Origin of the sequence: Haloarcula quadrata (assembly GCF_003634715.1) — an archaeon.
Classification (GTDB): Archaea; Halobacteriota; Halobacteria; order Halobacteriales; family Haloarculaceae; genus Haloarcula; species Haloarcula marismortui.
In genome coordinates this window covers 2,790,317-3,013,977 of the sequence record NZ_RBWW01000001.1, presented here as the reverse complement: position 1 = coordinate 3,013,977, position 223,661 = coordinate 2,790,317, and the positions used below count along the sequence as shown (strand labels likewise).

Below are 223,661 nucleotides of genomic sequence, written 5' to 3'. Positions count from 1 at the left end.
GCGCACAGGAACTCGACTGGGACACGCTCCAGCGTATGCAGTCGCGCATCACCGGGGCCCACGAGAACGTCGCCCGCGTCGTCTACGACGTGACCCACAAACCGCCGGCGACAATCGAGTACGAATGAACGTCGTCCTCGTCGGTACAGACCCTAACGGACTCACGGACGCGCTCGAAGCTGAAGGACACACCGTGACGGTTGCCGATGTCGGTAACCGGCCCGGGCTGGAAGAGGCCGGCATCCACGAGGCGGACGTATACCTGCTGACCGAGATGTCACAGGCGACCTCCATCGCCGTTGCCAAGGACCTCAACCCCGACCTCCGGGTTGTCGTCTACGCAGAGGGCTCCCTGCCCGACTTCGCCAGCCGACAGACGGACCTCGTCGTCGACCCGGACTTGCTCAGCTCCGACGCGGTCGCCGAGGAACTGTAGCACAGTCCCACGCCGGCTTTCTCTTACAACGTCGCCGCAAGTCGGGCCAGTCGCTCAGAGCCGTTTTTTTCGAATGGAACGCCGTGGCCCGGGACGGCGATGTCAAAGTCAGGCGCACGCTCGGCGAACTCACTGATACTCCGGGTGACGGCGTCGGTATCGTAACTCAACAGCCACGGCGAAGGTTCGAAGCGGCCGCTGTCCTCACGGACGAGGTCACCCAGCAGTCCCAGTGACAGCGACTCGCTGACGTAGCAGACGTGCCCCGGCGTGTGACCGGGGGTGTGATAGGTGGTGAAACTCCCGACGGTATCGCCGTCGGCCAGGGAGACAACGTCGTTGTCCGGCGCGTCGACGAACGGTGAGACGAGCCGCTGGAACGCACCCTTGTGGTTTCCCAGCGGCGGCGACCGCTCACCGGTGACCAGCGGCGCGTCCCGCTTGCCGACGTAGATGGGCACGTCGATGCCGTCGAAGGCGGTCAGTCCACCGACGTGGTCGAGATCGAAGTGTGTAAGCAGAATGCGGTCCAGATTCCGGAGCTCGTAGCCGGCATTGCTCAGGCCGGCGATGAGTTCGTTGCCGTGCCAGGGCAGCCCCGTGTCCACGAGCGTGAGTGCGCCGTCGTCGTCGACGAGCGTCGCGTTGACGCCCGTGAGATCGTACCACCAGATATCATCGGCGAGCGCCGTCACCATAGCGCGGGGTTGGTGTGGCGATTCCTAAACCCTTGGTCACTGCTCCGTTTCGGTGAGCCGGCTCCGGTTCTAATCGAGTGCGACCGGCGCAGCCTGTCGCACATCGTCCTGCAGCCGGTCGGCGTGGTCGAGCCGAATCTCGCGGGCATCACGGGGTGTGACCGGTTCCGGTCTGTCGAACGTCGGCGCGACCGGTTCGTACGCGTCCACGTCGAATCCCATCCGGTCGAGATACGACCGAACGCTATCGCAGGTGGCCCCGTCCCGGATAGCGTCGTTCGCGTATGCAAGGACAGCGTCGAACTCCGGGAGCACGATTTTGTCGTCGGTAACGCGGCCCGTCTCACCCTCGATACGCACCTCGGTTCCCCTGAGGTGGTCCATGAGAGACGCTACGGCGTCGGCGAGTTGCAGGACCTGACTCGGGAGTGCAGCGTCGGGCGACCGCCACTCGACGGTGCCGAACTCGGCCCGAAGCTGGACTGGCGTCCAGATAGCGCTTTCGGGCTCGAAGTTCGCTGCGACAGTCCGGCGGTCGACACCAGCGTCGACAGCCGCGGTCACAAACTCATCGTAGCGCCGTTCGAGCCGGCGGTCCCACTCCGCAGTGTCGTTGAGATACGACCACAGCCAGCCCTGGTGTGGCACCGAGTTGTACGCCATCCAGCGGTACAGTTTCGAGCGCGCACTGTCGGCCAGCCGCCGGCCGCGGAAATACGGCGAGGACGAGACGAGCGCTAGCGCGGGGTCAATGGCAATCAGCGTATTCAACTGGTCGATTTCCCGCCCCGACTGCTGTTCGATGTGGATGTGCGTGCCGGCACAGTGGCGGACGTACTCGAAATCATCGCCGACGACACAGTTTTGAATCCGGGTCCGGTCGCACGGAATCTCCTGAATCTCGTCAGCGTTGACCGGGGTCGAAAGCGGCACGAGCCGTTTCCCGAGGTCGTCGGCCCGCCGCAGCACGGCTCCGAGTCGGTCAAGGAGTTCCTCGCGCAGTTCTGTAGCTGTCTCACACGGCGTCGTCTTGACCTCCAGCAGGGGCTCGACGAACTCTCGCTCCGCCCCTGGGGTTGCGTTGACGAGCGCCCCCGGTTCGACCAGCCGGCCCGCGTCGTCGATGACCCAGTACTCCACTTCGATGCTTCGTCGTATCGGTTCAGATTCGTGTACTGACACAGTGGCCTCGCTGTGAGTTCAGCGGTGTGTTCCCGCGCCGGGATTCAGTGGTAACACACCACACGAAAGCTGCGACCAGATGGTTAATGATAGTTGTGTGATTAGTAATATTTGCCACATCAAGCGCCACGGTTGCGGGGATAACCGGTATAAAATACGTCATACGTGCCACGACTCCACCGAAACATCTCCTATGTAGAGATATCTGTCGGGTCGAAACGGAACGCCGCTCAGAACGGCAACTGCGACCGAACGAACTGCACGCCGGTCTTGACCTTCGACGGGTCCCGAATCCGTTCCATCTCCGCGTCGGTGAGTTCGAAATCGAAGACCGCCAGGTTCGCTTCCAGATGCTCGCGGCTGGATGCCTTCGGAATCGCTGCCACGCCGTCCTGCTGAACCAGCCACCGGAGCGCGACCTGCGCCGGGGATTTCCCGTATTTGTTTCCGATCTGGACGAGCGCGGGGTCGTCAAGGACGCCGCCGCGGGCCAACGGGCTATACGCGGTCAGGAGCACGTCGTGGATGCGACAGTAATCCAGCAGTTTCCGCTGGTCCCAGTAGGGGTGGTACTGTACCTGATCGGTGAAGATAGGGGCCGAGGAGATGTCCCGCGCCCTGTCTAGCAGCGACGGCGAGAAGTTACTGACGCCGATATGTCGAACCAGCCCCTCTTCGACGAGGTCGTTCATCGCACCGAGCGTCTCCGATAGTGACGCCATCCACGGCGTGTTCGGCCAGTGGATGAGCAGGAGGTCCAGATAGTCCGTTCCCAGTTTGTTCAGGCTCTCCCGCGTCGACCGGCGGACGCTCCGCTCGTCGCGGTTGGACCCGTCGAGCTTTGTCGTCAGAAACACGTCTTCGCGGTCGACCGCGGCGGCATCCATCCCCAGCCCGACCTGCCGCTCGTTGCCATACGCCTGTGCGGTGTCGATGTGGCGATAGCCCATCCCCAGAGCTGTTTCGACGGTTTCACGGCAGGACTGGCCGGTGAGCTGCCACGTCCCGAGGCCGAGTGCGGGGACCGACGTTCCCTGAATCTGAATATCGTCCATGCACGGTGTTGGAGGGGACCGGTGAAAAGTCAGTGGCTCCGGCGCACCGCGGTCTCGAACCGGCCTGCGCTACTGTACCGTCGCTACTGCTCCAGGATAGTTCCGCCCGAACCGACCGCGATGTCGGTGCCGCCGCGGACGACGGCCGTCAGGTTCTCGCCGGCGGGCGTCTCATCCGGGGTCCAGTCGCCACCGCCGAGGGCGTACACCTTGCCACCGCCACCGACTGTGTAGCCGGTGCTGTCGTCGTCGGTGACCTCGATGTCTCGCAGGCCGGCATCGCCTGTGTCGGTCGGCGTCCATTCAGAGCCGTTCCAGTGGAACACCATACCGCCACCGCCGGAGACCCACACGTTGTCCGGGCCGTCGGAGTCGACGCCGTAGAAGTTGACGTTGGCGTCGGCGAGGCCGATCTTGTCCCACGTCGACCCGTCATCGGTGACGAAGACGCTCTTGTTGCCGTCGACGATATGGCCCGAGCGGACCCCGTGGAAGTCGACAGCATTGATGGCTGACCCGGACCCGGGCGTGGTGTAGTCCCACGTCTCACTCGCGCCGTTCTCGAAGCTGTAGTACATCTTGCCGGAGTCGCCGGCGACGTAGACGTTTGCCTCGCCGGCGCTGCCGGTCACGGACACGTCGTTGAAGTTGTTGGTGACATCCATCGGAGCGCTGTGGTTGGTAAGCACGCCCGACTCCACGTCGTACTCGCCGATAGCGCCCGAGGCACCGACGAACCAGAGGGCCTTGGCGTCGTCGGTCACGTCGGCCCCGTAGAGGCTGTTGCCGTTGCCGGTCGGGCCGCCGCCGATGACCTTCTGCCAGCCTGTGCTGGTTCGTTCGAGGACGATACCGCCACCCGCCACCGCGTACGCACCGGCCGCGGTGAACTCGACATCGTGGAGGGTGTTCCCGGTCGGGGACTCGACGGACTCCCAGGGACCGGCCGCCGCAACTGTCCCGGAGAGGGCCGCCCCACCCAGTGCAGCTGCAGCTGTCGCGCCGATACCCTTGAGCACGCCGCGTCGTGTCGCGTTGCGATCGGACATGACACCCGGTTCTGTGGACTGTCTCCACTTCAATGGGCGGCGCAGTTAACGACCTTTCACGGCGATTTATCCGTTTAAACAGCCGATATTCGGGAGTATGGGCCGTTGGCATCGGCAAAACTGGTGGCCCGGAGCGAGCCGGCAAATATCACGTTAAGTCGGGTAAACGGACACAAGACTGATACCATGAATCCGCCGGCTGTGGGTTAGGACAGTTCAGCGACGAGTGACGGGGCTTCCGCCGCGATGATCTCGTCAATGGCGACACGGGCCGCCGCCGGGTCCGCGGGCAGGCAGAACACTGGCGTCCCATCGGCGATCCCGGCCGTCGCACGGATGGCGATGACCTCGGTCCCCTGTTGTTCGAAGAGGAGGCCCCGGTACACTTCCTCGAATCCCGGCAGGGCTTTCTCGAACAGGGGGTGGACAGCTTCGAGCGTCTGCTCCGCCGGGGCGACGCCGAGTCCCCCCGCGGTGACGACGACCGCCACGTCGTCACGCCCGACCAACCTGTCGACGGCCTCCTGAATGCCGTCATAGTCCCCTCGAAGGCGTTCGCGGGCTGTGACTGTCTGGCCGGTCGCTTCGAGTGCTGTCTCCACTGCCTCGCCCGCTGGGTCGCCTTCCTCTGTCGCCGTCCCGACTGTGACGACGGCGATGGCCACTGACTGCTCCTGCGCCGCGTCGGTCTGGGTCACTGTTTGCGCTGGCGTCGCATCCGTTGTCTGAACTGCTGCTTCCTGTGGTGTGTCTCTCGGCTGCGTAGCTGATTGTGTCTCGGCGCTGGCTTCCTCGTCAGGTCTCTGTGTCGCCTCAGCAGCCGTTTCAGCGTCCTGTGTTTCGGTCGCTGATTGGCTGCCCACACTGTGATCCGCCGCCTCGTCGATACGGTCCGTGACAGAGCTATCGGTTTCGGGCTTCGAGGTAGGCTCGTCGCTGTTCTCTGCGGTATCATCTGCTACAGGCGTTGCTGTGCTGTCAGCTTCTTCTGGCGCTTTGTCGTCGTTTCCCGCCGCTGGATCGGCTGCTTCGGCGGGGTCCGAACTGGTGGCCTCGTCGTCAGTATCGGCTGCTGCGGATTCCTCGTCGCCCCGCGTCTCGTCCTCATCCGTTTCATCGTCTTCCCCGTCAGTCGGCCCTCGGCGTGTGTCACGGGACTGGAAATCCACCATACGACTTCATCGGCCGCCGTGAATAAATACCCTGACGACCGTTTACGGAACTGCAATACATATAATATCTGAAACCGATAGTCTTAAAATATAGAAAGAAGAATAAAAATGTATGGGTGGGAGATATCACGTCGTTTGCCATGAGTGTGCGTTCGAGGGACTGTACGAAGACGCATCGGTCGCGGAGGGGCAGCGGGACGCACATACTTCCGACAGTGGACATCAGATGAGCCTGCGTGACATCTCGTGTCAGGAAGCGCCCGGTCTGTCGCAGTAGCGGGACCGTTAGCGTTTTGCACACGCTTGCCTGACTCCGAGATATGCAGCCACGTTGTTCCGTCGGTATTACTGGAGGCCGTCCCATCGTGATGCACCGTCCGAGCAGGGACGGGGTGCGTACCGATGGCTGACGACGAGTCCGGCTACGTCCATCGCCCTGACACGGAGCCACAGGCCACAGATACGTCGCGTGCGGAGAGTGAGACGGGCACGGAAGCTGTCGACGGTCCCGAATTCGGGACGAGCGGCTGGATTCTTGTCGGGATGATCGGCGTGGCGTTCCTGCTCGTCCCTGGCGCAATTTTGCTCTTGCCGGCAGCCCAGGGCGTCATCAGTAGCCTCGGGCTCACGCTCCGTGACGCCTACCTCACGCTCCCGCTCGTTCCGGCGTTCGTGCTCGGTGCCCTCGCCGTGTGGTCCGCGGTTCGCTCGCAGACGGAGTGACCGAGAATAGTTATATCTGGAACACAATTGGTGCGTAACTGAATGGTCCTGTCGCCGCTTACTGTCGTTTTATTGTCGGGTGTCGTCGGTATGGGCGTCGCCTTTCTGGTGTGGCTCCACCGGGACCGGCCGGGTGCGGGACCGCTGGCAGTGTTCGTCGTCGCGGCGAGCCTCTGGGCTGTTGCGTACGGTATCGAACTCGCTGTGCCGGGGCTGTCCACCATGGAGCGGCTCGTTCAGGCACAGTTAACGCTCTCAGTAATCATCCCTGTCGCGTGGCTCGTGACGGTTATCGAGTACACGGGGCACCCACACTGGCTCACGCAACGCCGAACAGCGCTGTTGCTCGTCGAACCGGCGGTGTTTGTCACGCTCGTGTGGTCGAACCATGCCCACGAACTCATCTGGTCCGGCCGCCAGACCCAATTCGTCTCAGCATCGTCGGTGACGCTCGTTCCCGCGTTCGAACTCATGTACTGGGGCCATATGTCCTACATATTGCTGTTAATCCTCGCCGGCAGTTTCCTCCTGTTGCGGATGCTGTTCCGGTCGAACCAGGTGTTTCAGGGTCAGGGGCTCGCGCTGCTACTCGCCATCACCGTCCCGACAGTCGTCCAGACGCTGTTTGTGCTTGATGTGGTTCCAACCACGTTTAATCCGACAAGCCTTGGGTACGTCGCGTCGGGGGCCGTCCTCTCGGTCGCCATCCTCCGCGGGCAACTACTTGATGTGGCACCGGTGACCCGGGAACTGGGTCGGGAAGCTATCTTCACGGAAATGGACGACCTCGTCATCATTGTCGACGACGAGCGCCGTATCGTTGACGTCAATGCGGCCGCCACGGCGCTGTTCGACGGTGACCAGAACACGCTTCTGGGCCGTTCGCTACCGCAGGCGTCACCGACACTCGCCGAAACAGTCCCCGGCCCGGGTGAGCGAACGCAGACCGAGACGGCCCTCGAACGCGACGGCAGCGTCCGGTACTACGACGTGCGCGTGATACCGCTGTACCGCGCGTACGGTGTTGTTTCTGGCCATCTCATCAGCCTTCGTGATATCACAGACCGCCGACAGCGCGAACAGCGGCTAGATGTGCTTAACCGCTTGCTCCGTCACGATATCCGAAACGAGATGAACGTCGTCAAGGGGAACGCGGACTTGCTCAGGGATACGGCCGATGCCGACGAACGCGAGCGACTCAACCGTATTATGAGCACAGTCGACGACATCGTCGACCGCAGCAACAAGATCGGCCGAGTCACCGAGGCTCTAGAGACCAAACAGCACAGCCCGACAGCGCTTCAGACGCTGCTGGACTCGGTCGTGAGCGATGCGCAGGACCGTCATCCTGACGTGGCGATTACGCTCACCTGCGAGAATGATATCTGGATACGGGGCGGTCCGTCGGTCCTCATCGCGCTGGAGGAACTGGTCGAGAACGCTGTCGAACATCAGGCAACCGATGCGGGCCCAGTTGCGGTCGAGATTACGGCGACACGGGCCGATAGAACGCCGGGTGTCCATGTGGCCGTTCACGACAACGGTCCCGGTATCACCGACCACGAGCGCGAGGTTATCCGCTCGGGAACCGAAACGCCGCTCAAACACGGCTCCGGCGTCGGGCTCTGGCTCGTCAACTGGATCGTTCGGAACCTCGGCGGCCGGATGTCGTTTCCTGAGACGGACGGGCCGGGAACGACTGTGGAGTTGCAACTGCCGGCGGCTGAGCCAGCCCATGCGACGGACGAGCCCGCGGCAGTCCACGGCGAGAACGCTGATTGATGCCGGCTGCTACCACTCGATTTCAGCCTTGTCGCGCCAGAACCGCCCGCTCGGCGCGTCGGGTTGGAAGCGAGCGAGCCATACTGGCGTCTCAGCACCCTTTTCGGGCGTTCGGGGGCGCTCCCCTCAGTCATGTCCGTCTGAACGTATCCCGGACACACCGAGTTGGCGATGAGGCCGTCGGCCGCGTACTCGCCGTCGAGGTACTTCGTCAACCCGTTGACGCCCGTCTTCGAGATGCGGTAGGCCGGCGTGCCGCCTGACTGACTCTCGGTGATGGCGCCGAGGCCGGAAGACATGGTGACGATGCGACCGCCCGCCTCGGCCAGCAACAGCGGAAGGGCGTACTTCGTCATGAGCACCGCTCCTCGGAGGTTCGTGTCGAAGGTGTGGTCGATGACGTCGGTCGGCATCCCATCGAGCGGTTCCCGTGAGTCCATCACGCCGGCGTTGTTGACCAGCACGTCAAGCCGGCCCTGCTCGCGCTTGATGCGGTCGACTGCGGCGACCATCCCGTCGTCGTCGGTCACGTCGAGTTCGATAGCGTGACGGTCTGTCGCCTCGATGTCGTCAGTATCACGAGCGCCGGCGTACACCGTCGCGTCGAGGTCGACCAGCCCGTCGGCGATTGCCTTCCCGATGCCCCGCGTGGCGCCGGTGACGAGTACGACTTGGCTGTCGAGGGAGTCGTACAGCGGAACGTCCATACCCGGGGTTAGGCGGCGGGGCCGAAAAGGAAACGGGTCGGGATGTCATCACTGCAATGCCTGCCGACCGTACTGCTAGTGACTCCCCGAGCGTCGGTGTACACCGTCGCGTCGAGGCGTCGGCGTTACCGTTCTTCGTCCCGGCGCATCGCGATCTCGAACCAGGGACAGAGCCGGAGCTGACGGTAGTACTCGGGATGTTCACGCAGTCGCTCGTAGGGGACCCACATGAGGCCGTCGACCTCCTCGGGGTTCGGTTCCAGCGAGGTGTCGTGGAGTGTGGCCTGCAGGACCGCACACACTTCCCATTCGAGGCCAGCGTTCTCGTAGTAGCGCTTGTACTCGAACCGGTCGGTCACGCGGAGGTTCTGGTACTGCGAGGGGTCAACTCCCAGTTCCTCTTCGAGCCGTTCCTCGGTGGCTTCGACCTGCGTCTGACCTTCGACAGGGTGGGAGGCGACGGTCCCGTCCCAGTGTGTATCCCAGAGGCGCTTGTTCGCCGCGCGCTGTGCGAGCAGGATTCGGTCGTTCTCGTCGAACAGCAGAGCGGTGAACGCGCGGTGGCGAACACCGTCGCCAGTGTGGGCGTCGAGCCGATTGACCAGTCCCTCCTCGTTGTCATCGGCGTCTACCGCGATGACCTCCTGTCGGGCGTTTTCGTGTGTCTCGTCGACCGCGTCGGAACTCATATGTCGTATCTCTCACAGAGGCGCGTATTACGCCCTTCGACTTCCAGTCACCGCGCCGGGTGGTCCGAAACGAACTGCTTGAGTATCTGTTCCTCTGCGCGGTGGAGTGTCTCGCTGCAGGTCGACTTCGCGATACCGACGCGGTCCGCCAGTTCCGTCAGCGAGCACTCCCGCGGCGTGTCGTAGTAGCCCGCGTCGATGGCCTCCTGAACCAGTTCTAGCTGGCTCTCGGTGAGCACCTGCTCGGTTTCGAGGTGTTGCTGGATGCGGTCGACACTGAAGGAGATGCCGAATTCCTCCAGTTGCTCGCCAAGTTCGGAGAGTCGCTCCTGTGGCGCTGATATCTCCCAGACGGCCTCGCCGTCGGACAGGGTAAACGGCATTTCCAGCGGGACACCCGAGCCCTGCACTGGGAAGAGCAGGAGCGGCATCGATGTCTCGAACTGAACCAGTGCGCTGTCGTCACGGTGAGAGAGGATTTCGAGAGTTGTGACCGACTCGCGGTTCTCGATATCACGGAGGACCGCTGGGAGGTCGTCCGATGTGATCTCCGCTAGCCCGACACCGGCGTCCTCGCCGGGGAGCGCAGACAGGATGCGAAACGTCGCGTCGTCGTACGCTCGCGAGACATCGCCGATCCAGATTTCCTCCGGAATCGTGAGCGTGAGTTCAGCGTGTGGCATTGGCGTAACCGAATATATTCGCCCGACCCCTGCGTCCGTACTCCCGAACATGTTCGTCTACCTGCGATGGGGACAAGAAACTTGGGGGGCGGTGTCCCACGCTGTCAACACGAAATCAGGTCGGACAAAACCACAGCGTCGAACATCTTCGGGTATGGCGAACGCTTATCTCGCCGGCCACTGGCCGTCTGGTATGGAGCGCGTTTCGCTGACCCGGACGGTCCCGGCTAACCCGGAGACCGTCACTGCGCTGATAACGGACGTAGAGCCGTTTATGCTTGCAGCAGGGTTTGACGAGGTGACACTGGACGGGGACGACCTCGGCATCATCAATCGCGTCGGACTCTTCGAAATCGAACTGGATCTGGAAATCGTCGAGACTGACGCAGTGCTGCGGTACGAGCAGCGTCAGGGCATCTTCGAGTCGATGATAACAGAGTACACGGTTGAGGCCGTCGACGCTGGGACCGAAGTCACGGCGACGACAGAGTATAGCGCACTCGACCTCCCGGTGCTCGGCGAGATGATCGATTCGACCGTTATCTCACGACAGCGCAAGAAGGAACTGAACAAGCAGTTCGACTGGCTGGTCGAACAGGTGTCGTAGCAATATGTGTGATAAAGTCGCTCAGACGAATTCCTCTCTGCAATCCGTTGTGTATAATAACCCGAACATCTTCGGGATAGGACCGAGGGACGCCCGCCGTCAACCGGTATATATGAGCCATTCCCACGAGGACGTGCCGCCGGTTACAACCGAGGTTCACGACAACTCCTGGTCGGCGAACCTGGAGACGCCCGCACACGCCGAAGACCCCGACGTGGTCGTCGAACAGGCCATCGATGCCGTCGAGATGACGACGGCTGGGAATCACGTTAATCTGGTGAGCCACGCCGACCACGGCCACCCGGAAACCTATCTGTTTGACGCGCTGGACGAAGCGTTCGATGAGACGATCACAACGGAGTACGTCCAGCAGTGTGGCTGTGGAGGCCACGTTACCCGCGTCTACCGGGAGGCATAGATGCGCGGGCAACTCGACCTCGACCAGCAGCCGCTGGTGCTGATCTGGGAGGTAACGCAGGCCTGCGAACTGGCGTGCAAGCACTGCCGGGCCGACGCTCAGCCTCGCCGGCATCCCGACGAACTCTCGACGGCGGAGGGGAAGGCGCTGCTGGATCAAGCCAGCGAGTTCGGCGACGGTCAGCTGGTCGTCCTCTCGGGCGGGGACCCGCTGGCTCGCGGGGACCTCCCTGAACTCGTCGAGTATGGCACCGAGCAGGGCCTCCGAATGACACTGACGCCCAGCGGGACGAACTCGATCACGCCCGAGCGGCTGGCCGAACTCGATGACGCCGGACTTCGGCGGCTGGCCCTGTCCATCGACGGCGGCGACAGCGACGCTCACGACACGTTCCGGGGTGAGTCCGGGAGCTTTGAGGCGACGATGGCGGCCGCCAAGGCGGCCCGTGACCTCGACATCCCGCTGCAGATCAACACCACCGTCTGTGCTGAGACGGTCGAGCAACTGCCGGCGATCCGGGACCTCGTCGCGGACCTCGATGCGGTGCTGTGGTCGGTGTTCTTCCTCGTCCCGGTCGGTCGCGGGCGGGTCCTGACGCCGATTGCCCCCGAGCGAGCGGAGCGCGTGCTGTCGTGGCTCCACGAGGTCAGCGACGAGGCACCGTTCGGCCTCAAGACGACCGAAGCGCCCCACTACCGACGCGTCGCGATGCAGAAGCAGGACGAGGGAGCCGGCGGGCTCAAACGCCGGATGGGTATTCGTGCTGGCAAGGGGTTCGCCTTCGTGAGCCACACCGGCGAGGTGTTCCCCTCCGGGTTCCTTCCGAAATCGGCGGGCAGCGTTCGAGAGGAAAGCGTCGTGGACATTTACCGGGACTCACCGCTGTTCCAGCAGCTCAGGGACGACGACGCGTTGACGGGCAAATGCGGGGCCTGTCGATACCGGACGGTCTGTGGCGGCAGCCGGTCACGAGCGTACGCGACGACAGGGGACCCGCTGGCGGCGGACCCGCTGTGTGACTACCGGCCGGACGGGTTCGAGGGATCGGTTCCTGACCAGCACCCGGCAGATTGAGGGGATTTTTCACTCCGTGGGAACGCGCCTCGCCCGTTTTGTAATGTGGTGTCACAGTATCTTACATGAGCGACTCCGGCATTAGAGTGGAGCTGTCGGTCGACGCCCCGGGGGCCTGTCCGGTGGCGAGCGTCTCGGATGAGGCGGGCACGGCCGTGACCGATGTCGCCCGAAGCAGCCCAGATGCAGACGGGCAGGTCATCGAAGAGTTCACAGCGACGGGTACTGACGACGGGGCAATCGAGGCACGGGAGGACATGGAGAAAGTGTTCGTGACGGGCAACGGGACCCGCTACCAGTTTTCCCGGTCGCGAACTGAGTGCGTCTGCGAGGCGGTCGAAACGTATGACTGTCCGGTCGCGGATATCCGTGCTGAGGGCGGGCAGCTCCGCCTGACCTTCCACGCGCCTGATGTCGACCGGGTGCGCGCTATCGTGACGCGGCTGAAAGAACTGTACGACGGCGTTTCGCTCCGGTCGATGCGGCGGAACGGCGACGTGGACCCGGTGGACTCGATTCTCGTCGACCGAAGTAAACTCACCGACCGGCAGCAGGAAGTGCTCGAAACCGCCGTCGATATGGGGTACTTCGAATATCCGAAAGGGGCCAACGCCGGCGACGTGGCGACGGAACTGGACATCTCCGTCTCGACGTTCGCGGAACACCTTGCCGCCGCCCAGACGAAGCTGCTCGACAGCATTGTCGCGGAGTAGGCCCACAGCGCGCTGGCGGTGATGAACCACCACGAGTCGTGCTCAGGTCCCACCTCACTCCGGCCTGATTGTGACGTGCCACTCTTCGTCGGCGACCTGCTCCGCGTCGTACCGGTATCCCTTTGTCGTGAGGACGTCGTACAGCGGTACTGGCTCGAAACTGTTCACCAGCCTGAGCGCCTCGCTTTCGCTGACAGAATCGAGGGCGCTCATGATCTGTTCGAACGGTTCCCCGTCAACGTCCCGAACGTCGAGTTCCTGTACCGCCTCCTGGTGCTCTGTGCTCATACGTTCGATAACTGTCCCCGTTAGTCAGGCGCTTGTCCCGAACGTGTTCGTCTCCATGGCGGTACAGTACTCGTGGTGCGAGGCTGCACCACTCGCCACTACCGCGGGGGTACTCCCGGGACCGCGCTACCGAAGCGTCGTGTAGCTCAGTCCGGCAATTGCGATGAACTGCAACGAGCGAAGGACCAGCACGGCTTGCTGGACGTGTGGGTCGCCAGCGTAGAAGCTCTGCATCGAGAAGAAGAAGTAGACGGCGATGGCGTTCTCGGCGAGCATCGCGACGGCGAAAGCGATGAGGCCGGCGACGAGCCCTGTCCGGAACGTCGCGTAGTTACGGACCCAGACGCCCAGCAGCGGGAGCAACAATAGGACGTTAAGCCCGCCAAGGATGGCCGCAGCGGTGATGAGCGGTCCCATCGCCATCAGCACCACCCCTCCTGTTGGCTGGCCGCGGTCCGGATGGTAATTTGCCCCCTCATTCGTCCATCTTCTCCACGATTTCCTCGAAAGTGTCGCGGTAGTTGTCGAACCGGTCAGTCAGGAAGTAGAGTTTGGCGTACTCCTCGTCGCCGGATTCGACCACGTCGTGGTCCTCTAGCTGTTCCATGTGATGTCTGATCGTCTTGTAGCCTACGTCGAGTTCGTCGGCGAGTTCGTTTGCGTTCATCGGTCGGTCCGCGAGAGCGTCGATGATACGCGCCCGGTTGGCACCGCCGCGTGTCGCCGTCAGCAGATACCAGAGCGCTTTCTCCATCCCACTGTCCTCCCGGGAACTGTGTCTGCCCGTCGTATAGTCCTGTCTCTCCCCGTCGAACAGCGCGCTGGACTTGGATTCATATGCCACGATGGGATACCGGAGTCAAGACGGGCGTCGGATAAAGCGTTTCTTCGCACTCTCTTCCGAGACTGTTCCAATTTCGGGGCGACTGTCCGCGGTTCCATTCGCCTCCAAGCGCTCAGCGGAGCGCCGCCGTCGCGTCGGCCATGATGTCGATGGCCTCTTCCAGCGTCTCCATGTCTGTCGCGTAGGAGATGCGGGCGTAGCCCGCGCCGTGTTCGCCGAAAGCATCGCCAGGGACGACCACCACGCCGCGGTCGATAACTTCGTCCACCCAGCCGTCGGGGACCTTCGGCATCGCGTAGAACGCGCCCTTGGGCGTCGGACAATCCAGTCCCATCTCATTGAGGCCATCCAGCAGCACGTCCCGCCGCTCTTTGAAAGCCTCGCGCATCTCCGCGACGGGCTCCTGTGGGCCGGTCAGCGCCGCCTCGGCGGCGTACTGGGCCGGGGCTGACGCACAGGCCTGTGCGTACTGGTGGACCCGCAGCATCCGCTCGATGCGGTCCGTCGCCCCGGTGACCCAGCCGAGCCGCCAGCCCGTCATCGAGTACGCCTTCGAGCAGGCGTTGACGATGACGACGTTGCCCGTCTCGCTGAACTCCGCCGGCGAGCGATGCTCGCCCTCGAACACCTGGTGTTCGTACACCTCGTCAGAGATACACAGCACGTCGTGCTCATCGGCGATGCGGGCGAACTCCCGCATATCCTCGGGGGACTGGACCGCTCCGGTCGGGTTTGCGGGCGAGTTTACGACAAACGCCGCCGTGTCGTCGGTGATGGCCTCCTCGACCGTCTCAGGGGCCATCGTGAGGTCCTCGCGCAGTGGGACAGGTCGCGGCGTCCCGCCGGCGAGGTGGGTCAGCGCGTCGTAGGAGACGAAGCCCGGGTCCGGAAAGATGACCTCCTGTCCTGCATCGACGTGGGCCTCCAGCGCGATATGCAGCGCCTCGCTCCCGCCCGACGTGGCAATGATGTCTCCGGGGTCGACCTCAAGGTCGTTATCCCGCTCGTGCTTGGCGGCGATGGCTTCCCGGAGTTCCTCGGTCCCCTTGTTCGACGTGTAGGCATCGACGTCTCCCGCTCGAATTGCCTCGACAGCCGCTTCGCGCGCGTGCTCCGGCGTCGGGAAGTCCGGCTGGCCGAGGCCGAGGTTGATTGCGTCCTCGCCCGCTGCCTCGAACACTTCGCGGATGCCCGAGATCGATACCTGCTCTACCCGTCGGGAGAATCCAGTCATATTCTGTTTGGGGGCGGCCGGCCCGATAATTCTTCCCGATTTCGCTAGCGCACCACAGATATCGCAATCGCGCCGCCACCGCCGACGCTCACTCGCCTCGCCGCTGGCGGTCCTATCGGACGACGCTCATCGCAATTGCGCCGCCACCGCCGACGCTCACTCGCTTCGATGGCGGCGGTTCATTAGCGAACCACAGACATCGCAATTGCGCCACCGCCACCGACGCTCATCCCCACGATACCGCGGTGATGATCTGCTCGCTCCATCGCATACAGCATCGTGGTCGTGAGGATGCCGCCGCTGGCTCCGATTGGATGGCCGAGCGCCACCGCGCCGCCGAGGGGATTGTGCTTTTCGGCGGGGATGTCGAGTTCGTCGGCGACGTACACCATCTGCGCGGCAAAGGCCTCGTTGAGTTCGAAGTGGTCCACGTCGGCGACGGCGAGGTCGTTGCGCTCTAGGAGCTTCGACACTACGTCCCGTACCGCGATTGAGAACTCCGACGGATCGCGGTAGGCAACCGCGTAGTCCTCGACGTGGGCCATCGGCCCCAGCCCCTCGCGCTCGACCGTCTCGGCGTCGGCCAGCACCACTGCACCTGCCCCGTCAGAAAGCTTCGATGCGTTGCCGGCGGTGATTGTCCCACCGTCCGCAAAAGCCGGTGGGAGCGCCGCCAGCTTATCTACCGTCGTGTCCGGATGTGGCCCTTCGTCCTCTGTTACGAGCCCGTCCGCCGTTTCCACAGGAACGAGTTCCTCGGTGAACTGCCCGGACTGAATAGCCTCGCCGGCTCGGTGATTGCTCCGCCGAGCGTACTCGTCCTGGGCTTCGCGGCTGATGTCGTGCTCGGCGGCGAGTTCCTCCGTCAGCGTCCCCATATGCGCGTCGTACTGTTTGTCCCACAGCGAGTCCCATATCATCGCGTCAACGAGTTCGCTGTTCCCGTGGCGGCGACCGCCGCGCATATCCGGCACGAGATACGGAGCGTTCGACATCGACTCCATGCCGCCGGCGAGACACACCGACGCCCGACCGGCCTCGATGCGGTCGGCGGCGGTTGTGATCGCTCGCAGTCCCGACCCCGACGCCTCGTTCAGCGTCGTCGCGGCGACATCGTCAGGGAGCGGCGATTCGACGACGACCTGTCTGGCCGGGACCTGACCGACGCCGGCCTGCACCGCGTTTCCGAGGCCGACCCAGTCAACACTGTCCTCGTCGACGCTGGTCCGATTGAGCAGTCCCTCGACGGCCGCACTGCCGAGCGCTATCGCGCTTCGGTCTGTGAGCCTTCCCAGCAGTTCACCGTGTGCGGTGCGTGCGCCGTCGACCAGAACCACATCAGTCATACGAGCTACATGAACCTAATCCTACAATATTGTTCGCCCGACGATGAACGGCGTCCTACTCCTCAGTCGACGTCCGCAGTTCCTCGATAGCCGTCTCAAGTCGTCTGAGTGTCGCATCAGCGTCGGTGTAGCCTTGCTCGTACTCACCGTAGGCGTCGTCGGCTTCGTTTAGGAATGCCTCAACAGCGTCGTGCATCTCGTGGTCGCTCATGGCTGTCCCGACGGCAGCCGACCGGAAAAGTCCCGCTACTCGCGGGTCACTGTGTCACGTCGTAGTCGACGCTCGCATCGCGGAGTGCGTCGGTCACACGCCCGACGGTGTCCTGTGTCGCGACGACAACAGCATCGAGTCCCCGCGATGCGGCGGCGGCGGCCACCTCACCCGCCGCGAAATGTGTTGTCGGTTCGATGTCGGAATCGCGGAGCGCAACGACGGATTCGACGCCCGCGGCGGTAACAATAGGGACATCTGCACAGGCCGCGGCGATGTCGTCGATGTTCTCGACCGGCCCCGACCGGACCGGCGGGACCTGAATGACGCTGACGTGACCGGGGTCGAGGTCGATGACACCCTCGAAGCCGGTGACGCCGACGACCTCGCCCTCTGCGGCGCTGGTCGTCGTCACGCCCGTCGCGTCGCCGCCGCCGGGGTCAGCGTGCAACAGGCCGTCCGATAGCGAGAGCGTGACCGTCTCGCCTTCCGCCAGATCCGCCGTGGCGATGGCGGCGTCTTCCTGCACGCTGCCGAGCACGTCGTCGGTGACGTGGTCGGCGAACCGGCGGACGTCGGTCGCGGACTGGAACACCCAGTCGACGCCCTCTTTCGTGACGCGATAGCGCGACCGCCCTTCCTTCTCGACGAGGCCGTCGTCGACGAGTTCACGGATGTACTCGCTGACGGCCTGGCTCGTCACACCGACAGCGTCGGCGATTTCGCCCTGACTCACTGCGGGCTGGCGCTCGGCGATCTCCACGAGGACCCGAAACCGCGTTGCGGCCCGCTTGTTCTCCAGGACGTCGACCATACAGGAATCACGGGAGTCGCAGGTAAAAATACCACCGACACTGTCAGGCCGAGATATTCGGCTGCAGTCCGGCCACCTGCGATGTGTCTCGTCGCCATGCCCGACAATATAAGCTTCCCCGGTGCTGACTGGACGGCGATGACAGCCAGCTACGACGACCGGGCGCTCCTGCTCGGGGAGACGCTCGTCGTCGCGGACCTCCACGTTGGCCGGGGCACCGGCGGGAACCTCGAACTCCCGGTCGGGTCCGGCTCGGACATGGTCCAGCGGTTCCAGTCGCTCGTCGAGCGCCATGACCCAGCGGAGGTCGTTATCGCCGGCGACCTCCTCCACTCGTTCCGGACCGTCCCTCGGTCGGTCGAAAGTACCGTGGCAGGGCTCAAAAGCGCCTGTCAGGCGGCCGGGGCTCGCCTGCTTGTGACGCCGGGTAACCACGACACGATGCTCGACAGCGTGTGGGACGGCCCGACCGAAACGACGTATCGCGTCGGCGAAACCGTCGTCTGTCACGGCCACGAGGCACCCGACGTTGATGCCGAGCGCTACGTCGTTGGACACGACCATCCGACGATCAGCATCGAGGGTCAACGCCAACCCTGCTACCTCGTCGGCAGCGGTCAATACCGCAGCAGCGACGTGGTGATGCTCCCGTCGTTCAACAGGCTGAACGCCGGCGTGGAGGTCAACGAGATGCGGGCCAGTGACTTTCAGTCCCCGCTCGTTACTGATGCCGACCGATTAGAGCCGGTAGTCTGGGACGAGAGCGGGCGCGAGACGCTGTCGTTCCCGCCGCTGGGTGAGTTCCGTCGAATGTTATAACGGTAAATATTTGAGCTACGACGGTGGACGCTGGAACATGGTTCAGACAGAAATCGCGCTGGGTCTCATCGCGATTACGCTGCTTTCGCTACTGCTGCTGTACTTCGCGACGATAAAGTACGTCTCGGAAGTCCTCGAAGGAGAGGGGCACGAACAAGAGGGAAACACGAATAGCGGCGGTCCGGCCGCATAGGCCGCCGGCCCTCTTTTGCAGTCGTATCGGCGTTTCTCTTATCGAAGCAGATCGGCGGCGACCTTGCCGCTTTCCAGCGCACCCTGTATCGCCGACCAGCGGGTGTAGTCGCCCGCCAGGACGGCGTTGCCCTCTGGCGCTGTCGGGTCCGGGAGCGCGTCCCGATACCCCGGCGGCTGAGCGAACTGTGAGAGTGGGACGCGGTCGGTCCGGAGCAGTTCCAGCGCCTCGAAGCTCGCGTTCGGATACCACGACTGCAGCGCCGCCCGGACTTCAGCGGCCAGTTCCGCGTCGTCTTCTTCCGGCGTCCCGAGGAATGTGGCGCTGTATAGCTCCATGCCAGCGGGCGCGTACTCGCTGGCGACCGCCGACAGCGGCGCGACGGTGTTCGGTCGGTCGTCCGCCGCGTTGAGGATGATGCGCTGTCCGGTGGCCGGAGCGCGGTTCGTCGGGAGTGCGAAGTACTGGGTGACACAGCCGACGGGCTCGGTCGGAATCGCATCGATATCCGTCAGCTCCGCCGCCGTCTGCGGGTCCGTCGCGACGACGGCACTTTCGGCCGTCACTGTTTCGCTGCCTACCTCGGCAGTAACCTCTCCCTCGTGGGTCTCCAACTCTGTCACGGGCGCGTCGGTTTCGATGGTCGCGCCCGCCGAGCGAGCGCGGTCAGCAAGCTGTCGCGGCATCGCCTGCATCCCGTTGGCGGGGACGAATATCTCGCCTTCGCTCAGCATCTTGTAGGTGTACTCGAAGATGCTGCTATCCGTGCCCAGTGAGCGGTCAAGCGTGATGCCGCCGTAAAAGGGTGCGGCGAACCGCTCGACGAACCGCTTTGAAAATCCGTAGTCAGCGAGGTATTCCCGGATGGTCGTTCCGCCCCGAGAGAGCAATTCGACCGGTTCGACGCCGGCCAGTTCGCGCTGGAGCCGGAACAGTCGGAGCTTGTCGGCCGTGCGCACGTCGGTATTGAGCAGCGTCTGCGGTGCGGCGGAGGGATTCCGGAGCGGGTCCGACAGCACCGAGCGGTGGTTCGGGCTAGCGATAGTGGCCCCCGGCGTGAACGTCCGCGGAGCCAGCGCCTCAACGTCGAGTTCCCGCTTCGCCGCGGGATAGGCGGTGAACATGACCTGAAACCCACGGTCGAACGTGTAGCTGTCCTCGTGAACTGTCCGGACGCGACCGCCCACGTCCGAGCGCTGCTCGAACACTGTCACGTCCCGACCCGACTCCGCCAGGTGGCGGGCGGCGACCAGCCCGGCGAGTCCCCCGCCGGCGACGACGACATCTGTCATACTCTTCAGTTCGAGCGCCCGGGACAAGAGGGTGCTGAAGCGGGACCGGACCACACTTGGTTGTCCCGTCCACAGAGAAAGACATGGAGACGACTGCGGCGTTTCGCGGCCTCATCTGCACGGCGTGTGGCGCGGAAACCGACAGCACGGCCGACCGCTGTCCCGACTGTGGCGGGGTTCTCGTCGGTGACTACGACGTTCCGGACCTGACGCCCGAGGCGCTGCCCGATGTGACAGGGCCAGGCCGGTACGAGCCGCTTCGGCCGTTCTCGGGTGACGCAACGGTGACGCTCGACGAAGGGGCGACACCGCTGGTTCCGGTGCCGGAGCTGGCCGACGAACTCGGCGTCGACTCGGTGTACGTCAAAGACGAGGGGCGCAATCCGACGGCGTCGCTGGGCGACCGCAAACTTTCGCTCGCTGTCACCGCTGCCGCTCAGCGCGGAGCTGAGCGCGTCGCGACACCGTCGACGGGGAACGGCGCACAGGCCAACGCCGCCTACGCGGCCCGCGCCGGCATCGAGTCGAAGGGCTTCGTCCCCTCACGCTGTCCGTTCCTCAACAAGGCGATGGTGAACGTCCACGGCGGCGATATGCGCGTCGTCGAGGGCCGGTATGACGACGCCGTCTCGGTGTCTGACGAGGAACTTGCCGACGCGTCCGACGGCTGGGTCTCAGTCGCGCCCGGCCACCCGTTCCGCATCGAGGGTGCCAAATCCGTCGCGTTCGAGACGGCCGACGACCTCGACTGGACGGCCCCCGACGCGGTGGTCCACCCCACCGGCCACGGCGAGACGCTCGTCGGTCTCGAACACGGCTTTCAGGCGGCAGCCGAGAGCGGCCTCACGGACTCGACGCCGCGAATCTACGCCGCACAGCCCGACTCGACGGCCGCCATCGCCGATGCCGCAAACGAAGGTGCGAGCGAACCGGCGACTATCGAGCACCCCGACACCATCGTCGGCCCGCTTGAGGTCCCCGACCCTGCCGCCGGCGCTGCGGCGCTCGACTCGCTCGACCGCTCGGGCGGCGACGGCGTCGCCGTCTCAGATAAGGACATTCTGGCTGGCGCGGTCGACGGCTGCGAGATGGGGCCGGAAACCGGTGCGACCGGCGGGACCGCGATCGCCGGTGCGCGGGCACTGGCTGACGATGGGGCCTTCGACGACGACGATGTCGTCGTTCTAGTGAACCCTGTCGCCGGGAGCAAGGAGGCGGACCTGCTGCGCAGCCACCTCATGAGCCAGGGCATCTGAGAATTCGGGCGGCTGCCCGGGGGAGCGGGTCCGATATTGCCGTCAAGCAGGCAGGTATCCCACATTTCGATGTTGTTTATACGGCTCTGACCCATTCACGAAGCTAATGCGCGTTGCAGCGTTCAGCGAACTCACCGGCCCGGACGGCGTCTCGGTTATCGACCAAGCAACCCCAGAGCCCGAACACGGCGAGGCAGTGGTCTCCGTCGAAGCGTGTGCGATCAACCGCCACGACCTCTGGGTTCTCGAAGGGGATTCCGCGATGGTCGACACGGATGATTTACCGTTTGTCAGCGGCCTCGATGTCGCCGGGACCGTCGATGCCGTCGGCGACGGGGTTACCGCTGTCGAACCCGGGGACCGCGTGGTCCTCTGTCCGAACGAGACCTGCGGGACGTGTCGCTACTGTCGTGAGGGGCCGGAGAACCTCTGTGAGAACTTCTCGCTGTACCACGGTGGCCTCGCCGAGGCGGCCCGTGTGCAGGCCGACCGCCTCGTCAGGCTTCTCGACGGCGTGGAACCGGTCGACGCGGCCGCGCTTCCGACGGCCTACATGACGGCCTTCCATATGCTCCGTCGGGTCGACGCTGGACCGGGCGATCTGGTGTTCATCCCGGGCGTCACCGGCGGTGTCGGCGTCGCAGGCGTGCAACTCGCGTCCGTTCTCGGCGCTCACAGCGTCGGGACCTCGTCTTCAGCGGCGAAGCTAACCCGCGTCGAATCGCTCGGTCTGGACTACGCCATCGAGAGCACCGATCCGGACGAGATTCGGGCAGCGGTCACCGAGATCGGGACGGTTGATGGCGTCCTCAATCATCTCGGTGGTGAGTACACGCAGGTCGGTCTGGATGTTCTCCGTCGCGGTGGCCGGATGGCCGTCTGTGGTCGGACCGCCGGCGGCACATCCGAGATCAATATTCCCGACCTGTTCCTCGGTCACAAGCGTGTTATCGGGAGTACGATGGGGACGCAGGGCGATTTGGAACGACTTGTCGACCTCGTCGCTGACGGCGAACTCACCCCGGAGATAGAGGAGACGTACTCCCTAGAGGAGACCGGTGCGGCGTTTGCGGCGATGCAGGACCGCGATAGCGTTGGAAAGCTCGTCGTGACGCCGTAGCTCCTCTACTGGCCCGGCAGAGCGTCTTGTGGGACTGCGTCCGAGTGGGTCCAGAGCAAGTACGGTAGGAGTACGTGTCTTTTGGGTCGGCCATCACAGTCGGGTCGTACACGCGACAGACCGGCTTATATGCGTAGAAACGGGCTCTCACACAGCTCTTCACGAGATATTGATTTCAGCCAGAGTCTTTCGCAGAGACTTCACAGTAGCGCCCATAGTGACCGAACTATCATTCGGATATTCGGTAGCTGTGCGTAGTTACTTCGGGAGCCCGGCCTTGTCTCAATCACGGTCGGTAATATCGCTTGCAACGCCAAAGATAGCAACAGGGTCGTCTGGATCAGCAACGGTTCCAATATCGTAGAACGGTGTCTTCGAACTCAAATATACCCGCTGGTCCCCGTCAACATTGATTTGCTCCTCGGTTTCGATTGGATCACCGGTTTCGAGCACCTCCTGATCGTTCTCTTGTACTTCAGCCACTGTTTCTGGATCAAAGAGATCGCTATCCGTCTGTCCCTGAACCTCAGTGTCAGCAAGATCAAACAGAGCCCGGAACTGTTCATTTACCAAAATATACTCCCCCTTCCGGTTTTTCAGGAACATCGGCACTGTCGTCCGTTCGAGGATCTCATCGAGTATCTGTTCGCGGTCGCGCAGATCCGTCTGTACTTGCTGTGCATGCATCGCATGTGCGATATCCTGCCCTAATTCTGTGAGCAGGTTCTGTTCCTGGTCATCGAACGCATAGCGGCGATCGGCAAATACCGCTAACAGGCCGTGGAGAGTTTCATTGTACTCAAGTGGGACGACCGCAAGCGCCTGAAAGCCCCGCTTGATAGCCTGCTCACGCCAATCTTCATACCGGTCGTCTGCTGAGATGTCCTGTGAGATGGCTATCTCACGCTTGTGATAGGCCCGGCCACTTGGAGCGTGACGGCCCGTAGAGCCCACATCGATACATATATCGAGCATCTCGAAATAGCCAGCGTCCGCACCCGCCCACGTTCGTGGCTCAATTCGCATCGTATCAGCATCGACACCCGCAATGCAGGCTGTTAGATACGGATCAGCGTCGCTTAGAGTCCCGCAAATATCCTGTTCGATATCAGCCACGGAGTCAGCGTAGATGAGTGCGCGATTTACATTCCGCAATACCTCGGTGATCCGCTTGTGTTCAGACGCTTGGCGCTGAGACCGATACTGATCGACAGCGTTTTGACATCGGTTGGCAAGGATTTTGTACTGCTCGGTGCCGCCGCCTTTCTGGAGGTAATCGGTCGCACCAGCCGAAATAGCGTCGGCTGCGACTTCTTCTGACCCTTTGCCCGTAAACAAAATGAATGGTAGTTGTGGATAAGCGTCTCGAACGGATCTGAGGAATTCGATGCCGTCCGTGTGAGGCATATCAAAGTCACTAACGATACAGTCGATTACGTGACTGTCATCAGCGAGGTGTTGGAGGCCCTCGGTGGCGCTGGCCGCAGTACTAATGTTGAACTGGTCACCCTCCCGCTCAAGAAACTCCGACACCAGACCTCGCAAATCGGGGTCGTCGTCCACATGTAGAACGTGGACGGAATCAGCCATATTATGTGATTATGCTCACAACATGTAAATATTTTATTCTCAATATATTTTTATTTCGGAACGCACGGCGTACTTGTTCCGTTTATATTCTACATTGAGCGGTTCTCGAGTAGACGAGTATGCGAACTGCTGCTCGGCTTACGACGCCCGCTGTCTCGACGCACCAGACGCGTGCTGTTTTGCAGTGGTGTACGCTTCCCGGACACGCTTGAACTCGTCCTCGTTGCCACCGTGGTCCGGGTGGACCTCCTTGACGCGCTCGCGGTAGGCCGATTTCACGTCGTCCAGCGACGCGCTCTGGGTCAGGCCCAGTTCGCTGAACGCCTGCACCGTCGGGTGTGGTTCCTCCTCAGGGTCCGGGCCGAGGTCGACTTCGGGCGTCTCGAAGGGCAGGCGCGCGCCGAGGTAGACGCCGGGCATCTCGTGTTCGACCAGTACGGGGATAGTCGGCGACCGCTCGATACGGTAGTACGCCCGGGCGTCAAACGTGATTGCCACGTCCCGCTTGGGGAGATAGAAGGCGACGTGTTGCCCCTCGACGAAGTGGTTCTCGGCGAACTGCTCGTCGATGGCTGTGAGATACTCTCGGAGTTCCGCCCGGCGTCGCATCTCCCCGCCGTCTGTCGCCTGCCGGTTCGGCCGCTTGGCCGGAAACACACGGTTCGCGAGGACGAACAGACCGGCGACGACGAGGCTCCCGACGACACCTAAAACGAGCCCAAGGACCAGCCACTCCGGTAGGACGCCCGGTTGTGTCTGCACAACCCTCTGTTAGGCCCCAGTGGTAAAGAAATTCCCGCTCTCCGGTAACACGTGACTGCTCTGGGCGGACTGCTGTCTGTCACTTCTGGCTGACACAACTCCGTAGTCAGCGAGTACTGCGACGGAGGAATAACAATCCGTCTTAACCGATGTATCTGAGGTCTTCGTCGGCGGGCGACGGGGAGTTTTGCTGCTCCATCTCCTGGATCTTCCGGACGACTTCCTCCATCTCGTCAGCACGGTCCTCCAGCGAACTGTAGTCAACCTCGAACCCGATGACGTCCTGCAGGATTTCGAGGACGGCCTGCGCGCTCTTGGGGTCGACCAGATAGCCCGACGTTTCGCCCATGAGGCAACTGGCCGGCACGTCCCGTCGCTTGCTCAGGCCCAGCAGTAGGCCGGAGACGCCGACAATGCCGCCCGCGGGCTCGTCCTCGCGGAAGGCTACGCCAGACTCCTCCAGCGTCTCCTTGAACTCCTCGGTCGTCGTCGCACCGAGCACGTCGTACTCCTCAATGAGTTCGCCGGTCGGGACGCCGCCGAGAGCGAACACCCGCTGGACGCCAAACTCGTCGGCGATGTCGAGGAACGTATCGGTCAGGCCGTAGTGGCCCTGATTGTTCTGGGCCTGGTGGTCTCCAGAGAGCACGAGCAGGTCCTGTCCCTCTTCGGGGGTGACAGCGTGGAACTCGGCGCAGGCGAGTTGTGCCTGGCCGTCATCGATGCTGACCTGCGGTGGGAAATGTGTCGAGTAGACGCGGCGGACGAGCTCGCTTTCGAGCTCCTCCAGCAGATGCTCTGCGGCGAGCTTCCCGACGTGGCCGACGCCGGGTAAGCCCTCGACCAGTACCGGTTCGTTGAGGTCGGGGTCCGCTACGCGCTCGATGTCGAATTCGTCCATACGGCTTATTCCCGGCTGCGGCGCTTAAGAGAACGTCGATACTCGCCGTAGCTGTCTTCAGGAGAGAACGGCGCGGGTGCGCTGTTGACCGCTTCGGCCCCGCACTCCGGACAGATGTCGTCCAGCGTGTACACCGGCCGGTCGTGTTCGGACTCCCAGACGGCACAGACGTGGATATCCGATTTCATCGGTGGTGAATCACTGGCGCAGCAACCGACTTACTCGTCGTCTTCGCTGCGTTCGCGGTGGAACTGCCCCGACCCACCGTGTTGCTCAACGACTTTCGCGGCGCGGTCTGCACTCTCTTCGAGTGCGTCCTCGGCGGTCTTGTAGTCAGGCGCTTGCACCTGAATGCGGTACTCGGGCGACCCGACGTAGGTCACTTCGAGTTCGATCTCGTCGGGGACCTCGCCGTTGCCCTCCGCGGCCTGCAGCGCTTCCTTGATGATGTCGACGCCGTCGCTTTCGGGACAGGACAGGTCGACGTAGCCGGTGACCTGCACGTACGGCACGGAGACATTGTTCCGGGCCGTCTGGACGATGGCGTCGATCTCCTCCTCGGAGAGGTCGACGTCTTCGAGGGCGTCCTTCCCGTGGATCGCTGCCGACTCGAACCCATCGTACATCGAGCCGAACTCCGCCAACAGCTCGTTGGCGATGGCGGCGTAGGTCTCGTCGTCCAGATCTTCGCCGAAGGCCAGCTCCATCCAGTTGTCGGCCTTCTGCTCGTTTTTCCACTCCTGAATCTTCTCTTTTCGCTGGTGGTCGTTGACGTCCTTGATCGAGAGGTCGATCTGCTGGGCGCTCTCGTCGACGTCAAGCACCTTGGCAACGACTGTCTGCCCTTCGTTGACGTGGTCGCGGACGTTCTTGATCCATCCGCTGGCGACCTCGGAGATGTGACAGAGGCCGCGCTTGCCTTCGTACTCGTCGAGGTCGACGAAGACGCCGAAGTCCTCGATCTCGTCGATCTTGCCGACGACGAGTTCGCCCGGTTCGGGCCAGCCGCTGTATTTCATCCTATCGGGCCTCGACGACGGCGGTCACTTCGCCTTCGATGTCGGCCTTGCCGCCCGTCGGGCGGGCGATAGTGTGGCCACAGACAGCACACGAAACTTCGCTCGCGGCCTTCTCGAAGAGAGACTGTTCGTTCTCGCAGTCGGGACATTCGACGGTGATGAAGCTTCCTGCCATCGTTACTCCTGGAACTCCAGTCGGCCGGCGCGCCATCCTTCGCGGAGGTGAGCCTTCCCACACTCGCCACAGCGGTACTTGAGGTCCGTCTTCTTGGTGGGCTTGTCGCCACCCGGGACCTTCGAGAACTTCCCGTCGTTCCCGATACCGGAGTTGCGCTCGCGCTGGCGGTCGATCCACTTCATGCCGGTCTGACGGCCGCTACGGACTTTCTCGACCTCGTGTTCCTGGTGCTCGTTACAGTGCGGACAGTACGTGTTGAAGCGTCGTGGCATCTGCATAGATATCGGCCTTACCGAGCGATTTGACGTGGCCGCTTAAAACCCGTTTGGTTCGCACCTGCTGTGTGCCCCACAGTACCGTCCCTGTCACACGACTAACCGCCATATTCAGCCCGTCCGCGTTCCGCCACTGCTCCGGCTACTGGAACCGGGCTGACGGTCCACTAGATTCGATTCGGACTGCCCCGAACACACCTGATTCCGAACCCGAGAGCAGTTCGAGATTCACCGCTTCTCCAGCAGAGAGCGACCGGAGCTTCGTCGCCAGTTCGCTGTCGATGTAGTCCACAACCTCGTAGGTCTCGTCGGCTTCGACGTCCCGGAGTTCCATCCGTCCGTCGTCGTCCATCGGGCTGACGACGACTGAGGCCCGCTCGCACGACCGCTGCTGTTGTTTCAACATACATGACTGTCGCGATTCCGGATATATAAATCTCGGCTATCAGGCTGTTAAGCATCTAGACACGACCGGTAAGAATATAAGGACATCCTAGTTACAGGTAATCCCTCGACGCTCGCTGTCGGTTACTGTGCTGTGTCGCAATCGCCTTCGAAGTCACTAAGTACGCTGTTGGCAAAGGAACGGGCATGAAGAAGCTCATTATCCACGGCGACCCGGGGCTGCGAAAGGGCGGCCGCATCGAGTACGAGGACGAGGAGTACGAGGTGTTCTCGGTCTCGCGGCAGGGCGACTGGCACGGCCCGGACCGGCCACAGCTCTGGTGTACTATCGGCTCGGAGGACGAAGAAGAGACGTTCAAGACCCAGGAATACATTCCGATGCATCTGGACACGGACGACATCGAAGCTGAGGCCGTCACCGTGCTCCGCGAGCGCGCGCCGCCGAACGCCGAGTCCTGAGTGGCCCGCATCGTTCCCTGAAAAATCGCCGTTCGCCAGAATATCCCGCTCCTTTTTCAGAAGTATTTCGGTCGGACCTGGTAGATCGTGACGCCGCCGGCTCGTTTCGCTACGGTCACGCCCTGTAGCTGGTCGACAGTCACGTCACCGTAGCGGGCTCGTTCGGCCGGGCCGACGTAGACGTAGCGCACGTCATATGCTTCGAGGAGGCGGCGTTGCTCGGTCGCGTCGCCGGTGTAAATCGTCTCCACGTCGTCGACGCGGCGGTCGTACACCGTGTCGTTGCGGTACTGGGCCTCGTGGGTCCAGCCCGCGACGGTCGGCAGTCCGGTCAGGCTCGACGGCGCGCTCGCGCCCTTGCCCTCGTTGGCGTCCCACTCATAGTCAGCGGGGGCGGCCGTGACAATGGTTGGCCGGCCCTCCGCTGTCGCATCGAGCCATCGAATCGCTTCGGCTTCTTCTGGATGGTCGTCATCGAGGTATGCCAGCCCGTTTAGTGTGGGCTCTCCCGCGGCGTCGGCGTGATTCGAGAGCGCAAAGACGCCGTACAGCGACGCCGAACAGACCAGCAGGGCGACGAACGCGCGGACGCCGATGTGTACCCACGCTCGCGCGCGGTCGCCGGTCGGCCGCCAACGGGTGAGCAGCCACGCCAGCACGGGGCCGGCGGCGACCCCCCAGAGCACCCACACCTGCATGTACGTCTTGAACACGGTGTTCATCCGGCCGATGTTCTCCCTGACGAAGACGAATTCGACGAGGAAGACCAGACCCGCGCCAGCGAGAATCAGCACGGCTTCGAAGCCAACGGGCCGGTCGCCGCCGTCAGCGAGCGCCGGAACCGCGTCGACGGTACGGTCAAGTGTCGGCGAGCGCGCGAACAGCCACGCGCCGAGCAGTAGCGGGGCGAGCAAGCCGACCGCTGCGATGTCAAGCGTCGCGGCGAGCGCCGCCGTTCCGACGGTCACGAGACCGACGATGCGGGCCGTACTCTGCCCGACAGCACGCCCGGTCTGGGCGTACAGGTACAGCCAGAACGGGGCGACGAACAGGCCGTGGACGGCCAGGAGTTCAAGTAGCGAGGTCCGGTCGGGCAGAACCGCAATCTCGCGGCCGCTCGCCGGGCCAAGCCAGAATGGGAGCGACCAGAGCAGTCCCAGCGCAAGGACGCTGCCAGCGACGGCCAGCCCCATCCCAATCCGAACGCCCTCTTGACCCGGTCCGTTCAGTCGGAGCCGCTGTCCGATATCATCCGGGAGGAGCGTCGTCGGGTCGGCCGGCGCAACGGTGACCGTCAACAGGGCCAGTCCGCCCATCGACGGGAACGACCATGTGTTCGTTACGGCCATGATGCCCGCGACGGCCGGGAGCGCACCGAGAAGCAGTGCGAGCCGTCTCCGGCGTTCGGCGGCCGGCGTCTGGTAGTAGCTGAAACAGAGCGCGGCGGCGAGCAACAGGAAGCCCGTGCTCATCATATGGGCGTGCATGTCGCCGTTGAGCCAGGCAAATAGCGGGAACTCGTCGATGACCAGCGCAGCACCGGGTTCGTACGTGCCGAAATCGGCCGCGCTGTCTTCGATGACACGGCTTGCGTCCCAGTAGCTGAACGAATCCGGCCCCGCCGCGAGCCCTTTCAGTTCGTAACCCGCCCGTTCGGCGACTGTCTGGCGCAGCCCGTCCGGCAGGAGCCAGACGAGGAACTTCGCGGGCGTCGAGAGATTGCTCGCGATGCCGACACAGAACGCGGTGAGGCCGGCGGCCAGTCGCCGTGGAAGGCCGCGCTCACCCGCGACAGCACCAGCCAGTCCGTACGCCGCCGTGATCAGCGTGGCATAAAATCCAGCGAGCGCGAGATTGTACGCGAACTGGCCAGCGGTTCCCGTGATTCTGGTGAGAATCGCCGCGATGAGGTGCCCACCGTAGTAGTATGCGACCGACTCGCCGGCGAACCACATGTCCTCTAGCGGGAGGCTGTCAGCCCGGACCAGCGACTGTAACAGGCCGAAATCGAGGAACTTCTCGCCGCCAATGGGGACGATTGCGGGGTCAAGCGCCCGGATGCCGACGACGAACAGGAACGCGACTGTGAACACGCCGGCTGTCTCCGCGTACGTTCGGGCGTTCGGTCCATTGTCGCTCAGCCAGACAGCCAGTGTACTCACGGCGAGCACGGCGACGCCGAGCCAGATGCCAAGCGTCAGCGAGAGGCGACCGACGAAATAGGTGACCAGCCACAGTATCGAGACGGCGACTGGGACGCCGAAGGCGAGTCCGCGGTCGGCAAAGCGGGGGAACAATAGTCCGGCGACGGTCCCGCCAGCGTACAGTAACAGGAGGTAGAGGGCGAGCCAGGTGGCGAGGAGCCCGTATTCCATCAGTGAAGGGACCGGTTCGCTGGCCTATACGCTTTTTCGTTGCCTCCGGACTTATCAACTGATTAGGTATCAGTAGCTTCGAACTGTTTTTAGTTCCGCCTGTCCGACTACTCGGCAATGTCGCGTTCCGTCGGGGTTGTCCTTCCAGCCTACCGTCCCGACATGGACCAGCTCGGGACCTATATTGCCGCCATTGACGATGCCCTTGCCCCGCAGACCATTGTTGTCGAGCTTGATGCGCCACGAGACGGCGTTCCTGTACAGCTCCGTTCGCTCCCAATCGAAGTTCACACCGTGCCCTATCGCCGCGGGAAAGGCGCAGCTATCACCGCTGGGTTCGAGCGGCTGGAGACCGACGTGCTGGCCTTTGTCGACGCCGATGGGTCGACACCGGTCAACTCACTCGAACGGATACTGGACCCGGTCATCGACAGCCGAACGGACCTCGCTGTGGGCTCCCGCCGTCACCCGGACGCGACGGTCGCCACCCACCAGACGTTTGCCCGACGGTTCCTCGGCGACGGCTTCGCATGGCTTGCCGGCCAGTTGCTTGACGCGCGGTTGTATGACTACCAGTGCGGTGCGAAAGCCATCGACGTGCCCGCGTGGGAGGGCGTTCGCGACCACTTGTACGAGCCCGGCTTCGCGTGGGATGTCGAACTGATCGCCATCGCGGCGGCGCTGGACCTGCGTATCGAAGAGGTGCCGATAGAATGGGAAGACAAGCCCGGCTCGACGGTGTCGCCGATACGAACGTCGATAGACCTACTCGAAGCACTGCTGACGGCTCGCCACCGGTCGAAGCAACTGCGCGATGACCGCCTCCACACGGCCTTGGCCGAACATTTCGACGAGCCAACCGCTCTTATCGAGAAGGACCGATGATGGACATCGAACAGCAGGTTCGACGCATCGTTCCCGACCGGTTCGAGTCGCTCGTATCGGGCGTCCGGTTCGGCCAGTTCGTCTCCGTCGGCGTTGTCGGTGCGATCAGCGACAACACGGTTCTCGCCGTACTCGGCCTGGTTTTCGGTGTCAGCGATATGTGGGCCAAAGCCGCCGGCGTCGAAACGGCGATTCTCGTGATGTTTCTGGTCAACGAACACTGGACGTTCGCCGGCCAGGGTGATGCCGACCGCCGTTCGTTCGCCAAGCGGCTCGGGAAATCCCATCTGGTCCGGTCCGGCGGTGTCGTGGTCCAGCTTGCCATCTACTGGCTGCTCACGCAGTGGTTGACGGTTGAACTCGTTGTCGCCGGAACTGACCTGTGGTTCATTGCCGCGAGCCCACTCGCCATTGGCGTTGCGATGCTGGTCAACTACGTCGCCGAGAGTATCTTCACCTGGCAGGTCCATGCGGACGGGTGAGCATAGCGCGTTACTAACTCACGGACGGCACTCGAATCACAACCCTTAATGAGGGGACCGGACTACGAAGAAGTAGCGGGATGGGATAGCCAGGAGATTCCGGCGGGCTCATAACCCGCAGATCGGTAGTTCAAATCTACCTCCCGCTATCATTTTGCCGAACCCACTCTTCCAGTGCGGCGTTTTACCGCCAAACAACGCTGAGTGCGGCAATTATAGCTGAGAAGATTTGAACGAGAGAACACCGAGTGATATGAGGTGTTCGCGTTGTTCAACTCTATCTCCCGCTATATTCTGTCGCTCACAAATTCGTGGGTGACTGGCGTATTCAGTAGATCTGAAGAAAGTCACAAGCGATCGAAGAGAGCGGCGTGAACGTGGTTCAAATCTCTCTCGCGTTGTAGACTGCGTTCAGCCTGTTCACCGCTGTTGCTCACTGCCGTGGAGATACCCTTCTCTGGCCGCCGTGAGTATCCGGTACAGTGTGGCGACCAGCGCAACAACGAGCAACACGCTAAGGACCTGTGTAGGCGTGTTCTGCGTCTTGAACGCCCATGGGAGCGCCAGCGCTACCAACTGGACGGAAACGATAAGTCCGGCGAGGGTCGTGACGGCGACCGACAGATACCGGGCACCGCGCTGAAATGGGCCGCCGCGGTCCATCGCCTCGAAGCCGTATCGCTGTACCATCGCCCCTTCCAGCGCCAGCCAGAGCGCCAGCAGTACAGCCACACCGAATCCGACGGTTCCGAGCGGGTCCGAAATCGTGAGCGCCGTTAGTCCAGCGACAATTCTGCTCGCGCCGACGAGCAATGCGAACGCCAGTGGCCCAAGCAACACAAGCGAACTGAACAGGACGGCGAAATCCCCTGCAAGGGATCGAATGGGGGGAGACACAACAGCTAGTGTCGGTCCAGAATTTTGTAAGGCTACTGGTAACTACTGGCGGCCCGCTTCCGAATCGCTACAGGAACCGTATTAACAGCCGCCCTAGTCGTCGCCGTGCTCGTCGACGATGGTGACCTCGCCGTCGATGACCTGAACGTTGATCAGCGTCTTGGCGTCGTACCCCGCTTCGTCGAGCTTGTTCGTCCCGTCGGCTTTCTTGATGACACAGACGATGTCACGGATGTCCGCGCCGATGTCTTCGAGCGCGCCTGTAAGTCCGGCCAGCGTCCCGCCGGTCGAGAGCACGTCGTCAAGGACGAGGACCTGATCGCCCTCGTACACGTCGTTGACGTACATTTCGCTCTCGGAATAGCCGGTTACCTGAGACAGTGACACTTCCCCGTCAAGCCCGTACTGACGCTTGCGGACGACGACGAGTGGGATATCGGTCATCAGCGAAACGGCTGTGGAGATGTGGATACCCATCGCCGCCGGTGTGACGATCTTGTCGACGTCGTCGAGCTCTGCCTTCCGGATGATCTTGATGACGATTTCGCGCAGAAGTTCCGGTCGAAGCATCGGGACCCCGTCGCTGATGGGGTGAACGAAGTAGTGATAGCCTTCCTTCTCGATAATTGGCGCTTCGAGTAGGGACTTCTTGAGTCGGTCCATGCTGGCGGTACTACAAGCCCGTACTAAAATTCTCCGTCACCGACTCAGTAGAGCGCCAGCAACTCACCGAGCGCTCGCATCATCGGCAGGAGGTGTGCATCCCCCAGCGCGTAGTACTCGACGCTCGTCAGCAGTAGGAACACAGCCGCCACACCTGTTGCGGCACCGAGAAGCACTGCACCGACCTGCCCTGCTCGGCCTTCGGAGCGACCACAAAGTGCCCAGATACCGAGTGGGACAGCGATGCCAACCGCGAGCAGCGCGTGCAACTGGAACGCCTCGCCGATGCCGTTCACCGTCAGCGCGACAAACATCACGGTCACCTGGCCGCCGATCAACACTGTCCCCGCAACTGTCCAGAGGAATGTGTACCAGTGGTTCGCGAGGCTCTTGCGTACCGCTGGGAGCCGCACGAGCAGATACACGCCGAGTGGATAGAGCGGGAACAGATACCGGGCAGTCACCTGTGCGTGCAGTGGTAAGCGGGTGTTGTACAGGAGGATGACGCCGACGAACGCTGTTATGGCGAACGCGTCCACGACACGGCCGGCGCTGAGTGTCCGGTCAGCCATCAACGATGGCAGACGCAGCCGTCGGACGACTGGGAGTGCACCGACCATGGCGACGAGAATCGGCGCGGATTCAAGCAGTGAGAGATTGACGGATTCCTCACCAGCCTTATCGAGCGTCCGGCTCGCGCTTCCTGACCGGACAAACGCGTGATACACGTCATCTGGTTGTTGCTGTAGCGCTTTGAATCCCGAAACAAGTTCGCCGCCCAGCAGTGACAGTGGCTGCATCCCGCTTTCGAGGGCACCAAACAGGGGTGCCAGCGATGTAAGCAACCCACCAGAGCCACCACTGCCGCCGCTACCGCCGCTACGGCCGCTACCGCCGCCACCGCTTGCACTGCTCGCAGTACTGTCGCCCAGGGAGCCACCGCGGGAAATCAACCTCGGGGGCTTCACCGGGGAACCGGAGATGGCGATATTCGTGATCAAGAACGGCAGCAGGGAGAGTCCGAAGACGACACCGATACGAGCCAGCGTTCGGGGGCTGTTGTCCGGGGCCGTCGGGATATCGACCAGTGCCAGGGCAACACAGAGCAGGAGCGCTTCCGGAGCGTGTACCCATGCGTACAATCCCACCAGCGCGTAGGCGAGTGCCCGGAAGGTCTGCCGCTGCGTGATAACTGCCCCGTCTGCTGGCTTGCGACTCCGATAGAGGCAGTACGCGACGCAGACGACCACTGTCCCGGTGACGGCGTGGCGCTTCGGCACCGACGCCCAGAAGGCCAGTGGCGTCCCGGCTGTGAGCACCACGGTGCTCAGGAGCCCCAGCCGACGTGTTTGAACCCGGCTGAGGAGCCGATAGAGTACCACCGGCGTGAACGCTGCGATGAGGAGGTGCGTCAGTTGCAGCGCGTATAGATGGGTCTGGCCGGCGTCGAGCGGCTGCGCCAGCGTCACGTTCAGCCCGAACAGTCCCAAGACAGTGACGGTACCACCGTAGAGGAGCCAGTCACCGTCGGTGTAGTAACTGCACTGGACCACCAGCGCTAACAGCGCGAGCGACCAGAGCGCGACCAGCGCAATGCGGAGCTCGACGATGGTGGTGAGCAGGTCAAGCACGAACACGAGCGGCAGCGAGAGGACAATGACACCGTAGTTTCGCGCGTACCACTTGCCGCCGTAATTATTTGCCCCCGGCGTCTCTAGTCCGGGCCCGTAGGCCGCTTCAGTCATCGCTAGCTGTCCGTTTGAGAGGCTGTACAGCCCATTCGCCAGCGTGTAGGAATCGTTTATCAGGAACGCCGTCCGCCACACCAGCCCAAACAGCACGACTGTCGCGAGGAACACGGTCAGGCCGAGCCGGTCGCCAAACAGCACAGCGTACGTCGTCTCGCGGGTGTTTGAGAGGGCGGGTGTCCGCTGTCGGAGACGCCCGACGAACTCCGCCGCCGTCATTCGACCACCGATATCGTGATGTTGCGCGTCGCCACCACGCCGTGGCCCGCCCCGTCGCGCTTGCTCACGATCACTGTGCCGGTGTACTGCTCGTGTTCTATCTCCCCGTCGGTGAACGTGTCCGACGCCAGCGTCAGGTCGTACGTGTCACCGGCTGAGTCGTCCAAGAAGTGATTCGTCGTCCGCGTGTACCCCGGTTCCTCGATGGTGAGTTTGTAGACGAGTGTCGGCCGTCCGGTCCGATTCGCGAACTGTATGCGAACCGGCGGCGCATCGAGGTAGTAGCTCGCCGCGCCGTAGGACCCCTTCTCAATCGTTACTTCGTCCGGCATTTCAACTGTGGAAACCGTGACATTGCCAGACTCGAGTGTGACCGACTCTGGCTCGGATGCCAGTGTCACGCCGGGGACCAGCGGGCCGGACAGGAGTGTGACACCGAGTATAATGGCTATCACACTGGTAATAACAGCCCGCGTTCTTTCCATTGTTACCAGTCACTAGATATCTGGGGATAAAAGTGTCGTGACGACTTCTCGTGTTTGATTCTGCACCAACTCTCGGTCAGGAGACTCACGCCGACTCAGGTAATGCTGCCGCTTACTGAATGAAAAACAAAGATTGTGAGCCGGATTATGCGTCTGGGCCGCTGTCCTGAGCGAGCGTTGCAGAGGTGTCGCCTTCGACAGGTTCGTAGACGACTCGGAGATCATACGTAGCATCTACTGAAATTGATGTTGACTGACCTGCCGAAATCTCAGAACCGTCTGCTGCACCACTAGAGAAGCTATTCCAAGTGCCGGCTGAATCGGCACCTCCATTACTACCAAACTCACCGCGGACATAGATTTCTTGAGCCTCGATAGCATCTCCGCCATCGTGGGTGATCGTCAGTTCGTTAGTACCAGTGCTCGGTGGACCCTCATACTCGAAGCTGAAGCTAGCCTGCGGCGTGGCCTGCTGCGCCTGGTCACCGAGACCAAGCACGAAGGAGGCAATTACTGCGGCCAGAATGACCGTGATTGCGACCATCAGGATGACCCCGATGACCGGCGACACTGCGTCGTCGTCGTGGATGAGTTGTTTGATATCCATGGTTTGTTCGACGCACACCGCAAGCGTGACCCGAGTAGTACCACCCTATACAGCGAAGGATGTCCTTACTGGCTCGCGGGGTGTGCTGCTTCAACCACATGAGAGGGGCCCACTTATACACACAGCACGTTTTATCCGTTCAACGTCGCCTTGAAAGACTTCAAGGCTGGCTGTACCGCCGAAATTCGATATGGCGGTGCGTGGATAGTTCAGCGGTAACTGAGACAAACGAAACAATACAGTCCGTGAAATAAACAGGAGCTTAGTTGTCGGACTCGGCTTCCTGGGCCACATACTCGGTCAGTGTCATCTCACGACCGGCGTAGGTGTGATAGCCCGCGGAGACGCTGAGTACAACCGCGATCAGCGTGGCCCAGACCAGCGGCGGAATTGCCGTGAAGGGATAGACGCCGACCCAGAGGATCGTCACGATTGCCAGACTGACCGCACCGAGCGAGAGGTAGTACTCGCGCCAGGGGAACTCGCTTCCCGGCACGATTTCGAGATAGACGGTGAGTTCCTCCGTGTGTGCAGTCTTGGAGATCGTCCCGTTTTCATCGTCGTAGTTGATGATACCCGTCTCGTCCATTCGCGGGAGATGGGACTGCTGTAACGTGGTGTAAACGCGCTTTCGTTGCGCGCTTGTGACCTCGCTGTTCGGGCAGTCGTACTCCTGTGCCGCGACGTGTGACGCGAGGTCGCCGAGCTGTACCGGCCCATCGTTTTCCCGGAGGTACTGGAGCGTGTAGCGATGCCGCTCGTTCTGTAGGACGTCGAATATCTCGCCTTTGGAAAGGTCATTGTCTACTGCAGACTCCGACCGTTCTACCTGCTTACTCATGTCATAGCACCAACCTTTCACCCCTCGCAGGGAATACAGCTAAATCCAGAGTGTTCATCGGTTATAAATTCGCGGATATGACTGCCGGAAAAAACAACACGCTCGCGAGGTTATGCGCTCGGTCCGGATGCAGTTGCGAGGGTCGCGGAGTTGTCGCCATTTGCAGACTGGTAGACTACGTTAAGTGTGAAGCTGTCACCGCTCACGCCTACATTAACTGAGTTACCAGCAACTACTTTACTGTTACTCCCAGTGGCTTGACCAGAGGGCCACACCGGGTTATCTGCATCATTAACTTGGCCTACACTGGTATCAACATCCCCTCTGAAGTAGAGGTTGGTCGCTTTAATCGAGTCCCCACCTTCATGAGTGACCGTTACAATCTCGGTGCCATCATATTCCGTACTAAAGCTAGCCTGTGGAGCCGTGTTACTGACCTGATCGCCCAGACCGAGGACGAATGTTGCGATAACGGCTGCAAGGATGACCGTGATTGCGACCATCAGGATGACCCCGATGACCGGCGACACAGCATCGTCGTCGTTGAAGAATCGTTTGAGTTCCATTGTTGTGTCCGCACGCATCAACAGGTCGCCCTGTTATGCCGTGCTTATCGAATCGTGGCTATGGAGATATATAAGTCTGCACCTGTATTATCAGAACGTGTAATTACCCTGTCTGTTAACAGCTATTCTGGGGTGTTTGAAACCGGATGCAGCCGATCAGGTCTGCAATTATCACAGAATATGTTTTTAGACCTTCACGAAAGGGCCAGCAGTGCCACTGTAACGAATACCGCGAGAATGAGGATGCTGAGTCCGATGCCGGCTCGCATCGGATGCACGAGAGTGTCGTCGTCGCGGAGCCCCGAAATCACGTCGTTCGGGGATGTCACTGCCCGCGTGACGACGCTCGTGGCCTGCACCACTGCGCGGTCCACGGCGGCGTACAGTTCGGTCACACCGACAACGAGCCCGCGGGAGCCATAGAAGACGGCGGGGTTGTACAGCGAATCGATGTCTGGGACGCGGCCGAGTTTCGAGAGGGGCTTCTTTGTCACCGCGAAGCCAAGCAGTCCGAGAACGGCTAGAACGACTCCCTCGATGAGGTGGGGAACAGTGTACGTTTTGTAGACGTGGTCAACGACGGCCTCACTCGTCACGTCGAACGGAAGGATGGTGAAAAGCGCCGTGTCGTACACACCGTAGATGACACAGAGCGCAGCCACGGACACCATTGCCACGCTCTGCAGGCGGTTCGCGTCCGGGACGCTGCTGTCGTACTCGCCGTGGAAGAACGCGTAGTAGCCGAACTTGATGAACGACATGAACGTGCCAACGCCGCCCAGCAGTAGCATCCACTCGAGCGTATAGAACTCACCGAGCGGGAGCGGTCCCTTTCCGAAGGTGTAGTGGCTCCCGGAGATAATGATCCCCTTGCTGACGAACCCGTTGAACCCGGGGAAGCCGGCGATAGACAGCGCAGCGACGGAGAACGCCCCAGCGGTGATGGGCATCTCTCGCCAGAGGCCGCCGAGTTTCTTCAGGCTCTCCGTACCGGTCCGGTAGATGACGACACCGGCGGTCATGAACAACAGGCCCTTGTAGAGGATATGGTTGAACACGTGGGCGAACGCGCCGGCCTGTGCGAGCGAAGTTCCGATACCAACGCCGGCGACCATGTACCCGACTTGTGACTGGATGTGATACGAGAGGAGCCGCCGCATATCGTTCTGGAACAGCGCGAACAGCGCGCCGAAGATAGCCATTCCGCCGCCCATGTACGCGATGGCCTCGTGGCCGTTGGGGAACGCGCGGTACATCCCGTAGACGCCGGTCTTGGTCGTGAACACACAGAGGAATACGCTGGCGGCGATGTGCGGGCGCGGATAGGTGTCTGGCAGCCACGCGTGCAGGCCGATGAAGCCGACGTTGACGCCGATACCGATCGCGGCCAGCGCGGCGGCCAGCCCGGTCGTAATACCGGCCGTTTCCGGCCCGCCCGGCACTGACGCGAACAGGAACGTCTCCACATTGACGTAGTGCCGGAGGATGGCGGCCATCAACAGCGTGCCGCCCAGCCCGTGCAGCAGAGCATACCGGAACCCGGCCCGGACCGCCTTACCGCCGTAGTGCCACACTAGGAGCGTGCTCGTGACGGCCATCAGCTCCCAGAAGAAGATGAGCGTCAGCCAGTCGCCAGCGAAGACGGCTCCGAAACTGGTCGCGACGTACGAGAGGGCGTACCCTGTCTGTGTCGTGTTGGCCTCGCTGGCATAGGAGTAGAGCACGGCGACCGCGGCGATGAGCCCGAAAATGATGCCCATCAGCCGCGAGAACGGGTCGACGTTCAGTAGCACGGCGTCGAACCCGAGGAACTGGGTCTGGAGATGTGCGCCCTCCGGGACCGCAAGTGCCCACGGCACCGCGAGCGCGGGCACGAGCGCGCCGACCGCGTGTCCGGCACGCCGCGGAAGCCGGGACACGGCGATTGCCAGCGCCAGTAGTACGACGACTGGCGGAACCGCTGTAAGCATCGACATTACGCCATCACCCCCGGCAGATTACCGACGATAGTGTCGACGATTCGCAGGAAGACAGCCGTGTACGGCACTGTCCCTAGCAGGAGCGACAGCGTGGCCGCGGTGAGGATCGGCCCGAGCATGAACCACGTACTTTCGCCGCCGCGCCAGCCGCGGTCGTCCCAGCCCCCTGCGGGCGGGCCGCCATGGTGTTCGTGTTCCTCATCGTGTTTCCCGAGGTGGTCGACGTGTTCTGGCTTCGGCACCTCGCCCTCGTCGGAGTGACCGTCGGCAACATCCGATGCGTGGTCATTGCCGCCGTCGGCTCGAACCTTGTCTTGCCCGCCAAGCGGCCCCCCGATGAGTGGCTTCTCGTCGTGCCCGTCCGGTGATTCGAAGTACGCCTGATAGACGATTGGCCAGAAGTACGCGATGTTGAGGACACCGGAGACCAGCAACGCGGCGGCGAAGACGAGCCCGCCATTGAGGCTGAGCGCACCGATGACGAGATACCACTTGCTGACGAAGCCAGCGACCAGCGGAATTCCGGCCATCCCAGCCGCAGCGACGGCAAAGGCGGCCATCGTCAGCGGCATCCGTTTCCCGATGCCGGCCATGTCGCTGATGTCGTCGGTGTGGGTCTCGACGTGTATCGCGCCGGCACAGAAGAACAGTGTCAGTTTCATGAATGCGTGTGCAGGGATGTGGAGCAGGCCGCCCGTCAGTGCCTGTCCGTGGAGCAGTCCCAGCCCGAGCACGATATAGGAGAGCTGGCTAATCGTCGAATACGCCAGCCGCCGCTTGAGGTTGTCCTGTCTGAGCGCGATGATACTCGCGGTCAGGAGGGTAAAGGCCGCAATCGCGGCCAGCGGGAGGCCGACGCCGAGTTGCTCCATCGTTCCGGTCCCGTACACGTCGAGAACGACTCTGGCGATGCCAAACACGCCGCTTTTGACGACCGCGACGGCGTGTAGCAGGCCCGACACCGGCGTCGGCGCGACCATCGCATCCGGGAGCCAGGAGTGCACCGGCATCAGTGCGGCCTTGACGCCGAAGCCGGCTGCCAGCAGGGCAAACGCCGCCCGTGCCAGCGTCGGGTCGGCCGTCGCGAGACCTTCGAGCCCGCCCGGCGTGAACGCGGTCGTTCCAGCGAGGACGAACACCAGCACCGTCCCGCCCAGCACGGCGACGCCGCCGCCGAAGGTGTACGCAAGGTACTTCCGACCGGCGGCGCGGGCCTCGTCCGTCTCGTCGTGGGTGACGAGCGGGTACGTCGACACTGTCAGCAGTTCGTAGCAGACGAACAGCGTCAGCAGGTTCGAGGCGAAGGCGACGCCGATTGCCGACGCGAGGCTGGCAGCGAAGGAGGCGAAATAGCGTGTCTGGGCGTGCTCGTCAAGGCCGCGCATGTAGCCGATGCTGTAGAAGCTCGTCACGATCCACAGCAGACTCGCGAGCAGGCCAAAGAGAAGCCCGAGCGCGTCGACGCGGAACGCCAGTTCGATCCCGGTGGCCAGCTGCCCGAAAGAGAAGACGTACCGCATCCCCGACAGGACGCCGGGGACCATGCTCGCGACGATAGCGAACTTCGCGACTGCCACCGTGATGGTCACCCCCTCCCGCACGTTCGGACGACGTTTGAGCGAGAGAATCACGGGGATGGCCACCGCGGAGACGAGGATTGCAAACAGCGGTCGAAGTGATGTGATATCAGTCATTGGTTTAGCAGGGGTGGAAGCGTCTCTCGAAGCACCTGTTCGAACGCTGGTACGGCTGCAGTCAGCGCGACCGCGAGCGCAGCCGCGATGACGACGACGGCGATCATCCCGAACGAGACTGCCTGTCCGCTCCCATCTGTTACGGGAGCCTCGTCAGGCTTCGAGTGGATGGTCGCCTCGGCGAAGTAGAGCCGCTCGACGAGGCGGGCGAAGTACGCAAGCGTCAGCAACGTACTCGCGAGCAACACGGTCACAACGGCCCAGTTCTCGGTGTTGACTGCGCCGAGGACAATGTACCACTTGCCGACGAAGCCGACTGCCGGTGGAACGCCGACCATCGCCAGCGAGAGCACGGCGAAGGCAAACGCCGAAACCGGGACGCGGCTCCCCATCCCGGCGTAGCCGTTCACCGTCGTCGCGCCCGTCTTGCGCTCGATAATGCCCGTCGCAGCGAACAGCCCGCCCTTCATTACCGCGTGGCCGAGCAGGTGAACGGTCGCGCCGACGACGGCCAGTGGGGTTGCGATGGCGAATCCGGCGATGACGAGGCCGAACTGCGACACCGAGGAGTACGCCAGCATCCGCTGGACGCTGTCCTGCGAGACGGCGAGCGCACTTCCCGCGATGATACTCACGCACGCCAGCCCGACCAGCGCCCAGCGAGCGACGGGCACGGCCGCCAGGAACTCCACGGTGAACACGGAAAACAGCAGGCGGGCGAGCGCGTATGCCGAAACCGTCGAGACAAGCGCTGAAATGAACGCGCTCACCGTATCCGGGGCGTTCGCGTAGGCGTCGGGCTGCCAGGTGTGCAAGGGGAACAGAGCGACTTTCACCGTCAGCCCGCCGACCATCAGCCCGAACGCGGTCAGGACGAGCGTCGAGTCGTAGGCCGCCATCTCTCCGAGTTTGGTCGCCAGGTCAGCCATGTTGAGCGTGCCCGTTGCCGCAAGCAGGTAGCCGATGCCGAGCAGGTACAGCGAGGCCCCGACGGTCCCGATGATGAGGTACTTCAGCGCCGCGACGGCGGCACTGGCGTCCCGGCCACTCGCTACGAGGCCGTACGCCGCAAGCCCCGTGATTTCGAGGAACACGTAGAGATTAAACACATCGCCAGTGACCGTCATGCCCGTCAGGCCGGCAACCAGCAGGAGGTACAGTCCGTAGAAGGGGCCCGAGTGCGGGCCGGCCTGCCGAGCGTACGCGAGCACGCCGAGTGACACGACAGCCACGAGCAGGGCGACGGCACCGGAGAGCCCGTCGACGACGAGTTCGATGCCGTACGGGGCGGCGAAACCACCGACCGCATAGGACACAGTCCCATTTGTGCCGACGGTCCACGCGAGCAGTCCGGCCAGACCGGCCTGCCCGAGGAGTGTCACCGTCGCGACGGGCCACCCGGCCCGGTCGCTCACGAGACTCGCGGCCAGCGGTATCGCACCGCCGACGATCGGCAGGACAACCAACAATACGGGGAGTTGTTCAATCATAGTAGAGCTGTTTGAGCTTGTCTTCGTCCAGCGTACCGTACTCGGTGTAGATCCGGATGATAAGCGCCAGCGCCACGGCGGTCAGGCTCACCCCGACAACGATAGCGGTCAGGATGAGGACGTGTGGCAGCGGGCTGACGTACGGCCCACCCCCTTCCTTGATTATCGGCGGGTTCCCGCCGGTCCGGAACGCGAGCGTGATGAAAAACAGGAAGATGCCCGTCTGGAAGATGTTCATCCCGATGACTTTCTTCACGAGGTTCCGGGACTCGATGAGCATATACAGGCCGATACCGAGCAGGAGCATCACCGCGAAGTAGTTGTAATGTGAGTTCAGCAGTTCAAACATTAGCTCTCATCCTCCGGTTCGTCGACGGCGTGGCCGAACCCCGCCGCAAGCAGGAAAAAGAGGCCGATAGCAACGCTAGCGACGATACCACCGATTGCCAGTTCGACGAGCTCGATGGCGTAGGCGACCACGTGCGAGATGAACTGTTCGTACAGGTGATATTCGAGGAAGTTCCCACCCAGGAGAATCGTTCCCAGCCCGATGGCTGCGAACGTGAGCACGCCGCCGGATGCGAGCGCGGCGACGACACGGACGTCGAGCCACTCCCGCGCCGCGTCAATCCCGTAGGCAAACGCGAGCATCATTACGACCGACCCCGCGATGACCCCACCCTGGAACCCACCGCCGGGGGAGTTTGCCCCGTGGAACATTACGAACAGGGCGAAGGTGAGCACGAACGGCGCGACAACGCGGACCGTCGTCATGATGATGGTACTCTCGACGTACAGCCCGGTTCGCTCGTCGGCGCTCATGCGAACACCTCCTGTCTGAGGACGGTCAGCGCTGCGACCCCGGCTGAGAAGACCACGACAGCCTCACCCAGCGTGTCGAACCCACGGTAGGCCGCGAGCACCGCCGTCACACCGTTTTTCACTTCGGTGTCCGCGTACGCGTTTTCGAGGTAGTACTGTGTTACCTCGCCGCTGACGACGGGGTTTGCCGCGCCATCCGCCCCGACGGCGGGCAGCGCTGGAACGGTCGCAATCATAACGACGACGAACCCGCCGACCAGTACGACGGTCCGGGCGCTGATCGACTCGAACAGGCCGTTTTCCTGTGGCCGAACAGTGTTTGCCAGCGCCAGAATGAACAGTATCGTCATGATGCCGGCCCCGACAGCCGCTTCGGTCAGCCCCACGTCGGGGGCCTCAAGCATCACCCAGATAATGGAGATACCGAGGCTGTAGGCGGCAAACGCCATCAGTGACGCCAGCACGTCACGGAGTACGGCCGCGCCGATAGCACAGCCCAGCACGAACACCAGCAACACTGCCTCGATGAGTGAGAGGCTCATGATTTGTCCTCCTCATCGCCGGTAGTCCACGGCTCGATGCCCTGATCCTGTGCCGCCCGGGCGATGGCGTGGGCGGCGGTGGGGTTGGTCAGAAACATAAACACCAGCAGGAAGACAGCCTTGATCGTCGCGAGGTCGGTCTGAATCGCGAGTGCGGCGGCCCCGATAGCGAGGACGGCCCCCAGCGTATCACTTTTCGATGCCGCGTGAGCGCGTGTGTAAACGTCAGGAAGCCGGACAATGCCGATCGAGGCGACGCCGCCGAAGAACGCGCCGATCAACGCGAGCGCGACAATCGCCCACTCTGTTGGCGTCATAGCACACCCCCGTGCTCGACGTTGAACTTCGAGAATGCTATCGAGAGCAGGAAGTTCAGCAGGGCGTACACGAGCGCGATGTCGAGGAACAGCGGCTTATCGAGCGCGCCGGAGACGAGCGCGATCGCGATAACGGTGTTCGTCCCCATCACGTTGACCGCGATAACTCTGTCGTGGTCCGTCGGTCCCGCAAACACGCGGTACAGCGACACGATGGCGAACATGACGAACGCGCTCGCGATTGCCAGCAGCGCCACCTCGAACTCAATCATCGTCGGCCACCTCCGGGTCGCCAATGTCACTCTCGACTGTGTTGTCGTCCCCCTGTCCGCGCTCGCGCGGCGAGGGAATGGCTGCTGCCTCCCGGCCGTAGAAAACGAACCGGACAGCTCGTTCGAGGCCGCCGTCAAACAGGTCCTCGCGCGAACTACCGGTGAGCGAGTGGATGTCGAACGCCTGCTGGGAGACACTGACGGTGAGCGTCCCGGGCGTCAGCGTGATGCTGTTTGCCAGCGTCGTCACCGCTCCGTCACCCCAGATCGCGGCCTCCAACTCGACCATTTTGGGGTCAATAGGCAGCGACGGGTGCAAGACGACGTACGCAATTTCGAGATTGGCGACGGCGATTTCCTTGAGCAGGTACGGGACGTAAATCGCGAACCGGGCGAGTTGCCTCGGAATCCGGGTCAGCGACGGCTGGCGACTGAACGCGATCGGCGCAAGCAACGCAGTGACGATCGTCGCTGTTATCGCACCAGTGAGGAAATCCAGCGGTTTGTACGAACTCAACAGCAGGTAAAACAGATACGACGCTCCGAAAATGGTGAGATACTTCGGGAGCGTCGCGGCGCGGGCGAGTGCGGTCGACCGTGCCGGTCGCTCGACGGGTGCGGTCTCGACCTCGATATCGCCCCGGACGAGTTCGACTTCGAGCGGCCGAAGCATCGGCGTCGTGCCGCCCGGGTTGAACTCCGGATCGAGGACGACCCGTTCGATGCTGTGTTCGTCGGCGTAGGCCAGAATCGCGTCGGCGTAATCGCCGGGACTGAACAGGTAGCGGTCAGCACCGATGACGCCCAGTTCAACCTCGAGGTTCGACGGTGGGGAAGTACCCAAGTCTTCGTCGAGCCAGACATCGATGCGGTCAAGCAGGTCCTTGGCTTGGCCGAGCTCCGTCTGTGCGTCGGGGTCAACGGCGCGTGTGCTTGCGACGGCGACGAGGTGCAGCGATATCTGTTGTTGCCCCTCTCTGGCCGCCGATTCGGCCTGTTCAACGGCGTAGGCGACGGTGTTCCGGACCGTCACCGAATCAGCTACTGGCACGAGCAGGCGACGGGGTGGTGGTACAGTCACAGTATCTGTTTAGAAACTCCGAATAGGCGGTTCGTCGGGCAGTACTGTCGTTATCGGACCGGAGCAACGGAACACGCAAAACTATTTCGTAATCGGTTACGCGCTCAGTCACGACTGGACAGATGGTCACCGAGTTCGTTGGCGACACGGGCACCCAGACCCTGTTTTTCCCCAACGTACTCCGTAGCCGCGTCTGCGTCGACAAGCAGGGCGCGCGTCTCGTCGTCGCCCATCACGCTCGCGTCGTTGGCGACCACGAAGGCCAGCCCGGCCCGCTCGCGTATCTCGCGGGCGCGCTCGACCAGGGTTTCGTCGTCGCCTTCGGTTTCGACTTTGAATCCGACTATGGGAAGGTCCGGGTGGTCTGCCCGAACAGTGTCGATGAGCTTCGGCGTTGGTTCGAGCGTCAGCGTCAGTTCTGCCTGTCCGCTCTTGATCTTCTCGGGAGCCTGCTCAACGGTGTAATCTGAGATAGCGGCTGCCGAGATCAGCGCGTCAGCGGAGTCGGCGACCCGCCGGGTAGCCGCTGTCATCTCCGCGGCGGACTCGACCCGCTCGACAGTCGCGTAAGGAACGTCCGGTCCGTCGTGGACCAGCGTCACGTCGGCCCCGCGGACGTAACAGGCCCGCGCGACCGCCCGTCCGGTCCGCCCCGAGGATCGGTTCGAGAGCGTCCGAACGGGGTCGACTGATTCCGTGGTCGCGCCCGCGGTCACAACGACGTGCTCGTCGGCCAGCGGCCGGTCGCCCGCGGCCCGGGCGGTCGCTGTGACGATGGCCTCCTCAGTTGCGATCTTGGCTTTCCCCTCCTCGATTCGCGGGTCAACGAACTCGACGCCCCAGGACGCGACGCGGTCAATAGCGTCCAATACACCGGGGTGGTCGTACATCGGTTCGTGCATCGCCGGCGCGACGACGACAGGCACGTCAGCACCGAGTGCGGTCGTCACACACGTCGTTACGGGCGTGTCGTCAATTGCCGCGGCGACCTTGCCGACGGTGTTTGCCGTCGCCGGTCCGAGCAAGAGCACGTCCCCCCAGCCCGAGCGCCCGCAGAGGTCGACGTGCTCGACACTGCCTGTGATTTCGGTAACGACCTCGTTGTCCGTCGCGAACTCAAGCGCCCACGGATGGATGATGCCCGTCGCGCTGTCGGTCATCACGGCCCGAACGGACGCCCCCTGTCGTCGGAGTTCGTGTGCGACTTCCACCGTCTTGACGGCCGCGATAGACCCCGAAACCCCCAGAACGACGTTGACTCCGGTCAGCATACCTGCGGGTTCGCGGTGCGGGGGTAAAAGCCCCTGTCTCTCCGGCGGCGCTAATCGCTGTCGTCGGCAGTCCGCTTGCCCCGGCTGCCGCTCCTGTCACCGCTGGTGTGTGGTCCCTCCTCATGTGCGTTCAGTGCGAGGGCGAACGCAGCTATCGCCAGCAGGACCAGTCCGAGCGCGAGTACCGAACTGAATGAGAGCCCGGCCGACGTGGTTGGAACCGCGACCGGGATGAGCACGTATCGAACGAACAGCACGAGGAGGATAGCCCCGGCGAGGACGGCCGCAGTTCCGGTGACGTGAACGAACTCGCTGTCCGTCGTTTCGGCGTCCCGGCCCAGTTGCTGCCCGATACTGCTGGCGTGCGCGCCGGCGTCCCAGACCAGTAGCGCCGCCGCGCTTCCGACGAGGACGAGTATCGGTGCGAGTCCGCGCTCAGCCCCGAGCAAGGTCATGACGAACAGCAGCCCGCTTCCGGTCGCGAATCCCGCCACCCGTCGCGACAGTACCTCTGCGCCGACTAGTTCGGCCAGCAGCGTGATGAGACCGCGGAGGACGGCGACCGAAATCAAGACGCCGAGCAGCAATAGGGTAGCCGAGCCATAATGGCCGCCTCCGGTAAACGTGGGCGCTACTCGCCGGGTCACGCCGGCGGCAGTAAGGGCCAGTGCGCCCAGCAGCAGTCCCACAGCGGCCACGATACTGCCGGTCTGCCGTGCCAGTGACTGTCCGGGGTCGTCCCCGAGCCACTGTAGTAGCCACTGCCGGAGCCGTTCGACGATGAGGATAGCCAGTAACGCCAGAATCCCGGCTGCAAGGGGGAGATGGAGCGGGCCACTGAAGGCGACCTGAAGGGCCGATCCGAGCACTGGGAGACTGTCGAGGAAGCGGTCAAACAGCATCTGCGCCGTCGGAACAAACGCCACGAGCAACTGCAGGCCAACGGCGGCCTTGAGCGGGGTGTCGATGTCCCACCAGTTTGTCCCCAGCAAGTCCAGTCGTTCGAGCGCCCGGTCGGTCGTCGCTGTGGGTGCCGGAACCCACGACTCCAGCGTCTCCGTGGCCCGGTCCAGCAACAACAGGGCAAGCAGGACCCCGGCCTGTAGCGTCACGAAGCCCACGAGCGGGTGGAGAGAGAAGCCAGTGACAACGCGAACAAACACCCAGGGGAGCCTGACGGCAGTGGCGACGGCACAGACAATTGTGACGATGACGCCAACCACCAGTACCACGAAACTCTCATCAAGCATTGCCGAGAGTTCGTCCGTCGCATCGGCCGGCGGCACCAGCCCGCTACTCGCGTCGATGACGACGAGTGTGGCGGCCAGCGGGAACCCAAGCGCCACAACGAGCGACCAGTAGTCAGTCGCCAGTAGCGCGGTCCCACAGAACACGCCTGCGCCGATGATGATGAGGATACTGCCGCCAGCGATGCGCTCGCGGGCCTCGCTGCGGAGCGCCCAGACCCCGGCAGCGATACAGAGCCCGCCGCCGAAGCCGGCCAGCACTGGTATCGGGTCCACGACAGCGAGGCCGAGGACGAGCGAGACGAGCACTGCGACCGTTCCGGTCAGCGCCGCGCTCGACGCCGCCGGTCGATTGTCGAGTGCCGTCATGCCCACCGCTCCGTTGCACGAATGAGGGCTTTCGCGAGCGGTTCCGTGGGCGTCCAGTCGACAACTCGAACTGTTCCTCGAAGGGTGTCGAGGCGGGCCGTTCGGTCGATTCGCTCGACGGTACGTCCCGGACTGTCACCGCCCGTCATGTCTGGGCTGACGACCGTGACTGCGTGTCCGTACGCCGCGAGTCGTTTTGCCGCATCGGCCGCCCGGTCGTCGAGCAGGGGCGTACAGAACACGACCTGTGACTCGCTCGGAATCGAGCGGTCGAGTGTCGCCACCGCATCGCCGCCGTCGGCGATTCCGTAGCGGTCTGCCATTTCAGTCGACGACTCCGCCGGCCGGGTTCGGGTGTTGGTATCGAACAGCCACGAATCGCGAGTCCCAGAGGGCCCGGTGGCCGACCCGCTCACAACACCCTTCAGGAACCTTTTCAATCGCTGTTCCTGTGCCCGGTTGGCCGATGGCTGTAGTGTCTCGCCACTGTCGTAGACGGCGGCACCGACGCGGTTGTCCATCCCTAGAAGCGCCGAGCCGACCTGCTGGGCCGCGTAGGCACAGAACTGGACAGCCGTGGGCGCGTTTGCCTCGCCCGCAACGGAGTGTCGGGAATCGACGAGCGTGATGACGGTGGCTGCTCGCGTCTCCTTGAACTCGATTGTCGCGAGCTCGTTCGTCTTCGCGAGGCGGTTCCAGTCGACGCGGCTCATCGGGTCCGAGGACTGGTGCTCGCGGATAGCGTAGAAGGCAAGCCCGTTCCCGCCGGCGTCTGTCGGGATACGCCCGGACTGGGAAAGCGTCTGGCCCGAGAGCGGAACGGTGTCCACACTGGCACTACACGAGAGTCTCGTCTCGACGGTGACCTGCTCGGCGAACTCGACGGTCCCGGTCAGGTTCCGGCAGACGACCGCCACGTCGGTGAACGCGTGGTCACCGCGCCGGGCGTCGACCGTGTAGGTGACTGAATCTGACGCCCCGGCTTCGAGATGGGTTCCGAACCGCGGGGAGCCGTCGACGACCTCCAGCCGCTCCGGGACGCCGTCGAGAACGCGAATGTCAGGCAGCGTCGCGTCCCCGTCGTTCGTGAGCGTCAGCGTCACTGTCACCTCTGAGCCGGGGAGCGGGTCAATCGGTTCGACGTGGCGCTCGATTGTGAGCGTCGGCTCCGGGTCACCGATGGCCGCCTGATAGGCCGCGTACACCAGCGCCACCGCTGCGACCATGAAAATCACCGGGTTCCCGGTGATGATACCGGCCCCGCCGGCCACCAGCGCGGCCGAGACGCCGACGTTGCGCTGGGTTGTTTCACGCGTTCTCACGCGTGTTCACCCCGCTGGAGGCGGCGTATTTCGGCCGTCGCCGCCTCGACCTTCCGGTCGAACCCCTCGCCGCTGGCCCAGTCCCGTAGCTGCATCTCGATTGGCGGGTCAGGCGCGTCCGGGCCGCCGAGGAAGGTGGCTGCCCGGCGGTTGTCCGTCCACGAACCAGTGCGGACGTCCCGGGCCGCCGCCTCCATCGACATCTCCGCCGTTTCGACCAGCATCTGTCGCGCGGCCTCACGGAGCCTGTTCCTGATTTCCGACGCATAGCTCGCTTCGAGGCCGTTGTACGGGTCGACGCGTCCGTCGATTTTCTCGAGCAACTCGTCGATATCGTCGCCGATCAGTTCGCCGGATTCTGCCTGTGTCGCTTCCGGTTCTAGCAGTTCATCGAGCAACTCCGTCGATCTGTCGCCTGTCTCGTCGTCACCATATGGGTCACGCGGCTGGCTCCCCTTTATTGGCGGCAGAGTGGAATCCTGTGTCCGAACAACCGTGTACAGGCCGAAAACGCCGATTACGGCAGCGCTGACGCTTGCAACAAGCTGTAGTTGTCTGGCCGTTCCGCTCCCGACATCCGGAAGCACTGAGGGGAAAGTAACGACGAACACTGCCCCAGCAAGCGCGGCGAGTCCCAGCAGGGTGTACTGGACGAACCTGCGCCCCGGTGCCGGGCGGTCAACACTGATATCGATGGTTGCGCTGGCAGTTTCCCCCTGTTGTGATTCAGCATCACTCATCAGTCGTCACCCCTTCCAAGGAGTTCTCTGAGAGCGGCACGAGCCGATTCTGTTCGGTCCCCGGTCGCCGACCGCCCGCCGTATTCGACCTCCCGAAAGAGGACAGTTAGCCGGCGCACGGGCTCGGCCGGAAGTCCACTGTCGATAGCCCGGCGGGCGCACTCCCCGGGCGTCGCCGTCTCGGGGTCCGACACTGACACGCGGTCAGCTAGCAGCGCCCAGGCTTCCTGCACCGACAGTGAATCGATGTCCGGCCCGTCATCCGTCTCACTCGTTGATTCGGTGGCCGTCGACTGTCTTTGCTCCGAGTCCGACGAGCCAAACAGCAACGGGCTGTCGACGCCACTCCGAACGGAGGCAAGGAAGCCACCGGTTCCGCCGAACCCGCTGAGGGCTCTGAACGGCGCGACTGAGAGCGACCCGAACGCACTCGGCAGGCCGGCGACTCCCCGCAGTGACATCGTGCCGACCGACCCGACTCCCGTCGACAATCCGGCCAGGATACCGCCGGAGACAGCACTGATACCGGCCCCGACTCGTGAGAGCGCCGCCGATCCCGAGAGCAACGCGGTGGTCGTTACCTTCGGAATCCGGCCGATAGTCCGCCCAATCGTCCCGTTCGAAACTGTCGAAACGACTGTCTTGGCCAGGTTGCCGATGATAGGGTGCAGTCGGAGTCCAACGTCTGTCCACCCGCCACCCTCCGCGTTCGATGCGGCCCGGATAACGCCGACTGCAACGATACCGAACCCGCCGATCAGCGCCAGCCCGAACAGCTTCACCAGAATGGGTGACCCACTGTCTTCCCCGTCGCCGGCCGCCGGCGTTTCTGTCGCTGTCTCCGTGGGTGTTGGCGTCGCCGCCGGCTCATCGTTTGTCGCCTGTGGCGTCGTCGCTGCCCTATCGCTCGTCGCTACCGGCGTCGGCCCACCGTCGATTTCGTCGGGCCCTGTTCCGTCGGGCGTGGCCGGCCCGCTCGCTCGGCTGTCGAGGGGGCCGCTTGACTCGAATTCGACGCCGATTGCGCCGGGAAACAGCGCCGTGCCGAACAGAACAGCGACTGCACAGAGGAGGGCGAGGGCGGCACGCACCAGCTTTGTTGACACTACGAGACCGTTTCCAGCGACAGAGTAAATATTTTCCCTCACTGTGTGACTGTCCGAACAGAAAACCTTTCATTCGCTGTGGATATAGCAGAACTACCCCTATGCGGACACTGACTCGCCGTATGCTGTGGACCCTCTTGCTCCTCGTCGCTGTCGATATCGCTGTGGTTGCGACCGCGGCGGTGCTCCTGACACCCTGGCTTGTGCCGGTGCGGAATGCCGTCGCGGCTCACCTCCCGTTCGGTGGTGCATCGGCACGCATCGCCTGGTGGATAGCCATTCTCACCCCTGCTCTTGTGGCGTTTGTCTGGGCACAGCTCCGGTACACCAGCGCCCAGACGATGGCCGAGGTTGACGCTCGCATCGTCGGCCCCGATGAGTACCCTGCCCTCCACGAACGGGTGCAACGGCTCGCGCAACTGGCCGACCTCACGCCGCCACGGATTGCCGTCGCGGACGCCGACGTACCGAACAGTTTCGCTATTGGGACGCTTGGCGGCGCGACGGTGGTCGTCAGCGAGGGGCTCCTCTCGGCGCTCGACGGCGACGAACTTGATGCCGTGCTGGCCCACGAACTCATGCACGTCGCCAACCGCGACGCGACCGTCATGACACTGGCCAGCTTCCTTCCGTCGCTGACCAACGGCGAGTACGACCCGCTTGCGGACCTGCTTCCCGGCGGGAGTCGCTACGCGCTCGGGCTGGTCGCGCTCGGTTTCGCGTACGTGTTCAGTGCCCGGGTGCTTGCGGCCCCCTTCGGAAGCCTCTCGTTCACGCTGGGGTTTCTGTTTCTGTTTGCGGTGACAGTCCTGCTGGGTAGCGTCGCGCTGGGTGTGTTCACTGCTCCCGTCGTCGTCCTCGGGCGGTCGCTCTCACGCGCTCGGGAGTTTGCTGCCGACCGGAGCGCGGCCCAGCTGACCGGCGACCCCGCCGCGCTCGTCGGGGCGTTAGAGACGCTCGACAGCGGGGTCGACGACCGGCCGGGGACGGACAAACGCTCCGCGTACGCGGGCGTCCGCGGACTGTGCTTCCTTCCCTACGGGTTCGATACGGCGGCGTCGAGCGATTCCCTGGCTATCGAAACACGGTCCCATCCACCGACGACGGAGCGGGTCGAACGACTGCAGTCAGTCGCACGCTCGCTCGAAACAGGGTCAGTCTGAATCCTGCTCGACGCTCGGATGCATCGTCGGCTCGCCCGGCATCGGCTCCTCAAAGTACCGTCGCATAATCTCCAGAGACTCCTGTTCGCGCTTCTTGCGCTCCGCCTCGTCGATCTCCTCACAGCCCGGCGGAACCGGTCGGTCGCGGCCGGTGAAATACCCCTCCGGCGCGGTCCAGTCGTGATAGAAGTCGATGTCGGAGTCCTCTAGCAGTGTGAGCCCGACCTGTGCGCCGTGGCCCGCGGCGACGATGGTCTGGTGGTGCTGCTCGGCCAGCCGGCCGGCCCCGTACAGCCCCTCAATATCGGTCCGGCCCTGCTCGTCGGTCGAGATGAACTGCTTCGACCCACGGTCGATGAGTGAGAGGTCCAGCCCCTCCAGATACGACGGGTCCGACCAGGACGCGGCGATGAGGTAGGTCGCGTCGTATGACTCGCCGTCGGTACAGGTTACCTCGAAGCCCTCCGCAGTTTCCGTCACCTGTTCGGCTTCGCCGTCGATGAACCAGACACCGGCGCGACGCGCCTGTGCCCGCATGAGTTCGAGCAAGAGCCGGGGGTTGATTCCCGCCGGGAATCCGGGGTAGTTCTCTAGGTGGGCATTGCGGTTCAGTATCGACTCACCGGTCGAGATGATCCGGGTCGACAGGTCGGCGCGAGCGGTGTAGATCGCCGCCGACAGTCCGGCGACGCCGCCGCCCACGATGATGACTTCTTCGCGGTCGGTTGGCATGGACGGATGTTTCCAGCGGGGGCCAAGAAACATGCCGGTTTGAGACCTATAGACGGAGAGCAGCCAGTAACGGCCCCGTCAAGGCACACACCGGGCGATACAGTTTCTGAGACTACCCGAAGCCTCATAACGATACACCTACTAAAGGCGTCGTAATGACCGACACCGTCGACGAGGTCGATATGCCGTACGACGATGACGCGTCTCAGCAACAGAAGATCGAGGCGCTGCAGGAGCGGCTAGAGGTGCTCGAATCGCAGAACGAGGAGATGCGCGATAAGCTGCTGGACGCGAACGCGGAAAACAACAAGTACCAGCAGAAGCTCGAACGGCTTACGCACGAGAACAAGAAGCTCAAGCAGTCACCGCTGTTTGTCGCGACCGTTCAGGAACTCTCCAGCGATGGCGTGATTATCAAACAGCACGGCAACAATCAGGAGGCCCTGACAGAGGTCACCGACGAGATGCGCGAGGAACTCGAACCCGACGACCGCGTCGCTGTCAACAACTCCCTCTCTATCGTCAAACAGCTTGACGACGAGACTGACGTTCGCGCTCGCGTGATGCAGGTCGACCAGTCGCCGGATGTCACATTCGCCGACATCGGCGGTATCGAAGAGCAGATGGAGGAAGTCCGGGAAACCGTCGAGATGCCGCTGAAGAGCCCCGAGATGTTCGAAGACGTCGGCATCGACCCGCCGAGCGGCGTCCTGCTGCACGGCCCGCCCGGCACCGGCAAAACGATGCTAGCGAAGGCCGTCGCCAACGAGACCGACGCGACGTTCATCAAGATGGCCGGCTCCGAACTGGTCCACAAGTTCATCGGTGAGGGCGCGAAGCTCGTCCGGGACCTGTTCGAACTGGCCCGTCAGGAGGAGCCCGCCGTCGTCTTCATCGACGAGATCGACGCTATCGCGGCCAAGCGAACGGAGTCAAAGACTTCCGGCGACGCCGAGGTTCAGCGGACGATGATGCAACTACTCTCGGAGATGGACGGCTTCGATGACCGCGGTGACATCCGTATCATCGCCGCGACGAACCGCTTCGACATGCTCGACCGTGCTATCCTCCGCCCCGGCCGCTTCGACCGCCTTATCGAGGTCCCGAACCCCGACCTCGAAGGTCGCAAGCAGATCTTCCAGATCCACACCCGTAGCATGAACGTCTCCGACGACGTGGAGTTCGAGGCGCTGGCCGAGGAGATAACGGACGCCTCCGGTGCTGACGTGAAGGCCATCTGTACCGAGGCCGGGATGTTCGCCATCCGCGACGACCGCACCGAGGTCACGATGGCGGACTTCCACAACGCTTGGGAGAAGATTCAGCAGGAAGAGACCGACGACGAGGACGTCTCCCGGACGTTCGCCTGATTCGGCCACGCTTCTATCCGATTCTCCGCTCTTTTCAGGCCAGTAGTCAGCGCTTCGACTCACAATTGCGCTGTCGTGCTCGCCCGTTTCAGAACACAGTTACCACTCCGGTCCTGACCTGCTGGTATGGCCGTCGCAGACACACTCCAGTCGCGTGCCCGCGCTCGTCCGCGGCTCGTCACCGCCGCCGTCTCGGTCGTTGGCTACGCGCTCGTGTTCGGCGCGTTCGGTGGCGTATTACCCCTCCCCGAGTTCTCGAACGACACCGTCATCCTGCTGGGTGACGCAATCGCCGTCGTCAACAGTATCGCGCTGGTCGCAATCGTCGCCGGCGTCTACTTCATCAAGAACAATCAGGTACAGAAACACCGCGCAGCGATGCTGACCGCGTTCACGCTCATCATGGTGTTTCTGGCGCTGTATATTCTCAAAGTCGGCGGCGGCTTCGAGAAGGAGATCGTCGCCGAAGGGTTCGTCTGGACGGCGTACATCGTGATGCTGGCGATCCATATCCTGCTGTCTGCGGTGTCCGTGCCCGTTGTCGTCCACGCGGTCGTCCTCGGCCTGACGCACTCCCCGGCGGAACTCAGGGAAACGATTCACGCTCGCGTAGGCCGCATCGCCGTCTCTGCTTGGGGACTGAGTCTCTTCCTCGGGCTCGTGACCTACGTCATGCTGAACCACATCTACGGCTGGGTCCCCCGGTAGGCGACCCCTCCCGGTGCGTGCAGTGGCGAACGATTTTGCCCGCCGCCGCCGTAGGCCCGGACAATGACCACAATCAAGGACAGCGTCCACGACCACATCGAGATTCAGGGCGTCGCGGCGGCATTGCTCGATACACCGCCGGTCCAGCGGCTCCGGCACATCTCCCAGCTTGGCACGGTGACGCTCGTCTATCCTTCGGCGAACCACACCCGATTCGAGCACTCGCTGGGCGTCTATCACCTCGCAGACCGAGTGCTGTCCCACCTGGGTATCGAGGGCCAGCAGGCCGAGCGAGTCCGAGCCGCGGCGTTGCTCCACGACGTGGGGCATTCACCGTACAGCCACAACGTCGAAGCGCTCATCCACCGCCGAACGGGCAAGTACCACGACGACGTGGACGAACTACTCGGTGACGGCCCTGTCGCACGCGTGCTCACCGAACACGGCCTCAATCCGGACCGCGTGGCCGGCCTCGTTGCCGGCGAGGGCGAACTGGGCCAGCTCGTCTCCGGCGAACTGGATGTCGACCGGATGGACTATCTGGTCCGCGACGCCCACCACACGGGCGTTCCATACGGGACTATCGACCACGAGCGGCTGGTCCGGGAGCTGTGTTTTGTCGACGGTGAACTCGTCCTCGATGAGGGGAACATCCAGACGGCCGAGTCGCTCCTGCTCGCACGGGCGCTGATGAACCCCACTGTCTACCAGCACCACGTCGCCCGCATCGCCAAGTCGATGCTGCGGCGCGGGACCGAAGAACTACTCGCCGCGACTGATACAACGGCCGAGACGCTTCGCCGGTGGGACGATAACGACCTGCTCGTGGCGCTCAGACAGTGCGACGCGACGGCGGCGTACGCACGGCGGCTGAGCCAGCGGGACCTCTACAAACGCGCCGTCTGGGCGGAGTGGCAGGCCGTGCCCGACGAGGTGCTGGCGGCCGACCACGACGCGGTCGGCGCGATGGAGCAGGCTATCGCCGACGAAGCGAACGTCGACAGGGACGCCGTTGTGCTCGACATTCCGCCCGAACCGTCGATGACCGAGTCCAGCAGCCGTGTCCTCGTCAACGGTGGGGTCCGTCGACTCGGCGAGCAGTCGACGCTGGTCAACGCCATCCGCGCCGCCCAGCGCGACCAGTGGCGGCTCGGCGTCTATGCGCCGGACGCCGAGAGTGAGCGGGTCGGCGCGGCGGCCATCCGCGAACTCGGACTCGACCTCGACGGGGCTCGGGTTCGGGACGTACGGACAGGTATCCATGCGACCCTCGATGAGTTTAATTGAGAGAACGGGCGAACAGGGAGTGTGATTCTGGAAGGGACGATTCTGACGGGGCGGTCGTTCGAGGCCGTCGAGGGCCGTGTCGTCGTCGAAGACGGGGAGATAACCGCTGTCGAGGAAACCGCGGTCGACAGCGACGACATCGTAGCGCCGGCGTTCGTCAACGCCCACACCCACATCGGCGATTCTATCGCCAAGGAGGCCGGCGAGGGGCTCTCGCTGGAGGAACTGGTCGCCCCGCCGGACGGCCTGAAACATCGACTCCTCCACGATGCGAGCCGAGACGAATTAGTGGCCGCGATGGAGCGGACGCTGTCGTTCATGGAACAGTCGGGAACCGGCGCGGTCATCGAGTTCCGGGAGGGCGGTGTCGAGGGTGTCCGCGCGATACAGGATGCGCTGGCGGGCTCAGACCTCGAAAGCGTAATTCTCGGGCGCGAGACGACCGACGCGATGGAACTGGGAGACGGGTTCGGCGCGAGCGGGGCCAACGACAGTGAGTTCGGGGCGGAGCGACGCGCGACGCGACAGACCGGGAAGCTGTTCGGCATCCACGCGGGTGAGGTCGATAGCTCCGATATCAATCCCGCCCTTGACCTCAACCCGGACTTCCTCGTCCACATGGTTCACGCCAAGTCGCTGCATCTCGAACGGGTCGCCGACAGCGAAATCCCCGTTGTGGTCTGTCCCCGGTCGAACATCGTCACCGGCGTTGGCCGTCCGCCGGTCGAAGCACTGGCTGACCGGACGACGGTCGCGCTCGGGACGGACAACGTCATGCTCAACAGCCCGTCGATGTTCCGCGAGATGGAGTTCACCGCGAAGCTGTACGACCTCTCAGCCCGCGAGGTGTTGCGGATGGCCACAGTCAACGGAGCCGAAATCGCGGGGCTTGGCGGCGGACTCATCAAGACCGGACAACCGGCACGCCTGCTGGTGCTCGACGGGGATTCGGACAATCTCTGCGGCGCACAGAACCCCGTTCGGGCAGTCGTTCGTCGGGCAGGGACGGCCGACGTTCGACGAGTCGTCCATCCGATGACGGAATAATTCTTATCACTGCGGGAATAGTATCTTTGGGCAATGCCCTCCACCACCGACCGCGCCCTGAGTACACCACTGAAAATACTCCTGTATGGCCTGTTAGGGCTGGTCTCGTTGTTTGTCGTCATCGCGGCTGTGAGAGTTGCGTTCGGACTGTTCTTCGGTCTCATCGGTCTCATACTGGGACTCCTCTCTCTGGCTGCCACCATCGGGTTCATACTGGCCATCGGCTACGCCGTGTACTGGGTCGTGTCAGAGGTTTTCGGTCAGGACGAGGCAACGGCGTCGGCGACTGACGCGTCACGGGCACAGGCCGCACACACGACTGGCGAGGCCAACGAAACAGACCCCGTCGATCGGCTCTCTGAGCGCTACGCTAACGGGGAGATTACCGAGGCGGAACTGGAACGCCGACTCGAACAGGCCCTTGACGGCCCGTCCGTGGATGACTCCGGGACAGCGGAGTTCGAACGAGACCGAGAGTTGAACTGAACACTACCCTGTTTGGTTGTTGCATGTTATCTTTTACCAAACTATATCCGTTCAGCCAGTCAATAGTACAGTATGTACAACAGGATACTGGTCCCGACTGACGGATCAGCGGGGTCGAGAGATATACTCACACACGCTGAGGCGCTTGCAACGGCTCACGACAGTGAGATTCACGCGCTGTACGTCGTCGACATCGGTCGGTTCTCCACGCTCCCGCACGAGCCGACGTGGGAGGGCGTCACCGACTCGCTTCACCGCGAAGGTGAGATGGCGCTGGACATGGTGGAACGTCTCGTTGCCGACGACGTGACTGTCACGCGAGCCACGGCCGAGGGAAGCCCAAGCCGGGAAATCGTCGAGTACGCGAGCCAGCACGGCTGTGACCTCATCGTGATGGGGACCCACGGTCGCGGCGGCATCGACCGCCTGTTGCTGGGCAGCGTCGCCGAACGGGTCGTCCGGTCAGCCCACGTCCCAGTCGTCACCGTTCCGGTGGAGACAGCGATGCAAGACCTCCCGGAGGATGAGCAGCCTGCCGGCGTCCCACAGTGACGTGTCCCCTGTCGTTGCGCTCACTCCGAAACCGGGCGGAGATGCTCACAATCTCCCGCTGAAACGACCTCTGTACCGGATGCTGTCTCGATAACGAGCGCGCCCGGGAACTGTACGTCCACGGCTTCGCCCTCGATAGGGCCTCCCGGTGTCTCGACCCGGACCCGTTTGCCCAGCGTCGTCGCGTACTCCCGCCACGCCTCGACGACGCGCCCCGTATCCTGTCGCAACGCGTCGAATTCTTCTAGCAGTCGCTGCGTGAACAGTCGCCTGTCGAGCGGTTCGCCCCGTTCGGTCGAGAGACTCGTCGGGTTTGCTTCATCGGGCAGTTCTGCTGGGTCAACGTTCGCGTTGACCCCGATGCCCACGACGACCCAGGAGACGCGGTCGGCCTCCCCCTCCATCTCGGTGAGGATGCCGACCAGTTTGCGCTCCTCGTCGCCGTGGCGGACGAGTACGTCGTTGGGCCACTTGATGCCGGCCTCGACGCCGGCCTCACGGGCCGCCCGTGTCACCGCGACAGCGGCCGCAAGCGTGAACACCGGCGCGTGGGCCATCGGCACGTCGGGACGGAACAGTACCGAGAGCCAGATTCCGCCGCTCGGCGAGTGCCAATCACGGTCGAGGCGCCCCCGGCCGCCGGTCTGTTCGTCGGCCAGCACCACAGTGTCTGACTCCCCTTCTGCCGCAAGGTCTCTGGCGCGTGCGTTCGTGCTGGGAATGCTGTCGTGGTACTCGACAGAAAACGGCGCATCGAGGCCGTATTCGACCGCGCTCGCCCCGAACTCCGGTACCGAATCGAGGGCGTAGCCCGCGTCGTCGCTACGGATCTCGAACCCCTCGTCACGGAGCGCTTCAACGTGCTTCCAGACCGCGGAGCGAGAGATATCCAGTTCGTCGGCGAGAGTCGGCCCCGAAACAGGACCGTCGGCCAGTGCATCGAGCACCCGGTGGCGTGTGTCGTTCATATCCGGGGCTTCGACCGGCCGGAATAAAAGGCGTCTGCAGTGCGCGGCGGGCAGGCCGCGCTCACCCGATCACAAAGAGCAAGTCGCCCATGTCGACGGATTCGCCCTCGCTGACGGCTACGTCGTTGACAGTGCCGCCGCGTTCGGCGACAATGTCGTTTTCCATCTTCATCGCTTCGAGCACACAGAGAACGTCGCCGGCCTCGACTTCGTCGTCTTCCTCGACGTTGACCTCCAGAATCGTCCCCTGCATCTCAGCGGCAACCTCCTGACCCTCGGCGGTGGTGGCACTGCCGCCTCCGCCGTCAGAGCTACTGCCACCCTGTGGCCGCTGTGGCTGGCTCCCACCGTCGGCGTCTACGTTGCCGACGTTGATTGGGGGTGCGCCGCGCTCTTCGAGGTCGACCTGAAAGCGCTTGCCGTTGACCTCGACGGTAAATTCGCGTTCGACGACTTCCTCGTCCTCGTCGCCTTCGCCGTCGGATTCGGTGACCGTGCCCCACTGCTCCTGCGCTTCTTCGATGCGCGTCCGGTCGAGGTGCTCGTCGAGGTACTTTGTGGTGTGTGTCCCGTTGACGAACTTCTCATCGGTGAGCATCAGGCGGTGGAACGGAACGACGGTCGGGATGCCTTCGATGTCGAAGTCCTTGAGCGCCCGTTTCCCGCGCTCGATACACTCCTCACGGTCCCCGCCGTAGGTGATGAGCTTCGCGATCATCGAGTCATAGTCCGTGACGAGGTCGTCGCCCTGCCGGAGCGCGTCGTCGAGGCGGACGCCGATACCGCCCGGCGGGTCGTAGGTGTCGAGGCTACCGCCGGTTGCGGGCGCAAAGTCGTCAGCGGCGTTCTCGGCGTTAATTCGGAACTCCATCGCGTGGCCCTCGATTTCCACGTCGTCTTGGTCGAAGGTGATCTCCTCGTCCATCGCCACCCGCAGTTGCCACTTGACGATGTCGATGTCGGTGATCTCCTCGGTGACGCAGTGCTCGACCTGAATGCGGGTGTTAACCTCGAGGAAATAGAAGTTCGCCTCCTCGCCGAGCAGTTCCCCTTGCTCGCGGTCGGTGTCCTCTTCGACGAGGAACTCGACAGTCCCGGCGTTGTAGTAGTCCGATTCGCGGACGCCGCGTCGGGCAGCGTCGCCGATCTTCTCGCGGAGCGCATCGTTCAGGGCTGGCGAGGGACCCTCCTCGATAACTTTCTGGTGGCGGCGCTGGAGCGAGCAGTCACGCTCGCCCAGATGCCGGACGTTGCCGTGGTGGTCGGCGATAATCTGAACCTCGATGTGGCGAGGGTTCTCCAGATAGCGTTCGAGATAGACAGAGTCGTTCGAGAAGTACGCCTCTCCCTCCCGTTTTGCGCTTTCGAGCTGCTCTTCGGCTTCTTCGGGGTCGTGGACGATTTTCATTCCACGGCCGCCACCACCGCCTTCGGCCTTGATAGCCACCGGGAACCCATTCTCCTCGCCGAACTCGACGACTTCCTCGGGGTCTTCGACCGGGTCGGTCGTCCCCGGGACGATAGGCACGTCAGCCGACTGCATGATCTTGCGAGCCTTCGTCTTCTCGCCCAGTGCCTCCATCGACTCACTCTCGGGGCCGACCCAGGTGACGCCGTCCGTTTCCTGCACGCGCGCGGCGAAGTCGGCGTTCTCCGCGAGAAAGCCGTACCCCGGGTGAATGGCGTCAGCGTCGGCCTGCTTGGCCGCGTCGATAATCGCTTCCTGGTCGAGATAGGAGTCTGCGGCACGGGCCGGACCGACGTTGTACGCCTCGTCCGCATACCGGACGTGACCGGCGTGCTTGTCGGCATCAGAGTAGACGGCCACTGTGCCGATGCCCAACTCCTCGCATGCGCGCATCACGCGCACCGCTATCTCCCCGCGATTAGCGACGAGCACCTTATCGAACATACGCCCTCATACTGAGAGTCGGCCCATAAAACTATGCGCAGATAGCGGCCAAACTTACATATATAATCATGTTAGTATGGAACATGACCACAAACCGACTCAGGGCGTCGCCGAGCAACTGACAAAAAACTGTCCGCGATTAGAACCGTTCGGCGCGGCCGGCAGCGCTCCAGGGGTCGGTCGGCGCGTCCGAGCGAACCCGAACGGACCGCTTCTGCGTGGCTTCAACGCGCCCGGAGAACGACCACTGTCTGCCGTCCCAGGAGTCACCGTCGTCTGCCGCCGCAGCCGCCGCGGCCGCTGCTGCCGCACGCTGGCGGTCGGTGAGGTGTGCGCCGATAGCGACGGCGATAGCAGCCGCTTCGGCCGTCGACGCGTCGTCGAGTTGGGCGGCGATTTCTGCGACCAGATCTGCATCGACAGCCGAGTCAGTGTCAGCCGCCATCGTTACAGTGGGATGTTGCCGTGCTTGCGGTCGGGCTGGTCCTTGCGTTTCCCCCGGAGGAGGTCAAGGTCGTCGATGAGCCGCGGGCGGGTTTCCTGGGGTTCGATGACATCGTCGACGAAGCCGCGCTTGGCCGCCGTATAGGGGTTTGCGAAGGCGTCGCGGTACTCGTCGATGAGTTGTTGCCGGCGGGCCTCCACGTCGTCGGCGTCCTCCAGTTCGTCGTCGTAGAGGACGTTCACCGCACCTTTCGGCCCCATCACGGCGATTTCGGCGGTCGGCCAGGCGTAGTTCATGTCCGCGCCGATGTGCTTCGACGCCATCACGTCGTAGGCCCCGCCGTAGGCCTTCCGGGTGATAACGGTCACCAGCGGCACGGTGGCCTCAGAGTAGGCGTACAGGAGCTTCGCGCCGTGGTTGATGATGGCGTTGCGTTCCTGGTCCTTGCCGGGCATGAACCCGGGCACGTCGACGAACGTGAGAATCGGGATGTTGAACGCGTCACAGAACCGGACGAAGCGCGCGCCCTTCCGCGAGGCGTTGATGTCCAGCGTCCCGGCGTTGACTCGTGGCTGATTGCCGACGACACCGACGCTGTGACCGTCCATGCGGGCGAACCCGATGACGATGTTGCGCGCGAAGTCCTCAGCCACCTCGAAGAAGGAGTCCTCGTCGACGATACGCCCGACGACATCCGTCATGTCGTAGGGTTTCTGTGGTGCGTCGGGAACAGCCATCTTCAGCGCCTCGTCCCGGCGCTCGGGGTCGTCCCAGGGCTCGACCCGTGGCGGGTCCTCGACGTTGTTCTGGGGGAGATACGAGAGGAGGTAGCGGATGTCGTCCATCGCCTCTTTCTCGTCGGCGGCCGTGAAGTGGGCCACCCCGGACTCGGAGGCGTGGGTCTTCGCGCCGCCGAGTTCGTCGAAGCCGACCTCCTCGCCGGTCACCGTCTCGATGACGTCCGGCCCGGTGATGAACATGTGGCTGGTCTCCTCGACCATGTAGACGAAGTCCGTAATGGACGGGGAGTACACTGCACCGCCGGCACACGGCCCCATGATGGCCGAAATCTGTGGCACGACACCGCTAGCTTGCTGATTGCGGTGGAAGATATCGGCGTAGCCCGCCAGCGAGTCGATCCCTTCCTGAATCCGCGCACCGGCGGAATCGTTCAGGCCGATGATGGGCGCGCCCGTCTCGATGGCCTTGTCCATCACCTTACAGACCTTCTGGGCGAACGCCTCGCCCAGCGACCCGCCGAAGACGGTGAAGTCGTGGGCGAAGACGTACACCCGGCGGCCGTCGACTTTGCCGTAGCCGACGACGACGCCGTCTCCCGGTACTTTCTTGTCGGCCATGTCGAAGTTCGTCGAGCGATGTTCACGGAGCGAGTCGATCTCGACGAAGGTGCCGTCGTCGAGGAAGTAATCGATGCGCTCACGCGCGGTGAGTTTCCCGCGGTCGTGTTGCGCCTCGATTCGTTCCTCGCCACCGCCTCGTTCGGCCTCGGCTTTTCGTTCCCGAAGGTCCTCGACACGGTCATCGTGGCTCACGCGATATCACTTCTCCCGGACCGGAGCATATCCGACTCCTTGCGGGCATCCGAGAAAAGCGTTATCAAACTTAACCATTATTTCTTGTATTCGATAACGGAAACCGGCGGAGTTTTGAGCGACGGCCCATTGCTTTCGCGCGTGAAGAACGTCACGGCCCGCCAGCACAACCCCTTTGGCTTCGACGCACCGTGTGAGCCGTTTGTGCCGGGGTACGGCGACGCCAACGCCCACTTCCACGTCATCGGTGACCACCCCGGCGTCCACGGTGGCGCAACGTCTGGCATCCCGTTTACCGACAACGCTGCGGCCGAACGCCTCCAGCGGGCGCTCGTTGAGGCTGGACTGCTCGCCGAGGCTGGCACGCCGCCAACCGTCGAGAAGACCTACCTGTCGTACCTGTATATGTGCGGCGGTGACCCACCGACAGACGCGGATTACGAAGCTCTGGAGCCGCTGTTCGACACGGAACTCCGGGCCATCACTGCCCACGTCCTCCTGCCTGTCGGCGAGCGGGCCACGCGACACGTGTTCGCGAACACGACCTCGGAGCCGACCGAATCGATCGACATGGACGCGCTGCACGCAACCGAGGTGCCCGGCAGCGGCTGGCTCGTCTACCCGATCAAAGAGCCCGCGGAGTGGAGCGACGACGACGAAGACGCCCTTGTCGACGTCCTGACTGCGCTACTGAAGACCGACTATCGCCGCGAGGCAGACCTCGGTCGGTTCATGCCGGGCGAGGACCCGTATCTGGTCCGGTAGCGGTTCTATTGATTCTTACAGCGGCTCCGACGATCAGAAACAGTGGCTACAGCGCCCACTCGTCCGAGAGCGGTTCCGCGGACGCCCAGTACGCGTCGAACGCCTCGATAGCCCACTCGCGGACGGCCGGCGCGGTCGTATCGATCGACGCCTGTAGAACGCCGTTGTCGTCCCGCAACAGCAGATGGACCACGTCGTCGGCGATCATCACCGCAAGTGGCACACCGTCGGTTCGCACCCGGACTGACGCGTCCGGTTCGGCACGCAGCGATTCGAGTCGTTTCCGGAGTCGGTCGTCCGCCGCCAGTGCGTCTATCGCGCCGGGCGAGAACACGCCCGAGAACCGCTGTTCGCCGGCGGTGACCCGTTCCTGAACGACTCGAATCGCCTGGTCGTTGAACGCATGGGAGAACGTCCGGACTTCCTCGGCATCTCGAAGCAGGTCGAGCAATCGCTGGACCGGCGCGTTCGGCCGCGTCTGACTTGGAACGGTTATCGTGGCGTCGGCCAGATGTTGCAGGTCGAAGGCCATCGCATCGGTGGGGAGATACTGGACGATGTCGCGCAGCCGCCGCTCGGTTTCGAGGCTACCGAGGAGGTCGGTGAACCCGTTAGCAACGATGCGGCCCGTCGCCGTGGCGACGTACTCGCCCCCTGTTCGGCGAATCCACGACCGCTCTTCGAAGTCAGCGATGATCCGGCCGAGCGTTGCCTGTGACGCGCCGGTTTCGGCCGCCAGTTCCCCGCGTGAGTGTGGCTCCGTGGCCAGAAGCCGCAACACCTCGACCCGGTTTGACGAGAGCGCGAGGAACTCGATCTCTTCGAGCGCCGATTCCATACCGTCACGTTAGGGAGTCCGTCCTAAAGCGCTTTCGTAGTATGAAATAATTTCACACCGTGCACATCCGCCACGGGTGTTCGGCCGTTTCGCGTTATGTAATATTTTCTAAACGGGCCTATAAGTATCGATACCGTACTGTAGAGTACGATGATTCAGGTTTCTCTCCGTGCTCTCTCTGTCGGCTGTGCAGTTGTATCAGAAACTAAATACGAGGTGGCGGTATGATTTCGCGCCGGACCTTCGCCCTCGCCGCCGTTGCCAGTGTCCTGCTTGGCGGGACCTTCGTCGGCGCGAAGGCCGGACTGTCGTATCTCCCGCCGCTTCTGTTCGTCGCTCTCCGGTTCGACATCGCCGCTGTCGTGCTCCTTGGGTATGTTGTGGTGACGCGGTCCCGGGACGAACTGCTCCCACGGACCCGAGGCGACGCGCTTGGGATTCTCTCGACAGGCCTGTTCGCGCTCGGCCTCGCAAACGCGCTGATATTCGTCGGCCAGCAGTCCGCTACCAGCGCGGTTGCCGCTATCATCTTCAGCCTCAACCCGATACTGACGCCGGTGTTCGCCGCTATCTTGCTCTCCGACGAACGACTCTCGGCCCGCGGCGGTCTCGGGATGGTTATCGGCCTGCTCGGTGTCGGTCTCGTCGTTAGCCCTGACCCGGCAATGCTCCTGAGCGGGGGCATCGGCAAGCTAATCCTGTTCGCTGGCGCGGCTAGCGCGGCGCTGGGAAGCGTGCTCATCCGGTGGTCCGGCGGTGGCCTGTCGAGTACGGTCCGAACCGCATGGGCGCTCCCTGTCGCCGCCGCGCTCTGCCATGCGCTGAGCATCGGTATGGGCGAATCCGCGGCCACGGCGGTGTGGTCGCCGACTGCGATAGCAGCCCTGCTGTACGTCGGCATCTTCGCCGGCGCAATCGCCTACATCGCATACTTCGGCCTGCTCGATGTCACCGGTGCAATTCAGGCCAACCTCATCTTCTACGTGGTCCCCGTTGTATCAACGCTCGGCGGGTGGGCCGTGCTCGGTGAGGCAATCACCCCGACCGCAGTGGCGGGCTTCCTGACTATCTTCACGGGGTTCGTAGTACTGGGCAGCGAGTCGGTCGACATCCGGGCACTGCTCCCGGCTACTACCGACGAGGGTGACACTGTGTCCGAAAGTCTCGGCATTGCGGACGAACAGCGCGGGTTCGAGTCCGACTGAGACAGGCCGTTAGGGTGTCATATGCCTGTTTCGACCTCACTTAGGATAGGGAGTACACTGAGCCTGCCGGCCACAGAGATTCAGCAAAGTATTCACTCCACCGTCATGTATCCCTACGGGTATGACTGTCGGTGAAAATACACGCAGTCGACAACTGTTGATACCGATAGGCGGACTGGCGCTAGTGTTTCAGTCGATAGCGTTTGAGGGCACCTTCGGACTTATCGAGCATCCCGGTGTTTCCGGGGTCCTCAGAGACGTGCTGAGCGGTGGTCTATTGCTGGTGGCAACGGTCTGTCTCTTCGGTGGCGTGTATCTACGCCTGCGCAGTTCGTGAGCGACATGCCGCCCTTCTGCACGTGGCTAGGCTGCTACGGCTGGAAAAAACATCTCGCGACGACCGGATACACCGGGCGGTCACTACAAACCGTCGCGAAGAAGGTCCGCGGGAAACCGAGGCTGTGCGTCGGTTATATTGGCGGGATAATCGCGGGGTCCTCAGCGAGGAACAGCGTCTGCAGGCCGAGCGCCAGCGTCAGGAGCACGCCGAGGATAACCACCGTTCGGACCATCCAGAGCCAGGTCGGACCGAATGCCCGGAGCCCACCCGTCCCCTGTCGGAGCTCGGCAACTGCGTTGGAGGAGAGCACCCAGCCGACGAACACTAGGATGAGCAGCACTGACAGCGGGAGGAACAGCTTGTACGCGAGCGTGTCGAACCAGCCGAACCACGCCAGGTCCCAGGCTGACGGGAATCCGAGAACGAACAGCACAACTCCGAGCATCGCCGCCAGAGACACTCGTGAGTATGACGTGTTGTCGACGCCGTAGGAGACTGCAACCTCGAGGAGGCTGATGGCGGAGGAGATCGCGGCGATGAGGACAACGCCGAAGAACACGACACCGAGGAGTCGACCCCCGGGGAGCTGTGGGAACGCCGACGCCATCGCGACGAAGATGGCCGACGGACCGCTGGTGTCGGGGCTGACGTTGATGGCGAAGAGAATCGGGAACACGACCAGCCCGGCCAGCACACCAACGAGCGTGTTCGTCACGACGATGATGCCACCGTCCACCGGGAGGCTCTCGTCGTCACCGATGTACGAGGAGTAGGTAATCATGGCTGCCATCCCCAGCGAGAGGGTGAAAAACGCCTGTCCAACTGCGAACGGAATCAGGTCGCCAGCGTTCGCCGCCAGCGTGGAGAAGTCCGGTGAGAGGAAGTAGCTGTAGCCAGCCCCTGCTCCCTCAAGCGTGGTAACCCAGGCCGCCATCCCGATCATGAGGAGAACGATGCTGGGGACCATCACCTTCGTCGCCTTCTCGATACCGTCCTCGACACCCACTGCGACGATACCGACACAGATCAGCAGGAACAGTGCCTGTCCGACGACAGCTTCTGGCCCACTGGCGATGGCTCCGAAGTACTCCGCGGAGTTTCCGAAGTATGCGCCCGTTGCGCTACCGAGGATATATCGCATGACCCACCCGCCGACGACGTTGTAATACGAGAGGATCCAGAAGCCCGTAAAGACGCCCAGGCCACCGACGACCCGCCACTGCTTGAATCCGAGTTCTGCAAACGCGTCGACGGCATTACGGTTCGTTCGCCGTCCGATGATGAACTCTGCCAGCATTGCCGGAAAGCCGATGAGCAACACGGCGACGAGGTAAAAGACGAGGAACACTGCGCCGCCGTTTGTCGCGGTCTTGAACGGGAACTGCCAGATGTTTCCGAGACCGACTGCGCTACCAATCGCTGCGAGAAGGAACCCGAGCCGTGAGGCCCACGTTTCTCTGTCACTCATTGTGATGCGGCATATTCTTTTGGGGTATAAAAACCACCGTGATTCCGATTCGCAATACTCCGCCGTAATGTCAGTATAAACATATAACTCTCGAAGCCAAACAACAGCCGAGACATCAGCACTGATACCCCCTTGCCGCCGGTTCCTGACAGTGCGGATACGTGACGACGAGAAACGTGGGGCTAAGGCCGGGCGGCAGGCGGGCCAGATACAGCCACCAACGTCAGACCTCGCCGTACACCGGTACTGCCGCTCCGCTGGTCACGGCTGCGGCGTCAGAACAGAGGAACAACAGTACGTCGGCGATATCTTTCGGGTCGACCCACGTCTCGAAATCAGCGTCGGGCATCATCTCCCGGTTCATCGGGGTGTCGATGACGCTGGGCATGACGGCGTTGGCTCGCACGGACCCGAGGTTCTCCGCCGCGATGGTCTCCGTTAGCAGTCGGACGCCGGCTTTCGACGCTCGGTAGAGGCCGTCGCCTGCACCGCCCTCCAGCGACGACCGCGCGGAGACGGAGACGATTGCGCCCTCGGCCTCCCGCAGGTGTGGAATCGCGTGTTTCGACGCCAGAAACATCGTCTTCAGGTTCACGTCGAACAGGAAATCGAACGTGGCCGCATCCGTCTCGTGGATCGGTGTGTCGCCGCGCCACGTTCCGGCGATGTTCAGCAAGTAGTCCAGTCGCCCGTGCTCGTCGACGACCGCGTCAATGGTGTCGGCGACGTCGTTCTCGTCGCTGAAGTCCGCCCGGTAGAAATCCACGCGTTCGGGGTCGGAAAGCAGGAAATCCTCGGTGTTCGGTTCGACGATGTCACTACCACAGACGGTCGCCCCGGCCTTGAGAAAGGCGTTTGCGACTGCACTGCCCAGCGCCCCGCCAACGCCCGTGATCAGTACTATCTTACCGTCGAAATTAAACTCGGTTGACATACAACTGTCAATGGATAGTAGTGATATAAAAGCCCATCTCAAGAAACCCGAGGGTCGAGTCTGTGGACCGACGATAGACGGTAGCGCCGGTCGGACTACGGCGTGACGACGAGTTTGCCGAGGAAGCTGTCGTTGCGCACGTCGTCGTGAGCGGCCGGGACTTCCGCGAGGTCGTAGCGGTGGGCGACGACCGGCGTCAGTTCGTCGTCAGCCATGAGCGTCGCCAGTCGAGAAAGCACCGCGCCGAACTCGGGCGTGTTGAACATCGAGACGTGGTGGACGCTGAGGGCCTTGGCCCGGCAGCGCGGGACGTTCTCGAACGTCGCCGCGAGGTCGGTGTTCCCGATGGCGGCGATTCGCGCGCCCTGTGCGGCCACCTCGGCGTCGAACGCGAGGTAGTCGTCGAGCCGGTGGTCGAGAACCACATCCGGTGCGCCGGCGTCGACCACCGCATCAGCGAGGTCGTCCCGACTGTAGTCGAACACGTCGTCCGCACCGAGGTCGGCCAGTTGGTTGTGGTAGGCCGGTGACGCCGTCGTCGTCACCCGCGCTCCGTTCGCCGCAGCCAACTGGACCGCAACGTGGCCCACGCCGCCGCTCCCGCCGTGAATCAGCGCCCGTTCGGCCGGCTCCAGCGAGCAGGCGTCGACGAGCGTTTGCCAGGCGGTGACGCCGACGAGCGCGACGGCCGCGCCCGCCTCGGCGGACACCCCTTCGGGGAGCTGTGCCAGATGTGATTCGGGAACAGTGACGTACTCCGCGCAGGTTCCCTGGAGCCAGTTGCCCAGCCCGGTTGCGAACGCCCGGTCGCCTTCGGTGACGGAAGCCACGCGCTCGCCGGTCGCGGCGACGGTCCCGGCACAGTCGGAGCCGGGTATCCAGGGCAGTTCGCCCGGTTCGTAGTCGCCGGTCCGGAAGTACGTATCGACCGGATTGACCGCCGCTGCCTCGACTTCGAGCAGGACCTCCTCTGGACCTGGCGTTGGTCGTTCGATGTCGTCGACGCGGAGCACGTCCGTCCCGCCGTATTCGTGGAATCGTACAGCACGCATTGCAGTATGCGTCAGGCGGTATCGGCAAAACCTTTCCCCACAGTCCACTCGGCTTCTGATATGGTTTTCATATCGCGGTACGTGCAGCGAAACCGCCGGCAGCGAACGGGTGGGGCCGGTGCCCATCTCTGCGACTGTAAGGTATATCAGTAGAGCAATAGAACGTTCCACCGGTAGCCGTTCCGAGGCGACGGATTTCTACAGTCGGTTGTGGTGCTTATCATCGGTGAGAATTGCGTAGCAACCCTTTATTAGCAGGTTTGTGTAGAATTGCGTGATGGATTCAAATAGGGACTCGCCGCTCCCGAGCTTTATTGCTGGCAGTTACGCTGCCAGGCTCGGGTTGGCGCTTTCATTCGCGATACTTGTTATTATCGCTGCTGGAGTCCTGACAAGCGTGCAGGCGTCCGCCACTCTTGAGGAAGACGTGGCGGACGACATCACCGCGCTGTCAGAGACACAGGCAGTACAGTTAGACGACTGGCTGACGACATCGCGTCGGAACGTCCGGTCGACGTCGCGACTTCCCGTGTTCACCGACGGAACGGACACGGAGAAACAGCAACGACTGGAGGAGTTACGGTCCAACGAGGAACTACCGCCCAGTGTCGTCGCAGTACACTACTTTGACACCGAGACAAGCGAGATTCGCGCCAGTTCGAATCAGGACTTCATCGGGGTCAACGCTGCCGAGCAAGGGGCACCGTTCGCTACGGACCCGCCACAGTTCGACGGCCCCGACGACACGCACGTGACGGAGCCGTTCTCCGTCTCAGTCGTTGACCACCCGATAGTTGCCGTCGTTTCGCCGGTTCCCGGGGACGAAGACAGAGCGCTCGTGTACATGATCGACCTCCGGAAGAAGGCCGATCAGATATCGAGCCACCGCGAAGGGTCATTTACCACGGTTGTCAACACCGACGGGGAGTTCGTCTCACACCCCAACCACTCGATGATCGGGTCGACAGCACCGATTTCCCAGATGGAATCGGACCCGCTGGGCACGCTCGAACCCGGACAGAGAATGTTCCACGAAACAGACAGTATGTTGATGGGGCTGACCCGTCTCGAATCACACGACTGGGTCGTTATGGTCCACTCCAACCGGGAGGCCGCATACGCCCTGAGCGATCAGATCAACTCTGACCTCATTGGTCTCATCCTGCTTGCCGTCGTCAACCTTGGACTCATCGGGGTCACGATCGGCGGAAACACGATTGCTTCGCTGCGGCGGCTTTCGGTAAAGGCTGAAGCGATGGCCGACGGTGAGCTGGATGTCGACCTCGATACGTCCCGGGAAGACGAGTTTGGAACACTGTACGCTGCCTTCGATAACATGCGGGCAAACCTCCGGACACAGATATCTGAAGCCGAAACTGCCAAGCAGGAAGCCGAGGCGGCCAAAGAGCAGGCACAGGCGGCCCGTGAGGATGTCGAATCCGAACGCAACGAGATGGAGGCGCTGACCGGCCACCTCGAACTCAAGGCACAGCAGTACAGCGACGCCCTCGACGCAGCCGCCAACGGCGACCTCACCGCACGGGTGGAAACGGACAGCATGAACGACGCAATGGCGGAGGTCGGCGAGGACATCAACACGACGCTCGATGCGCTCGAAGACACAATCGCCGATATGAAAGCGTTCGCGACGAACGTCATCCAGTCCAGCGACCGTGTCAACTCGAACGCGGAGCGGGTCGACCGGGCCAGCAAGCAGGTGTCGAAGTCGATCAACGAGATCTTCGAGGGGACGACCGAGCAAAACGAAGGCCTTGAATCGGCGGCCGCAGAGATGCAGAACCTTTCGGCGACCGCACAGCAAGTCGCCTCCTCTGCCCAGCAGGTCGCCGACACGTCCCAGTCGGCCGCTAAAGTTGGCGAGGACGGCCGCGAAGCCGCACAGGAAGCTATTGCGGAGATGAGCGCTATCGAGGCCGAGACCGGCGAGACCGTCGAAGAGATCAACGCGCTCGACGACGAACTCGACGAAATCGGTGAGATTGTCGGCGTCATCACGAGTATCGTCGAGCAGACGAATATGCTGGCGCTGAACGCCTCTATCGAGGCCGCCCACGCTGACGGTGACGGTGAAGGGTTCGCTGTCGTCGCAGACGAGATCAAGGGCCTCGCAGAGGAGACCAAAGAGGCCGCCGCCGACATCGAAGGGCGCATCGAGGCCATTCAGGAGCAGGCCGGCGACACCGTCGAGACGATGGAATCGACCAGCACCCGAATCACTGAAGGCGTCTCGACGGTCGAGGAGACCGTCGATGCACTGGAGACCATCGTCGAGTACACCGAAGAGGTCGACACCGGCATTCAGGAGATCGACCGGGCGACCGAGGAACAGGCCCGGACCGCGCAGGACGTGATGGGGACTATCGACGACTTGACGACGATCAGTCAGCAGACGGCGACGGAGGCGGACACCGTGGCCGGCGCGGCACAGGACCAGTCCGCGTCCATCGAAGAAGTGTCTGACTCCGCGACGGAACTCAGGCAGCGTGCTGACGATCTCGAATCGCTACTGGACCGCTTCACTGTCGAAAACTCCGCCGGGACGGGCACCGACAGCACGGCCGCTGTGGGGGATGACTAACAATGGCAACGATAACAACCTGGTTCACGCTGGGATTACTGGGTGAACTGCTCGGGACGGCGGTGCTGGCGTACGGCTACACGCTTGTCCCCGAAGAGACGCGGAAGCGGTATCTGCTGCTGATCGCGATTCCGGGTATCGCCATCGTTGCCTACGCGCTGATGGCGCTTGGCTTCGGGTCGATACAGAGCGAGGGGCACGCGGTGTACGTGGTCCGTTACGTCGACTGGCTGTTGACGACGCCACTCAACGTCTGGTTCCTGGCGCTGCTCGCTGGCGCAAGCCGGGAGGACACGGTGAAACTCGTCGTCCTGCAGGCGTTAACTATCGTCTTCGGGTTCGCCGGTGCAGTCACCGCGTCGCCAGTTAGCTACCTGATGTTCGCTATCGGTGCGGCGCTGTTCGGCGGCGTCATCTATCTCCTCTACCGGAACATCGCAGTGGCTGCGAAGTCGACCCTGTCCGACATAGAGGTCAGCCTGTACCGCACACTCCGGAACTTCGTTGTCGTCCTCTGGCTTGTGTATCCGGTCGTCTGGCTACTCGGTGCGGCAGGAGTGGGCCTCATGGATGTCGAGACCGCGACGCTCGTGGTCGTTTACCTCGACGTGGTCACGAAAGTCGGCTTCGGCGTCATTGCCTTGCTGGCGATGATCGACCTCGGCTCAGCCGGGGAGACCGCCGAGGAGCCGACAGCGGTTGCAGGGGACTAGCGAGGGGCAAGCAAAGCGCGCCCCTCGAAAATGCGAACGGCGACGAAAGGAGCCGTTCGCAGGGAGCGACCTTCGTTGCTGCGAGCGACCTTCGTTGCTGTGAAGTCCAGTTTTGTATGAGGCACTACACACATATACGACGACACTCAGCGGCCAGTCAGGACTGCTCTTCACTGGCAGTCCCAGTGGTCTCTGTCTCGTCAGTCGCGCCGGCCGCTTCAGTCCCGTCTACGGTATCGAGTGCGTCTGGAAGCTGATCTTGGATCAGCCAGAACGTCAGCCGGTAGACGCCATACCCGAGCAGGACGAATAACACAAGGTCGATAAGATACAGTTCGACGAATTCGAGGAGCGAAATTTCGTTGAGCGCGAGGTTGCCGGACAGGATGAGAAACTCAAGGGTGGCGAGGACAAACAGCGCGGGTGCAAAGAGGACCACCAGTCCGATGACGAGAAGTGCGACCCGTTTCTGTGAGGGGGAAACAGACATACCGCTAGTTCGCTGCCCAGACAGATAGCTCTACACGTTACTTGTTACCAATCCTGTACCGACCGCCCACGCTATGCTATAGCTGACAGTGACCGAAGTGAACGGCGGACAGCGAGGGTATCGAATAAAGAGAAGCGCGCCGGTCAGTGGATGCCCATCGCTTCGATCTGCTCCTGATACCGGTTCCGGATGGTGACTTCTGTCACCTGAGCCACGTCAGCGACCTCGCGCTGGGTCTTCTTTTCGTTACACAGCAGCGAAGCGGCGTAGATGGCTGCGGCGGCGTAGCCAGTGGGTGATTTCCCCGAGAGCAGCCCTTGCTCGGCGGTGGTGTCGATGATTTCGTTGGCCTTCGACTGGACTTCCTCAGAAAGTTCCAGCTCGGAGGCAAACCGCGGGACGTACTGCTTGGGGTCGACCGGTTCCATCTTCAGTTCGAGTTCCTGAGCGACGTAGCGATACGTCCGGCCGATCTCCTTCTGTTCGACCCGGGAGACATCCGAAACTTCCTCTAGACTGCGGGGGATGCCTTCCTGTCGACAGGCCGCATACAGGCAGGCGGTGGCGACGCCCTCGATGGAGCGACCGCGGATGAGGTCCTCGTTGAGCGCCCGTCGATAGATGACCGAGGCGACTTCCCGGACCGACCGGGGGACACCGAGTGCGCTCGCCATGCGGTCGATCTCCGACAGTGCGAACTGCAGATTCCGTTCGCCGGCGTCCTTGGTTCGGATGCGCTCCTGCCACTTTCGAAGGCGGTGCATCTGACTCCGCTTCTCCGAGGAGAGCGACCGACCGTAGGCGTCCTTGTCCTTCCAGTCGATCTGTGTGGTCAGCCCCTTGTCGTGCATTGTCTGGGTCGTGGGGGCTCCGACGCGTGACTTGGACTGGCGTTCGGAGTGATTGAACGCCCGCCACTCCGGCCCGCGGTCGATGTTCTCGTCCTCGATGACGAGGCCACAGTCCTCGCAGACGAGTTCACCACCGCCGTCGCTAGATATGGACTCCGACTCACACTCGGGGCAGGTCTGCTGGCCCGTGCTCTCGGACTCCTCCTCGCGTTCCTCCTGTTCAGAATCCCGCTGGCGCGTCGGCCGTTCCATGTGTTCTTTTACGGAGAAAAGCCAATCACGTATAAATGTTTGGGCTAGTCCGACAGTTTTGCCTGGTTTGGACGCGGTCTGTGAATCCTAAATGGAACAATCATGTTAAATTTACCTAGAGCTGTCTATGTTTCGAGCAAGCGATGGGTGTAATCGGCTGGCACACCTCGTTCTCACTCCGCGATGACGGTGGAGCGCGGGCGGGCCGACACTGTTCGCCCCGCATATCGCGCTCTTTTAGTCCGGGACTCACCCACTTTGAGGTATGAGCAAGGTCAATATCGGGCTTCGGGGCTGGCGCTTCAACGAGGACGTGCTTGGGTCGGACGGGCGGGTCCGCCCGCTCAAGACCATGGAGCCGGAAACTCGCCAGCGGTTACTGGTGCTTGCAGAACGGGTTGTCGACCCCTGTGACGCCTGCTGGCTTATTCACGGCGACGAAGACATCGAACAGTGCAACGTCGCGGATGCTATCTACGGCGAGCCGATGGGCGAGGTAGTCGTCTGTTCGGACCACGAGACGGACTTCATCTACTGGTTCCGTGAGGAAGGCGGCGAGGCCTACGCCGGTGATACTGACCTGGCCTCGGCCTTCCACGAGTGGTTCCTTGACGGGAACCGCGCCCCGGAGGGGTACGTCGGCCTTGAACACGTCGATGAAGACCCGACAGCGCTGCCAGAGGCCCCCGACAGGGACGAAGCGATTCCGGGACTCGAAGAGGAAGTCGAGCAGATGGACGAGGAGGACCTCGACACAATCGATATGGACCTCAGCGACCTGGACGTATGATATCGGTCGCCGTCGTCGACGCGGAGACGCCGGGCAACGTCGGCACCATCGCCCGGTCGATGAAGAACTTCGGCCTGTCGGAACTGCTGCTCGTCGACCCGCCGGAGCTAGACCCAGACGGCGAAGCGTATGGCTTTGCTGGCCAGGCCCGTGACGACATCCTGCCGAACGCCCAGACGGTGACGTTCGACGACATCGTCGAGAACTACCACACCGTCGCCTGCACGGCGACGACCAACGAGGACCCCGCTAACCACGTCCGGTATCCAGCGACGACCCCGGCCGACCTGACCGACTCGCTCCGGGATGTCGAGGGCGATATCTGCGTCGTCTTCGGCCGCGAACGGGTCGGGCTCTCGAACGACGAACTCGCACGGCTGGACGTCATCTGCTCTATCCCGGCCAGCGCGTCGTATCCGGTGTTGAACCTCGGTCAGGCGGCTACAATCGTTCTCTATGAACTGCGTGAGCTAACTGTTGCCGAGACCCAGCACCCCGAGGAGCTGCATACGCTCGCCGAGACGCCGGCGGTCGAGGGCCTACACGAGGAGTTCGACCGATTCCTCGGCGCTATCGGTCACCCCGAAGAGAAACAACACAAGGCCCGGCGGCTGTTCCGGCGGGTGCTCGGGCGTGCGCAACCGACCGGCCGGGAGACGAAGACGCTTCGCGGTCTGTTTCGGCAAGCCCGACAGCGAATCGAGCGTGCCGAAGACGACTGAGGGTCAGTCGAGCTTTTCAGACCCAGTGTCGGAGTCGAACAGCGAACCGATGACGGCGTCGTGGGCCTTCCGCAACCGGTAGTGCAAGGTCGGCGCGGAAATGTCGAGTGTCGCAGCCAGTTCCTCCGCGGAGCTCCCTCGCGGCCAGTCGTAGTAGCCGCGTGCATAGGCAGTCTTGAGCGCGGCGGCCTGTTTCGGCGTTAGCCGGTCGCGTATCCGCGTCTGGAAGTCAGTGGCCGTCGAGACCGGCTGGTCGACGTACTGCTTGCTCCGTAGTTCTGTCCCGGGCGTTCCCTCCTGAATCGCCTCAACGACGGCACGGACGTTGATATCCGGCGCCATCTCCGCTGTGAACCGCAGATCGCCGTCCGCTGCGACGGCCTGCTGAACGGCCCCGCCGTAATCTGCGAGCGTGTCAAGCGGCGATGTGGATATCTCATCAAGCGTGACTTCGAACAGGGGCGCTCGGTTCTCCGCCGCCGTTTCCACGACGGCACAGGACTCGACTGACGGCGTCTCAGTGAGCGCCTGACACACCCGGTCACTGTCCACACCCTTGGCGCGAACATAGTGGATACAGTTCCCGGAGCTGATCGGAACGCGCCGTTCGAGCGTGAATGAACAGTCGAGCATCGCGGAGAGGCCGGCGAAGATATCGTCGGAATCCGGCGTCAGGAACTCCAGTTCGACGGTCGTCGCCGCCAGCAATGACTGCTGACTGTGGACGCGCTGGATAGAAAGCGCGATAAGTCGCCCCAGATCAGCCAGGATGTCCGACTCACGGCAGCCAATCGTCGCTCCAGTCGATGCGTACACCATCAGTACGCCGTATGTAGTCTCGCCAGTTGTCAGGGGAACAGCCGCGACGGAGCAGCGGTCTGCGAGTAGTGGGCGGTCCATCCCGGTGTCCGAGGGCGTCGGCACGTCGGTGATATCCTCGACGACCTGTACCTCGCCGGTGTCGATGGCATCGATGGCGAGACTGTGCTCGCCGGGGGAAATATGCTCCGGTGTTGCCGTGTCTATCCCAGCGGCGGCACCCAGTGTTATGCTCGTGGCACTCCCGCGGCTCCCGGTCCAGACGGCCTGGTACAGGTCCGATTCAGTGAGATGTGCACACACTGCCGATTCGATTCCCTCACGTGTCTGTGTGTCCTGTAACGCCTTCGCGATCTCTCTGCCCAGCACGTTGAGCCGCTGTGCCTGCTTGAGCTTGTCACGCTGTCGTTCGAGCTCGGTCTGGCGGTGCTTATGATCGGTGATATCTCGCGCGACGAAAATGACAGTGTCGGGGTCGTACGCGCGACTTTCCAGCGGTGCGACCCGTGCCTCGAACCACCGCTTGCCACTGGGTGCCTGCAGTTTGTACTCCACGGACTGAAACGACCCGGTCCGCAGGGCTGCACGAACGGCCGCCAGTAGCGAATCAGCGGTATCGTGAGGGAAGAACTCGTGTAGCGTCTGGCCGACAAGCGTGTCCGTATCGTCTACCGTCAGCATCGTCTCCGGGTCGGTCAGACAGTCGAGAAATCGCCCTTCCGCGTCGATGATGAAACTGGGGTCGGGAAAAGCAGTGTTTCACTGTATTCTGTATAACTGTGTAAAACATTAAATAGCTGGCCTCAGTCATTTGTGCTATGGCAGACTCTGATACTGCTACCGTGGCCGTCCGTGTTGACAAGTCTATCAAAAGAGAATGGGAGAATAGGGTGTCTGAGTCGCAGGATTATGGCAGTCTTAGCCATTTAGTTCGGACAGCAGTACAGAAGGAAATCAGGGATGAGTACTCCGTGGCCGATACCACCACAACCGACAGTGGCGAGTCTGGTAGCGACCCTGAGATGCTAGACGCTGTTGAATCCCTACAGGGTCAGATAGCTAGTGTACAGGCCCAGATAGACGAGATTCAGAAAGATACCCAGTCAGAAGCCGCATACGAACTTGAACAAGTGCTACTTGAGCTGCTTCCGGCGGTTCCCGAGCCTGAATCTAATGAACTACTCACTCCACATGGTCCGGACCTCAGTAGTGTGGCAGTGACTGCTAGAGACATTGCCGACCGGATAGGAGCGAACAGAGACAGGGTATCTGGTGCATGTGACCGGCTGGCAGACGAAACGGGATACATTCGGAAGGCAGTCAATGAAGATACAGGTACGGCATACTACTGGAGAGAGGAATAATGCAGCTTGACGATATTAGTCGCGACAAGCTACTGACAACATTCAAGCGCAATTACGACAAGTCACCTCCAACCGCCGAACGGTATCAATGCGACGTTTCCGAGTGGTTAGATTACCTCGAAAAGCCCGGACACTTAGACTTTGACAGCAATACATACAGCCGGGACGCCAAGACATTCTATGTCGCTGAGACTGGCACTGATAGTCTGACTGGTAATCTGAAACGGTATCTGCAAGACTTACTCAAAGACGGTTATGCACCCAGTACGGTGAATTTGAGACTGGCCGCGATTTCAACATTCTATCAAGTTATGCAGGAGGTCAATCAAGACAGTGATATTCCGGTTTCTCTGCCTGTTGATGAATTAGAGAATCCAGCAAAATCACTCGAACCTATAGCAGAATGGCAAACATATAAAGATAGAATGGTGGAAAAAGAAAAACAATCCTCGTCAAAAGAGGATGAATACCACTATTTGAAACCAAATCAGGTCAAAGAGCTGATAAAGAACGTACCAGCGCCTAAACCCCGGAATGAACTAATTATACGGCTCTTATTCCACACCGGGGCAAGACGTGGGGAGCTAGCAACTACGAAGTTGGACGACTACGACCACGAAAAGAATACTGTGGAGATGCATGATAAAAAGAATAACCAGACTATTGAGCGACATTATCCCCACAGGGTCCAGAAGTTTATCGACAGATGGAGGAACGTACATAGAAAGGCTCTACCAACTGCTGATAGTGAGTACATGTTCCCGACCACGCACTCTGAACAAATAGGGCCAGCAGTAATAAACAAAATGGTCAAAAAAGCCGCTGAAAACGCTGATTTGCAGGCATACACCACTAGGGAAGTGGATGGCCAACGACAGGCTGAGATTACGGCACATACGCTTCGGCACAGCTACGCTATGGATAGACTTGATAATGGTATGGACATTCGGACGATACAGGAACTGCTCGGTCACTCAAAGCTCGAAACTACTGAGGTGTACTTAGATATGCAGAATGACGATGCCATAGATAAAGCAAAAAGCGCCGGTACTACACGGCTCTAACTCGGGACTGTGGAAATCCAACATTGACGGATTTATAGCATCTTAGAAGTCCCCCTCACCGTGTTCTGCGCTAATAAGACACCATACTCTACCCAAGTGCAATTATCGATTGTCTTACCATTCTAAAATGTGGGGAAATGGACAGATTGTGACTCTCTCTCAATTTGATTATCTCCTGACGTTCCGGGACTCCTCGCACCGCTCGTCCGGGCTTTCGCCGCCACCACAACAGAGCCTCAGTCGATCACATCGGGTTAGAGGAAGCGTCTACTTGGGAAGAGTGTGGAAGCCACCCAAGCAGACAGCGAGATAGAAGAAGAGCACCTGCTTAATTTTGTCGTCAATAGTCTTGACGAGGAACTTTCATTAGATCTCGGCGAGAATGTCAAGGTCACGGCAGAGACGCTCTATGAGGTCCTCGCCGGCGCCAGCGCCGGCGGGACCTCGATCAATCACGTCTGCGAAACGACTGACGACTCACCACACGCTAATACCGTCCGTGGACATCTCACCGATCAGTTTGAACTGGATTCGGTTGAATCGGTTGGAGACACGCTGCTTCAACGAGATACGCTTGAGACACTTCCAGATCGACCGGTGGAGGTCTGCGCAGACCTCCACCTCGATCCCTACTACGGTGATGAGGACGAAACCGAGGCTCTGTACTCCTCACAGGCCAAGCGTGGAACAACGACGTTTCACGCCTATGCAACGCTCTACGTGCGCGTACGCAACAAGCGATACACGCTGGCGGTTCGCCAGCTCGTTGCTGGCGAAACCACCAGCGATGTCCTCGGTGAGTTTCTTGAACTCCTTGACGGCCTTGACCTCGGCGTCAAGGCCGTCTACCTTGATCGAGGTTTCTACAACAGCACCTGTCTCAAGCTGCTGTACGCGCACAATTACGCCTATGTGATGCCGATCGTCAAGTGGGGTGAGACGATTCAAAACAAACTCAGCAAAGGCTGGAGCCGCGAGATCGAACACGATCTCGCTGGCGAGGTGGAGTTCCCTGTGTTCATCGACTGCGTGTACCAGCAGGGACGGTACGACGAACACGGGGTGGCGCGTCACGGCTACGCCGCTGACGCGCCCTTTATCGACACGCCACGAGATGCACGAGATCACTACAGCAAGCGCTTCGGCATCGAATCAAGCTACCGATTAGCCAAGCAGAGCCTCGCTTTCACTAGTTCTCAGGATGCTGGACTACGGTTGGTAATGTTTGTAGTGAGCCTACTGCTTCAGAACAGCTGGCGATATCTCCACTGGAGGTACGTGGCGGCGCCCCGCCGTGGGGGGCGCCGCCTCTTGCAGTGGTCGTTCACGGAGTTTTGCGAAATGACGCTTCGCGCAGCTTGGACAGCACTTGGTGTCCGCAGGTCTGTTCCAGCGAATCAACCACTTGACGGCCGGTTCTTCCGGTAGCTGTCCATCGGGCCGGACGGCGGTCGTCAGTGGTGACACTGTCGCGTCGGCGGCAGTCCGCCGCCGACAGCGACGGTCCATCCCGAAAATCATGCTCACCAGCGGTTCGAAGATGCTCCACAGCTAGTTCGGTTTAGTTCACCGTAATCAAACGGGGTTACGCGGCTGTCGATGTGATCGACTGAGCCTTGGTCCTCATGTCGATTCTAAGTTGTCTCACTGTCGTCTTGCCACCCCTCTGTTCGTACCCAACAACTTCTGAGACCCAACCATCTTGTTTAGCTGCGGCGTCTCAGAACCCTGCTCTCACAGACGGTGTCTCTCTCACTCTGGTTCTCACTTGGGCGACTCATAACTCACGTCGATTTTAAACTGGCTCAATTGACGCTGAGAGTGTTTCCCCCATGTTTGAGTCCCAATCATCATGTTAGGCTGTGGACCTCTTAGACTTTCCCTCAACTATCTTATTTTTTATGTCTCAAAATACTTGATTTCATATAATTGAGCTTCTGTTGCTAAGCATTGACCTCCTGTTTCCGGCGCGCTCCATGCCTACACACCAGCGTTTTCTGAGATTCGGAGTACTGAGAAAATTCCGCGCCTCGACCGGCTACCGACTGGGGGTCACGCACGCACGCCGGATGCTGAGCGGTATCATCTTTATTTGTTTCTTTTACTACTATCTACATTACTAGCCTATACTAATGTTTCAAATCATGGAGTGCAACAACAGCAACAGCAACAGCAACAGCAACAGCAACAGCAACAGCAACAGCAACAGCAACAGCAACAGCAACAGCAACAGCAACAGCAACAGCAACAGCATCATCCTGTTCGTTCCCTGCGGGAACAAGAACAGGTTATAATCAGCTACTGTTTATTTTGCTGTTGTGAACCCCTTTTGGGTGAACATACAGCATACAGCCTCAGCAACCGCACTCCACCGACCGCTTCGACCGCAACCGCAACTTTCCGGCTCTATGCTTCTCAACTAAAAGTCCATATTGGAATCATACCGTACCCACTCAGAAGTCCTGCTATACCGTTCGTCTGTATGGTAGTTTCTACAACTGAAATATATCAGCCAGTAAGGAGGGCAAGAATGACTATTAGTAATACTATCCCTACAAATACTCCAAAGGTATGTGTTTACCCTGTGGATTCAACGACCGGTACAGCGCGAGCTCGTGAGATCATCTCGTTGTCCCGAACGACTCGCTTGAGTTCCTCATAGGGATTGCGTCCCTGCTGGCTCCACGTTGCCAGCAGGGAGAAGAGGGTTTCGTGGACGAACATTCCGCGGTCGTTCCGGAGTGTCCCGATGATTTTCCGAAGAACGACTGGTTCACGTAGCGCGTTTTCCGCAGCGTTGTTCGTCGGCGAGACCGCTGGCTCACCGACGAAGGTGAGCCAGTGGTCGAGGCCTCCTTCGATCTTCCCGAGTAGTGTTGCCACTGGTCCGTCGGGGACCGACCGCTCAATCAACGATTCGAGTTCTCTCCGCGCGACACGCTGTAATTCTGCCCGCTCGCGCAGTGTCAAGTCGCTCTCCAGCTGAGTCTGGAGAGCGGCATACAACTGTGTGAGCGCTCGGTAGATCGGTTCGCCTTCTTCCTGCTGTTCGGCAGCATCCTCGGCCTCCCGGAGAATGTGCGCCCAACACCGCTGGAGTTTCTTGCTGAAAGCTGGGTACGCTGTCCACCCGTCACAGATAATCGTTCCTGCGAAGTCCTCCCCGAGGACTTCCGCAGGAACATCGTGGCCACGACTTTCCCGGACGGCGTACAGCGTGTGCTTGTCCGTTCGGAACGTCCAGAGCCACGCTTGGTCTCCGTCGCGCTTGATTCCCGTTTCATCAACGTTGACCACGTCGGCCTGTTGAATCTGTCTACGTATCTGCTCGTACTCCGAGCGACCGGCGCGCGCTGCGCGCTCGGTCGCATGCCACGCGGACGCGCCCGAAAGGTCCAATCCGTGGAGTTGGTTGAAACGATCAGCGATCTTTCGGTAGGGAAGCCGGTGATCGTACCGGGAAAGAGCCGCCTGCGCGATGACGTTCACCCCGAACTGCCCCTCATCGGGGCAGTCGGGGTGTGATGCCACCGTCTCGGTTCCGCACGAGTCGCACTCGTAGTAATGGCGGTTGTACTGGGTAGCTTCCACAGGCTGCGGATCAGGAATCTCTTCGACGAGTCGCGGGCTGACGCCCTCCGACTCATCGAACTGCTCACCACAGTCAGGGCAACAGTCACACGTGACTTCGACCTCCTCATCTGGATCGGGTGCAGACCGCCACTCGGGATTATGGCCGGATTTTCGACCCGGTGTCCCGCCGTCAGTACGAGGTTCTTCGTCGTCCTCGTCGGATGAAGACGAGGACGACTCCTCAGAGTCAGATTGTTTCTGACTGGAGGGGGTGTGCGGTCCTTCGTGCCAGCGAAGTTTGGCTCTGAGCCGCTTGTTCTCTTCGCGGAGGTGTTGATTCTCCTGTTCAAGCTTCTCAACACGATTTTTGAGCGCAAGAAGTTCCTCACGCGAAACCTCAACGCTGTCATCTGAGGAAGTCACGCGACTGCACTCCCCAAAGCAGACGACACGGGATGGTCTCTGTCAGAGAGACCATCCCTCACAATCGCCTTTGTCGCCTGCATTGACCTACTGGCAGGTCAGGGGCAATCTACGAGAGAGTACCGAAATCGTTCTGGGGGTAAACCGATGCCTCCAAAGAAAGCCAATAAGACAGTTAGTACAGGTGAATTTAGTATACCAGCCTCAATGTTGTCATTATTATAATCCAAATCTCTCTTATTTTCACTGAAATTTGTATATACTTCTTTTGTACCCCCCCCTACCCTCCTGTTGCTTTTTATGCTCACGAATCTCCTCAATATTATAGCCACGCAAGGCTTCTACCTGATTCATAAATTCATATTCTATTCTACCTGTGTTTGCGGTTATATTTATGCTGACGTTCTTTTTTGGTTCGATTGTTATTGGCGTACTTTCATTTTTGTCTGATTCTGGAAAATTAACTATAATTTTCACTCCCCAACTGAGTAAACCTGCCCCTGTATTGCCTGTAACGTCGTACTGCCTCTCTCTGTATTTTTTAATTTGGGGACACTGCTCAAATGCTGCTCTTATTAAAGTTCGTGCTTCCTCCTCTGGATATTCAAGTAGAAGTTGTTTCATGCATACTTATCTAGAGTTACTTTGTTAGTACTAACGGATTTATTGCTGAAATATTAGAAAGGATATAATTCAGGCTCTCAGCCAAATTTGGTGCGAACGCTTACACAGTATATATACTGAGGGGGGTCCCTCTATTGTAAAAACCCTCTCGTCTATCCATACCGATTTTGTTATACAGAGTTTTACTGTGTACTGCAAAAGGCAGTGTTCAACGCGTCCCGCTGTTCCGAGTGGCGCTGTCGTTCGAGTTCGTAGCCGGCCCAGTCGGAGAGCAACCGGACGAACGTCAGGTCCCACTGCGTGAACTCCGCTGTGCGCGGCTCCAGTCCGTAGAAGCAGAACGTCCCGTACACGGCTCCATCGACGACGACGGGCGCGCCGATGTAGTTCACAATGCCCCACTCCGGGTCAGCGAGGTCCGGCGCGTCCGCCTCAACGTCCCTGATCGCGAGCGGTTCGCGGTGTTCGACGACGTGTCTGCAGTTCGGGAGGTCCTCGATGCTGGTCGTTCGGCCGGCTTCGAGGTCGGCAGTCGTCGGTGCAGTGACTGCCTCGAACACGTACTCGTCGCCGTGGACCCGAGAGAGCGTCCCAAACGACGAACCGAGCGTCTCACAGCCGAGCTCTAACAGCGCGTTGAGCTGTTCTGTGAACGTCCGGCTTGAGTCGGTGCAGATGTCGTAGGCCGCTTCGAGCACCGACTCCCGTTGCTTCCGGGCCGTGATGTCGATATGTGCGATAGAAGCGAACGTCTCCCCATCAATGGTGAACGGAGCAGCGTACAACCGGAACCACCGCTTCGCTGACTGGGTGTGACACGGGTATTCGAGTTCGAACGAGGATTGCTCGCCGGCGAGGACGGCCCTGATCCCCTCGGCTGCCTGTTGCCCAGTCGTGTCGTCAGCCATGTCAGCGACACCGAGGTAGTTCACGCCGAGCGTATTCGGTGTCACCTCTGTTCCGTTTGCCCGGCCGAACTCGCTCCATGTCTCGTTCGTCGAGAGAATCACCCCGGACGCATCTACGATCGCAAACATGAGGGGTAGTGTATCGATGGCTGGCCCGTACAGAGCGGGAACATCGTGGCCATCCATGACACTCGGGACCATGCGTTCAGTGTGGCGGCGAGCTACTTAAGGCCCGGTGTCTGGTTTGAATATTAATATTTCAGCAACGCTCATACCTGTGACGAATATAATCCCAAATTAGGGCTATAGCGGACTTTTGAGGGACCACATTCGAACGAAGCCCTGACATACCAACCACCAAATATTCACATATTAACCAATTATCGACCGGCCCGGATATATCAGACATGACTCCGTTTCGCCCCGATTTATTCTAGGGACCTAGAGAGAGTGTTTAGGATGGTTACCATTGTAGCGACCCACAGGATACTCACTGCCTCACTATGGATTCCACTGCTAATCTAGTTCGCGTCGAACTGTTCGTCCGGTCCCTGTGTCCGGAAGCTGCAACGCAACAACAGAACTACGTGCTTGACCGGTTACAGGCTCTTGAGGACGCTGGCTGTATCGAGGACCTGTCGATACTGATCTGGGGACGCCGGATCGAACCGCGACTCGCACAGCGGACTGCGGAGGGACGACACCTGCTGGAACGGCTTTCCATGTTCGAACAGTGGGAACGGGACTCCGATGTCTCGCTTGACGCCTTCGACTGGCAGCACCCGGTGACAAACATGGTTTCCGACGAGTCGGTCAACGTCATCACGTTGCCGTCGCTTGCCCTCGCTGAGTACGTTGACGATGACCTCCAGCACGTCGCCCCATGCACGCGAGATGGCACGGTCTACCGCGTCGTCGATCGTGTCAACCACCTCGCGGATACTGCAGACATAGCCGACGAAGTTGGGCATGAGCGTACTGTGGTACAATAGCGTTCGAACCGTCCAAACCTGACACGCGAACCGTCCAGATCTCAGCACCATACCAGGTAACATGAATACGAAACAAACCGAGATACCGGATTCGCTTCCAGTGGACGACCGGCTGTCGCTCCTGTCATCGCACTACCGGCGGTACCTCCTGTACGGGCTTTCACAGTACACGACACCGGTTTCACTGGCTGTGCTCACGGACACGGTGACCGAATTCGAACACGGGACACCAGCCGAACAGTACCGTGACGAGCGGCTCACGATTTACACGGCCCTCTACCACAACCACCTGCCGCGGCTGGTCGATGCCGGTGTCGTCCAGTACAACCAATCGGAAGACATGGTCGACATCGGGCCGAACGCGCCAGCCCTCGTTCCGCTACTCGAGTCGACGATAGAACACGACCTGTCGGCGAGCGGTAACGGGCTGTCATCGACCGCCGTCGATATCGCTTCCTTACAGCCTGAACGAAGCAATTAAGCCCGCTTCTGTATCTCTGAGCGCAACACGTCGCTCACCGTATCGCCGTCGGCTTTGCCACGGAGTGCGCCCATGCACTCGCCCATCAGCGCCGAGAACGCGCCCATGCCTTCCTCGGCGACCTGGTCCTCGTGGCGTTCGACGACTTCGGCAACGGCGTCACGGACTTCCGACTCGTCGACGCCGCCCAGCCCCTCCTGCTCGACAGCTTCCTCGGCCGTCAGTGACGGGTTCTCGGCGAGTGCCGTCAGGAGGTCTTCCATCCCCTCACGCGGCACGTCTCCGCCGTCGACCAGCAGAATTGCGCCCTGCAGGTGTTTGTCGGTGAGGTTCTCGACGGGCACGTCGTCGCGGCGGAGTTCGGTCAGCGTCGACTCCAGCGTGCCGGCGGCCAGCGTCGGGTCGACGTCCTCGCCCTCCACCAGTGCCTCGAACAGCGGCCATCGCTGGCCGTAGGCGACCTGCTCGGCGAGGCCGGAGCCGAGGTCGAACTCACTCTCGTATCGGTCGACCTTCTCTGTGAGCAGTTCCGGGGTCTCGACTTCGGTTACGTCGGGTTCGACGGGTGGCACGTCCGTCTCGGGGTACATCCGCGCTGCGCCGGGGAGCGGGCGGAGGTACCGCGACGTAGCGTCCTCGTTCGCGTCGCGGGTCTCCTCCGGGACGCCTGCAAGCGCCGTCTCAGCGCGCTCCGCAACGGCGTCGATGGCCAGTTCGGCGGTCTCCGGGTCATCAGCGACGATAGCGACAGCGTCCTCGGGGCCGGCCCCAACAGCGTCCCGTAGCGCCTCGACTTCCGCCTCGGTGACGCCGTAGGCCGGGAGTTCGTCTGTGTGGAAGATGCCGCCAGCGCCGTGGCGCTTAGCGTGGTCGGACAGTTCGGTTCCGAGCCGGCGGTCAGGCTGAATCTCGCGGCCCACGAGCCCGTCGAAGCCAGACAGCAGGAGGCCCTGTACTTTGCCGCCCGAGGAGAGCGCCCCCTCGATGACGCCCGAATCCGTGTCCTCGAACACCTCGGTCACGTCCTGTGGTTCGCCGACGGTGGCGCCGCGCTCGGCGAGCTCCTCGGCGATGTCCAGCAGTTCGACCTGCCGACGGACCTCGTTACGGACGAGGTCGTCGATGTCATCGAGGCTCTGGACGCCTTTCAGCTCGATCCGTGCGCCCTCCTCGATGGAGACGTTCACGTCCTGACGGATGGTTCCGAGGCCGCGCTTGACCTTCCCGGTCGAACGGAGGAGCATTCCGATGCGCTCGGCGGCTTCACGGGCCTGCTCGGGCGAACTGATGTCCGGCTTCGTGCCGATTTCGACCAGTGGGATGCCGAGACGGTCGAGCGAAAAGCGGACGCCGTCCTCAGTCTCCTCGATGCGCTGGCAGGACTCCTCCTCAAGCAGCATATCCTCGACACCGACCGGGCCGGCGCTCGTCTCGATGGCCCCGTCGTTTGCGACCAGCATCGAGCGCTGGAACCCCGTAGTGTTCGAGCCGTCGACGACGATTTTCCGCATGACGTTCACTTGGTCGACGACGGACATATCCAGTAGCTGGGCGATTTCGAGCGTCGTCTCCATCGCTTCGCGGTCGACGCGGTGCGGTGGCTCGTCGTCCTCCTCGACGAGACAGGTCGTGTCGTAGGCCAGATACTCGAACTCCCGGTCAACCATGCTCTCCTCCAGCGCCGCCTCGTCGATCTCCCCGAGTTCGCTCTTTGTCGGGTGCAGATAGCGGGTAAAGGAGCGCTCGCTCTCTTCGGGTTCGCGGATCGTCGTCGGACAGTCACAGAACAGTTTCGTCGCAGTATCGAGTTGCTGGTGAATCTCTAGGCCAGCGACGAGCCCCAGCTCCTCGTAGTCGTACTCGGTCATTGTCGAGGTGTCCGGGACCGGGGGCCAAAAAACGCACCCTTCCCGCGCTCGCCGCCGCCCTTTTGGCTGTCTCGCCCTCACTGTCAGTATGCGCTGGCTGTCGACAGCCGCGGTGGTCGTTGTTCTCCTGACAGCCGGCTGTAACGCCTTCGTCGGCGCTGACACTGCTGATCAGCGAACTGTCACGCCCGCCCCGGTCCCAACAGCAGCCGAGTCGGACACGGCAACGTCGCTGGACCCGCCGCCCGGCGTTACCACGGAGCGCCTCGAAAACGTCGCCCTCCTTGCGGCTGCTCACCGACAGGCGCTCAACGGTACTACCTACACCCTGCATGAACGCTACAGCGAGTTCACAATCGGGAACGACAGCAGTTCCGTCCGGCGCGAAGAGACTGTCGCCGTCGAATCACCGACGCGGTACCGCGACGAGATGGTCAGAATGAGGACGGACTCGAACGGGGCCGTCGAGCGGTACGAACAGTCGACCTACGCCGACGGCACCAACTGGTACGAGCGCCGTGACAACGGCACCGTCGAGCGCCAGCGCGGCGAGGTCCGGTTCAGCCGTGATAAGTACGCCTACCGGACCGCGTTCTACCTGAATCGCTACGCCGTGGTCAACCAGAGTGCCACGGCCGTCATCACACGGGACGGCGGCCGAGTCTACCGGATTCGCGGTTCCGGCGGCGAGATTCCAGCCGCGGAACGGCTAGAAGAGTTTCGTGTCGAACTGCTGGTCGAATCAAATAGCCTCGTCCGCCAATTTAGCGTCTGGTACCGTACCGAGGACCGTATCGTCGAATACAGTTTCTGGTACGAGGATATCGGCGAAACGACAGCGGAGCGGCCGGCGTGGCTCAACGAATCAACACCGGCGAATTGAGTGAGGTCGACACGCGGCACCGCACGCCAAGTGGCTACAGGCGGTCTGTCTCGGTTCGAACTTCGTCAGTTCCGGACGTGCTTCCTGCTCGGTCGTCGTAGTATTTCCGGCCGATAAAGTCGTCGTCGAGATTCCCGACCAGAGAGTTATACAGCCCCTCTGCGGACTGGTACGTGGCCTCACTGGTTCGGGCCAATACCTCACTCATTTCGACCGAGTCACCGTTCTGAGCGGCCAGTTCGACATCGCCGAGTTGCTGGACGACAGTGGCGTGCTCAGCGGGAAACTCACAGGCCTGGTCGAACAGCTGCAACGTTTCTGAGTAACGCATCTATACAACACCTCTATATTCCTAATTAAAAAATATTATGAATTCTGTTTGTCCGGTGATGGGCTTCGCCGACCAGATCCGGTCGGTGGGGTGAGACCTACTATTTCGCTCCACTTGGCGCGGGAAAACATTTCACGGGTCGTGACATATGTGTTCATATGACAATCCGATTGTCAATTCCGGACGACGTAACGGCCATCAATCAGGTGGCGACGGCGGCCTGGGAGACGGATTACCCGGACATCCTCTCGCGCGAGACAGCTGAGGACGGCGTTCGCGACTGGTACGCGCCCGAACAACTCGAATCAGAACTGGTCGAATCACAGACGCTCCTGCTCGTCGCCGAGCGCGAGGAGCACGTCGTCGGGTTCGCACACGCGACGTGGCACGAGACTGACCAGGAAGGCTACATTCTCCGGTTGTACGTCCATCCAGACTACAGGCGCGAGGGAATCGGCCGGTCACTGTTAGAACAGACCTGCGAGGAACTGTTCGAGCACGATATCCACCGGATCAACGCAATGGTCCTCTCGGCGAACGAACCGGGAGCCGAGTTCTACGAGGGATTCGGATTCGAATTCGCCGACGAGAGCGAAACCGAAATCGGCGGCGAGCGCTACCCTGAGAGCCGCTACGTCCTCGCAGACGAGTCGCGGGTCTAGAAGCATCGGTCGCAGTGGCCCGATGCTGTTTACCTGCAATGGCGGCTGCCCGTCGGCACAGAACCGACCAGAAAATAGAGACACAGCAGGGGTCGTGCACTCCGCGGCTCTGTCAGTCGTTCCTCGCGTTTCGGGGACCGGGACCCTCACAACGCCGTTCCGGTACGAGAAATCTCACTCCGTTCGGCCGCTCGCTACTCACGGGTCACTCTGTTCCCCGTCGTCGGGCGGCGATACCGCCCGACTGCTTGCGGGACCGAAGGTCCCGCTCCGCTCGCATTTCCGAGGCAGTTCCTTGTGGTCGTTCCCTCGCTACTCGCGGGTCGCTATCGCTCTCCGCTCGCACTAATGAGGGCCGCGCTTCGCGCGCCCCTCGCTACTCCTCGCCTAGAATGCCACGCTTCGTCATCTTCTCGGGGTCGAGCACGTCGTCGACCTCGTCTTCGTCGAGATAGCCCTCTTCGAGGACAACCTCGCGGATGGTCTTTTCATCAGCAAGCGCCTTCTTCGCGACCTTGCTCGCCTTGTCATAGCCGATGGCGGGGTTGAGTGCTGTTGCCAGCGCCATGCTCTGCTCGACGCGCTCGGCGCAGTGGTCTGCGTCGGCTTCGAGTTTGGCGACGAACTTCTCGCCGAACACCGCGCTGCTGTTGGCGATGAGCTTGGCCGACTGCAGGAAGTTCGAAGCCAGCACGGGCTTGTAGAGATTCAGGTCGATCTGGCCCTCTGCAGCGCCGGCCGAGACGGCGGCGTCGTTACCGACGACCTGCTTGTGGACCTGATTGACCGCTTCGGCGACAACGGGGTTGATTTTCCCGGGCATGATCGAGGAGCCGGGCTGGTTCTCCGGCTGGTCGATCTCGCCGAGACCGTTGCGGGGCCCGGACGCGAGCAGTCTGAGGTCGTTTGCGATCTTGTTCAGTGAGCCGGCGACCGTCCGGAGCGCGCCGTGGGCTTCCGACATCGCGTCGTGGGCGGCCTGCGCCTCGAAGTGGTTGTCCGCCTCGCGGAAAGTGAGGTCGGTCTCCTCGCTGATGTACGTCGCGGCTTTTTCGGGGAATTCGGGGTGGGTGTTCAGGCCGGTCCCGACTGCGGTTCCACCGAGCGCGAGCTCGGAGAGGCGACCGTGAACGTCCTGAACACGGGAGATACCCTTCTCGACCTGCGTGCGGTACCCGGAGAATTCCTGCCCCAGTGTCACCGGCGTCGCGTCCTGCAGGTGGGTTCGTCCGGTCTTGACGACGGTGTCGAACTCGTCTTCTTTGGCTTCGAGTTCATCACGCAGCGTCTTCAGGCCCGGAATCACGTCCTTCTCGACCGCTTCGAGGGAGGCGACGTGCATTGCCGTCGGAATCACGTCGTTGCTGGACTGGCCGAAGTTGACGTGGTCGTTCGGGTGGATCTCGCGGGTCCCGATGTCACCGCCGTACAGCTCCGTGGCGCGGTTGGAGATGACCTCGTTGGCGTTCATGTTCGACGACGTGCCCGACCCGGTCTGGAACACGTCGACGGGGAACTGGTCGTCGTGTTCGCCGGCGATGACTTCGTCGGCGGCTTCGACGATACAGTCCGCCTTGTCTTCCGGAATCGTTTCGAGGTCGCGGTTCGCCTGCGCGGCCGCCTTCTTGACGACGCCGAGCGCTCGGATGAACCGCCGCCCGAAGGTTACGTCGCTGATCGGGAAGTTCTCGACGGCGCGTTGCGTCTGTGCGCCCCAGTACGCGTCGGCTGGCACCTGCATCTCACCGAGGCTATCCTGCTCTGTCCGGTACTCGTCGGTCATACGTCCGGGGGGTGGTCCGCCCGGTCGTAAAACCCACCGGTACGAGTCGGGACACCACTCGGCACAGCCCTGCAACTGCCGGGACAGTCGTTCACTGGCCACCACAACTCTCCAGTTGGAGAGCGGAGACCGTGGGGCTCAGAACCCGTGACTTGGATAAACGTGTATTATCATTCGGAAATATTAAGTAGAATCTCTCTCCACTTACCATGAGTTCGACGCCACAGAGACGTTCATGACTGATGCCCCCACAATGTCCGGTGACGGCGGTGTGTTGCTGCCGTCGTCGGCTGTTGGGGCCCGATGGGACACCGACGGACGTGACACATCGCGAACGCTCGCAGCCGGTGTACCCGCCGCGTTGCAATCGCTCGCCCGGCACGACGACGGGATGGCACACCCGTCATCCGGCGTATCCACGCCGCCCGCCAGCCTGTGTTGGTGCGACAGGTGGGCGGGTCGCGTGGTCTACGTGCGTGCTGGCTGGCGAGTCTATGTGACTGACGACACATCCGTCGGGACGATGGACGGCGAACTCACGTCGGCGAACCACTGACCAACCATGCGCGAGATACTCAGTAGACTCCTCGCCACCGGGGGTAGGCTCCGGTCGGCGGTATCGAGAGACGAATCGGACGGCGACCAACTGGCAACAGACGGCGGGGCGACGGTGAAGACGACCCGAGGCGATTCGCTTCGCAACTCGCTTCCGGTCGAATGGGAACTCATCGAATCCGCCCCGTTCTGGCTGCCGCCAGTCCTGCTTGCAGGTTTTTTTGTGTACGGCGCCATCGCCTGGAACTTCCTGTTGTCACTGACTGAGTACAACGGACTCGGCGGGGCCCAGTACGAGAGCTTCGACCTCAGTATGTACAGCCGCATGCTGAGCGACGGGGCGTTCTGGCAGGCAGCACAGAACACGGTGGTGTTACTTGTCGTGTTTACCGTCCTCTGTCTGGCGCTTGGCCTGTTCGTGGCCATCCTCATCGACCAGCAGATACGTTTCGAGAACACGTTCCGGACCATCTACCTGCTCCCGATGAGCCTCTCGTTCGTCGTCACGGCGACGATGTGGGCGTGGGTGTACAACGCCCGCAACGGCGTGCTCAATCAGTTCTTCCGAGTGTTCAATCTCGAAGGAGCCATCGTGGGACTACTCCGGCCGGCCGGAGTCAACGCTGAGGTCATTCAGTGGCTCTCCTGGAACACGACCGCACTGGCGGCGGTCATCTTCGCGCTCATCTGGCAGTTCAGCGGCTACGCGATGGTCGTCTTCCTCGCCGGCCTCCGGGCGATCCCGACCGAACACTACGAGGCTGCGCGGGTCGACGGCGCGTCGACGGTTCGGATGTACGCACGGGTAATCATCCCGCAGCTCCGCGCTTCCGCGGTGTCCGCGTCGGTGGTGCTGATGGTGTTTGCGCTGAAAGCGTTCGACTTCATCTACGCGCTCCGTGGCTCACAGCCGGGGGCGAACATGGATATTCTGGCGACGATGATGTATCGGGTCGCGTTCGACAGCCTCCAGTGGGCGTACGGGTCAGCCGTCGCTATCGTGCTGTTTGCCCTCGCACTGCTGGTCATTGGTCCGTACCTCTACAGCGAATACCGACGGGGTGAACTATGAGTATCAGAGACGGCGGTTTCATCGACGAACTTCGCAGTACAGAGAACAGCCGTATCGGCCTGTATGCCCTCCTGCTGGCGGGCATTGCCTTCTACCTCTTCCCGGTAGAGACGGCCGTGATGACGATGTTCAAGACCGAGAGCGCGTTCGCTCGGACGCTCCCGTTCGCGCCGCCGGGCACTGACGGCTTCACGCTCGACGCGCTCACCACCGCCTGGAACACGCTCCGTCCGGGACTGGTGAACTCGCTGCTGATGGCGATTCCCGCGACGATTGTGTCGGCGCTGCTGGGCAGTATGACCGCCTACGGTCTGACGACGATTAGCTGGCGCGGGCAGGTCGGCGTGGTCGTCCTTATTATCGCGGGCATCTTCATCCCCTATCAGGCCGTGCTGGTCCCGCTGGCACAGTTCTGGTTTCAGGTGCTTCCGGGGCTGCTCAACGGCTTCGTCAACACCGTCTTTGGGTTCATCACGGGCGGCAACTGGCAGTATCCGAGCCGTAACGGATACGTGCAGTTGCTGCAGCTGTCGATCACCCACGCCGCGTACGGGATTCCGATCTGTACGCTGCTGTTCCGGTCGTATTACCAGAGCATCTCCGACGAGATGATCGAGGCCGCTCGCCTCGACGGCGCGAGCGCGTTCAGCATCTACCGCAACATCATCCTCCCGCTGTCGCTGCCGATGTTTGCGGTGACGCTCATCTACCAGTTCACGCAGGTCTACAACGACCTGTTGTTCGCGCTCGTACTCGTCAACGAACCGGCTTCGCAGGTGGCGACCCAGCGTCTCGCGGCGCTCACTGGTGGGGTCGTCCAGTCGTTTAACACCACGATGGCAGGGGCCATCGTCGCAGCACTTCCGACGCTGCTCGTCTACATCATGTTCGGCGAACAGTTCGCGAAAGGCGTCGCTGGAGAATAATCACGGAGGTATTCACAATGGCACAACTCACACTGGACGAGGTAACGAAGACGTTCCAAGACGACGACGGCGAAATCATTGCAGTTGACGAGGTCTCGGTCGACATCGAGGACGGGGAGTTCCTCTGTGTCGTCGGCCCATCGGGCTGTGGGAAATCAACGACGCTCCGGATGATTGCCGGGCTCGAAGACATCACGCGCGGCGAAATCCGACTGGACGGCCAGATAATCAACGACCAGCCGCCGGCCCGTCGGAACGTGGCCATGGTGTTCCAGTCCTACGCCCTGTACCCACACATGACCGTGCGGGAGAACATGGCGTTCGGGCTGGAGGAATCGACGGATATGCCCGACGACGAGATCAACGAGCGCGTCGAGAAGGCGTGCAAGGATATGGGCATCTTCGAGCTCATCGACCGCAAGCCCGGCGAACTTTCCGGCGGGCAGCAACAGCGCGTGGCGCTTGGCCGCGCTATCGTCCGGGACCCCGAAGTGTTCCTGATGGACGAGCCGCTTGCGAACCTGGATGCGAAGCTCAAAGCCGAGATGCGGACCGAACTTCAGGAGCTCCAGCAAGACCTGGACGTGACAACGGTGTACGTCACCCACGACCAGACGGAGGCGATGACGATGAGCGACCGCATCGCCATCCTCAACGACGGCGTCCTCCAGCAATGCGCGACGCCGCTTGAGTGCTACCACGAGCCGAACAACCTCTTTGTCGCTGGCTTCATCGGCGAACCGTCGATGAACTTCTTCCCGACGACGCTGGAGGGGTCGACGCTCAAAGGTGAGTGGTTCGAGTATGAACTCAGCGACGAGACGGTCGCCGCCGTCGAGGGCACGAGCGACATCACGCTCGGCATCAGGCCCGAAGACATCGAATTCGTTCAGAGCGACGTCGGTCCGAACGTGTTTGATTCGACGGTCCACGTCGTCGAGCCACGCGGGAACGAGAACACGGCGCACCTGCAGTTCGACGAATCGATGGACGACCAGTTTATCGCGACGGTTGGCGGGATGAAACAGCTCAAAGCCGGCCAGCACGTCAAAATCCGGTTCCCCGAAAACGCCATCCACCTCTTCGACACGAGCAGCGGATCGGCCATCCGGAACCGCACGCTCGACGAGATCGAAACGGTCGAATCTGTCGTCTGAGCTGAAACGGTCGTATCCGTCCTTATTCCGCTGTTGGTCGGTCGTGAGCCTCTGCTTTCACGCCCAACGGTCGAGTCCGGTCTGGACAACTGAGTCGTCAATGCGTTCGAACCCGCGAGCGACCTCGTCAGCATCGACCTCCCACTGGTCGGTGACGAACGTGCGAGCGGCATCGATGTCTGGCTCGATGCTGTCCGGAATTTCGTAGTCATCGGTGGCCGCGGGGTCGAGAAACAGGTCCCGAATGCGGTCGGCATGGTCGATGTGTTCGCCGCGGGCCGCAAGCACCGTGTAGAGGTCGCCGTGCTCGTGGAGGTCTTTGACGGCTGTTTTGGGGCCGATACCTGAGATGCCCTCGTTGAAGTCCGTCCCCATCAGAATCGCCGCGTCGACCAGTTGTTCCCAGGTAAGGTCGTGGTGCTCGAGTGTGGCCGCAAAATCCATCAGTTCGGGGTCGCCCTTCGACGTGATCTGCCGGAGCGTCATCGGCGCGCCGAACAGCAGCGCATCGTAGTCCTCCGTCCCGACGTAGTCTACGTCGCCACGCCGGGCCATCACCGACGCCTGCCCCTCACCTTCTGCCGGGGCGTCGACGATAGGCACGTCGAGGAGTTCCAGCAGGTCCCGCGTCGTGTCGACGATAGTGTCGGTCAACCGCTGCGTGCGGGAGTCAAGCTTGGCGACGCGGGTGCTGTCGCCCGCTTCCCGGGCTGCCTCCAGTTCGGACTCGTATTTCTGGCGTTGCTCGCGGCGCTTCTCGACCTCGTCGTCTTTGAGGTCCGTGACTGCGCCATCAAAAACGAACACCGGCGTCATGTCGTGCTCGAAAAACTTCGGTAAGCCCTGAACGACTCCAATGAGGTTCGCCACCTCCTCGCCGTTGCTGGTGGTGTACTTCGACTCGCTGGTGAACTTCACCGTCGTCGTCAGATAGCGATAGAGCCAGTTGTGGGCGTCCACGGCGACGACGCTCCCGCCGAGGTCGTCGAACGACACGTCCGACAGGGCCGCGAGCGACCGCAAATCAGCGTTTCCCATTGGCAGGCCTTTGGCCGACAGCCGTTTGAATCTCTCGGAGACGACGTGCTACTCCGTGATGGCACACAGTCAGCGGCGGTTGAGCGGCTCAGTCGGTCCGTGCGGACGGCTGCTCGGCCCACTCGTTGAGGACCGTCGGCGGGTCGGCGTCGGCCTTCGCTACGAGAAACGACTCCTCATCGGGTGAGAGGTCGCGCTCCCGAAACAGGTCCAGCCCGGCCTGATACCGTTCGGTACTGCGGTCGCCCGGCCAGACGAGGTCGAGTTCGGCCATCCCCGATTCCGCGCCGCTAAAGCAGAACCCGGCCCGGTAGGCAGCTTGGTATGAAAAGGGGTTGTTGACGCCGATGGACACGCGTTCGAAGCCCCGTTCCGTGGCCCGCTCCCGAACGAATCGGAGGAGTCGGGCACCGAGTCGGTCGCCCTGTCGGTCCTGCCGAACGGTGATATACCGGACACAGAGGGTGTCCGGGTCTGTCCGGTCGGCGTCGAACGCAGCCGCGGCCACGACGCCGTCGTCCCCGATAACAGCCTTCCCGGTCGAGGTCATGACGAACTTGCCCGCGTACGCGAACTGCTCGTAGTCCAGCCGGAGCCGGTGGCCGTCCTCGGGCCAGCCGAGCAGCGTGAACTCCATAGTTCAGCTGAACGGGCCGCCGACTGTAATCGGTACTGGTCGCTGTTTCAGGGCACCAACCGTTGTCGTCAAATCCGAGGGAGGGAAGTGCCCGGAGTCAGAACTCTCTGTATGAGCGTCTCGACGGTGGGGAACGGTCGTATCGAACTGTCCGCTCGGACGGCGCTGGTCGCCGTCGGTGACCTGCTGGCGATTGCCCTGTTCGTCGGTGTCGGTGAGCTGACCCACGGTATTAATCCGATACTCAGTCCGAGTCGGTTTGCCGGGACGCTGACGCCATTTTATATCGGCTGGCTCCTCGTCGCAGGGCTTGGAGGACTGTACACCGCCGCCGCGACCGCAACGGTTCGAGCGGCTCTCGGTCGCACTATCGTGGGATGGGTACTGGCAGTTGGGATCGCACAGGGACTTCGGTCAACGGCGATGTTCCCCGGCAGTGCGGCGCTGACATTCGCACTCGTCTCCGTGCTTGTCGGGGGCACGCTGCTGTTGCTCTGGCGCGGCGTGATTGCAGTCGCAAAATAGAGCGGCCTGTAGCAGGGATGGGGTGTCGATGACGGACTATCGCAGGTTGGCGACTTCAAGCGACTCTGTCGACTGAATCCATGCCTGGTGGTTCTCCCGGTCGTAGATTACGAACTCCTCGTCCCCGATGTTCAGTTCGGCGTATCGTCGTTCTTGGTCGTCGGTCGCGGCGTCCGTCGTGTTGTCCGTTGCGTTCGTGCTCATTGTCTCGTTTGGAATCGGCGTTCCGTTTTTCTCCGGTTCAACGTATCTTGGCGTACCCATCCGTTCTAGGCTAAGGCTGAGTTAGCAGGAAAACCACCAGATGTTACCGGGATGAGAAACCGGTGGAAAGTGAATGAAACTACCACCGGATGAGGTAATCGAAGAGCGGTTGGTGAATACTTTTCCAAACAGCCGGCTGCGCGAGCTGGCTCGCGCAACCGGACTGGTGCAGCGCGACGGCGGGAAGTTGGAAGCTGACGCTCTGTTCTGGGCGCTTGCGCTCGGATTTCTCTCAGCCGGGCACAGAACAATCGAAGCGTTCCGCCAAACCTACATCGATACCTTTGGTGGCACGATCAGGTACTCATCCTTCTACGAGTGGTTCACGCCTGAACTGTGTACATTCCTTCGAGAGGTCCTCAAGGAGGCCCTTGAGGACCTCGATCACGAGAGCGACCGTCTCCAAGGACGGTTTGAGGAGTTCCGTGAAGTCTTCATCGTGGATATGACAGTCATTACGCTGTTCCAGGAGCTGTTTGATGAGTTCCCTGGCTTTGGTGACGACCACGCTGGAGCGAAGCTCCACGTGGTCGAATCAACCAGTACAGGCCTCCCTACCGAGTTTTCTATCACAGACGCTCGCACGCACGAGTCAACGCAGTTGTCGACTGGACCATGGCTGGAGAACGCACTGCTGCTGTACGATCAGGCGTACTTCGAGTACCGGACGATGGACTTGATCGACACTAACGGCGGCTGGTTCCTGACGCGGTTGAAGCCAAACGCACAACCGAAGATCGTCGACGAACTCAGGGAATGGCGTGGCAACGCCATTTCTCTGGAGGGAGAAAAAGTTCAGGATATTCTGGACGATCTGCATCGTGACGTGATTGATGCCAAGAGCGAGGTCGAGTTCAAGCGACGCGTCTACAACGGCACGCGCAGCCGTGCCGTTGAGACGTTTCGCGTCGTTGGTGTCTGGAACGAGGACCAACAGCAGTACCACCTCTACATCACGAATCTTCCAGCTGACGACTACGCTGCCTCAGATATCGCAAAGCTCTACCAAGCTAGATGGGAAGTAGAGCTTCTCTTCCGTGAACTCAAGACTACATACGCCCTTGACAAGATGGATACAACCAAACCAGAGGTCGTTGAAGCGCTCATTCTGATCAGCCTCATTTCACTCATTGTGAGCCGGACACTTCGAGAACTGTTCATCGAGATTCTCGAAGACAACTGCAGTGACGACGACATTGAGCCGTCGTCACTGCTGCCACGAGAGCGCTGGGCAAAGGCTGTGAGCCGCCGGAATGATCGGATACTCCGCCGAGTCGCTCGGCGACTCGGCTATGAGACGCCAAGTCTCGTCAAATCGCTGATGAACGACGGATTGAACCCGAACGCTCACCGTACCTTATTGCTTGAGGAGGTACAGTACAACTCGTTTGACGCCAAGCTCGCGTAATCCAGCGAGAACGCTGGATTCGCGTCGCTGGTTAGCTGCGCTACTCGGTCCAGATGGGCAATTCAGTGCTTCTTCCTCCTGAGAGAAGTTCAGGCTGTCACACACGAGCAGATCGAATCTTCAGCGCCAGTTATTCACCGTAGATGTATCACCAGCTCTGGCACAATCTCTGTCAGCCGAATCAAGTTAGACTAGAACGGATGCTTGGCGTACCTAATAAGCACATGGACCCAGTTATCATCGGAGAAAATGGGCAGCATGACCACACCATGAATAACCTAATCTAGTTCTCAAATTCTGAAAATGGGCGCATAGCTGGGTCCTATCCCGAGAAACAAATAGTCGTTACGCACCTATCGTATAGCGGTTGGTAAACACTGTATTCCGGCTTTGTAGTAATACTACACACCATGCGCGTGGCCGCGGGCCAGGAATACCGGGTCGTCCCTGTCCTTATATTGTGAACAACTCACAGGAATAGAGACATATTAAGCTTTTCCCCATATCCAACTCATAACTTATGAGATTGTTACTCAGCGGGTACTGAGTAAATTTGTAGGGGCCATTGAGTGTATTATGCCGTATTTTAGGGAAACATTCATATACCACACTGCCGTAGGATAATTCATACTTATGACGGGTTATTACGACATCATTCTCGGACTCATTCCGCTCGCCATGGCCGGCATCACTGCCTCTCTGTTCGTTGTCGGCTTCGAACTGACGACAGCGATTCCGATGGCTTCTGTCGTGACGGTCGGCCTTATCGGCCATGCGATGTTTGTCCGTGCCCCCGTTGACCCGGTTCCAAGCGACACGTCTGCCCAGAGCGCGCAGTCGGAGCCGGTCCAGACCGCGGATTAGGCGCTGTCCCACCCGTCACTTCTCCTGTCTTCGATAGACCTTCCGTGACTGTGTACCCGGTCGAACAGATTGGCCACCGCCGGGCAGTATAAGAGTCGGTCGCCCAAACGACGGAGTATGACAACAGATGCGACAGCGCTGTTCTTGCAGAGTGACGAGGTCGCTGACCTCGCTGGACCCGCCGAGTACGTTGACGCCGTCCGGGAGGGGTATCGCCAGCGTGGCGAGGGGGCCCCGGCGACTCCCAGAACAACGCTGTTCTCGGACGAGCCTGCGGGCATGTTGACGGGCTATCTCGCGATTCTCCCCGACACTGGTGCGATGGGTGGATACACCTACGCAGCCGGTTTTAGCGGACGGGACGCACACTTCACGCTCCCGATTTTTGACGCCGACAGCGGCGACCCGCTCGCTGTCCTCGACGGTGCGAGCATGAACCCTCACAAGACTGGCGCGGCCGGGGCTGTCGGTGTCGACGCACTGGCTCGCCGTGACGCCAGCGACCTCGCAATCATCGGCAGCGGCGCACAGGCCCGCGGCCAGGTCCGTGCCACGGCGACGGTCCGTGATTTCGACCGCATTGAGGTGTACTCGCCGACAGCCGACAACCGGGAGTCTTTCGCTGCGGAGATGAACGACGCGCTGGACCCGACAGTTGCAGCCGTCGCGTCCCCGGCCGCAGCAATCGAAGGGGCCGATGTCGTTATCACGGCGACTAGCGCGAGCGAACCGGTGTTCGACGGTGACCTGCTCGAACCGGGCACCCACGTGACCGCGATGGGCCAGTACCATCCCGAGAAGAACGAGCTAGACGCGACGACAATCGAACGCGCCACGTACGTTCCGGACCTGCGCGAGCGGGTGACACAGGACGCCGGGTCGTTCATCAACGCCCTCGATGCGGGCGTCGTCGATGAGGACCACGTCCACGCGGAACTGGGTGATATCGTCGCTGGAAACGCCTCCGGGCGGCAGTCTCCCGAGGAGATTACAGTCTTTGACTCCGGCGGCACAGCCATCGAAACCGTCGCTGCGGGCCATATGCTGTACGAACGGGCGAAGGCAGACGGTCGCGGCGAGAAGATCGACTTCGCGCCCGCGAGCAAAGCCCTGACCGGCCGATAGCTGTCGCGAGAACGCAGTTTAGAGGTACGGACCGAGACCGAGGGCGTCGACCAGACTGATGCCCGTGGCGAGTGCACCGACGATGTAGCCGGCGATGGTCCCACCGTTTAAAAGCGGAAGTCCTGCGTGCGCGCGTCCCTTCAGCACCATCCAGAGCAGTATCGTCAGGCCGAGGTAGGATCCGACCATCGCGGTCAGCGCTGGCAACGGAACGCCGAACACCGACAGTACGTCCGATGAGGCGAAGAACGCGGCGCTGGCGACGAGTATCGACGGAATAATCGCGTCACCGAGGCCGATAAACAGTGCGTCGCGCTCCAGTGGGTCGGCGTGAACGTCGTCACTTTCGTCCGCTTCGCCAGTGCCCGTCGTCGCCTCAGTGTCGTCGTTCGCCGCCGCCGAGTCATCGCTCGTCTCGTCTTCCGCTGTTGGGTTCGGCGTCGTCGCGTCGAGATAAGAGTACGACAGCGTCATCGGAATCACGAGGACGACAGGGACCCTGAGATCCATCACACCGGAGGCCAGCGTGAGCATATGTTCGGTCCCGTAGACACTGATCGCATCGTATACCGCGAGCACAGTCAACAGGACGAGCGCTGGCAATACGCCGAAACTGATACCGAACAGGCCGGCAGCGGCAGCCCCCATCACCGCACCGGCGCTGTCGATGACGTACCACTCGGGATAGACCAGCAGCGCCGTCCCCAGACCCAGCGCTAACAGGACGGCGCCGACGTTGAGGCCGGCGTACGTGAACACCGGCGGCACAAGTACCTGAAACACGTACAGAGAGAGCCAGGCAGCCGAGAAGACGATGAGCCCGCGAATGAGCTGATCGACATCGTAGCGGAAGGCAAGCAACATGACTGCCGTGGCAACCAGAATCGCCCCGATGTACATGAGGCTGTTCGTGGGGTCAGACGGGTCCTCGACAGCCTGGTAGCCAGCCGATTCGAAGGGCTGGACCAGCGCTAGCGCGCCGAGTTGGACGAACAGGAAGATACCAGCGATAAGGCCACAGCCGCCGAGGATTCGCCACCGTCGCTCCATGCACACACGTCCTGCAGGAACCGGTTTGAGCGTTACGAAGCAGGTGCGGACAGGCCTCGGCGGTTGGCGGGCTGTTACCGCGCGTAGAGGACCGCACCGACCAGCGCTGGGAGATGCACGGTGTCGCTCGGCGAGACTGCGAGGTACGGGCGCTCGACCGGACCGAACACGTCGACGACGGAGCCAACCGTCTGGAGCTCCTCGTCGACCACGGTGGTTCCCACTGACGCGTACTCGTCGTCAGGTGCCCGGACGACGGCCAGTCCCTGTGCGACCCGCGAGACAGTGCCGATGCGTTTCATTCACGGAGCGCCTGCATGTAGGCCGCTACGGCCCCGAGCAGGTCGCTTTTCGTCGCATCGTCTGCGTCCTTGACGACGACTCGCCCGCGGCCTTCGTACTCGCGTGGATACGTCTTGTCCCGTTCGATGACCGCGTCGTAACCGACCTGCTGGACGGCTTTGGCGATCTCGTCGACAGTCGGGTTCTCGACGGCTAGATCCAGTGACACACGACGCCCGTCGCTTCGCGAACGGTTGGCGTCGAGGGCCGCCGGCCAGATAACGTTCTCGACCATACCGGCAGTGGCCGCCCGTGGCATATATGGGTTATCGTCACCGTCGACAGTCGGGAACATGAAAATCAGATTAAGTATATGAAGAATCAAGCTTACATACCTCTGTAATCTATCCGTCGTATATGGTAAAGAAAGGGTTACTCGCTATCGCCGCTGTGGTGCTCCTCGTGGCCTTGGGGACGGGAGTTCTTGTTGGAGCACAGTTCGCAGGCGGGACAGCGGAGACAACGACACAGACAACCGATTCACAGAGCGGCGATGGCGGCGGTAATGACGATAGTTCAACGGCGACGGCGACAGCGGGCAATAGTACGACGCCGACACCAACGGCAGAAACAAACGGAACAGCGACCCCGCAGCAGGAGTCGATTCCGGCGCGTGAGTTCAACGAACAGAACGTCTCGGACTACGTCCGGCAGTTCCTTAACGAGGAACGCGAGGCCGCAGGTGTCCCGCCGTTCGAATCGGGACTTCGGACAGAAGAAGGCCTCAACGAGATGGCAAGAAGTCACAGTGAACAGATGGCCATCGAAGGGAAGGCAATTCACAAGATCGACGGCGTCTCCAGTAAGGACCGATACGAAGACACCGGCCTCTACGACCGGTGTACGTTCGAATCTGCAGAAGGCGAGTACATCGAGCAACCGGACCGAAACCGATTCGAAGCGGTTGAGAAGACAGTCGCCGGACAACCATATGAGGAGGGCGGCGAGGAGCGATTCCACGCCACCGACAAGGAAGTCGCCAGAAAAATTGTGGATGACTGGATGGCGTGGCCGGACTACCGCGAACGACTTACGCTCCGCAACGCCAATATCGTCGGCATCGGCGTGGAGATCACTGACACTGGCAACGTGTACGCGACTGCCAACATCTGCGGCTAACGGTAGCGGGCCGGCTCCAGCCGTCGTTCCATCAGCCAACTGCTTGCGAGCGTCGTCGTCTCTGCTATATTCTGTGGTATTTAGCGCTTAGCGCGCCGACTGTCTGGACAAGCGCTCGTCACTATCGGCCCCGATAGGTGACAGACCGGCTTTCAGTCTGTTCTGAGACTGTGCTGACTCGATGGAAACGCTGCTACGCCATGAGAGCGTGAATTAAGACATGGGGCGCAAGAGACCGACCGCTATTCCGTGCCTTAGAGCACGTCGTGTTGACTGGTCCGTGTGCGAAAGAAGCCGAGTCATGGGCGTTACAGCCCGGATGCCGCGGGGCGCGGCATCCGGGAAAGCCCGAATAGGTGAATCTCTGCTTCACGCACTGGCGTCCCGGGTGAACAGACAATGTACCTTGGAATTGATGTCCACAAACGGTACGCACAGGTGGCAGTAATGGATGAGGCTGGGGAGATCGTCGAAGAGGTTCGCGTCAAGAACGCGAACCTAGACGACCTCGCCCAGCGGTACGCTGGTGCCGAAGCCGCACTCGAAGCGACCAGCAATTACTACCACATCCACGATACGCTGTCCGAACATTTGGATGTGACTGTCGCTCACCCGAAGGAGCTGAATCAGATTGCTAACTCGGACAAGAAAACCGATCGCGTCGACGCAAAAGAACTCGCGCGGATGGTGCGGCTGAACTCGGTGCCAGAGAGTTATGTTCCGACCGACGAGATCAGGGAAGCCCGCGCACTCGTGCGCGGGCGACAGACCCTAGTCGAAAACCGGACAAAGTACGCCAACAAGATTCACGGACTTCTCTCCGATCACGGCATCACTGAGGACGTGAAGCCGTTGAACAAGGAGGGACGAGAGTTCCTCCGGGAACTCTCGCTCCCGACGCCGTGGGACGCGTTGCTGGAGTCGTATCTCGAACTGATAGAGACGCTCACCGAGGAGATACAGGAACTCGAAGAAACGATCGAGGAGCGCGCTGGGTCTCTGAAGGAGACCCAGCTGCTGATGACCATTCCCGGCGTGAGTTACTATACGGCGTTGACGATTTACGCCGAGTTAGGCAAGATCAGTCGGTTTGACGGTGATAAATCGGTTGTCAGCTACGTGGGATTGAACCCGGTAATCCGCGAGTCAGGAGACTCGCGGATCGAAGGGAGTATTTCGAAACGTGGATCGGGTCGTGTCCGGTGGTTGCTCGTCCAGGCTGCAAACACAGCAGTTCACACCTGTAACGATGAGTACCTGAGCCGCTTCTATGAGCGGTTAGCTAGCCGGAAGAACTCACAGAAGGCAATCGTCGCCTGCGCTCGGAAAATGCTGGTGTCGATCTACCACATGCTAGACCGGGGCGAAGTATACGACCCGCCTGATGTGAGTTCATAGAGGAGGGAACTGAGGGCCGCCGGGCGGGCGGCCCTCAGTGGCCGGTCGGGGCCAGCGTTAGCAACAGCTATCGCCAGACTGCGACCGCACCGCCTGAAGATATCGGCCGCCTGCCGGCTGGGAGAGCCGCAGACTACAGGACGGCGCAAATATTTTGTCGATAACGGTGGTTCGTCTAGGTAGCAGCGTTTCCATAGGTGAATTGCTGGCAAATGCAATGGTGTCGCACATACCATTCACAATCCTCCAGACTCTGCTGGCTGTGACGAGCCGTGATAGCTTCGGAGGGCAGCGTCGTAGCGTAGCTGACTCACAACACCTCGCTTGTACGCGTCGACTCAGAACCTTCCTGAACGGTCCTTATCGTCGAGCCTCTAGATCGAGAACTGAAGCTGTACTAGTTGGCTCATTGCAATACGATACGAACTGAATCGTCAGCCAGCGTGCAAAAAAGAACGTGTCAGCGTCCGCGCTACTCGCTGCTGCCTTCGGAGTCGCCGCCGCTTTTCTGCTCTGCCAGCCAGTCCTCGTACTCGTCCTGCGGGACGACCTCGACGGTCCCGAGCATCTGTGAGTGGCCAGAGCCACAGTACTCGGCACAGTAGAGCTGGTACGTGCCGGTGTTACCCGCGTTGGTTCGGAGGCGGTTGTACTGGCCGGGGAACGCATCGGATTTCAGTCCGAGTCCGGGCACGTGGAATGCGTGCAGCCAGTCCCTTGATGTCACGCGGAAGGCTACGTCTTGATTGGCCGGTATCTTCAGGTCCGTTCGAGTGGTTACTTTTGCCTGCCCGTCCCAACTCGATTCGTTGTAGTAGAACGTCCAGCCGTATCGCTGGGCTTCGACGGTAATGAGTTCAGTGTCCTGTTCCTGCAGGGCGGCCTGGTCACCGGCCTCGGCGGTGACGTACGGGCTCGCCATTACCTGGTAAGAGGCGACGCCGACAAACAGGAGAATAATCGCCGTCGCGATAGTCCAAGTCACTTCGAGTCGGCGGTTCTCCTGCGTGGGGAGTGCCTCTTCCTGATTACGGAACCGCCAGACGGTGTAGATCAGAATCCCTTCGACGAGGACCGTAATCGGGATAGCGACGTACAGGAGGTTCATGTTTAGCCCCCAGATGAGGCTATCCGTCGTCGAGTCCTGAATCTGTGCGGCGGCGGCCGGCTCGACGGCGAGCGCGAGCAGCGCAGCACCGAACAGAGCGACCAGGCCGGCGCGTTTCCGGGTCATGAATGCGGCTTAGGATTTCGGGGATAAATAACTGCTGTCTTCGCCACAGGCCCCCGATTTGCAGCGATAGGACAGCAGAACCGTTCCGGATAGAGACAGCGGAATCGCGGGGTCTAAGTGGCCTCCATCGAAGGTTACAACAATGGCAGAGAGCCGGACCTTCACCGGGCTGCTCGCCGCGACCGCTGTTGGCGTGTACTTGCTAGTCCTCGCCGGCGCGACAACAACGCTCACGGATGCGGCAGCAGCCTGTACTACCTGGCCGCTGTGTGACGGACCGGTCGACGTGACGAACACGGCCCTGCTGGTCGCCTGGGGGCATCGACTCGTCGCCGCCGCCGTTGGACTCCTCGTGGTGGCTATGGCCGTCGTCGGGCTCCGATCCGGCTGTCGCGGCCGTGTCAAAGCAGCTATCATTATTGGGGCTGTGCTGTATCCGGTCCAGATAGCGCTCGGCGCTATCGTTGCGACGAGTGCCGAGACAGCTCTTCCCGGCGCCCACCTCGCTCTGGGGATGGGCATCTTCGGCTCATTCGTGCTGGCCCTGGCGTGGCACCTCGAAGCTGAGACGGGGAGTGATGACGAAACCCCGGTAAAGAATCCGACGCCTGCACCGGAACCGGCCGGAGACGACACCCCCGACCGGACCCCAGCGCTTACGTTCCGCGAACGGCTCGTCGGGACCGCGTCAGCGTACTTCCGCCTGATGAAACCCCGGCTCATGTGGCTCCTGTGTCTAGTCGCCGCAGCCGGGATGGCACTCGCCGCCGGGCAGACGCTCACTGTCCGGACAGTGCTGCTTACCCTCGGGGGCGGCGTCCTCTCTATCGGCGCATCAGGGACGTTCAACCACGTCCTCGAACGTGATATCGACAAGCGGATGGACCGGACCTCGGACCGTCCCATCGCAACCCACCAGATTCCGGTCCGGAATGCGCTGGCCTTCGGCCTGCTGCTTTCGTTTGCGTCACTCTGGCTGTTCTGGCAGGTGAACGCACTCGTAGCGGTCCTCGGGCTGACTGCGATTGTGTTCTACAGCGTCATCTACACGCTCGTGTTGAAGCCCAACACCGTCCAGAACACTGTCCTCGGCGGGGCCGCTGGCGCACTACCGGCGCTTATTGGCTGGGTCGCCGCCGACGGGTCGGTCGGCCTCCCGGGCGTCGTCCTTGCCGTCATCATCTTCCTCTGGACGCCGGCACACTTCTATAATCTCGCGCTCGCGTACAAGGACGACTACGAGGCGGGCGGCTTCCCGATGATGCCGGTCGTCCGTGGTGAAACGGAGACGCGCAAGCACATCGTCTACTACCTCGGAGCGACACTCATCGCTTCGGGTGTTCTGGGCGTGCTCACGCCGCTTGGGTGGCTGTACGCCGTCACGTCGGTGTTGCTGGGTGCGGTGTTCCTCTGGGCTGTCGTCTTGCTCCACCGCGAACAGACCGAAGCGGCGGCGTTCCGGGCGTTCCACGCGTCGAACGCATACCTTGGAGCGGTCCTGATTGCCATCGTCGTCGACGCACTGGCACTATGAGCACCACGACAGCGACTCTCAGAGACGCGATACCAGACACGCGCTCGCTGGTAACCTGGGCAGCCGTATTGAACGCAGAGTTCATCCTTATTTTGGGCTACGTCGTCAACACGGCCCAGCCCGCAACGGACCCGTTTCTGCTGGTGTTCCCGTTCATCTGGCTCAACATCGCGGGTCTCGTTGCCCTGCGAGTGCGACCGGAACTGCCCAGCCGCCGTCGGACGATCGGCAGTGTGGTTATCGCTCTCGGCTATCTGCTTGTGTTGGGGTACGTCGGCGGCGTGTACGGCACGGGCGGTCAGGGAACTGGTCTCCGGCTAGTCACGCAGGCCCCGCCCGGGTTCTCGCCGACGGTCGTGTTCAGCGGCGCGACCCTGAGCGTAGTGCTCATCCCGTGGAAGGTCGCCGGCTATCTGGCGCTCTCGTATCTGGTGTTCGTGACTGCTGTCGATGCGAGTGGCGGCGCGGTGGGCGGCATTGTCGGTCTCTTTTCATGTGTCTCCTGTGTCCTCCCGATTCTTGCGTCGATACTGGGCGGGTTCGTGGGTGTCGGGGCAACGCTATCACAGGCGGCCCTGTCCCAGTCATACGGGCTCTCGACGGTGGTGTTTGTCACCTCGGTTGGACTGTTGTACGGCGTCCATCGGTTCGACGTGACGCTCGTCGGTCGGCTCCAAGCACTGGTCGACCGGCCATAGCGCTTTCAGGCTGACAGGCGTAAAGTCGAGTATGAGTCACGTCGAAATCGAATACTGTGTCCCATGTGGGTTTCGTGAGCGAGCAGTACACGTCCAGCAAGCGATTTTATCCGGTCTTGAGCGGGAACTTGACAGCGTCCGACTGGTCATGGGTGACCACGGCGTGTTCAGGGTTAGTGTGGACGACGAGACGGTCTACGACAAGGCCGAGGCCGCCGACGAGCTCAACGCAGACGCTATCGTGCGCGAGATCCGGTCGCACGTCAGGTAGCAGGCCGCAGTGCTACGGTTACCCGAACACTGTGGCGAAGCTACCCTCGGTTTGTGACGGCCTACCGCACAACAAACTATTTATTGTTCTGGTGTGACACTTTCGGCAAGTGGCGACGAAAACCGAGTTCTGTGACCACTGCGAAGACACCCAACCAGTCGTCACGGACAAGCCGTGGCTTCCGGCCGTCTGTCTGAGATGTGGCCGTAACGTGTAGCCGATAGTCGCGCGAGAACGGAACTGCTTTCGGCCACCCGACCGGACGAAGGCGCATGGACGAGGTACTGGTCGCGTCAGATGTCGGGCGGCGCTACGGCGATACGGTCGCACTTGACGGCGTTTCGCTGACGGCGACCACCGGAGAGGTGCTCGCGCTGGTCGGTCCCAACGGGGCTGGCAAGACGACGCTGGTGCGGGCGTTGACCGGAACGACAGATGCGACTGGCGAGGTAACCCTGTTCGGCCAATCGCCCAGAACGGTCGCTCGCGACCGAATCGGTCTCCTGCCCCAGTCGTTTGCGCCCCACGAGCGACTGACGGCACGGGAACTGCTCGAGTACTACGCCGGTCTGTACGACGACACTCGCGATGTTGAGGCTGTTCTCGACGATGTTGGGCTGGCCGACACTGCCAGCACAACGTACGAGAATCTCTCGGGTGGGCAGCAACGGCGGACCTGCGTCGCGACGGCGCTGATTAACGACCCGGACCTTCTCGTGCTGGACGAACCGACGACCGGTATTGACCCGGCTGGTCGGCGTGACCTCTGGCGATTGCTGGAGGGACTTGCTGACCGCGGCGTAACGATTCTGGTCACGACACACTATATGGAGGAAGCCCAGCGCCTCGCGGACCGCGTCGGCCTCCTCGCCGACGGGACGCTCATCGCACTCGACTCCCCGGACCAGCTCGTGGCCGAACACGGCGGCGACAGCCAGCTCATCGTGGATGGGTCCTTCGACGAAGCTGCCGTCTCAGCCATCGACTACCCGACGGAGACGGCGCTTCGGAACGGCCGGCTGGTCGTCTACGGCATCCGGCCGGAGTCTATCGGCAACATCACTGAGCAACTGGGGCAGGCCGGCATCGAGTACGACAGCCTGACCTGGAAACAGCCGGACCTGGAGGATGTGTACCTCGAACTCACCGGGACGGCTGTCGGCCAGCGCGGTGAACCACAACAGACAGAGCCGGTCGCGGGTGGTGCCCAATGAGCCGGCTGGGGCGACTCACAGCGGAGACGCGCGCGGCGTCGCTGGCCTTCCTCCGGCGACGGACGGCCGTCTTCTTCACCTTCTTCTTCCCGGTCATCATTGTCGTCATCTTCGGCGTGCTAGTCCAGACCCAGCCGGGCGGCGGCGGGCTGTTCACGGAGCCCCCGAGCTTCTACGCACCGGGCTATCTGGCCGTCGTCGTCTTGTTTACGCCGCTCTCCCGTGTCGGAAGCGAGGTGGCGCGACACCGGGACGGAAACCGCTTTGAGAAACTGGCGACGACACCGCTGACCCGGACTGAGTGGCTACTGGCGCAGACGCTCGTCAACGTCGTCATCATCGGCATCGCCGGTCTCCTGATCCTGGGTCTGATGGTGTGGCTCACCGGCGCGACAATCCGCCCGTCAGGGCTGTTGCTCCCCTTTGTCGGCCTCGGCGTCGCGCTGTTCTGTGCTGTCGGGGCGATGCTAGGCAGTCTCGCGGACTCACAGGACGGCGTCATCGCGGCGAGCAACGGCCTCGCACTCCCGCTGCTCTTTCTCTCGGAGACGTTCGTCCCACAGACCCTCCTGCCCGCGTGGCTCCCGACTTGGCTCTCGCCGCTGACGTACTTCTCGCGTGGCGTCCGTGCGGCGACAACCGGAACCGGTGAAGCACTCGCCCCACTCGCCGTTCTCACAGTCTGTGCCGTCGTCGGCTTTGCCGTCGGCGCGCGGCTCCTCCCGCGGACGGACTGAGCACCGACGGGGCCTTTTACAAGCGTGCGACCGACGACAGCAGACTGGACAGCTCCGCTTCAGTCGCGTTCCCCGATTCGATAGCGTCTTGCGGGTCACGGCCCATCTCTTGGACAGTTTCGATGGCGCGGTCGGGGCCGTAGTCGTAATGATACACCAGCCACGCGGCGAGTACCTGTCCGGTGCGGCCGATGCCGGCCAGGCAATGAACGACGACCCGCTCTTCTGTCTCACAGGCGTCAACCAGGAACGGCAGAATATCGTCGTGGAGGCGGTCTTGGGGGATGAGTTGGTGGTCGGGAACCGGTACGTGGCGGACTGATGACGCTCCGAAGGCCTCCCGATAGCGCTGGATGTTGGCCCCAGCGTCGTCGAGCTGTTGTCCGGGAAGCAGACAGCAGACCCGCTCGATGTCGTGTGCCTGCATATGTGCGATCCAATCGTCGAGAGCGTCCTGATGCGTGGCGGCCGAATGCCAGCCCGGCGCACAGGACCCGTAGACGTACTCTTCGTTGGAGGCTGCAGGCGCGAAGCGGTGTGGATTCACGATGGGCATAGCACCCGTTACCCTGCCTATCCTACCGATACCCTTCACTCTACCCACCCAGTTCTCAACTGTGATTCTCTGAATAGAACACTGTCTCCGCCAGACTGCTTTCCAGCTCCGACCAGTTTCAGTGGCCACGTTTATACTGTCAGTTCCCCCTACGTCGAGACATGGTGACGTTTCTTGCCGGCGGGACGGGAACGCCGAAGCTCCTCGCAGGTGCCGACGACGTGTTTTCGCCGGCGGCGACGACTGTCGTCGCCAACACCGGTGACGATATCGAGCTGGGGGGCCACCTCGTGTGTCCGGACCTCGATACTGTCCTGTTTCTGGACGGAGAGGTCCTTGACCGGGAGACGTGGTGGGGTATCGCCGACGACACCGCCGAGACACACACGGAACTGACACGGCTTGCCGATGCCGCCGGGCTTGACGGCGGACCACGATACCTTCCCGACGATGCGCAGACTGCGGGGCGAGACATCGCACGTTGGCGGCGTTTCTCCGGTGTCGCGGAGTTCATGCACATCGGCGACCGGGACCGCGCAGTTCACGTCACGCGCACCTCGCTGCTTGACGAGGGCCGATCACTGACAGCCGTGACGCGGACGCTCGCCGATGCATTCGGGCTGGAACGAACGCTGTTACCGATGAGCGATGACCCCGTCGCTTCAATTATCCACACGCCGAGCGGTCCGATGCACTTTCAGGAGTGGTGGGTCGGTCGGAACGGGGAGCCACCGGTCGAAGATGTTGAGTTCAGGGGCGCAGAACGGGCCAGCGCGACGGACGCCGTCCTGACCGCACTCGACGATACTGTTGTCATCGGTCCGTCGAATCCTGTGACTTCGCTCGGGCCGATGCTTGCCATCGACGACATCCAACGGGCACTACACGAGACAACGGTCGTCGCCGTCTCGCCGTTCATTGAGGACACGGTGTTCTCGGGGCCGGCGGCGGACCTAATGGCCGGTGTGGGGCTGGAGCCAAGCACTGCCGGCGTGGCTGAGGCCTACCCCTTCGCTGATTCGTTCGTGCTGGACGAGGCGGATTCGACGCCGCTTGACGTGCCGGTTGTCCGAACCGACACGACCCTCAACGATGCGGCTGACGCTGAACGGGTGAACCGTGCCGTCGAAACAGCCCTCTCGGAGGTGGCCTGATGTTCGAACCGCGCGTCGCCCTCGCAAGTCTCAGCGGTGAGGCTGACGCCTCGTGGGCCCGTGCGGTCGAGTCTCACGTCGGGTGTGCGTTCCTCGGCGGTATTGCGCTCGACGACCGGACCCGCGAGGCCGCCCGAGCGATGACGGACCGCGACCGCTCCGAGTTCCTGCCCGACGACCCGGTCGCGTTCGTTGACGACCAGTTGGCTGCGCTTGCGGACGCACCGCTATGCCCGGCGTTCAACGTCCGGAGCGCGACGCTTGGCCCTGTCGAGCGTGCCGCCGCCGTCTGTCAGCGCCACGACGCTATCATCGAAATCAACGCTCACTGTCGGCAGGACGAGATGTGCGCTGCGGGTGCCGGGGAGTCGCTGCTTCGGGAGCCGGACCGACTGGCGGCGTTCGTGGAAGCAGCAGCGTCGACAGGGGCGACTGTTTCGGTGAAGGGGCGTGCTGAACTCGACGGCGTCTCGCTCCCGGCCGTTGCACAGGCCATCGAAGACGCCGGTGGTGATGTATTCCACGTCGACGCGATGGACTCGGAGTCAGTCATCGCCGACGTGGCCGACGCCACCGACCTGTTCGTCGTGGCGAACAACGGCGTTCGCGGGACGGCGACCACACGGGAGTATCTCTCGTATGGCGCTGACGCCGTCAGCGTCGGTCGTGCAAGCGACAAGCCGGAAACACTCGATACGGTCCGGGAAGCGACAATAGAGTGGTTCGCCTCGGAGGTGTCACCGTGAGCGAGCGGTCGGTTGCACAGAACGCGCAGTTGGCGTTGCTGCTGGAAGTCACTGGGACGCCGAAACCCGGCAACGTCGACCGCAAACGGGAGTACGACGACCTCCGGTTCGAGCACTTCATGGCCGGCGCTGTGGGCGCACGGAGGGGGCTTGACCGCGCGGCCGCGGGCGACCCTCTCGGTCCTGCGTTCGAGACCGCCGTCGAGGGGATGGCCGGCCAATCCGGTGGGAACACCCAGTTCGGGGCGCTGTTGGTGCTCACACCGCTGGCGGCCGCGGCGAGTGATGGCCGACTGTCGCCTTCCGGTGTCGATGCCGTGGTTCGTGGAACGACGGTCGAAGACGCCGCGGCGTTCTACCGCGCCTTCGAGCACGTCGATGTGGCTGTCGACGACCCGCCAGACGGGCTGGAACCGCTCGACGTTCGCCGTGGAAGCGATGCGGTTCCGGAACTCCGGGCGCGCGAGACGACGCTGTTCGACGTGATGGAGTCCAGCGCCGATATCGACGGCGTAGCTGCGGAGTGGGTCTCCGGCTTCGAACGCGTGTTCAAGGCCAGCGAGTGGTTACTGGATGGGTCTGGCCCGGTCGCTGACCGCGCGTCCGAGGTCTTCCTCGAACTCCTTGCGGCGGAGCCGGACACCTTTGTCGCCACGCGACAGGACCGCGAAACCGCTGTGGACGTTCAAGAGCGGGCACAGGCCGTTCTCGACGGTGCGGAAACCGCAACCGATCTCGCTGAGGAGTTCGTCAGGCGCGATATCAATCCCGGAACGACTGCCGACCTCGTTTCGGGGTCGCTGTTCGTCGCGCTCGAACGGGGGCTCGAAGTATGACCGGTGGCCCTTCGGCAGACAATGGTCCGGAATCCGGTGATTCCGAGACACAGTGGCCTGTCACGCTCGCTGGCGTCTCCGAGACAGTCGTCACCACGCTGGGGCCGAACGAGCGCTGGAACGTCGCTGCACTTGGTGTCCATGCACCGGATGGTGATGGACCGGCCACGGCGACAACGTGGGGCCGGACCCGGACCTGGCGGAACTTTCGGGAGCGTGGTAGCGGCTACGTCCAGTTCACGCGCGACCCGGTTGACTTCGCCGAGGCGGCGCTGTCGGTCCGCGAGGAAGACGACCCTGTTATCGACAGCGCGGACGCTTGGGTAACGGTCGATGTCGAACGGCGTGACTCCGGGAATGAGGGGGACACGCAGTGGGTCGAGTGGGCGCTCAACCCCGTCGACAGCACCGTCGAGCGCCGGGTCGTTCCGACGACGAACCGTGGCCACGCCGCCGTCGTCGAAGCGACTGTCGCAGCCTCGCGGCTGGATGTGCCGAGCTACGACCGTGAAACGCTGCTGGACCGTCTCGCGTACTTCGAGTCAGTGGTTGAAACGGCTGGCGGTGAGCGCGAGCGGGCGGCCTTCGAGCGAGTGTGTGACCTGGTCGACGCCGACTGGTAGGGTACTCAGCACAGAATCTGGGGCAAGCAGGCGACACACGACGGCCCGAGACAGGCTGTGTCGCACTCCTGCGGGACCTGCCACGGCGGCGATCAGCGCATAGCTTTGGGTCGTCCCGCCCCTACTGATAAACATTCGCGTGCGTGGTCCGTTCCGAACCCTTTTTGAGTGCGACCAAGCAAGTAGCGCGCATGGCAATCAAACCCGCCTACGTCAAGAAGACCGGGACGCTCCTCATGGAGCGATACCCTGACGCCTTCGGTGCAGACTTCGAACACAACAAAGACGTCGTCGAGGAACTGACCAACATCGAATCCAAGGGTGTCCGGAACCGCATCGCCGGCTACGTCACCCGGAAGATGAACAACCCGGTCGAAGCGTAACTCGGTTCTTTCTCTCTGTCTCCCGCGACACGTGAGCCACCGCTCTCTTCAGTCACAGCCCGCTACTGTTCGGGCTGGGCACGCTGGCTGTCGCTCTGGCGCTTCCGGTGGATGATGCCCTGCATGTTGGCGGTGCGGGCGGCGATGTCGCGGAACGATTCGCCAACGTCGCTGTCCTCGTCGAGCACGAGCGGTTCACCAGTGGCACCGCCTTCTCTGACTTCGGGGTCGAGCGGAATCTCGCCGAGGAACGGCATCTCCGTCTCGTCGGCGAACTCGCGGCCGCCGCCGCTGCCGAAGATGTCGTGTGTGCCGCCACAGTCCGGACAGACGAACGACGACATGTTCTCGACGATGCCCAGCACCGGCGTCTCGTGGCGACCGAACATCCGGAGCCCCTTTCGGGCATCGTCAAGAGCGACTTCCTCCGGCGTGGTGACGATGACGGCCCCGGAGACGGGCACCTGCTGGAGCATCGTCAACTGCGTGTCGCCGGTCCCCGGCGGCAGGTCCACGACCATGTAGTCGAGTTCGCCCCAGAGCACATCATCCCACAGTTGCGTGAGGACGTTGTCGACCATCGGGCCGCGGAAGATAACTGGGTCGTCCTTGCCGACGAGGAAATCCATGCTCATCAGCCGCATTCCGTGTTTCTCGACAGGAATTATCTCTTCGTCTTCTGTCGCCTGTGGCTGCTCGTCAGCGTCGAGCATCCGCGGAACGTTCGGCCCGTACACGTCAGCATCGAACAGGCCGACGCGAGCACCGAGCCGTGAGAGGCCGGCGGCGAGGTTCACCGCAACGGTTGACTTGCCGACCCCGCCTTTCCCCGAAGCGACTGCGATGACGTTCTTGACTTTCGGCAGTGGGTCTTCCGCTTCCGGGACGCCGCGGTCGACGCTCGCCGAGAGGTCGATCTCGCGGTCAAGGTCGCCTAGCGCCTCGCGGACCTCGTTCGCGATACCCGTCTCCGTTGGCGAGTACGGCGCACCGAGCGCCAGGTCGATGCTGACCTCGTCGTCGGTCACGTCAATGCTGTTGATAAGCCCGAGCGAGACAATGTCGTCTCCAAGGTCCGGGTCCTCGACCGTTCGCAGGCGCTCGCGTACGTCGTCTGTATTCATGCACACGAGTAGGTCCCGGAGATGCGATAAGGATTGTGACACTGCCGAACACGGCAGCAATCGATCGGACGACGCAGCGATGCGCCGGCATCGTTCGACGTAGCGATGTGTCGGCCTTATGTCGTTCAGACTAATCAGCATCTTCGCGTACGCAGGCGAACGAGATGGAGAAAGCAAGATTGAGTAGCCGTGTCGGACTCAGGGTCGTCGGAACACGTAGACGCTCTCACCGTCCAGTTCGGCGCGTAGCTCGCCGTCCTCATGATCGAACACGAGTCGCTCTGGCGTCCCAGCAAACGAGTGGAGTGGCATGCCGGTGTCTATCGCGCCATCAGGAGCTACCGCAACGTGTGTTCGGCCACTGAATTCAGCCCGGAGTGCCCCGTCTTCTGCCTCGGTAACAGCAGAAGGTCCCGCGAACCGTTCCAGATGGTCACGGACCGCCGTTCGGTTGGTCGGGTCGACGCTGCTCCCGCCGTCGGTGATGTGCCGACGCATGTGTTGATGTGTGTTCCCAGTGATGAATGTATTGTGCTGGCCTAATCAATGACCCTGTGGCTTGCCACTTCATGTCTCAGTGGGTATGCCTTGCAGTCACGCGGCCGGCCCCCTTCGTTGCGTTTAAATACAACCCCGGAATAGAATCGGATAGACTCGTGTAGGGGGACCCGCCCCCGAGTCCGCGTGCTGCGGGCGCGAGTGTCATAGAACGCGTGTCGTGGTAGCCAAGCCTGGCCCAAGGCGCAGGGTTGCTAACTCTGTGGCGTACAGCCTCCGGGGTTCGAATCCCCGCCACGACGCTCACCCATCAGTACCTACATATGAGTGCAGAAGACCCCAACGCGGGCGAGGACGCGGATGCCGAAGAGGAGGAGGACATCCGCTATTTCGTCCGTATCGGACAGACAGACCTCGACGGGACGAAATCCGTCGAGCGAGCACTGACAGAACTGAACGGTATCGGCCACCGGGCCGCCCGAATTATCGCCCAGAAGGCGGACGTCGACCGGCGCGCTGTCTTCGGCAAGCTCGACGACGACGTCATCGAGCGCGTCGTCGAGCGCGTCGAGAACTTCGCCGACGATGTGCCCGAGTGGATGACCAACCACCAGAAGGACTACTTCACTGGTGAGACCACCCACGAGACCGGCAACGACCTCCAGCTTACCCGCCGGCAGGACATCAACCGCATGAAGATGATCGATTCCTACCGCGGTGTCCGCCACAAGCGCGGCCAGAAGGTCCGTGGACAGCGTACCAAGTCCACCGGCCGGACGGAGGGGACCATCGGCGTCAACGTCGAGGCGATCAAGGAAGAGCAGGCTGAAGATGCCGCCGCGGAGGATGACGAATAATGGCGCTTGGTTCAAACACGAAGTTCTACGAGACGCCGAATCATCCCTTCCAGGGCGAACGCATCGCCGACGAGGCCAACCTCATCGGCCGCTACGGCCTGAAGAACAAAGAAGAGCTCTGGCGCGCACAGTCCGAGCTTCGTGGCTACCGCCGTGAGGCACGGAAGCTGCTGGGCAGCGCCGGCGAGCACGAGACCGAGTCCGAGGAGTTCCTCGCTCGACTCAAGCGCTACGGCATCCTCAACGAGCAGGACCAGCTCGACGACGTGCTGTCGCTTGACGTGACCGACGTGCTGGAACGCCGCCTGCAGACGGTCGTTTACCGCAAGGGCTACGCAAACACGCCCGAGCAGGCCCGCCAGTTCATCGTCCACGGACACATCGTGCTGGACGACGCTCGCGTCACCCGACCCGGCATGACGGTGGAAACCGCCGTCGAGAGCTCGGTCGGCTTCGATGAGCACAGCTCGCTGTCGGACGAACTCCATCCTGAGCGCGCGGAGGCCCAAGAATGAGCGAAGAAACCGAAGACATCTGGGGCATCGCCCACGTGCACGCATCGTTCAACAACACGATCATCACCATCACCGACCAGACCGGCGCGGAAACGCTCGCAAAGAGCTCCGGCGGGACGGTTGTCAAGCAGAACCGCGACGAAGCGTCGCCGTACGCGGCGATGCAGATGGCCGAGGTCGTTGCCGAAAAGGCCCTCGACCGTGGCGTCGAAGGCGTCGATGTTCGGGTCCGTGGTCCCGGCGGCAACCTCCAGACCTCGCCCGGTCCGGGTGCGCAGGCGACGATTCGCGCACTCGCCCGAGCGGGTCTGGAGATCGGTCGCATCGAGGACGTCACGCCGACCCCGCACGACGGCACTCGTGCACCCAAGAACTCCGGATTCTAACCAATGACACAGGACTACGAGGTTGAGTTCGTCGAACGCGGCGAGCGCGAGGCGCGGATCCTCGTGCGCGGCATCACGCCGGCCTTCGCCAACGGCATCCGGCGAGCGATGGTCGCGGACGTACCGACGTTCAGTATCGACACCGTCCGCGTCATCGAGAACACCAGCGTGATGTTCAACGAGCAGATCAGTCTCCGACTGGGACTGGTCCCGCTGACGACCGACCTCGACGACTTCGAGATCGGCGATGAGGTGACGCTGTCGCTGTCCGTCGACGGGCCGAGCACGGCCTACTCCAGCGACCTCGTCTCCTCGGACCCGATGGTCGAGGCCGCCGACGACAACATCCCGATCATCGACCTCAAGGAAGGCCAACGTCTCGAAGTCGAGGCAGACGCCGTCCTCGATACTGGTCGAGAGCACGCCAAACATCAGGGTGGCGTGGCCGTCGGCTACCGACACCTCCAGCAGGTGGAGGTCGTTGGCGACCTCGGCGAGTTCGAGGACGACGACCCGAACATCCTGCGTGGCGTCATCGAAGAGCAGGCGGCCGAACACGCCGCCGGCGACGCCACCAACGGCGAACTCGTCGCGACAGACGAGTTCGACAACGACCTTCGGAACCGCTACCCCGGCAAGGACGTCGAGGTATCGGACGTGCCGAACGCGTTCGTGTTCCACGTCGAGACGGACGGGTCGTTCACCACCGAGGAACTGGTCCTGCGCGCGGTCGAGACGCTGCGTGACCGCGCGACCGAACTGAAAGACGCAGTCCAGCTGTAACGATACAATGCCCCGACATACCCCACCACTACCGATGACCGCCCGCTCCCCGAGCGCGAGGACCGAAAGGGGTTTTACGGGGCACGCAAAACGAACAATCGCGCGCAGGGATAGCCAAGTTTGGCCAACGGCGCAGCGTTCAGGGCGCTGTCCCGTAGGGGTCCGCAGGTTCAAATCCTGCTCCCTGCACTTTTCCCACAACGGAGGAATCATATGAGTAAGACGAACCCGAGACTCAGTAGTCTCATCGCCGACCTGAAGTCAGCCGCCCGCAGTTCGGGCGGTGCTGTCTGGGGCGACGTCGCCGAGCGCTTAGAAAAGCCACGGCGCACACACGCGGAAGTCAACCTCGGCCGTATCGAACGATACGCCCAGGAAGACGAAACCGTCGTTGTGCCCGGCAAGGTGCTTGGCTCCGGTGTCCTGCAGAAGGACGTCACCGTCGCCGCTGTCGACTTCTCCGGAACCGCCGAGACGAAGATCGACCAGGTTGGAGAGGCTGTATCACTCGAACAGGCAATTGAAAACAACCCAGAAGGCTCCCACGTCCGGGTGATTCGATGAGCGTCGCAGAATTCGACGCGGATGTCATCGTTGACGCCCGCGACTGTATCATGGGCCGCGTCGCATCACAGGTCGCCGAACAGGCTCTCGATGGCGAGACGGTCGCCGTTGTCAACGCCGAACGCGCCGTGATTACCGGCCGAGAGGAGCAGATCGTAGAGAAGTACGAGAAACGTGTCGACATCGGTAACGACAACGGGTACTTCTACCCCAAGCGACCGGACGGCATCTTCAAACGCACCATCCGCGGCATGCTGCCCCACAAGAAGCAGCGTGGCCGCGAAGCGTTCGAGAGCGTCCGTGTCTACCTCGGCAACCCGTACGACGAGGACGGCGAGGTTCTAGACGGCACGTCGCTTGACCGATTGTCGAACATCAAGTTCGTCACGCTGGGCGAGATCAGCGAAACGCTTGGAGCGAACAAGACATGGTAACGAACACGTCTGGCAAGAAGAAGACCGCCGTCGCCCGCGCGACCGTTCGCGAGGGTGAGGGCCGCGTGCGTATCGACTCGCAGCCGGTCGAACTCGTCGACCCCGAGCTGGCGCAGCTCAAGATGCTGGAACCGTTCCGCATTGCCGAGGACGACCTCCGCGGCGAGGTCGACGTGGAAGTGTCCGTCGAAGGTGGCGGCGTCATGGGGCAGGCAGACGCCGCCCGAACCGCCATCGCTCGCGGACTTGTCGACCACACCAACGACGCCGAACTCCGTGATGCGTTCATGGAGTTCGACCGCTCGCTGCTGGTCAACGATGTTCGCCAGTCCGAACCCAAGAAGTGGGGCGGCCCCGGTGCGCGGGCCCGCTACCAGAAATCGTACCGCTAAGGTGATTCAGGTATGATGGTACCGGTTCGGTGTTTCACGTGCGGTAACGTCGTCGGCGAGCACTGGGAAGAGTTCAAAGCACGCACCCGCGAGGCCGAGGAGCCTGAGGACCCGGAGAAGGTCCTTGATGAACTCGGCGTCGAGCGGCACTGCTGTCGCCGGATGCTCGTCTCGCACAAGGACCTCGTCGACATCGTCTCACCCTACCAATGAACGCACAGGAAAGCCGCTACGAGAAGGCCCGCAAACTCGGCGCACGAGCGCTGCAGTTGGCCCACGGTGCTCCCGTGCTCATCGAGACGGAACACACCCAGCCGATACTCATCGCCGCCGAGGAGTACGACGCTGGCGTCCTACCGTTTACGGTCAACAGGAGTGATTAACGATGACGCTCATCACTGACATCCGACTCCGCCGCGTCCTCGACTCCCGCGGGAACGCGACTGTCGAGGCCGACGTTCTCACCGAGAGTGGGGGCTTCGGTCGTGGCAAGGCACCGAGCGGCGCAAGCACGGGCGAGTACGAGGCCATCGAACTCCCCGCCAACGAGGCCATCGCCAAGGCCCGCGAGGAGGCACTCCCGCGACTCATCGGTGAGGTCCACGCCGGGAACCAGCGTGACGTCGACGCGGCGCTGCACGCCGCCGACGGCACCGACGACTTCTCCGGCATCGGAGCCAACAGCGCCGTCGCCATCTCGATGGCGGCCGCAAAGGCCGGTGCTGACGTGCTGGGCGCACCGCTGTACCAGCATCTCGGCGGTACGTTCCGGGGCAACGAGTACCCAACGCCGCTGGGCAATATCATCGGCGGCGGCGAGCACGCCGCGGACGCGACCAACATCCAGGAGTTCCTCGCGGCCCCCGTCGGCGCACCGAGCGTCGAAGAGGCTGTCTTCGCCAACGCCGCGGTCCATCAGGAGGTCCACGACATCCTGGCCGACCGCGACCTGCCAGCGGGCAAGGGCGACGAAGGAGCCTGGGCACCGTCCGTTTCGGACGACGAAGCGTTCGAGATTATGGACGAGGCTGTTGAGACCGTCGCCGACGACTTCGGCTTCGCTATCTCTTTCGGCCTCGATGTTGCTGGCGCGGAACTCTACGACGACGAGGCGGACGGCTACGTCTACGACGACGGCGTCAAGTCCACTGAAGAGCAGATAGAGTACATCGCCGGGAAGGTTGAGGAGTACGACCTCGTCTACGTCGAGGACCCACTCGACGAGAACGATTACGAGGCCTTCGCGGACCTGACCGCACAGGTCGGTGACCAGACGCTCGTCTGCGGCGACGACCTGTTCGTCACCAACGTCGAGCGCCTGCAGGCCGGTATCAACGCCGACGCCGGGAACTCCATCCTGATCAAGCCGAACCAGATCGGGACGCTTACCGACGCTGTCGACGCCATCGAACTGGCGACGGCAAGCGGCTACGAGTCCGTCGTCTCCCACCGCAGCGGCGAGACGGAAGACACGACGATCGCACACCTCGCTGTCGCCACTGACGCACCGTTCATCAAGACCGGCGCGGTCGGCGGCGAGCGCACAGCCAAGCTGAACGAACTAATCCGTATCGAGGACAACGCAGTATGAGCGGCAACGAAAAAGAAGGTCTCGACGCGTCAGACTCCGACTTCGACCCGTCCGACGAGGACGACGAAGCGGTCGACGCGGAGACCGAAACGGAAGCCGAACAGCCCGCCGACGACGCCACAGAGGCGACAGAGGCCGAACCAACCGATGCCGACACGGAGGCCGACGAAGCGGCCGAGGCCGACGAGGCCGCCGGCCCACAGCTGGACGAGGACGTCATGCCCGACGAGCAGTCGGAGGCCGACCTCCTCATCCCCGTCGAGGACTACCTCGGCGCCGGTGTCCACATCGGGACCCAGCAGAAGACCCAGGACATGGAGCGGTTCATCCACCGCGTCCGGACCGACGGGCTGTACGTGCTGGACGTCTCGATGACCGACGAGCGCATCCGAACCGCCGCAGACTTCCTGTCCAACTACGAACCGGAGCAGATTCTGGCCGCGTCGTCGCGCCAGTACGGCCGGTTCCCGGCCGAGAAGTTCGCCGAAGCGATCGGCGCGCGCGTCCGCACCGGCCGGTTCATCCCCGGCACGCTGACCAACCCCGACTACGACGGCTACATCGAGCCTGACATCGTGGTCGTCACCGACCCCATCGGCGACGCCCAGGCTGTCAAGGAGGCCATCACGGTCGGGATTCCGGTCATCGCGATGTGTGACTCCAACAACACCACGTCGAACGTCGACCTGGTCGTCCCGACGAACAACAAGGGGCGCAAGGCGCTGTCGGTCGTCTACTGGCTGCTGGCCAACGAGACGCTCGACCGCCGCGGTGCCGAGCCGACGTACGGACTCGACGACTTCGAGTCCGACATCTAACGTCGCTGAACCGTTCGTTTTCTCGCTGTCGAAGTGCGAGTGGCGATGCCAGTATCGCCAACACAAGACCTACCATAAGCCCCGGAGTAGGGCTGGCAAATGGCAGAGGGAGACACGTTCGTCAACGCCGTCATCGGTGCCGTCGCAACCGCTCTGCTGAGTGGATTCGTCCCGCTTGCGCCGCTACTCGGTGGTGGCATCGCCGGCTATCTCGAAGGCGGCGAGCGAGACGACGGCGTCCGTGTCGGATTGCTGTCCGGCGTCGTCGGGCTGGCGATATCGCTGGTCTTCTTCGTGGTCGTGTTCGTCTTTCTGGCCGCATTTCTGGCATTTGTGCCCGAAGCACTGGGCGTGTTCGGCGCGGTGGGACTGCTCGTGCTCGTCCTCGGAACAGTCATGACGGCTGCGTATTTCCTCGGCTTGAGCGCGCTCGGCGGCTGGCTGGGTAACTACGTCAAGCACGACACGACCATCGGCAATTGACCGGCTAGCCGCGCCGGCGGTAACTACATCACGGGGGACGCCACTACCGAGAACGCATATGCGTGAGTCGGTGACCAACGCCGGTATCGGGGCGCTCGTCACGGTTGCGCTGTCGTTCATCCCTTTTTCATCGATGGCCGGCGGTGCTGTGGCCGCAGCGAACCACGGCGGTAGCTACCGAACCGGGCTCTGGTTGGGGACGCTGGCTGGCGCTTGTGCGATGGTCCCTTTGCTCGCCCTCTTCATCCCGGCGCTGTACATCGCCGGCCTCCTCGGGTTCGGGATTCCGCCCGGCGCACCGGGGTACGACTTGTTTCTGGCGCTCGTGTTCACGTTCTTTCTGCTGTACACTGTCGGTCTCAGCGCTCTCGGTGGTCTCGGCGGCGTCTGGATATCGGCACACACCGACTGGGACCTAGACGCCAACCGCTGGCTCTGAATGCACGTGAACCGCCCGCTGCCCGACATTTGGCATACCATTCAAGCGTGTCCGACACCAACAGTAGTCGATGTCAAAGACGCCGCCCGGACCGAAGGGCGAACCGCTGTTCGGCAGTAGTCGCACGTACGCTCGGGACCCGTTCCGGTTCATCTCGGCACTGGAACGGGCCTACGGCGACGTCGCTCGATTCGATATGGGGCCGATGGACACGGTCATGCTGTGTGACCCGACGGCAATCGAGCGCGTGCTGGTCTCGGACGCAGACCGGTTCCGCAAGCCCGACTTTCAGGGAGATGCGCTCGGGGATCTGCTGGGTGACGGACTGCTGTTGAGCGAAGGCGAGACGTGGGAGCAGCAGCGAAAGCTCGCAAACCCTGCGTTCTCGATGGCGCGACTGTCGGGGATGGCCGACCGAATTACCGGCCACGCGGAGGACCGCATCGCCGACTGGTCCCACGGCGATGTCATAGACGCCGAGCAGTCGATGACTAGGGTCACGTTGGACGTAATTCTGGACCTGATGATGGGCGTCGAACTCTCCGAACAGCGAGTCCAGACCATCGAGGAGCAACTGCTGCCGCTGGGCCAGCGGTTCGAACCGGACCCGATCCGGTTTGCTATGCCACAGTGGATGCCGATGCCGGACGACGCCGAGTTCAACCGCGCCGTGCGGACGCTGGACGAGGTGCTGGACGACATTATCGAGGTCCGCGAGGACTCGCTCGGGACGGATGAGGACGGTCCGATGGACTTCCTGTCGGTACTCTTGCGTGCCCGTGACGATGGGAACCAGTCGCCCGAGCAACTGCGTGATGAGATGATGACGATGCTGCTTGCGGGCCACGACACGACGGCGTTGACGCTGACCTACACCTGGTTCCTGCTGTCGGAACACCCCGAGGTCGAACAGCGCGTCCACGAGGAACTGGACGACGTCATCGGCGACGACCGGCCGGGGATGGAGCACGTCCGCGAACTGGACTACCTCGAATGGGTGATTCAGGAAGCGATGCGGCTCTACCCCCCAGTGTACACCATCTTCCGGGAGCCGACCGAAGACGTGACGCTGTCAGGCTACGAGGTCGAGGCGGGAACGACGCTGATGGTCCCACAGTGGGGTGTTCACCGCTCCGAGCGGTTCTACGACGACCCCGAGACGTTCGACCCGGAGCGCTGGAAGCCCGAGCGAGCGAGCGAGCGGCCCCGGTTCGCCTACTTCCCGTTCGGGGGTGGCCCGCGCCACTGTATCGGGAAGCATCTTGCCATGCTTGAGGCGCAACTCATCACTGCAACGACGGCCAGCCAGTACCGACTGGAGTTCCAGGGAGAGACGCCACTGGAGCTGTTGCCGTCGTTGACCGCCCACCCCCGACAGAAAATGTCCATGCGCGTGCAGGAACGGTAACACGCACGCCGACACGATCGCTCCGGCGTCGTTGCCGGTTGCTACAGAGTAGGTTCGGCGTGCCAGTTGATTTGGTCACCAGCTATTTACTGCAGAGTCCCGTGTAAGCGTGCAAGAACAGCGGCCCTGCACGTCGCACCGGTGACCGATTTCGGCCTCGGTCACTACGGGAAGACCACGACCGCGACTAATTACCTACCCATCATGACACTGCTGCAGACCATCTCTGGCGACAACCGTCACACGCTGTTTGCAGTCGTCCCGCGCCCGGCCCTGTCTATAGACCGTTCACAGAGCTACATCGCTCCGGTAATCCTTGGTCGGTGGAGTGACATCTATCCCGGCGCAACCACCGGACTTGAACGGGATGCCGAATGACGCCTGAAACCGCTGGCGTCGGGGACGCCAGGGTCCGGGTCCTCTACGTTGGCACCGATTCGGACGACACCGAGACGCTGTCGACGGCTCTCGAACGCGAGAACAACCGTTTCACCGTCGAAACGGCTCGCACCGTCGACGAGGCTATGGCAAGGTTGGCTGCCGAGCCTGTCGACTGTCTCGTTTCCGACTACGGCCTGTCCAACGGGAACGGCATCGAGCTTCTGGAAACGGTCCGCGACGAGTACCCGGCCCTGCCGTTTATTATTTACACCGCACAGAGGAGTGAGGCAGTCGCCAGCGAGGCAATTTCGGCCGGTGTGACGGACTACCTCAGGAAAGAGCCGGGTGCCAAACAGCATGCCGGGCTGGCGAACCGAATCAGTGACGCCGTCGACCACTCCCGCTCACAGCAGGCGGTCAGCGAGCGGAACCGAGCGCTCCAGAGCTACGAGCGGATGGTCAACTCCATGCAGGAGGCTGCCTGTATTTACGATGCCGAAGACCGGTTCGAAATCGTCAACGAGACCATCGCAGAGTGGTACGACACGACGCGCAATGAGCTCGAAGGACAGACCAGTAGACTCGTTCCGCGTATTCGAGCCGAAGGTGAGACAGACTGTTACCAGGAACTGCTCGACGGAACGCGGGAGAAACTTAGCGGCGAAATCGAAGCGGAGTTCCCCGGCCACGGACACGCGGTGGTCGCGTACCAACTAACGCCGCTGGTCGTCGATGGTACTATCGACGGCATCGTCGGCGTAGCTCGTGATGTTACCGAGCAGAAAGAGCGCGAACGGGAGCTACTCCGGAACAAGCGCGCGATAGACGAGGCCCCGGTCGGCGTCACCATCACTGACCCCAACCAGCCGGACAACCCGCTGATCTACGCTAACGACCACTACCGCGAGCTGACTGGCTACTCGCTCCCGGAGCTGCTCGGGAAGAACTGCCGAATACTCCAGGGCGAGAACACCGACCCGGAGCCTGTCGATGCATTACGGGACGCTATCGACGCAGGGGAGCAGGTGTCGGTCGAACTCCGGAACTACCGAAAAGACGGGACCGAGTTCTGGAACCGGGTTCGGATCGCGCCAGTTCGCGACGACGACGGCACAGTCGTCAACTACGTCGGGTTCCAGCAGGATACCACCGAGCGGAAGCGCCGCGAGAAACGATTAGAGGAAACGTCATCGCGGCTCGAAGCCCTCTTCGAGAACTCGCCTGATATGATCGATGTGCTCGACGCCGACGGAACGATTTGTAAGGTGAACCAGCGATTCTGCGCGGAACTGGGGTACGACGAAAGCGAGGTGCTTGGACGGTCGATCTGGGAGTTCGACCTGATGTTCGACGCCGAGGACGTGCAGACCCAGCTTTCCGGGTTCAGTGTCGACGAGCGCCGCAAATTCGAAGGCCTGTACGAACGCCGCGACGGGTCGACGATGTCGGTCGAAGTGCATTTGCTTCGATTCAATCTCGAAGGAGAGGATCGCTTCCTGGCGATCAGTCGAGACATCACGGAGCGAAAGGAGCGCGAGCAGGAACTCGAACAGCAAAACGAACAGCTCGAACGGCTCAATTGAATCCACAGACGGCGCCGGGATAGGTCGTTAGAATCACGGGTATGAAGCGGGAGAGTAATGTTATGCACAACACCCTCTTCCGCTTCGTGAAGCAAGTGGCTTCGCTCGCTCAAAAGCTTACTGACGCTGCGCTGATGGAACTGAGTGATCCAGCCGGCAACGGGTTTGCCGGCTGGAAGCACGCAGTCTTGCTCTATCTGCGCGAACACATGAGCGCGGAGTACGAGGAAATCATCGACTGGGCCGAAGAGATGGAACGTGTTCGAGCGGTATTGAATCTTCAACGCGGGGAGTTTCCCGCGCCTTCGACGCTGTGTAAGGCGTTCAAACGGGCATCGATGACTGTCTGGCGACAGCTGCTCCGCCGGTCGGCGGAGCTGCTGGACCAGAATGGTCACGCCGCAATTGATGCCACCTACTTCGACCGTCAGCAGGCATCGTCTCACTACTTGCGACGGATTGATCGTTCCGTCAAAACGATCCAGACGACGTTTCTCGTAGATACAGCTGAGGGAGCAATTCTTGACTTACACTGCAGCACGAAGTGGCCTGACGAAACCAAGATCGGCCCGAAGGTCGCCCTGCGGAACGCGGGCGACCTTCGAAGCTTGGCCGCTGACAAAGGCTATGATGACATGAGCTTCCGTGAGGAGCTTCGAAACGCCGGGATTCGTCCGCTGATAAAGCACCGTGTTTTCGCTCCTTACGATCACGCACACAACGCCCGAATAGACGACGAGCTCTATGGTCAGCGATCACAGACCGAGTCCGTCAACTCCTCAATCAAGCGCTCGCACGGCTCCGCCGTCCGAGCGCGTGACTGGTTCCGCCAGTTCCGGGAGATAACGCTCATAGCCGGCGTTTACAACGTGGAGCAGGCAATTGAACGCTGAAACGCCGAAATTCGCCGGATTCAATTGAGCCGCTCGAACAGTTCGCCAGCGTCGTTAGTCACGACCTGCGGAACCCGTTGACCGTTGCACGCGGACAGCTCGAACTCCTGCGTGAGGAATCTGACAGCGAGCATATCGACGCTATCGACAGTGCACACCAGCGCATGGATACGCTCATCGATGACTTGCTTACGCTCGCACGCGATGGTGCGTCACCCGCTTCGCCCGTCGTGGTCGATCTTGAGCCGTTTGTCCGGACGTGCTGGCAAAACGTCGACACGAAAGCCGCGACGCTCCACATTGGCATAGACCGCCCCATCCGCGCCGACGAAAGTCGCCTCCGTCAACTGTTTGAGAATCTCGTTCGCAATGCGGTCGAACACGGCGGTGACGACGTGACCGTGACGGTCGGCGAACTGGCCGACGGCTTCTACGTTGAGGACAACGGTGCCGGTATTCCAGAGCCCGAGCGCGGGGACGTGTTTTCAGCCGGCTACTCGACGGCGGTAGAGGGAACCGGATTCGGCCTGAGCATCGTGAAACAGGTCGCCGACGCCCACGGCTGGACGGTCCGAGTCGTCAGCGGGGCCGACGGCGGCGCGCGGTTCGAATTTACCGACGTTGACGCCGTGTCCGAATAGGACTTCGATGGTCATCCTGACCGTCGACTCCGAAAACGCCTAACGCCCTGGGTGCACACGGGCGGGTATGGTCACGTCGAGCGCTCCCGGGAAAGTGTACCTGTTTGGGGAGCACGCGGTCGTCTACGGCGAGCCGGCGGTGCCCTGCGCCATTGAGCGGCGGGTGCACGTGACGGCAACCGAGATCGACGAGGGATTACGTATTCACGCGAACGACTTGCAACTGGATGGCTTTACTGTCGAGTACTCCGGTGACGGGGAGAGCCATCCGGACGTGGATGTCGCCGAATCGCTCGTCGAAGCTGGGATGGGATACGTCAACGAAGCGGTCGCACAGGCCCGTGACGCGGCCGATGCCCCTGAAGCAGGCTTCGAGATATCTGTGGAAGGCGACATCCCGCTTGGGGCGGGGCTGGGCTCGTCGGCCGCGCTCGTCGTCGCGGCGATAGACGCGGCGACCAGAGAACTCGGCGTCGAACTGTCAGCGAGCGATATTGCCGACCGCGCCTATCAGGTTGAACACGCAGTTCAGGACGGGCAAGCCTCGCGGGCGGACACGTTTTGCTCGGCGATGGGCGGGGCGGTCCGCGTGGAAGGCGACGACTGCCGGCGGCTGGAGGGCATCGACACCCTCCCCTTCGTCATCGGCTACGACGGCGGGGCCGGCGATACTGGGGCGTTGGTCGCCGGCGTCCGGGACCTCCGTGGAAAGTACGATTTCGCCGCCGACACCGTCGCAGCAATCGGCGACATCGTCCGCGAGGGAGAGTCAGTACTGGGAACGGGCGACTACGAACGGCTCGGGGAGCTGATGGATTTCAACCACGGACTGCTCTCAGCGCTGGGCGTCTCCTCGCGGTCGCTGGACTCGATGGTGTGGGCGGCCCGCGACGCCGACGCCCACGGCGCGAAACTCACCGGGGCCGGCGGCGGCGGCTGTATCGTCGCACTGGACGAAACGGACGACGCGCTCACCGCGCTGAAGTACACGCCGGGGTGTGAGGATGTCTTCCGGGCCGAGCTGGACACCGACGGAGTCCGGCAGGAATGACGGTCGTCCTCAAACTCGGCGGGAGCGTCATCACGGATAAAGACGACCCTGAGACGGTCGACCGGGCTGCGTTGTCGGCCGCGGTGTCAGCTATCGCCGAATCGCCGGTCGGCGAGGATATCGTCATCGTGCACGGCGGCGGGAGCTTCGGCCATCACCACGCCGCCGACTACGGCGTCAGCACGACCGAGGGGACCCACGATGTCGACGGCGTGCAGGCCATCCACGGTGCGATGTGCCGCCTCAACGCCGCCGTCGTAGATGCGCTCTCCGGGGCAGGCGTTCCGGCTGTTCCGGTCCACCCGTTCTCGGCGGCCACACGCGACGCCGACAGTGACCTTTCGCTGCCGACGGCGCAGGTCACGACGCTGCTCGACGAGGGGTTTGTCCCGGTCCTCCACGGCGACCTCGTCGCACACGCCGGTGCGGGCGCGACGGTTCTGAGCGGCGACGAACTGGTCGTCGAACTCGCGCCCGCTGTCGACGCGGACCGCGTCGGCGTCTGCTCGACCGTTCCCGGCGTTCTCGATGAAGACGGGGTCGTCATCGACCGCATCGAGGCATTCGAGGCTGTAGCACCGGCCCTTGGTGGGAGCGACGCGACGGACGTGTCGGGCGGGATGGCCGGCAAGGTCCGTGCGCTGCTCGCACTCTCGGCCCCTGCGCTCGTGTTCGGCCCTGACGCGCTCTCCGCGTTTCTCGCCGGTGAGAGTCCGGGGACGACTATCGCTGGTGATGACGCCGATTGATGGGACTGCCAGTCCTGTCGTCAGTGAATTCTGCTCAGAGCACGATTACTCGAAGTGTATGTGTTTACCCTGTGGATTCAACGACCGGTACAGCGCGAGCTCGTGAGATCATCTCGTTGTCCCGAACGACTCGCTTGAGTTCCTCATAGGGATTGCGTCCCTGCTGGCTCCACGTTGCCAGCAGGGAGAAGAGGGTTTCGTGGACGAACATTCCGCGGTCGTTCCGGAGTGTCCCGATGATTTTCCGAAGAACGACTGGTTCACGTAGCGCGTTTTCCGCAGCGTTGTTCGTCGGCGAGACCGCTGGCTCACCGACGAAGGTGAGCCAGTGGTCGAGGCCTCCTTCGATCTTCCCGAGTAGTGTTGCCACTGGTCCGTCGGGGACCGACCGCTCAATCAACGATTCGAGTTCTCTCCGCGCGACACGCTGTAATTCTGCCCGCTCGCGCAGTGTCAAGTCGCTCTCCAGCTGAGTCTGGAGAGCGGCATACAACTGTGTGAGCGCTCGGTAGATCGGTTCGCCTTCTTCCTGCTGTTCGGCAGCATCCTCGGCCTCCCGGAGAATGTGCGCCCAACACCGCTGGAGTTTCTTGCTGAAAGCTGGGTACGCTGTCCACCCGTCACAGATAATCGTTCCTGCGAAGTCCTCCCCGAGGACTTCCGCAGGAACATCGTGGCCACGACTTTCCCGGACGGCGTACAGCGTGTGCTTGTCCGTTCGGAACGTCCAGAGCCACGCTTGGTCTCCGTCGCGCTTGATTCCCGTTTCATCAACGTTGACCACGTCGGCCTGTTGAATCTGTCTACGTATCTGCTCGTACTCCGAGCGACCGGCGCGCGCTGCGCGCTCGGTCGCATGCCACGCGGACGCGCCCGAAAGGTCCAATCCGTGGAGTTGGTTGAAACGATCAGCGATCTTTCGGTAGGGAAGCCGGTGATCGTACCGGGAAAGAGCCGCCTGCGCGATGACGTTCACCCCGAACTGCCCCTCATCGGGGCAGTCGGGGTGTGATGCCACCGTCTCGGTTCCGCACGAGTCGCACTCGTAGTAATGGCGGTTGTACTGGGTAGCTTCCACAGGCTGCGGATCAGGAATCTCTTCGACGAGTCGCGGGCTGACGCCCTCCGACTCATCGAACTGCTCACCACAGTCAGGGCAACAGTCACACGTGACTTCGACCTCCTCATCTGGATCGGGTGCAGACCGCCACTCGGGATTATGGCCGGATTTTCGACCCGGTGTCCCGCCGTCAGTACGAGGTTCTTCGTCGTCCTCGTCGGATGAAGACGAGGACGACTCCTCAGAGTCAGATTGTTTCTGACTGGAGGGGGTGTGCGGTCCTTCGTGCCAGCGAAGTTTGGCTCTGAGCCGCTTGTTCTCTTCGCGGAGGTGTTGATTCTCCTGTTCAAGCTTCTCAACACGATTTTTGAGCGCAAGAAGTTCCTCACGCGAAACCTCAACGCTGTCATCTGAGGAAGTCACGCGACTGCACTCCCCAAAGCAGACGACACGGGATGGTCTCTGTCAGAGAGACCATCCCTCACAATCGCCTTTGTCGCCTGCATTGACCTACTGGCAGGTCAGGGGCAATCTACGAGAGAGTACCGAAATCGTTCTGGGGGTAAACCGATGCCTCGAAGTCAAGCCCAAACTGACTGATGGAGCGGTATCACTGCTTGCTCTCGACGGACAGGTAGCTTAAATATCACTTCCTCAACTGTCGTAACGGCTCAATTGAATCCGGCGAATTTCGGCGTTTCAGCGTTCAATTGCCTGCTCCACGTTGTAAACGCCGGCTATGAGCGTTATCTCCCGGAACTGGCGGAACCAGTCACGCGCTCGGACGGCGGAGCCGTGCGAGCGCTTGATTGAGGAGTTGACGGACTCGGTCTGTGATCGCTGACCATAGAGCTCGTCGTCTATTCGGGCGTTGTGTGCGTGATCGTAAGGAGCGAAAACACGGTGCTTTATCAGCGGACGAATCCCGGCGTTTCGAAGCTCCTCACGGAAGCTCATGTCATCATAGCCTTTGTCAGCGGCCAAGCTTCGAAGGTCGCCCGCGTTCCGCAGGGCGACCTTCGGGCCGATCTTGGTTTCGTCAGGCCACTTCGTGCTGCAGTGTAAGTCAAGAATTGCTCCCTCAGCTGTATCTACGAGAAACGTCGTCTGGATCGTTTTGACGGAACGATCAATCCGTCGCAAGTAGTGAGACGATGCCTGCTGACGGTCGAAGTAGGTGGCATCAATTGCGGCGTGACCATTCTGGTCCAGCAGCTCCGCCGACCGGCGGAGCAGCTGTCGCCAGACAGTCATCGATGCCCGTTTGAACGCCTTACACAGCGTCGAAGGCGCGGGAAACTCCCCGCGTTGAAGATTCAATACCGCTCGAACACGTTCCATCTCTTCGGCCCAGTCGATGATTTCCTCGTACTCCGCGCTCATGTGTTCGCGCAGATAGAGCAAGACTGCGTGCTTCCAGCCGGCAAACCCGTTGCCGGCTGGATCACTCAGTTCCATCAGCGCAGCGTCAGTAAGCTTTTGAGCGAGCGAAGCCACTTGCTTCACGAAGCGGAAGAGGGTGTTGTGCATAACATTACTCTCCCGCTTCATACCCGTGATTCTAACGACCTATCCCGGCGCCGTCTGTGGATTCAATTGAGCCGTCGTAACATATTTGTTCTCTGTTATCAATTATGCGACTATGTCTGCAGTAGGTCTGACCGACGTCTATCGATACGGAACGAGGTTTCTCGGGACATTACTTGTCGTCGCCGGCGTCGGTGGCGGCCTCATCGCTGCAGGGTACGTGCTGATACAGAACGGCTCGTTCAGTTCGCTCTCGGGGAACGCGGGCTATCGTGCGGTACTCGGCATCGTCGTCGGCGCGCTCGGTGGCCTCCTGTTGCTCTCCGGCTTGCTTGGCCTGACTCACAAGCTCATCGCCGACGCGACGATGGCGGGCACGCTCGCGGCCCAGACGGCACAGCCTGATGCGAGCGATGTGGCAGCTGGGAGTCCTCCGGCAAGTGACCAGACAGCGACTGACACTGCCGATGGTAGCGCTGCATCCGCTACCGAACCGGCTTCGAAGTCCGATGACCCGATGCCGGAGTCGACCGAGCCTGAGCCCGCTGTTTCCCAGGATACCGAGCCGGCTGCTGACCCGGCGGCTGCCGAGCCGACGACCGGCGAGTCCGACGTGTCGGAACCGGTCGCTGACTCCGAGCCGAACACTGGCTCGGCCGGCGACTCGGGAATCCACGCGCCCGCACAGCAACACTCCGACCCATCCGACGCGGCAGCGCCGTCTGCTGCCTCCGACACTGCGACGGCCGGGACTGACGGTGCTCCGGTGACGGCAGCCGACGAAGACCCGCTGGGAGATGCTGACTCGGCGACAGCTGATGACCCGGTGGCAGACGATGTCCCAGCGACAGATACGGGCCGCTTGGACGCCGACGACGCTTCAGAACCACCGACTGCTGACGAGACGATGGCCCCGGCGACAGCCGAAGACGCAGTGGAGACAGCGGCGGCCCAAGACGCACCGCTATCGGAGCAACAGCCGGCTGAAAACGTTGCCGGACCGGAACCTGAAACCGTGGACGACACCACTGCGGAGCCATCCCCGGCGGATCTCGCCGGCGACTCGGAAACGGTAGAACCCCGGTCCGAACCCAGCGAGCAGTCGGACCGCGACCTGCTCGCTGAGGACGCCGCTGAAGAACCAGAGCTGAGTACGGAACCACAGGAATGGACGCCGCCGGACCCTGCGGAGTTTGACACGGGGAGCGAGGAACCCACGGCGGCTGACGACTGGGAAGCAGATGAGCAAGCACCAGCCGACGACTGGGAGACCGAACCTGACGCCGATACCGAACCGAGTGGTGTCGGCTCACTCGATGCTGACGAGGCGGACCAGCACGACGCCGTGACTCAGGACACCCGATTACTCGACGAATCTGGTGCGGCAGACACGTCTGGGGGCCCGCGAACGACGGACGACCTGTTTGGCGGCACTGATGACGACCAACCCGGACCCGAGGTTGACGAGAGCATGCAGGACGAGTCGGAGTCTCAGGACGCTGAGACACCTGCTGACGAGGACTCGACGCTTGCAGATGACGGTGTCACTGGCTTCGATGTTTCAGGTGGCGACGACCCCCTCTCCGACCCCTTAGACGACGAGTAGGGACGAACCCACACCGTTTTAAGAAGCGCCGTTGTAGACCGAAGTAACCGAGCGCACGGCCGCCCGTGGACTGCGGTTTGGCGGCCGGCAGACGGCGGATGTAAGTTGCGGGACGGAAGTCCCTCCCACTGCGGTTGCACAGGCTACGGGCGTACCCGACTGGCCTGGAGCGCCGACGCGGACGAAGTCGCCTACATTGCAGATACCGTCGTTGCCGTGCCCCACCGGATGCCCGCGGCCGGCTTTCCACTCGGAGCTACAACTATGGAAGTCGAAATTGCGACAATTGGCGGTTACGAGGCTGTAGGCCGACAGATGACGGCCGTCCGTGCAGGGGACGACGTCGTCATCTTCGACATGGGCCTGAACCTCTCGAAGGTACTGATTCACGACAACGTCGAGACGGAACGGATGCACTCGCTGGACCTCATCGACATGGGTGCCATCCCGGACGACCGGGTCATGTCCGACCTGGAAGGCGACGTGAAGGCTATCGTCCCGACACACGGTCACCTGGACCACATCGGCGCGATATCCAAGCTCGCCCACCGCTACGACGCACCTATTGTTGCGACGCCTTTCACCATCGAACTCGTCAAACAGCAGATCAAGAGCGAGGAGAAGTTCGGCGTCCAGAACGACCTCGTGAAGATGGACGCCGGCGAGACGATGTCCATCGGCGAGCGCAACGAACTGGAGTTCGTCAACGTCACGCACTCCATCATTGATGCCATCAACCCTGTTCTCCACACGCCGGAAGGCGCGGTCGTCTACGGGCTGGACAAGCGGATGGACCACTCGCCGGTCATCGGCGACCCTATCGACATGAAGCGGTTCCGCGAAATCGGCCGTGAGGGCGAGGGCGTCCTCTGTTACATCGAGGACTGTACGAACGCGGGTAAGAAGGGACGTACGCCTTCCGAATCCGTGGCGCGTCGCCACCTCAAAGACGTGATGGACAGCGTCGCCGACTACGACGGCGGTATCGTCGCGACGACGTTCTCCTCACACATCGCTCGTGTCAAGAGCCTCGTTGAGTTCGCCGACGACATCGGCCGCCAGCCGGTGCTGCTCGGTCGCTCGATGGAGAAGTACTCCGGTACCGCCGAACGGCTTGACTTCGTCGACTTCCCGGAAGACCTCGGAATGTACGGCCACCGCAAGTCTGTCGACCGGACGTTCAAGCGGATCATGAACGAGGGCAAGGAGAACTTCCTCCCGATCGTCACTGGCCATCAGGGCGAGCCACGCGCGATGCTCACCCGGATGGGCCGCGGCGAGACGCCCTACGAGCTAGACGACGGCGACAAGGTCATCTTCTCGGCCCGGGTCATCCCGGAGCCAACCAACGAGGGCCAGCGCTACCAGTCCGAGAAGCTGCTGGGCATGCAGGGCGCGCGCATCTACGACGACATCCACGTCTCGGGTCACCTCCGCGAAGAGGGCCACTACGAAATGATCGACGCGCTCCAGCCGAAGAACATCATCCCGGCTCACCAGAGCCTCGAAGGGTTCGCACCGTACGTCGACCTCGCGGAAAACATGGGCTACAAAGCCGGACGGGACCTCCACATCACCCGCAACGGCAACATGATCAAGCTCACCGAGTAAATCGATGTCCGAACGCCATCAGCAGGTCGAAGACGCGATTGTCGCCCGACGAGACCGGGTCAACGACGCCCTCCCAGAGGACCTTCCGGTGCAGAAGCCGGACCACCTCTACGAGGCGTCGCGATACCTGCTGGACGCGGGCGGGAAACGACTCCGCCCGACGGTCCTGCTGCTGGTCGCGGAGTCGCTGCTCGATGTCGACCCGCTGACGGCAGACTACCGTGACTTCCCGACGCTCGAAGGCGGGCAGGCCGATATGATGTCGGCCGCCCTCGCCATCGAGGTCATCCAGACGTTCACGCTCATCCACGACGACATCATGGACGACGACGCGCTCCGTCGTGGGGTGCCCGCCGTCCACAAGGAGTATGACCTCTCGACGGCGATTCTCGCCGGCGACACGCTGTACTCGAAAGCGTTCGAGTTCCTGCTCGAAACGGGCGCGGCTCACGAACGGACTGTCGACGCGAACAAGCGACTCGCAACGACGTGTACCCGCATTTGCGAGGGCCAGTCCCTCGACATCGAGTTCGAGCAACGCGATGTTGTCACGCCCGAGGAGTATCTGGAGATGGTCGAACTCAAGACGGCCGTGCTGTACGGCGCGGCTGCCTCAATTCCGGCCACGCTGCTGGGGGCCGACGAGCAGACGGTCGATGCCCTGTACAACTACGGGCTCGACGTGGGGCGTGCGTTCCAGATTCAGGACGACCTGCTGGACCTGACGACGCCCTCTGAGAAACTCGGCAAGCAGCGCGGGTCCGACCTCGTCGAGAACAAGCAGACGCTGGTGACGCTGCACGCTCGCCAGCAGGGCGTCGACGTGGGCGACCTCGTCGACACGGACTCTGTCGAGGCCGTTTCGGAAGCCGAAATCGACGACGCCGTCGAGCGTCTGCGAGAGGTAGGGTCAATCGAATACGCCCGCCAGACCGGGCAGGACCTCATTGCGAGCGGCAAGCAGAACCTTGAAGTCCTGCCGGACAACGAGGCCCGCTACCTGCTCGAAGGCATCGCGAACTACCTCGTTGAGCGCGACTACTGAGCATGGACCAGACCCGGCGAGCCGTTCTCGCCGGTGTCGCCGGACTTTTCGCTGGCTGTGGAACGACGAGTCAGCGGACCACAACACCACGCCCGACAGCAACGGTGACCAGCACCACGGAGACGGTTCGCTACACGCATCTTCAGCCCTCCGGCAATCGTCACATTTCAGGTTCGGGCCGGTTCGACGCCGTCGACCCGATAGACATCGCCATTGAGGGCCACCCGAAGTGGCTCGTCGGACTGCCAGTCGAGGGCGGGAGTCTCTGGGTTGTCGTTCCAGAGGCAGGGGCCCCAAAGGCGGTTCGGGTGAGTCAGGACCGAGTTGAATCGGTTGTCATCGAACCCGACCTGCTGGCGGGCCAGCCACCAGCCGTGGTTGTTCAGGACAACGGCGTTCGGTTCCTCACTGCCGATGAGACAGGACCCAACACCCACGCCGTCCAGTTTCCCGATGGTACCATCGCGACGGTGACCAAGTCCGGGGTCGTCCTCGTGGATGGCGACCCGCTCATCGAGGATGCTCTGCCCGACGCCCGAATCGTCTGGCAGGACGATGTCGCTGCTGTGCTCGCCGGTGCGACGCAGCGATACGACCACGGAGCGCTCGGTGACGAGGTCGAGGCCCGCGCTATCGTTCTGTTTGTTGCAGACGGAAGTGGGACCGTCCGCCGCCGAGTTCAACTGCCTGAACCAACGGTCGTCGAAGGTGTAGCACCGATTCTTGCGGACATTGACGACGATGGTGACCCCGAAGTACTCGTCACCGTCACCGGGCCCGATGAGGGCGCTCGGGTGGCCGCCTACGGACTGGACGGCGAGCGCGTCGCGACTGGGCCCGCAATCGGGACGGGCTTTCGTTGGCGCCACCAGCTCTGTGTCGCGCCGTTCTCCCCCGACGGGGCGCCCGAAATCGCCGTCGTTCGCACCCCACACATCGGCGGGACGGTGGAGTTCTACCGTATCGACGGTGACCGGCTCTCAATCGCGGCCCGCTACGACGGCGTCTCCTCGCACGCATTCGGCTCGCGTATCCTCGACGGTGGACTCGCCGGAGATCTGCTCGGCGATGACCGACAGACGCTGGTCGTCCCGACCCAGAAGCGCCGGACGCTCGTCGCGCTCCAGCGGCAGGACGGCGTTCGGCAGGCGGCCCAGCGTGACATCGGCGCGTCGCTCGCCTCGAACGTTGCGGCGACACCGACTGGCGACGGCGGCTTGAGCATTGCTGTCGGTCGCAGTGACGGTGTCGTCCGCGTCTGGCAGTAGGGCGGCTGTTGACCCTGAATGGTGCTGGTCAGCAACTAAGACGTATCAGTTCCTAGGTAGCCGTGTGACTCGGTTCCTTCTCTACGGCGGCAAGGGCGGCGTCGGCAAGACGACCGTGGCCGCGGCGACTGGCTATCGGCTGGCGACGGCGGGCCACGAGACACTCGTTGTCTCCACCGACCCCGCGCACTCGCTGGCCGATGCCGTCGAGACCGAGGTCGGCGGCGACCCGACGGAAATCCGGTCGGGGCTGTGGGGTGTCGAGGTCGATCCACAGACGGGTATTGACCGTTACCGGTCACTGTTCGAGGCGCTGGCGTCGGAATTTTCCGATGCCGGCATTCGGATGGACGAAGAGGAAATCGCTGACCTGTTCACATCCGGCGTAATGCCCGGTAGCGACGAACTAGCAGCCATCGAGGGCATGGCGACGTACATCGAGAGCGACCGCTGGGACCGCGTGGTGTTCGACACTGCCCCGACCGGGCACACGCTCCGCCTGCTTGACCTCCCGTCGGTGATGGACCGCGGCGTTGCCACGGCGATGGATCTCCGGGACCAGGTTCGTCGGAAAGTCAACACTGCCCGGACGATGATGTTCGGCCCGATGGCGAGCCGGCGCGACGACGGCCCGGACGACTTCACCGAGATGCGCACGCGGATGGAACGGGTCGGCACAGTGCTTCGAGACCCCAAACAGACCGCGTTCCGGGTCGTCACGATTCCCGAAACGATGGCCGTCCGCGAGACGGAGCGGCTGGTCGCGAAGCTCCGCGAGTTCGACGTGCCGGTAACGACGCTGGTCGTGAACAAGGTCATCGAGGACGCCGGCGACTGTCAGCGCTGTCAGGGCAAGCAGGTGGTACAGCAAGAGTCTATTGCCGCGCTTCGGGAGTCGCTGCCCGACCTTGACGTGTGGACGATTCCCGACCAGTCCGGCGAGGTGACTGGTATTAGCGCGCTGGACAGGGTTGCGGAGTCTCTGGTGGATGTGAAGTGACCTGTAAAGACGAGCATCCGCGCGAGCGAAGCGAGCGCGGTTCACCGGAACCGAACTTAGTGAGGTTCCGGCCTTTTTCGCCCACGTTTTTCAAGGAGTGGTGGCGAGCATCGCGAGCCACCCGACGATGAAAAAGGTGGTCCGACGGCGTTTTGACCCTCCCAGTCGCAGGTCCCGATAATGGACGACGAGCTGCGAGACCGAATCACGGAGGCGGCGGAGACAAACGCCCTCCTCAACGCGGTCAAACACGATAGCGAGGCACAGGTTGGCGCAATAATGGGCCCGCTCATGGGCGAGAACCCGGAGTTCCGCGAGTACGGCGACGAGATACCCGGCGTTATCGCGCCGGTCGTCGAGCGGGTCAACGGGATGGACGCCGAGGAGCGCCGCGAGCGGCTGGCCGAACTCGCTCCGGAGAAACTCGAAGAGCTGGAGGCTGAGGACGAGGGCGAGGACCACCCACTGCCGGACCTGCCCAACGCCGAGGAGTACGACACCGTCCGGATGCGCGTCGCGCCAAACCCCAACGGGCCGTGGCACATCGGCCACGCGCGGATGGCCGCTGTCGTCGGGACGTACAAACAGCGCTACGACGGGGAGTTCATCTGCCGCTTCGACGACACCGACCCCGAGACCAAGCGGCCGGATCTGGATGCCTACGACGCAATTCTGGACGCAATCGACTATCTCGGCTTCGAACCGGACGACGTGGTCAACGCCAGCGACCGCGTCGAGACGTACTACGAGTACGCTCGCAAGCTCATCGACAAGGGCGGGGCCTACACCTGCTCGTGCCCGCAGGGTGAGTTTTCGGACCTGAAGAACAACGGCGAGGCCTGTCCCCACCGGGATAAGGACGCCGAGACCACGCGCTCGGAGTTCGAGGCGATGGTCGATGGCGAGTACGACAGCGGCGAGATGGTCCTGCGGGTCCGGACCGACATTACTCACAAGAACCCCGCGCTGCGGGACTTCGTCGCGTTCCGGATGGTCGACACGCCCCATCCACGCGAGGCGGCCGAGCAGTACCGCTGCTGGCCGATGCTGGACTTCCAGAGCGGGCTTGACGACCACCTGCTGGGTGTCACCCACATTATCCGCGGTATCGACCTGCAGGACTCCGCGAAGCGCCAGCAGTTCGTCTATGACTACTTCGACTGGGAGTACCCCGAAGTCATCCACTGGGGCCACGTCCAGGTCGACGCTTACGACGTGCCCCTCTCGACGTCAAGCATCGCCGAACTCATTGAGGACGGCGAACTGGCGGGCTGGGACGACCCGCGAGCGCCGACCGTCGCCAGCCTCGAACGGCGCGGCATCCGCGGCGAGGCCGTTGTCGATGCGATGATTCAGCTGGGCACGTCCACCTCGAACGTCGACCTGGCGATGTCCTCGATCTACTCGAACAACCGTGACCTCATCGACGACGACTCGGACCGGGCGTTCTTCGTCCGGGACAGCGACGACCACGGTGGCCTCGTTGAGCGCCAGATCGTCGGCGGGCCGGACGCCGGCGAACCGCCGCTGCACCCGGACTACGAGGAGCGTGGCCGCCGCGAGATTCCGGTGACCAGCGGTGTCGTCGTCGAGGGTGACGACCTGCCAGACCACGGCGATCGTATCTGGCTCAAGGGGTACGGCTGCGTGCGACACACTCGCGACGCCTTCGAGTACACCGGCGACGATATCGACGCCGTCCGTGAGGAGGGCGTCGACGTGATTCACTGGGCACCGGCTGACGGCCCAGCGCTCCGCCTCCGGACGATGGACGGCGACGTATCAGGCGTGGCCGAACCGGGACTGCGCAACTACGACACTGACGACGTGGTGCAGTTCGAACGCATTGGCTTCGCTCGCCTCGACAAGGTTGCGGACGACTCGGATACGGAGTCCGTCGCGTACTTTACCCATCCCTGAAGCCGCCGTCACAACGACCCAGCTGTCGGTTCTTCCCCCTGACTCCCAGTCTCGACACCACTGAACTCGAATCGAGCACCGCCGGCTTCGCTGTCGGTAACCGTTAGCTCCCAGCCGTGGGCCTCGGCAATCGTCTCCACTATCGCCAGGCCAAAGCCGGTGCCGTCGTCGTCGGTACTGTAGCCCGATTCGAGGACGGCGTCGCGCTGGTCCGGCGGAATCCCCGGGCCGTCATCGGCGACGTAGAAGCCGTCCGGCGTGGCTCCGAGCGTGATGGTGACGACTCCTCCGCCATCGGCCGCTGGCCCAGCTCCGGGAGTGGCACCGTCACTGCCGTGTTCTACGGCGTTTTGCACGAGGTTCTGGAACAGTTCGGCGAGGCGGTCGGGGTCGGCCAGTACGTGCTCCGGCGGGTCCCGAACCCGGTGTTCGGCCGCGCTCGTGGGTGCGGCGTCCCAGGCCCGGGAGAACGTCTTCCGGAGCGATATCAGTTCGGGGTCGCTGATGTCACGCCCCTCGCGGGCCAGCGTCAGGGTGTGGTCGATGAGCGTCTCCATCCGGTCGAGGGCGTCCGTTGCGGCCGTTATCGATTCGCGCACGCCCGAGTCAGCGTCTTGTGACGCCAGTTCCAGATGGCCACTGGCAACTTGCAAGGGGTTCCGGAGGTCGTGGCTGACGAGGCTGGCGAACTCGTCCAGCCGCTCGTTCTGGAGTTCCAGCTGTTGCTCCCGCCGCTTCCGTTCGATGATATCCGTGACAACAGAGACGCTGCCAACTACGGTGCCACTGAGGTCACGAATCGGGGCGGCGGCAAGGCTCACGTCGACACGACTCCCGTCTTTTCGTTCAAGCTCTGTTTCGTGGCCCGACAGACGCTCCCCTTCGAGGACTTGCGCGTGAAGTTCGGCGGTCTGTCGTCGGTTCTCGGCCGGGATAACGGGAACCGTGCCGCCCAACACCTCGTCGGCGCGCCAGCCAAATAGTTCCGTCGCGGCGGGATTCCAGACTTCGACAGTCGCGCTGGCGTCAAGTGCAACAATCGCGAGCGGGGCAGCCTCGACGAGCGTTTCGAGGCGCTCGGTCGTCATTGCGAGTTCGGACTCGATTTCTTTTCGTTGTGAGATGTCACGGACGATGCCGACACGGCCGGACTCACCGCTGGCCAGTTCGATGTCCGCCGCGTCGACTTCACAGGGGACCTGCTCACCGGATGCGGTCCGGATCAGGACCTCCTCCGAGCCGCCGTCCATTGGCTCGGTTCCCATCTGCCCTAGCACAGTCTCGAAGCGTTCGCCGACGAGACTGTCCTCGACGGTACCGACCAGCTTGGCGAACGGGTCGTTGTACGTGACAAACTGGTCGTGTTCGTCGAGGACGTAGACGGGTTCGCTGACGCCCTCGAAAATCGTCTTGTACTGCGTCAGCCGTTGCTCGCGTCGCTTCCGCTCCGTGATGTCCCGGAGGACGACGAGTCGGCCAACGAGTCCATCGAACCGGTCGGCAAACGGTGTCACTTCGAGTTCGACAAACCGCTGCTGGCCGTCCACGGAGAGCGCGAGTTCCGACCAGTCTGCTTGTTCGTCGTCGACTGTGAGACTGTCCCAGGTCGGAATAACGGCCTCTACTTGCTGGCCCACGAGCGACTCTTCGGGGCCAGCGAGGAGGGTTTCAGCCGCCGGATTCGCGTGGCTGATACAGCCGTCGATGTCCACGACGAGCGTTCCGTCCCCCATCTGCTCGACGATAGTTTCCTGCGCGGCCGGTACCGGGTCAAGCGTCTTGAACGTGTAGAGGCCGGTCGTCATCGCTATCCCAGAGACTCCCCAGGCGAAAATCGTGGCGTCCTCGGGAATCTGCAGGAAGTACTGCTGGGTCAGCGCAATGGTCCAGGGAGCCAGCGCCGCGATGAGGACGGCCGCGGCCTGTGTCCGGTACAGGTGCCGCGAGCGGACGAACAACTGAATAAGAACGATTGTCCCGGCAAGCGCCGCAATCAGAATTGTCGCCATGTGGGCGACGAACACTGCTGTGAGCCCAGCCCCCGGAGCCACCACCAGTGACCCCACAGAGCCGCTGGACGGGAGGTCGAACAGTGATACGCCCGGGAAGACGAACACGCCCACAAGCACCAACAGGTCAAGCGATAGGAACCCGACAGCTCGCCGCGTCACCGACCTGTCGAAGTCGGCGTACTGCAACGCGGCGTACAGCCAGGTGATGGCGACTACGCCCTGAGCGATGGTTGCGACCTGCCGAGCCAACAACTGGGTCGACAGCGCCGTCGCGGTGATGTCGACAGCGTAGCTGGAAGCACCGACTGCTAAGGCGAGGTGAAACACCACCATCGGTGTCCTGCCAGGTCCCTCACGCTTACGCCACGCGAGCAGTGAAAACACTGCGGAAAGGCCAGCTAGGACCCATAAAGCCGTCACGAAGCGGCCGTACATCGTTCCACTGAATATCGTCGCATCGTCACTTTATTTTATTGGTTAACGGCGCATTGACAGTAAAGAAGAACGGCTGTCTGTAGTCGGTTCCGTAGCACCCGGATTTGGGGCTCTAGTGCAACTGGGTCCTGCTTGCGGTGGTTGCTCTTAAGACCGCAGTGAGGTATCTAGTTGTTTGTTCCCATACCTCAAGGTGCGTAAGGTTTTTTACGAACCGCAACACTAGTGTCAAATGGATACGAGGTGATGGCCAATGGCACTGCCAACAACCACACCGAGTTCCTGGATGCGCGGTCTTGACCTTCCGTCCCGCCTGTTCGAAACCGGTAGCGACGACTACGAACTGTACGAAGAGGACGACGAGTTCGTCCTCAACGTCGAGCTCCCGGGCTTTGATGTCGAGGACATCGACGTCTCCTGGGACGACGGCATGTTGAACATCGCCGCCGAACGTGAGGACGAACAGCGCGGCGAGCGTCGGACCTACCACCGACGCTTCCGGTTCCCGAAGCGGGTCGACGATGAGGGTATCGCCGCGAACTACACCAACGGTATCCTCGAGGTGCGCCTGCCCGTCGAGGTAGGCGCGACGGCCCGCGGCAAGCAGATCAAGGTCGAAGGCTGACCGTCGGGCCGCAGGTGTACCGCCCGATAACCGACCTGTTCGCTTCGTTCGGAACGAGGCACCTGACGCTCAAGCCAGTTCCCAGCAGACCGCGGTGCCGGCGCGTCGTTCGACCCCGAGGCGAGAGCTGATAGCGTCGGGCTTATGTCCACGACGGCCCGACCAATGCCCGTGACAGAACGCGCCCCGGAGTCAGTGACAGTGCAGCGCGACATCCCGTTCCACGAGGTGGACGGCGAGACGCTGACGCTCGACCTGTACGACGCAGCGGCGGCCAGCGGCCCGAAACCGGTCGCCGTGCTCGTCCGCGGCGGCGCGTTCACGTCTGGCGACAAGGGTGAGTTCGCCCGGCACGCGCTTGACCTCGCCGCGGACGGCTTTCTGGTCATCGAGCCGCAGTATCGGCTCGCACCGGAATGGACGTTTCCGGCGGCGCTCGTAGATGTAAAGGCCGCTATCGAGTGGGCCCGGACGGAGGGAGAAAGCTACGGCGCGGACACCAACCGAGTCGTGGGTGTCGGTCACTCAGCCGGCGCGAACCTCGTCGTCTTGGCCGCGCTGACGGCGGACGAACCCGGATTCGAACCCGAACTGTACCCCGGCGCGTCTTCGGCACTGTCGGCCGCCGTCGGCTACGCCGGCGTCTATGACTTCCACGCGCTCGATACCGCGACTGATGTCCCAGCGGGTGAGGGCCATCGGGCGTATCTCGGCGGCGGGCCCGACGACGAACCTGCGGCGTACGACCTCGCCTCGCCGGTCGGTCAGGTGAATACCGACGCCCCGCCGACGTTGTTGCTCCACGGCTCTGAAGACGACGTTGTGCCGCCATCTCAGTCCGAACTGCTTGCCGACGCGCTCGGCCCCATGACCGATGTGGTCCACGAGACGGTGCCGTCGGACCACGGGTTCCCGTTCCACGGGGCCCAGTACGACGACGTGTACGAACGGACCGTTGAGTTCATTCGGCGAATCGGAACCGACAGTCCGGACACTGACGGCCCAAGAGGCGCAGGCGATGATACCGGCTTGCCCGGCGGCGACCTGTCAGGACCGACTGACCGCATCAGCGACCTCGGGTCGGGGGATGTTCACGGCTCGGATCGCCGCGACGGCCCCGGATTCTGACGGTCAGGTCGAAAAGTTAAGTAGCTCCCAAAAGTGAGATAAGATACCAATGGCCATAGACCCGGAGTTTGAGGAGAACCGCGACGTTGTCGAACAGCACGACGGACACAATGTCTGGGGCCCGGTCGACGAGCCCGAGGAACTGGGCATCCACGGGACACACGTCGCCGTCGACTTCGACATCTGCATCGCCGACGGTGCGTGTCTAGAGGACTGTCCTGTCGACGTATTCGAGTGGGTCGACACGCCGGATCATCCGGAGAGCGAGATCAAGGCTGACCCGGCTCACGAGGACCAGTGCATCGACTGTATGCTCTGTGTCGATGTGTGTCCGGTCGACGCCATCGACGTGGACCCGGGTCGCGCTGGTCGCATCTAAGTTACGAACGCTCCTGTTTTCGCTGGATTGTCGTACTTCGCACCCCGAATCTGAACGACCTGTAGCTATCGGTTCGTCAATATACTGGGCGCTGCCCGGATTCTCCGTCCCCTGAGACAGGGTCGCATACCTGTCATTCAGAATTGTAAACATACATTTATTATAGATTCTTGTGTGAAATACACTCACGAGGGTCATGGTACCATGCATACAGTTGTTATGACAAAGGGCGTTCCGGACTTCCGCGAGGGACAGGTATCGTTCGACGAGGACGGGCATCTCGAACGGGGAAAGACACCGACGGTGATGAACCCCAACGACAAGCACGCGCTCCGTGCGGCGTTCCAGACGAAAGTCCGCAACGGCGGCCACGTCTCGCTGATGAGCATGGGGCCGCCGGGGTACAAAGAGGTCTTGCAGGAAGGAATGCGGGACGTGTACGCAGACGACCTGTATCTCCTCTCGGACCGCGAGATGGGGGCCGCGGACACCTGGGCGACTGCGATGACTGTCGCCACTGGCCTCCAAAACCTTGAGGAGCAGCCTGATCTGGTGTTTGCCGGGTTCAAAACGGCCGACGGCGAGACCGGCCATACCGGTCCACAGACCTGCTGGTGTCTGGACTGGCCGATAATCACCCATGTTCTCTCACTCGATATCGACGAGGACGCGGGCACCGTTCGGGCGAAGCGACTGGTCAACGGCGACATCTCCGAGATTGAAACGGTCGAAGCGCCGATGCCGTGTTTCATCGTTGCCGACCCCGAGTTCGAACCGACCTATCGGAAGGCGAGCCACCGATTGAAACACAAGGACCTCCGCGAGGAGACTCAAGAGCGGGCCACGGAGTACGAGGAACACCTCACGGTCTGGGATCACGAAGATCTCAATCTCGACCCTGATTACATTGGCCTCGACGGCTCGCCGACCATCGTCGCCGGCGTTGACCCGATTCCAAAGGCCCCCTCGGAGCGAGAAGCGACGGTTATCGAGGCCGACGAACGCGAGGCATTAGAACCGGTACTGGACGAACTCACGCCGTACGCGGCAGGTGACTGACAATGCCTGATATCGATCCCACGGAACACGAGATCGCCGAACTCGGACCGAAGATCAAGGACGTTGACGACGCCGACGAACTACAGGCGATGCTGGCACTGGAGGAAGACGGCGAGGACCGGGTTCCCGTCAAGACGCTTATCAAGGACCGCATCGAGAAGGTCGAAAGCGACGATGACGGTGAGATAGATCCGGAAGCCGTCGACCTCGCCGACCTTACTGTCGCCGATGTGGCGAACATGGTCCGAGACGTTGACGATGCCGACGTGCTCCGGGACCTGCTCGAACGCGAGAAAGCGGGCCAGGACCGGAAGACAGCGAAATCCCAGATAGAGAGTCGAATCGAATCCGTCGAGGGGACCGAAGAAGCCGAGGGCGAGGCGGTGACGGAGGTCGAGTACGTCCCGCCGGAAGAGAAGTACCCCGAACTCGACCACCCAACCAACGACAAGCAGTGGGTCGAGGGAACCGTCGGCGCGGAGTACCGCGATATGTGGGTTTACTGTGAGACGCAGGCCGGCGACCTCGTGGACGTTTCAAAGGAGATGCTCGGGAAGGCTCGGGAACTGATGAACGACTACAACGCGGCGTACGACGAGGACGAGCGCGTCGTCGCTGTGCTCATCGGGGCCGACGCGAGCGACCACGTTGAAGATGTCATCGCCTACGGTGCGGATCTCGTCGTCTATTACGAGGACGACCGCCTTGATCGCTTCCGCCACCAGCCCTACACCGAAATCTTTTGTGACATGGCCAGAGCGGGTGGCGACCTGGCCGCCGATGGTCGTGAGGAGACCGAGTGGAAGGACTACCACGAACCGCGCTACACCGTCTTCCCGGCGACGAACAACGGTCGGGACCTTTCGGCGCTCGTTCAGGGGGAACTCGACTCAGGATTAGCGTCGGACTGTTCGGGGCTGTATATCGAGAGTGCGATGATATCCAACCCCGCGAAGGTTGGCACCGCCGGCGACAAGAAGGAGTTCGAGCGCGTGCTCCATATGAAGCGCCCGGACTTCTCCGGGTTCGAGTACTCGACGATTCTCTGTATCGACAAACCCCACCGGGATTTCCACCCACAGGGGGCGTCGGTGATTCCGGGGAGCTTCGAGATGCCCGACCCCGACTACGAACGCGACGGTGAGGTCGTCGACTACGAGATGGACCTTGACGACGACTGGTTCACAGTCGAGGTCGAGGAGTACGACCGCCTCTCTGGCGGTGTCGACCTCTCCGGCCACGACGTGATTGTCGCCGTGGGCCGCGGTATCGGCGACGACCCGACGCGGGGCATCGAGCAGGCGCTGGACCTCGTCGACGCCTTCGACGACGCCGATCTGGGACTGTCCCGCGGAGTCATCACCTCGTCGTACTCCTTCGACGGCCACGTCGAGCAGTACGTCACGGAGGAGCGCCAGATCGGCGAGTCCGGACAGGAAGTCGAGCCCGACGTGTACATCGCGGCGGGCATCTCCGGCGCGATCCAGCACAAGGTCGGTTGTGACGAGTCCGACACGATCATCGCTATCAACACCGACCCGGACGCCGACATCCGGGACTTCTCCGACTACCTCATCGAGGGCGACCTGTTCGAGGTGCTCCCGCAGTTGACCGAGGCGGTCGAAGCCGGTGAACTGGGTGCGATGATGGAGGCCAGCGATGACTGACGCTTACGAGGAGTACGAGGCGGTCGTCGTCGGCTGTGGCCCGGGCGGGGCCGCCGCGGCGGCGACGCTCGCCCGCAACGGCGTCGAAACACTCGTCCTCGAACGCGGCGTCGACGCCGGGTCGAAGAACGTCTCTGGCGGGCTCATCTACGCCGAGGAGTCGGCACCCTACACCATCGACGGCCTGTTCCCGGACTTCCGCGAGGAGGCGACGGAGCGACCGGTGACGGAGAACGTCATCCACAACATCGCCGGTGACAGGGTGAAATCCTTCGATATCGGCGACCTCCATCACCACGATACGGCGTGGGCCGACGCAGTGCTCCGTCGGAAGATGGACTCGTGGCTCGCCCAGCAGGTCCACGAACGCACCCGCGAAACCGGCGGCGGCTTGCTGACCGAGGTCCACGTCACCGGCCTGTTGCGCGAACGAGGCGAAATTGTCGGCGTGACGACAGAGGAGTTGGACCCCATCAAAGCCGACATCATCGTGGCGGCCGACGGCGTCAACTCCGAACTCGCCCGCGACGCTGGGCTGATGGACTGGGACGAGCCCGAGGAGTGGTTTCAGGGCGTCAAGGCAGTCGTCGACATGGAGCCGGAGGTCATCAACGACCGCTTCGACGTGGCCTCCGACGACGGCGCGGCCCACCTGTTCTCGGGCGACCTGTTCGACGGCGTCCGTGGTGGCGGCTTCCTCTACACCAATGAGTCCTCGCTGTCTATCGGCACCGTGTTCCACCTCGATTCTATCGCTGAGGAACGGGCGGAGCCCCACGAACTGCTCGACAGCCTGCTCACGCATCCGCTCATGGCCCAGTGGCTCGGCGACGAGTACAACGAGCGCGAGTACAGTGCGAAACTGGTTCCGGACTCGAAGAAGGCGGCCCATCCCTCCCCGCACAAGGACCGCCTCGTGCTGGTCGGCGACGCCGCCGGCCAGATGCAGGCACAGGGACCCATCATCAAGGGGATGAACCACGCGGTCACTGCCGGGGCGCTGGCCGCCGAGGCGTTCGCCGACGCGAGGGCACGCGGGGACACGTCTCAGGCCGGCAAACTGTACGAGAAGAAGCTCCACGACGAGGGCGTGATGGACAAGCTCCGGCCAACCGGATACAAGGTGTTCGGACAGCTCGGCGAACTCGGCCCCGTCGACGACCTCTCGAACGCTATCGCCGAGTCCGCCGTCGGCCGGTTCGGGGTCCGCGCGGCAGCCGGACTGCTCGAACGGGCCTACTCGTCACCGCGGTTGGTGTCGATGATTCCCGACACCAAACTGCCCTACGTGACGCTGCCGACGGTCATTGCCGAGGAACTGGGTGAGCCCGTGACCGACGAGAACACCGTCTCGCCACCCGACCTGGGTGACCGTATCGGCGACCTGACCTATGACGTGGGTGACCCGCACATCGAACTGGTCGACAAGTCCTTCGAGGCCTCGGGCACCGCCGTCACGGCCTGCCCGGTCAGCGCCGAAGACTTCGGCGGGGGCTGTTACCGCGACGAAATGGTCCAGACCAACGGCAGCGAGGAACACCTCGTGAGCCTCGACACCCAGCCCTGCGTCGAGTGTGGCACCTGTGCTATCGTCGCCGACACCGAGTGGGAACACCCCGCTGGCGGGAAAGGCGTGGAGTTCAACCAGGGGTGACCCGTTCGGTGATGAGTGGCCAGTACGACGACCGCCTTCGGGTGCTCTCCCGCCGAGCCGAGCAGACCCGCGAGTCGCTGGACCCCGACCCGCCGGACGAGGAGCGCGCGATGGAACTCCTTCGGGACGGGTTCGGCCCCACGGTCGCTCTGTACTGTGAGGCCCGGACCGGCGGGTCGTGGGTCCGCTTCTCCGGGGCGGAGTTCGAGCGGCTGGAACGGACCATGAACGACTGGCTTGACTGCTACGCCGCCTGCTACGGCGTGGAGTTAGCCGGCACCTACAGCGTCAGAGCGGCCGCAGAACTGCTCGTCGATACACACAACGCTCGGGATGTGGCAGTGCTTCTGACCGGTGTTCCGGAGCAGTAGCGACTGTTCAGTTAAAAGTACATGGTTTTTGATAAAGGATTAAGTACTGTGTCGTGGTAGCAGATACCATGGAGCTGACAGAGCCACTGCAGTTCGACCACGAGGACAGACGGGACATCTACGAGTACGTCGAATCACACGGGTCTGTAGGACCGAGAGGCGCTCGGTCGGCGCTACAGATGGACCCGCGACCGTTCGGCCATCACGTTGCGATACTCAAACGCGACGGCGTACTGGAGGAGATCGACGGGGAACTCCGCGTCGCCTACAACGACACCGTCGAGGAGGAGTTCGAGGCCGACGACATCGAGTTCACCATTCGGCAGGCCCGTCAGGAGGACCTGACCGGCCTTGTCGGGGCCATCCGAGCCGCTATCGGCGGCGGCGAGTACGTCGACGCGGAGACCGTCGCCGACGTGGTGGACAGCGAGGGCGTGCTGCTCCGGCACAACGAGCTGGAGTCACGCATCTTCTTCGTCGCCTGCATCAACGACGACGTGGTCGGGTGGGTCCACCTCAAACATCCCGAAGTTGAGAAGCTCAGTCACACGGCAGAGCTAACGCTGGGTGTGCTCGAACGGTATCGGGGCCATGGCATCGGCTCGCAGTTACTCGCCCGGGGCACCGAGTGGGCGGCGTCGAACGGCTACGAGAAGCTGTACAACTCTGTCCCATCGACGAACGAGGACGCAATCGAGTTCCTCGAAGACCACGGCTGGGACACTGACGCCATCCGTGAGGACCACTACAAGTTCGGCGACGAGTACGCCGACGAGGTGATGATGGAAATTGACCTCTAATTCGGCCCCAGCGCCCGAATTGTCTTCCGAGCCAGCTCCCCGTCGACCTGCTGTGGCACAGTTAGCAGAAGCCGGTCGATGACAGCTCTGTCCGCAATTTTATCCCGTTTCTCTCGCGCCTGTTCCGGCGTCCCGGCGATGCCGAGATCAGCCGTCATTTCGTCAGTGACGAGTTCCGTCGCCTCGCCGCGGTCACCCGCCTGCCAGGCGTCGGCGATGCGCTCCGCTCGGTCCGGATACGTCTCCGCAACAGCCCGGCGGTACCCCTCGCCGCTGCCGACGTAGTAGGCGATGTGTTGCCGGAGTTCCTCGGTCGCTCGCTCGGAATCCTCGTGGACAACTGCCGGCACGTACGGTGCAACGGTGATGTCGTCTGGGTCCCGGTCAGCGTCGCGTGCCGTCTCTGCGATGTAGTCGAACGCCGACTCCAGTTCGGAGAACGCAATCATGTGGGGCAGCCAGCCGTCAGCGAGTCTGGCGACGACTCGCCTGTTCGCCGGCCCGAGGGCGGCGTGGTACACCGGCACGTCACGGTCTAGCGGCGGCACGCCCCTGACCGAGACCGCCTCACCGTCGTAGGTCACCCGCTCGTCGCCCGTCATGAGCTGTTTGATGATATCGATCGTCTCGTGGGCGCGACGGACCGGTCGCTCGAACTCCATGCTGTGCATATTCTCGATGGACCGGGCTGTACTCGTTCCCAGCCCCAGCACTGCCCGTCCGTCCGAGACCCTGTCGAGGGTCGTCGCTGTCATCGCCAGCACGGCCGGTGACCGTGAGAAGACGTTGAGTATCGCGCTGCCGATCTCGATATCGTCGGTCCGTGTCGCGATATCCGTGAGTTCGACAACGGAGCTAGCGCCCCACAGTTCGTTCAGCCAGACCGAATCGTAGCCGTGTCCTTCGGCTTCGACGGCCAGCTCGATTGTGCTGTGGTCATCAACGCGTGGCACGACGACTCCTAGATGCATGGTGTGACCGACTGTTGGAAACGTAATAAAGAATCGTGTTAATATCGTCCCAGCGTCTCACAGCCACCGCCGCGCTCACTCCTGGCCGATCATCCGCTCCTGCTCTTGCCAGTACTCTTCGCGGAGTTCGTACTTCTGGATTTTCCCAGTCGCCGTTTCAGGAAGCGAGTCCCGGAAGTCGATGCCTGCAGGGACCTTGTAGCTCGCGACGCGTTCTCTGAGGAATTCGAGGATATCCTGTTCGGTCGCGTCGCTGTCGGCCGTCGGGACGACAATTGCCATCGGGGTCTCGCCCCAGTCCTCACTCGGAGTTGGAATGACCGCGGCTTTCAGGACACCGGGGTGGTCGTACAGTTCGTCCTCCAGTTCGATCGAGGAGATGTTTTCGCCGCCAGAGATGATGATGTCCTTCCGGCGGTCCATGATCTGTATCATCCCGTCCTCGTCCCACGCCGCGAGGTCCCCAGTGTGGAAGTACCCCTCGGCGCGGTCGTTGAATGCTTCCTCGGTGATCTCGGGTTTGTTGAGATAGCGGTCCATTACCTGGTTGCCCTGCACCACGACCTCGCCGATCGTCGCCCCGTCGCGTGGCACGTCGGTCCCGTCCTCGTCGACGATTCGGATGTCGGTACACAGCGTCTCTGAGCCCTGCTTGACCTTGAGTTCACGGCCCCGTTCGGCGATACGCCGCGGGGAGTTGCTGGTCGTGATGATCGGGGCCGTCTCGGTCAGGCCGTAGATGTGGATGATTCGCCAGCCAAACTCGTCTTCGACGCGCTCGATGGTCGCCGTCGCCGGGGCGCTGCCGGCCGTCGCGATCCGCACGTCGCGGTCCCCCTGTGTCACTACGTCGCCGTCGTTTGCTCGGTAGTGCTGAATGAGCTTGTTCAGCACCGTCGGCGCGCCACACATGAACGACACGTCGTACTCGCGGACCCGACGGAAGGTGTCCGCGGCGTCGAAGGTCCGCTGACAGACGTGCGTCCCGCCGGTCCCGGTGATAGCGTAGGTGTGGCCCCAGCCGTTGCAGTGGAACATCGGGAGCGTCCAGAGGTACGTGTCGTCGTCGCGTATCTCCATGTGCTGATTGAGCACCAGCGAGTGCCAGCTTTCGGTCCGATGGGTCCTGACCACGCCCTTCGGGTCCCCTGTTGTGCCGGACGTGTAGTTGATGCTGGCGTCGTCGTCCTCGGTCATGTCCGGCCGGTCCGGTTCGGCTGTCGGCTGTCCGTCGAGGACATCGCCGTACCCCTCCCAGTCCCCATCGATACGGTCGGGCTCGTAGCCGATGAACGTCTCCGCAGGGATGTCGTCCCGTACCGGCTGGACCTTCTCCGCGAAGTCGTAGTCGGCGATGACCGTCGCGGCTTCACAGTCGTTCAGAATATACTCGATTTTCGCGGGGTCGAGCCGGTAGTTCAGCGGGACGAACACCGCGCCGAGTTTGTTTGTCGCGTACAGCGTCTCGATGAAGTAGTGTGTGTTCGGCGCAAGGAGGGCCACGCGACTCCCCTTTGAGACGCCCCGGTCCGACAGCGCGTGTGCCAACTGGTTGACCCGCTCGTTTACCTCCGCGTACGTGTACTCGGTGCCGTCATGGGCGACGATACCGGTCACGTCGTCGTAGATGTCTGCTGCACGGTCGATGAAGTCGGTGGTGAGCATCTCGCGTTTCATGATAACATGCCTCAATTGTCGTATTCAAACCCAATTATTATTATATTTTCTTCGTGAACGTTTGACATCCTCTTAGCTCGGTACCTACGTGTAAATTAAAGCGTCAATTTCTGCGACAGCAGTCTATGGCCACTCGTCCTCGTGGCCGTCCATCGGCGCTGGGACGACGCCGTCCTTCTGCGCCCAGACGCGAGCGTGGGCCGGACACACGTCTCGGTTCGCGTCCCAGGGGATGTGGAGTTCGACCGCGGCCCCGTTTTCGCAGCCGTCCTCCGCACACTGTGTCATAGAAGCGCGACGGCAATCATGGTGACCAGTATCGACGCGGTCAGCAAGGCCTGGACGACGCCGGAGGCCAGCATTCCGACGGTGGTTACCAGCGCGGCCTTCGCGCTCCCTCTGGCGTCCTCCTGCCGATAGAACTCGACGACGAACACCGTCCCGGCGACGCCCAGCAGGATGCCGAGCGGGCCGGTAACGAAAAAGAGAACGAGCGCTACGACGCCGGCGAGGGCTGCCGTCCAGTTTGACGCCCCGCCAACGCGTGCAGCAACGGCTCCGCCCGCGATATCGACGGCCCACGTCAGCAGGCCAACCAGCGTCAACAGGGCCAGCAAGAGCGTCCCGGGGTCGGTCATGCCGCTGGCGACCCAGTAGAGATAGACGCCGGCGAGCGAGACGAGCGCGCCGGGGACTTGGGGCGTGAGGCTGCCGATGACACCGCCGATCAGGAGCGCAAACGCGAGTACAAACAACAGCGCTTCGAGGCCAAGCAGGCTCATAGGTGTCTGTCGAGTTCCTCCTGTACCCAAGGGTCGCCGTACAGACGCGTCAACCTTTCGACTATTCCGCCAAGCGTGCGCATGCACTCACGCTCAGAGACGAACGCCAGTTCCTCGGTGACAGTTGACCATGGATGTGCCTGCAAGACCTTTCGGACAAGCAGGCGTTCCTCCCGCGGCGAGAGCGCGGTCGCGTCGGCTGGGTGCGACAGGTGTCGGCGGGTGAGGTCACGGAACGGCTTCGGGTTCGTGTCGAGAACCGACGCGCCGCCGGGGACGCCGGCGACCAGCCGCCATTCCCACTCCGAGAGCGATACCGGCCGCTCGCCGTCGGTCGCTCGAAGCACGGCCCGAACCACGTCGGGGTCACAGTCGTCGAGTGGGTCCGACAGCACCGCCGCGATTCGGTCCTGAAACCACTCCCTGTGGCGCGCCGCGAGCGCCGCCCCGTCGTCGGAACAGGGGTCGAGCATCACGACGGAGTACTCGCCGCTGGTCGCGTTCCGTGAGGTTGCGAGGTGGACGGTGTTGTAGCCGTTATCCGCCCAGAAGCGGACGAGTTCCGGCGTTGCACCGTAGCTGACCCCAACCCAGTCCACATGGTCGGCGAACTCCGCTCTGATTTCCGAGAGGAGTTTGGAGCCGAGTCCACGGGACCGGACCGCAGCGTTGGTTGCGATGCGGAGGACTCGCTGGCCGACCGGAACCCCGGCGGCTTCGTCCCGGAGTTGTGTCGATAGCACGTCTGGGAGCATATTCCCGCGAACGCGTCCGCCTTCGTACATCGTAGCCCGGGTCGACGCCAAGAGCCCGCCTTCCTGTGCCAGCAACGCCACTGCAACGACGTGGCCTTCGTGGGTCAGCGCCCTGACGGTGAGGTTCGGTGCGTCAAGCAGTCGGGCCAGGTCCGAGGGTTCCGTCCGGTAATGGGCCAGCACGAGCAGGCCGAACACCTCCCGGAGCAGGTGCGTGTCGGCGAGCAGGTCAGCCGCCGACAGCTGTCGGTACTCCACGGTCTCCGGCGTCGCGTCTTCGATAAGCTGGTCGACCGGCGGGCGCGCGTCCAGCAACAGCGCCCGGAACGCCCACACCTCCACAGGGTCGGCGTCGCTGTATCGAATCGGCGTCGTCATCGACACGTCGGTGACGGCGAGGTCGCTTTCGGCAAGTCGGTCACGGAACCGGACGGAGAAGCCCCGGCCTGCCCCCTCGTAGCCGTGGACCGTCGTCGTGAAGGCGACCGCCGGCGCGTCGAGGAACTGTTCGAGTCGCCGGACCGGCAGGGCTGCGGCCTCGTCGACGATGACCACGTCGGGACCATCCGGAAGCAGTGCAGCCTCGTCCGGCGGCGCATACCGCACGCAGCCCGCCCCTGCAACGTCGAGCCGCTGGGGGTCTGACGAACGGTCGCGCGTGAAGTCGACGCCGAACGCCTCCAGCAGGTGTGCCGCCCGCACGAACACCTCGGCGGCGCTCCGGTACTGCGGCCCGGTCACCAGTACGTCCCTGTCCGCCGCGGCGAGGTTTCCGGCTGCCAGCCCGGCGGCGCTGGATTTCCCTCGCCCCCGGTCGGCCTCGACCACGACTGCCTCGCCGGCGGTCTGCAGGGACTCGAACGCCTGGACCGCGTCGCGCTGGTCGTCGGTGAGACACTGAGCGTAGGTCTCAGAGCGAAACCACGCGTCGGTTGGCGGGGTCGGGCTTGGAACCGGGCGGCTCGGTGGCGGGTCCGTCAGGCCGTCCTGCTCGACAGTGCCCGTGTCGACGTCGACGATAGCGATACCTCGGTGTGCTCGCAGCGTTTCGACGAACCGACGGCGGAAGTGGCCGCTCACGTCTTCGACGCTGAACGGCGGGACTGCGAGCGAGGCGTCGAACCCGTCGCGCTCCTCGGGCCACGTCTCCAGCGACGGCGCGAGGAGGACGTAGAGGCCGCCGCCGTCGACAGCACCGACGGTCCGCCCGACCGCGTCCGGCCGCAGTTCCTCGTGTGCATCGAGGACGACAGCCGTCCGAGTCCGGCCGAGAAGCTCCTCGGCGCGGGACTGCTCGTGATGCTCACAGTCGAGGAACGGCTCCGGGCCGACGACGGTCGTCTCCGCGCTGGGAACGTCCGCCAAATCGAGCGCTGTTGCCGCTCGCTCCCGGGTTCGGTCGGGGTCGCCCGCCAGAACGAGTAGCCGCCGCTCGTTCGCGCGGCGGGCCTCCGCTCGAAGCGAGCGCGCGATGTCCATACCGGTGGTGGCGGACGCGCCAGTATGGACCTGACGGTCACGGCGCTCCCCAGGTACGCTTTTTATCGGACCGGACACAGTCGTCGGCATGGCTCCCCTCCAGACCCCGCTCTGTTCCGAGATCGGTATCGACCACCCAGTCGTGCAGGCACCAGTCGGGAGCGTCTCGACGCCGTCCCTGGCCGCAGCAGTCGCTGACGCGGGCGGCCTCGGGATGCTGGCGATGTCGTGGCGTGAGGCCGACGCGATCCGAGACGCGTACACGGACGCTGCAAACGCGACTGACGGCGTGGTCGGCGTCAACGTCGTCCTCGACGAGTCCACAGGTGTGCTCTCGCCGTCGGCCTGTCTCGACGCCTGTCTGGACGCTGGCGCACCGGTTGTCTCCTTCTCATTTGGCGATGCCGGGCCGTACATCGACCGGGTCCACGAGGCCGGTGGCACGGCGATGGTCACTGTCGGGAGCGCCGCCGATGCCAAGGCTGCCGTCGACGCCGGGGCCGACGTAGTGGTCGCACAGGGTCGGGAGGCTGGTGGCCACGTCCAGAGCGACGTGACGACGATGTCGTTGCTCCCGCGGGTGGCCGACGCGGTTCCGGTCCCGGTCGTCGCGGCCGGCGGTCTCGGGGATGGTCGCGGCCTCGCGGCGGCGCTGACGCTCGGAGCAGCTGGCGGCTGGTTCGGCACTCGGTTCGTGGCGACCGAGGAATCAGGCGCGCACGAGGCATACCGGCAACAAATCGTTGACGCGCCAGAGACGGCGACGCGGTTTACCGACCTGTTCGACCGGGGCTGGCCGGACCAGCCACACCGAGTCCTCGAAACCGACGAGGTCCGACAGCAGGCAGGACATGACTTAGATGAAATCGGCGACGCCAGCGACCCCGAACAAATTGCACAGATGCCCGACGGCGAGCCGATTGGTCGGTTTGCTGATATGCCCCCGCTTGCGGGGATGACCGGCGATGTCGAGGCCCTGCCACACTACGCCGGGCAAAGCACCGGTCTCGCACAGGACGTCCGGCCCGCCGGTGAGGTGGTGGCCCGTCTCGTCTCGGACGCGCGGGCCGCGCTGGCCGATGCGTCGGCGGCCGCGGAATAGGCAGACCCCCCGACAGCACCCGTGTGGCGGGCTGGCACGGGATTTCGGCTTCGAAAGCGCTTTTAGGGCCGGTAGCACAGAATGGGGTACAGCCTGCGCCGAGTTGATGATGCTCCCAGCCTTTTCAGGATACACACCATCACGGTGTGACGGGCCTCGCGGCCCGGACACGGCGGGGGAGCCTGAGCTCGCGCGCAGGAGGTGAACATACAAATGCCAGTATACGTAGATTTCGACGTTCCCGCGGACCTCGAAGACGACGCCCTTGAGGCGCTCGAGGTTGCCCGGGACACAGGCGCAGTAAAGAAGGGTACAAACGAGACGACCAAGTCCATCGAGCGCGGCTCCGCTGAGCTCGTCTTCGTCGCCGAAGACGTCCAGCCCGAGGAAATCGTCATGCACATTCCGGAGCTTGCCGACGAGAAGGGCGTTCCCTTCATCTTCGTCGAGCAGCAGGACGACCTCGGTCACGCCGCCGGGCTCGAAGTCGGCTCGGCCGCTGCAGCCGTCACCGACGCCGGTGAGGCTGACGCCGATGTCGAGGACATCGCCGACAAGGTCGAGGAGCTTCGGTGAGGTGACCTCGGATGAGCGCTGAGGAATCCGAAAGCAGCGGTTCCACGCCCGCCGAGGTTATCGAAGTCGTGGGCCGGACGGGGATGCACGGCGAGGCCATGCAGGTCAAGTGCCGCATCCGCGAAGGCGAGAATCAGGGGCGCATCATCACGCGCAACGTTCTCGGCCCGGTCCGCGAAGGTGACGTGCTTCAGCTCCGCGAGACGGCTCGCGAAGCCGACACCATCGGAGGGCAGTAACCATGCCCCGGACACGCGAATGTGACTACTGCGGCACGGACATCGAACCCGGCACGGGCACGATGTTCGTCCACAAGGACGGCGCGACGACGCACTTCTGTTCCTCGAAGTGCGAGAACAACGCCGACCTGGGCCGCGAGGCCCGCAACCTCGAATGGACCGACACCGCTCGCGGTGAAGCCGGTGAGGCCGAGGACGAGGCTGAAGAAGCCGAAGCTGACGAAGCCGAGGAAGCTGCTGCCGACGCCGACGAGGCAGAAGCTGACGCTGACGCCGAAGAAGCTGATGCCGACGAGGCCGACGCAGATGCTGAGGACGAGGCGGACGAGGAAGCTGAGGAGGCTGAGGCCTGATGTCCGAGCACGAGCGCACGTTCGTGATGGTCAAGCCTGACGGCGTCCAGCGCGGTCTCATCGGGGACATCGTTTCCCGCTTCGAGGACCGCGGCCTGAAGATGGTCGGCGGCAAGTTCATGCAGATCGACCAAGAGCTCGCCGAGGAGCACTACGGCGAGCACGAGGACAAGCCGTTCTTCGACGGGCTTGTCGACTTCATCACCTCCGGGCCCGTGTTCGCGATGGTCTGGGAAGGTCAGGACGCGACTCGGCAGGTCCGCACCATGATGGGCGAGACGGACCCCGCCGAATCGGCTCCCGGCACCATCCGTGGTGACTACGGGCTCGACCTCGGTCGGAACGTCATCCACGGCTCCGACCACGAGGACGAGGGCGCAAACGAGCGCGAAATCGAGCTGTTCTTCGACGAGGACGAACTCGTCGACTGGGACCAGATCGACTCGTCCTGGCTGTACGAGTAACGCCAGGTCGACCGCCGCGTTTTTTCGAGCACAACCACCTTGAGGACGGCGTCCGTATCGCCAGTATGAGCCTGACGCTCTACCAGCTCGACGGCTGTCCGTATTGTGAGAAGGTTGCCGACCGACTGGACGAACTCGGTATCGAGTACGACAGCGTCTGGGTCGAGGCGCTACACTCGAAACGCGACGAGGTGAAGCGGGTCTCCGGTCAGCGGGGGGTCCCGGTTCTAGTCGATGACGACCGCGGCGTCACGATGGCCGAGTCTGACCGCATCCTCGAGCTTATCGAGACGACTTACGCGCCCGAAGCCCAGTCGGCGTAGAGATAGCGAGCGGCCGCGCCGAGACTCGCAAATAGCAGTGGGAGGAAAAACAGCAGAATGAGGAGCCATAGCACCGCAGGTGCGGCCTGTCCCTCACCGCCGCCATCGAACATGACCGTCCGGACGAACACGAAGCTCCCGGCGAATCCCGTTGCGACATAGCCGAAGCCGATGCCGGTTCCGACGAGCGCCGCTTCCTCGAGCAGGCTGTCCGACCGGGCATCGCCGCGATAGCGCTCGAACAGCGCGCCGACGACAAGCAGCGAGACAATCGGAATCAGAAAATAGACTATCGGCGGGATGCTCGCTCCCTGTGCGCCGTACAGGACGTTCCGTGCGGCCGAGCCGTACACCTCTGCGTCCGATGCCGTCACCAGCGTCGGCACGTGGTGGGCGTTGTACAGCACGAACCCGTACTGGACTAGTCGGTCCGACAGTTCTGGCAGGTCGACCGACGACGGGCCGACGAGAAACAGCAGGGCGACGAGCAGATACTCGACAGCCAGCGTCCCGGCTGCGACGCCGGCCGCGCGGAGCCACGGAAACGTTCGGAGGCTCTCAGCTAGCAGGTGACTCTCCGGCTGTGGCTGTTCGGCAGTCGCAGTCGGTGGTTCATTGACCAGCGACTCGTCGACCGATGGTCCGGCCCCGTCGTCGCCCGCCTCGTCGGCCCCATGTTCAGTCACGTCTAGCCGTATCAACTTCAATGACGGAAAAAAGGGTTCCGGTGGTCGTTACTCTGACTCGAAGTCAAGCGCCGCGCCGTTGATGCAGTACCGCTTCCCGCTCGGCTCTGGTCCGTCGTCGAACACGTGGCCCAGATGACCGCCACACTCGGCACAGACGACTTCCGTTCGCTCCATCCCGTGGCTGTTGTCCGCTCGTGTTTCGACGTTGCCTTCCTGATACACGTCCCAGAAGCTCGGCCAGCCGGTTTCTGATTCGAATTTCCTGTCGCTATCGAACAGTTCCGTCCCACAGCCGGCACAGGTGAAGACGCCCTCGTCCTCTACGTCGATGAGGTCGCTGCTGAACCGCGGCTCTGTTCCAGACTCGCGGAGGATTCGGTACTCTTCGTCGGAGAGTATTTCGCGCCACTCTTCGTCGTTATCCGGGAGTTCTTCTTCGGATTCACTCATGCTCTCCCGTACGCCCTCCAGCGGTAAAAGCGTAGACCTCTCCGGTAGTGCCAACCACGCTACGGTGGCAAAGACGCGGCATGCAATGGCCGTCTCTGGCGGCGCACAGGGCGTCTGCCAGTGTGGCAATCACAGCTCCTCGTCGATGTGATCCGCCGTCTTCAGCGCGAGCGCAGCAATCGTGAGTGTTGGGTTGTTCGCTCCAGCGGTGGTGAATACGCTCGACGACGCGATCCAGAGGTTCGCGAGGTCATGTGTCCGACACTGTTCGTTTACTACACTTTCTGCCGGATCAGTACCCATCCGCGTTGTTCCCATGTGGTGCGTACTCATTCCTCTCCCGCTCAGAGTTTTCACATCGGTAATCTCGGCACCGAGCTCTGTCAGAATCGACTTTTGGATCTCTAAACAGTGCTCCATCGTCTCCTGAGCGTGGGCTCCGTCAGAAAGATTGATCGACGGCACCGGTCGGCCGTGGTTATCTGTTTTCGAGTAATCCAGTGTGACCCGGTTGTCAGGCCGCGGCAGCATCTCGCCCGCGCCACGTATCGAGAGTGGATACGGTGGTCCCGAAGTCGTCGGAAGTTCAAGAGCGTCACCCAGTTGCATCTCGTTGAGCGGGTCTGTCGCGAGTTCAGCCAGTGCATCCGGAGTCGGGTTGCGAACGATGTCGAGGAACCGCGATGGAGATGTCGGTGGAAGTCTGGACTGCGCACCTCCTGACGTAGACTTCGCGGTGTTGCTAAACGTGAGGTGGTAGCTCCCGGGGCCGGTCTCCTCGTGCGCATAGAACTGATCGCTCCGACTGGAAACCCAGCCGATATTGCTCTGTCGTGTCGGCTCTTCGAGTGTCCCTGTCGTCCTGACGCTAGGGTGGTCCATGAGGTACCGACCGACTGCCCCGCTGGAGTTGGCTAATCCATCCGGATACACGTCCGAATCCGACAACAGCAGCAACCGCGGCGTTTCGATTCCGCCACACGCGATGACGAAGTGGTCTGCCTCTTGCCGGTACTGACGCCCGTTGGGGGTCGCGTAGACGACTGATTCCACGTAGTCACCCGTGCGGTCGTGCTCCACGGAGAGTGCCTGCACCTGATCAACGATCCGCGCACCAGCTGACTCGGCCTTCCGGACGTGGACTTCGGCGCTGTACTTCGCCCCCGACGGACAGGCGTTGCAAACGCCGTATCCGACGCATTCGGAGCGGTCATCGTATTCCTCGGAGTTGATGGCTTTCGGTTGGGACGCCATCGCGATTCCGAGTTCCTCACAGGCCTCGGCAAACAGCGAATCCGAGTAGCTCGGCTCGAACGCTGTCAGTGGATAGGGCTCTTTTCGCGGCGGTCCGTGTGGGTTGTCATCGGCCCCTGAAACGCCCATCTCCCGTTCGGCGCGCACGTAGTACGGCTGAAGGTCGTCGTAGCTGATCGGCCAATCCTGTGCTACCCCGTACCGCGTGTTCATCTCGAAGTCTTCTTCGTGAAGCCGCGGTGTGTTTGCGTCCCAGTGTAAGGACGTGCCACCGACCGCCTTCACACGGGTCTCGTTAAGCCGTGCATTGATGTCGCCAGTCGACGTGTATCCATCCCGTTCGCCATTACGCCAGAACGCGTCACGTTCGAAGTTCGGACGCAGCCACATCTCCATGCGTCGGTGGTGGTCCTCTGAACTCAACCGTTCGCCCGCCTCGAGTACCACGACATCGTGCCCGCGCCGTGCCAGCGAGTAGGCAGTGAAGGCCCCAGCCGGCCCTGCCCCGACGATACAGACGTCAGCCTCAGTCGGAGTTCGGTCGTCTGCGGCCGTCATCGTTCACCTCCCTCCGGCCCTTGCTGGTATGCCTCTCTCCCACCGGGATGTCCGGGCGGATTCTCGACCCCAAGCAGTTTGCCACCCGCAGGAGACGTAAACAGGACGTACAACAGGTCGCCTACGAGATAAAACCGGACCCGTTCCGCAGTTGTTCCGTCAGCAGTGGGATGCACTGTGGTCACGCCCATTGACTGCAAGACCTGTCGCCGCCGCCCTGCTGAAAGGTCGGCAATCCTGCCACCAAAGCGTGCGCTGGCGTGATCGTCGACCGCTTCGATAGCAGTAACGAGGTTGTCAAAATGATCTGGTTCCGGTTCAACCCGCCCAAACACGCGGCTCTCGATGAACGACCGCTCTATGGAGACCTCTGACGGGTACACCGCGCTGGCGATAGCCGTCAGCGCGTCGATGTGGGCTGCCGATGCTGGATGGGAGCTAGACTCCGTCGCAGAATCGGCAGCCAATAACTCGGGAGAGTCGGTGCCATATCCGTAGCCTGCAGCCGCGAATGCCGTGCCACCGAGGGCTGTGAGAAATTGGCGTCTGCTCGGAACGCCATCGTCTGACTCGGACTGGTTTTCAGTCATTGGACAGCCCTCCGCTGATAATCCCAACACCATGCACAGTGGATGAGAGGACCTGCTCGTGGTAGGTACACCACCAAAGCATAGCGATTAGCGCGACTGGCGCTGAGAGAACCACTGCCAGTTCACCGTAATTATACACACTGAGCAGGGCGGTTGTCCCAACAGTAGCTATCGGCGAACCGCTGCCGAGGAAGCCGGTGACGAACGCGCGGAATGCGCTTGCTGTCGGATACAGTCCCAGATCGTGGACGAAAACATCGAGCGCCGAGACGCCACACAGCCACCCAGTGCCGATGAAAAACACGCCGATAGCCGTCCCAGTGGTCGGCCCCTTAGGGTTTCGTCTGTGGCTCTCAGATTCGAACAACGAGTGGCCACGAGTGTCTGTCTGGCCGACATAGCTACCGAGACGTTTGACGGCTCCAATAGCGGCCAGTCCAAACACGCTGAATCCAACAGCCGCGAGAACTCCCGGAAGGAATCCACTAACGGCCGTGTAAAAGCGTTGCGCCCCCAGAACCATTACCAGCCATGCCCCAAACGCTGTTGCATTGACCCCACTGACCAGCATGATTCCGGCGTAGGCCGGAGCCACCCGATGCATCGATTCCAGGCCCTGCCTTTCCTGACCGCTAGAGAGTCCGCTAGCGAGCCACACGACTCCACAGGCAAAAGCCAGTACCCATGCCGTCGTGCCTGCCGTCCAGTACCCGATGGTCCCATGGAAGCCGTCGTGGATGATGAGCCCAGCGACGCCACCGAGCGGTGTTGTGGGACCAACGAGAACGGTCGCTGCGACGAACGCGCCACCGACATACGCCATCGAGATAGCTGTCCGCGTTGCTATCTCAACTAAGAGAAACCCGAGAACAGCCGCCAGCGTAATCGTCACTTGGTCGTCTCTACCCACCCTGAATCGATTGACTCTCCCCCACATACACCCTGAATAATGCCATTCCAGTATTGTTAGCCACAATTTAATTCAAAATATATCCACGGTTACGGCTTCCTCGACACTGGCTCCGAGCCGTGCCCACGTATTCCAACAGGATGGTGTCGAGCGAACCGGGCGCGCCACAGATACCGATCACGGGTCACGGCTACACTTCGGGAACGAATCGAAAAGCGGTGGCTTCGGCTGTCTTTTTGCAGTTCAGTTCCGAATTAAAGCGCCGAAGCCAGGGGTGGGATTTGAACCCACGAACTCTCGATTACAAGTCGAGTGCTTGGACCACCCAAGCTCCCCTGGCACGGTTGCATACCTGCGTTGTGTGGGGACCGTTTAGAGAGTATCGTTTTCGGTCGGCTTTTCGAGTTCGATTCGGTGTGGTGCGTAGCCGTGTGCTCGATAGAACTGTCGGGCGGACTCATTGTCTGCCATCGCTTCCAGCGCAAGGATATCTGCACCGGCCTGGCGGAGTAGTTCCTCCGCTGTATCGAGCAGTTCGCTGCCGATTCCCTGGTTCCTGTGGACCGGTTCGACGAAGATGTTCTCGATGATGCCCCGCGTCTCGTCCTGTTCGTACCGGCCACTGTCGAGAGTCATCATGACGAACCCGATGATGTGCTGGTCTATGCGGGCGATACGAACATTCTCGGCGACGATGCGCTGTACGACAGTCTCCCGGACCGCGGTCCGGTTGCGGTCCCCGAACAGATGTGACCCGTGGGCACGCTGGCTCTCCGCCAGTCGGACCCACAGGTCGACGATGGTGTCCACGTCATCCATCGAGGCGGTGGCGATTTCCACGGTGCTACTCCGTGTTGTACGGTCAAAACAGTTCGGCTACACCGCTGTATCCGTCTTTGCGGGGAGAGGCCGCTGGAGTGGCTCAGACGTCACGACAGTCCGCACAGAGGAGCTGTCCATTGAACGAGGCCAGATTCCGCGTAAAGGTGCTACAGGCGGAACAGATGCCCTGACTGTCGAACGAATCCTCGGCGGCGGACTGCATCCCGTCGGTCGTGGCTTCCTGCCCAGTTGTCGCAACCGGCGAGGGCTGTTCGACGACGTCTGTCGACTCGCTCTCTAATCGTGCAGTCGAGAGGATATCGTGCTCAGTCAGCGTTCCGAGCGGCTCTCCGTCAGCCGTTACTAGGAGGAACTCGGCGGACCGTGTCGCCATTCGGTCCCGGGCCGCCGGGAGTCCAGCATCGGGGCCAATTGTCGGAATGGATTCACGCATCACGTCGCCGACGGTGGCAGTCTCCGGGTCACCGCCGTCGACGATGTATGCCAGTACGTCTCTGTCCGTCGCGACACCGACTGGTTCGTTCCCCCGTAACACGAGAATCGGATGCTGATCCTCTCGGATCAGCAACTCCGTCGTTTCAAGGAGGTCGTCGGACTCGCTTGCACCGACGTACTCTCTGTTCATAACCTCCCGCACAGTGACCTCACCGTTCATGTGTGTCATTACCACATGACTGGTCTAAAAGATACCTCCACTACGTTTATATCGCGTGGTTCACAAGTTATTCACTTGTCTCGGTTTCGATGGTGACGGCCTCGCCAGTCGCCCGACAGGTTTCTAGTGCGTGCTTGGCATCCATCCCGGCCGTCGCTGCCGTCCGCCCGCGTCCGACGCCGACTTTCAGCTCCACGTCGACTTCTTCGCGGACGTGGCTGATTGCGTCGTGGTAGTCCGCTTCATCCAGGTCCGGACAGACTGCGATGACGTTGTCGCCGCCGACGAAAAACGACAGCGAGTTGTGGGCCTCGCGCATGTACTTCATGAGGGCTGCGTAGCCCTGCTCGATCTGAATGAACGTGTCGAACTCGTTGAGTTGGTCGGTGTACTTCTCGGTGGCGTCGTCGACATCGAAATGCGCGAGTTGCACGTCTGTCGGTTTCCGGAACTCCTCGTCGATTGTCTGGCCACGTAGCACTTCTCGTCGCCCCTTGTCCTGTGCACTCCCGGCCTCCTGAAGTTGCTCCGTCGCCGTTCCCAGCGCCGAGACGGGTGTCGTTCCCGTTGCGACAGAGAGGCTCATCGTCACGGGGTAGCGATTACCGACGGATTCCTGAATGAGTGCGTGTGCTGCCTCGTCCAATCCGTTCGTTACGGCGATCATGTTGTCGAACCGCGAGAAGAAGATGTAGCCGTCGCGGTTCCCGACCAACTGTGCGAGGTCAGCGTACAACCGGGACTGGAGCGTCTGAAGATCGACTTCACGGCGGGGTTCAGGCGTCACAGTCCACGGCCCGTAATTATCAATCTGTATATGGGCGATTTGGGTGTTGGTCACTGTCCATCGACAGTTTGGAAGCAATAGGTATTGCTCTGTCGGAATATACCCGCAGAACGGACTGGTAGCTGGTCCGAACCGGTGTCGAGTTCCGGACACACGGCCTAGTTTAGCGGTTGGTAGTTGGCACCGCATCGTAGCGCTGTATCTCGACGGTTCCAACCATCGAATCGTACGTGACGGTGTCTGTCGCCGTCAGTTTTGGCAGGTGCTCCGTGAACAACTCCTCGGTGAGTTCGTCCCTCGCAGTGTCCGGGACCGCTGCTGGCTCGATGTCACGCTCGACCGCGAGAACCGCTGCCGCGAGGTCTGACACGACTACTGGCTCATCGCGGTCAGCCAGTATCGAGAGCGCGCGCCGACGAGTGTCATTCGACAACAGGTCAGCAACAACCTCCTCGGGAAGCCCGTGTCCGGTCCGGTCACCGTTCGAAGATGTCGTCGCCATACGCGACGCTACACCGTCCACCCACAAGTATGTGTCGTGCCCACACACTACACAATCAGGCCTGTTCGAGTCTGTACGGCCACCAGTCCGCCTCGCGCAGCGCGCGCCCAAGCGATTTGTGGAAGTCCGGGAAGTCCTCGAACTCCTCTTGATCGACGTATTCGAAGATGTCCGCCACGCTAACGACCGTCTCGTAATCGATCCGAACCGGGTGGTCTCCGTACTGTTCGACGTACTCCTCGGCGGTCAGCGGGAAGTCTTCGTCCTCGTCGACTTTCTTCGCCAGCACAGCGTGACCGTACTTGCGCCGGCCCTCGCTTCCTTCCTCGCCGTCCGGATCGTGTGGCCAATCCATACGCGAGTCTCTGGACACTGGCACAAAAAGGGTTTCTCTCCCCGCCTACAGTTCGAAGCCGCTGTCGTTCCGGCTGCCACCCCGTCGGAGGAGCGCGATAACGACACCGAACAGCAGCAACGCACCGAGGAGTCCGCCGATGACCAGCATCGTGCTGATACCCATGACTGTCGCCGGAAGCGGGCCGAGTCCGCCGTCACCGTCAACCGCGGGTTCAGTCTGGATCGCTGGCTCCGTTCCCGTCGGTTCCGTTTCTGGTTCAGCGCCGCCGTTTCCGTCGGTCTGGACCTGGCTCTCGGCTACCTGAATCTCGCCGGCGTTGACATCGTTGAACTTGATCTGGAACGTCCCCGGCGTCGTCACGACCGTCGACAGCGTCACCGTCTGTTCGGTGTCCGCTGGCACAGTCACCGAGGTCTGGTTGACGACCGCATCGTCCACCCGCATCTGTGCGTCGTAGGGGCCCTCGATACTGCCGTCGTTGGCGACCGTCGCTTCAACGACGACCCGTTGCCCCTCAGGAGCCTGCTCGCTGACGACTGAGGTTCGCGTGATGCTGAATGCAGGCTCGATCTTCCCAATCGCATAGGCCGATGCGCCCGCCGTGTCCGCTTCGTATACGACTTGATCAGTCCGCTCCTCAACAACGCTCGTTTCAGCGGCTTGCCATGACCCGTTCACACGGTGATACACGCGGACCGCCGAAGCATCGATCCCGGCCGACTGGAGGTTCGAGCGGTTCAACACGAACTGCATCGACGACGGCTGAACCCCTGCTGACGAGCCAACGGTAACCACACCGAACACCGATGCATCGTCGTTATCGGGTACCGCGATGTCTGCGTCCGCGGGGTCTGTGTACTCGGTTACGTTCTGTGTGAACGACCGCTGGGATGCGTTTACAGTCCATGACTGGACCGTGAACGTCCGGTTCATCGCGCTCGGCATCTCGACTTCGTATGGCTTCGTCGTTGGAACCGCGCCGCCGCGGACCTCGGTCTGTCGGCTGGTCGCATCCTGTCGTATCGTCATCGCAGTCGCTTTCTTGACCTGAACGGTACCAGCCGACCGTTTTGGACTTTTGACCGTAATCTGATATGTCCCAGGTGTGTTAAACGTTAGTGCCCGTGTCCGCTTTGCCGATGACCCGGAATCGACGGCTACCCGTTCGGTTGCTTTCGTCGTTCCGTTCGCCACGTACTCAACGCTCATCGCACCCTCGGAGCTCCCGGTGTTCTTGACCGTTGCGGTGACGTTTACCGATTCACCGGCCAGTATCGTGTTTACCTCTTTCGATGCGCCAGACACGAACAGTCGTGGTGCAGCAGCAGCAGCAGGGCCTGCCGCTGTCGCTGCAAGGAGGAGAGCAACGACACAGACCGAGAGGAGGCTCGGAAGATGCTGCTCTGGGGACCTCTCTTCACGTGCCATTACTCAAATATAATCCAGACCACCGACATAGAACCGCCCGATTGCCTCGATCCGGTAAACTGTCCTTACGAATCGGAAGGCAGCGAATTCTGTCAGCCTCGCGGTGGCGTCTGTCACCCACGTAGTCTGTTGCTACTGGTCTCGATGTCATTCAGAGCAAGATGTCACACGTGCTGCGTTCATGCGCTGGGACTTGCAGGGTTCAACTCGCCAGTGTGTACCGACGGCTCCTCGCGTATTCGCTCGGAGCAATACGGTGGGACTGGGATTTGAACCGAGCCGAGACGGTCCTGCTCACGCTGCATTCGTCTTTAGCTAAGACTCACACCTCGGTTGTGTAGCGGTAGCGAGCGTCTCTTGTAAGATCGGTCGTTGTTGGTGGATCTTCTGAGCATCCTCGATCAGCCGCTCCAGCAACGGCGGTGGCGAGTAGCCGAGGTACTCACCGAGTTGGTGGAGGATGAGCTGGGCGTGCGACCGGAAGGTCGCCGCCCAGCGTTCCGGCGGAAACACGATCTCATCGTCGGCCTGCTCGGTGACCAGATCCAACAACTCTCGGCTCACCAGCAGTGACAGCAACGCAGCGTATAGTAGAATTTTCACGACATCAGGGTTGTTCGTGTCGAATTCGTCCAGTTCGTACTGCGTTTTCAACTCACGGAACAACGTTTCTACCTCCCATCGACACCGATACAGCGTCGCTAGATCCGCCGGGAGAAACTCCTCTCTCGGCAGATTCGTGATGTACAGGTGGTAGTCGTCGGCGTCCTCGTTGCGGACGCCGACGACGCGAAACCGCTTCGTGTCCAGCGACCGAGTTCCCTCGTACTGGCCGCGCTTGAATTCTGCTTCCACCTCTACGTCGATGTACTTCCGCGAGAGATCATTGACCACGTCGTGGATCTGCTTGCCCTCCAAGGGAATGGCGCGGCCGCGCCATTCCCGTAATTCCGCCGTTATCACCGGATTTGCGTTCTGCTTCAGCCGACTCACAAAGTAGCCGTCGTTCTCGTCGATCAACGCAAAGCGGCGGTATTTGAAGTACGCCCGATCAAACAGAACCAGTCGTCCTTGCAGCCACGATCCCGTCTTGAACAGCGCGCTGTCGTGCGTTTTCTCATCAGTCACATCGATCCGTTCAATCGTCTGGTCGGTGGCGTTGTGGAGCAGGTGGAGCTTCGCTCCAGCCTGCTCCTCGTGGCGGGCTTGAAACTCATCAGAGAGGAACTCGTGCAACCGCAACACGGTTCCATCAGCGATCATCACGTCCCTGAATCGGTCGATATCAGCGTCAACAGCATCAGGGACAGCGACCTCGTCGAGCGCGGCCTCGACGAGGTCGCGGAGATACTCTGCAAGAGTAGGCGTCAACCGGTGATAGAAACCGCCAGAAGAGATCGGTTCGTCAGCTGTAGCGTTGTAGCAGCGTCTAAACCCAGCGAGTGTTCGGCTCTCGCCTGCGGCGAAGCCGAACACGAGCGCCCACACGAGGACAGGAATCTGAAGCTTGCCCTCTCGCTCGACCACGCCGAGTTCCTCGGCGTGCTCTTCGAGGAACTCGGAGGGAAACAGTGTAGTGAGCCGACGCATGATTCTCGACGAGGAGGTGTCAGTGTGCACAGCGGACTCCTCCTCATTCCTCTCGAAAAGTAGCCTCGATAAGCCGCTGCTGTCACGTGGTTCGTCTCTTAGCTAAAGACAGATGGCTCACGCTGTTGCGCGGGCTGCGACTCGTCGGCTTCAAATCCCAGCTGGCGTACTTGCCACTCACGGTTTGTTCGTGGCAAAATACGGTGGGACTGGGATTTGAACCCAGGAATCCGTGAGGATACCTGCTTTCAAGGCAGGCGCAATAGACCGCTCTGCCATCCCACCGCAGTCAAGCATATTCGGTGGGCCTTCTAAGACCTGTCGGTCTCTCTGACCACAGTCGCCGAACCCTCATCGTCAATGACACGTATTCCGAGGTCATCGAGGAACGCTGTCGTCCGTACCGGCACGACCCGACCAGCCCGGTTCCGGGCCCGGAGCAGCGGCACGATGGTTTCGAGATCTGCTCGCGTTTCGAGGACGGCTGACGGCGGGAGAAAGTCCACGTCGAGGCCGGCATCTCCAGCACGTTCGCCGATAGTTTCGACCGTCGGGGTGGCGTAGCTGTCCTCGAAATCTATCGGCTCGCCGAACCCGGCGTAGTAGACGCGGCCGCCCGCGGCGGGGCCAAGAACCACGCCGCTGGACCGGAGTTTCATCGCCGCGCTGTCGATGAGTTGTCGGTTCAACAGTGCCGCTGTCGGTTCGACGGCGGCGACGGTTGCGACGTCTTCCCGGTCAAGGAGGTGCGTCACTGTGTTCCCGACCCGACCAGCGAACGTCGACCCGACTTGGACCTCGAATCGGGCGTTGCCCGGTGATTCAAGCGCCTCTGTCACTGGCTCCCGAACCGCGGTCTCGGGATCGACACCGTCTGGCACCTGTTCCGAAGGTCGATAGTTCACCAACAACTCGGCACCGCTGATCTCCACCGCACGACAGACATCGAGCAACATGGCTTCGTATAGCTCAGCGGCCTCGGCGTCGTCTACGATGCCGCCCGCCAGATCCTGTAACACGAACCCTTCGACTGGCGGGTCAGCCAGCACAGTTACCGTAGTCATACTGTCTTCTCGGCCCGACTGTGATTAGTCGCTTGTGTTCCGGTGTAGCCACGGAACAATTATAAGATGTTAGGAATACTTGATAACTAAGAGAAACTATATGGAGCAATCCCAGACCTACAGATGTGATGGATGTGGGTCGGAGTATCGGGTGCTTGGAGAGCCCCAACCGAAGGTCGTGTGCCGCGACTGCGACCGCGAAGCCACGTTATCCGGGACGGCAGCGGCACAGCGGGCGTACCGTCTCGGCTACACACGGTACCGTGAGGCGCGCCGCCAGCTATCGGATGCGCTGGCGACCGTCGAAGACGGGGAGCTGGCGCTCGCTCGCGGTGGGTTCGACAGTGCCGCGTCGGATTTCGAGGACAGTGTCGAGGAGTTCACGACGGCTGTTCGCGAAGCGAACGACGACGTGCTGACCGAGTGGTCGGAACGAGCACGCAAGAAAGCGACCTGCCTCTGGCAAGCCGCCGAATGGCTCAGCGGCATGACCTACGCCAGCGAACAGGGTGAGTCGACACAGGCGAGCCAGTACCGCCACGACGCCGAGAACCGTCTACAGGCAGCAACGGAGTACGGGACAGTGTCGAGCCCGAAAGAGTTACTCCAGGCCGCTGCGACCGAAGTCCAGTCTGACACCTGACTACCGGCCGCGTCGGCCCTTCGTCTGCCGGTAGTCCTGTCCAAGCGTCTCGCTGAAGTGTTCCAGAAACGCCGTCCGCTGTTCGTCGGTCTGTTCGCTTGGCGGAATCATTGGGAGGATCTCGAACCCGCGGCCGCGGATCGTCGTCGCGTGGCGGTCCTCAATGTCGAGTTCGTCCTCGCTCATCGTCGTGTACTCGAAGGCCAATTCTTCGAGCGGCCGTTGTCCGACCGGCAGTAGGATCTCGGGGTTGATCATCCGTATCTCGCTGTTGAGATACGGCTCGCAGTTGACGACTTCCTCGTCGGTCGCCTCCCTGTCGGGATGGCGACAACGGGTGACGTACGTCAGGAAGGTGTTCTGTAGCTGCGGCCTGTCGGCGTCCGGGTCCGAACACATATCGACCGCGGCGAGGATGTCGAGCAGTTCGCGCTCGTTCTCGCCGGTAAAGGGGAGACCGGACTCGTCAGCGCCGACTGCGGGCGAATCGCCGAGAACGATGAACTCGGCCCCCACGTCACCGTAGCCGTGGACGACGTTCTCGCGCGTCTCACACAGCGCGGGACAGTTCTGACACTCCTCGTCCATCCCGAACGGGTTCGACTTGGACTCCTGTTGTGCGTCCATGTTAGTCGTCGTCGATAGTTTTTGCGTGGGTGTCCGCGTCCTCTGGGTCGTTCTGCGGGCTGGACGGATGGTAGTCGGTGTCGTACTCGCCTGGCCGACCGTCGAGTCGGTCGGGATTGATGCGGCCGCCGAGGAGCATGAAGTCAAGGACCGTACAGGCGAGCATAGCCTCGACGACCGGGACCGCCCGCGGCGGCAGGACCGGGTCGTGGCGGCCGGTAACGGTAATTTCCTTGCCTTCGCCGGTCTCCCAGTCGACAGTCTCCTGCGTCTTTGGAATCGACACCGGCGCGTGCCATGACACTTCGCCGTAGATGGGCTGGCCGGTCGTGATGCCGCCCTGAATCCCGCCGTGGTCGTTGCCGGCAGGCGTGGGGTGACCGTCTTCGTCGAACTCCCAGTTCTCGGTGTACTCACTGCCCTTGGTCGTCCGGGCCTCGCGGCCGATGCCGTACTCGAAGTCGTTGACCGCCGGAATGGAGTACATCGCCTGGCCGAGCCGGGACGGGAAGCTATCGAACCGGGGTGCGCCGAGGCCGGACGGGACGCCGCGACACTCGAAGTAAATCGCGCCGCCGATGGAGTCGCCCTCCTTCTGGTGCTGGTCGGCCACGTCGCGCATCTCCTCGGCGGCCTCGGGGTCAGCACAGCGAACCTCGTTTTCCTCGCTGTGTTCGAGCATATCCTCGAAGGTGACCGGCCCAGCCTCGACGTCGCCGATCTGGCACACGTGGGCCTTGATCTGGACATCGTAGTCGGACTGTTCGAGGACCTGCTTGGCGACGCCGCCAGCAGCGACCCAGTTGACGGTCTCGCGGGCAGAGGAGCGACCGCCGCCGCCCCAGTTCCGGGTCCCGAACTTCGCGGAGTAGGTGTAGTCACCGTGTGACGGCCGTGGAGCCGTGATGAAGGGCTCGTACTTGCCCGAGCGGGCGTCCTTGTTCTGGATGACCATCCCGATAGGCGTCCCCGTCGTGTAGCCGTCCTGAATCCCGGAGTTGATCGCCACCTTATCGGGTTCGCCCCGGGAGGTGGTGATCATCGACTGGCCGGGCTTGCGCCGGTCGAGGTCTTTCTGTATCTCTTCCTCTGAGAGTTCGACGCCCGCCGGAACGCCGGAGACGGTACAGCCCATCGCCTCCCCGTGAGACTCGCCATAGGTCGTCATGCGGAACAGACGACCGAACTCGTTGCCGTTCATTACAGTGGTGTCGGGGTTGCGGGCATTTGAACCTTGTAGATGCGCCCGTCAGTCGTCGAGCCACCTGACCCGATCGAGAAGCTGCACCGTCTTCGCCCCCTTGACCTGTTTCTCGAAAACCGCATCGAACACCTCATCTGTGTCGTCAGGCCGGGGCTCCCAGGTGTACCGTACCAGCGTTACGTCCGGATACTTCGTGTTGACCGCACGGGCGAAGTTGCCCTCTGACGAGGCAGTGCGCCGGCGTCCGACCACCACGCAGTCGAACTCGCGGTCGGCCAGCACTGTCATCGCCCGGTCGGTGTTTGGTGTCGTTGAGCGTGTCATAGAATCCATCTCATAGCATCTCACAGCCCGGCTCGTTTCCTCGCTCGTAGTTGGTGATTGCAACGACGAGCCGTAGGCAGAGCGCAACGAACACTTCTGTTCGAGCGTGGACGCGGCCTCGGGCGCGGACGTGCCCGAGGCCGCAGTCCTTGACGGCATCGTTAGTTCGTTCGACTCCTATCCGGTGGTTGTACGTCTCGTCCAAGATGGACTGTTTGAGCAGAACTTCCTCACTGTGTTCGGTGATACGATCTTCGACCCTATACTCGATATCGAGCGGATCGTCGGTATTTCGCGGGTTGTACGGGGCAATTGGCACGACCCCTGCGGCCAGCAGGTGGTCGTGCCAATCGAGGATATCGTATGCGCTGTCTCCAAGCATCCAGATGGGTGTATCGACGGCGAGCGCGTCACACGTGACGCGCATCGCCGTCTCTTGATCCGCTTGTTTGCTCTGTGTGAACTCCGCTGCTATCGGAATCTTTGGACCGGTCGAGACGATCGTACAGCCGAAGCCGTAGTAGTGTTCCTCAGCTGTTGGGTCGTAGTTCCACGAGGCGGCGTCGTTGTACTGGACCGCTTCGATGTGGGTTGAGTCGATGGAGTACGTCGAGTCGAGCAGGCCCCGGCAGGCGGCCTGCTCGACGAGTCTCTTGAAGACATCATCGATGACGTGTTCGAGATCGGTAAGAAACCGGTCAACTGTGTCTCTGGATGGTGGTTTGTCGAGTCCGCAGTAGTACCAGACGAGGCTGTGCTGGAGTTCTCGTGTGACTGGACGTGTGCCGTATACATCCTTGTAGTAGCAGTGTAGAAAGCCGCGAAAGAGGTCTGGTGGCTCATGGACTCGTGTTCGCCCCCGCCCCGAGGGGGCGAACACGTCGTACTCCAGCAGAAACTCGAACTCAAGATGCTCGAACAGCGGTACTGTCTCGGTAGCCGCCGCATTCAAGAAGTCGTTAACCGAACCTACGTCCTGCAGGGTCGCGGTTGTGTTGGACACACTTTCCGCACCCTGCTGCTTTGCATGTGGCGCTTTCTATGACACGCTCGTCGTTACTAGTTCGACTGCCTCGCGCTCGTCGGCAATATCGGCCTGCAAATCAAGCAACAACTGGTCGTCATCGACGTAGAGGACTGTCGTAGGGTCCGCAGTAGACTGTTCGGAAGCGCTCGTTTGATTCACAACGTGTGTTGTAAATGTTCTTCAGCGCGTAAAAGCGCACTTATCTATCAGATACGTAATACTCTTTTATTGCAAAAACCGACCTGCTGGTGATCCGATACCCTATTGCTCGACAGCAGCGCCAAGCGAGTCGAGCACGTCGAAGAAGTCAGGGAAGGACACGTCAACGTGTTCTGCGCCGGTCACCGTCGTTTCGCCGTCGGCGACGAGGCCGGCGACGGCCAGCGACATGATGATGCGGTGGTCCGCACGGCCTTCCACGGTTGTGCCGACGAGGTCGCTGTCAGCGCCGTAAACGAACAGTTCGTCCTGGTGTTCTTCGACCTCCGCGCCCATCTTTGTGAGTTCCTCGGCCATCGCGCTCACGCGGTCAGTCTCCTTGTACCGGACGTGCTCAGCGTCGGTAATCCGGGTGACGCCGTCGGCAGCGGCCCCAAGCGTCGCAATGGTCGGCAGGAGGTCCGGCGTGTCTTCGACGCCGACCTCGATACCAGTCAGTTCGGACTGTGAAACGGTGATTTCGCCGTGTTCCTCGTCCCAGTCGAGGTCGGCCCCCATCCGGTCGAGGATGTCAACGATGGCGGCGTCACCTTGCGCGCTCGGGAACGCCGACGTGACCTGCAGGCCGTCCTCGGCGGCGAGCGCACCGGCCGCGAGCAGGTAGCTCATCGACGAGAAGTCCCCGGGGACGTTGTAGTCGCCGCCGTCGGGGACGTAGGTCTGGCCGCCGTCGACGGTGAAGCCAGCGTCGGTTTTCTCGGCGTCGACGCCGAACGCGTCCAGCACCTCCAGCGTGATGTCGACGTACGGTGACGACTTCAGCTCGGTCGTCAGGTCGATGTCGATGCCGTCCGGTGAGACGGCTCCGGCCATCAACAGCGCAGTGATGTACTGTGAGGACACGTCGCCGGGGATTTCGACTGCACCGCCGTCGATGCCGCCGCCGACGACCAGCGGGGCCTGCCCGTTGCGGCGGGTCGACTCGGCGTCGCCATTCAGCTGTCCGATAGCATCGAGTAGCGGCCCCTGCGGGCGCGACCGGAGGGACTCGTCGCCGGTCAGCACCGCGAGGTCGTCCTGCAGCGCGGCCGTGGCGGTGACCAGTCGCATCGTCGTCCCGCTGTTGGCACAGTCGATCACGTCGTCCGGCGTCTCCGGCCGGCCGTCGAAGCCCGTCACTTCGACCGTCGACTCGTCCTCAGCCAGCGAAACACTGCCGCCGTAGGCTCCGACGGCTCGCATTGTGGCCTTCGTGTCTGCGCTCACGAGCGGGTCGTGGACCACTGCGCCGTCCGCGTAGCCCGCGGCCAGCACCGCCCGGTGGGTGTAACTCTTCGATGGCGGTGCCTGTGCCGTCCCCTCGACCGTCGACTCGGCAATCGTGATGTCCATGCCCGGTCGGTAGCGGGCGTTCGACAAGAGACTACCGCTCCCACCCCACTGCGGTGAGAGCAACGACCTTGTGGCTGGCAGCGGTACCACCGCTATGGTCCCAGCGATGGACAGCGCGACCGCTGTCGTCACGGGTGCGAGTAGAGGTATCGGCGAGCAGATAGCTCACGCGGTAGCGGGTGCAGGCGCACATACGGTCATCTGTGCCCGCGACGCCGAGGCGCTTGAGCGGGTCGAAGCTGATATCCGGGACGCTGGTGGCTCCGTGACCGCGATTCGCACGGACGTACGTGATGAGTACGACGTTGAACGGCTGGTCGAAACTGCCATGCGGGAAGGAGGCGCAATACAGTACGTTGTCGCCAACGCCGGCGTCTACCACGGCACCGCCGGCGAGACGCCGCTCACCGAGGAATCCTACACTGCTTTTGACGACCATATCCGGACGAACGCCCGCGGCGTGTTCTCGACGATCCGGGAAGCCGTTCCGCACCTCGGCCCGGATGCCCGAATCGTCGTCCCGACGGGTGTCGTCGCCCGCGAGGGAATGCCCGGCTACGGCTCCTACGCGGTTTCGAAAGCTGCCGCAGAGGCTATTGCTCGCGGATTCGCGGCCGACCTCGATACGCCGGTCGGCGCAGTCGACCCCGGACAGGTCGCGACGGACCTCTCCGGTGACGGCGGGCGCGACCCAGCGTCAGTCGCCGAAATGGTTCTCTGGGCGCTCCGCGATGCAGACCCGTCAGCGCTGGACGGCGGTGTCCTTGACTGGGGCGACTATCGGTCGGCGACCCGGTAACCGCCATCGATGGGTTTATTACCAACAGGCCGGTGAATGTAGATAATGTCTATTAATTCAAACTCAGTATTTAATAACTCTGGGCGGGTGTCCGCCGCCGGTATCGCAAGTGTCGTCGGTCTGGCGGTCCTGTCAGCCGTCGCCGTCACCGGTGGGGCTATGAAAGTTCTCGTTATCTCCTGGGTCGCGTTCGCAGCAATGGCACTGGGCGCGTGGCTCGGTGCACGGGCCGACGAGACGAACCCCTACCGACTGGTCTGGGGCTACGGCCTCGCGAGCGGCGCGATGGTCACGTCGGCGGCCATGTTCCTCGTCCCGCAGGCGATGGGACTGGGCGGTCAGGCCGGCGCAGCACGAATCGGCGGTGTCGGCATCGCCGCCGGACTGGTCACCGGCTACGGCACCCACACTATCGGTCATCGACTGACCCACATCGAGACGTCCTTCGACATGACCACGATCGCTATCGCCGCCCACGCGCTCTCGGCCGGACTGGTCATCGGCCTGGTCTACGCTTCGATGCCGGACCTGGGTATCCTGCTCGGCCTCGCCATCGTCTCGCACAAAGGGCCGGCCGGCTACGCCGCCGCCCGGCGGCTCGGACGTAGCGACAAGTCCGCCACGGCGCTGTTGCTCCCCGCGGCTGGCGTTGGTCTGACGGCGATCCCATCCGCGCTGCTTCCAGTTCCGGAGTCAGCGTTTCTCAACGCGGTCATCTTCGGGTTCGCCGCTGGCATCTTCCTCCACGTTGCAATGGACTTCCTGCCGAACTGCGAAGCCGGCAGCGAGATCGATGAGGTCTGTGAACTCCACGACCACTCTCACGACCTGCTCGACGAACTCCGGACGCACGCCGTCGGGTCAACAGTAGTCGGCGCGGCCATCATTGTGCTGGCGTGGGTCGCCATCTGAACGCGTGGTTGTCGTCACCGCACGGGCATTGTCACGGCGATACTTGTCCCGTCACCATCGGTTTGAATGTCGATATCGCCACCGACGTAGCTGATAAGCCAGTACGCGAACCACAGCCCTAGCCCGGACCCGTGTTCGAGCGGCTTTTCCTCCGCCGCTTCGATGACCCGGCGCTCCTGGTCCGGAACGCCCGGCCCGTTGTCCGACACCGTCACTGTCGCTGTCGTGTCGTGGCGCTCCGCCCGAATGGTCACTCGCGGTGCCGACGCGTCAGAGTGCTTGATACCGTTCTCGATGAGTTCCTGCAACGCCGGGACAACCTTTGCATCTATCGTCGACGACGTGACGTCGCTTTCGACGACGAACTCGGCGTCGGGATATGCTGCGGCCAGCCCGTCTGTGATATCACTGAGGACGGCTTCGAGTTCGCGCTCGACATCGTCGGTAACTGAGTCCGCGAGCAGTTCCTGCACGTGGTGGGCTTTCTCGCTAATATCGAGCAGGGACTGAACGTTCCCTTTGATCGTCTCAAGATGAGCAAGCGCGTCCTCGTCGTCGACTAGCTCTGAGAGAATATCTGCACGTCCGCTGATCGTCGTTCCGTTGTTCCGGAGATTGTGGCGGAGAATCCGGTGAAACACGGTCAACTGTTGCTCGCGCAGTCGACGCCCGGTGATTTCGTTTTGAATCCCGACGAACCCCTGTATCGTCCCGTCTGCGTCCTGAATCGGGGCGATGGTCTGATTGAGGATGAACCGCTCGCCGGACTTGCGCTCGTTTACAATCTCGCTCGTCCAGACCTCGCCGCGACAGATTGTGTCCCAGAGCCGCTCGTAGAACTGTTCGCCCTGCTCACCGGATTTGAGTATCCGCGGCGTCCGACCGATCGCTTCCTCAGCGCTGAATCCGGTGAGTTCCTCGAACGCCGGGTTAACGTACTCGATGATACCGTTCGTGTTCGTTATCAGAATCGCATGCCCCGCGTGCTCGACAGCGTTTCTGAACCGCCGGAGTTCGTTGTTTTGCTCCCTGAGGTTTTCGGCGAGGTCTTCGGTGTGGCTGCGCCGCGCGAGGAGGTTCGCGATAGTCCGAAAGAGCGCCTGCGTATCCACCGGCGCTGTCACAATATCGTTTACGACGAGTGGCTGTTCCGCAGCGTCGATATCGGGGAGGTCAATCCTGACCGGGGTCTCCTCACGACGGACCAGAATCACGGGGCAAAACACCGGATCTGCCCGGTGTTTGTACTGTTCTATCGCTGCTCTGTATTTCGGAAACGACGACTCGTCGACGATGTGGAGGTCGGCCTCCCGGAACTCGCCGTCCGTGATCGGCGTGTGGTGTTCGGCGACGACGGAGGCGAGCGCGTCCCGGTTGCCATCGCCGGCCAGCAGCAACTGGATGTCAGCCATCGGTGGTTAGTGAGTGGACGACTGATTGTTGCCGTCGCCATGCTGTTCAGGGACGCCCTCAAACACGCCGTGCATTCCTGAGACGGGGTCGCCGACCTGTAGGCCGTCGGCGGTTATCTCGAACCGGCGAGGCACGGTTTCGAACCCGCCGACGCGCTTTTTTAGTGCGCCGACAACACGCTGGAGTTCGCCCGCAACCTCGATGTAGTTCTGGAAGACGATGTTGTCAGCGAGGTAGCTGACGTTCTCGCTCGTCGGCTCGTGCAGCCCGGTCACGTCTCTGCGCTGGTCGATCAGGATTACAGCCGTGTTCCCGCGCGTGAGCTGCTGTGTCAGGGCGTGGAGCCGCCGACGCAGTTCCACGTCGTCTTGGCCGCGCTTGATCGCGTTCTTGTAGCCCGCGATGCCGTCGATAACTACGAGCTCGGCCCCACGCTCCTCGGCCTGGGTCTTGACTCGGTTTGCGAACTCCTCGGGCGACAGCGCCAGCGATTCGACCTCCTCAACGAGAAGTGTTCCCTCGTCACGTAACTCCGAGAGCGGTATCCCGAACGTCTCACAGCGGTGGCTGAACGTGTCGATTGACTCATCGAACAGGTACGCGAGCGCCGGGGACCCGTCTGCCGCCGCGGAAGCCAGAAACTCCGTCGCTGTCGTCGACTTGCCGACACCGGAGGGGCCGCTAAGAATGGTTACTGTTCCGCGTTCGAGTCCGCCATCGAGGAGCGAATCCAGTTCTGGAACCCCGGCGGAAAACTGCGCGGGGTCGAACGACCGCGTCCGCTGTTCCGGTTCGAGCGCCGGATACACTTCGACGCCGGAGTCGCGGATCTCCATCCCATGTGAGCCGTCCTGCTGGCCGATGCCGCGGTGCTTGCGCAGTCGAATCCGCCGACCTGCCTTCTCGTCGCCGTAGCTGAGCGAGATGATGCCGTCGCTGAGCGACCTGAGTTGCGTGTCCATCTGATTGCTCGGTGTCTTGGTCGCCAGCACGGTCGTCTCCCTGTCCTGCAGGAAGCGCGCGAAGGAGATGACGCGCTTGCGAAACTGGTACTCGGTCGGTTCGAGATACTGGAAATGCGTGATGGGGTCGATGAGAACGCGGTCCGGGTCAACCCGCTCGATAGCCTCGCGGATATCCGAAATCAGGTGCCCGTCTTCAACGTCTCGTGGCTTGACCACGTCGTACGACTCAGCCTCCTCGAAGAACTCCGAGTCGGGACCGACATCGAGAAACGTCGCGTTGCTGATATCGATGCCGAGTTCGGCAGTGTTCGCCCGCAGATCGGACGCAGATTCCTCCGCATGAATGAACAGCACGTCGTCGCCGGCTTCAAGTCCTGCTTCGAGAAACTGCGTGCCAAGCAGTGTTTTGCCGGTTCCGGGCGGCCCGATAACGAGATAGAGCCGCCCTTCCACCAGTCCGCCTCTGAGAAGCGAATCAAGGCCGGAAATACCGCTAGAAAGCTGCGTGAACTGCCGCTCGGAAGAGGACATAGAAGGAGTATCGGACGGGGAGTAATAAGCATCTCGTGAGAAACCAACGTGTGATAACGACGGAGCCAGCGAGTTGTCGGCTGATTTGCCTCCGCGGTATCGATTACTGATATCTATTTGCCGTCGAGCAACTGCCCGGCAAGAATCGGCACGAACGTCCGCAATCCACTTTTTTAGCTCGGGTGTACCTCCTGTGGTCGCGCACCACTCCGAAAAAACGTGGGCGAAAAAGTCGACCACTCACTCCGCTCGTGGTCGTACTAGTCCTATTCGAGCAACTGTTCGGCCAGAATCGGGACAAACGTCCGCAATCCACCTTTTTTACCCTCGGGTGTGCTCCCAGTGGTCGCACACCGCTCGGTAAAAACGTGGGCGAAAAGCGACCACTCGCGTCGCTCGTGGTCGTCCTATTCTTCACTAAGCAACTGTTCCGCCAGAATCGGAACAAAGGTGCCGATATCGGTGACCATCCCGACTGCCTGTGCAGAGCCGCGGTCGAGGAGTTGCGTCACCGTCGCGGGGTTGATATCGACGCAGACGACCCGCGTTGTCGAGGGGAGACAGTTCCCGACGGCGACCGAGTGTAGCAACGTCGAGAGCATCAGTACCATGTCGGCTTCGTGGGCCTGCTCTCGGATTGCGTTCTGGGCCTCGACGGCGTCGGTGATCGTGTCCGGCAGCGGGCCGTCGTCGCGGATAGAGCCCGCAAGCACGAACGGTCGGTCGTTGTCGATACACTCGTACATGACGCCAGACTCGATGGTTCCGGACTCGACGGCCTCCTCGATGCCGCCCTCGCGGATGACCTCGCTGATAGTGTAGATGTGGTGTTTGTGGCCGTGGCGGGGGTGGTCAAGGCTCTCGGTGTCCATCCCGAGCGAGGTGCCGTAGATATCTCGCTCGATGTCGTGGACGGCGAAGCCGTTGCCGGCCGAGAGCATATCAACGTAGCCCTCCCGGACGAGGCGAGCGAGGTCTTCCCGCGCGCCGGAGTGGATGAGCGCCGGCCCACAGACCGCCATCACCTTGCCGCCTTCCTTTTTCGTCTCCTCGATTGCGTTTGCGATCTTGCGGATGGTCGACTCAGAGGGTCGCTCCGATGAGACGCCGCCCTGCATGAAGCCGAACGCGCCGCCGGAGTCACGGGGCCGCTCCGGCGGCTGGACCTTGATGCCCGTTTCGTCGGTGACGACCATGTCGCCCTCTTCGATGGCGTTGAGAACTTTCGTGTAGGCTCGGGGGCCGTCTCGCGGCGTTTCGTCGCCGCCGCTCGACTGTTCCGAGGCGCGTTGCGCCTCGCTGGCGTCACCGTCCTCGACAACCACGGCGCAATCCATCTCCACGTCCTCGACTTCGATCCACTCGCCGTCGTGACGGATGAACGTCGGGTGGTTCGTCGTCGAATAAAAGCCATGTGGGACGACCTGGTCGTCGGGCGCGGGGACGAGCGTGGCGTCTTTCGGGTCGGACGGATTGACACCGTGCTGATGGAGTTCGTGGACAATCGACTGTAGCTGGGCCTCGTCGTCGGCCTCGACGAGCATTCGGGCGTAGGACTCCTCGTCTTTGTGGCGGCCGATATCGAACTTCTGGACGGAAAAGGAGCCGCCCAGGTCCATGATGATGCCGAAACAGGACTGCATCATCCCGGAGTCGATGATGTGGCCTTCTAGCTCGACTTCGCGAGAGACGGTCATGGCCAAGACATGGAGGCAGGTGTGTAAGACGGTTTTGGGTCTGCGCGACCCCGGTGGCCCGGCTACTGCCCGTCGACGTGTCGTTGCACAGCCCACGACCCCCCTTCACCAGTCTCACACAGGCGCTCAAAGAACCGCTGTAGTCCGTCGGACTCTGTGGTCGGCAGGACGTGCAATCGCACCGTTCCGTCGCGGACCGCGACGCGGAACACGTCGGTTGTTTCCTCGTCGCGGACCAGCCACAGCGGCATCGGCAGGTCGTGGAAATCACCGTAGCGATACGGCCCAGCCGCAAGAATGTCGACGACTGTCTCGGCGAGGTCCGGCGTCGTCTGCTCCTGTTCCGGGATGAGTCGGAACTCCGTCCCGCCCTCGTATTCGACCCCGCTCCCGTGGGGAAAGCGCCGCTGTGGGTGGGCTGGGATGCTGAACGAGGGGTCCGTGGTCATCTGTCACGTAGTTGGGCGCTTTCGGATTTAAATTCGCGGGCCGTGCAGGGCTCGGTAGTATATTCTCCCCTGCGACTGTGGCGACCCGACGCGGTCTGGGGTCTAGCATGGCCGGCGGCGAACTAAAGTCATGAGAGTGAATTGTCTTACGAGTGAGGAATCAGTATGCGCGTTAGTCTGGCGGTGGTAGACCGTCTCGTCGCGAACGGCATCGATACCGTCTTCGGAATCCCGGGGAAGCAATCCCTCCCGCTGAACGAGGCCATCGGCAACCGGGACGACATCCGCTTTGTCGTGGCACGACACGAAACGGCGGTCTCACATCAGGCCTGGGGCTATGCAGAAACGAGCGGGGAGATAGCGAGCACTGTTGTCGTCCCCGGCCCGGGCGATATGAACGCGATGAACGGCCTGAAAAACGCGCTGAACGACTGCACGCCGCTGGTGCATTTCGCCATTGAAACCGAGCCTGCGCTCCGGGGCGGTGATGCGATCCACGAAACCCCACCGGACACCTACGACAACGTCGTCAAAGAGAACATATTACTGAAAAACCCCGAAACGACAGCGGCGACAATCGACCGGGCAGTACAGATCGCGCAAACACCCCCGAAAGGGCCGGTTAGAGTCGGGCTCCCCAAGAATTACTTGCAGATGGATGTCCCGCTCGCCGGTGCAAGCACACCGTCGGCTCCGATTTCAAATACTGTCCCGGAACAAGAAGTTTCGACAGCCGCCGAGCATCTGCTTGCGGCCGAGCGGCCCCTTATTCTGGCCGGCGGTGGTGTGCGAGCGTCGGGTGGGACGGCGGCGCTTCGAAGCCTCGCCGAGCGACTCGATGCGCCTGTCGTAACGACGTACAAGGGCAAGGGCGTGTTCCCCGAGGATCACGACCTCAGTGCCGGCGTGTTGGCCGGCAGCGCGAGCCCAGAGCTACTGGACTGTCTCGCCGATTCCGACGCTGTGCTGGCCGTCGGCTCTGACCTCGACGCACACGGGACACGCGGGTGGTCGGTCGAACTGCCTGAGACACTCATTCAGGTCACCATTGACGCTGACGACCTCGGCACGGGCTATGACCCGACTGTCGGCATCCTCGCAGATGCCGCGGACGCGATGACGGCGATTGAGAACAGAATCGCGGCGGCTGACACCGCTCCCGCCTCGAAGACGGACGGGGCCGAACGCGCACAGGCTGTCCGTGACGCCACAGCGCGTCGAATCGAACCGCTCGTGGATTCGGAACCGCCGCTGACCTCCGTCCATGTGCTGCAAGTCCTTCGAGACGCACTCCCTTCGGATGCCATCACCGCTGTCGACGCCGGGGGGTTCCGCGTCTGGGCGCTGAACACGTTTGCGGCGTACGGCCCACGCAGCTACGTCAACCCCGGGTCGTGGGCGACGATGGGCACCGGACTACCGTCTGCGATTGGGGCACAGCTAGCGAATCCGGACACGCCGGTCGTTGCACTGACCGGTGATGGTGGCCTCATGATGTGCGTCCACGAGCTTCATACTGCGGTCGCTGAGAATCTCCCAATTACCGTCGTCGTCCTCAACAACGATGATTACGCGATTATCAGCGAGGAGGCGGGGCGCAGCTACGACCTCGATCATCAGGCGTACGGATGGGACAGGACGCCGATCGATTTCGGGACTGTCGCTGCCGGGATGGGGATGGAAGCCACGCAGGCCGACACGCCGTCCGAAATCCGCACGGCGGTTCACGAAGCAGTCCAGACTGACGCGCCGACACTCGTCGAGGTCAGGACCGACCCGGCGGAGCCACAGGCAAGCGAGTGGATGCGCGAGTAGTGGATTTATCCAGCGGGAACGCCAACCACAGGTTATGTGTGGCCGCTACAGTTTGTTCTCCCCTCGCGAGGAAATTGAGACGCGGTTCGACGCCGAGTTTTCCTTCGACTACGAGTCCCGATACAACGCCGCTCCAAGTCAGGACCTGCCGGTCATCACCGACGAGTCACCGGGCACAATCCAGCGAATGGAGTGGGGCCTGATTCCGACCTGGGCCGACAGCCGAACGGACCACGGGCATATCAACGCCCGCGCTGAGACCTTGGCCGAGAAACGGTCGTTCGCCGAGGCGTACGAGTCTCGACGCTGTCTGGTCCCTGCTGATGGGTTCTACGAATGGGTTGAAACGAGCGGCGGCAAGCAACCGTACCGCGTGGCGCTGCCGGACGACGACCTGTTCGCGATGGCGGGACTATACGAGCGGTGGAAGCCGCCACAGCGACAGACTGGGCTGGGAGAGTTCGGTGCAAGCGGCGGTGATTCGGGCGGAGAAGACGATATCGTCGAGTCATTCACGATTGTGACGACCGAACCGAACGAGGCCGTTGCCGACCTCCATCACCGGATGGCCGTCATTCTGGACCCCTCAGAGGAGTCAACGTGGCTTCGCGGCAGCGCCGACGACGTGGCCACACTACTTGACCCGTACGACGGGTCTATGCAGACCTATCCAGTTTCGTCAGCGGTCAACAGCCCTGCCAACGACTCGCCAGAACTTATCGAACCGGTGGGATAGCAACGGCGTTACTCGCTCGGCGTGTTCTGGCGCTTGAACTGGTGCAGCATCTTCCAGAGCGTGTCTTCGTCGACCTGATCTTCGGCGGCGGATAGCTGACGGTACAGGCCCTCAGAGACGGTAATCTCAGGCATTACTGAAATGATTGGCTGGAGACAACATAAGCTTCCGGAGACTCGGAATCGAGTGAATGTATTCGACCCACAGTATTCTGGGTGCTCTGTTACGGGGGCCAATCGTCTTCTCCCGGTGTATGCAGTCGTACGCACAGCGAGACGACGACGGCACTGTCCCAGCCAGCGTGACCGACCTCATCGGCGACACGCCGCTGGTCTGTCTCGACAGCTTCGCAGGCAATCTGCTCGGGAAGGTCGAAGCGGCCAACCCCTACTCGGTGAAGGACCGCATCGCGCTGTACATGGTCGAGGCGGCCGCCGAGTCCGGGGATCTCACCGACGACGGGACGGTCGTCGAAGCGACCAGCGGCAACACCGGTATCGGGCTGGCCGCTGTCTGCGCTGCACGGGGCTACGACTGCGTGCTGACGATGCCTGAATCGATGAGCGAGGAGCGCCGGCAGTTGCTCTCGGGGCTTGGCGCGGACCTCGAACTCACACCGGCCGACGGCGGGATGAGCGGCGCAATCGAGCGCGCGAACGAACTGGCTGACGCGCCGGGCACCGTCCGCGCTCGACAGTTCGAGAACGAGGCGAACCCGCGCGCCCACCGTGAGACGACCGGTCCAGAGATCTGGGCCGATACCGACGGCGACGTGGACGCGGTCGTCGCCGGTGTCGGGACCGGCGGCACGATCACCGGCATCTCGGAGTACATCAAGGAAAGGGTCGGCGCGGACCTCACTTCAGTCGCTGTTGAGCCTGAACAGTCCAAACTGCTCTCGGCGGCTGACCCGGACAGCCACGACATTCAGGGCATCGGGCCCGGGTTCGTGCCGGACATTCTCCGGCGTGACCTCATCGACGAAGTGCGGACCGCGAGTAAGGCTGAATCCGTGGCAGCGTCCCAGCGCCTTGCCAGCCAGGCAGGGATTATGGTCGGCATCTCATCGGGAGCGGCGCTGCACGCGGCCGCGGAGTACGCCACCGAACACCCCGAGGAAACGGTGGTCGTCGTCCTGCCAGACACCGGCGAACGATATCTCTCGACGGACCTCTGGGAATAAGGAAGAAACGTAGCCGCGCCGCGGAAAACAGGCTTCAGGCGACTCGACCGAACGCCAGCGTGCCGCTGATGCTCTCGATGTAGGCTTCGACGACCTGGCCTTCGCGCGCTCCGGAAACGAAGATGGTGTACTTCCCTTTCTCGGCGACGCCGTCGCCCTCGCGGCCAGTGCCGGTAATCTTGACCTCGTAGGTCTCGCCCTCTTCGAGCGTGGGTCGGTCCTGCTGCGTGTTCGAACTCGCACCCTTGGCGACCGGGCGGAACGCACCACAGGCCTGACAGCGCAGCATGTCGACGCCGTCCTCGTTTTTGAGGACGGTGTCGGGCAGGCCACACTCGGAACAGGTGACGTACTCGGCGATGTACGCGTCAATAGCGGCCTCGAAATCGCTGGTGTCGAACGAGCCGTTGTAGCGGGCTTCGCCGCCGTCGAACTGACCGTTGGTCCCGAACTCGCGCTGGATGGCCCGGTGGAGGTGCTGTGCGTCCCGTGAGACGGCGTCAGCGATTGCCTCTAAGTTTGTCAGGCGTGTGAACGCCCCGTCTGTCTGGCCTTCCGGGTCCGGAATCGAGAGCCGTTCACCGGCCTCCCGGGGCTGGTCTGGTAGCACGTCGTACGCACGCTGTAGAGCGGACTCGTAGTTCATACATTTTAGACGGTGCTGGCACGTAAATGGATTCCGTCACATCTGTGACTAACTACTGGCCAATGATATTAATACTGGGAGTGGATAATTGGTTGACATGGACCAGCACGAGCAGCCTGCAGAGACATCGGGATTACCGTCCGAGCGACTTGATACGCTGCTACGGGCGCTGGCAGCCGAGCCTCGGCGGATGATATACATATACCTCGCCGAACACGATTCGGCCACAGTCACGGAACTCACGGACGTGGTCGTGGGCTGGGTCAAAGCACGTGGACGGGACGCCGACGCCTGCAACTGGGACGATACCCGCACTGCGCTCCACCACCGCCATCTTCCCGTTCTCGATGACGCTGGCATCGTTACCTACGATGCTGACCAGCAGACCGCAACGCTGGCATCGCTGCCGCCGTCGACGACCGAGATTCTTGCGACAATAACCGATCTGGACGGCGCTGAGGCAGACCACGAACACTAACGATGGGCCGATGACAGTCAGCACGCTCCTCCGACGGTTTGAGGGTTCGGACGTAGCGATGACTGTGTACGGCCCGCCCGCAGCCACGGCTGTGGTCGAGCGTCTGGCAAGCCAGGGAATCGACGCCATCTGGCGGAAACTCCCGACCGGCCATCAGGATGCGTTCGTCGTCATCCGTCGGGACGGCGCGTTCGCAGAGACAGTCCCGCTCACCGCGCTGCAGGCGTTCCTGTGTACGCCGGCGATCGGTTCCGACGACAGCGGACCGCCTGACAGTGACCCGGGTCGACAGCTGCTCTACTCGGCGCTCGCGAACACGCTCCTCTCGTCGCTCACGCCGGCACAGTTGCTTGAAACGTCTCGCGAGTTCGAGGACAGGGCCTACCGCGTCGGGAACGGAACCCTTCGAGTGAGCTTCCAGTCGCTGTCGATTTTCCGCTCTCAGCGCGCCCGATACGAGACGCTTGCCAGCGACACGGCCCTCGACATCCACGTGTACGGACAGGCGGACTGGGAGCCGCCGACGATTCCCGGAATCACGTTCCACCCACTCACAGACACCGCCCTCGAACAGGTGTGGTTGCTGGCGTTCGACGCCGCCGGTGACGACCAGAACAAGTGTGCACTCGTTGCTGAGGAAACTGCTGACGGGCCGTTCCGGGGCCTCTGGACGTACAGCCCGCGACTGGTCGACGAAATTATGGCAGCGGTTGTGGCTGTCGAGGAGTAGCCGGCGAAGTCGCGTCGATTTGAAAGACAACACAGCGGATGCTATCCCGGACACAACAGCGGAGCCAAAACCACGAGCCCATCAACGTTTGAGTAGTGCCCCGACAGGCCGAGAGCGTTCCCGAAGCGTCCCCTACTCGAGGTGGTGGTAGTCAAGCTCGTAGCCGACATCAACCGCCTCGCTGACTGCGTCGCTCGGTTCTGCGACACCACGGGTCGTCAGTTCGAGTCCTGTGTCACCCTGGTCCACGAGGATGTTCCGCCGCCAGTCGGGGTCTACGTCGGGCGCATCGGTGCGGTAGTGTGCGCCGCGGGACTCATCGCGCTTGCGCGCACCCAGTAGCAGCGCTTCGGCCACCGTGAGGCTGAACGAGAGGTCGACAGCGAGTTCGAACGACAGGCTGGTTCGGTCGCCGTCAACATGCATGTTCCCCGTCCGCTCGCGGAGGTTTCGGAGCTTCTCCAGCCCTGCCGACACCGACTCGTCAGTGCGGAGGATGCCAGCATGCTCCCACAGCAGGTCGCCGAGGTCCGCGAGGAGCTGTTCGGGCGTCTCGTCGCCGTCCGATGCCTCTAGTTCCCGCAGCGACTGGAACTCACGCTCAGCGATAGCACGCTGCCCGTCCGGCAGGGCCCCGTTGCGGTCGTCGCCTGTCACCTGCGTTGCGACGTGGTCGCCGACGAGCGCGCCGATGGCGACCGTCTCCGCGAGCGAGTTCCCGCCGAGTCGGTTCGCACCGTGCACGCCTGCGACCGTCTCGCCGACGGCATAGAGCCCACCGACGCCGGTTTCGCCGCTCTCGAAATCGATGTCGACGCCGCCCATCGAGTAGTGGGCAGTCGGTGCGACTTCCATCGGCTTCTCGGTGATGTCGACGCCGAGATCCATGAACCGCTCGTACATCCGCGGGAGCCGCGATTTGATGTACTCGTCTTCGCGGTGGGAGATATCCAGATAGACGCCGCCGTTCTCCGTTCCGCGGCCTTCGCGGAGCTCCTGCGCGATGGCGCGGGCCACCACGTCCCGCGCGTCGAGTTCCATCTGGTCCGGCGAGTACTCCTCCATGAACCGCTCGCCATCAGCGTTGAGTAGTCGACCCCCCTCGCCGCGGACCGCCTCGGTGACGAGTCGGCCGTCCCAGTCCTCGCCGTAGCGGTCGCCGACCATCCCCGTCGGGTGGAACTGAACGAACTCCATGTCCATCAGCGACGCGCCGGCTTCGAGCGCCAGCGCCGGGCCGTCGCCGTTGTTCTCCTCATCACGCGAGGAATGGCGGTTGTACAGGGCAGAGGAGCCACCCGCTGCCAGAACGATGTGGTCCGACTCGAAGAGGATGAACTCGCCGCTCTCCATGTCGTAGCCGGCCGCGCCGTAGACCTGATCGCCGTCCGAGAGCAGGCGGGTAATCATCACGTTGTCGCGGTAGGGAATCCCGAGACTCTGTGCCTTGTCGACGAGCGTATCCAGCATCGCCTCGCCTGTCCGGTCGCCGACGAAGCAGGTCCGACGGAACGACTGCGCGCCGAAGTACCGTTGATTGATTTTCCCGTCTTCGGTACGGTCAAACGGCATCCCCCAGTCGTCAAGCTCCCGGATTCGGTCGGGCATATGCTTGGCCGTCAGTTCGACCGCTTTTGCGTCGTTGATGAAATGCCCCTCGTCCAGCGTGTCTGCCGCGTGGATGGTCCAGTCGTCCTCGGGATCGAGCGACCCCAGCGAGGCGTTAATGCCGCCGGCTGCCCACGTCGTGTGCGCGTCGCCGTGGTCCCGTTTACCGATGACCAGCGGCTCGACACCGTTCTCGGCAAGTCCAATTGCGACCCGCGCCCCGGCAGCGCCAGCGCCGACGACCAGCACTGGGACCGACACCGTCTCGTAGTCGACTGCCGGACCCGCGTCGCTCGCCCGACCGTCGGCAGCCTGCTCGCCGTCAGCGGATGGCTTCTGTGGTGTCATCAACTAAAGTAGGGGCTGTGGACTTATGAGGGCTTCGCGCGCACACGCACACGCACACGCGCGCCTCGAAGGCCAGAAGACGACTTCCAGATGTGGTCACCGATTCGCTACCGCAGGCGGTTCGGGGCCGATCAGTCTTCGCCCGCTGTCACCGATCCGGCACCACCGGGCCCCGTGGCCGGCTCTTCGCTGTCGGCTCGGTCCGCATAGACGATCTGCCAGCCGGTCACCCCCATGAACAGGAGCACGAGCGGCGAGAGGAAGCCGAAGAAGTAGTACGGCGCGTATTCCAGCGTCGGGACGCCGAGCGTCCCGGCCATGAACAGTCCGCCGCTGCTCCACGGAATAAGCGCACTCGTCGTCGTTCCCGACGCTTCGATGGCTCGGGAGAGGTTCTGACTCTTGAGCCCCTGTTCGTTGTACAGATTACCGAGCGTCATCCCCGGCACCACGATGCTCACGTACTGCTCCGCCGCGAGAATGTTCATCGAGACGGCGGACACAGCGGTGACGCCCGTGAGGCTCGCAACGCTGTGGCAGAGTCGCCCGAGATGGTGGGAGAGCACCGCGAGCACGCCGGCCCGTTCAAGCAGGCCGCCCAGTGCGAGCGCGGCAATCGCAATCGTCACAATCCACGCGCCGCCGGTCAGGCCGCCGCTCTCTAAGAGTCCGTTTACGAGTTCCATGCCCGTCTCTGGGGCTGTCCCGGACTGTGCCGCCGACCACGCAGCGCCGAATCCGGTTCCCTGCACGAGCATTGCGGTCCCAACGCCCGCGAAGACACCTGTCCCGAGCGTCGGCAGGGCGGGGATGCCACGCAGTGCAAGCCCAAAGGTCACGATGACCGGCAAAAACACGAGCGGCGAGACGACGTACGTGCTCTCTATCGCCGCCTGGATTGACGCAACGCGGTTGGCGGGGATAGCCCCAGCCGCTCGCAGCCCGAGGCCGGCGTACAGGACGACGGCAATCGTGAACGCGGCGAGCGTGCCGGCCCGCATCGCGTTGATGTGCTCATACAGGTCCGTGTCTGTCACTGCTGCGGCCAGATTCGTCGTATCCGAGAGCGGGGACTGCTTGTCCCCCGTGTAGGCCCCGCTGAGAATCGCGCCGGCGGTCATCGGCTCTGAAATACCCAGTCCCGAACCGATCCCGATGAGCGCGACCCCGAGCGTCCCGGCCGTCGTCCACGAGGAACCAACGGCGAAGGAGATTATTGCGGAGAGGATAGCTGCTACCGGGAGAAACACCATTGGCGTGAACAGTTCCAGCCCGAAGTACATCAGGCTTGGAATCGTGCCCGCCTGAATCCACGACGCGATGAGCGCATAGACGGTGAACATGATGAGAATCACCCGCATTCCCATGAGCAGGCTACTGGCAATACCGTCGTACAGTTCCGACCACGAGAGCCCGAGGTGGTACCGTGCGAATAGGCCGGTGAAGGCAATTCCCCAGAACAGCGGGAACTGTGGGTCCAGATCGAAGGCAATGAGGCCCACGCTGAGGAACACGATCATCCCCGCGATCGGCACGAGTGCAGCCCCCAATGATGGCCGTTCAGACGGGTCGATATCGTCGAACAGTCGGGGTTCGAACTCGACCATCACTGACCCCCGTCGCGCCTATTTGACTGGACTCCGGCATGACTCCAGCCTATGGGTGGTGATTTCCGCCAGCCCTGTCGACACGCTCCGATACGCCTCTTCCGACCACTTGCGACGGCACCGCGTGTCATATTGATATCGGCGATAACCACAGGTGGGTTAAAACAGACACCATTCCGGTGTCGGCGTGGGGATTGATAGCTTACGGCTGTCTGTCGACAATGTGTGCGTCCGCCGGGGCAAAGCCGACTGTCACGGTCCCGGTCGGCGGGTCTTCGACTCGCAACAGGAGTTCGCGGCCCTCCCAGTCGAGATGAACGCGCGTGGTTTCGCCGAGAAACTCCGCACTCGTGACCGTCGCTGTCACCGCATTTCGGCCGGCGTCGACAGCAAGCCGTTCCGGTCGCACACAGAATGTGAGCCGGTCTCCGGACGAGACAGCCGCGGTCGGGTCACTGTCACCATTCAGGGCCACTGAGAGCGTGGTATCGTCGACTGTCACGTCTGCGATGGAATATCCACTCTCATCGCCAGAGTTGTCGGCGTCCTCGGCGCGGACGGTCGACTGTACCGCCGTCACCGTACCGCTGAGGACGTTGTTGTCGCCGACGAAGGTGGCGACAAACTCCGTCGCCGGCTCCCGGTAGATGGTCCGCGGCGGCGCGACTTGCTCTGGCGTCCCGTCGCGCATGACCGCCACGCGGTCGGACACGGCCAGGGCCTCTTCCTGGTCGTGGGTGACGTAAATCGTCGTAATTCCCAGTTCCTGCTGAATCTCGCGGACCTGCACGCGGAGGCGCTCCCGGAGTTTCGCGTCAAGCGCGCTCATCGGCTCGTCGAGCAAGAGTACGTCGGGGCCGGGGGCCAGTGCGCGGGCCATCGCCACCCGCTGCTGCTGGCCGCCCGAGAGCGTGTCGGGGTCCCGGTCCGCCATGCCGCCGAGGTCCACCAGCTCAAGCAGTTCGCGCACCCGGGCCTCGTCACTGCCGCCGCCTGGCGGGTCGGTGAACGAGAGCCCGTAGGCGACGTTCTCCCCGACGGTCATGTGCGGGAACAGCGCGTAGTTCTGGAAGACAACGCCTACGTCGCGGTCCTCTGGGGGGACGCCGGTGACGGACTCGCCGCCGAACCGGACTTCGCCCCGCGTGGGGTCCTCGAAGCCGGCGATGAGCCGGAGCGTCGTCGTCTTCCCGCAGCCGGAGGGTCCGACCAGCGTGAAGAACTCGCCGTCCTGAACGGAAAGCGACAGGTCCTCGACGGCGGTCGTCTCGCCGTAGCGTCTGGTGACGCCGTCGAGTTCGACGGCCGGCGGGGCGGTCCGATTCACGGCAGCATCGTCTGCGGGGGGCTCCTTAGAACCCAACCTCGTCACCTCCCAGCCGGTCGATGAGCAGGAAGCTCGCGCTGGTGACCACGAGCAAAACGACGCCCATCGCTGTTGCGGGACCGAGCCGGCGGCCGATGAACCGCTCGATGGCGATTGGCATCGTGAACTGGTTCGTCCCGGAGGCAAGGACAATGGTCGCCGAGAACTCCCCGGTAGAGATAGCGAACGCAAAGGCGGCCCCAGCGATGACCGCTGGCCACACGAGCGGCAGTTCAATGTCCAGCAGCGCTCTGGCACGCGGCGCGCCGAGCGCGCGGGCGGATTCGACCAGCGTGTGGTCGACTCCCTCGAGTCCGGGCGCGACCGTCCGAACGACGAACGGGTAGCCGGCGACGGCATGGGCGGCGACGATGGCGAGGCCGCCGCCGACGGCGAGACGAGTCCCGCCGACTTCGACGCCGAAGACGAGGCCCCGGAGCAGGCCGAGGCCGACGACGATGCCAGACACGGCCAGCGGGGCCATCGCCACGGCGTCGACGAGCTTCCGACCGCGGTAGTCCCGGGTCGTGAGGACGGCCACGACGACGCCCATCGGCAGGGCAACGGCGAGCGAGGCGACGCCGAACAAAAGCGAGTTCCGGACCGCATCCCACGGCTGGACCTGGAACGATGCGCCGGTCGTCTGGCGGTCGATGAGGAACTGATAGTTCGCCAGCGTCAGCCCCTCTGGGCCGCTGAGGCTGGCGAGCACCATGCTCGCTATCGGCGCGACGAACACCGCCAGCGCGACGACGGCGTAGACAGCAAGCCCCAGTCGGGGGAGCAGTTCCCGGACTGAGAGTAACGGCGGCCTGAGTGGTCGGCGGGGCAGCGGTCGAATCCCCCGCGACCGGACGGTATGCTTGGCCTCGTAGCGGAGATACGCGTACAGCAGGCCCAGCGAGATGCCGAGTTCAATCAGCGCGAGGGCGGCCGCCTCGGCGTACTCTAGGTCGCGGATGAGTCGGTAGACGAACACCTCGACGGTCGCAAGCTGGAAGCCGCCCAAGGCGAGGACGATGGGGAACGTACTGAAGGTGAACACAAAAGTAAGCGCCGCGCCCATCAGCACCGATGGATACAGTTGCGGGGCGACCACGTCGCGGAACGCTCGGAAGGGGCTCGCGCCGAGACTCCGCGCCGTCTCGACCGCGCTGGCGTCGACGGACTCCCAGGCGGCGGTGGTCACCCGTGCCACGAGCGGGGCGTTGTAGAACGCGTGAGCGACGATGACCGCCTCCAGCGTGAACAGGAGATTCACCTGTCCCAGACCGAGCGCGCCGAGCACGGCGTTGAGCGTCCCGTTCCGGCCGAACGTGGCGACGAAGCCCACCCCGACCATTATCGACGGGAGAACGAAGGGGAGAATCGTTAGCGACCGGAGCGTTCGCCGACCGGGGAACTCATAACGAGCGAGCAGATACGCTGCCGGCAGGCCGAGGGCGACGCTGGCAACGGTTGAGAGGGCCGCCTGATATGCCGTGAAGCCGATGACGCCCAGCCGCCGGTCCGGCGACAGGACGCTCTCGATGACGGCTCCCACTTGTTCGCCAGCGAGCAACCGCGCGGGCTCCCCGAAATAGAACGGGTCCTGCAGTATCGAGACGAACACCCGTCCCGTCAAGCGGCCGTCGACGAGGACGCTGTCGATAAAGACTGTCGCCACCGGGTAGTAGAAGATGCCGAGCAACAGCGCGATAGTGGCGACCGCGAGCCCGACGATTGCCCGACGCTCGATAGTGTTTCGGACGGTCCGGCCTCGCTCGTGGGATGGACTGCTCGCCGTCTCTGTCGTCTTTTCGCTGTCGGAACCATTTGCGCCGCCGTCGATATCTCGGGCCACAGTCCTCGTCGTTAGTTCGAGGCGAACTGTCGTTCCCAGTCGGAAACCCAGCCCGAGACGGAGCCCTTGAGTTCGTCGTAGCCGAACGTGACCGGCTCCGGGGGCTCTTGGGCCAGTTCTGCGTAGTCCTCGGGGAGGTCGGCTGATTCTGTTGCCGGGAACTGGACGTTCCGGACGGCGATTTCACCCTGGATTTCCGGGCGCAGCAGGAAGCCCATGAACTCCCGGGCGAGGTCGGGCGTGTCCGCTCCATCGAAGACCGCCATCCCTTCCGGGTTGGCGTAGCCCTGGTCGTTCAGGAAGCGGATCTGGTGTTCTTCCAGATTGGCGTCGTTCTGGTCCGCGAACACCTGGTCGGTGGAGTAGGAGACGACCATCGGCGCTTCGCCGCTCGACCACGCGCTGTAGGCATCGCTCCAGGAGCCAAGCACCCGAACGTCGTTGTCCTGCAGGTCGCTCCAGTAGTCCAGATAGCCGTCCGGGCCGAACTGCTTGACCGTGTGCAGCAGGAACGCCCGCCCGGTCGCTGAACTGGCAGGGTTCTGCGTGATGAGGTCGCCAGCGTGTTCCTCAGCAAGGAGGACATCGAAGGTCTCCGGCGCTGTGGTCGCTGTGCCGTCGAACACCAGGCTGATGTAGCCAGTGTCGTAGGGAATCGCCCGCCCGTCGGGGTCGAATTGCAGCCCAGATTTGATGTCGTCCTGTCCAGCCACATCGCCGACATCGGCGAACAGCCCGTCGTCGAGGTTTTCGTCAACCCGAACGAGGTGGTCGGTGTTCAGTCCGAGGTACATGTCGGCCTCAATGTCGACGCCGGCGTTCCGGCGCTCGATGTAGTGATTGACCTCGTTGCTCGGTGTCTGCCAGATCAGGCGGGCGTCGAACTCCTCCTCGAAGCGCTGTTTCACCCACGCGCCTGGACTCGTCGACGGCGAGTCGACGAACGCGCTGTAGGTCCCGACGACGAGCGTTTCCTCTACATCGCCGGCGTCGCCGGTACTCGTCCCGGAGGCGGTTGACTCGTCCGTGTTCGACGCCCCGGTGCTCGATTCGTCGCTGCCGCCCAGCCCCGCACAGCCGGCAAACGAGACGGACACCGTCGCGCCGGCCGCTGTCAGGAAAGACCGTCTATCCATTACACCGTGGTCACACCCAGTGGTACTTAATCCCGCTGTTCCTGAATCCTGACGCCTCAGCGCTTCAAATGCCCGCAACAGCCGTTATTACCCCGCGGTACTGCAGGATGGTGACTGAGTTGTAGGCAACGACCGCGAGCGTCACCACGGCAAAGAGGGCAAGAAAGACCGTCGCGTTGCGCTCGGAGAGCAGTCGCCATCCGGCGACCAGCCACAGCATCGCCCCGAACTTCACCAGCCAGAGGCCAGCCAGCCCGAACTCCGCAAGCATCGTGCTGACGACGGCGTTCCCCTCCTGCAGACCGACCGTGAGGCCGGTCATCGTCAGGAGGATATCTCCGACTGTTGCGACGAGGATGACGGTCCAGAGTACCGCATGGGTGTGCGATAGGTGGTGGTCTCGCCAGAGCGTCACCCGCTCACTGTCCGCCGCTGGGCCCTCTTTGCCGAGCATCATGGATACGTTGGGCGGACACGGCATGAATACTCGGGTCAGGACGTCGGCGCGTGCTGGAGTGGCTCGACTGACCGGAGCCGAACACAGCTTTTTGACGGTCCTCTCCGAGTGTAGGGTACGAAATGACACAGGACGTTCTCAATCGGGCGCCCGACGACCGGGTACAGGCGCTCGATTCAGACGGTGAGATCGTCGACCCGGACCTCATTCCGGACCTGTCCGACGAGGCGCTGGTGTCGATGTACCGCGATATGCGCTTTGCCCGCCGGTTCGACGAGCGGATGATAAGCCTCCAGCGACAGGGCCGACTCGGCACCTACTCGTCGCTGGCGGGTCAGGAGGGGTCACAGGTCGGGTCGACGTACGCGCTGGCCGACGAGGACACGATCTTCTATCAGTACCGGGAACACGGCGCACTTGTGGCTCGCGGGCTCCCCTGGGAGTACGTCCTCTACTGGATGGGCCACGAAGCGGGCAACGCCGCGCTCGGCGACGTGAACGTGTTCCCGCTGAACATCTCTATCGGCGCGCATCTCCCCCACGCTGTCGGCTGGTCGTGGGCAGCAAAAAAAAGGGGCGATGAGCGGGCTGGCGTCGTCCACTTCGGCGACGGGGCCACCAGCGAGGGAGACTTCCACGAGGCGATGAACTTCGCCGGCGTGTTCGAGACGCCGACGGTGTTCTTCTGCAACAACAACCAGTGGGCCATCTCTGTCCCCCGAGAGCGCCAGACCGCCAGTCAGACGCTGGCACAGAAGGCCGACGCCTACGGCTTCGACGGCGTGCAGGTCGACGGGATGGACCCCCTGGCGACCTACTCCGTCACCGAGGCCGCCAGAGAGCGGGCTGTGGGAGCAAACGGCGGCGAGCAGGAACCAATTTTCATCGAGGCTGTCCAGTACCGCTTCGGCGCGCACACGACCGCCGACGACCCGGACGTGTACCGGGACGACGCGGAGGTCGAAGAGTGGCGCGAACGCGACCCGCTGGACCGCATGGAGGCGTTCCTCAGAAACTGCAATCTGCTGGACGACGGAAAAATTGACGTGATGGACGACACCATCGACGAGCGCCTCGGCGAGATTATTGACAACGCTGAGTCCCATGCGCCGGACCCGACGGACCTCTTTACCGACGTGTACGACGAATCGACATCGAACATTGATGAACAGCGGGAGTACTTCGAGGGCCTCCGCGAGCGCCACGGCGACGACGCCCTGCTGGAGTCCGAGTAGCCGACCGAGCCTGTTATTGCCGTTCCGTCGCTTCCGTCTACTGTGACAGAGTGGCCACCGGTGGACCCTGCCGACGCAACGGCTGTTGCACAGCAGCGTGACGAACTGGTCGCGGCGGTCCGGGACCACGCCGGACAGGTCGCCTACCAGCTCGCCCGGCTGGAGGGCGGCGACTACGGGCAGGCAGACATCGAGACTGACCGCGGCGAGTGGACCGTCAAGTACGAGGGCGGCGATCTGGAGTATCTGCGGTTCTCGCCGTCGCGCGGCTCGGACACGTACGTTATCTCGACCAAACAGCCGCCAGAGCCGGAGCCGCTAGCGGCCGCGCTCGCCGACTACGACGCCTTCGTCGAGGGATTCAACGACTACGTCGCGTCGCTCGACGGCGTGCTCGACGACGTGTCGACAGAGTTCCCGGAAATCGCAACAACCGATGGCGTCGTGGCCGAACGCGACCGTGTCCTCGGCCGCGTCCGCGAAATCTGTGACCAGATCGCGCGGGAACTCCAGCGTTACGAGGGCGGCGACTACGGGACCTTCACCAGCCGAATCGGCGGTACGCGCTGGGAACTCAAATGGGACACTGACGGGGCGTCGTACCTCCGGGTCGGCGGGAGCAACGGGCTCTATCTCCTCTCGCAGTACGAACCCCCTTCGGCAGCCGACATCCGCGAGTACGCCCCGCAGTTCGCGGATTTCGTCGACGCATACAACGACCACGTCGACGAACTGGAATCGGACCTCGGAACCGTCGAACTCTGAGCCGACGCAGTCTGTACTCTTTCTGGTAGCGGTCCGCCCGGTGAGCGTGTGGTCTGTCAATTCGGCCAGCGCTTCCATTTTCCCGTAATCGCAGTACAGCAGTCGAATTACTGCCGAATACCACCGAACAATATGTCGGCAGTGTTTTCAGGGGGCCTCACCCAAGCCGGAGGTATGAGTTCGACCGAAACCGTCGATAGTTCGGCTGTGAGCAGCGGGACAATCAGTGATTACGTCGAAGCGATGGGACCGTCCTGGATTGCGGGCGCAATCGCCGCCGGTCCGGCAACGATAGCCAGCCTCGTCACTGCTGGGGGTGCGTTCGGCTACAGTCTCCTGTGGGTCGTCGTCCTCTCCGCAGGGGCGGGGGCGCTGGCGCAGTATCTCGCGATGCGGCTGGGACTGCTGACCGAGCGTGGCATTGTCGCCGTCGTCGAGGACCACCTCGGCGAAACGTGGGCGTGGCTACTGGTCGGGGACGCGGTACTCGCCGCCGGCGTGGCACAGCTCGTCATCATGAAGACCGTCGCTACCGTTTCGGCGACGGTAACCGGTATCGACGCGCGCATCTGGGGCGTCGTCTGGGCGCTCATCCTCGCAGCAGGGCTGGCGGGCGGGGGCTATCGCTTCCTCGAACTGGCCGCGAAAATCCTCGTCCTGCTGGTCGTCGTCGCGTTCGTCGCCAGTCTGTTCGTCGTGCCCATCGACGCCGGCGCGGCGGTGGCCGGACTGGTCCCCTCGGTCCCGTCCGGGAGCGCACTGGTCGCGGCCGGCATCCTCGGCGGCGCGGTCCACATCACGCTCATCACGATGCATTCCTACACGATGCGGGCACGCGGCTGGACCCGCGAGGACTACGACCTCGCGACGGTCGACGTGGGGGCGTCGATGCTGGTGGCCTTTGGCATCTATAGCCTCGCCATCTTTCTGGTGACGGCGAGCGTACTCACCTCTGGCGACCTCACGACGGTCGGCGCTGCTGAGGCCCTCGGACCGCTAGTCGGCGACAGCGCCCGCTGGCTGTTCCTGCTCGGCCTCTGGGGTGCTGCCGTGTCGACGCTCGGAGGCAACACCATCGTCCCGCCGTTCCTGCTCGCCGACAAACTCGGCTGGGGTACCACTATCGAGGATAACCGTTACCGCGGCCTGCTCGCTGCCGTTGCGCTGCTGTCTGCACCGGGCGCGTTCATCGGCGGGAACGTCCTCGGGCAACTCGTCCTCGTGCTCGCGCTCGGCACGGTCGGCACGCCGTTCGCCATCGCCCTTGTCCTCTATCTCCTGAACTCTGCTGCGGTTCCGGAGTCGAACTCGCTGCTCGCCAACGTCGGCGGGCTGGCGCTCATCGCTGTTTCGGGCGGGTTGGCCGCGAACTTCGTTGTCGAACAGCTCGGCGGGGGCGTCGGCCCACTTTCAGGGTTCGTGCTGGCGTTCGCTATCGCGCTCGGTCTCGCTATGGCTGGCCTCGGCGGGAAGTTCCTCCGGGAGGAACTCCTCGCGTGACCGGTCTCCAGTTCCCGCTCTCGGGGTCGACGCTCGTCACTGGTCCCTCCAACGCCGGCAAGACGCGGACGACCGCGGCCGCCCTCAACGCCTGGCTTGACAGCGAGGGCACCGAGGGTGTTGTCGTCCTCGATTTCGCACCCGAACTCGAACGCGACGGGACAATTCTGGGCGGTCGCCTTGACCGCTTCACCACTGTGCCGGAGGCGGTCTGGCTCGGTCGCATTGACGCCAGTGCACCGCGGGCTGAGAGCGAGACGGCCGAGCAGGCGGTCGCGCTCGCCCGGGACAACGCTCGCCGTGCCGAGCAACAGCTGGACGCACTCCCGGAGACTCCCCGGGCGGTGTTCGTCAACGACGCGACGATTCCGTTCCAGCACGATTCCGTTGCGGTCAGCCGGCTCACCGGATACTGTGAGAAGGCGGACGTAGCCGTCCTCAACGCCTTCGACAGCGACGAGCTGGGCGTCGATAACCCGGTGTCTCGGGCCGAGCGGGACGCACTCGACCGACTCCGGCACTGGGCCGACCGGACCGTCGACCTGTCGTAGTCACCGTCGGTCGCATCCCGGACGCGCCAGCGGCTCGCTACTGCCCGCCGCGTTTCCGGAACCAGACGCGCTCGCCGACCGGACTTTCGTCGTCGCCGATGTCTAGCCGACTGACGAACAGGTCCCGAATGGCCATGGTGACGACGAGCTCAGCTGGCTCACTGGACTCGTCTTCGACAGTGACGACACAGTGGCCATCGCGCTCCGCTATCTCGGTGATTGTGCCGACCGTCCAGCGGTCGCGGTGGTGTGACGGTTCCCGTGCGTGAATGCGGTCGTGATTCATCCGAGTTATTTCAGCGGTTCCACTCGTAGAACCACCACGCGCCGCCGAGCACTATCAGGCCGATTCCAAGCGTCGATGTCGCAGGTTCCGGGATGATGAACAGCACGAGTCCAATGAGTACCATCCCGACCGGTTCGAGCTCGTCGAGATACTGGATGATGTCCATACGTGCTGCTTCACCCGCTTGCGGTATAGAGGTTTGTCTGACTACTGACCGCGAACAGAGAGCAGCGACCGGGTCAGCGGAAGCGGAACGTTTCGAGGTTCTCCGGCGCGAAGGTCCGGATGTTCTGGTCGTGGTACAGCGACGAGGAGAGGTCCTGTGTCGCGGATTCGTCGCCGTGCACGCAGAGGATTTTCTCAGGTCGGGGGTTCATTGTCTTCACGAAGTTCTCTAGCCCTTGTCGGTCGGCGTGCCCGGAGAAGCCGTCGACCGTTTCGACGGTCATCTCCAGTGGGACCTTCTCGTTGCGTCCGCTGCCGCTGACAGGAACCTCGTCGATGCCGCGCTGGATTCGCTTGCCGAGTGTGCCCTCCGCCTGATAGTCGACGAAAGTGAGCGTCGAATCCGGGTCCGGGCCGAGCTGGTCGAGCCAGGACATAACCGGGCCGCCGGTGAGCATCCCGGACGTAGAGAGGATGATACAGGAATCGCCGTCGGCGATCTCTTCCCGTTCCTCGTCATCGCCGTCGATAGGATTGAACCGGTCAGCCAAGAACGGGTTCTTGTCTTCGTCGAAGATGCGATCCTGCAGGCCGTCGCGGAGATACTCGGGGTAGGTCGTGTGAACGGCTGTCGCCTCCCAGATCATTCCATCAAGATGGACCGGCATCTCGGGGATGTCGCCGTTCCGCATCGCCTCTTCGAGGACGAGCATGAGTTCCTGGGACCGCCCCACGGCGAAGGTCGGAATGAGGACCTTCCCGTTGCGGTCGTAGGCGTTCTGGATGATCTGCTTGAGCTTTCGCTCCGAGTCTTCCTGGTCGGTCTGGTAGTCGTTGCGGCCGCCGTAGGTCGACTCCAGCACGAGCGTTTCGACCCGGGGGAAGTCGTTGACAGCGCCGTCGAACAGACGCGTGTCGTCGTAGTGGATATCGCCGGAGAAGGCGACGTTGTACAGCCCGTCGCCGACGTGGAAGTGACACACTGATGAGCCCAAAATGTGGCCGGCGTTGTGCAGTGTCAGCTTGATGTCGGGCGCGATATCCGTCACGTCACCGTACTCCAGCGGGATGGTGTGTTTGATCGCCTCACGGACCATCTCGGAGTCGTACGGCGGGGTGCGGCCGTCGTCCGCGGCGGTGTCGAGGTGATCGAGTGTCAGGAGTCCCATCAGGTCCCGTGTCGGCTCAGTGCAGTAGATGGGGCCGTCGTAGCCGTACTCGAACAGGAGCGGGACCAGCGCTGAGTGGTCGAGATGTGCGTGGGTCAGGACGACGGCGTCGATGCCGTTGGTCCCGGCACCGAACGCCTCCGGAATGTCCAGATACGGCTGCTCGCCGTTGGCACCGGGCTTGTTACCGCAGTCGATGAGGATTCGCGTGTCCGGCGTCGAGAGGATGAACGCAGCGCGGCCGACCTCCCGACAGCAGCCCAGCGTCGTAATGCGGACGTACTCGTCGTCCGACATCGGCTCGCGGTGGATCTGCCGGCCGACGCGTTCGAGGATGTCACGGCGGTCCTCGCGCTCCTGTTTGAGGAAGTTCCGGACGTTCTCGACTGTCGAGGACTCGATGGGTGGCGTCCGAACGACCTCGGGTGTCCACCCGACCTCCTGCGTGATCTCACGCAGGGTCGAGCCGCGTCGACCGATGACGACGCCGGGCTTCTGTGCCTGGACGACGACTTCACCGGTGTCAGCGTGGAAATCCAGGTCCATGACGCCGGCTTCCTCGGGGATGAGCTCCCGGATCGCCTCTTCGGCCTCGGCTGGCGGGGCCAGTACGTCCGGGTCCGGTCGGACCGTGATGCGTTTCCGGAGCTTCGATGCGAGCCGGCGAACGAGGTCGCTGTTCGCGGCGAACTCCTTCGGGTCACGCGTGTATATGACGAGTTCCGGTCCCTCGTACGTGACATCCGAGACGGAGATACGGCGCGGGACTTCCTCGTCGATCGTTGCCTTCACGTCTTCGAGTTGCTTGTCTACAGTGCTCATAGCTCAAAACGGGTCATCCCGGTAGCGGGGCCGTCCACGGCTGGTGCGGGCCGACCTGGTGCCGCGGGATGTACGCTCTCTAATAAAGTCATCAGTTATCGGTGAGTTGCCTCCGGACGTGGAGAGATGTCCGGAAAACCGTCCTCTATTTCTCAGTATTCCCCTCGTGTTATAAAAGCCTTCGCAATACGGAGGTCGGAACTGTCCCGCAGTCGCCGCTCTGTGCGCCCACAAGCGGTAAGCGGCCTCCACGTGAGACCCCAGCATGCGACTGACGCCTGAAACTGTCCACGAAGAGTACGACTGGGTGCAGGAGCGGGGCGACGACGTTGTCCCGCTAGTAAACGAAACGCGAGCCTATCTGGGTTCGCAGTTCGGTGTTGACGTTGACACGCTCACAGACGACGCCTACACGGCTGCTATCGACGAGGTGTTTGCCGACGGCGACCGGGCGGTCAACGTCGCCGCGCTGGTCCGTTTGCTCCGAGGACTGGACGTTACTGACGATTACCCTGGGTTTGTCGTCGACGAACTCCTCGGCCGCGAGTTGGCGGCTATGATCGCCGGTGAGCAACCGCTCCGACTGCTTGCAGAGGCGACCTTCCACCTTGCGGACGTACGAACCCACGGCGATGACACAGCCACTGCGGGTGCTGACGATCTTGATGCTGCGCTCGCGGCTGGGGTCCAGACACGCGTCCCGGGTTGGCCGTGGCAACAGACTGAGAATCCATTCGCTGTGGAGTGAAATCGGGTATACTGTTGCTGTATCTGTCTGTTATGATTTCTGCCATTTAAATCTTAAATATAACGAGTATTATGTTATTTTAGGGAAGAAATATGAACCAAGAATGGGATTGTGACTATACGGCTCAATTGAATCCACAGACGGCGCCGGGATAGGTCGTTAGAATCACGGGTATGAAGCGGGAGAGTAATGTTATGCACAACACCCTCTTCCGCTTCGTGAAGCAAGTGGCTTCGCTCGCTCAAAAGCTTACTGACGCTGCGCTGATGGAACTGAGTGATCCAGCCGGCAACGGGTTTGCCGGCTGGAAGCACGCAGTCTTGCTCTATCTGCGCGAACACATGAGCGCGGAGTACGAGGAAATCATCGACTGGGCCGAAGAGATGGAACGTGTTCGAGCGGTATTGAATCTTCAACGCGGGGAGTTTCCCGCGCCTTCGACGCTGTGTAAGGCGTTCAAACGGGCATCGATGACTGTCTGGCGACAGCTGCTCCGCCGGTCGGCGGAGCTGCTGGACCAGAATGGTCACGCCGCAATTGATGCCACCTACTTCGACCGTCAGCAGGCATCGTCTCACTACTTGCGACGGATTGATCGTTCCGTCAAAACGATCCAGACGACGTTTCTCGTAGATACAGCTGAGGGAGCAATTCTTGACTTACACTGCAGCGAGCGTGTCATAGAATCCTCCTCATAGTGTGAGCTTCTCACGACCCGGGTCGTCTCCTCGCTCGAAATTTGTGATTGCGACAACGATGCGGAGACACAGCGCAATGAACACCTCTGTTCGTGCGTGGACGCGGCCTCGGGCGCGAACGTGCCCGAGGCCGCAGTCCTTCACCGCATCGTTGGTGCGTTCGACTCCTGTACGGCGGTTGTACGTCTCATCCAAGACTGATTGCTTGAGCTGAACCTCCTCACTGTGTTCCTTGATACGGTCTTCGACCCTGTATTCGATATCGAGCGGGTCATCAGTGTTTCGTGGGTTGTACGGGGCGACTGGTACAATCCCTACTTCCAGCAGGAAGTCGTGCCACTCAAGAATGTCGTAGGCACTGTCTCCAAGCATCCAGATCGGTGTCCCGACGGCGAGCGCGTCTTTTGTGACGCGCATCGCCGTCTCAGCGTCTGCCTGCTTGCGTTGGGTGAATTCTGCTGCAATCGGGATCTTTGAACCGGTCGAAACGATCGTACAGCCGAACCCGTAGTAGTGCTCTTCGGCCGTTGAATCGTAGTTCCACGACGCATCGTCGTTGTACTGGATCGCTTCAACGTGCGTCGAATCGATAGAGTACGTTGAGTTGAGCAGGCCGCGGGCGGCGGCCTGCTCGACGAGCCTCTGGAAAACATCATCGATGACGTGTTCTAGGTCGGTGAGAAACCGGTCGATTGTGTCTCTGGATGGCGGTTTGTCGAGCCCGCAATAGTACCAGACGAGGCCGTGCTGAAGTTCTCGTGCAACCGGGCGTGTACCGTAGACATCCTCGTAGTAGCAGTGCAGAAAGCCGCGAAAGAGGTCTGGTGGCTGATGCACCCGTGTTCGCCCCCTCGAAGCGGGGGCGAACACGTCGTACTCTAGCAGAAACTCGAACTCAAGATGCTCAAACAGCGGTACTGTCTCGGTAGCCGCGACATTCAAGAAGGCGTCTACCGAATCCAAATCTTGCAGGGTTGCGGTTGTGCTGGACACACTTTCCGCACCCTGCTGCTTCGTATGTGACCCTTTCTATGACACGCTCCTGCAGCACGAAGTGGCCTGACGAAACCAAGATCGGCCCGAAGGTCGCCCTGCGGAACGCGGGCGACCTTCGAAGCTTGGCCGCTGACAAAGGCTATGATGACATGAGCTTCCGTGAGGAGCTTCGAAACGCCGGGATTCGTCCGCTGATAAAGCACCGTGTTTTCGCTCCTTACGATCACGCACACAACGCCCGAATAGACGACGAGCTCTATGGTCAGCGATCACAGACCGAGTCCGTCAACTCCTCAATCAAGCGCTCGCACGGCTCCGCCGTCCGAGCGCGTGACTGGTTCCGCCAGTTCCGGGAGATAACGCTCATAGCCGGCGTTTACAACGTGGAGCAGGCAATTGAACGCTGAAACGCCGAAATTCGCCGGATTCAATTGAGCCGAACACGACCGAAACTCGTGCCGACTCTGGCCACAGCCAGATATAGTCAGAGCTGTGGTCTACTCTCAAAGATAGCGGCCTCGGCACTCACGACTCACCACATATCCATAGTGAATGCTTTAGGGCGGCTATAGACGCTTTTCAATCCGTAACCCGTTCACCCCCGCTTGCTACTCCTCTCGTATATGCTATGAGATTCGAGTGAACAACACCGCCGGCTCTGACCGAAGGTCGTGAAGCCGTCGTCTCTGGGTTCTGTTAGGACGTGCTGTGCAAGGTACAAGACGCATATCTTGCATTCACCCGTTTGTGGTGAGACCTGCTGTGTGAATCTGGGTGGCACCTTTTCGATGGTCAATTTGTACAGTTGCAAAGAGATGCCGAGCTTCGCACTCGTGCTTGTCTTGCCAGTCTCCAGCTCTCTTGATGCTATGGTACAGGGCTAGATAAAAAATATATAATCAGCTCTACAGATGCCAGCTGTGACCGACTTCCTTACTCCACCCCATGTCGAACCTGGTGATCGGGTCGCGGTTGTCGCACCGGCATCAAACGCACCCGAGTCTGCACGGTTCGTCTACGAACTCGGTCTTGAACGAATGCGCGAGGTTTTTGATCTTGATCCGGTTGCGTATCCAACCGCGACCGCCGACCCGGAGTGGCTTGCGGACAATCCAGAGGCGCGCGCCGAAGAGATTATGAAGGCCTTCCGCGACCCAGACATTTCAGCCGTGATCGCTAATATCGGGGGCCACGACCAGATCACGATGCTCCCGTTTCTCGATGGGGACGTACTCCGCGAACACCCGACTCGATTCTACGGATACTCAGACAACACGAATCTGGCTCTGTTCCTCTGGAATCACGGGATCGTTTCGTACTACGGCGGATCCACCCTGGTTGAATACGCGATGGATGGCGAGATGTTTGACTACACCAAAGAGTACCTGCGGCGTGCGCTTTTCGAGGATTCCGTCGGCGAGTGGACCGAAGCGGAAGTTTTCACTGATGAGTCCGGCAACTGGGAAGATCCGGAGTCAGTCAAAACCACGCGCGAGATCGAGCACTCTGATGGCCGACTCTGGCGTGGTGGTGAAGAGACTGTCTCGGGTCGAATCTGGGGCGGTTGCTATGCAGTCCTCGTTGAGCAGTTCCTCGCCGACCGCTACCTGCCTGATCCCGAGGCATTGAACGGCACTGTGCTTGCGTTGGAGACGAGCGAACTGATCCCTGACCCGGCTGTCGTCGGTGCGAACCTTCGGGCACTCGGCGAACGGGGTCTTCTCGAACGATTCGACGGTGTGCTTGTCGGACGCGCCTGTGCACGCTCACACGCTGAAGAAAACCCACAAGAATGGCGAGAGGAGTATCGAGAGCGCCAGCGCGACACGATTGCTGACATCCTCAAAACGTACAATCCGAACGCACCTGTTGTCTTCAATTGCGAGTTCGGACATACGTATCCGACGTGCCCCATTCCGATCGGTGGTGAGGTCGAAATAGAACCCGCAACCAAATCCATTCGCTTTCCTTGATTCACGGCGGTTAGAATCTCGTCGGCCGCTCGCTTGTTAGCAGTGAGTTTTTGATAGTTAACAGACACGAGATACCAACTGAGGTTAAATGCCAGATAGAGTCTCTATCCCTTGATTGGTTTCTCTGGCGTTCGTTCACTTCTCCTCGCAAATGTATGGATAGAACGCTGGCCTCGGCACTCATAGGGCTCGTCATCAACAGGGAGTCACCCCGGCTCGGCCCAGTGAGTCGTCGTCATCGGCCGGTAGATGCTACCGCTGCCGGCGACAAGACGGTTACTCATCGGGGCCACACAGTGGAACAAACGCTAAACCCACGCGGGCCAACCAGTCGTATATGAACAGACGACGCTTTCTCACACTTTCCGGGGTGGGTGTCGTCGGCGCAGTCGCAGGCTGCAGTAGCGAGGCGGACAGCGCTGAATCCGTCGACAACCACCCGGCAGCCGCCGACCTCGACGCCCAGCCCCGCCGCGGTGAACTGGGCGGTCACGTCATTCTGGCGTTCGAAGACCCTTCCTGCCCCACATGCCGCCGCTTCCACGAGGAAACACTGCCGGATATCCGAGAGAACATCGTGGACGCAGGCAAAGGTGCGTACGTCGTCCGGACCTACCCGGTCATCTACCCCTGGGGTGAGCCGGCGACACAGGCGCTGGAGTCGACGTTCGCCCGCGACAGCGAGGCGTACTGGGCGCTGTTTGAGCACTACTTCGCCGAGCAGTCGTCGTTCGACCCGGACAACGTCCTAGACCGGACGGCGATGTTTCTCACCGAGGAGACAGCGGTAGATGGCGAGGCGGTCGCACGCGACGCGCAAGAACAGGCACATAACGACGCTGTGCAGGCTGATATTCAGGCAGCCGAGGACGCCGGACTGGGCGAGACGACGCCGATTATTCTGTTGTTTGAGGACGGCGAGTTCGTGACAAAGGTCAACGGGAGCGTCAGTTACGACCTCATCGCGGAGGCGCTGGGAGAGCGCGACGGATGAGCATCGCACCCGGGCTCCGACTGCCGACGACGCGCGGCGACTGGCGACTCATGGGTCGGACGGTCAGGCTTGTGCTCACGCTGCCGGTCTATGCGGCGGTCGCCGTGATCGCTGCCATCGTTTCGCTGACGCTGTTCGTCGTCTCACTGAACGTCCCGCTGGTGCTTGACCTCGTGGTTGGCGGGTCGCTCCCGCTTGCTAGCCGCCTGCGCGTGCTCGCTGAACTGTACCCGTTCATCGGCACGTCGTTCAACTTTGCACAGGGAATCCTGCTACTCGTCGTCGCCGTCCTCACCGGCGTCGACATCGGTCTGGTGACGTACCACTTCCGCGAGCACGGCCTCGACCTCCAGCAGGGCGGTGCGGGCGTCGCGGGCGTTGTCCTTGGAACGCTCGGTGCGGGCTGTGCGGCCTGCGGGTCGGCGGTGCTGCTGGGGCTGCTGTCACTGCTCGGCGTCTCGACCTCGCTGCTGTTTCTGCCGCTGGACGGGCTGGAGTTCGCGCTGCTTGCGCTCGTGGTGTTGACCCTTTCCGTCTACTGGCTCGCCGAGGGGATGCGTGGCGGCGAAATCAACGGCTGTCCGGTCGACCTCTGACCGTGTCGTTGGCAGGCCCTCGTCTCGCTTCGGTCGTGGAGTGCCAACCATTCCAGCGGGAGAAAACGTATAGTGTCGTCAGCCGAACACTCCTGCCGAGAAGTATGCCCGAGACGGAGTCCCAGGTGACGGCCTCAACGGAGTCCCCCGCCGAGTACGAACACCTCCACCGGAAGCGGAAAGAGACGGCCGGCACGGTCGAACTGGCCGAAATCGTCGACGTGTGGGTCGGCGAGAGCGAACTCGTCTGTCGATTCCAGTTCGACTGGGCGACCAACGCGATACAGCGGCGCTACGACCTGAACAGCGACCGCGACATCGCCAAGGTCGAACGGCTCTGTGAAGCCAACGGCCTGCAGTTCGAGCAGGCCAGCCATCTAGAGGGGTCGCTGGTCGAACTCGAATACACGGGGTCACAATGGCTGCCACGGCCGGAAGCCGCCTACACCGACGGCGAGGGGTCGGCGGCCGAGACGTTCCGTGCGGAGTGGCGGTTACTGGTCGATGAACTGGCCCAATCGCCTGCATTCATCCGGCGGGGTATCGAACGCGTCCGGGCGCTCTCGACGACGCAACTGATTATCGGTGTTATTCTCGTCAAGAAAGTCGCTATCATTGCGTTGCTGGCACACCTCCTGTTGTAGCCCGGCTATCGCTGGGTCGGAAAGCAGTGCCGACAGCGATCCGCTCAGTTCGTCGTCGTGATCTCGACCACGTCCCGATGGTCAAGTTCAGTGTCAGCACCGATCTGTCGCTCGGTGCGCACGTCGTGGGCGTGGAGGAATCCCTCGCCGATATCGGTGTGCAGGAAGTACGCGAAGTCCTCGGCGGTCGACCCGTCTGGGAGGACGAAACAGTCCTGCAGGAAGGTCCCGTCTTCCTGGGGCTTGCGAGCCCCGGGGAACACCGCGATAGCTCCCAGTTCCTCGAACAGCGCGGTTTCGAGGGCCTGCTGGACGCCCGTGCCGCCGAAGTCGGTGACGAACTCCCGGATCTGTTCGAGCCCTGCGGCCTTCTCTTCGGGCAGGTCTGCTGTCACGGTGAACTCCTCGTCGCCCGGTCGGTAGTCGAGTACCCCCTGCTCGTTGCCGTTTTTCAGTGCCTTCTCGGCGTGGGCCGAGACGGGGACGAACGTGAGGTGTTCGTACTCCGGGTCCTCGGTGATTGGCTCCCAGTTTTTCTGGGCCTCAGGAGTATCCATCTTGTTTGCCGCGATGAGCATCGGCTTGGTCCGAATGCGGATTTCCCGAGCGAGTGCCTCTCTGTCTTCGTCGTCCCAGGTGTCGGGGTCGAGTTCCAGGTCCAGCGCGAGCACGACCTGTTTAATCTCGTCGGCGTTGATTTTGAACGCCGACATCTGCTCGGCGAGGTCGTCCTCGATGGCCTTGTCCTCGCCGTGATAGCCCGAGCGGTAGCGCTCGATACCCTTCTCTAAGATGTCGAGATACCACATGTCCAGTTCGTCTTCGAGGAAGTCGATGTCCTCGCGCGGGTCGTGGTCCTCGGTGGGTTCACCCTCCAGATCATTCTCACCGGTGAAGTCGACGACGTGGACGAGCACGTCGGCCTCGTTGAGGTCCGTGAGGAACTGGTTCCCCAGCCCCTTCCCTTCGTGTGCGCCGGGGACGAGGCCGGCCACGTCGACGAGTTTTGTCGGGACGAACCGGACACCCTCCGTGCAGTAGCCGTGGTTGGGCGTGCAGGTGTGGTCGAACTCTGGAGCCGCACAGTCGACGCGGACGTAGGCTTCGCCCATCGACGGGTCGATTGTCGTGAACGGGTACGCGCCCTCCGGCACATCGTTCATCGTCGCCGCATTGAAAAACGTGGACTTGCCGACAGAGGGCTTGCCGACGAGTCCGATCTTGTAGCTCATTGCACCGACGAAGCGGTTTCAGCGGCTTAAACGCTGTTACACGAGCTACGAGAGCGTGTGAGTCACACACGTACTGCGGGCTGCGAATGCGAGCCGGCGTTTACAATCGCCGTTCGTACACGTTCACCGGATGCTCCTGTCCGCCGACCTCTGCGGTCCGCTGGCCGACTTTCTCGAAGTGAGCCCGGTAGAACGCGTTGCCGACCTCGTTTTCTGCCAGCACCTCGTCGCGGATTTTCCGCACGGACAGGTCGTGCAAGTGCTGTTCGCCGCGGTGTAGCAGCTCCGTTCCGATACCCTCTCCCCAGTAGTCCGGGTGGACGTACAGGTCTAGGTCACCGAAGCCGGTCGCGTCCGTCATTCCACAGCTCATATACGCCACTACGTCGTCGTCGGCTGTCGAGACGAACAGGCCGACCTCGTCGAGCTCGATCATCTGCTCCAACAGCGGCGGCGTATACCCCTCTTTGAGGTGTTCTTCTACTGTCTCTGCCCCGAGAATGTCGTCGTACACGGTATGCCACGTGGCTCTGGCGACCCGGCGGATATCCGCAATGTCCACTGACTCGGCTGGCCGGATGGCTGTCTGGAACGACATACGTGAACATGTAACGCGAGACATCATAGAACTGTGGTCTTATTGACAGCAAGCAGTATCCGCCGTGTCCCGCCCCCTCTGAGAGAATAGGGCAACTCTTATGTACACTTCTGTACGTTAGTGTTCAGTAATGGACGACAGTGAGGAGATAGCACCAGCGGTTCAATCGATTCTCGACGCGGCGCGGGAGCGCGGTGGCGGCGGTGACCGGGTATCGGTGACGCCCCGTTCGCTGCCCGACGCCTTTGACGCGGCGGCAGACGCCGGACGGACACCAGTCGTCGCCGAAATCAAGCCGACGAGTCCAACCGCCGACGGCGAGCGGACCGACGACCCGGTCGACCTCGCACAACAGATGGTCGAGGGCGGTGCGGCAGCGCTCTCGGTGCTGACAGAGCCGGACCACTTCGGCGGGTCGACGGCGACCCTCGAACGGGTTCGTGAGGCTGTCGACGTGCCCGTCCTGCGGAAGGACTTCATCCTCCACGAGAACCAGCTGGATGTCGTCGAAGCGGACGTGATCCTGCTCATCGTCCGGTTTCTTGAAGCGGACGGGACCGACGACCTCGCGGATCTCCTCACGGCTGCGCGCGAGCGCGGCTTCCAGGTCCTCGTGGAGACTCACACCGCGGCAGAGGTCGAGAAGGCGCTCGACGCCGGCGCAGACATCATCGGCGTCAACAACCGCGACCTCGGCGAGCTAGCGGTTGACCTCGGAACGTTCGAAGCTGTCGCGCCAGATGTCCCGGAGGGCGTCACACTCATTGCTGAAAGTGGCATACAGACAGCGGACGACGTTACGCGGATGCGCGACGCCGGTGCGGACGCCCTGCTGATCGGCTCGGCTATCATGGACCACGACGCGGCGACGGATGTGGAAGCGAACACGCGGCGACTGACACGCGCGAACACTGATGCAGTTGAGACAACAACTACAGACACATGAGTCCTGACGACGCATACGACCCCAAGTTCGGCGAGTACGGTGGACAGTACGTGCCCGAGGCGCTGATGCCAGCTATCGAAGAGCTGACCGACGCCTACCAGCGGTACGTGCTCGAAAACGAGGACGGCTTCATGGACGAATTCCGGGAACGTCTGGCCGACTTCGGTGGCCGACCGACGCCGCTGCAGTACGCGGACCAGCTCTCGGCCCGGTACGACACGGACGTCTACCTCAAGCGCGAGGACCTGCTTCACGGCGGCGCACACAAGCTCAACAACGCGCTCGGACAGGTCTTGCTGGCGAAGTACATGGGCAAGGAGCGGATTATCGCCGAGACCGGCGCGGGCCAGCACGGCACGGCGACGGCGATGGCGGCGGCCCACCTCGATATGCCCTGTGAGATCTACATGGGCGAGAGCGATATCGCGCGCCAGCGCCCCAACGTGTTCCGGATGCGCATCAACGGCTCCGAGGTCAACCCCGTCACGGTCGGCCGCGGCACGCTGAAGGAAGCTATCTCCGAGACGATGCGGGACTGGGCGACCACCGTCGAGAACACCCACTACGTCATCGGGAGCATCGTCGGTCCGCACCCGTTCCCGAAGATGGTGCGTGACTTCCACGCGGTCATTTCCGAAGAAGCCCGCAAACAGATACGTGAGACGACCGGTGGCCTGCCCGATTCCGTGATGGCCTGTGCTGGCGGCGGGTCGAACACTATGGGGATGTTCGCCGAGTTTATCGACGACCCCGAAGTCGACCTCTTCGCTGTCGAGGCCGGCGGCTCCTCGCTGCAGGTCGACGAGGAGAAGGGCGTCGCACCGAACTCCGCGACACTTTCAACTGGCGACGAAGGCGTGCTCCATGGCGCGCGCACGAAGCTCCTGCAGGATTCGGACGGCCAGATCATGGAATCCCACTCCGTTTCGTCGGGGCTGGACTACGCCGGTGTCGGCCCGGAACTCGCCCACCTTGTCGATGAGGAGCGCGTCACACCGGTCAACGTTGACGACGACGTCGCGCTGGAGGCGTTCCACCGCCTCTCACAGGACGAGGGTATCATCCCGGCCTTGGAGACAGCCCACGCCTTCGGTTACCTCGAAGAGCACCACGACGAAGTCGGTGACTCTGTCATCATCAACGTCTCCGGCCGCGGCGACAAGGACCTCGAAATCGCCATCGAGGAGACCGCGAAACGTGACCTCGATATCGCCCCGGACATGTCTATCTTCGAGCGCGTCGGCGGGGGTGGCCTCTGATGGGACTCGAACGCGCGTTCGCCGACGAGCCTGCTTTCGTCCCGTACCTTGCGGCCGGCGACCCGAACTACGAGGCGTCGCTAGAATACGTTGAGGCGCTAGCCCGCGGCGGCGCGGATGTCATCGAACTCGGCCTGCCGTTTTCCGAGCCGATTGCTGAGGGCAAAACTATCCAGAACGCTATCGTCCGCTCGCTGGAAGCCGGGATGACGCCTGACCGCTTCTTCCAGTTCGTCGAGGACCTTGACGTGGACGTGCCGCTGGTGTGTATGACCTACTACAACCTCATCTATCAGTACGGTGAGGGTGATAGCGAGTCGCGAAGCGACTCGGAAAACGCGAGCGGTGAAACCGTGAGCCAGGGACCCCGCCCCTTCGTCGAGAAGGCCGCCGCGGTCGGCATCGAGGGGCTCGTCGTCCCGGACCTCCCCGGAGAGGAAGCCGGCCCGCTCCGGACGGCCTGTGATGAATTCGACCTCGACCTGGTGTTCATCGTCGCACCGACGACGAAGGGTGACCGGCTCGAACGGATGCTCGAACAGGTGTCTGGCTACGTGTACGTGCAGGCCCGTCTGGGCGTCACCGGCGCGCGCGAGGACGTAGATGATGCCACCGAGGACTCGCTGGCCCGACTGTCCGATTGGGACGTGCCCAAGGCTGTCGGGTTCGGCATCACGACCGGTGCCCACGCCGAACGAATCGTTTCTGCCGGCGCTGACGGTATTATCGTCGGCTCCGCGCTGGTCGATATCGTCGCCGAGGGCCACGAGAACGGCGATTCGACCGATGCTGTGGCCGACCGGCTCGAAGCGAAGGCTCGCGAACTCAAAGAGGGGGCGCTCCGGGGAGCGGCAGAACGACCGCAACCGGAACGCACATAATCGTACTTGCCACACTGTCTCATAACATGACTGCAGGAAAACGCGCACGACTCGAACGTATCGGGACAGACGACACATACGTCATCATCCCGATGGACCACGGCATCACAATGGGGGCTGTAAAGGGCCTCAAAGACATCGAAGCAACGATTGACGCGGTCACCAGCGGTGGCGCGGACGCCGTCCTTACCCAGCGTGGCATCGCCGGGCGGGTTCACCCCAACAAGAACGACGCGGGCTATATCACGCATCTCAATGGCTCTACTACTATCGGCCCGGACGAGCAGGACAAGCGGACCACGGGGACGGTGGAAGACGCCATCCGCGCCGGGGCCGACGCCGTCTCGTTCCATATCAACGTCGGCAGCCAGTACGAACCCGAACAGATCGAGGAACTCTCCGAGCTGACGACCGAAGCCAGCCAGTACGGCCTGCCGGTGCTGGCAATGGCTTACGCCCGCGGTCCCGACATCGACTCCGAGAACGAGGACTACAACGAATCCGTCGGCCACGCCGTCCGACTGGCCGAGGAACTGGGCGCGGACATCGTCAAAACCGGCTACACCGGCTCCGCCGAGACGTTCCAGCACGTTGTCGAGTCCACGTCGCTGCCGGTGGTCATCGCCGGCGGCTCGAAAGGGACTGACGAGGATACCGTCCGGATGGTCCGCGGGACGATGGACGCCGGAGCCTCTGGCGTTTCCATGGGCCGCTCTATTTTCCAGCACGACGAACCGGAGAAGATTGCGCGCGCCGTCTCCGCCGTCGTCCACGACGACGCCACCACCGAGGAAGCGCTCCGCGAAGCCGGACTGGCTGTCGAGGCCTAAAGGCCAAACAGCGACCGCATTCTCTCGCCGAGACCAGCAGCGCCGCTGCCGCCGGCGTCGGCGTCATCGTTGCTTTGGGAGTCTGACGACGAGTCGATGGCCGGGTCGAAAGCAAACTCCGGTGCATCGTGGCCCGACCCGTCAGTTGTGCACTGCGATGTCTCAGCGGTCGAGTCCGACAGGGCAACATCTCGATCCGGCCTGTCGACCGGTCCCGGCTCGCTGTCGACGAGGTCAGTGCCGTCGATGACCGGCGCGGTTCCGGTGTTCTCCTTGGAGTCCGCTGGCTGCGGTCCCGAAACAGAAGCTGGCGATGTCGCTGTGTCGTCCGCCGGCCGGTCACCACCATCGTCGGCGATTCCATCCCGACGGCGAATCTTCCGCCCACCGTCAGTTGTTTCGACGGACTCAGTTGTGCGCCCATGTGCTTGGTCGTCCGTTCGATGAGAGGTTGGCACCGTGTCCCCCGGGGCCGCTTCCGTGGTTGCATCTGCTGTGGAATCAGTCGATGCTTTCGCTGTGTCGATGAGCTGTTCCGAGATCCGCTCGTAGGCTATCGCGGCGCCGCTGCTGGGCGCGGTCTGAACGACGGGCACACCGCTATCCTGAGAATGCGAGACCGCGTCGTCTTCCGGCACGTGGCCGAGCAGTTCGACGTCGAGGAACTCCGAAATCTCGTCGGCACCCGGCGATGCCCCTGTCCCGGATTTCGTGAGGATGAGGCCCCGAACCGGCGCTTCGACCCGCTCGGCGAGCTCTTTCGTGTTCGAAACGTTCCGGATCGACGCTACCCGCGGGGTCGAAACGAGCAACACGTGGTCGGCGAGCTTGAGCGGCTGAATCGTCTCCTCGCTCAGCCCCGCCGGCGTATCCAACAGGACGATGTCGTGGTGCCACCGAAGTGTTTCGACGAGACCGGGCAGCCGGTCGAGGTCGGTGTCCGCGTACCCTTCAAGTGTGGTCCCGCTCGGCACGATTGACAGGTCGGCGTCGGTTTCGTACGTTGCCTCCGTGACCGACGCGTTGCCGGCGAGCACGTCGTGAAACGTCGCGTCCTCGTCGGTGTCGATGTCGACATCGAGAAAGTCGACGATATTTGCCATCGCGAGGTCCATTTTCACGACGACGGTCGAGTATCCGGCTGCCGCCAGCAGTGTGCCGAGGTTGATGCTGGACGTCGTCTTTCCGACCCCCCCTTTCGCCCCGGCGAATGTGTAGACATGGTTAGTAACCATCCGTAGCTGGACCGTAGTATTGACTACCTTGTTAGTAAGGTTCATTGATAACTCTACTGGCCAACACTTAATTGCGATAACCTGGTGTAAATAAATAATAACTGTTGTATACTGCGCTTCTATGTTCAGGAAATCCAACCGGTGTCGCCTGCCGTACGGATATCCCTTCCCTGTCTGCCACTCAACAGCCCCACCCGGGTTCCGCCACGTTCAAGCCCCGCCGTTGCGGACGTGGGCGTATGACTCGAAGCGTCTGGCTCAAAGCCGACAGCGAGGTCGGCGATTGGGAGACACGGAAACGCCGGATAACCGCCGGTATCGAGGCCGGCGTCGACTGGGTACTGGTCGACGAGGAAGACGTTGATCGCGTCTCCGAACTCGGCGAGATAAACATCGCCGCGTTCACCAACGGCGACGTCCACGTGATGGAGGCCGAGGCGGAGGATTCAGAGGCTGATGCAACCATCGTCGGGAAAGACGGTGAGGGCGACGGGACAGTCGACCTTCCGTCTGACTTTTCCGGTTCTGCGGACCTCTCGACGCTGCGGCAGAACGGGGCCGCCCCTGACGGCGGCTACGTCCGCATCTTCGACGAGGACTACGAGGCCTTCGCCGAAGCGGTCGCTGCCGAAGCCGACTTCACGATCGTCATCGGCGAGAACTGGCAGATCATTCCGCTCGAAAACCTCATCGCCCGTGTCGGCGAGGAGACGGACCTCATCGCCGGCGTCCGGACCGCTGAGGACGCCCGGACGGCCTACGAGACACTGGAACTGGGGGCTGACGGCGTCCTGCTGGACACCGACGAAGTCGACGAAATCCGCAAGACAGTGGAGGTCCGCGACGAGATGGGTCGGGAGTCACTCGACCTAGAGTACGCCGAGGTCACCGCTATCGAGCAGACCGGCTCCGCCGACCGCGTCTGTATCGACACGGGCAGCCTGATGGAACACGATGAGGGGATGCTCGTCGGGTCGATGGCTCGCGGCCTCTTTTTCGTCCACGCCGAGACGGCTGAGTCGCCGTACGTCGCCTCCCGGCCGTTCCGGGTCAACGCTGGCGCGGTCCACGCCTACGTCCGAACGCCTGACGGTGGGACGAAGTACCTCTCTGAACTCCAGTCCGGCGACGAGGTCCAGATAGTCGATGCGAACGGACGCACCCGCGAGGCCATCGTCGGCCGCGCGAAAATCGAGAAGCGCCCGATGTTCCGCGTTCAGGCTGAAACCGAAGACGGCGACCGAATCGAGACGCTGCTCCAGAACGCCGAGACGATCAAGGTTCACACTCAGGACGGCCGAACCGCCGTCACGGACCTCGAACCGGGCGACGAAATCCTCATTCACCACGAGGACACGGCGACGCACTTCGGCGAACGGATCGAAGAGAGCATCATCGAAAAGTAAGCTGACTTCGTTTGGGGCTGACCGCAACCCGCAGGTTACTGCTGGTCCGCCTCAACCGGTTCCAGTTGCGTCGTACACCAGTGACAGAAGTCGATGTCTTCGTCGAGTTCTTTGCCGCAGTTCGGACACGTCATGCCGGCTTCGACCTCCTGAGTCTGGTTCTCGTTGACTGCGAGCCAGTAGGCGTCGACGACGTTGAGCGTCGTAATCACGACCGAACCGATTGTCACCTCGGTGGGTCTGGACTGATACGACGACGAGATAGCCTCTAGGCTTAGCTGGGTGACGGGGTCGATAGCGCCAGTGACGACGAACACCACCGACAGCATGAACAGTAATCCGAGCCACAGCAGTCCCCGCACCCACTTACGGAGGTAGAAGTGTCCCAATCCAGGGAAGATGAACGCAAGCACCACGGCCAGCAACGGCCGCTTGCGTCCTGTGTCAGTCATACTCGGCGAATCTATCTCGCATACCCGTATATCTTCCGAAGGACCACTGTCCGGACGAAAGCCTCCTGACGGGCGGCTACCGGCTCAGGCGTCGCTCTGTAGCTGTCCGACCAGTGTCCGGAGCGTCGCGAGGTCGTACTGGCCCGGTGCGGTCGCGTCAGCGGGGTCGACCGGTGCGTAGCCGATGCGGGAGCCGTACACCGGGGCGACAGCCCTGGAGTGGCGGCCAGCCGCACCCATGCACATCGTGGCGACCTGTTCGCCTTCGGCGGTCAGTTCGCGGGTTGCCCCGAGCATCGCCAGCACGTCGTCCGGCGAGTGAGCTGTACTCGCCATCTTCCCAACGTCGCCGTGTGCACAGGCCCGTTCGAGCCGACTCACGATTGCCTCACGGTCGGGCGTCGACTCGAAGTTGTGCGTCGAGACGACGACGGATGCTCCGCGGTCGCGGGCAGCGTCGGCGACGCGGCCAGCGTCGTGGTCGCCAGCACCCTCCAGCGCTGCGAGTTCGAGGTCGACAGCCGTCACGGCGTCGTGTTCGAGCGCGGTTTCGAGCGCATCAAGACGACCCGCGGTGTCGGCGGCCTCGCCGCCCTCCCACGTTGGCCGATTCGTGACGAGTATCGGAAGGTCACCGTCGTAGGCGTCCAGTTGTGCCAGCGGCTCGTCGGCGAAATCCATCCGTAGCTCCAGCCCGTCGGCATCGGCGCGGGCGGCCGGTTCCACCCCGAGGTCGTCGGTGGCGGCGAGCAGGGTGAACGACTCGAAGTCCATAGGTCGGCTTCGGCGGAGCCGCACAAAAAGCCGCGCTTACTCGACCGGCTCGTGGACGGCCCGGAAGCCGTCATCGGTCGCCGTAACGGCGTCGACTGCGTAGAACTGAATCCGTTGTTCCTGTTTCGTGTTGACGGCGAAGTCGTACTGCTCGGCCTCGTATCCCGGTTCCTTGCCGTCGGCCCGGCGCTGCTCGACCCATGAGCGATGCTCAGCGAGACGCTCCTGAGCGATGGTTCGAGAACGCTCCGGGGCGGTGGCGACCCGTTCTTCGAGCGCCGACAACAGGTCCGGGTCGCGGTCCACACCTATCGAGTTCCGGCCAGCAACCATCGCCGCCAGCGTCGTCGTCCCGGTGCCGAGAAACGGGTCCAGCACCGTATCGCCGTACACCGAGAACATTGAAATAAGTCGGTAGGGCACGGTCAGCGGGAAGGCTCCAGAGCGGTCCCGAAGCCCGTCGTCGAGGTCCTGCGTCTCGCCGGGGAGTTCCCAGAGGTCGGAGAACCACTCGTTGCGCTCCTCCCAGAAGTAGGCGCTCTCGTAGCGGCGGTCTGCGCCAGGTTCGAGGCGGCGGCGCTCCCCATTGCGGAACACGAGGATGTGTTCGTGCTCAAGCGTCGGATAGGCGTTCGGCGGGACCATCCCCGAGCCCATGAACTTCGCGCCGCTGTTGGTTGGCTTCCGCCACAGGATATCGGGCAACGCGCGAAGTCCGTGGTCGGTCAGCCGGTCGGTTATCTCCGCGTGGTTCGGGTAGGAACGGAACCCATCCTCCAGCGACCGTGTCGCGTCCCCGACGTTGATGCAGGCGATGCCGCCGGGAACCAGCACACGCTCTATCTCGGCCCACACCGCATCAAGCACGTCGTGCATCAGCGTGAACGCCCGGTCGCCGTCGCCACTGTCCAGCGCCGTCCCGATGTCGGGGTCCAGTTCAGTGAAGATGTCGTCCCACATCTCGATCATCGGGTACGGTGGGGATGTGACCACCAGCTCGACGCTGTCGTCGGGGCACGCAAGCGTGCGGGCGTCACCGGTTCGAACCCGGTGTGTCGTCTCCATACCGGTCCCAGCGGATGAGACGACTCTAGTCTTGCGGTTATCGGTCAGTAGCTGTGGCTATCGTCTGGTTTTGAACTACCGACCATAGACAGC

235 protein-coding genes, 5 tRNA genes and 8 pseudogenes (1 of these 248 cut by a window edge) are annotated in these 223,661 nt (G+C 62.4%); 123 read left to right on the top strand and 125 right to left on the bottom strand.

Annotation, left to right across the window (positions count from 1 at the left end; all coding sequences use genetic code 11):
* Both guaA and BDK61_RS15580 read left to right on the top strand, forming a co-directional pair.
* A protein-coding gene (gene guaA, locus BDK61_RS15585) for a glutamine-hydrolyzing GMP synthase (protein ID WP_004963685.1) crosses the window boundary here: on the top strand, positions 1–128 show its 3' portion. The gene continues 790 nt to the left of window position 1, outside the view; the window shows 128 of its 918 coding nt (coding positions 791–918); its start codon lies beyond the left edge, outside the window; it ends in the stop codon at positions 126–128.
* A complete protein-coding gene (locus tag BDK61_RS15580; protein WP_121303692.1) occupies positions 125–436 on the top strand; it encodes a DUF7126 family protein in 312 nt (103 codons plus the stop codon). Before guaA ends, BDK61_RS15580 begins: the two co-directional genes overlap by 4 nt.
* Positions 437–459: 23 nt before the next feature.
* Here the strand turns inward: BDK61_RS15580 and BDK61_RS15575 are convergent, their stop codons facing one another.
* From BDK61_RS15575 to BDK61_RS15555, 5 genes are all read right to left on the bottom strand, one after another.
* Complete coding sequence (locus BDK61_RS15575) at positions 460–1,134, bottom strand: MBL fold metallo-hydrolase (RefSeq protein ID WP_121303691.1); 675 nt, start codon at positions 1,132–1,134, stop codon at positions 460–462.
* 69 nt (positions 1,135–1,203) lie between these two features.
* A complete protein-coding gene (locus tag BDK61_RS15570) occupies positions 1,204–2,316 on the bottom strand; it encodes a glutamate-cysteine ligase family protein (RefSeq protein ID WP_244209814.1) in 1,113 nt (370 codons plus the stop codon).
* Between the two features lie 230 nt (positions 2,317–2,546).
* Entirely contained in the window at positions 2,547–3,371 is an 825-nt protein-coding gene (locus BDK61_RS15565) for an aldo/keto reductase (protein WP_121303689.1), read from the bottom strand.
* 83 nt (positions 3,372–3,454) lie between these two features.
* Complete coding sequence (locus tag BDK61_RS15560; RefSeq protein ID WP_121303688.1) at positions 3,455–4,420, bottom strand: WD40/YVTN/BNR-like repeat-containing protein; 966 nt, start codon at positions 4,418–4,420, stop codon at positions 3,455–3,457.
* 206 nt (positions 4,421–4,626) lie between these two features.
* The gene (locus tag BDK61_RS15555; protein WP_121303687.1) at positions 4,627–5,592 is read right to left on the bottom strand and encodes a molybdopterin-binding protein; all 966 of its coding nucleotides are present in this window, start codon (positions 5,590–5,592) and stop codon (positions 4,627–4,629) included.
* A 112-nt stretch (positions 5,593–5,704) separates the two neighbouring features.
* Here BDK61_RS15555 and BDK61_RS23515 point away from each other — a divergent pair, with 112 nt between their 5' ends.
* The 3 genes from BDK61_RS23515 (at position 5,705) to BDK61_RS15545 (ending at position 8,097) form a co-directional block, all read left to right on the top strand.
* Positions 5,705–5,869, top strand: coding sequence for a hypothetical protein (locus tag BDK61_RS23515; RefSeq protein ID WP_164734741.1), 165 nt, complete (start codon positions 5,705–5,707; stop codon positions 5,867–5,869).
* Positions 5,870–5,994: 125 nt separating this feature from the next.
* Positions 5,995–6,315 carry a hypothetical protein gene (locus BDK61_RS15550; protein ID WP_004963662.1) on the top strand — a complete coding sequence of 107 codons (321 nt, stop codon included), beginning with the start codon at positions 5,995–5,997 and terminating at the stop codon, positions 6,313–6,315.
* Positions 6,316–6,357: 42 nt separating this feature from the next.
* Positions 6,358–8,097, top strand: a complete 1,740-nt coding sequence (locus BDK61_RS15545; protein ID WP_121303686.1) for a histidine kinase N-terminal 7TM domain-containing protein — start codon at positions 6,358–6,360, stop codon at positions 8,095–8,097.
* A 9-nt stretch (positions 8,098–8,106) separates the two neighbouring features.
* Here the strand turns inward: BDK61_RS15545 and BDK61_RS15540 are convergent.
* The 3 genes and pseudogenes from BDK61_RS15540 to BDK61_RS15530 all read right to left on the bottom strand — a co-directional run bounded on the left by BDK61_RS15540 (position 8,107) and on the right by BDK61_RS15530 (position 10,176).
* Positions 8,107–8,804, bottom strand: a pseudogene (locus BDK61_RS15540) (SDR family NAD(P)-dependent oxidoreductase).
* A gap of 125 nt (positions 8,805–8,929) precedes the next feature.
* Positions 8,930–9,493 (bottom strand): NUDIX hydrolase, encoded by a 564-nt coding sequence (locus BDK61_RS15535; protein ID WP_011224828.1) that lies wholly within the window; start codon positions 9,491–9,493, stop codon positions 8,930–8,932.
* Between the two features lie 47 nt (positions 9,494–9,540).
* Positions 9,541–10,176, bottom strand: coding sequence for a helix-turn-helix domain-containing protein (locus tag BDK61_RS15530; protein ID WP_121303685.1), 636 nt, complete (start codon positions 10,174–10,176; stop codon positions 9,541–9,543).
* Positions 10,177–10,369: 193 nt separating this feature from the next.
* On the opposite strand from BDK61_RS15530, the gene BDK61_RS15525 reads away from it, so the two are divergent.
* The 4 genes from BDK61_RS15525 (at position 10,370) to BDK61_RS15510 (ending at position 12,988) form a co-directional block, all read left to right on the top strand.
* Positions 10,370–10,783: an SRPBCC family protein gene (locus BDK61_RS15525; RefSeq protein WP_244209813.1), complete on the top strand. Its 414-nt coding sequence runs from the start codon at positions 10,370–10,372 to the stop codon at positions 10,781–10,783.
* Between the two features lie 112 nt (positions 10,784–10,895).
* The gene (locus tag BDK61_RS15520; protein ID WP_121303683.1) at positions 10,896–11,201 is read left to right on the top strand and encodes a CGCGG family putative rSAM-modified RiPP protein; all 306 of its coding nucleotides are present in this window, start codon (positions 10,896–10,898) and stop codon (positions 11,199–11,201) included.
* A complete protein-coding gene (locus BDK61_RS15515) occupies positions 11,202–12,275 on the top strand; it encodes a radical SAM/SPASM domain-containing protein (RefSeq protein WP_121303682.1) in 1,074 nt (357 codons plus the stop codon).
* A 65-nt stretch (positions 12,276–12,340) separates the two neighbouring features.
* Positions 12,341–12,988, top strand: a complete 648-nt coding sequence (locus tag BDK61_RS15510; protein WP_004963636.1) for a helix-turn-helix domain-containing protein — start codon at positions 12,341–12,343, stop codon at positions 12,986–12,988.
* A gap of 54 nt (positions 12,989–13,042) precedes the next feature.
* Here BDK61_RS15510 and BDK61_RS15505 read toward each other — a convergent pair whose 3' ends face one another.
* The 7 genes from BDK61_RS15505 to BDK61_RS15480 form a co-directional block, all read right to left on the bottom strand.
* Complete coding sequence (locus tag BDK61_RS15505; protein WP_121303681.1) at positions 13,043–13,276, bottom strand: DUF2249 domain-containing protein; 234 nt, start codon at positions 13,274–13,276, stop codon at positions 13,043–13,045.
* A 126-nt stretch (positions 13,277–13,402) separates the two neighbouring features.
* Entirely contained in the window at positions 13,403–13,699 is a 297-nt protein-coding gene (locus tag BDK61_RS15500) for a hypothetical protein (protein ID WP_121303680.1), read from the bottom strand.
* 52 nt (positions 13,700–13,751) lie between these two features.
* Entirely contained in the window at positions 13,752–14,030 is a 279-nt protein-coding gene (locus BDK61_RS15495; protein ID WP_004963627.1) for an ArsR/SmtB family transcription factor, read from the bottom strand.
* A 202-nt stretch (positions 14,031–14,232) separates the two neighbouring features.
* Positions 14,233–15,354 carry a pyridoxal phosphate-dependent aminotransferase gene (locus tag BDK61_RS15490; RefSeq protein ID WP_121303679.1) on the bottom strand — a complete coding sequence of 374 codons (1,122 nt, stop codon included), beginning with the start codon at positions 15,352–15,354 and terminating at the stop codon, positions 14,233–14,235.
* Positions 15,355–15,536: 182 nt separating this feature from the next.
* Entirely contained in the window at positions 15,537–16,700 is a 1,164-nt protein-coding gene (locus tag BDK61_RS15485; protein WP_121303678.1) for a thiolase family protein, read from the bottom strand.
* Between the two features lie 55 nt (positions 16,701–16,755).
* Entirely contained in the window at positions 16,756–16,911 is a 156-nt protein-coding gene (locus BDK61_RS23510; protein WP_004963619.1) for a hypothetical protein, read from the bottom strand.
* A 46-nt stretch (positions 16,912–16,957) separates the two neighbouring features.
* Entirely contained in the window at positions 16,958–17,725 is a 768-nt protein-coding gene (locus tag BDK61_RS15480) for a DUF7839 domain-containing protein (RefSeq protein WP_121303677.1), read from the bottom strand.
* Between the two features lie 81 nt (positions 17,726–17,806).
* Here BDK61_RS15480 and BDK61_RS15475 point away from each other — a divergent pair, with 81 nt between their 5' ends.
* Positions 17,807–18,544 (top strand): metallophosphoesterase, encoded by a 738-nt coding sequence (locus BDK61_RS15475; RefSeq protein ID WP_208644675.1) that lies wholly within the window; start codon positions 17,807–17,809, stop codon positions 18,542–18,544.
* 37 nt (positions 18,545–18,581) lie between these two features.
* Positions 18,582–18,737, top strand: a complete 156-nt coding sequence (locus BDK61_RS23505; protein ID WP_004593663.1) for a hypothetical protein — start codon at positions 18,582–18,584, stop codon at positions 18,735–18,737.
* Between the two features lie 38 nt (positions 18,738–18,775).
* Here BDK61_RS23505 and BDK61_RS15470 read toward each other — a convergent pair whose 3' ends face one another.
* Positions 18,776–20,029: an NAD(P)/FAD-dependent oxidoreductase gene (locus BDK61_RS15470; protein ID WP_167467391.1), complete on the bottom strand. Its 1,254-nt coding sequence runs from the start codon at positions 20,027–20,029 to the stop codon at positions 18,776–18,778.
* A gap of 83 nt (positions 20,030–20,112) precedes the next feature.
* On the opposite strand from BDK61_RS15470, the gene BDK61_RS15465 reads away from it, so the two are divergent.
* On the top strand, positions 20,113–21,285 hold the full coding sequence (locus BDK61_RS15465) for a threonine synthase (protein WP_004963607.1): 1,173 nt from the start codon (positions 20,113–20,115) through the stop codon (positions 21,283–21,285).
* Between the two features lie 106 nt (positions 21,286–21,391).
* Positions 21,392–22,405, top strand: a complete 1,014-nt coding sequence (locus BDK61_RS15460) for an alcohol dehydrogenase catalytic domain-containing protein (RefSeq protein WP_121303675.1) — start codon at positions 21,392–21,394, stop codon at positions 22,403–22,405.
* A 282-nt stretch (positions 22,406–22,687) separates the two neighbouring features.
* On the opposite strand, the gene BDK61_RS15455 is transcribed toward BDK61_RS15460, so the two are convergent.
* From BDK61_RS15455 to BDK61_RS15420, 8 genes are all read right to left on the bottom strand, one after another.
* Positions 22,688–23,995, bottom strand: a complete 1,308-nt coding sequence (locus tag BDK61_RS15455; RefSeq protein ID WP_121303674.1) for a PAS domain-containing protein — start codon at positions 23,993–23,995, stop codon at positions 22,688–22,690.
* Positions 23,996–24,133: 138 nt separating this feature from the next.
* Positions 24,134–24,757 (bottom strand): J domain-containing protein, encoded by a 624-nt coding sequence (locus BDK61_RS15450; RefSeq protein ID WP_005535760.1) that lies wholly within the window; start codon positions 24,755–24,757, stop codon positions 24,134–24,136.
* Between the two features lie 142 nt (positions 24,758–24,899).
* Complete coding sequence (locus tag BDK61_RS15445; RefSeq protein WP_121303673.1) at positions 24,900–25,658, bottom strand: proteasome assembly chaperone family protein; 759 nt, start codon at positions 25,656–25,658, stop codon at positions 24,900–24,902.
* 5 nt (positions 25,659–25,663) lie between these two features.
* Positions 25,664–25,846, bottom strand: coding sequence for an RNA-protein complex protein Nop10 (locus BDK61_RS15440; RefSeq protein WP_121303672.1), 183 nt, complete (start codon positions 25,844–25,846; stop codon positions 25,664–25,666).
* 30 nt (positions 25,847–25,876) lie between these two features.
* Positions 25,877–26,677, bottom strand: coding sequence for a translation initiation factor IF-2 subunit alpha (locus BDK61_RS15435; protein WP_004963592.1), 801 nt, complete (start codon positions 26,675–26,677; stop codon positions 25,877–25,879).
* A 1-nt stretch (position 26,678) separates the two neighbouring features.
* Positions 26,679–26,852: a 30S ribosomal protein S27e gene (locus BDK61_RS15430; RefSeq protein ID WP_004963588.1), complete on the bottom strand. Its 174-nt coding sequence runs from the start codon at positions 26,850–26,852 to the stop codon at positions 26,679–26,681.
* Between the two features lie 2 nt (positions 26,853–26,854).
* Entirely contained in the window at positions 26,855–27,133 is a 279-nt protein-coding gene (locus BDK61_RS15425; RefSeq protein WP_004593654.1) for a 50S ribosomal protein L44e, read from the bottom strand.
* A 139-nt stretch (positions 27,134–27,272) separates the two neighbouring features.
* The gene (locus BDK61_RS15420; protein WP_004963586.1) at positions 27,273–27,536 is read right to left on the bottom strand and encodes a hypothetical protein; all 264 of its coding nucleotides are present in this window, start codon (positions 27,534–27,536) and stop codon (positions 27,273–27,275) included.
* Between the two features lie 185 nt (positions 27,537–27,721).
* Here BDK61_RS15420 and BDK61_RS15415 point away from each other — a divergent pair, with 185 nt between their 5' ends.
* Positions 27,722–27,994 carry an HAH_0734 family protein gene (locus BDK61_RS15415; RefSeq protein WP_004963583.1) on the top strand — a complete coding sequence of 91 codons (273 nt, stop codon included), beginning with the start codon at positions 27,722–27,724 and terminating at the stop codon, positions 27,992–27,994.
* A 56-nt stretch (positions 27,995–28,050) separates the two neighbouring features.
* Here the strand turns inward: BDK61_RS15415 and BDK61_RS15410 are convergent, their stop codons facing one another.
* On the bottom strand, positions 28,051–30,369 hold the full coding sequence (locus BDK61_RS15410) for a DUF2298 domain-containing protein (RefSeq protein WP_121303671.1): 2,319 nt from the start codon (positions 30,367–30,369) through the stop codon (positions 28,051–28,053).
* A 117-nt stretch (positions 30,370–30,486) separates the two neighbouring features.
* Here BDK61_RS15410 and BDK61_RS15405 point away from each other — a divergent pair, with 117 nt between their 5' ends.
* From BDK61_RS15405 to BDK61_RS15395, 3 genes are all read left to right on the top strand, one after another.
* Complete coding sequence (locus BDK61_RS15405; protein WP_121303670.1) at positions 30,487–31,254, top strand: glycosyltransferase; 768 nt, start codon at positions 30,487–30,489, stop codon at positions 31,252–31,254.
* Complete coding sequence (locus BDK61_RS15400; protein WP_121303951.1) at positions 31,254–31,736, top strand: GtrA family protein; 483 nt, start codon at positions 31,254–31,256, stop codon at positions 31,734–31,736. The genes BDK61_RS15405 and BDK61_RS15400 overlap by 1 nt, the downstream gene beginning before the upstream one ends.
* A gap of 74 nt (positions 31,737–31,810) precedes the next feature.
* A tRNA-Met gene (locus tag BDK61_RS15395) sits at positions 31,811–31,885 on the top strand.
* Positions 31,886–32,156: 271 nt separating this feature from the next.
* Here the strand turns inward: BDK61_RS15395 and BDK61_RS15390 are convergent.
* The 21 genes from BDK61_RS15390 to BDK61_RS15290 all read right to left on the bottom strand — a co-directional run bounded on the left by BDK61_RS15390 (position 32,157) and on the right by BDK61_RS15290 (position 52,014).
* Complete coding sequence (locus tag BDK61_RS15390; RefSeq protein ID WP_244209811.1) at positions 32,157–32,633, bottom strand: hypothetical protein; 477 nt, start codon at positions 32,631–32,633, stop codon at positions 32,157–32,159.
* A 93-nt stretch (positions 32,634–32,726) separates the two neighbouring features.
* Complete coding sequence (gene hpt, locus BDK61_RS15385) at positions 32,727–33,296, bottom strand: hypoxanthine/guanine phosphoribosyltransferase (RefSeq protein WP_004518711.1); 570 nt, start codon at positions 33,294–33,296, stop codon at positions 32,727–32,729.
* A 44-nt stretch (positions 33,297–33,340) separates the two neighbouring features.
* A complete protein-coding gene (locus BDK61_RS15380) occupies positions 33,341–35,263 on the bottom strand; it encodes a hypothetical protein (RefSeq protein WP_121303668.1) in 1,923 nt (640 codons plus the stop codon).
* Complete coding sequence (locus BDK61_RS15375; protein ID WP_121303667.1) at positions 35,260–35,748, bottom strand: hypothetical protein; 489 nt, start codon at positions 35,746–35,748, stop codon at positions 35,260–35,262. Before BDK61_RS15375 ends, BDK61_RS15380 begins: the two co-directional genes overlap by 4 nt.
* Positions 35,749–35,893: 145 nt before the next feature.
* Entirely contained in the window at positions 35,894–36,355 is a 462-nt protein-coding gene (locus BDK61_RS15370) for a type IV pilin (RefSeq protein WP_121303666.1), read from the bottom strand.
* Positions 36,356–36,617: 262 nt separating this feature from the next.
* On the bottom strand, positions 36,618–37,196 hold the full coding sequence (locus BDK61_RS15365; RefSeq protein WP_121303665.1) for a DUF7344 domain-containing protein: 579 nt from the start codon (positions 37,194–37,196) through the stop codon (positions 36,618–36,620).
* Between the two features lie 110 nt (positions 37,197–37,306).
* Entirely contained in the window at positions 37,307–37,762 is a 456-nt protein-coding gene (locus BDK61_RS15360) for a type IV pilin (protein WP_004963554.1), read from the bottom strand.
* Positions 37,763–37,956: 194 nt separating this feature from the next.
* Positions 37,957–39,738, bottom strand: a complete 1,782-nt coding sequence (locus BDK61_RS15355) for a Na(+)/H(+) antiporter subunit D (RefSeq protein WP_121303664.1) — start codon at positions 39,736–39,738, stop codon at positions 37,957–37,959.
* Positions 39,738–41,435, bottom strand: coding sequence for a cation:proton antiporter (locus tag BDK61_RS15350; protein ID WP_121303663.1), 1,698 nt, complete (start codon positions 41,433–41,435; stop codon positions 39,738–39,740). The genes BDK61_RS15355 and BDK61_RS15350 overlap by 1 nt, the downstream gene beginning before the upstream one ends.
* The gene (locus tag BDK61_RS15345; RefSeq protein ID WP_004963546.1) at positions 41,432–42,925 is read right to left on the bottom strand and encodes a monovalent cation/H+ antiporter subunit D family protein; all 1,494 of its coding nucleotides are present in this window, start codon (positions 42,923–42,925) and stop codon (positions 41,432–41,434) included. The genes BDK61_RS15350 and BDK61_RS15345 overlap by 4 nt, the downstream gene beginning before the upstream one ends.
* Positions 42,918–43,274 carry a cation:proton antiporter subunit C gene (locus tag BDK61_RS15340; protein ID WP_004963545.1) on the bottom strand — a complete coding sequence of 119 codons (357 nt, stop codon included), beginning with the start codon at positions 43,272–43,274 and terminating at the stop codon, positions 42,918–42,920. Before BDK61_RS15340 ends, BDK61_RS15345 begins: the two co-directional genes overlap by 8 nt.
* Positions 43,274–43,747 (bottom strand): Na(+)/H(+) antiporter subunit B, encoded by a 474-nt coding sequence (locus tag BDK61_RS15335; protein ID WP_004963542.1) that lies wholly within the window; start codon positions 43,745–43,747, stop codon positions 43,274–43,276. Before BDK61_RS15335 ends, BDK61_RS15340 begins: the two co-directional genes overlap by 1 nt.
* A complete protein-coding gene (locus BDK61_RS15330; protein ID WP_004963540.1) occupies positions 43,744–44,289 on the bottom strand; it encodes a DUF4040 domain-containing protein in 546 nt (181 codons plus the stop codon). The genes BDK61_RS15335 and BDK61_RS15330 overlap by 4 nt, the downstream gene beginning before the upstream one ends.
* Complete coding sequence (gene mnhG, locus BDK61_RS15325; RefSeq protein WP_011224857.1) at positions 44,286–44,606, bottom strand: monovalent cation/H(+) antiporter subunit G; 321 nt, start codon at positions 44,604–44,606, stop codon at positions 44,286–44,288. The genes BDK61_RS15330 and mnhG overlap by 4 nt, the downstream gene beginning before the upstream one ends.
* Entirely contained in the window at positions 44,603–44,878 is a 276-nt protein-coding gene (locus BDK61_RS15320; RefSeq protein ID WP_121303662.1) for a cation:proton antiporter, read from the bottom strand. The genes mnhG and BDK61_RS15320 overlap by 4 nt, the downstream gene beginning before the upstream one ends.
* Positions 44,871–45,911: a monovalent cation/H+ antiporter subunit E gene (locus BDK61_RS15315; protein WP_241244091.1), complete on the bottom strand. Its 1,041-nt coding sequence runs from the start codon at positions 45,909–45,911 to the stop codon at positions 44,871–44,873. The genes BDK61_RS15320 and BDK61_RS15315 overlap by 8 nt, the downstream gene beginning before the upstream one ends.
* 152 nt (positions 45,912–46,063) lie before the next feature.
* Complete coding sequence (coaBC, locus tag BDK61_RS15310; protein WP_121303661.1) at positions 46,064–47,230, bottom strand: bifunctional phosphopantothenoylcysteine decarboxylase/phosphopantothenate--cysteine ligase CoaBC; 1,167 nt, start codon at positions 47,228–47,230, stop codon at positions 46,064–46,066.
* A 50-nt stretch (positions 47,231–47,280) separates the two neighbouring features.
* A complete protein-coding gene (locus tag BDK61_RS15305; RefSeq protein WP_121303660.1) occupies positions 47,281–48,846 on the bottom strand; it encodes a DUF7519 family protein in 1,566 nt (521 codons plus the stop codon).
* Entirely contained in the window at positions 48,843–50,168 is a 1,326-nt protein-coding gene (locus BDK61_RS15300; RefSeq protein ID WP_121303659.1) for a DUF58 domain-containing protein, read from the bottom strand. The genes BDK61_RS15305 and BDK61_RS15300 overlap by 4 nt, the downstream gene beginning before the upstream one ends.
* Positions 50,165–50,908, bottom strand: coding sequence for a DUF7269 family protein (locus tag BDK61_RS15295; protein ID WP_121303658.1), 744 nt, complete (start codon positions 50,906–50,908; stop codon positions 50,165–50,167). The genes BDK61_RS15300 and BDK61_RS15295 overlap by 4 nt, the downstream gene beginning before the upstream one ends.
* A complete protein-coding gene (locus BDK61_RS15290) occupies positions 50,908–52,014 on the bottom strand; it encodes a DUF4129 domain-containing protein (RefSeq protein ID WP_244209810.1) in 1,107 nt (368 codons plus the stop codon). The genes BDK61_RS15295 and BDK61_RS15290 overlap by 1 nt, the downstream gene beginning before the upstream one ends.
* A 122-nt stretch (positions 52,015–52,136) precedes the next feature.
* On the opposite strand from BDK61_RS15290, the gene BDK61_RS15285 reads away from it, so the two are divergent.
* A complete protein-coding gene (locus BDK61_RS15285; RefSeq protein WP_244209808.1) occupies positions 52,137–53,177 on the top strand; it encodes a M48 family metalloprotease in 1,041 nt (346 codons plus the stop codon).
* Here the strand turns inward: BDK61_RS15285 and BDK61_RS15280 are convergent.
* Positions 53,169–53,909 (bottom strand): NAD(P)/FAD-dependent oxidoreductase, encoded by a 741-nt coding sequence (locus BDK61_RS15280; protein WP_121303656.1) that lies wholly within the window; start codon positions 53,907–53,909, stop codon positions 53,169–53,171. The two genes, BDK61_RS15285 and BDK61_RS15280, sit on opposite strands and share 9 nt — an antisense overlap.
* Positions 53,910–54,064: 155 nt before the next feature.
* On the opposite strand from BDK61_RS15280, the gene pan1 reads away from it, so the two are divergent.
* The 6 genes from pan1 (at position 54,065) to BDK61_RS15250 (ending at position 59,359) form a co-directional block, all read left to right on the top strand.
* Complete coding sequence (gene pan1 / locus BDK61_RS15275) at positions 54,065–55,279, top strand: proteasome-activating nucleotidase Pan1 (RefSeq protein ID WP_121303655.1); 1,215 nt, start codon at positions 54,065–54,067, stop codon at positions 55,277–55,279.
* 126 nt (positions 55,280–55,405) lie between these two features.
* Positions 55,406–55,987, top strand: coding sequence for a DUF420 domain-containing protein (locus BDK61_RS15270; RefSeq protein ID WP_121303654.1), 582 nt, complete (start codon positions 55,406–55,408; stop codon positions 55,985–55,987).
* 63 nt (positions 55,988–56,050) lie between these two features.
* Positions 56,051–57,274 (top strand): HD domain-containing protein, encoded by a 1,224-nt coding sequence (locus BDK61_RS15265; protein ID WP_121303653.1) that lies wholly within the window; start codon positions 56,051–56,053, stop codon positions 57,272–57,274.
* Between the two features lie 21 nt (positions 57,275–57,295).
* The gene (locus tag BDK61_RS15260; RefSeq protein ID WP_121303652.1) at positions 57,296–58,321 is read left to right on the top strand and encodes an amidohydrolase family protein; all 1,026 of its coding nucleotides are present in this window, start codon (positions 57,296–57,298) and stop codon (positions 58,319–58,321) included.
* A 33-nt stretch (positions 58,322–58,354) separates the two neighbouring features.
* Positions 58,355–58,807: an SHOCT domain-containing protein gene (locus tag BDK61_RS15255; protein ID WP_004963500.1), complete on the top strand. Its 453-nt coding sequence runs from the start codon at positions 58,355–58,357 to the stop codon at positions 58,805–58,807.
* A 72-nt stretch (positions 58,808–58,879) separates the two neighbouring features.
* Positions 58,880–59,359, top strand: coding sequence for a universal stress protein (locus BDK61_RS15250; RefSeq protein WP_011224869.1), 480 nt, complete (start codon positions 58,880–58,882; stop codon positions 59,357–59,359).
* A gap of 20 nt (positions 59,360–59,379) precedes the next feature.
* Here the strand turns inward: BDK61_RS15250 and BDK61_RS15245 are convergent, their stop codons facing one another.
* The 4 genes from BDK61_RS15245 to BDK61_RS15230 all read right to left on the bottom strand — a co-directional run bounded on the left by BDK61_RS15245 (position 59,380) and on the right by BDK61_RS15230 (position 64,237).
* Positions 59,380–60,327, bottom strand: a complete 948-nt coding sequence (locus BDK61_RS15245) for a biotin--[acetyl-CoA-carboxylase] ligase (RefSeq protein WP_121303651.1) — start codon at positions 60,325–60,327, stop codon at positions 59,380–59,382.
* A 61-nt stretch (positions 60,328–60,388) separates the two neighbouring features.
* Entirely contained in the window at positions 60,389–62,239 is a 1,851-nt protein-coding gene (locus BDK61_RS15240) for an acetyl-CoA carboxylase biotin carboxylase subunit (protein ID WP_121303650.1), read from the bottom strand.
* Positions 62,240–62,378: 139 nt separating this feature from the next.
* Positions 62,379–62,684, bottom strand: a complete 306-nt coding sequence (locus BDK61_RS15235; protein ID WP_004963491.1) for a hypothetical protein — start codon at positions 62,682–62,684, stop codon at positions 62,379–62,381.
* Between the two features lie 2 nt (positions 62,685–62,686).
* Complete coding sequence (locus BDK61_RS15230; protein WP_121303649.1) at positions 62,687–64,237, bottom strand: acyl-CoA carboxylase subunit beta; 1,551 nt, start codon at positions 64,235–64,237, stop codon at positions 62,687–62,689.
* Between the two features lie 141 nt (positions 64,238–64,378).
* Between BDK61_RS15230 and BDK61_RS15225 the strand changes: the two genes are divergently transcribed.
* A complete protein-coding gene (locus BDK61_RS15225; RefSeq protein ID WP_121303648.1) occupies positions 64,379–65,002 on the top strand; it encodes a uracil-DNA glycosylase family protein in 624 nt (207 codons plus the stop codon).
* 46 nt (positions 65,003–65,048) lie between these two features.
* Here the strand turns inward: BDK61_RS15225 and BDK61_RS15220 are convergent, their stop codons facing one another.
* Positions 65,049–65,840 carry a helix-turn-helix transcriptional regulator gene (locus BDK61_RS15220; protein WP_007188211.1) on the bottom strand — a complete coding sequence of 264 codons (792 nt, stop codon included), beginning with the start codon at positions 65,838–65,840 and terminating at the stop codon, positions 65,049–65,051.
* 224 nt (positions 65,841–66,064) lie between these two features.
* Between BDK61_RS15220 and BDK61_RS15215 the strand changes: the two genes are divergently transcribed.
* Positions 66,065–67,045, top strand: coding sequence for a DMT family transporter (locus BDK61_RS15215; protein WP_121303647.1), 981 nt, complete (start codon positions 66,065–66,067; stop codon positions 67,043–67,045).
* A gap of 470 nt (positions 67,046–67,515) precedes the next feature.
* Here the strand turns inward: BDK61_RS15215 and BDK61_RS15205 are convergent, their stop codons facing one another.
* The 3 genes from BDK61_RS15205 to BDK61_RS15195 form a co-directional block, all read right to left on the bottom strand.
* Positions 67,516–68,853: a sodium-dependent transporter gene (locus BDK61_RS15205; protein WP_004963472.1), complete on the bottom strand. Its 1,338-nt coding sequence runs from the start codon at positions 68,851–68,853 to the stop codon at positions 67,516–67,518.
* A gap of 223 nt (positions 68,854–69,076) precedes the next feature.
* Entirely contained in the window at positions 69,077–69,787 is a 711-nt protein-coding gene (locus BDK61_RS15200) for an SDR family oxidoreductase (RefSeq protein WP_121303646.1), read from the bottom strand.
* A gap of 95 nt (positions 69,788–69,882) precedes the next feature.
* Positions 69,883–70,839, bottom strand: coding sequence for an NADPH:quinone reductase (locus BDK61_RS15195; RefSeq protein WP_004963467.1), 957 nt, complete (start codon positions 70,837–70,839; stop codon positions 69,883–69,885).
* Between the two features lie 397 nt (positions 70,840–71,236).
* On the opposite strand from BDK61_RS15195, the gene BDK61_RS15190 reads away from it, so the two are divergent.
* Positions 71,237–73,438 (top strand): methyl-accepting chemotaxis protein, encoded by a 2,202-nt coding sequence (locus BDK61_RS15190; RefSeq protein WP_121303645.1) that lies wholly within the window; start codon positions 71,237–71,239, stop codon positions 73,436–73,438.
* A gap of 2 nt (positions 73,439–73,440) precedes the next feature.
* Positions 73,441–74,151, top strand: a complete 711-nt coding sequence (sop2, locus tag BDK61_RS15185; RefSeq protein WP_121303644.1) for a sensory rhodopsin II — start codon at positions 73,441–73,443, stop codon at positions 74,149–74,151.
* 157 nt (positions 74,152–74,308) lie between these two features.
* Here sop2 and BDK61_RS15180 read toward each other — a convergent pair whose 3' ends face one another.
* The gene (locus BDK61_RS15180) at positions 74,309–74,641 is read right to left on the bottom strand and encodes a hypothetical protein (protein WP_007188218.1); all 333 of its coding nucleotides are present in this window, start codon (positions 74,639–74,641) and stop codon (positions 74,309–74,311) included.
* Between the two features lie 143 nt (positions 74,642–74,784).
* Positions 74,785–75,744 carry a transcription initiation factor IIB gene (locus tag BDK61_RS15175; protein ID WP_004518753.1) on the bottom strand — a complete coding sequence of 320 codons (960 nt, stop codon included), beginning with the start codon at positions 75,742–75,744 and terminating at the stop codon, positions 74,785–74,787.
* Positions 75,745–76,009: 265 nt separating this feature from the next.
* Between BDK61_RS15175 and BDK61_RS15170 the strand changes: the two genes are divergently transcribed.
* Together BDK61_RS15170 and BDK61_RS15165 are read left to right on the top strand one after the other, a co-directional pair.
* The gene (locus BDK61_RS15170) at positions 76,010–76,534 is read left to right on the top strand and encodes a hypothetical protein (RefSeq protein WP_004963456.1); all 525 of its coding nucleotides are present in this window, start codon (positions 76,010–76,012) and stop codon (positions 76,532–76,534) included.
* On the top strand, positions 76,531–77,256 hold the full coding sequence (locus BDK61_RS15165; protein ID WP_121303643.1) for an RNA methyltransferase: 726 nt from the start codon (positions 76,531–76,533) through the stop codon (positions 77,254–77,256). The genes BDK61_RS15170 and BDK61_RS15165 overlap by 4 nt, the downstream gene beginning before the upstream one ends.
* 3 nt (positions 77,257–77,259) lie before the next feature.
* On the opposite strand, the pseudogene BDK61_RS15160 reads toward BDK61_RS15165, so the two are convergent.
* A pseudogene (locus BDK61_RS15160) lies at positions 77,260–78,834 on the bottom strand (bacterio-opsin activator domain-containing protein); the annotation flags it as partial.
* 59 nt (positions 78,835–78,893) lie between these two features.
* On the opposite strand from BDK61_RS15160, the gene BDK61_RS15155 reads away from it, so the two are divergent.
* From BDK61_RS15155 to BDK61_RS15145, 3 genes are all read left to right on the top strand, one after another.
* Positions 78,894–79,439: a hypothetical protein gene (locus BDK61_RS15155; protein ID WP_121303642.1), complete on the top strand. Its 546-nt coding sequence runs from the start codon at positions 78,894–78,896 to the stop codon at positions 79,437–79,439.
* Positions 79,439–80,503, top strand: coding sequence for a tyrosine-type recombinase/integrase (locus BDK61_RS15150; RefSeq protein ID WP_121303641.1), 1,065 nt, complete (start codon positions 79,439–79,441; stop codon positions 80,501–80,503). The genes BDK61_RS15155 and BDK61_RS15150 overlap by 1 nt, the downstream gene beginning before the upstream one ends.
* A gap of 282 nt (positions 80,504–80,785) precedes the next feature.
* On the top strand, positions 80,786–81,931 hold the full coding sequence (locus BDK61_RS15145) for an ISH3 family transposase (RefSeq protein ID WP_121302812.1): 1,146 nt from the start codon (positions 80,786–80,788) through the stop codon (positions 81,929–81,931).
* A 1,149-nt stretch (positions 81,932–83,080) separates the two neighbouring features.
* Here BDK61_RS15145 and tnpC (BDK61_RS15130) read toward each other — a convergent pair.
* The 3 genes and pseudogenes from tnpC (BDK61_RS15130) to BDK61_RS15125 form a co-directional block, all read right to left on the bottom strand.
* Positions 83,081–84,554 (bottom strand): annotated as a pseudogene (gene tnpC, locus BDK61_RS15130) (IS66 family transposase).
* A 188-nt stretch (positions 84,555–84,742) separates the two neighbouring features.
* Positions 84,743–85,123 (bottom strand): hypothetical protein, encoded by a 381-nt coding sequence (locus BDK61_RS23060; protein ID WP_148709150.1) that lies wholly within the window; start codon positions 85,121–85,123, stop codon positions 84,743–84,745.
* Positions 85,124–85,305: 182 nt separating this feature from the next.
* Entirely contained in the window at positions 85,306–86,232 is a 927-nt protein-coding gene (locus BDK61_RS15125; protein WP_244209806.1) for a GAF domain-containing protein, read from the bottom strand.
* A gap of 302 nt (positions 86,233–86,534) precedes the next feature.
* On the opposite strand from BDK61_RS15125, the gene BDK61_RS15120 reads away from it, so the two are divergent.
* Together BDK61_RS15120 and BDK61_RS15115 are read left to right on the top strand one after the other, a co-directional pair.
* Positions 86,535–87,023, top strand: a complete 489-nt coding sequence (locus BDK61_RS15120) for an HTH domain-containing protein (RefSeq protein ID WP_121303639.1) — start codon at positions 86,535–86,537, stop codon at positions 87,021–87,023.
* Between the two features lie 61 nt (positions 87,024–87,084).
* Positions 87,085–87,504, top strand: coding sequence for a DUF7344 domain-containing protein (locus BDK61_RS15115; RefSeq protein WP_004963447.1), 420 nt, complete (start codon positions 87,085–87,087; stop codon positions 87,502–87,504).
* On the opposite strand, the gene gatE is transcribed toward BDK61_RS15115, so the two are convergent.
* The gene (gene gatE / locus BDK61_RS15110; protein WP_121303638.1) at positions 87,501–89,372 is read right to left on the bottom strand and encodes a Glu-tRNA(Gln) amidotransferase subunit GatE; all 1,872 of its coding nucleotides are present in this window, start codon (positions 89,370–89,372) and stop codon (positions 87,501–87,503) included. The genes BDK61_RS15115 and gatE overlap by 4 nt on opposite strands.
* A gap of 88 nt (positions 89,373–89,460) precedes the next feature.
* Here gatE and BDK61_RS15105 point away from each other — a divergent pair, with 88 nt between their 5' ends.
* Positions 89,461–90,255 (top strand): DUF7537 family lipoprotein, encoded by a 795-nt coding sequence (locus BDK61_RS15105; protein ID WP_004963442.1) that lies wholly within the window; start codon positions 89,461–89,463, stop codon positions 90,253–90,255.
* A gap of 34 nt (positions 90,256–90,289) precedes the next feature.
* On the opposite strand, the gene BDK61_RS15100 is transcribed toward BDK61_RS15105, so the two are convergent.
* Positions 90,290–90,586 carry a DUF5789 family protein gene (locus BDK61_RS15100; protein WP_004963440.1) on the bottom strand — a complete coding sequence of 99 codons (297 nt, stop codon included), beginning with the start codon at positions 90,584–90,586 and terminating at the stop codon, positions 90,290–90,292.
* A 158-nt stretch (positions 90,587–90,744) separates the two neighbouring features.
* Here BDK61_RS15100 and BDK61_RS15095 point away from each other — a divergent pair, with 158 nt between their 5' ends.
* Complete coding sequence (locus BDK61_RS15095) at positions 90,745–91,248, top strand: GNAT family N-acetyltransferase (protein WP_121303637.1); 504 nt, start codon at positions 90,745–90,747, stop codon at positions 91,246–91,248.
* A gap of 376 nt (positions 91,249–91,624) precedes the next feature.
* On the opposite strand, the gene BDK61_RS15090 is transcribed toward BDK61_RS15095, so the two are convergent.
* On the bottom strand, positions 91,625–93,031 hold the full coding sequence (locus tag BDK61_RS15090) for a class II fumarate hydratase (protein ID WP_121303636.1): 1,407 nt from the start codon (positions 93,029–93,031) through the stop codon (positions 91,625–91,627).
* A gap of 235 nt (positions 93,032–93,266) precedes the next feature.
* Here BDK61_RS15090 and BDK61_RS15085 point away from each other — a divergent pair, with 235 nt between their 5' ends.
* From BDK61_RS15085 to BDK61_RS15070, 4 genes are read left to right on the top strand one after another with little or no spacing between them, the layout of a single operon-like run.
* Positions 93,267–93,587: a hypothetical protein gene (locus BDK61_RS15085; RefSeq protein ID WP_127013537.1), complete on the top strand. Its 321-nt coding sequence runs from the start codon at positions 93,267–93,269 to the stop codon at positions 93,585–93,587.
* 6 nt (positions 93,588–93,593) lie between these two features.
* A complete protein-coding gene (locus BDK61_RS15080) occupies positions 93,594–94,658 on the top strand; it encodes a carbohydrate ABC transporter permease (RefSeq protein ID WP_004963430.1) in 1,065 nt (354 codons plus the stop codon).
* The gene (locus tag BDK61_RS15075; protein ID WP_004963427.1) at positions 94,655–95,584 is read left to right on the top strand and encodes a carbohydrate ABC transporter permease; all 930 of its coding nucleotides are present in this window, start codon (positions 94,655–94,657) and stop codon (positions 95,582–95,584) included. The genes BDK61_RS15080 and BDK61_RS15075 overlap by 4 nt, the downstream gene beginning before the upstream one ends.
* A gap of 17 nt (positions 95,585–95,601) precedes the next feature.
* Positions 95,602–96,741: an ABC transporter ATP-binding protein gene (locus BDK61_RS15070; protein ID WP_007188224.1), complete on the top strand. Its 1,140-nt coding sequence runs from the start codon at positions 95,602–95,604 to the stop codon at positions 96,739–96,741.
* 57 nt (positions 96,742–96,798) lie between these two features.
* Here BDK61_RS15070 and fen read toward each other — a convergent pair whose 3' ends face one another.
* Positions 96,799–97,779: a flap endonuclease-1 gene (fen, locus tag BDK61_RS15065; RefSeq protein ID WP_011222786.1), complete on the bottom strand. Its 981-nt coding sequence runs from the start codon at positions 97,777–97,779 to the stop codon at positions 96,799–96,801.
* An 88-nt stretch (positions 97,780–97,867) separates the two neighbouring features.
* Entirely contained in the window at positions 97,868–98,416 is a 549-nt protein-coding gene (locus tag BDK61_RS15060; RefSeq protein ID WP_121303634.1) for a GNAT family N-acetyltransferase, read from the bottom strand.
* 111 nt (positions 98,417–98,527) lie between these two features.
* On the opposite strand from BDK61_RS15060, the gene BDK61_RS15055 reads away from it, so the two are divergent.
* On the top strand, positions 98,528–98,941 hold the full coding sequence (locus BDK61_RS15055) for a DUF3054 domain-containing protein (RefSeq protein WP_121303633.1): 414 nt from the start codon (positions 98,528–98,530) through the stop codon (positions 98,939–98,941).
* A gap of 36 nt (positions 98,942–98,977) precedes the next feature.
* Here BDK61_RS15055 and BDK61_RS15050 read toward each other — a convergent pair whose 3' ends face one another.
* Positions 98,978–99,205 (bottom strand): DUF7331 family protein, encoded by a 228-nt coding sequence (locus BDK61_RS15050; RefSeq protein WP_121303632.1) that lies wholly within the window; start codon positions 99,203–99,205, stop codon positions 98,978–98,980.
* Between the two features lie 73 nt (positions 99,206–99,278).
* Here BDK61_RS15050 and BDK61_RS15045 point away from each other — a divergent pair, with 73 nt between their 5' ends.
* The 3 genes from BDK61_RS15045 to BDK61_RS15035 all read left to right on the top strand — a co-directional run bounded on the left by BDK61_RS15045 (position 99,279) and on the right by BDK61_RS15035 (position 102,602).
* Positions 99,279–100,613 (top strand): IS4 family transposase, encoded by a 1,335-nt coding sequence (locus BDK61_RS15045; protein WP_244209691.1) that lies wholly within the window; start codon positions 99,279–99,281, stop codon positions 100,611–100,613.
* A 633-nt stretch (positions 100,614–101,246) separates the two neighbouring features.
* Positions 101,247–101,477, top strand: coding sequence for a hypothetical protein (locus BDK61_RS15040; RefSeq protein ID WP_004963405.1), 231 nt, complete (start codon positions 101,247–101,249; stop codon positions 101,475–101,477).
* Positions 101,478–101,594: 117 nt separating this feature from the next.
* Entirely contained in the window at positions 101,595–102,602 is a 1,008-nt protein-coding gene (locus tag BDK61_RS15035) for an ornithine cyclodeaminase family protein (protein ID WP_121303631.1), read from the top strand.
* Positions 102,603–102,620: 18 nt separating this feature from the next.
* Here the strand turns inward: BDK61_RS15035 and BDK61_RS15030 are convergent, their stop codons facing one another.
* The 3 genes from BDK61_RS15030 to srp19 all read right to left on the bottom strand — a co-directional run bounded on the left by BDK61_RS15030 (position 102,621) and on the right by srp19 (position 104,229).
* Positions 102,621–103,652, bottom strand: coding sequence for a presenilin family intramembrane aspartyl protease PSH (locus tag BDK61_RS15030; RefSeq protein ID WP_121303630.1), 1,032 nt, complete (start codon positions 103,650–103,652; stop codon positions 102,621–102,623).
* 74 nt (positions 103,653–103,726) lie between these two features.
* Positions 103,727–103,954, bottom strand: coding sequence for an H/ACA ribonucleoprotein complex subunit GAR1 (locus BDK61_RS15025; RefSeq protein ID WP_004963396.1), 228 nt, complete (start codon positions 103,952–103,954; stop codon positions 103,727–103,729).
* Positions 103,951–104,229 carry a signal recognition particle subunit SRP19 gene (gene srp19 / locus BDK61_RS15020; protein WP_004963393.1) on the bottom strand — a complete coding sequence of 93 codons (279 nt, stop codon included), beginning with the start codon at positions 104,227–104,229 and terminating at the stop codon, positions 103,951–103,953. Before srp19 ends, BDK61_RS15025 begins: the two co-directional genes overlap by 4 nt.
* 122 nt (positions 104,230–104,351) lie before the next feature.
* On the opposite strand from srp19, the gene BDK61_RS15015 reads away from it, so the two are divergent.
* Positions 104,352–105,113 carry a CAP domain-containing protein gene (locus tag BDK61_RS15015; RefSeq protein WP_121303629.1) on the top strand — a complete coding sequence of 254 codons (762 nt, stop codon included), beginning with the start codon at positions 104,352–104,354 and terminating at the stop codon, positions 105,111–105,113.
* Between the two features lie 399 nt (positions 105,114–105,512).
* Complete coding sequence (locus BDK61_RS15010) at positions 105,513–106,511, top strand: IS110 family RNA-guided transposase (protein WP_121303628.1); 999 nt, start codon at positions 105,513–105,515, stop codon at positions 106,509–106,511.
* 472 nt (positions 106,512–106,983) lie between these two features.
* On the opposite strand, the gene coxB is transcribed toward BDK61_RS15010, so the two are convergent.
* Positions 106,984–107,745 (bottom strand): cytochrome c oxidase subunit II, encoded by a 762-nt coding sequence (gene coxB, locus BDK61_RS15005; protein WP_121303627.1) that lies wholly within the window; start codon positions 107,743–107,745, stop codon positions 106,984–106,986.
* 142 nt (positions 107,746–107,887) lie between these two features.
* Here coxB and BDK61_RS15000 point away from each other — a divergent pair, with 142 nt between their 5' ends.
* The 5 genes from BDK61_RS15000 (at position 107,888) to BDK61_RS14980 (ending at position 112,199) form a co-directional block, all read left to right on the top strand.
* Positions 107,888–109,279 carry a heme o synthase gene (locus BDK61_RS15000; protein WP_121303626.1) on the top strand — a complete coding sequence of 464 codons (1,392 nt, stop codon included), beginning with the start codon at positions 107,888–107,890 and terminating at the stop codon, positions 109,277–109,279.
* The gene (locus BDK61_RS14995) at positions 109,276–109,977 is read left to right on the top strand and encodes a DUF7546 family protein (protein ID WP_007188232.1); all 702 of its coding nucleotides are present in this window, start codon (positions 109,276–109,278) and stop codon (positions 109,975–109,977) included. The genes BDK61_RS15000 and BDK61_RS14995 overlap by 4 nt, the downstream gene beginning before the upstream one ends.
* Positions 109,978–110,008: 31 nt before the next feature.
* Positions 110,009–110,248, top strand: coding sequence for an Rdx family protein (locus tag BDK61_RS14990; protein ID WP_011222795.1), 240 nt, complete (start codon positions 110,009–110,011; stop codon positions 110,246–110,248).
* 272 nt (positions 110,249–110,520) lie between these two features.
* Positions 110,521–111,462 carry an ABC transporter ATP-binding protein gene (locus BDK61_RS14985; protein ID WP_121303625.1) on the top strand — a complete coding sequence of 314 codons (942 nt, stop codon included), beginning with the start codon at positions 110,521–110,523 and terminating at the stop codon, positions 111,460–111,462.
* The gene (locus BDK61_RS14980) at positions 111,459–112,199 is read left to right on the top strand and encodes an ABC transporter permease (protein ID WP_121303624.1); all 741 of its coding nucleotides are present in this window, start codon (positions 111,459–111,461) and stop codon (positions 112,197–112,199) included. The genes BDK61_RS14985 and BDK61_RS14980 overlap by 4 nt, the downstream gene beginning before the upstream one ends.
* Positions 112,200–112,215: 16 nt before the next feature.
* On the opposite strand, the gene BDK61_RS14975 is transcribed toward BDK61_RS14980, so the two are convergent.
* A complete protein-coding gene (locus BDK61_RS14975) occupies positions 112,216–112,755 on the bottom strand; it encodes a protein-tyrosine phosphatase family protein (RefSeq protein ID WP_023843156.1) in 540 nt (179 codons plus the stop codon).
* A gap of 161 nt (positions 112,756–112,916) precedes the next feature.
* On the opposite strand from BDK61_RS14975, the gene cofD reads away from it, so the two are divergent.
* The 5 genes from cofD (at position 112,917) to BDK61_RS14950 (ending at position 116,497) form a co-directional block, all read left to right on the top strand.
* Positions 112,917–113,909, top strand: coding sequence for a 2-phospho-L-lactate transferase (gene cofD / locus BDK61_RS14970; protein ID WP_121303623.1), 993 nt, complete (start codon positions 112,917–112,919; stop codon positions 113,907–113,909).
* Entirely contained in the window at positions 113,909–114,655 is a 747-nt protein-coding gene (locus BDK61_RS14965) for a tRNA-dihydrouridine synthase (protein ID WP_121303622.1), read from the top strand. Before cofD ends, BDK61_RS14965 begins: the two co-directional genes overlap by 1 nt.
* On the top strand, positions 114,628–115,491 hold the full coding sequence (locus BDK61_RS14960; protein WP_049944567.1) for a triphosphoribosyl-dephospho-CoA synthase: 864 nt from the start codon (positions 114,628–114,630) through the stop codon (positions 115,489–115,491). Before BDK61_RS14965 ends, BDK61_RS14960 begins: the two co-directional genes overlap by 28 nt.
* Positions 115,488–116,114, top strand: a complete 627-nt coding sequence (locus BDK61_RS14955; protein ID WP_004963356.1) for a DUF447 domain-containing protein — start codon at positions 115,488–115,490, stop codon at positions 116,112–116,114. Before BDK61_RS14960 ends, BDK61_RS14955 begins: the two co-directional genes overlap by 4 nt.
* A gap of 191 nt (positions 116,115–116,305) precedes the next feature.
* Positions 116,306–116,497, top strand: coding sequence for a 30S ribosomal protein S17e (locus BDK61_RS14950; RefSeq protein WP_004516807.1), 192 nt, complete (start codon positions 116,306–116,308; stop codon positions 116,495–116,497).
* Between the two features lie 62 nt (positions 116,498–116,559).
* Here BDK61_RS14950 and BDK61_RS14945 read toward each other — a convergent pair whose 3' ends face one another.
* On the bottom strand, positions 116,560–117,621 hold the full coding sequence (locus BDK61_RS14945) for an Mrp/NBP35 family ATP-binding protein (protein WP_121303621.1): 1,062 nt from the start codon (positions 117,619–117,621) through the stop codon (positions 116,560–116,562).
* 198 nt (positions 117,622–117,819) lie between these two features.
* Complete coding sequence (locus BDK61_RS14940) at positions 117,820–118,119, bottom strand: hypothetical protein (RefSeq protein WP_004963351.1); 300 nt, start codon at positions 118,117–118,119, stop codon at positions 117,820–117,822.
* A 217-nt stretch (positions 118,120–118,336) separates the two neighbouring features.
* Here BDK61_RS14940 and BDK61_RS14935 point away from each other — a divergent pair.
* The 22 genes and pseudogenes from BDK61_RS14935 to BDK61_RS14830 all read left to right on the top strand — a co-directional run bounded on the left by BDK61_RS14935 (position 118,337) and on the right by BDK61_RS14830 (position 132,087).
* Positions 118,337–118,421, top strand: a tRNA-Ser gene (locus BDK61_RS14935).
* A gap of 21 nt (positions 118,422–118,442) precedes the next feature.
* The gene (locus BDK61_RS14930; RefSeq protein ID WP_004963348.1) at positions 118,443–118,976 is read left to right on the top strand and encodes a 30S ribosomal protein S13; all 534 of its coding nucleotides are present in this window, start codon (positions 118,443–118,445) and stop codon (positions 118,974–118,976) included.
* On the top strand, positions 118,976–119,491 hold the full coding sequence (locus BDK61_RS14925) for a 30S ribosomal protein S4 (RefSeq protein WP_004593562.1): 516 nt from the start codon (positions 118,976–118,978) through the stop codon (positions 119,489–119,491). Before BDK61_RS14930 ends, BDK61_RS14925 begins: the two co-directional genes overlap by 1 nt.
* Complete coding sequence (locus tag BDK61_RS14920; RefSeq protein WP_004516802.1) at positions 119,488–119,877, top strand: 30S ribosomal protein S11; 390 nt, start codon at positions 119,488–119,490, stop codon at positions 119,875–119,877. Before BDK61_RS14925 ends, BDK61_RS14920 begins: the two co-directional genes overlap by 4 nt.
* A 3-nt stretch (positions 119,878–119,880) precedes the next feature.
* The gene (locus tag BDK61_RS14915) at positions 119,881–120,660 is read left to right on the top strand and encodes a DNA-directed RNA polymerase subunit D (RefSeq protein WP_121303620.1); all 780 of its coding nucleotides are present in this window, start codon (positions 119,881–119,883) and stop codon (positions 120,658–120,660) included.
* A gap of 104 nt (positions 120,661–120,764) precedes the next feature.
* Positions 120,765–120,849: transfer RNA gene (locus BDK61_RS14910), tRNA-Leu, on the top strand.
* 24 nt (positions 120,850–120,873) lie between these two features.
* Positions 120,874–121,224, top strand: coding sequence for a 50S ribosomal protein L18e (locus tag BDK61_RS14905; RefSeq protein ID WP_004516800.1), 351 nt, complete (start codon positions 120,874–120,876; stop codon positions 121,222–121,224).
* The gene (locus BDK61_RS14900) at positions 121,221–121,658 is read left to right on the top strand and encodes a 50S ribosomal protein L13 (protein WP_004593558.1); all 438 of its coding nucleotides are present in this window, start codon (positions 121,221–121,223) and stop codon (positions 121,656–121,658) included. The genes BDK61_RS14905 and BDK61_RS14900 overlap by 4 nt, the downstream gene beginning before the upstream one ends.
* Positions 121,652–122,050, top strand: coding sequence for a 30S ribosomal protein S9 (locus BDK61_RS14895; RefSeq protein ID WP_004516798.1), 399 nt, complete (start codon positions 121,652–121,654; stop codon positions 122,048–122,050). Before BDK61_RS14900 ends, BDK61_RS14895 begins: the two co-directional genes overlap by 7 nt.
* 12 nt (positions 122,051–122,062) lie before the next feature.
* Complete coding sequence (locus BDK61_RS14890; protein ID WP_004516797.1) at positions 122,063–122,263, top strand: DNA-directed RNA polymerase subunit N; 201 nt, start codon at positions 122,063–122,065, stop codon at positions 122,261–122,263.
* Positions 122,260–122,433 (top strand): DNA-directed RNA polymerase subunit K, encoded by a 174-nt coding sequence (locus BDK61_RS14885; RefSeq protein WP_004516796.1) that lies wholly within the window; start codon positions 122,260–122,262, stop codon positions 122,431–122,433. Before BDK61_RS14890 ends, BDK61_RS14885 begins: the two co-directional genes overlap by 4 nt.
* 2 nt (positions 122,434–122,435) lie before the next feature.
* The gene (eno, locus tag BDK61_RS14880; protein WP_004963339.1) at positions 122,436–123,641 is read left to right on the top strand and encodes a phosphopyruvate hydratase; all 1,206 of its coding nucleotides are present in this window, start codon (positions 122,436–122,438) and stop codon (positions 123,639–123,641) included.
* Positions 123,638–124,459 carry a 30S ribosomal protein S2 gene (rpsB, locus tag BDK61_RS14875; protein ID WP_121303619.1) on the top strand — a complete coding sequence of 274 codons (822 nt, stop codon included), beginning with the start codon at positions 123,638–123,640 and terminating at the stop codon, positions 124,457–124,459. Before eno ends, rpsB begins: the two co-directional genes overlap by 4 nt.
* Before the next feature lie 99 nt (positions 124,460–124,558).
* Complete coding sequence (locus BDK61_RS14870; RefSeq protein WP_007188239.1) at positions 124,559–124,942, top strand: DUF5518 domain-containing protein; 384 nt, start codon at positions 124,559–124,561, stop codon at positions 124,940–124,942.
* Between the two features lie 58 nt (positions 124,943–125,000).
* Positions 125,001–125,381 carry a DUF5518 domain-containing protein gene (locus tag BDK61_RS14865; RefSeq protein WP_004963314.1) on the top strand — a complete coding sequence of 127 codons (381 nt, stop codon included), beginning with the start codon at positions 125,001–125,003 and terminating at the stop codon, positions 125,379–125,381.
* Between the two features lie 70 nt (positions 125,382–125,451).
* Positions 125,452–126,789: a cytochrome P450 gene (locus BDK61_RS14860; RefSeq protein ID WP_121303618.1), complete on the top strand. Its 1,338-nt coding sequence runs from the start codon at positions 125,452–125,454 to the stop codon at positions 126,787–126,789.
* Between the two features lie 204 nt (positions 126,790–126,993).
* Complete coding sequence (locus BDK61_RS14855) at positions 126,994–127,167, top strand: hypothetical protein (protein ID WP_244209804.1); 174 nt, start codon at positions 126,994–126,996, stop codon at positions 127,165–127,167.
* Positions 127,164–128,744, top strand: a pseudogene (locus BDK61_RS14850) (PAS domain S-box protein); the annotation flags it as partial. The gene BDK61_RS14855 and the pseudogene BDK61_RS14850, both read left to right, overlap by 4 nt.
* A gap of 50 nt (positions 128,745–128,794) precedes the next feature.
* Positions 128,795–129,646, top strand: coding sequence for an IS5-like element ISHma10 family transposase (locus BDK61_RS14845; RefSeq protein WP_121301968.1), 852 nt, complete (start codon positions 128,795–128,797; stop codon positions 129,644–129,646).
* Between the two features lie 26 nt (positions 129,647–129,672).
* Positions 129,673–130,287 (top strand): annotated as a pseudogene (locus BDK61_RS14840) (sensor histidine kinase); the annotation flags it as partial.
* Positions 130,288–130,354: 67 nt separating this feature from the next.
* On the top strand, positions 130,355–131,338 hold the full coding sequence (mvk, locus tag BDK61_RS14835) for a mevalonate kinase (protein ID WP_007188244.1): 984 nt from the start codon (positions 130,355–130,357) through the stop codon (positions 131,336–131,338).
* Positions 131,335–132,087 carry an isopentenyl phosphate kinase gene (locus tag BDK61_RS14830; protein ID WP_011222804.1) on the top strand — a complete coding sequence of 251 codons (753 nt, stop codon included), beginning with the start codon at positions 131,335–131,337 and terminating at the stop codon, positions 132,085–132,087. The genes mvk and BDK61_RS14830 overlap by 4 nt, the downstream gene beginning before the upstream one ends.
* Positions 132,088–132,151: 64 nt before the next feature.
* On the opposite strand, the pseudogene tnpC (BDK61_RS14825) reads toward BDK61_RS14830, so the two are convergent.
* Both tnpC (BDK61_RS14825) and BDK61_RS14820 read right to left on the bottom strand, forming a co-directional pair.
* A pseudogene (gene tnpC, locus BDK61_RS14825) lies at positions 132,152–133,625 on the bottom strand (IS66 family transposase).
* Positions 133,626–133,846: 221 nt separating this feature from the next.
* Positions 133,847–134,698 (bottom strand): IS5-like element ISHma10 family transposase, encoded by an 852-nt coding sequence (locus BDK61_RS14820; RefSeq protein ID WP_121301968.1) that lies wholly within the window; start codon positions 134,696–134,698, stop codon positions 133,847–133,849.
* A 91-nt stretch (positions 134,699–134,789) separates the two neighbouring features.
* Here BDK61_RS14820 and BDK61_RS14815 point away from each other — a divergent pair, with 91 nt between their 5' ends.
* The 6 genes from BDK61_RS14815 (at position 134,790) to BDK61_RS14790 (ending at position 143,124) form a co-directional block, all read left to right on the top strand.
* On the top strand, positions 134,790–136,280 hold the full coding sequence (locus BDK61_RS14815) for a hypothetical protein (protein ID WP_121303616.1): 1,491 nt from the start codon (positions 134,790–134,792) through the stop codon (positions 136,278–136,280).
* A 264-nt stretch (positions 136,281–136,544) separates the two neighbouring features.
* Positions 136,545–137,891, top strand: a complete 1,347-nt coding sequence (locus BDK61_RS14810; protein ID WP_121303615.1) for a ribonuclease J — start codon at positions 136,545–136,547, stop codon at positions 137,889–137,891.
* A 4-nt stretch (positions 137,892–137,895) separates the two neighbouring features.
* Complete coding sequence (gene idsA3 / locus BDK61_RS14805; RefSeq protein WP_004963288.1) at positions 137,896–138,936, top strand: geranylfarnesyl diphosphate synthase; 1,041 nt, start codon at positions 137,896–137,898, stop codon at positions 138,934–138,936.
* A 2-nt stretch (positions 138,937–138,938) separates the two neighbouring features.
* Complete coding sequence (locus BDK61_RS14800) at positions 138,939–140,204, top strand: hypothetical protein (protein WP_121303614.1); 1,266 nt, start codon at positions 138,939–138,941, stop codon at positions 140,202–140,204.
* A 64-nt stretch (positions 140,205–140,268) separates the two neighbouring features.
* Complete coding sequence (locus tag BDK61_RS14795) at positions 140,269–141,204, top strand: ArsA family ATPase (RefSeq protein ID WP_121303613.1); 936 nt, start codon at positions 140,269–140,271, stop codon at positions 141,202–141,204.
* Positions 141,205–141,384: 180 nt separating this feature from the next.
* Positions 141,385–143,124 (top strand): glutamate--tRNA ligase, encoded by a 1,740-nt coding sequence (locus BDK61_RS14790; protein WP_004963279.1) that lies wholly within the window; start codon positions 141,385–141,387, stop codon positions 143,122–143,124.
* Between the two features lie 8 nt (positions 143,125–143,132).
* Here the strand turns inward: BDK61_RS14790 and BDK61_RS14785 are convergent, their stop codons facing one another.
* Complete coding sequence (locus BDK61_RS14785) at positions 143,133–145,571, bottom strand: PAS domain S-box protein (protein WP_121303612.1); 2,439 nt, start codon at positions 145,569–145,571, stop codon at positions 143,133–143,135.
* Between the two features lie 253 nt (positions 145,572–145,824).
* On the opposite strand from BDK61_RS14785, the gene BDK61_RS14780 reads away from it, so the two are divergent.
* From BDK61_RS14780 to BDK61_RS14745, 8 genes are all read left to right on the top strand, one after another.
* On the top strand, positions 145,825–146,196 hold the full coding sequence (locus tag BDK61_RS14780; RefSeq protein WP_011222811.1) for an Hsp20/alpha crystallin family protein: 372 nt from the start codon (positions 145,825–145,827) through the stop codon (positions 146,194–146,196).
* Between the two features lie 165 nt (positions 146,197–146,361).
* Positions 146,362–147,324 (top strand): alpha/beta hydrolase, encoded by a 963-nt coding sequence (locus BDK61_RS14775; RefSeq protein WP_208644674.1) that lies wholly within the window; start codon positions 146,362–146,364, stop codon positions 147,322–147,324.
* Positions 147,325–147,373: 49 nt separating this feature from the next.
* Positions 147,374–147,703 (top strand): 4Fe-4S dicluster domain-containing protein, encoded by a 330-nt coding sequence (locus tag BDK61_RS14770; protein ID WP_004963273.1) that lies wholly within the window; start codon positions 147,374–147,376, stop codon positions 147,701–147,703.
* Between the two features lie 204 nt (positions 147,704–147,907).
* Entirely contained in the window at positions 147,908–148,762 is an 855-nt protein-coding gene (locus tag BDK61_RS14765; RefSeq protein WP_121303611.1) for an electron transfer flavoprotein subunit beta/FixA family protein, read from the top strand.
* A gap of 2 nt (positions 148,763–148,764) precedes the next feature.
* Complete coding sequence (locus BDK61_RS14760) at positions 148,765–150,429, top strand: electron transfer flavoprotein subunit alpha/FixB family protein (RefSeq protein ID WP_121303610.1); 1,665 nt, start codon at positions 148,765–148,767, stop codon at positions 150,427–150,429.
* Positions 150,422–152,083 carry an FAD-dependent monooxygenase gene (locus BDK61_RS14755; RefSeq protein WP_121303609.1) on the top strand — a complete coding sequence of 554 codons (1,662 nt, stop codon included), beginning with the start codon at positions 150,422–150,424 and terminating at the stop codon, positions 152,081–152,083. The genes BDK61_RS14760 and BDK61_RS14755 overlap by 8 nt, the downstream gene beginning before the upstream one ends.
* Positions 152,084–152,094: 11 nt before the next feature.
* Positions 152,095–152,454, top strand: coding sequence for a hypothetical protein (locus BDK61_RS14750; RefSeq protein ID WP_121303608.1), 360 nt, complete (start codon positions 152,095–152,097; stop codon positions 152,452–152,454).
* Between the two features lie 68 nt (positions 152,455–152,522).
* Positions 152,523–153,254 carry a GNAT family N-acetyltransferase gene (locus BDK61_RS14745; protein WP_011222817.1) on the top strand — a complete coding sequence of 244 codons (732 nt, stop codon included), beginning with the start codon at positions 152,523–152,525 and terminating at the stop codon, positions 153,252–153,254.
* On the opposite strand, the gene BDK61_RS14740 is transcribed toward BDK61_RS14745, so the two are convergent.
* The 5 genes from BDK61_RS14740 to tmcA all read right to left on the bottom strand — a co-directional run bounded on the left by BDK61_RS14740 (position 153,251) and on the right by tmcA (position 159,008).
* Positions 153,251–154,225 (bottom strand): LLM class flavin-dependent oxidoreductase, encoded by a 975-nt coding sequence (locus BDK61_RS14740; protein WP_004963254.1) that lies wholly within the window; start codon positions 154,223–154,225, stop codon positions 153,251–153,253. The genes BDK61_RS14745 and BDK61_RS14740 overlap by 4 nt on opposite strands.
* Before the next feature lie 75 nt (positions 154,226–154,300).
* On the bottom strand, positions 154,301–155,902 hold the full coding sequence (locus BDK61_RS14735) for a class I adenylate-forming enzyme family protein (protein ID WP_007188255.1): 1,602 nt from the start codon (positions 155,900–155,902) through the stop codon (positions 154,301–154,303).
* A gap of 123 nt (positions 155,903–156,025) precedes the next feature.
* Positions 156,026–156,190, bottom strand: coding sequence for a hypothetical protein (locus BDK61_RS23500; RefSeq protein WP_167467390.1), 165 nt, complete (start codon positions 156,188–156,190; stop codon positions 156,026–156,028).
* A complete protein-coding gene (locus BDK61_RS14730) occupies positions 156,187–156,684 on the bottom strand; it encodes a DUF456 domain-containing protein (RefSeq protein WP_007188257.1) in 498 nt (165 codons plus the stop codon). Before BDK61_RS14730 ends, BDK61_RS23500 begins: the two co-directional genes overlap by 4 nt.
* Positions 156,681–159,008: a tRNA(Met) cytidine acetyltransferase TmcA gene (gene tmcA / locus BDK61_RS14725; protein WP_208644673.1), complete on the bottom strand. Its 2,328-nt coding sequence runs from the start codon at positions 159,006–159,008 to the stop codon at positions 156,681–156,683. Before tmcA ends, BDK61_RS14730 begins: the two co-directional genes overlap by 4 nt.
* On the opposite strand from tmcA, the gene BDK61_RS14720 reads away from it, so the two are divergent.
* The 6 genes from BDK61_RS14720 (at position 159,007) to BDK61_RS14695 (ending at position 161,975) form a co-directional block, all read left to right on the top strand.
* The gene (locus tag BDK61_RS14720; RefSeq protein ID WP_121303606.1) at positions 159,007–160,020 is read left to right on the top strand and encodes an NAD(P)H-dependent flavin oxidoreductase; all 1,014 of its coding nucleotides are present in this window, start codon (positions 159,007–159,009) and stop codon (positions 160,018–160,020) included. The genes tmcA and BDK61_RS14720 overlap by 2 nt on opposite strands.
* Before the next feature lie 213 nt (positions 160,021–160,233).
* Positions 160,234–160,596: a 50S ribosomal protein L7Ae gene (gene rpl7ae, locus BDK61_RS14715; RefSeq protein WP_004593501.1), complete on the top strand. Its 363-nt coding sequence runs from the start codon at positions 160,234–160,236 to the stop codon at positions 160,594–160,596.
* Positions 160,597–160,607: 11 nt separating this feature from the next.
* The gene (locus BDK61_RS14710; RefSeq protein ID WP_004516764.1) at positions 160,608–160,835 is read left to right on the top strand and encodes a 30S ribosomal protein S28e; all 228 of its coding nucleotides are present in this window, start codon (positions 160,608–160,610) and stop codon (positions 160,833–160,835) included.
* A 2-nt stretch (positions 160,836–160,837) separates the two neighbouring features.
* The gene (locus tag BDK61_RS14705) at positions 160,838–161,188 is read left to right on the top strand and encodes a 50S ribosomal protein L24e (protein WP_004963236.1); all 351 of its coding nucleotides are present in this window, start codon (positions 160,838–160,840) and stop codon (positions 161,186–161,188) included.
* Positions 161,188–161,652 carry a nucleoside-diphosphate kinase gene (gene ndk, locus BDK61_RS14700; RefSeq protein ID WP_007188260.1) on the top strand — a complete coding sequence of 155 codons (465 nt, stop codon included), beginning with the start codon at positions 161,188–161,190 and terminating at the stop codon, positions 161,650–161,652. Before BDK61_RS14705 ends, ndk begins: the two co-directional genes overlap by 1 nt.
* A 65-nt stretch (positions 161,653–161,717) precedes the next feature.
* Entirely contained in the window at positions 161,718–161,975 is a 258-nt protein-coding gene (locus BDK61_RS14695) for a glutaredoxin family protein (protein WP_004963227.1), read from the top strand.
* Here the strand turns inward: BDK61_RS14695 and BDK61_RS14690 are convergent.
* From BDK61_RS14690 to BDK61_RS14620, 15 genes are all read right to left on the bottom strand, one after another.
* On the bottom strand, positions 161,948–162,661 hold the full coding sequence (locus BDK61_RS14690) for a hypothetical protein (protein WP_121303605.1): 714 nt from the start codon (positions 162,659–162,661) through the stop codon (positions 161,948–161,950). The genes BDK61_RS14695 and BDK61_RS14690 overlap by 28 nt on opposite strands.
* Before the next feature lie 48 nt (positions 162,662–162,709).
* Positions 162,710–163,114: a peptide-methionine (R)-S-oxide reductase MsrB gene (gene msrB / locus BDK61_RS14685; protein WP_004593495.1), complete on the bottom strand. Its 405-nt coding sequence runs from the start codon at positions 163,112–163,114 to the stop codon at positions 162,710–162,712.
* 129 nt (positions 163,115–163,243) lie between these two features.
* On the bottom strand, positions 163,244–164,926 hold the full coding sequence (locus tag BDK61_RS14680; RefSeq protein WP_121303604.1) for a GMC family oxidoreductase: 1,683 nt from the start codon (positions 164,924–164,926) through the stop codon (positions 163,244–163,246).
* Complete coding sequence (locus BDK61_RS14675) at positions 164,923–165,516, bottom strand: gluconate 2-dehydrogenase subunit 3 family protein (RefSeq protein WP_007188263.1); 594 nt, start codon at positions 165,514–165,516, stop codon at positions 164,923–164,925. The genes BDK61_RS14680 and BDK61_RS14675 overlap by 4 nt, the downstream gene beginning before the upstream one ends.
* A complete protein-coding gene (locus tag BDK61_RS14670; protein WP_244209801.1) occupies positions 165,509–166,426 on the bottom strand; it encodes a hypothetical protein in 918 nt (305 codons plus the stop codon). The genes BDK61_RS14675 and BDK61_RS14670 overlap by 8 nt, the downstream gene beginning before the upstream one ends.
* 266 nt (positions 166,427–166,692) lie before the next feature.
* A tRNA-Thr gene (locus BDK61_RS14665) sits at positions 166,693–166,766 on the bottom strand.
* A gap of 32 nt (positions 166,767–166,798) precedes the next feature.
* Positions 166,799–167,266 carry a GNAT family N-acetyltransferase gene (locus BDK61_RS14660; protein ID WP_171814228.1) on the bottom strand — a complete coding sequence of 156 codons (468 nt, stop codon included), beginning with the start codon at positions 167,264–167,266 and terminating at the stop codon, positions 166,799–166,801.
* 82 nt (positions 167,267–167,348) lie between these two features.
* Entirely contained in the window at positions 167,349–167,924 is a 576-nt protein-coding gene (locus BDK61_RS14655) for a CBS domain-containing protein (protein ID WP_004963207.1), read from the bottom strand.
* 67 nt (positions 167,925–167,991) lie between these two features.
* Entirely contained in the window at positions 167,992–168,765 is a 774-nt protein-coding gene (locus BDK61_RS14650) for a GTP cyclohydrolase III (protein ID WP_121303602.1), read from the bottom strand.
* Between the two features lie 109 nt (positions 168,766–168,874).
* The gene (locus BDK61_RS14645) at positions 168,875–169,213 is read right to left on the bottom strand and encodes a DUF7344 domain-containing protein (RefSeq protein WP_004963201.1); all 339 of its coding nucleotides are present in this window, start codon (positions 169,211–169,213) and stop codon (positions 168,875–168,877) included.
* Between the two features lie 55 nt (positions 169,214–169,268).
* Complete coding sequence (locus BDK61_RS14640) at positions 169,269–169,568, bottom strand: DUF5785 family protein (RefSeq protein ID WP_004593490.1); 300 nt, start codon at positions 169,566–169,568, stop codon at positions 169,269–169,271.
* A 45-nt stretch (positions 169,569–169,613) separates the two neighbouring features.
* The gene (locus BDK61_RS14635; protein ID WP_121303947.1) at positions 169,614–170,876 is read right to left on the bottom strand and encodes a PGF-pre-PGF domain-containing protein; all 1,263 of its coding nucleotides are present in this window, start codon (positions 170,874–170,876) and stop codon (positions 169,614–169,616) included.
* A 438-nt stretch (positions 170,877–171,314) separates the two neighbouring features.
* The gene (locus BDK61_RS14630; RefSeq protein WP_121303601.1) at positions 171,315–172,589 is read right to left on the bottom strand and encodes an IS4-like element ISHma1 family transposase; all 1,275 of its coding nucleotides are present in this window, start codon (positions 172,587–172,589) and stop codon (positions 171,315–171,317) included.
* A gap of 201 nt (positions 172,590–172,790) precedes the next feature.
* Positions 172,791–172,874: transfer RNA gene (locus tag BDK61_RS14625), tRNA-Ser, on the bottom strand.
* A gap of 26 nt (positions 172,875–172,900) precedes the next feature.
* Positions 172,901–173,653, bottom strand: coding sequence for a hypothetical protein (locus BDK61_RS14620; protein WP_121303600.1), 753 nt, complete (start codon positions 173,651–173,653; stop codon positions 172,901–172,903).
* A gap of 100 nt (positions 173,654–173,753) precedes the next feature.
* Here BDK61_RS14620 and BDK61_RS14615 point away from each other — a divergent pair, with 100 nt between their 5' ends.
* Complete coding sequence (locus BDK61_RS14615; RefSeq protein ID WP_049944569.1) at positions 173,754–174,296, top strand: hypothetical protein; 543 nt, start codon at positions 173,754–173,756, stop codon at positions 174,294–174,296.
* Here the strand turns inward: BDK61_RS14615 and BDK61_RS14610 are convergent, their stop codons facing one another.
* The 6 genes from BDK61_RS14610 to aroA all read right to left on the bottom strand — a co-directional run bounded on the left by BDK61_RS14610 (position 174,297) and on the right by aroA (position 179,029).
* On the bottom strand, positions 174,297–174,923 hold the full coding sequence (locus tag BDK61_RS14610) for a uracil-DNA glycosylase (RefSeq protein WP_004963190.1): 627 nt from the start codon (positions 174,921–174,923) through the stop codon (positions 174,297–174,299).
* Position 174,924: 1 nt separating this feature from the next.
* The gene (gene aroC / locus BDK61_RS14605; protein WP_121303599.1) at positions 174,925–176,124 is read right to left on the bottom strand and encodes a chorismate synthase; all 1,200 of its coding nucleotides are present in this window, start codon (positions 176,122–176,124) and stop codon (positions 174,925–174,927) included.
* 48 nt (positions 176,125–176,172) lie between these two features.
* Positions 176,173–176,451 carry a hypothetical protein gene (locus BDK61_RS14600; RefSeq protein WP_244209800.1) on the bottom strand — a complete coding sequence of 93 codons (279 nt, stop codon included), beginning with the start codon at positions 176,449–176,451 and terminating at the stop codon, positions 176,173–176,175.
* Positions 176,452–176,461: 10 nt separating this feature from the next.
* Positions 176,462–177,454: a transposase gene (locus BDK61_RS14595; protein ID WP_121302489.1), complete on the bottom strand. Its 993-nt coding sequence runs from the start codon at positions 177,452–177,454 to the stop codon at positions 176,462–176,464.
* 36 nt (positions 177,455–177,490) lie between these two features.
* Positions 177,491–177,637 (bottom strand): hypothetical protein, encoded by a 147-nt coding sequence (locus BDK61_RS23495; RefSeq protein WP_167467346.1) that lies wholly within the window; start codon positions 177,635–177,637, stop codon positions 177,491–177,493.
* 102 nt (positions 177,638–177,739) lie between these two features.
* The gene (gene aroA, locus BDK61_RS14590) at positions 177,740–179,029 is read right to left on the bottom strand and encodes a 3-phosphoshikimate 1-carboxyvinyltransferase (protein ID WP_121303597.1); all 1,290 of its coding nucleotides are present in this window, start codon (positions 179,027–179,029) and stop codon (positions 177,740–177,742) included.
* A gap of 94 nt (positions 179,030–179,123) precedes the next feature.
* On the opposite strand from aroA, the gene BDK61_RS14585 reads away from it, so the two are divergent.
* Both BDK61_RS14585 and BDK61_RS14580 read left to right on the top strand, forming a co-directional pair.
* Positions 179,124–179,828 (top strand): SDR family NAD(P)-dependent oxidoreductase, encoded by a 705-nt coding sequence (locus BDK61_RS14585; RefSeq protein ID WP_208644672.1) that lies wholly within the window; start codon positions 179,124–179,126, stop codon positions 179,826–179,828.
* A 45-nt stretch (positions 179,829–179,873) separates the two neighbouring features.
* Entirely contained in the window at positions 179,874–180,740 is an 867-nt protein-coding gene (locus BDK61_RS14580) for a ZIP family metal transporter (RefSeq protein ID WP_121303595.1), read from the top strand.
* Between the two features lie 14 nt (positions 180,741–180,754).
* Here the strand turns inward: BDK61_RS14580 and BDK61_RS14575 are convergent, their stop codons facing one another.
* The 4 genes from BDK61_RS14575 to BDK61_RS14560 all read right to left on the bottom strand — a co-directional run bounded on the left by BDK61_RS14575 (position 180,755) and on the right by BDK61_RS14560 (position 185,795).
* The gene (locus BDK61_RS14575) at positions 180,755–182,152 is read right to left on the bottom strand and encodes a PAS domain S-box protein (RefSeq protein ID WP_011222837.1); all 1,398 of its coding nucleotides are present in this window, start codon (positions 182,150–182,152) and stop codon (positions 180,755–180,757) included.
* Between the two features lie 6 nt (positions 182,153–182,158).
* Positions 182,159–183,649, bottom strand: coding sequence for an ATPase domain-containing protein (locus BDK61_RS14570; RefSeq protein WP_121303594.1), 1,491 nt, complete (start codon positions 183,647–183,649; stop codon positions 182,159–182,161).
* A gap of 407 nt (positions 183,650–184,056) precedes the next feature.
* Positions 184,057–185,346, bottom strand: coding sequence for an ornithine cyclodeaminase family domain (locus BDK61_RS14565; RefSeq protein WP_004963165.1), 1,290 nt, complete (start codon positions 185,344–185,346; stop codon positions 184,057–184,059).
* Positions 185,347–185,408: 62 nt separating this feature from the next.
* Positions 185,409–185,795, bottom strand: a complete 387-nt coding sequence (locus BDK61_RS14560) for a hypothetical protein (protein ID WP_121303593.1) — start codon at positions 185,793–185,795, stop codon at positions 185,409–185,411.
* A 165-nt stretch (positions 185,796–185,960) separates the two neighbouring features.
* Here BDK61_RS14560 and BDK61_RS14555 point away from each other — a divergent pair, with 165 nt between their 5' ends.
* Together BDK61_RS14555 and BDK61_RS14550 are read left to right on the top strand one after the other, a co-directional pair.
* Complete coding sequence (locus BDK61_RS14555; RefSeq protein WP_121303592.1) at positions 185,961–187,610, top strand: thiamine pyrophosphate-binding protein; 1,650 nt, start codon at positions 185,961–185,963, stop codon at positions 187,608–187,610.
* Between the two features lie 34 nt (positions 187,611–187,644).
* Positions 187,645–188,346 (top strand): SOS response-associated peptidase, encoded by a 702-nt coding sequence (locus BDK61_RS14550; RefSeq protein ID WP_007188280.1) that lies wholly within the window; start codon positions 187,645–187,647, stop codon positions 188,344–188,346.
* Positions 188,347–188,354: 8 nt separating this feature from the next.
* Here BDK61_RS14550 and BDK61_RS24230 read toward each other — a convergent pair whose 3' ends face one another.
* Positions 188,355–188,480: a hypothetical protein gene (locus tag BDK61_RS24230; RefSeq protein WP_004963153.1), complete on the bottom strand. Its 126-nt coding sequence runs from the start codon at positions 188,478–188,480 to the stop codon at positions 188,355–188,357.
* Positions 188,481–188,599: 119 nt separating this feature from the next.
* Between BDK61_RS24230 and cysK the strand changes: the two genes are divergently transcribed.
* Positions 188,600–189,529, top strand: a complete 930-nt coding sequence (cysK, locus tag BDK61_RS14545) for a cysteine synthase A (RefSeq protein ID WP_121303591.1) — start codon at positions 188,600–188,602, stop codon at positions 189,527–189,529.
* Between the two features lie 34 nt (positions 189,530–189,563).
* Here the strand turns inward: cysK and BDK61_RS14540 are convergent, their stop codons facing one another.
* Positions 189,564–190,175 (bottom strand): translation initiation factor IF-2 subunit beta, encoded by a 612-nt coding sequence (locus BDK61_RS14540; protein ID WP_004963147.1) that lies wholly within the window; start codon positions 190,173–190,175, stop codon positions 189,564–189,566.
* A 97-nt stretch (positions 190,176–190,272) separates the two neighbouring features.
* On the opposite strand from BDK61_RS14540, the gene BDK61_RS14535 reads away from it, so the two are divergent.
* Both BDK61_RS14535 and BDK61_RS14530 read left to right on the top strand, forming a co-directional pair.
* Complete coding sequence (locus BDK61_RS14535; protein WP_011222842.1) at positions 190,273–190,653, top strand: ArsR/SmtB family transcription factor; 381 nt, start codon at positions 190,273–190,275, stop codon at positions 190,651–190,653.
* A 10-nt stretch (positions 190,654–190,663) separates the two neighbouring features.
* Positions 190,664–191,383 carry a DICT sensory domain-containing protein gene (locus tag BDK61_RS14530; protein ID WP_011222843.1) on the top strand — a complete coding sequence of 240 codons (720 nt, stop codon included), beginning with the start codon at positions 190,664–190,666 and terminating at the stop codon, positions 191,381–191,383.
* Positions 191,384–191,515: 132 nt separating this feature from the next.
* Here BDK61_RS14530 and BDK61_RS14525 read toward each other — a convergent pair whose 3' ends face one another.
* The 6 genes from BDK61_RS14525 to BDK61_RS14500 form a co-directional block, all read right to left on the bottom strand.
* Positions 191,516–193,339: an L-aspartate oxidase gene (locus BDK61_RS14525; RefSeq protein WP_121303590.1), complete on the bottom strand. Its 1,824-nt coding sequence runs from the start codon at positions 193,337–193,339 to the stop codon at positions 191,516–191,518.
* 131 nt (positions 193,340–193,470) lie between these two features.
* Positions 193,471–194,946, bottom strand: coding sequence for an arginine/ornithine antiporter ArcD (gene arcD / locus BDK61_RS14520; RefSeq protein ID WP_004963135.1), 1,476 nt, complete (start codon positions 194,944–194,946; stop codon positions 193,471–193,473).
* 202 nt (positions 194,947–195,148) lie between these two features.
* Complete coding sequence (locus tag BDK61_RS14515; RefSeq protein WP_121303589.1) at positions 195,149–196,273, bottom strand: ABC transporter ATP-binding protein; 1,125 nt, start codon at positions 196,271–196,273, stop codon at positions 195,149–195,151.
* Positions 196,274–196,298: 25 nt separating this feature from the next.
* Positions 196,299–198,155 (bottom strand): ABC transporter permease, encoded by a 1,857-nt coding sequence (locus BDK61_RS14510; RefSeq protein WP_121303588.1) that lies wholly within the window; start codon positions 198,153–198,155, stop codon positions 196,299–196,301.
* An 11-nt stretch (positions 198,156–198,166) separates the two neighbouring features.
* Complete coding sequence (locus BDK61_RS14505) at positions 198,167–199,291, bottom strand: thiamine ABC transporter substrate-binding protein (protein ID WP_121303587.1); 1,125 nt, start codon at positions 199,289–199,291, stop codon at positions 198,167–198,169.
* 64 nt (positions 199,292–199,355) lie between these two features.
* Positions 199,356–199,748, bottom strand: coding sequence for a DUF5658 family protein (locus BDK61_RS14500; RefSeq protein ID WP_004963127.1), 393 nt, complete (start codon positions 199,746–199,748; stop codon positions 199,356–199,358).
* Positions 199,749–199,870: 122 nt separating this feature from the next.
* On the opposite strand from BDK61_RS14500, the gene pdhA reads away from it, so the two are divergent.
* The 4 genes from pdhA (at position 199,871) to BDK61_RS14480 (ending at position 203,799) form a co-directional block, all read left to right on the top strand.
* Complete coding sequence (gene pdhA / locus BDK61_RS14495; RefSeq protein ID WP_121303586.1) at positions 199,871–200,983, top strand: pyruvate dehydrogenase (acetyl-transferring) E1 component subunit alpha; 1,113 nt, start codon at positions 199,871–199,873, stop codon at positions 200,981–200,983.
* 60 nt (positions 200,984–201,043) lie between these two features.
* Complete coding sequence (locus tag BDK61_RS14490; protein WP_004963124.1) at positions 201,044–201,748, top strand: hypothetical protein; 705 nt, start codon at positions 201,044–201,046, stop codon at positions 201,746–201,748.
* Positions 201,749–201,922: 174 nt separating this feature from the next.
* Positions 201,923–203,248: a divalent metal cation transporter gene (locus tag BDK61_RS14485; protein WP_049938694.1), complete on the top strand. Its 1,326-nt coding sequence runs from the start codon at positions 201,923–201,925 to the stop codon at positions 203,246–203,248.
* Positions 203,245–203,799 carry a hypothetical protein gene (locus BDK61_RS14480; RefSeq protein WP_121303585.1) on the top strand — a complete coding sequence of 185 codons (555 nt, stop codon included), beginning with the start codon at positions 203,245–203,247 and terminating at the stop codon, positions 203,797–203,799. The genes BDK61_RS14485 and BDK61_RS14480 overlap by 4 nt, the downstream gene beginning before the upstream one ends.
* A 37-nt stretch (positions 203,800–203,836) precedes the next feature.
* Here BDK61_RS14480 and BDK61_RS14475 read toward each other — a convergent pair whose 3' ends face one another.
* The 3 genes from BDK61_RS14475 to BDK61_RS14470 all read right to left on the bottom strand — a co-directional run bounded on the left by BDK61_RS14475 (position 203,837) and on the right by BDK61_RS14470 (position 206,241).
* The gene (locus BDK61_RS14475) at positions 203,837–204,085 is read right to left on the bottom strand and encodes a DUF7861 family protein (RefSeq protein ID WP_011222851.1); all 249 of its coding nucleotides are present in this window, start codon (positions 204,083–204,085) and stop codon (positions 203,837–203,839) included.
* Between the two features lie 10 nt (positions 204,086–204,095).
* Positions 204,096–204,251, bottom strand: coding sequence for a hypothetical protein (locus BDK61_RS23490; RefSeq protein WP_004963115.1), 156 nt, complete (start codon positions 204,249–204,251; stop codon positions 204,096–204,098).
* A gap of 73 nt (positions 204,252–204,324) precedes the next feature.
* A complete protein-coding gene (locus BDK61_RS14470) occupies positions 204,325–206,241 on the bottom strand; it encodes a beta-CASP ribonuclease aCPSF1 (protein WP_121303584.1) in 1,917 nt (638 codons plus the stop codon).
* Between the two features lie 265 nt (positions 206,242–206,506).
* On the opposite strand from BDK61_RS14470, the gene BDK61_RS14465 reads away from it, so the two are divergent.
* Complete coding sequence (locus BDK61_RS14465) at positions 206,507–206,989, top strand: hypothetical protein (protein ID WP_004963111.1); 483 nt, start codon at positions 206,507–206,509, stop codon at positions 206,987–206,989.
* Positions 206,990–207,162: 173 nt separating this feature from the next.
* Positions 207,163–207,666: pseudogene (locus tag BDK61_RS14460) on the top strand (IS5-like element ISHma10 family transposase); the annotation flags it as partial.
* A gap of 15 nt (positions 207,667–207,681) precedes the next feature.
* Here the strand turns inward: BDK61_RS14460 and BDK61_RS14455 are convergent.
* Positions 207,682–208,680: a transposase gene (locus tag BDK61_RS14455; protein ID WP_121302241.1), complete on the bottom strand. Its 999-nt coding sequence runs from the start codon at positions 208,678–208,680 to the stop codon at positions 207,682–207,684.
* A 50-nt stretch (positions 208,681–208,730) separates the two neighbouring features.
* Here BDK61_RS14455 and BDK61_RS14450 point away from each other — a divergent pair.
* The 5 genes and pseudogenes from BDK61_RS14450 to BDK61_RS14430 form a co-directional block, all read left to right on the top strand.
* A pseudogene (locus BDK61_RS14450) lies at positions 208,731–209,090 on the top strand (IS5-like element ISHma10 family transposase); the annotation flags it as partial.
* A 504-nt stretch (positions 209,091–209,594) separates the two neighbouring features.
* Positions 209,595–210,656 (top strand): S66 family peptidase, encoded by a 1,062-nt coding sequence (locus BDK61_RS14445; RefSeq protein WP_121303583.1) that lies wholly within the window; start codon positions 209,595–209,597, stop codon positions 210,654–210,656.
* A 337-nt stretch (positions 210,657–210,993) separates the two neighbouring features.
* The gene (locus tag BDK61_RS14440; RefSeq protein ID WP_011223908.1) at positions 210,994–211,650 is read left to right on the top strand and encodes a DsbA family protein; all 657 of its coding nucleotides are present in this window, start codon (positions 210,994–210,996) and stop codon (positions 211,648–211,650) included.
* Positions 211,647–212,246 (top strand): hypothetical protein, encoded by a 600-nt coding sequence (locus BDK61_RS14435; RefSeq protein ID WP_121303582.1) that lies wholly within the window; start codon positions 211,647–211,649, stop codon positions 212,244–212,246. The genes BDK61_RS14440 and BDK61_RS14435 overlap by 4 nt, the downstream gene beginning before the upstream one ends.
* A 104-nt stretch (positions 212,247–212,350) precedes the next feature.
* The gene (locus BDK61_RS14430; RefSeq protein WP_121303581.1) at positions 212,351–212,890 is read left to right on the top strand and encodes a hypothetical protein; all 540 of its coding nucleotides are present in this window, start codon (positions 212,351–212,353) and stop codon (positions 212,888–212,890) included.
* A 44-nt stretch (positions 212,891–212,934) separates the two neighbouring features.
* Here BDK61_RS14430 and BDK61_RS14425 read toward each other — a convergent pair whose 3' ends face one another.
* Together BDK61_RS14425 and BDK61_RS14420 are read right to left on the bottom strand one after the other, a co-directional pair.
* Positions 212,935–214,122, bottom strand: coding sequence for a redox-regulated ATPase YchF (locus BDK61_RS14425; RefSeq protein WP_121303580.1), 1,188 nt, complete (start codon positions 214,120–214,122; stop codon positions 212,935–212,937).
* Positions 214,123–214,222: 100 nt separating this feature from the next.
* A complete protein-coding gene (locus BDK61_RS14420; protein WP_004958035.1) occupies positions 214,223–214,720 on the bottom strand; it encodes a GNAT family N-acetyltransferase in 498 nt (165 codons plus the stop codon).
* A 130-nt stretch (positions 214,721–214,850) separates the two neighbouring features.
* Here BDK61_RS14420 and trpC point away from each other — a divergent pair, with 130 nt between their 5' ends.
* From trpC to BDK61_RS14400, 4 genes are read left to right on the top strand one after another with little or no spacing between them, the layout of a single operon-like run.
* The gene (gene trpC / locus BDK61_RS14415) at positions 214,851–215,666 is read left to right on the top strand and encodes an indole-3-glycerol phosphate synthase (protein ID WP_121303579.1); all 816 of its coding nucleotides are present in this window, start codon (positions 214,851–214,853) and stop codon (positions 215,664–215,666) included.
* Complete coding sequence (gene trpB / locus BDK61_RS14410; protein ID WP_121303578.1) at positions 215,663–216,925, top strand: tryptophan synthase subunit beta; 1,263 nt, start codon at positions 215,663–215,665, stop codon at positions 216,923–216,925. Before trpC ends, trpB begins: the two co-directional genes overlap by 4 nt.
* Positions 216,925–217,806, top strand: a complete 882-nt coding sequence (gene trpA, locus BDK61_RS14405) for a tryptophan synthase subunit alpha (protein WP_121303577.1) — start codon at positions 216,925–216,927, stop codon at positions 217,804–217,806. The genes trpB and trpA overlap by 1 nt, the downstream gene beginning before the upstream one ends.
* Positions 217,807–217,832: 26 nt before the next feature.
* Entirely contained in the window at positions 217,833–218,636 is an 804-nt protein-coding gene (locus BDK61_RS14400) for a 2-amino-3,7-dideoxy-D-threo-hept-6-ulosonate synthase (RefSeq protein WP_004958027.1), read from the top strand.
* Here BDK61_RS14400 and BDK61_RS14395 read toward each other — a convergent pair.
* Positions 218,633–219,871 carry a P-loop NTPase gene (locus BDK61_RS14395; protein WP_121303576.1) on the bottom strand — a complete coding sequence of 413 codons (1,239 nt, stop codon included), beginning with the start codon at positions 219,869–219,871 and terminating at the stop codon, positions 218,633–218,635. The genes BDK61_RS14400 and BDK61_RS14395 overlap by 4 nt on opposite strands.
* 239 nt (positions 219,872–220,110) lie before the next feature.
* Between BDK61_RS14395 and BDK61_RS14390 the strand changes: the two genes are divergently transcribed.
* The gene (locus BDK61_RS14390) at positions 220,111–221,277 is read left to right on the top strand and encodes a 3-dehydroquinate synthase II (protein WP_004958021.1); all 1,167 of its coding nucleotides are present in this window, start codon (positions 220,111–220,113) and stop codon (positions 221,275–221,277) included.
* Positions 221,278–221,312: 35 nt separating this feature from the next.
* Here the strand turns inward: BDK61_RS14390 and BDK61_RS14385 are convergent, their stop codons facing one another.
* The 3 genes from BDK61_RS14385 to BDK61_RS14375 all read right to left on the bottom strand — a co-directional run bounded on the left by BDK61_RS14385 (position 221,313) and on the right by BDK61_RS14375 (position 223,568).
* Positions 221,313–221,729, bottom strand: a complete 417-nt coding sequence (locus tag BDK61_RS14385) for a DUF6677 family protein (protein ID WP_004958019.1) — start codon at positions 221,727–221,729, stop codon at positions 221,313–221,315.
* An 84-nt stretch (positions 221,730–221,813) separates the two neighbouring features.
* Positions 221,814–222,503: a type I 3-dehydroquinate dehydratase gene (locus tag BDK61_RS14380; protein ID WP_007188778.1), complete on the bottom strand. Its 690-nt coding sequence runs from the start codon at positions 222,501–222,503 to the stop codon at positions 221,814–221,816.
* A 36-nt stretch (positions 222,504–222,539) separates the two neighbouring features.
* A complete protein-coding gene (locus tag BDK61_RS14375; RefSeq protein ID WP_004958014.1) occupies positions 222,540–223,568 on the bottom strand; it encodes a DNA-methyltransferase in 1,029 nt (342 codons plus the stop codon).
* Positions 223,569–223,661 lie beyond the last annotated feature (93 nt).

Coding starts and splice junctions, on each gene's coding strand:
- BDK61_RS15580 (WP_121303692.1), top strand. CDS start 125: ATGAACGTCGTCCTCGTCGGTACAGACCCTAACGGACTCACGGACGCG.
- BDK61_RS15575 (WP_121303691.1), bottom strand. CDS start 1,134: ATGGTGACGGCGCTCGCCGATGATATCTGGTGGTACGATCTCACGGGC.
- BDK61_RS15565 (WP_121303689.1), bottom strand. CDS start 3,371: ATGGACGATATTCAGATTCAGGGAACGTCGGTCCCCGCACTCGGCCTC.
- BDK61_RS15560 (WP_121303688.1), bottom strand. CDS start 4,420: ATGTCCGATCGCAACGCGACACGACGCGGCGTGCTCAAGGGTATCGGC.
- BDK61_RS15555 (WP_121303687.1), bottom strand. CDS start 5,592: ATGGTGGATTTCCAGTCCCGTGACACACGCCGAGGGCCGACTGACGGG.
- BDK61_RS23515 (WP_164734741.1), top strand. CDS start 5,705: ATGGGTGGGAGATATCACGTCGTTTGCCATGAGTGTGCGTTCGAGGGA.
- BDK61_RS15550 (WP_004963662.1), top strand. CDS start 5,995: ATGGCTGACGACGAGTCCGGCTACGTCCATCGCCCTGACACGGAGCCA.
- BDK61_RS15545 (WP_121303686.1), top strand. CDS start 6,358: ATGGTCCTGTCGCCGCTTACTGTCGTTTTATTGTCGGGTGTCGTCGGT.
- BDK61_RS15535 (WP_011224828.1), bottom strand. CDS start 9,493: ATGAGTTCCGACGCGGTCGACGAGACACACGAAAACGCCCGACAGGAG.
- BDK61_RS15530 (WP_121303685.1), bottom strand. CDS start 10,176: ATGCCACACGCTGAACTCACGCTCACGATTCCGGAGGAAATCTGGATC.
- BDK61_RS15525 (WP_244209813.1), top strand. CDS start 10,370: ATGGAGCGCGTTTCGCTGACCCGGACGGTCCCGGCTAACCCGGAGACC.
- BDK61_RS15520 (WP_121303683.1), top strand. CDS start 10,896: ATGAGCCATTCCCACGAGGACGTGCCGCCGGTTACAACCGAGGTTCAC.
- BDK61_RS15515 (WP_121303682.1), top strand. CDS start 11,202: ATGCGCGGGCAACTCGACCTCGACCAGCAGCCGCTGGTGCTGATCTGG.
- BDK61_RS15510 (WP_004963636.1), top strand. CDS start 12,341: ATGAGCGACTCCGGCATTAGAGTGGAGCTGTCGGTCGACGCCCCGGGG.
- BDK61_RS15505 (WP_121303681.1), bottom strand. CDS start 13,276: ATGAGCACAGAGCACCAGGAGGCGGTACAGGAACTCGACGTTCGGGAC.
- BDK61_RS15500 (WP_121303680.1), bottom strand. CDS start 13,699: ATGGCGATGGGACCGCTCATCACCGCTGCGGCCATCCTTGGCGGGCTT.
- BDK61_RS15495 (WP_004963627.1), bottom strand. CDS start 14,030: ATGGAGAAAGCGCTCTGGTATCTGCTGACGGCGACACGCGGCGGTGCC.
- BDK61_RS15490 (WP_121303679.1), bottom strand. CDS start 15,354: ATGACTGGATTCTCCCGACGGGTAGAGCAGGTATCGATCTCGGGCATC.
- BDK61_RS15485 (WP_121303678.1), bottom strand. CDS start 16,700: ATGACTGATGTGGTTCTGGTCGACGGCGCACGCACCGCACACGGTGAA.
- BDK61_RS23510 (WP_004963619.1), bottom strand. CDS start 16,911: ATGAGCGACCACGAGATGCACGACGCTGTTGAGGCATTCCTAAACGAA.
- BDK61_RS15480 (WP_121303677.1), bottom strand. CDS start 17,725: ATGGTCGACGTCCTGGAGAACAAGCGGGCCGCAACGCGGTTTCGGGTC.
- BDK61_RS15475 (WP_208644675.1), top strand. CDS start 17,807: ATGTGTCTCGTCGCCATGCCCGACAATATAAGCTTCCCCGGTGCTGAC.
- BDK61_RS23505 (WP_004593663.1), top strand. CDS start 18,582: ATGGTTCAGACAGAAATCGCGCTGGGTCTCATCGCGATTACGCTGCTT.
- BDK61_RS15470 (WP_167467391.1), bottom strand. CDS start 20,029: ATGACAGATGTCGTCGTCGCCGGCGGGGGACTCGCCGGGCTGGTCGCC.
- BDK61_RS15465 (WP_004963607.1), top strand. CDS start 20,113: ATGGAGACGACTGCGGCGTTTCGCGGCCTCATCTGCACGGCGTGTGGC.
- BDK61_RS15460 (WP_121303675.1), top strand. CDS start 21,392: ATGCGCGTTGCAGCGTTCAGCGAACTCACCGGCCCGGACGGCGTCTCG.
- BDK61_RS15455 (WP_121303674.1), bottom strand. CDS start 23,995: ATGGCTGATTCCGTCCACGTTCTACATGTGGACGACGACCCCGATTTG.
- BDK61_RS15445 (WP_121303673.1), bottom strand. CDS start 25,658: ATGGACGAATTCGACATCGAGCGCGTAGCGGACCCCGACCTCAACGAA.
- BDK61_RS15440 (WP_121303672.1), bottom strand. CDS start 25,846: ATGAAATCGGATATCCACGTCTGTGCCGTCTGGGAGTCCGAACACGAC.
- BDK61_RS15435 (WP_004963592.1), bottom strand. CDS start 26,677: ATGAAATACAGCGGCTGGCCCGAACCGGGCGAACTCGTCGTCGGCAAG.
- BDK61_RS15430 (WP_004963588.1), bottom strand. CDS start 26,852: ATGGCAGGAAGCTTCATCACCGTCGAATGTCCCGACTGCGAGAACGAA.
- BDK61_RS15425 (WP_004593654.1), bottom strand. CDS start 27,133: ATGCAGATGCCACGACGCTTCAACACGTACTGTCCGCACTGTAACGAG.
- BDK61_RS15420 (WP_004963586.1), bottom strand. CDS start 27,536: ATGTTGAAACAACAGCAGCGGTCGTGCGAGCGGGCCTCAGTCGTCGTC.
- BDK61_RS15415 (WP_004963583.1), top strand. CDS start 27,722: ATGAAGAAGCTCATTATCCACGGCGACCCGGGGCTGCGAAAGGGCGGC.
- BDK61_RS15410 (WP_121303671.1), bottom strand. CDS start 30,369: ATGGAATACGGGCTCCTCGCCACCTGGCTCGCCCTCTACCTCCTGTTA.
- BDK61_RS15405 (WP_121303670.1), top strand. CDS start 30,487: ATGTCGCGTTCCGTCGGGGTTGTCCTTCCAGCCTACCGTCCCGACATG.
- BDK61_RS15400 (WP_121303951.1), top strand. CDS start 31,254: ATGGACATCGAACAGCAGGTTCGACGCATCGTTCCCGACCGGTTCGAG.
- hpt (WP_004518711.1), bottom strand. CDS start 33,296: ATGGACCGACTCAAGAAGTCCCTACTCGAAGCGCCAATTATCGAGAAG.
- BDK61_RS15380 (WP_121303668.1), bottom strand. CDS start 35,263: ATGACGGCGGCGGAGTTCGTCGGGCGTCTCCGACAGCGGACACCCGCC.
- BDK61_RS15375 (WP_121303667.1), bottom strand. CDS start 35,748: ATGGAAAGAACGCGGGCTGTTATTACCAGTGTGATAGCCATTATACTC.
- BDK61_RS15370 (WP_121303666.1), bottom strand. CDS start 36,355: ATGGATATCAAACAACTCATCCACGACGACGACGCAGTGTCGCCGGTC.
- BDK61_RS15365 (WP_121303665.1), bottom strand. CDS start 37,196: ATGAGTAAGCAGGTAGAACGGTCGGAGTCTGCAGTAGACAATGACCTT.
- BDK61_RS15360 (WP_004963554.1), bottom strand. CDS start 37,762: ATGGAACTCAAACGATTCTTCAACGACGACGATGCTGTGTCGCCGGTC.
- BDK61_RS15355 (WP_121303664.1), bottom strand. CDS start 39,738: ATGTCGATGCTTACAGCGGTTCCGCCAGTCGTCGTACTACTGGCGCTG.
- BDK61_RS15350 (WP_121303663.1), bottom strand. CDS start 41,435: ATGACTGATATCACATCACTTCGACCGCTGTTTGCAATCCTCGTCTCC.
- BDK61_RS15345 (WP_004963546.1), bottom strand. CDS start 42,925: ATGATTGAACAACTCCCCGTATTGTTGGTTGTCCTGCCGATCGTCGGC.
- BDK61_RS15340 (WP_004963545.1), bottom strand. CDS start 43,274: ATGTTTGAACTGCTGAACTCACATTACAACTACTTCGCGGTGATGCTC.
- BDK61_RS15335 (WP_004963542.1), bottom strand. CDS start 43,747: ATGAGCGCCGACGAGCGAACCGGGCTGTACGTCGAGAGTACCATCATC.
- BDK61_RS15330 (WP_004963540.1), bottom strand. CDS start 44,289: ATGAGCCTCTCACTCATCGAGGCAGTGTTGCTGGTGTTCGTGCTGGGC.
- mnhG (WP_011224857.1), bottom strand. CDS start 44,606: ATGACGCCAACAGAGTGGGCGATTGTCGCGCTCGCGTTGATCGGCGCG.
- BDK61_RS15320 (WP_121303662.1), bottom strand. CDS start 44,878: ATGATTGAGTTCGAGGTGGCGCTGCTGGCAATCGCGAGCGCGTTCGTC.
- coaBC (WP_121303661.1), bottom strand. CDS start 47,230: ATGCTGACCGGAGTCAACGTCGTTCTGGGGGTTTCGGGGTCTATCGCG.
- BDK61_RS15305 (WP_121303660.1), bottom strand. CDS start 48,846: ATGACGGCACTCGACAATCGACCGGCGGCGTCGAGCGCGGCGCTGACC.
- BDK61_RS15295 (WP_121303658.1), bottom strand. CDS start 50,908: ATGAGTGATGCTGAATCACAACAGGGGGAAACTGCCAGCGCAACCATC.
- BDK61_RS15285 (WP_244209808.1), top strand. CDS start 52,137: ATGCTGTGGACCCTCTTGCTCCTCGTCGCTGTCGATATCGCTGTGGTT.
- BDK61_RS15280 (WP_121303656.1), bottom strand. CDS start 53,909: ATGCCAACCGACCGCGAAGAAGTCATCATCGTGGGCGGCGGCGTCGCC.
- pan1 (WP_121303655.1), top strand. CDS start 54,065: ATGACCGACACCGTCGACGAGGTCGATATGCCGTACGACGATGACGCG.
- BDK61_RS15270 (WP_121303654.1), top strand. CDS start 55,406: ATGGCCGTCGCAGACACACTCCAGTCGCGTGCCCGCGCTCGTCCGCGG.
- BDK61_RS15265 (WP_121303653.1), top strand. CDS start 56,051: ATGACCACAATCAAGGACAGCGTCCACGACCACATCGAGATTCAGGGC.
- BDK61_RS15255 (WP_004963500.1), top strand. CDS start 58,355: ATGCCCTCCACCACCGACCGCGCCCTGAGTACACCACTGAAAATACTC.
- BDK61_RS15250 (WP_011224869.1), top strand. CDS start 58,880: ATGTACAACAGGATACTGGTCCCGACTGACGGATCAGCGGGGTCGAGA.
- BDK61_RS15245 (WP_121303651.1), bottom strand. CDS start 60,327: ATGAACGACACACGCCACCGGGTGCTCGATGCACTGGCCGACGGTCCT.
- BDK61_RS15240 (WP_121303650.1), bottom strand. CDS start 62,239: ATGTTCGATAAGGTGCTCGTCGCTAATCGCGGGGAGATAGCGGTGCGC.
- BDK61_RS15235 (WP_004963491.1), bottom strand. CDS start 62,684: ATGGCGGCTGACACTGACTCGGCTGTCGATGCAGATCTGGTCGCAGAA.
- BDK61_RS15220 (WP_007188211.1), bottom strand. CDS start 65,840: ATGGAATCGGCGCTCGAAGAGATCGAGTTCCTCGCGCTCTCGTCAAAC.
- BDK61_RS15215 (WP_121303647.1), top strand. CDS start 66,065: ATGATTTCGCGCCGGACCTTCGCCCTCGCCGCCGTTGCCAGTGTCCTG.
- BDK61_RS15205 (WP_004963472.1), bottom strand. CDS start 68,853: ATGAGTGACAGAGAAACGTGGGCCTCACGGCTCGGGTTCCTTCTCGCA.
- BDK61_RS15200 (WP_121303646.1), bottom strand. CDS start 69,787: ATGTCAACCGAGTTTAATTTCGACGGTAAGATAGTACTGATCACGGGC.
- BDK61_RS15195 (WP_004963467.1), bottom strand. CDS start 70,839: ATGCGTGCTGTACGATTCCACGAATACGGCGGGACGGACGTGCTCCGC.
- sop2 (WP_121303644.1), top strand. CDS start 73,441: ATGGCAACGATAACAACCTGGTTCACGCTGGGATTACTGGGTGAACTG.
- BDK61_RS15180 (WP_007188218.1), bottom strand. CDS start 74,641: ATGTCTGTTTCCCCCTCACAGAAACGGGTCGCACTTCTCGTCATCGGA.
- BDK61_RS15175 (WP_004518753.1), bottom strand. CDS start 75,744: ATGGAACGGCCGACGCGCCAGCGGGATTCTGAACAGGAGGAACGCGAG.
- BDK61_RS15170 (WP_004963456.1), top strand. CDS start 76,010: ATGAGCAAGGTCAATATCGGGCTTCGGGGCTGGCGCTTCAACGAGGAC.
- BDK61_RS15165 (WP_121303643.1), top strand. CDS start 76,531: ATGATATCGGTCGCCGTCGTCGACGCGGAGACGCCGGGCAACGTCGGC.
- BDK61_RS15155 (WP_121303642.1), top strand. CDS start 78,894: ATGGCAGACTCTGATACTGCTACCGTGGCCGTCCGTGTTGACAAGTCT.
- BDK61_RS15150 (WP_121303641.1), top strand. CDS start 79,439: ATGCAGCTTGACGATATTAGTCGCGACAAGCTACTGACAACATTCAAG.
- BDK61_RS23060 (WP_148709150.1), bottom strand. CDS start 85,123: ATGAAACAACTTCTACTTGAATATCCAGAGGAGGAAGCACGAACTTTA.
- BDK61_RS15125 (WP_244209806.1), bottom strand. CDS start 86,232: ATGGTCCCGAGTGTCATGGATGGCCACGATGTTCCCGCTCTGTACGGG.
- BDK61_RS15120 (WP_121303639.1), top strand. CDS start 86,535: ATGGATTCCACTGCTAATCTAGTTCGCGTCGAACTGTTCGTCCGGTCC.
- BDK61_RS15115 (WP_004963447.1), top strand. CDS start 87,085: ATGAATACGAAACAAACCGAGATACCGGATTCGCTTCCAGTGGACGAC.
- gatE (WP_121303638.1), bottom strand. CDS start 89,372: ATGACCGAGTACGACTACGAGGAGCTGGGGCTCGTCGCTGGCCTAGAG.
- BDK61_RS15105 (WP_004963442.1), top strand. CDS start 89,461: ATGCGCTGGCTGTCGACAGCCGCGGTGGTCGTTGTTCTCCTGACAGCC.
- BDK61_RS15100 (WP_004963440.1), bottom strand. CDS start 90,586: ATGCGTTACTCAGAAACGTTGCAGCTGTTCGACCAGGCCTGTGAGTTT.
- BDK61_RS15095 (WP_121303637.1), top strand. CDS start 90,745: ATGACAATCCGATTGTCAATTCCGGACGACGTAACGGCCATCAATCAG.
- BDK61_RS15090 (WP_121303636.1), bottom strand. CDS start 93,031: ATGACCGACGAGTACCGGACAGAGCAGGATAGCCTCGGTGAGATGCAG.
- BDK61_RS15085 (WP_127013537.1), top strand. CDS start 93,267: ATGACTGATGCCCCCACAATGTCCGGTGACGGCGGTGTGTTGCTGCCG.
- BDK61_RS15080 (WP_004963430.1), top strand. CDS start 93,594: ATGCGCGAGATACTCAGTAGACTCCTCGCCACCGGGGGTAGGCTCCGG.
- BDK61_RS15075 (WP_004963427.1), top strand. CDS start 94,655: ATGAGTATCAGAGACGGCGGTTTCATCGACGAACTTCGCAGTACAGAG.
- BDK61_RS15070 (WP_007188224.1), top strand. CDS start 95,602: ATGGCACAACTCACACTGGACGAGGTAACGAAGACGTTCCAAGACGAC.
- fen (WP_011222786.1), bottom strand. CDS start 97,779: ATGGGAAACGCTGATTTGCGGTCGCTCGCGGCCCTGTCGGACGTGTCG.
- BDK61_RS15060 (WP_121303634.1), bottom strand. CDS start 98,416: ATGGAGTTCACGCTGCTCGGCTGGCCCGAGGACGGCCACCGGCTCCGG.
- BDK61_RS15055 (WP_121303633.1), top strand. CDS start 98,528: ATGAGCGTCTCGACGGTGGGGAACGGTCGTATCGAACTGTCCGCTCGG.
- BDK61_RS15050 (WP_121303632.1), bottom strand. CDS start 99,205: ATGGGTACGCCAAGATACGTTGAACCGGAGAAAAACGGAACGCCGATT.
- BDK61_RS15045 (WP_244209691.1), top strand. CDS start 99,279: ATGAAACTACCACCGGATGAGGTAATCGAAGAGCGGTTGGTGAATACT.
- BDK61_RS15040 (WP_004963405.1), top strand. CDS start 101,247: ATGACGGGTTATTACGACATCATTCTCGGACTCATTCCGCTCGCCATG.
- BDK61_RS15035 (WP_121303631.1), top strand. CDS start 101,595: ATGACAACAGATGCGACAGCGCTGTTCTTGCAGAGTGACGAGGTCGCT.
- BDK61_RS15030 (WP_121303630.1), bottom strand. CDS start 103,652: ATGGAGCGACGGTGGCGAATCCTCGGCGGCTGTGGCCTTATCGCTGGT.
- BDK61_RS15025 (WP_004963396.1), bottom strand. CDS start 103,954: ATGAAACGCATCGGCACTGTCTCGCGGGTCGCACAGGGACTGGCCGTC.
- srp19 (WP_004963393.1), bottom strand. CDS start 104,229: ATGGTCGAGAACGTTATCTGGCCGGCGGCCCTCGACGCCAACCGTTCG.
- BDK61_RS15015 (WP_121303629.1), top strand. CDS start 104,352: ATGGTAAAGAAAGGGTTACTCGCTATCGCCGCTGTGGTGCTCCTCGTG.
- BDK61_RS15010 (WP_121303628.1), top strand. CDS start 105,513: ATGTACCTTGGAATTGATGTCCACAAACGGTACGCACAGGTGGCAGTA.
- coxB (WP_121303627.1), bottom strand. CDS start 107,745: ATGACCCGGAAACGCGCCGGCCTGGTCGCTCTGTTCGGTGCTGCGCTG.
- BDK61_RS15000 (WP_121303626.1), top strand. CDS start 107,888: ATGGCAGAGAGCCGGACCTTCACCGGGCTGCTCGCCGCGACCGCTGTT.
- BDK61_RS14995 (WP_007188232.1), top strand. CDS start 109,276: ATGAGCACCACGACAGCGACTCTCAGAGACGCGATACCAGACACGCGC.
- BDK61_RS14990 (WP_011222795.1), top strand. CDS start 110,009: ATGAGTCACGTCGAAATCGAATACTGTGTCCCATGTGGGTTTCGTGAG.
- BDK61_RS14985 (WP_121303625.1), top strand. CDS start 110,521: ATGGACGAGGTACTGGTCGCGTCAGATGTCGGGCGGCGCTACGGCGAT.
- BDK61_RS14980 (WP_121303624.1), top strand. CDS start 111,459: ATGAGCCGGCTGGGGCGACTCACAGCGGAGACGCGCGCGGCGTCGCTG.
- BDK61_RS14975 (WP_023843156.1), bottom strand. CDS start 112,755: ATGCCCATCGTGAATCCACACCGCTTCGCGCCTGCAGCCTCCAACGAA.
- cofD (WP_121303623.1), top strand. CDS start 112,917: ATGGTGACGTTTCTTGCCGGCGGGACGGGAACGCCGAAGCTCCTCGCA.
- BDK61_RS14965 (WP_121303622.1), top strand. CDS start 113,909: ATGTTCGAACCGCGCGTCGCCCTCGCAAGTCTCAGCGGTGAGGCTGAC.
- BDK61_RS14955 (WP_004963356.1), top strand. CDS start 115,488: ATGACCGGTGGCCCTTCGGCAGACAATGGTCCGGAATCCGGTGATTCC.
- BDK61_RS14950 (WP_004516807.1), top strand. CDS start 116,306: ATGGCAATCAAACCCGCCTACGTCAAGAAGACCGGGACGCTCCTCATG.
- BDK61_RS14945 (WP_121303621.1), bottom strand. CDS start 117,621: ATGAATACAGACGACGTACGCGAGCGCCTGCGAACGGTCGAGGACCCG.
- BDK61_RS14940 (WP_004963351.1), bottom strand. CDS start 118,119: ATGCGTCGGCACATCACCGACGGCGGGAGCAGCGTCGACCCGACCAAC.
- BDK61_RS14930 (WP_004963348.1), top strand. CDS start 118,443: ATGAGTGCAGAAGACCCCAACGCGGGCGAGGACGCGGATGCCGAAGAG.
- BDK61_RS14925 (WP_004593562.1), top strand. CDS start 118,976: ATGGCGCTTGGTTCAAACACGAAGTTCTACGAGACGCCGAATCATCCC.
- BDK61_RS14920 (WP_004516802.1), top strand. CDS start 119,488: ATGAGCGAAGAAACCGAAGACATCTGGGGCATCGCCCACGTGCACGCA.
- BDK61_RS14915 (WP_121303620.1), top strand. CDS start 119,881: ATGACACAGGACTACGAGGTTGAGTTCGTCGAACGCGGCGAGCGCGAG.
- BDK61_RS14905 (WP_004516800.1), top strand. CDS start 120,874: ATGAGTAAGACGAACCCGAGACTCAGTAGTCTCATCGCCGACCTGAAG.
- BDK61_RS14900 (WP_004593558.1), top strand. CDS start 121,221: ATGAGCGTCGCAGAATTCGACGCGGATGTCATCGTTGACGCCCGCGAC.
- BDK61_RS14895 (WP_004516798.1), top strand. CDS start 121,652: ATGGTAACGAACACGTCTGGCAAGAAGAAGACCGCCGTCGCCCGCGCG.
- BDK61_RS14890 (WP_004516797.1), top strand. CDS start 122,063: ATGATGGTACCGGTTCGGTGTTTCACGTGCGGTAACGTCGTCGGCGAG.
- BDK61_RS14885 (WP_004516796.1), top strand. CDS start 122,260: ATGAACGCACAGGAAAGCCGCTACGAGAAGGCCCGCAAACTCGGCGCA.
- eno (WP_004963339.1), top strand. CDS start 122,436: ATGACGCTCATCACTGACATCCGACTCCGCCGCGTCCTCGACTCCCGC.
- rpsB (WP_121303619.1), top strand. CDS start 123,638: ATGAGCGGCAACGAAAAAGAAGGTCTCGACGCGTCAGACTCCGACTTC.
- BDK61_RS14870 (WP_007188239.1), top strand. CDS start 124,559: ATGGCAGAGGGAGACACGTTCGTCAACGCCGTCATCGGTGCCGTCGCA.
- BDK61_RS14865 (WP_004963314.1), top strand. CDS start 125,001: ATGCGTGAGTCGGTGACCAACGCCGGTATCGGGGCGCTCGTCACGGTT.
- BDK61_RS14860 (WP_121303618.1), top strand. CDS start 125,452: ATGTCAAAGACGCCGCCCGGACCGAAGGGCGAACCGCTGTTCGGCAGT.
- BDK61_RS14855 (WP_244209804.1), top strand. CDS start 126,994: ATGACACTGCTGCAGACCATCTCTGGCGACAACCGTCACACGCTGTTT.
- BDK61_RS14845 (WP_121301968.1), top strand. CDS start 128,795: ATGAAGCGGGAGAGTAATGTTATGCACAACACCCTCTTCCGCTTCGTG.
- mvk (WP_007188244.1), top strand. CDS start 130,355: ATGGTCACGTCGAGCGCTCCCGGGAAAGTGTACCTGTTTGGGGAGCAC.
- BDK61_RS14830 (WP_011222804.1), top strand. CDS start 131,335: ATGACGGTCGTCCTCAAACTCGGCGGGAGCGTCATCACGGATAAAGAC.
- BDK61_RS14820 (WP_121301968.1), bottom strand. CDS start 134,698: ATGAAGCGGGAGAGTAATGTTATGCACAACACCCTCTTCCGCTTCGTG.
- BDK61_RS14815 (WP_121303616.1), top strand. CDS start 134,790: ATGTCTGCAGTAGGTCTGACCGACGTCTATCGATACGGAACGAGGTTT.
- BDK61_RS14810 (WP_121303615.1), top strand. CDS start 136,545: ATGGAAGTCGAAATTGCGACAATTGGCGGTTACGAGGCTGTAGGCCGA.
- idsA3 (WP_004963288.1), top strand. CDS start 137,896: ATGTCCGAACGCCATCAGCAGGTCGAAGACGCGATTGTCGCCCGACGA.
- BDK61_RS14800 (WP_121303614.1), top strand. CDS start 138,939: ATGGACCAGACCCGGCGAGCCGTTCTCGCCGGTGTCGCCGGACTTTTC.
- BDK61_RS14790 (WP_004963279.1), top strand. CDS start 141,385: ATGGACGACGAGCTGCGAGACCGAATCACGGAGGCGGCGGAGACAAAC.
- BDK61_RS14785 (WP_121303612.1), bottom strand. CDS start 145,571: ATGTACGGCCGCTTCGTGACGGCTTTATGGGTCCTAGCTGGCCTTTCC.
- BDK61_RS14780 (WP_011222811.1), top strand. CDS start 145,825: ATGGCACTGCCAACAACCACACCGAGTTCCTGGATGCGCGGTCTTGAC.
- BDK61_RS14775 (WP_208644674.1), top strand. CDS start 146,362: ATGCCCGTGACAGAACGCGCCCCGGAGTCAGTGACAGTGCAGCGCGAC.
- BDK61_RS14770 (WP_004963273.1), top strand. CDS start 147,374: ATGGCCATAGACCCGGAGTTTGAGGAGAACCGCGACGTTGTCGAACAG.
- BDK61_RS14765 (WP_121303611.1), top strand. CDS start 147,908: ATGCATACAGTTGTTATGACAAAGGGCGTTCCGGACTTCCGCGAGGGA.
- BDK61_RS14760 (WP_121303610.1), top strand. CDS start 148,765: ATGCCTGATATCGATCCCACGGAACACGAGATCGCCGAACTCGGACCG.
- BDK61_RS14755 (WP_121303609.1), top strand. CDS start 150,422: ATGACTGACGCTTACGAGGAGTACGAGGCGGTCGTCGTCGGCTGTGGC.
- BDK61_RS14750 (WP_121303608.1), top strand. CDS start 152,095: ATGAGTGGCCAGTACGACGACCGCCTTCGGGTGCTCTCCCGCCGAGCC.
- BDK61_RS14745 (WP_011222817.1), top strand. CDS start 152,523: ATGGAGCTGACAGAGCCACTGCAGTTCGACCACGAGGACAGACGGGAC.
- BDK61_RS14740 (WP_004963254.1), bottom strand. CDS start 154,225: ATGCATCTAGGAGTCGTCGTGCCACGCGTTGATGACCACAGCACAATC.
- BDK61_RS14735 (WP_007188255.1), bottom strand. CDS start 155,902: ATGAAACGCGAGATGCTCACCACCGACTTCATCGACCGTGCAGCAGAC.
- BDK61_RS23500 (WP_167467390.1), bottom strand. CDS start 156,190: ATGACACAGTGTGCGGAGGACGGCTGCGAAAACGGGGCCGCGGTCGAA.
- BDK61_RS14730 (WP_007188257.1), bottom strand. CDS start 156,684: ATGAGCCTGCTTGGCCTCGAAGCGCTGTTGTTTGTACTCGCGTTTGCG.
- BDK61_RS14720 (WP_121303606.1), top strand. CDS start 159,007: ATGGCTCCCCTCCAGACCCCGCTCTGTTCCGAGATCGGTATCGACCAC.
- tmcA (WP_208644673.1), bottom strand. CDS start 159,008: ATGCCGACGACTGTGTCCGGTCCGATAAAAAGCGTACCTGGGGAGCGC.
- rpl7ae (WP_004593501.1), top strand. CDS start 160,234: ATGCCAGTATACGTAGATTTCGACGTTCCCGCGGACCTCGAAGACGAC.
- BDK61_RS14710 (WP_004516764.1), top strand. CDS start 160,608: ATGAGCGCTGAGGAATCCGAAAGCAGCGGTTCCACGCCCGCCGAGGTT.
- BDK61_RS14705 (WP_004963236.1), top strand. CDS start 160,838: ATGCCCCGGACACGCGAATGTGACTACTGCGGCACGGACATCGAACCC.
- ndk (WP_007188260.1), top strand. CDS start 161,188: ATGTCCGAGCACGAGCGCACGTTCGTGATGGTCAAGCCTGACGGCGTC.
- BDK61_RS14695 (WP_004963227.1), top strand. CDS start 161,718: ATGAGCCTGACGCTCTACCAGCTCGACGGCTGTCCGTATTGTGAGAAG.
- msrB (WP_004593495.1), bottom strand. CDS start 163,114: ATGAGTGAATCCGAAGAAGAACTCCCGGATAACGACGAAGAGTGGCGC.
- BDK61_RS14680 (WP_121303604.1), bottom strand. CDS start 164,926: ATGACGGCCGCAGACGACCGAACTCCGACTGAGGCTGACGTCTGTATC.
- BDK61_RS14675 (WP_007188263.1), bottom strand. CDS start 165,516: ATGACTGAAAACCAGTCCGAGTCAGACGATGGCGTTCCGAGCAGACGC.
- BDK61_RS14655 (WP_004963207.1), bottom strand. CDS start 167,924: ATGAACGGTGAGGTCACTGTGCGGGAGGTTATGAACAGAGAGTACGTC.
- BDK61_RS14645 (WP_004963201.1), bottom strand. CDS start 169,213: ATGGCGACGACATCTTCGAACGGTGACCGGACCGGACACGGGCTTCCC.
- BDK61_RS14640 (WP_004593490.1), bottom strand. CDS start 169,568: ATGGATTGGCCACACGATCCGGACGGCGAGGAAGGAAGCGAGGGCCGG.
- BDK61_RS14630 (WP_121303601.1), bottom strand. CDS start 172,589: ATGCGTCGGCTCACTACACTGTTTCCCTCCGAGTTCCTCGAAGAGCAC.
- BDK61_RS14620 (WP_121303600.1), bottom strand. CDS start 173,653: ATGACTACGGTAACTGTGCTGGCTGACCCGCCAGTCGAAGGGTTCGTG.
- BDK61_RS14615 (WP_049944569.1), top strand. CDS start 173,754: ATGGAGCAATCCCAGACCTACAGATGTGATGGATGTGGGTCGGAGTAT.
- BDK61_RS14610 (WP_004963190.1), bottom strand. CDS start 174,923: ATGGACGCACAACAGGAGTCCAAGTCGAACCCGTTCGGGATGGACGAG.
- aroC (WP_121303599.1), bottom strand. CDS start 176,124: ATGAACGGCAACGAGTTCGGTCGTCTGTTCCGCATGACGACCTATGGC.
- BDK61_RS14600 (WP_244209800.1), bottom strand. CDS start 176,451: ATGACACGCTCAACGACACCAAACACCGACCGGGCGATGACAGTGCTG.
- aroA (WP_121303597.1), bottom strand. CDS start 179,029: ATGGACATCACGATTGCCGAGTCGACGGTCGAGGGGACGGCACAGGCA.
- BDK61_RS14585 (WP_208644672.1), top strand. CDS start 179,124: ATGGTCCCAGCGATGGACAGCGCGACCGCTGTCGTCACGGGTGCGAGT.
- BDK61_RS14580 (WP_121303595.1), top strand. CDS start 179,874: ATGTCTATTAATTCAAACTCAGTATTTAATAACTCTGGGCGGGTGTCC.
- BDK61_RS14575 (WP_011222837.1), bottom strand. CDS start 182,152: ATGGCTGACATCCAGTTGCTGCTGGCCGGCGATGGCAACCGGGACGCG.
- BDK61_RS14570 (WP_121303594.1), bottom strand. CDS start 183,649: ATGTCCTCTTCCGAGCGGCAGTTCACGCAGCTTTCTAGCGGTATTTCC.
- BDK61_RS14565 (WP_004963165.1), bottom strand. CDS start 185,346: ATGACCGTCTCTCGCGAAGTCGAGCTAGAAGGCCACATCATCGACTCC.
- BDK61_RS14560 (WP_121303593.1), bottom strand. CDS start 185,795: ATGACCACGGACCCCTCGTTCAGCATCCCAGCCCACCCACAGCGGCGC.
- BDK61_RS14555 (WP_121303592.1), top strand. CDS start 185,961: ATGCGCGTTAGTCTGGCGGTGGTAGACCGTCTCGTCGCGAACGGCATC.
- BDK61_RS14550 (WP_007188280.1), top strand. CDS start 187,645: ATGTGTGGCCGCTACAGTTTGTTCTCCCCTCGCGAGGAAATTGAGACG.
- BDK61_RS24230 (WP_004963153.1), bottom strand. CDS start 188,480: ATGCCTGAGATTACCGTCTCTGAGGGCCTGTACCGTCAGCTATCCGCC.
- cysK (WP_121303591.1), top strand. CDS start 188,600: ATGCAGTCGTACGCACAGCGAGACGACGACGGCACTGTCCCAGCCAGC.
- BDK61_RS14540 (WP_004963147.1), bottom strand. CDS start 190,175: ATGAACTACGAGTCCGCTCTACAGCGTGCGTACGACGTGCTACCAGAC.
- BDK61_RS14535 (WP_011222842.1), top strand. CDS start 190,273: ATGGACCAGCACGAGCAGCCTGCAGAGACATCGGGATTACCGTCCGAG.
- BDK61_RS14530 (WP_011222843.1), top strand. CDS start 190,664: ATGACAGTCAGCACGCTCCTCCGACGGTTTGAGGGTTCGGACGTAGCG.
- BDK61_RS14525 (WP_121303590.1), bottom strand. CDS start 193,339: ATGACACCACAGAAGCCATCCGCTGACGGCGAGCAGGCTGCCGACGGT.
- arcD (WP_004963135.1), bottom strand. CDS start 194,946: ATGGTCGAGTTCGAACCCCGACTGTTCGACGATATCGACCCGTCTGAA.
- BDK61_RS14505 (WP_121303587.1), bottom strand. CDS start 199,291: ATGGATAGACGGTCTTTCCTGACAGCGGCCGGCGCGACGGTGTCCGTC.
- BDK61_RS14500 (WP_004963127.1), bottom strand. CDS start 199,748: ATGATGCTCGGCAAAGAGGGCCCAGCGGCGGACAGTGAGCGGGTGACG.
- pdhA (WP_121303586.1), top strand. CDS start 199,871: ATGACACAGGACGTTCTCAATCGGGCGCCCGACGACCGGGTACAGGCG.
- BDK61_RS14485 (WP_049938694.1), top strand. CDS start 201,923: ATGAGTTCGACCGAAACCGTCGATAGTTCGGCTGTGAGCAGCGGGACA.
- BDK61_RS14475 (WP_011222851.1), bottom strand. CDS start 204,085: ATGAATCACGACCGCATTCACGCACGGGAACCGTCACACCACCGCGAC.
- BDK61_RS23490 (WP_004963115.1), bottom strand. CDS start 204,251: ATGGACATCATCCAGTATCTCGACGAGCTCGAACCGGTCGGGATGGTA.
- BDK61_RS14470 (WP_121303584.1), bottom strand. CDS start 206,241: ATGAGCACTGTAGACAAGCAACTCGAAGACGTGAAGGCAACGATCGAC.
- BDK61_RS14465 (WP_004963111.1), top strand. CDS start 206,507: ATGCGACTGACGCCTGAAACTGTCCACGAAGAGTACGACTGGGTGCAG.
- BDK61_RS14445 (WP_121303583.1), top strand. CDS start 209,595: ATGCCAGCTGTGACCGACTTCCTTACTCCACCCCATGTCGAACCTGGT.
- BDK61_RS14440 (WP_011223908.1), top strand. CDS start 210,994: ATGAACAGACGACGCTTTCTCACACTTTCCGGGGTGGGTGTCGTCGGC.
- BDK61_RS14435 (WP_121303582.1), top strand. CDS start 211,647: ATGAGCATCGCACCCGGGCTCCGACTGCCGACGACGCGCGGCGACTGG.
- BDK61_RS14430 (WP_121303581.1), top strand. CDS start 212,351: ATGCCCGAGACGGAGTCCCAGGTGACGGCCTCAACGGAGTCCCCCGCC.
- BDK61_RS14425 (WP_121303580.1), bottom strand. CDS start 214,122: ATGAGCTACAAGATCGGACTCGTCGGCAAGCCCTCTGTCGGCAAGTCC.
- BDK61_RS14420 (WP_004958035.1), bottom strand. CDS start 214,720: ATGTCGTTCCAGACAGCCATCCGGCCAGCCGAGTCAGTGGACATTGCG.
- trpC (WP_121303579.1), top strand. CDS start 214,851: ATGGACGACAGTGAGGAGATAGCACCAGCGGTTCAATCGATTCTCGAC.
- trpB (WP_121303578.1), top strand. CDS start 215,663: ATGAGTCCTGACGACGCATACGACCCCAAGTTCGGCGAGTACGGTGGA.
- trpA (WP_121303577.1), top strand. CDS start 216,925: ATGGGACTCGAACGCGCGTTCGCCGACGAGCCTGCTTTCGTCCCGTAC.
- BDK61_RS14400 (WP_004958027.1), top strand. CDS start 217,833: ATGACTGCAGGAAAACGCGCACGACTCGAACGTATCGGGACAGACGAC.
- BDK61_RS14395 (WP_121303576.1), bottom strand. CDS start 219,871: ATGGTTACTAACCATGTCTACACATTCGCCGGGGCGAAAGGGGGGGTC.
- BDK61_RS14390 (WP_004958021.1), top strand. CDS start 220,111: ATGACTCGAAGCGTCTGGCTCAAAGCCGACAGCGAGGTCGGCGATTGG.
- BDK61_RS14385 (WP_004958019.1), bottom strand. CDS start 221,729: ATGACTGACACAGGACGCAAGCGGCCGTTGCTGGCCGTGGTGCTTGCG.
- BDK61_RS14380 (WP_007188778.1), bottom strand. CDS start 222,503: ATGGACTTCGAGTCGTTCACCCTGCTCGCCGCCACCGACGACCTCGGG.
- BDK61_RS14375 (WP_004958014.1), bottom strand. CDS start 223,568: ATGGAGACGACACACCGGGTTCGAACCGGTGACGCCCGCACGCTTGCG.